General features: G+C 72.4%; 207 protein-coding genes, 1 tRNA gene, 1 pseudogene and 1 riboswitch (2 of these 210 only partly in view). Of the genes and pseudogenes, 81 read left to right on the top strand and 128 right to left on the bottom strand.

The window, feature by feature from the left end; translation table 11 throughout:
* The 3 genes in view from AB0927_RS05985 to AB0927_RS05975 are tightly spaced (at most 59 nt apart) and all read left to right on the top strand, a layout consistent with a single transcriptional unit that may run on beyond the window.
* Positions 1-244, top strand: the 3' portion of a protein-coding gene (locus AB0927_RS05985; RefSeq protein WP_366666312.1) for an ABC transporter ATP-binding protein. The gene continues 680 nt to the left of window position 1, outside the view; the window shows 244 of its 924 coding nt (coding positions 681-924); the start codon falls outside the window, past its left edge; it ends in the stop codon at positions 242-244.
* The gene (locus AB0927_RS05980) at positions 241-1,014 is read left to right on the top strand and encodes an ABC transporter permease (RefSeq protein WP_366666311.1); all 774 of its coding nucleotides are present in this window, start codon (positions 241-243) and stop codon (positions 1,012-1,014) included. Before AB0927_RS05985 ends, AB0927_RS05980 begins: the two co-directional genes overlap by 4 nt.
* Before the next feature lie 59 nt (positions 1,015-1,073).
* Positions 1,074-2,084 (top strand): COX15/CtaA family protein, encoded by a 1,011-nt coding sequence (locus tag AB0927_RS05975; protein ID WP_366666310.1) that lies wholly within the window; start codon positions 1,074-1,076, stop codon positions 2,082-2,084.
* Position 2,085: 1 nt separating this feature from the next.
* Here AB0927_RS05975 and AB0927_RS05970 read toward each other — a convergent pair whose 3' ends face one another.
* From AB0927_RS05970 to AB0927_RS05960, 3 genes are all read right to left on the bottom strand, one after another.
* Complete coding sequence (locus tag AB0927_RS05970; protein ID WP_366666309.1) at positions 2,086-2,829, bottom strand: nucleotidyltransferase domain-containing protein; 744 nt, start codon at positions 2,827-2,829, stop codon at positions 2,086-2,088.
* A 70-nt stretch (positions 2,830-2,899) separates the two neighbouring features.
* A complete protein-coding gene (locus tag AB0927_RS05965; RefSeq protein ID WP_366666308.1) occupies positions 2,900-3,220 on the bottom strand; it encodes a hypothetical protein in 321 nt (106 codons plus the stop codon).
* A gap of 91 nt (positions 3,221-3,311) precedes the next feature.
* On the bottom strand, positions 3,312-4,316 hold the full coding sequence (locus tag AB0927_RS05960; RefSeq protein WP_366666307.1) for a heme o synthase: 1,005 nt from the start codon (positions 4,314-4,316) through the stop codon (positions 3,312-3,314).
* A gap of 437 nt (positions 4,317-4,753) precedes the next feature.
* Between AB0927_RS05960 and tkt the strand changes: the two genes are divergently transcribed.
* The 5 genes from tkt to pgl are packed head-to-tail and all read left to right on the top strand — an operon-like array spanning position 4,754 to position 11,415.
* Entirely contained in the window at positions 4,754-6,841 is a 2,088-nt protein-coding gene (gene tkt / locus AB0927_RS05955) for a transketolase (protein WP_366666306.1), read from the top strand.
* 33 nt (positions 6,842-6,874) lie between these two features.
* Complete coding sequence (tal, locus tag AB0927_RS05950; protein WP_366666305.1) at positions 6,875-7,993, top strand: transaldolase; 1,119 nt, start codon at positions 6,875-6,877, stop codon at positions 7,991-7,993.
* Position 7,994: 1 nt separating this feature from the next.
* Positions 7,995-9,533: a glucose-6-phosphate dehydrogenase gene (gene zwf / locus AB0927_RS05945; protein WP_366666304.1), complete on the top strand. Its 1,539-nt coding sequence runs from the start codon at positions 7,995-7,997 to the stop codon at positions 9,531-9,533.
* Positions 9,530-10,636 (top strand): glucose-6-phosphate dehydrogenase assembly protein OpcA, encoded by a 1,107-nt coding sequence (gene opcA, locus AB0927_RS05940; protein WP_366666303.1) that lies wholly within the window; start codon positions 9,530-9,532, stop codon positions 10,634-10,636. The genes zwf and opcA overlap by 4 nt, the downstream gene beginning before the upstream one ends.
* On the top strand, positions 10,633-11,415 hold the full coding sequence (gene pgl / locus AB0927_RS05935; protein WP_366666302.1) for a 6-phosphogluconolactonase: 783 nt from the start codon (positions 10,633-10,635) through the stop codon (positions 11,413-11,415). The genes opcA and pgl overlap by 4 nt, the downstream gene beginning before the upstream one ends.
* A gap of 67 nt (positions 11,416-11,482) precedes the next feature.
* Here the strand turns inward: pgl and AB0927_RS05930 are convergent, their stop codons facing one another.
* The 12 genes from AB0927_RS05930 to uvrC form a co-directional block, all read right to left on the bottom strand.
* On the bottom strand, positions 11,483-12,262 hold the full coding sequence (locus AB0927_RS05930; RefSeq protein ID WP_366666301.1) for a hypothetical protein: 780 nt from the start codon (positions 12,260-12,262) through the stop codon (positions 11,483-11,485).
* A 97-nt stretch (positions 12,263-12,359) separates the two neighbouring features.
* Positions 12,360-14,012, bottom strand: a complete 1,653-nt coding sequence (gene pgi, locus AB0927_RS05925; RefSeq protein WP_366666300.1) for a glucose-6-phosphate isomerase — start codon at positions 14,010-14,012, stop codon at positions 12,360-12,362.
* Positions 14,013-14,064: 52 nt separating this feature from the next.
* Positions 14,065-15,333: an MFS transporter gene (locus AB0927_RS05920; protein WP_366666299.1), complete on the bottom strand. Its 1,269-nt coding sequence runs from the start codon at positions 15,331-15,333 to the stop codon at positions 14,065-14,067.
* Positions 15,334-15,537: 204 nt separating this feature from the next.
* A complete protein-coding gene (locus tag AB0927_RS05915; RefSeq protein WP_078947476.1) occupies positions 15,538-15,873 on the bottom strand; it encodes an RNA polymerase-binding protein RbpA in 336 nt (111 codons plus the stop codon).
* Between the two features lie 210 nt (positions 15,874-16,083).
* Complete coding sequence (gene secG, locus AB0927_RS05910) at positions 16,084-16,320, bottom strand: preprotein translocase subunit SecG (RefSeq protein ID WP_366666298.1); 237 nt, start codon at positions 16,318-16,320, stop codon at positions 16,084-16,086.
* Between the two features lie 119 nt (positions 16,321-16,439).
* Positions 16,440-17,216, bottom strand: coding sequence for a triose-phosphate isomerase (tpiA, locus tag AB0927_RS05905; protein WP_366666297.1), 777 nt, complete (start codon positions 17,214-17,216; stop codon positions 16,440-16,442).
* A 6-nt stretch (positions 17,217-17,222) separates the two neighbouring features.
* Positions 17,223-18,434 carry a phosphoglycerate kinase gene (locus AB0927_RS05900; protein ID WP_366666296.1) on the bottom strand — a complete coding sequence of 404 codons (1,212 nt, stop codon included), beginning with the start codon at positions 18,432-18,434 and terminating at the stop codon, positions 17,223-17,225.
* A gap of 145 nt (positions 18,435-18,579) precedes the next feature.
* Positions 18,580-19,587: a type I glyceraldehyde-3-phosphate dehydrogenase gene (gene gap / locus AB0927_RS05895; RefSeq protein ID WP_366666295.1), complete on the bottom strand. Its 1,008-nt coding sequence runs from the start codon at positions 19,585-19,587 to the stop codon at positions 18,580-18,582.
* A gap of 443 nt (positions 19,588-20,030) precedes the next feature.
* Positions 20,031-21,020, bottom strand: a complete 990-nt coding sequence (gene whiA, locus AB0927_RS05890; protein ID WP_351876810.1) for a DNA-binding protein WhiA — start codon at positions 21,018-21,020, stop codon at positions 20,031-20,033.
* Positions 21,011-22,102, bottom strand: a complete 1,092-nt coding sequence (gene yvcK / locus AB0927_RS05885) for a uridine diphosphate-N-acetylglucosamine-binding protein YvcK (protein WP_366666294.1) — start codon at positions 22,100-22,102, stop codon at positions 21,011-21,013. Before yvcK ends, whiA begins: the two co-directional genes overlap by 10 nt.
* Complete coding sequence (gene rapZ / locus AB0927_RS05880; RefSeq protein ID WP_366666293.1) at positions 22,099-23,142, bottom strand: RNase adapter RapZ; 1,044 nt, start codon at positions 23,140-23,142, stop codon at positions 22,099-22,101. The genes yvcK and rapZ overlap by 4 nt, the downstream gene beginning before the upstream one ends.
* Positions 23,139-25,388: an excinuclease ABC subunit UvrC gene (gene uvrC / locus AB0927_RS05875; RefSeq protein WP_366666292.1), complete on the bottom strand. Its 2,250-nt coding sequence runs from the start codon at positions 25,386-25,388 to the stop codon at positions 23,139-23,141. Before uvrC ends, rapZ begins: the two co-directional genes overlap by 4 nt.
* Positions 25,389-25,729: 341 nt before the next feature.
* Here uvrC and AB0927_RS05870 point away from each other — a divergent pair, with 341 nt between their 5' ends.
* Entirely contained in the window at positions 25,730-26,683 is a 954-nt protein-coding gene (locus tag AB0927_RS05870; protein WP_366666291.1) for a hypothetical protein, read from the top strand.
* Between the two features lie 64 nt (positions 26,684-26,747).
* On the opposite strand, the gene AB0927_RS05865 is transcribed toward AB0927_RS05870, so the two are convergent.
* Positions 26,748-27,170, bottom strand: coding sequence for a Rieske (2Fe-2S) protein (locus AB0927_RS05865; RefSeq protein ID WP_366666290.1), 423 nt, complete (start codon positions 27,168-27,170; stop codon positions 26,748-26,750).
* Positions 27,171-27,438: 268 nt separating this feature from the next.
* Between AB0927_RS05865 and AB0927_RS05860 the strand changes: the two genes are divergently transcribed.
* The gene (locus tag AB0927_RS05860; RefSeq protein ID WP_366666289.1) at positions 27,439-28,350 is read left to right on the top strand and encodes a carbohydrate kinase; all 912 of its coding nucleotides are present in this window, start codon (positions 27,439-27,441) and stop codon (positions 28,348-28,350) included.
* A gap of 117 nt (positions 28,351-28,467) precedes the next feature.
* Here AB0927_RS05860 and uvrA read toward each other — a convergent pair whose 3' ends face one another.
* Positions 28,468-31,503: an excinuclease ABC subunit UvrA gene (gene uvrA / locus AB0927_RS05855; protein ID WP_366666288.1), complete on the bottom strand. Its 3,036-nt coding sequence runs from the start codon at positions 31,501-31,503 to the stop codon at positions 28,468-28,470.
* A gap of 224 nt (positions 31,504-31,727) precedes the next feature.
* Between uvrA and AB0927_RS05850 the strand changes: the two genes are divergently transcribed.
* Both AB0927_RS05850 and AB0927_RS05845 read left to right on the top strand, forming a co-directional pair.
* Positions 31,728-32,414, top strand: a complete 687-nt coding sequence (locus AB0927_RS05850; protein WP_366666287.1) for a maleylpyruvate isomerase family mycothiol-dependent enzyme — start codon at positions 31,728-31,730, stop codon at positions 32,412-32,414.
* Between the two features lie 60 nt (positions 32,415-32,474).
* The gene (locus tag AB0927_RS05845) at positions 32,475-33,131 is read left to right on the top strand and encodes an MBL fold metallo-hydrolase (RefSeq protein WP_366666286.1); all 657 of its coding nucleotides are present in this window, start codon (positions 32,475-32,477) and stop codon (positions 33,129-33,131) included.
* 156 nt (positions 33,132-33,287) lie between these two features.
* On the opposite strand, the gene aroQ is transcribed toward AB0927_RS05845, so the two are convergent.
* Positions 33,288-33,761: a type II 3-dehydroquinate dehydratase gene (gene aroQ / locus AB0927_RS05840; RefSeq protein WP_366666285.1), complete on the bottom strand. Its 474-nt coding sequence runs from the start codon at positions 33,759-33,761 to the stop codon at positions 33,288-33,290.
* Between the two features lie 175 nt (positions 33,762-33,936).
* On the opposite strand from aroQ, the gene AB0927_RS05835 reads away from it, so the two are divergent.
* Complete coding sequence (locus AB0927_RS05835) at positions 33,937-35,253, top strand: MFS transporter (RefSeq protein WP_366666284.1); 1,317 nt, start codon at positions 33,937-33,939, stop codon at positions 35,251-35,253.
* Here AB0927_RS05835 and AB0927_RS05830 read toward each other — a convergent pair.
* The 6 genes from AB0927_RS05830 to AB0927_RS05805 form a co-directional block, all read right to left on the bottom strand.
* On the bottom strand, positions 35,243-36,343 hold the full coding sequence (locus AB0927_RS05830; RefSeq protein WP_366666283.1) for an ionic transporter y4hA: 1,101 nt from the start codon (positions 36,341-36,343) through the stop codon (positions 35,243-35,245). The genes AB0927_RS05835 and AB0927_RS05830 overlap by 11 nt on opposite strands.
* Positions 36,344-36,499: 156 nt before the next feature.
* Positions 36,500-37,495 carry a TerC family protein gene (locus tag AB0927_RS05825; protein WP_366666282.1) on the bottom strand — a complete coding sequence of 332 codons (996 nt, stop codon included), beginning with the start codon at positions 37,493-37,495 and terminating at the stop codon, positions 36,500-36,502.
* 236 nt (positions 37,496-37,731) lie between these two features.
* Entirely contained in the window at positions 37,732-39,609 is a 1,878-nt protein-coding gene (locus AB0927_RS05820) for a TerD family protein (protein WP_366666281.1), read from the bottom strand.
* 51 nt (positions 39,610-39,660) lie between these two features.
* On the bottom strand, positions 39,661-40,239 hold the full coding sequence (locus tag AB0927_RS05815; RefSeq protein WP_366666280.1) for a TerD family protein: 579 nt from the start codon (positions 40,237-40,239) through the stop codon (positions 39,661-39,663).
* Between the two features lie 155 nt (positions 40,240-40,394).
* Complete coding sequence (uvrB, locus tag AB0927_RS05810; protein WP_366666279.1) at positions 40,395-42,551, bottom strand: excinuclease ABC subunit UvrB; 2,157 nt, start codon at positions 42,549-42,551, stop codon at positions 40,395-40,397.
* A 40-nt stretch (positions 42,552-42,591) separates the two neighbouring features.
* The gene (locus AB0927_RS05805) at positions 42,592-43,473 is read right to left on the bottom strand and encodes an MHYT domain-containing protein (RefSeq protein WP_366666278.1); all 882 of its coding nucleotides are present in this window, start codon (positions 43,471-43,473) and stop codon (positions 42,592-42,594) included.
* A gap of 278 nt (positions 43,474-43,751) precedes the next feature.
* Here AB0927_RS05805 and AB0927_RS05800 point away from each other — a divergent pair, with 278 nt between their 5' ends.
* The 4 genes from AB0927_RS05800 (at position 43,752) to AB0927_RS05785 (ending at position 47,278) form a co-directional block, all read left to right on the top strand.
* Complete coding sequence (locus tag AB0927_RS05800; RefSeq protein ID WP_366666277.1) at positions 43,752-44,627, top strand: glycerophosphodiester phosphodiesterase family protein; 876 nt, start codon at positions 43,752-43,754, stop codon at positions 44,625-44,627.
* Between the two features lie 98 nt (positions 44,628-44,725).
* Entirely contained in the window at positions 44,726-45,280 is a 555-nt protein-coding gene (locus AB0927_RS05795) for a methylated-DNA--[protein]-cysteine S-methyltransferase (protein WP_366666276.1), read from the top strand.
* Positions 45,281-45,425: 145 nt separating this feature from the next.
* Positions 45,426-46,334 carry a pseudouridine-5'-phosphate glycosidase gene (locus AB0927_RS05790; protein WP_366666275.1) on the top strand — a complete coding sequence of 303 codons (909 nt, stop codon included), beginning with the start codon at positions 45,426-45,428 and terminating at the stop codon, positions 46,332-46,334.
* Positions 46,319-47,278: a PfkB family carbohydrate kinase gene (locus tag AB0927_RS05785; protein ID WP_366666274.1), complete on the top strand. Its 960-nt coding sequence runs from the start codon at positions 46,319-46,321 to the stop codon at positions 47,276-47,278. The genes AB0927_RS05790 and AB0927_RS05785 overlap by 16 nt, the downstream gene beginning before the upstream one ends.
* A 71-nt stretch (positions 47,279-47,349) precedes the next feature.
* Here the strand turns inward: AB0927_RS05785 and AB0927_RS05780 are convergent, their stop codons facing one another.
* Positions 47,350-48,144 (bottom strand): methyltransferase domain-containing protein, encoded by a 795-nt coding sequence (locus AB0927_RS05780; RefSeq protein WP_366666273.1) that lies wholly within the window; start codon positions 48,142-48,144, stop codon positions 47,350-47,352.
* Between the two features lie 202 nt (positions 48,145-48,346).
* Here AB0927_RS05780 and corA point away from each other — a divergent pair, with 202 nt between their 5' ends.
* A complete protein-coding gene (corA, locus tag AB0927_RS05775; RefSeq protein ID WP_366666272.1) occupies positions 48,347-49,474 on the top strand; it encodes a magnesium/cobalt transporter CorA in 1,128 nt (375 codons plus the stop codon).
* A gap of 77 nt (positions 49,475-49,551) precedes the next feature.
* Here corA and AB0927_RS05770 read toward each other — a convergent pair whose 3' ends face one another.
* Complete coding sequence (locus AB0927_RS05770) at positions 49,552-50,184, bottom strand: uridine kinase (protein WP_366666271.1); 633 nt, start codon at positions 50,182-50,184, stop codon at positions 49,552-49,554.
* Between the two features lie 267 nt (positions 50,185-50,451).
* Here AB0927_RS05770 and AB0927_RS05765 point away from each other — a divergent pair, with 267 nt between their 5' ends.
* Positions 50,452-51,147 (top strand): DUF2293 domain-containing protein, encoded by a 696-nt coding sequence (locus AB0927_RS05765; protein ID WP_366666270.1) that lies wholly within the window; start codon positions 50,452-50,454, stop codon positions 51,145-51,147.
* Positions 51,148-51,368: 221 nt separating this feature from the next.
* Entirely contained in the window at positions 51,369-52,856 is a 1,488-nt protein-coding gene (locus AB0927_RS05760) for a glutamate synthase subunit beta (protein ID WP_366666269.1), read from the top strand.
* Between the two features lie 40 nt (positions 52,857-52,896).
* Here the strand turns inward: AB0927_RS05760 and AB0927_RS05755 are convergent, their stop codons facing one another.
* The 3 genes from AB0927_RS05755 to AB0927_RS05745 form a co-directional block, all read right to left on the bottom strand.
* A complete protein-coding gene (locus tag AB0927_RS05755) occupies positions 52,897-53,706 on the bottom strand; it encodes an SAM-dependent methyltransferase (protein WP_366666268.1) in 810 nt (269 codons plus the stop codon).
* A gap of 89 nt (positions 53,707-53,795) precedes the next feature.
* Complete coding sequence (locus AB0927_RS05750) at positions 53,796-54,050, bottom strand: DUF397 domain-containing protein (RefSeq protein WP_366666267.1); 255 nt, start codon at positions 54,048-54,050, stop codon at positions 53,796-53,798.
* Positions 54,051-54,911, bottom strand: a complete 861-nt coding sequence (locus AB0927_RS05745) for a helix-turn-helix transcriptional regulator (protein WP_366666266.1) — start codon at positions 54,909-54,911, stop codon at positions 54,051-54,053.
* Positions 54,912-55,128: 217 nt separating this feature from the next.
* On the opposite strand from AB0927_RS05745, the pseudogene AB0927_RS05740 reads away from it, so the two are divergent.
* Positions 55,129-55,698 (top strand): annotated as a pseudogene (locus tag AB0927_RS05740) (ATP-binding protein); the annotation flags it as partial.
* A 389-nt stretch (positions 55,699-56,087) separates the two neighbouring features.
* The gene (locus AB0927_RS05735; RefSeq protein ID WP_366666360.1) at positions 56,088-56,486 is read left to right on the top strand and encodes a hypothetical protein; all 399 of its coding nucleotides are present in this window, start codon (positions 56,088-56,090) and stop codon (positions 56,484-56,486) included.
* Positions 56,487-56,521: 35 nt separating this feature from the next.
* Here the strand turns inward: AB0927_RS05735 and AB0927_RS05730 are convergent, their stop codons facing one another.
* Together AB0927_RS05730 and AB0927_RS05725 are read right to left on the bottom strand one after the other, a co-directional pair.
* Positions 56,522-57,166 (bottom strand): DUF899 domain-containing protein, encoded by a 645-nt coding sequence (locus AB0927_RS05730; protein ID WP_366666265.1) that lies wholly within the window; start codon positions 57,164-57,166, stop codon positions 56,522-56,524.
* A gap of 104 nt (positions 57,167-57,270) precedes the next feature.
* Complete coding sequence (locus AB0927_RS05725) at positions 57,271-58,098, bottom strand: nucleotidyltransferase domain-containing protein (protein ID WP_366666264.1); 828 nt, start codon at positions 58,096-58,098, stop codon at positions 57,271-57,273.
* Positions 58,099-58,239: 141 nt separating this feature from the next.
* Between AB0927_RS05725 and AB0927_RS05720 the strand changes: the two genes are divergently transcribed.
* Entirely contained in the window at positions 58,240-58,710 is a 471-nt protein-coding gene (locus tag AB0927_RS05720; RefSeq protein WP_366666263.1) for a RidA family protein, read from the top strand.
* A complete protein-coding gene (locus tag AB0927_RS05715) occupies positions 58,707-59,159 on the top strand; it encodes a GNAT family N-acetyltransferase (RefSeq protein ID WP_366666262.1) in 453 nt (150 codons plus the stop codon). The genes AB0927_RS05720 and AB0927_RS05715 overlap by 4 nt, the downstream gene beginning before the upstream one ends.
* 68 nt (positions 59,160-59,227) lie before the next feature.
* Here AB0927_RS05715 and AB0927_RS05710 read toward each other — a convergent pair whose 3' ends face one another.
* Positions 59,228-59,929 carry a uracil-DNA glycosylase gene (locus tag AB0927_RS05710; protein WP_366666261.1) on the bottom strand — a complete coding sequence of 234 codons (702 nt, stop codon included), beginning with the start codon at positions 59,927-59,929 and terminating at the stop codon, positions 59,228-59,230.
* A 142-nt stretch (positions 59,930-60,071) separates the two neighbouring features.
* On the opposite strand from AB0927_RS05710, the gene AB0927_RS05705 reads away from it, so the two are divergent.
* Complete coding sequence (locus tag AB0927_RS05705) at positions 60,072-60,656, top strand: RNA-binding S4 domain-containing protein (protein ID WP_366666260.1); 585 nt, start codon at positions 60,072-60,074, stop codon at positions 60,654-60,656.
* A gap of 59 nt (positions 60,657-60,715) precedes the next feature.
* Here AB0927_RS05705 and AB0927_RS05700 read toward each other — a convergent pair whose 3' ends face one another.
* The gene (locus tag AB0927_RS05700; protein WP_366666259.1) at positions 60,716-61,411 is read right to left on the bottom strand and encodes a class I SAM-dependent methyltransferase; all 696 of its coding nucleotides are present in this window, start codon (positions 61,409-61,411) and stop codon (positions 60,716-60,718) included.
* Positions 61,412-61,682: 271 nt separating this feature from the next.
* Between AB0927_RS05700 and AB0927_RS05695 the strand changes: the two genes are divergently transcribed.
* Positions 61,683-62,015 carry a DUF6343 family protein gene (locus AB0927_RS05695; protein ID WP_366666258.1) on the top strand — a complete coding sequence of 111 codons (333 nt, stop codon included), beginning with the start codon at positions 61,683-61,685 and terminating at the stop codon, positions 62,013-62,015.
* Between the two features lie 6 nt (positions 62,016-62,021).
* Here the strand turns inward: AB0927_RS05695 and AB0927_RS05690 are convergent, their stop codons facing one another.
* The 3 genes from AB0927_RS05690 to AB0927_RS05680 form a co-directional block, all read right to left on the bottom strand.
* Positions 62,022-62,402, bottom strand: a complete 381-nt coding sequence (locus tag AB0927_RS05690) for a tetratricopeptide repeat protein (protein WP_366666257.1) — start codon at positions 62,400-62,402, stop codon at positions 62,022-62,024.
* A 49-nt stretch (positions 62,403-62,451) separates the two neighbouring features.
* Positions 62,452-63,078: a dephospho-CoA kinase gene (gene coaE / locus AB0927_RS05685; protein ID WP_366666256.1), complete on the bottom strand. Its 627-nt coding sequence runs from the start codon at positions 63,076-63,078 to the stop codon at positions 62,452-62,454.
* Between the two features lie 78 nt (positions 63,079-63,156).
* Positions 63,157-64,095 carry a PAC2 family protein gene (locus AB0927_RS05680; RefSeq protein ID WP_366666255.1) on the bottom strand — a complete coding sequence of 313 codons (939 nt, stop codon included), beginning with the start codon at positions 64,093-64,095 and terminating at the stop codon, positions 63,157-63,159.
* Positions 64,096-64,292: 197 nt separating this feature from the next.
* Between AB0927_RS05680 and AB0927_RS05675 the strand changes: the two genes are divergently transcribed.
* On the top strand, positions 64,293-65,255 hold the full coding sequence (locus tag AB0927_RS05675) for a right-handed parallel beta-helix repeat-containing protein (protein ID WP_366666254.1): 963 nt from the start codon (positions 64,293-64,295) through the stop codon (positions 65,253-65,255).
* A gap of 122 nt (positions 65,256-65,377) precedes the next feature.
* On the opposite strand, the gene rpsA is transcribed toward AB0927_RS05675, so the two are convergent.
* The gene (rpsA, locus tag AB0927_RS05670) at positions 65,378-66,868 is read right to left on the bottom strand and encodes a 30S ribosomal protein S1 (RefSeq protein WP_366666253.1); all 1,491 of its coding nucleotides are present in this window, start codon (positions 66,866-66,868) and stop codon (positions 65,378-65,380) included.
* Between the two features lie 238 nt (positions 66,869-67,106).
* Here rpsA and AB0927_RS05665 point away from each other — a divergent pair, with 238 nt between their 5' ends.
* A complete protein-coding gene (locus AB0927_RS05665; RefSeq protein ID WP_366666252.1) occupies positions 67,107-68,078 on the top strand; it encodes a class I SAM-dependent methyltransferase in 972 nt (323 codons plus the stop codon).
* Between the two features lie 61 nt (positions 68,079-68,139).
* Entirely contained in the window at positions 68,140-70,647 is a 2,508-nt protein-coding gene (gene hrpB, locus AB0927_RS05660) for an ATP-dependent helicase HrpB (RefSeq protein ID WP_366666251.1), read from the top strand.
* 94 nt (positions 70,648-70,741) lie between these two features.
* Here hrpB and AB0927_RS05655 read toward each other — a convergent pair whose 3' ends face one another.
* The 3 genes from AB0927_RS05655 to polA form a co-directional block, all read right to left on the bottom strand.
* On the bottom strand, positions 70,742-72,505 hold the full coding sequence (locus tag AB0927_RS05655) for a lytic transglycosylase domain-containing protein (protein WP_366666250.1): 1,764 nt from the start codon (positions 72,503-72,505) through the stop codon (positions 70,742-70,744).
* Between the two features lie 312 nt (positions 72,506-72,817).
* Positions 72,818-73,222 (bottom strand): hypothetical protein, encoded by a 405-nt coding sequence (locus AB0927_RS05650; protein ID WP_366666249.1) that lies wholly within the window; start codon positions 73,220-73,222, stop codon positions 72,818-72,820.
* Between the two features lie 188 nt (positions 73,223-73,410).
* A complete protein-coding gene (polA, locus tag AB0927_RS05645) occupies positions 73,411-76,137 on the bottom strand; it encodes a DNA polymerase I (RefSeq protein WP_366666248.1) in 2,727 nt (908 codons plus the stop codon).
* Between the two features lie 815 nt (positions 76,138-76,952).
* Here polA and AB0927_RS05640 point away from each other — a divergent pair.
* The 7 genes from AB0927_RS05640 (at position 76,953) to AB0927_RS05610 (ending at position 86,122) form a co-directional block, all read left to right on the top strand.
* Positions 76,953-79,256: an FdhF/YdeP family oxidoreductase gene (locus tag AB0927_RS05640; protein WP_366666247.1), complete on the top strand. Its 2,304-nt coding sequence runs from the start codon at positions 76,953-76,955 to the stop codon at positions 79,254-79,256.
* A 46-nt stretch (positions 79,257-79,302) separates the two neighbouring features.
* Positions 79,303-79,791, top strand: a complete 489-nt coding sequence (locus AB0927_RS05635; protein WP_366666246.1) for a hotdog fold thioesterase — start codon at positions 79,303-79,305, stop codon at positions 79,789-79,791.
* A gap of 573 nt (positions 79,792-80,364) precedes the next feature.
* Positions 80,365-81,588 (top strand): branched-chain amino acid ABC transporter substrate-binding protein, encoded by a 1,224-nt coding sequence (locus AB0927_RS05630; RefSeq protein ID WP_366666245.1) that lies wholly within the window; start codon positions 80,365-80,367, stop codon positions 81,586-81,588.
* 108 nt (positions 81,589-81,696) lie between these two features.
* Positions 81,697-82,626, top strand: coding sequence for a branched-chain amino acid ABC transporter permease (locus AB0927_RS05625; protein WP_366666244.1), 930 nt, complete (start codon positions 81,697-81,699; stop codon positions 82,624-82,626).
* 5 nt (positions 82,627-82,631) lie between these two features.
* A complete protein-coding gene (locus tag AB0927_RS05620; protein ID WP_366666359.1) occupies positions 82,632-84,404 on the top strand; it encodes a branched-chain amino acid ABC transporter permease in 1,773 nt (590 codons plus the stop codon).
* A gap of 6 nt (positions 84,405-84,410) precedes the next feature.
* Positions 84,411-85,409 carry an ABC transporter ATP-binding protein gene (locus AB0927_RS05615; RefSeq protein WP_366666243.1) on the top strand — a complete coding sequence of 333 codons (999 nt, stop codon included), beginning with the start codon at positions 84,411-84,413 and terminating at the stop codon, positions 85,407-85,409.
* Positions 85,406-86,122 (top strand): ABC transporter ATP-binding protein, encoded by a 717-nt coding sequence (locus AB0927_RS05610; protein ID WP_366666242.1) that lies wholly within the window; start codon positions 85,406-85,408, stop codon positions 86,120-86,122. The genes AB0927_RS05615 and AB0927_RS05610 overlap by 4 nt, the downstream gene beginning before the upstream one ends.
* A gap of 70 nt (positions 86,123-86,192) precedes the next feature.
* On the opposite strand, the gene AB0927_RS05605 is transcribed toward AB0927_RS05610, so the two are convergent.
* Positions 86,193-86,849, bottom strand: coding sequence for a response regulator (locus AB0927_RS05605; protein WP_366666241.1), 657 nt, complete (start codon positions 86,847-86,849; stop codon positions 86,193-86,195).
* Positions 86,850-86,949: 100 nt separating this feature from the next.
* On the opposite strand from AB0927_RS05605, the gene AB0927_RS05600 reads away from it, so the two are divergent.
* Positions 86,950-87,024 (top strand) — tRNA-Leu (locus AB0927_RS05600).
* A 93-nt stretch (positions 87,025-87,117) separates the two neighbouring features.
* Here AB0927_RS05600 and pyk read toward each other — a convergent pair.
* The 3 genes from pyk to AB0927_RS05585 all read right to left on the bottom strand — a co-directional run bounded on the left by pyk (position 87,118) and on the right by AB0927_RS05585 (position 91,547).
* Entirely contained in the window at positions 87,118-88,557 is a 1,440-nt protein-coding gene (gene pyk, locus AB0927_RS05595) for a pyruvate kinase (RefSeq protein ID WP_366666240.1), read from the bottom strand.
* A 192-nt stretch (positions 88,558-88,749) separates the two neighbouring features.
* Entirely contained in the window at positions 88,750-90,192 is a 1,443-nt protein-coding gene (locus AB0927_RS05590) for a SidA/IucD/PvdA family monooxygenase (RefSeq protein WP_366666239.1), read from the bottom strand.
* Positions 90,189-91,547 carry an aminotransferase class V-fold PLP-dependent enzyme gene (locus tag AB0927_RS05585; RefSeq protein ID WP_366666238.1) on the bottom strand — a complete coding sequence of 453 codons (1,359 nt, stop codon included), beginning with the start codon at positions 91,545-91,547 and terminating at the stop codon, positions 90,189-90,191. Before AB0927_RS05585 ends, AB0927_RS05590 begins: the two co-directional genes overlap by 4 nt.
* A 145-nt stretch (positions 91,548-91,692) precedes the next feature.
* Here AB0927_RS05585 and AB0927_RS05580 point away from each other — a divergent pair, with 145 nt between their 5' ends.
* Positions 91,693-92,262, top strand: coding sequence for a GNAT family N-acetyltransferase (locus AB0927_RS05580; protein WP_366666237.1), 570 nt, complete (start codon positions 91,693-91,695; stop codon positions 92,260-92,262).
* Between the two features lie 4 nt (positions 92,263-92,266).
* Here the strand turns inward: AB0927_RS05580 and AB0927_RS05575 are convergent, their stop codons facing one another.
* The 3 genes from AB0927_RS05575 to AB0927_RS05565 all read right to left on the bottom strand — a co-directional run bounded on the left by AB0927_RS05575 (position 92,267) and on the right by AB0927_RS05565 (position 96,227).
* Positions 92,267-93,088, bottom strand: a complete 822-nt coding sequence (locus AB0927_RS05575; RefSeq protein WP_366666236.1) for an NAD(P)H-binding protein — start codon at positions 93,086-93,088, stop codon at positions 92,267-92,269.
* Between the two features lie 181 nt (positions 93,089-93,269).
* Positions 93,270-95,759, bottom strand: a complete 2,490-nt coding sequence (gene pepN / locus AB0927_RS05570; RefSeq protein WP_366666234.1) for an aminopeptidase N — start codon at positions 95,757-95,759, stop codon at positions 93,270-93,272.
* Positions 95,760-95,894: 135 nt separating this feature from the next.
* On the bottom strand, positions 95,895-96,227 hold the full coding sequence (locus tag AB0927_RS05565) for a chorismate mutase (RefSeq protein ID WP_366666233.1): 333 nt from the start codon (positions 96,225-96,227) through the stop codon (positions 95,895-95,897).
* Positions 96,228-96,366: 139 nt separating this feature from the next.
* Here AB0927_RS05565 and AB0927_RS05560 point away from each other — a divergent pair, with 139 nt between their 5' ends.
* Complete coding sequence (locus tag AB0927_RS05560) at positions 96,367-97,245, top strand: hypothetical protein (protein ID WP_366666232.1); 879 nt, start codon at positions 96,367-96,369, stop codon at positions 97,243-97,245.
* Positions 97,246-97,270: 25 nt separating this feature from the next.
* On the opposite strand, the gene AB0927_RS05555 is transcribed toward AB0927_RS05560, so the two are convergent.
* Entirely contained in the window at positions 97,271-97,996 is a 726-nt protein-coding gene (locus AB0927_RS05555; protein ID WP_366666231.1) for a VWA domain-containing protein, read from the bottom strand.
* A 168-nt stretch (positions 97,997-98,164) separates the two neighbouring features.
* On the opposite strand from AB0927_RS05555, the gene AB0927_RS05550 reads away from it, so the two are divergent.
* Positions 98,165-99,031 carry a rhomboid family intramembrane serine protease gene (locus tag AB0927_RS05550; RefSeq protein ID WP_366666230.1) on the top strand — a complete coding sequence of 289 codons (867 nt, stop codon included), beginning with the start codon at positions 98,165-98,167 and terminating at the stop codon, positions 99,029-99,031.
* Between the two features lie 131 nt (positions 99,032-99,162).
* On the opposite strand, the gene AB0927_RS05545 is transcribed toward AB0927_RS05550, so the two are convergent.
* The 3 genes from AB0927_RS05545 to AB0927_RS05535 form a co-directional block, all read right to left on the bottom strand.
* The gene (locus AB0927_RS05545; protein ID WP_366666229.1) at positions 99,163-100,626 is read right to left on the bottom strand and encodes a glutamate synthase subunit beta; all 1,464 of its coding nucleotides are present in this window, start codon (positions 100,624-100,626) and stop codon (positions 99,163-99,165) included.
* A complete protein-coding gene (gltB, locus tag AB0927_RS05540) occupies positions 100,619-105,130 on the bottom strand; it encodes a glutamate synthase large subunit (protein WP_366666358.1) in 4,512 nt (1,503 codons plus the stop codon). Before gltB ends, AB0927_RS05545 begins: the two co-directional genes overlap by 8 nt.
* Before the next feature lie 560 nt (positions 105,131-105,690).
* Entirely contained in the window at positions 105,691-106,422 is a 732-nt protein-coding gene (locus AB0927_RS05535; protein ID WP_366666228.1) for a VIT1/CCC1 transporter family protein, read from the bottom strand.
* 272 nt (positions 106,423-106,694) lie between these two features.
* On the opposite strand from AB0927_RS05535, the gene AB0927_RS05530 reads away from it, so the two are divergent.
* From AB0927_RS05530 to AB0927_RS05500, 7 genes are read left to right on the top strand one after another with little or no spacing between them, the layout of a single operon-like run.
* Positions 106,695-107,834 (top strand): ADP-ribosylglycohydrolase family protein, encoded by a 1,140-nt coding sequence (locus AB0927_RS05530; protein WP_366666227.1) that lies wholly within the window; start codon positions 106,695-106,697, stop codon positions 107,832-107,834.
* Positions 107,831-108,949 (top strand): ADP-ribosylglycohydrolase family protein, encoded by a 1,119-nt coding sequence (locus AB0927_RS05525; protein ID WP_366666226.1) that lies wholly within the window; start codon positions 107,831-107,833, stop codon positions 108,947-108,949. Before AB0927_RS05530 ends, AB0927_RS05525 begins: the two co-directional genes overlap by 4 nt.
* 7 nt (positions 108,950-108,956) lie before the next feature.
* The gene (locus AB0927_RS05520) at positions 108,957-110,135 is read left to right on the top strand and encodes an ADP-ribosylglycohydrolase family protein (RefSeq protein WP_366666225.1); all 1,179 of its coding nucleotides are present in this window, start codon (positions 108,957-108,959) and stop codon (positions 110,133-110,135) included.
* Entirely contained in the window at positions 110,123-111,484 is a 1,362-nt protein-coding gene (locus AB0927_RS05515) for an ADP-ribosylglycohydrolase family protein (RefSeq protein WP_366666224.1), read from the top strand. The genes AB0927_RS05520 and AB0927_RS05515 overlap by 13 nt, the downstream gene beginning before the upstream one ends.
* Positions 111,481-112,374: a ribokinase gene (gene rbsK / locus AB0927_RS05510; RefSeq protein WP_366666223.1), complete on the top strand. Its 894-nt coding sequence runs from the start codon at positions 111,481-111,483 to the stop codon at positions 112,372-112,374. The genes AB0927_RS05515 and rbsK overlap by 4 nt, the downstream gene beginning before the upstream one ends.
* The gene (locus AB0927_RS05505; protein ID WP_366666222.1) at positions 112,371-113,579 is read left to right on the top strand and encodes a CoA transferase; all 1,209 of its coding nucleotides are present in this window, start codon (positions 112,371-112,373) and stop codon (positions 113,577-113,579) included. Before rbsK ends, AB0927_RS05505 begins: the two co-directional genes overlap by 4 nt.
* Positions 113,576-114,382, top strand: coding sequence for a CoA ester lyase (locus tag AB0927_RS05500; RefSeq protein ID WP_366666220.1), 807 nt, complete (start codon positions 113,576-113,578; stop codon positions 114,380-114,382). The genes AB0927_RS05505 and AB0927_RS05500 overlap by 4 nt, the downstream gene beginning before the upstream one ends.
* 69 nt (positions 114,383-114,451) lie before the next feature.
* On the opposite strand, the gene lgt is transcribed toward AB0927_RS05500, so the two are convergent.
* The 9 genes from lgt to AB0927_RS05455 all read right to left on the bottom strand — a co-directional run bounded on the left by lgt (position 114,452) and on the right by AB0927_RS05455 (position 121,509).
* On the bottom strand, positions 114,452-115,432 hold the full coding sequence (gene lgt / locus AB0927_RS05495) for a prolipoprotein diacylglyceryl transferase (RefSeq protein ID WP_366666219.1): 981 nt from the start codon (positions 115,430-115,432) through the stop codon (positions 114,452-114,454).
* Positions 115,433-115,514: 82 nt separating this feature from the next.
* Positions 115,515-116,291: a thioredoxin domain-containing protein gene (locus AB0927_RS05490; RefSeq protein ID WP_366666218.1), complete on the bottom strand. Its 777-nt coding sequence runs from the start codon at positions 116,289-116,291 to the stop codon at positions 115,515-115,517.
* A 101-nt stretch (positions 116,292-116,392) separates the two neighbouring features.
* Positions 116,393-117,229 carry a tryptophan synthase subunit alpha gene (gene trpA, locus AB0927_RS05485; RefSeq protein ID WP_366666217.1) on the bottom strand — a complete coding sequence of 279 codons (837 nt, stop codon included), beginning with the start codon at positions 117,227-117,229 and terminating at the stop codon, positions 116,393-116,395.
* Positions 117,226-118,509 carry a tryptophan synthase subunit beta gene (gene trpB / locus AB0927_RS05480; protein ID WP_366666215.1) on the bottom strand — a complete coding sequence of 428 codons (1,284 nt, stop codon included), beginning with the start codon at positions 118,507-118,509 and terminating at the stop codon, positions 117,226-117,228. The genes trpA and trpB overlap by 4 nt, the downstream gene beginning before the upstream one ends.
* Before the next feature lie 76 nt (positions 118,510-118,585).
* Positions 118,586-118,783 carry a hypothetical protein gene (locus tag AB0927_RS05475; RefSeq protein ID WP_366666214.1) on the bottom strand — a complete coding sequence of 66 codons (198 nt, stop codon included), beginning with the start codon at positions 118,781-118,783 and terminating at the stop codon, positions 118,586-118,588.
* Positions 118,784-118,804: 21 nt separating this feature from the next.
* Positions 118,805-119,614, bottom strand: coding sequence for an indole-3-glycerol phosphate synthase TrpC (gene trpC / locus AB0927_RS05470; RefSeq protein ID WP_366666213.1), 810 nt, complete (start codon positions 119,612-119,614; stop codon positions 118,805-118,807).
* A gap of 135 nt (positions 119,615-119,749) precedes the next feature.
* Positions 119,750-120,304, bottom strand: a complete 555-nt coding sequence (locus AB0927_RS05465) for a DUF2752 domain-containing protein (RefSeq protein WP_366666212.1) — start codon at positions 120,302-120,304, stop codon at positions 119,750-119,752.
* 137 nt (positions 120,305-120,441) lie between these two features.
* Entirely contained in the window at positions 120,442-120,705 is a 264-nt protein-coding gene (locus AB0927_RS05460; protein WP_366666211.1) for an HGxxPAAW family protein, read from the bottom strand.
* Positions 120,706-120,873: 168 nt separating this feature from the next.
* Positions 120,874-121,509, bottom strand: coding sequence for a TIGR02234 family membrane protein (locus tag AB0927_RS05455; RefSeq protein WP_366666210.1), 636 nt, complete (start codon positions 121,507-121,509; stop codon positions 120,874-120,876).
* Positions 121,510-121,768: 259 nt separating this feature from the next.
* On the opposite strand from AB0927_RS05455, the gene AB0927_RS05450 reads away from it, so the two are divergent.
* Complete coding sequence (locus AB0927_RS05450; RefSeq protein ID WP_366666209.1) at positions 121,769-122,977, top strand: S53 family peptidase; 1,209 nt, start codon at positions 121,769-121,771, stop codon at positions 122,975-122,977.
* Between the two features lie 12 nt (positions 122,978-122,989).
* On the opposite strand, the gene AB0927_RS05445 is transcribed toward AB0927_RS05450, so the two are convergent.
* Together AB0927_RS05445 and hisI are read right to left on the bottom strand one after the other, a co-directional pair.
* On the bottom strand, positions 122,990-124,462 hold the full coding sequence (locus tag AB0927_RS05445; RefSeq protein WP_366666208.1) for an anthranilate synthase component I: 1,473 nt from the start codon (positions 124,460-124,462) through the stop codon (positions 122,990-122,992).
* Between the two features lie 11 nt (positions 124,463-124,473).
* On the bottom strand, positions 124,474-124,872 hold the full coding sequence (gene hisI, locus AB0927_RS05440; protein ID WP_366666207.1) for a phosphoribosyl-AMP cyclohydrolase: 399 nt from the start codon (positions 124,870-124,872) through the stop codon (positions 124,474-124,476).
* A gap of 82 nt (positions 124,873-124,954) precedes the next feature.
* Between hisI and AB0927_RS05435 the strand changes: the two genes are divergently transcribed.
* Together AB0927_RS05435 and AB0927_RS05430 are read left to right on the top strand one after the other, a co-directional pair.
* Entirely contained in the window at positions 124,955-125,590 is a 636-nt protein-coding gene (locus AB0927_RS05435) for a TIGR03085 family metal-binding protein (protein ID WP_366666206.1), read from the top strand.
* A gap of 16 nt (positions 125,591-125,606) precedes the next feature.
* Positions 125,607-126,005, top strand: a complete 399-nt coding sequence (locus tag AB0927_RS05430; RefSeq protein ID WP_366666205.1) for a VOC family protein — start codon at positions 125,607-125,609, stop codon at positions 126,003-126,005.
* 3 nt (positions 126,006-126,008) lie between these two features.
* Here the strand turns inward: AB0927_RS05430 and AB0927_RS05425 are convergent, their stop codons facing one another.
* The 10 genes from AB0927_RS05425 to hisD form a co-directional block, all read right to left on the bottom strand.
* Entirely contained in the window at positions 126,009-127,247 is a 1,239-nt protein-coding gene (locus AB0927_RS05425; RefSeq protein ID WP_366666204.1) for an MFS transporter, read from the bottom strand.
* 52 nt (positions 127,248-127,299) lie between these two features.
* Positions 127,300-127,890: a helix-turn-helix domain-containing protein gene (locus AB0927_RS05420; protein ID WP_366666203.1), complete on the bottom strand. Its 591-nt coding sequence runs from the start codon at positions 127,888-127,890 to the stop codon at positions 127,300-127,302.
* A gap of 118 nt (positions 127,891-128,008) precedes the next feature.
* The gene (hisF, locus tag AB0927_RS05415; protein ID WP_366666202.1) at positions 128,009-128,764 is read right to left on the bottom strand and encodes an imidazole glycerol phosphate synthase subunit HisF; all 756 of its coding nucleotides are present in this window, start codon (positions 128,762-128,764) and stop codon (positions 128,009-128,011) included.
* A gap of 6 nt (positions 128,765-128,770) precedes the next feature.
* Positions 128,771-129,166, bottom strand: a complete 396-nt coding sequence (locus tag AB0927_RS05410; RefSeq protein ID WP_366666201.1) for a RidA family protein — start codon at positions 129,164-129,166, stop codon at positions 128,771-128,773.
* A gap of 16 nt (positions 129,167-129,182) precedes the next feature.
* Positions 129,183-129,905 carry a bifunctional 1-(5-phosphoribosyl)-5-((5-phosphoribosylamino)methylideneamino)imidazole-4-carboxamide isomerase/phosphoribosylanthranilate isomerase PriA gene (gene priA, locus AB0927_RS05405; protein ID WP_366666200.1) on the bottom strand — a complete coding sequence of 241 codons (723 nt, stop codon included), beginning with the start codon at positions 129,903-129,905 and terminating at the stop codon, positions 129,183-129,185.
* 3 nt (positions 129,906-129,908) lie between these two features.
* A complete protein-coding gene (hisH, locus tag AB0927_RS05400; protein ID WP_366666199.1) occupies positions 129,909-130,559 on the bottom strand; it encodes an imidazole glycerol phosphate synthase subunit HisH in 651 nt (216 codons plus the stop codon).
* Positions 130,550-130,714 carry a hypothetical protein gene (locus tag AB0927_RS05395; RefSeq protein WP_366666198.1) on the bottom strand — a complete coding sequence of 55 codons (165 nt, stop codon included), beginning with the start codon at positions 130,712-130,714 and terminating at the stop codon, positions 130,550-130,552. The genes hisH and AB0927_RS05395 overlap by 10 nt, the downstream gene beginning before the upstream one ends.
* A 3-nt stretch (positions 130,715-130,717) precedes the next feature.
* Positions 130,718-131,311, bottom strand: a complete 594-nt coding sequence (gene hisB / locus AB0927_RS05390; RefSeq protein WP_366666197.1) for an imidazoleglycerol-phosphate dehydratase HisB — start codon at positions 131,309-131,311, stop codon at positions 130,718-130,720.
* Positions 131,308-132,420 (bottom strand): histidinol-phosphate transaminase, encoded by a 1,113-nt coding sequence (locus AB0927_RS05385; RefSeq protein ID WP_366666196.1) that lies wholly within the window; start codon positions 132,418-132,420, stop codon positions 131,308-131,310. Before AB0927_RS05385 ends, hisB begins: the two co-directional genes overlap by 4 nt.
* Positions 132,417-133,742, bottom strand: a complete 1,326-nt coding sequence (gene hisD / locus AB0927_RS05380) for a histidinol dehydrogenase (RefSeq protein WP_366666195.1) — start codon at positions 133,740-133,742, stop codon at positions 132,417-132,419. The genes AB0927_RS05385 and hisD overlap by 4 nt, the downstream gene beginning before the upstream one ends.
* Positions 133,743-133,958: 216 nt before the next feature.
* On the opposite strand from hisD, the gene AB0927_RS05375 reads away from it, so the two are divergent.
* From AB0927_RS05375 to ybaK, 4 genes are all read left to right on the top strand, one after another.
* Positions 133,959-135,536 carry an oxidoreductase gene (locus tag AB0927_RS05375; protein WP_366666194.1) on the top strand — a complete coding sequence of 526 codons (1,578 nt, stop codon included), beginning with the start codon at positions 133,959-133,961 and terminating at the stop codon, positions 135,534-135,536.
* Positions 135,537-135,702: 166 nt separating this feature from the next.
* A complete protein-coding gene (locus AB0927_RS05370) occupies positions 135,703-136,788 on the top strand; it encodes a hypothetical protein (RefSeq protein WP_366666193.1) in 1,086 nt (361 codons plus the stop codon).
* Between the two features lie 11 nt (positions 136,789-136,799).
* A complete protein-coding gene (locus tag AB0927_RS05365; protein WP_366666192.1) occupies positions 136,800-137,540 on the top strand; it encodes an LON peptidase substrate-binding domain-containing protein in 741 nt (246 codons plus the stop codon).
* A gap of 12 nt (positions 137,541-137,552) precedes the next feature.
* Positions 137,553-138,056: a Cys-tRNA(Pro) deacylase gene (ybaK, locus tag AB0927_RS05360; RefSeq protein WP_366666191.1), complete on the top strand. Its 504-nt coding sequence runs from the start codon at positions 137,553-137,555 to the stop codon at positions 138,054-138,056.
* A gap of 27 nt (positions 138,057-138,083) precedes the next feature.
* On the opposite strand, the gene AB0927_RS05355 is transcribed toward ybaK, so the two are convergent.
* The 4 genes from AB0927_RS05355 to AB0927_RS05340 form a co-directional block, all read right to left on the bottom strand.
* Positions 138,084-138,743, bottom strand: coding sequence for an AAA family ATPase (locus tag AB0927_RS05355; RefSeq protein WP_366666190.1), 660 nt, complete (start codon positions 138,741-138,743; stop codon positions 138,084-138,086).
* 34 nt (positions 138,744-138,777) lie between these two features.
* On the bottom strand, positions 138,778-139,599 hold the full coding sequence (locus tag AB0927_RS05350) for an ABC transporter permease (RefSeq protein WP_366666189.1): 822 nt from the start codon (positions 139,597-139,599) through the stop codon (positions 138,778-138,780).
* Positions 139,600-139,663: 64 nt separating this feature from the next.
* On the bottom strand, positions 139,664-140,677 hold the full coding sequence (locus AB0927_RS05345) for an ABC transporter ATP-binding protein (protein WP_366666188.1): 1,014 nt from the start codon (positions 140,675-140,677) through the stop codon (positions 139,664-139,666).
* An 85-nt stretch (positions 140,678-140,762) separates the two neighbouring features.
* Positions 140,763-141,983, bottom strand: a complete 1,221-nt coding sequence (locus AB0927_RS05340) for an NYN domain-containing protein (protein ID WP_366666187.1) — start codon at positions 141,981-141,983, stop codon at positions 140,763-140,765.
* A gap of 225 nt (positions 141,984-142,208) precedes the next feature.
* Here AB0927_RS05340 and AB0927_RS05335 point away from each other — a divergent pair, with 225 nt between their 5' ends.
* Complete coding sequence (locus AB0927_RS05335) at positions 142,209-142,391, top strand: hypothetical protein (RefSeq protein ID WP_366666186.1); 183 nt, start codon at positions 142,209-142,211, stop codon at positions 142,389-142,391.
* 79 nt (positions 142,392-142,470) lie between these two features.
* Here AB0927_RS05335 and dnaE read toward each other — a convergent pair whose 3' ends face one another.
* Positions 142,471-146,010, bottom strand: a complete 3,540-nt coding sequence (gene dnaE, locus AB0927_RS05330) for a DNA polymerase III subunit alpha (protein WP_366666185.1) — start codon at positions 146,008-146,010, stop codon at positions 142,471-142,473.
* Positions 146,011-146,233: 223 nt separating this feature from the next.
* Here dnaE and AB0927_RS05325 point away from each other — a divergent pair, with 223 nt between their 5' ends.
* The 4 genes from AB0927_RS05325 to AB0927_RS05310 all read left to right on the top strand — a co-directional run bounded on the left by AB0927_RS05325 (position 146,234) and on the right by AB0927_RS05310 (position 151,018).
* A complete protein-coding gene (locus AB0927_RS05325; protein ID WP_366666184.1) occupies positions 146,234-147,559 on the top strand; it encodes a DUF2252 domain-containing protein in 1,326 nt (441 codons plus the stop codon).
* Positions 147,560-147,648: 89 nt separating this feature from the next.
* On the top strand, positions 147,649-148,332 hold the full coding sequence (locus tag AB0927_RS05320) for a hypothetical protein (RefSeq protein WP_366666183.1): 684 nt from the start codon (positions 147,649-147,651) through the stop codon (positions 148,330-148,332).
* 76 nt (positions 148,333-148,408) lie between these two features.
* A complete protein-coding gene (locus AB0927_RS05315; protein WP_366666182.1) occupies positions 148,409-149,218 on the top strand; it encodes a thioredoxin domain-containing protein in 810 nt (269 codons plus the stop codon).
* A 129-nt stretch (positions 149,219-149,347) separates the two neighbouring features.
* Complete coding sequence (locus AB0927_RS05310) at positions 149,348-151,018, top strand: alkaline phosphatase D family protein (protein WP_366666181.1); 1,671 nt, start codon at positions 149,348-149,350, stop codon at positions 151,016-151,018.
* Positions 151,019-151,048: 30 nt separating this feature from the next.
* On the opposite strand, the gene AB0927_RS05305 is transcribed toward AB0927_RS05310, so the two are convergent.
* Positions 151,049-151,627: a dienelactone hydrolase family protein gene (locus AB0927_RS05305; protein WP_366666180.1), complete on the bottom strand. Its 579-nt coding sequence runs from the start codon at positions 151,625-151,627 to the stop codon at positions 151,049-151,051.
* A gap of 93 nt (positions 151,628-151,720) precedes the next feature.
* Here AB0927_RS05305 and AB0927_RS05300 point away from each other — a divergent pair, with 93 nt between their 5' ends.
* Positions 151,721-152,827, top strand: a complete 1,107-nt coding sequence (locus AB0927_RS05300) for a mechanosensitive ion channel domain-containing protein (protein WP_366666179.1) — start codon at positions 151,721-151,723, stop codon at positions 152,825-152,827.
* Between the two features lie 42 nt (positions 152,828-152,869).
* On the opposite strand, the gene AB0927_RS05295 is transcribed toward AB0927_RS05300, so the two are convergent.
* The 6 genes from AB0927_RS05295 to AB0927_RS05270 all read right to left on the bottom strand — a co-directional run bounded on the left by AB0927_RS05295 (position 152,870) and on the right by AB0927_RS05270 (position 158,649).
* Complete coding sequence (locus tag AB0927_RS05295; protein WP_366666178.1) at positions 152,870-153,610, bottom strand: SDR family oxidoreductase; 741 nt, start codon at positions 153,608-153,610, stop codon at positions 152,870-152,872.
* Positions 153,611-153,721: 111 nt separating this feature from the next.
* Positions 153,722-155,308 (bottom strand): Na+/H+ antiporter, encoded by a 1,587-nt coding sequence (locus AB0927_RS05290; RefSeq protein WP_366666177.1) that lies wholly within the window; start codon positions 155,306-155,308, stop codon positions 153,722-153,724.
* Positions 155,309-155,435: 127 nt separating this feature from the next.
* Entirely contained in the window at positions 155,436-155,903 is a 468-nt protein-coding gene (locus AB0927_RS05285) for a GNAT family N-acetyltransferase (RefSeq protein WP_366666176.1), read from the bottom strand.
* Positions 155,900-156,844 (bottom strand): RluA family pseudouridine synthase, encoded by a 945-nt coding sequence (locus AB0927_RS05280; protein WP_366666175.1) that lies wholly within the window; start codon positions 156,842-156,844, stop codon positions 155,900-155,902. Before AB0927_RS05280 ends, AB0927_RS05285 begins: the two co-directional genes overlap by 4 nt.
* 85 nt (positions 156,845-156,929) lie before the next feature.
* Positions 156,930-157,517, bottom strand: a complete 588-nt coding sequence (gene lspA / locus AB0927_RS05275; RefSeq protein ID WP_366666174.1) for a signal peptidase II — start codon at positions 157,515-157,517, stop codon at positions 156,930-156,932.
* A gap of 67 nt (positions 157,518-157,584) precedes the next feature.
* Positions 157,585-158,649 carry a TraR/DksA family transcriptional regulator gene (locus AB0927_RS05270; RefSeq protein WP_366666173.1) on the bottom strand — a complete coding sequence of 355 codons (1,065 nt, stop codon included), beginning with the start codon at positions 158,647-158,649 and terminating at the stop codon, positions 157,585-157,587.
* A gap of 593 nt (positions 158,650-159,242) precedes the next feature.
* Here AB0927_RS05270 and ileS point away from each other — a divergent pair.
* Positions 159,243-162,386 carry an isoleucine--tRNA ligase gene (gene ileS, locus AB0927_RS05265; RefSeq protein WP_366666172.1) on the top strand — a complete coding sequence of 1,048 codons (3,144 nt, stop codon included), beginning with the start codon at positions 159,243-159,245 and terminating at the stop codon, positions 162,384-162,386.
* Positions 162,387-162,541: 155 nt separating this feature from the next.
* Here the strand turns inward: ileS and AB0927_RS05260 are convergent, their stop codons facing one another.
* The 16 genes from AB0927_RS05260 to rsmH form a co-directional block, all read right to left on the bottom strand.
* Positions 162,542-163,708 carry a DivIVA domain-containing protein gene (locus AB0927_RS05260; protein WP_366666171.1) on the bottom strand — a complete coding sequence of 389 codons (1,167 nt, stop codon included), beginning with the start codon at positions 163,706-163,708 and terminating at the stop codon, positions 162,542-162,544.
* Between the two features lie 54 nt (positions 163,709-163,762).
* A complete protein-coding gene (locus AB0927_RS05255) occupies positions 163,763-164,053 on the bottom strand; it encodes a YggT family protein (RefSeq protein WP_285553895.1) in 291 nt (96 codons plus the stop codon).
* A gap of 59 nt (positions 164,054-164,112) precedes the next feature.
* Positions 164,113-164,754: a cell division protein SepF gene (gene sepF / locus AB0927_RS05250; RefSeq protein WP_037653104.1), complete on the bottom strand. Its 642-nt coding sequence runs from the start codon at positions 164,752-164,754 to the stop codon at positions 164,113-164,115.
* 127 nt (positions 164,755-164,881) lie between these two features.
* Complete coding sequence (locus AB0927_RS05245) at positions 164,882-165,601, bottom strand: YggS family pyridoxal phosphate-dependent enzyme (RefSeq protein WP_366666170.1); 720 nt, start codon at positions 165,599-165,601, stop codon at positions 164,882-164,884.
* Between the two features lie 6 nt (positions 165,602-165,607).
* Positions 165,608-166,336 (bottom strand): peptidoglycan editing factor PgeF, encoded by a 729-nt coding sequence (gene pgeF / locus AB0927_RS05240; RefSeq protein WP_366666169.1) that lies wholly within the window; start codon positions 166,334-166,336, stop codon positions 165,608-165,610.
* A complete protein-coding gene (gene ftsZ, locus AB0927_RS05235) occupies positions 166,333-167,541 on the bottom strand; it encodes a cell division protein FtsZ (RefSeq protein WP_366666168.1) in 1,209 nt (402 codons plus the stop codon). The genes pgeF and ftsZ overlap by 4 nt, the downstream gene beginning before the upstream one ends.
* A gap of 278 nt (positions 167,542-167,819) precedes the next feature.
* A complete protein-coding gene (locus AB0927_RS05230) occupies positions 167,820-168,614 on the bottom strand; it encodes an FtsQ-type POTRA domain-containing protein (RefSeq protein WP_366666167.1) in 795 nt (264 codons plus the stop codon).
* 26 nt (positions 168,615-168,640) lie between these two features.
* On the bottom strand, positions 168,641-169,729 hold the full coding sequence (murG, locus tag AB0927_RS05225; protein WP_366666166.1) for an undecaprenyldiphospho-muramoylpentapeptide beta-N-acetylglucosaminyltransferase: 1,089 nt from the start codon (positions 169,727-169,729) through the stop codon (positions 168,641-168,643).
* 6 nt (positions 169,730-169,735) lie between these two features.
* Entirely contained in the window at positions 169,736-171,097 is a 1,362-nt protein-coding gene (gene ftsW, locus AB0927_RS05220; protein ID WP_366666165.1) for a putative lipid II flippase FtsW, read from the bottom strand.
* A 68-nt stretch (positions 171,098-171,165) separates the two neighbouring features.
* The gene (gene murD, locus AB0927_RS05215; RefSeq protein WP_366666164.1) at positions 171,166-172,602 is read right to left on the bottom strand and encodes a UDP-N-acetylmuramoyl-L-alanine--D-glutamate ligase; all 1,437 of its coding nucleotides are present in this window, start codon (positions 172,600-172,602) and stop codon (positions 171,166-171,168) included.
* On the bottom strand, positions 172,584-173,657 hold the full coding sequence (gene mraY, locus AB0927_RS05210; protein WP_366666163.1) for a phospho-N-acetylmuramoyl-pentapeptide-transferase: 1,074 nt from the start codon (positions 173,655-173,657) through the stop codon (positions 172,584-172,586). The genes murD and mraY overlap by 19 nt, the downstream gene beginning before the upstream one ends.
* On the bottom strand, positions 173,654-175,060 hold the full coding sequence (gene murF / locus AB0927_RS05205) for a UDP-N-acetylmuramoyl-tripeptide--D-alanyl-D-alanine ligase (protein ID WP_366666162.1): 1,407 nt from the start codon (positions 175,058-175,060) through the stop codon (positions 173,654-173,656). Before murF ends, mraY begins: the two co-directional genes overlap by 4 nt.
* Before the next feature lie 4 nt (positions 175,061-175,064).
* Positions 175,065-176,585, bottom strand: a complete 1,521-nt coding sequence (locus AB0927_RS05200) for a UDP-N-acetylmuramoyl-L-alanyl-D-glutamate--2,6-diaminopimelate ligase (RefSeq protein ID WP_366666161.1) — start codon at positions 176,583-176,585, stop codon at positions 175,065-175,067.
* A 217-nt stretch (positions 176,586-176,802) separates the two neighbouring features.
* The gene (locus AB0927_RS05195; RefSeq protein ID WP_366666160.1) at positions 176,803-178,755 is read right to left on the bottom strand and encodes a penicillin-binding protein 2; all 1,953 of its coding nucleotides are present in this window, start codon (positions 178,753-178,755) and stop codon (positions 176,803-176,805) included.
* Positions 178,756-178,760: 5 nt separating this feature from the next.
* Positions 178,761-179,348, bottom strand: a complete 588-nt coding sequence (locus AB0927_RS05190) for a septum formation initiator family protein (protein ID WP_366666159.1) — start codon at positions 179,346-179,348, stop codon at positions 178,761-178,763.
* A 102-nt stretch (positions 179,349-179,450) separates the two neighbouring features.
* Positions 179,451-180,407: a 16S rRNA (cytosine(1402)-N(4))-methyltransferase RsmH gene (rsmH, locus tag AB0927_RS05185; RefSeq protein ID WP_366666158.1), complete on the bottom strand. Its 957-nt coding sequence runs from the start codon at positions 180,405-180,407 to the stop codon at positions 179,451-179,453.
* Positions 180,408-180,820: 413 nt separating this feature from the next.
* Between rsmH and AB0927_RS05180 the strand changes: the two genes are divergently transcribed.
* The 4 genes from AB0927_RS05180 to AB0927_RS05165 all read left to right on the top strand — a co-directional run bounded on the left by AB0927_RS05180 (position 180,821) and on the right by AB0927_RS05165 (position 186,388).
* Complete coding sequence (locus AB0927_RS05180; RefSeq protein WP_366666157.1) at positions 180,821-181,369, top strand: carbonic anhydrase; 549 nt, start codon at positions 180,821-180,823, stop codon at positions 181,367-181,369.
* 269 nt (positions 181,370-181,638) lie between these two features.
* On the top strand, positions 181,639-182,679 hold the full coding sequence (locus tag AB0927_RS05175) for a MoxR family ATPase (RefSeq protein WP_366666156.1): 1,041 nt from the start codon (positions 181,639-181,641) through the stop codon (positions 182,677-182,679).
* Positions 182,679-184,040, top strand: coding sequence for a DUF58 domain-containing protein (locus AB0927_RS05170; RefSeq protein ID WP_366666155.1), 1,362 nt, complete (start codon positions 182,679-182,681; stop codon positions 184,038-184,040). The genes AB0927_RS05175 and AB0927_RS05170 overlap by 1 nt, the downstream gene beginning before the upstream one ends.
* Positions 184,037-186,388, top strand: a complete 2,352-nt coding sequence (locus AB0927_RS05165) for a DUF3488 and transglutaminase-like domain-containing protein (RefSeq protein ID WP_366666154.1) — start codon at positions 184,037-184,039, stop codon at positions 186,386-186,388. The genes AB0927_RS05170 and AB0927_RS05165 overlap by 4 nt, the downstream gene beginning before the upstream one ends.
* Positions 186,389-186,507: 119 nt before the next feature.
* Here the strand turns inward: AB0927_RS05165 and AB0927_RS05160 are convergent, their stop codons facing one another.
* The 3 genes from AB0927_RS05160 to AB0927_RS05150 all read right to left on the bottom strand — a co-directional run bounded on the left by AB0927_RS05160 (position 186,508) and on the right by AB0927_RS05150 (position 188,723).
* Entirely contained in the window at positions 186,508-186,891 is a 384-nt protein-coding gene (locus tag AB0927_RS05160) for a DUF3040 domain-containing protein (protein WP_366666153.1), read from the bottom strand.
* 276 nt (positions 186,892-187,167) lie between these two features.
* Complete coding sequence (locus AB0927_RS05155; RefSeq protein ID WP_366666152.1) at positions 187,168-187,995, bottom strand: methyltransferase; 828 nt, start codon at positions 187,993-187,995, stop codon at positions 187,168-187,170.
* Between the two features lie 134 nt (positions 187,996-188,129).
* A complete protein-coding gene (locus AB0927_RS05150; protein WP_366666151.1) occupies positions 188,130-188,723 on the bottom strand; it encodes an SAV_6107 family HEPN domain-containing protein in 594 nt (197 codons plus the stop codon).
* A gap of 216 nt (positions 188,724-188,939) precedes the next feature.
* Between AB0927_RS05150 and AB0927_RS05145 the strand changes: the two genes are divergently transcribed.
* From AB0927_RS05145 to AB0927_RS05135, 3 genes are all read left to right on the top strand, one after another.
* Positions 188,940-189,569, top strand: coding sequence for a TetR/AcrR family transcriptional regulator (locus AB0927_RS05145; protein WP_366666150.1), 630 nt, complete (start codon positions 188,940-188,942; stop codon positions 189,567-189,569).
* 233 nt (positions 189,570-189,802) lie between these two features.
* Complete coding sequence (locus tag AB0927_RS05140; protein WP_366666149.1) at positions 189,803-190,405, top strand: DUF4126 domain-containing protein; 603 nt, start codon at positions 189,803-189,805, stop codon at positions 190,403-190,405.
* A 71-nt stretch (positions 190,406-190,476) separates the two neighbouring features.
* Positions 190,477-192,012, top strand: a complete 1,536-nt coding sequence (locus tag AB0927_RS05135) for an NAD(P)/FAD-dependent oxidoreductase (protein WP_366666147.1) — start codon at positions 190,477-190,479, stop codon at positions 192,010-192,012.
* A gap of 34 nt (positions 192,013-192,046) precedes the next feature.
* Here the strand turns inward: AB0927_RS05135 and AB0927_RS05130 are convergent, their stop codons facing one another.
* From AB0927_RS05130 to AB0927_RS05105, 6 genes are all read right to left on the bottom strand, one after another.
* Positions 192,047-192,946: a hypothetical protein gene (locus AB0927_RS05130; RefSeq protein WP_366666146.1), complete on the bottom strand. Its 900-nt coding sequence runs from the start codon at positions 192,944-192,946 to the stop codon at positions 192,047-192,049.
* Between the two features lie 56 nt (positions 192,947-193,002).
* Positions 193,003-193,926 carry a methylenetetrahydrofolate reductase [NAD(P)H] gene (metF, locus tag AB0927_RS05125; RefSeq protein WP_366666145.1) on the bottom strand — a complete coding sequence of 308 codons (924 nt, stop codon included), beginning with the start codon at positions 193,924-193,926 and terminating at the stop codon, positions 193,003-193,005.
* Positions 193,927-194,080: 154 nt separating this feature from the next.
* Positions 194,081-194,728 (bottom strand): thiamine phosphate synthase, encoded by a 648-nt coding sequence (gene thiE / locus AB0927_RS05120; RefSeq protein WP_366666144.1) that lies wholly within the window; start codon positions 194,726-194,728, stop codon positions 194,081-194,083.
* A 93-nt stretch (positions 194,729-194,821) separates the two neighbouring features.
* Positions 194,822-195,187: an Rv2175c family DNA-binding protein gene (locus tag AB0927_RS05115; RefSeq protein ID WP_366666143.1), complete on the bottom strand. Its 366-nt coding sequence runs from the start codon at positions 195,185-195,187 to the stop codon at positions 194,822-194,824.
* Positions 195,188-195,290: 103 nt separating this feature from the next.
* Positions 195,291-196,526, bottom strand: coding sequence for an FAD-dependent oxidoreductase (locus AB0927_RS05110; RefSeq protein ID WP_366666142.1), 1,236 nt, complete (start codon positions 196,524-196,526; stop codon positions 195,291-195,293).
* Positions 196,527-196,558: 32 nt separating this feature from the next.
* A complete protein-coding gene (locus AB0927_RS05105; protein WP_366666141.1) occupies positions 196,559-196,909 on the bottom strand; it encodes a hypothetical protein in 351 nt (116 codons plus the stop codon).
* Positions 196,910-196,962: 53 nt separating this feature from the next.
* Positions 196,963-197,074: riboswitch (TPP riboswitch) on the top strand.
* Between AB0927_RS05105 and thiO the strand changes: the two genes are divergently transcribed.
* From thiO to AB0927_RS05080, 5 genes are all read left to right on the top strand, one after another.
* Positions 197,072-198,283, top strand: a complete 1,212-nt coding sequence (thiO, locus tag AB0927_RS05100; RefSeq protein WP_366666140.1) for a glycine oxidase ThiO — start codon at positions 197,072-197,074, stop codon at positions 198,281-198,283. (Overlaps the previous riboswitch by 3 nt.)
* Positions 198,284-198,300: 17 nt before the next feature.
* Complete coding sequence (gene thiS / locus AB0927_RS05095; protein WP_366666357.1) at positions 198,301-198,501, top strand: sulfur carrier protein ThiS; 201 nt, start codon at positions 198,301-198,303, stop codon at positions 198,499-198,501.
* 3 nt (positions 198,502-198,504) lie between these two features.
* Positions 198,505-199,299, top strand: a complete 795-nt coding sequence (locus AB0927_RS05090; protein ID WP_366666139.1) for a thiazole synthase — start codon at positions 198,505-198,507, stop codon at positions 199,297-199,299.
* A 140-nt stretch (positions 199,300-199,439) separates the two neighbouring features.
* Positions 199,440-201,356, top strand: a complete 1,917-nt coding sequence (gene pknB / locus AB0927_RS05085) for a Stk1 family PASTA domain-containing Ser/Thr kinase (RefSeq protein WP_366666137.1) — start codon at positions 199,440-199,442, stop codon at positions 201,354-201,356.
* 124 nt (positions 201,357-201,480) lie between these two features.
* Entirely contained in the window at positions 201,481-202,359 is an 879-nt protein-coding gene (locus tag AB0927_RS05080; protein WP_366666136.1) for a deoxyribonuclease IV, read from the top strand.
* 75 nt (positions 202,360-202,434) lie between these two features.
* Here AB0927_RS05080 and AB0927_RS05075 read toward each other — a convergent pair whose 3' ends face one another.
* The gene (locus tag AB0927_RS05075; protein ID WP_366666135.1) at positions 202,435-203,067 is read right to left on the bottom strand and encodes a sulfite oxidase-like oxidoreductase; all 633 of its coding nucleotides are present in this window, start codon (positions 203,065-203,067) and stop codon (positions 202,435-202,437) included.
* 189 nt (positions 203,068-203,256) lie between these two features.
* Here AB0927_RS05075 and bfr point away from each other — a divergent pair, with 189 nt between their 5' ends.
* Positions 203,257-203,742, top strand: a complete 486-nt coding sequence (gene bfr, locus AB0927_RS05070) for a bacterioferritin (RefSeq protein WP_366666134.1) — start codon at positions 203,257-203,259, stop codon at positions 203,740-203,742.
* A gap of 27 nt (positions 203,743-203,769) precedes the next feature.
* On the opposite strand, the gene AB0927_RS05065 is transcribed toward bfr, so the two are convergent.
* The gene (locus AB0927_RS05065; protein WP_366666133.1) at positions 203,770-204,018 is read right to left on the bottom strand and encodes a (2Fe-2S)-binding protein; all 249 of its coding nucleotides are present in this window, start codon (positions 204,016-204,018) and stop codon (positions 203,770-203,772) included.
* A 170-nt stretch (positions 204,019-204,188) separates the two neighbouring features.
* Positions 204,189-205,541 (bottom strand): class II 3-deoxy-7-phosphoheptulonate synthase, encoded by a 1,353-nt coding sequence (locus AB0927_RS05060; RefSeq protein WP_366666132.1) that lies wholly within the window; start codon positions 205,539-205,541, stop codon positions 204,189-204,191.
* A gap of 101 nt (positions 205,542-205,642) precedes the next feature.
* On the opposite strand from AB0927_RS05060, the gene AB0927_RS05055 reads away from it, so the two are divergent.
* Positions 205,643-205,699: a trp operon leader peptide gene (locus tag AB0927_RS05055; protein ID WP_153816145.1), complete on the top strand. Its 57-nt coding sequence runs from the start codon at positions 205,643-205,645 to the stop codon at positions 205,697-205,699.
* Between the two features lie 98 nt (positions 205,700-205,797).
* Positions 205,798-207,705 carry an anthranilate synthase family protein gene (locus tag AB0927_RS05050; RefSeq protein WP_366666131.1) on the top strand — a complete coding sequence of 636 codons (1,908 nt, stop codon included), beginning with the start codon at positions 205,798-205,800 and terminating at the stop codon, positions 207,703-207,705.
* On the opposite strand, the gene AB0927_RS05045 is transcribed toward AB0927_RS05050, so the two are convergent.
* From AB0927_RS05045 to AB0927_RS05030, 4 genes are all read right to left on the bottom strand, one after another.
* Complete coding sequence (locus AB0927_RS05045) at positions 207,675-208,703, bottom strand: 6-phosphofructokinase (protein ID WP_366666130.1); 1,029 nt, start codon at positions 208,701-208,703, stop codon at positions 207,675-207,677. The genes AB0927_RS05050 and AB0927_RS05045 overlap by 31 nt on opposite strands.
* 134 nt (positions 208,704-208,837) lie before the next feature.
* Complete coding sequence (locus AB0927_RS05040; protein ID WP_366666129.1) at positions 208,838-209,515, bottom strand: response regulator transcription factor; 678 nt, start codon at positions 209,513-209,515, stop codon at positions 208,838-208,840.
* Positions 209,512-210,723, bottom strand: coding sequence for a DUF5931 domain-containing protein (locus tag AB0927_RS05035; protein WP_366666128.1), 1,212 nt, complete (start codon positions 210,721-210,723; stop codon positions 209,512-209,514). Before AB0927_RS05035 ends, AB0927_RS05040 begins: the two co-directional genes overlap by 4 nt.
* Before the next feature lie 42 nt (positions 210,724-210,765).
* On the bottom strand, positions 210,766-211,554 hold the full coding sequence (locus tag AB0927_RS05030) for a lysophospholipid acyltransferase family protein (RefSeq protein ID WP_366666356.1): 789 nt from the start codon (positions 211,552-211,554) through the stop codon (positions 210,766-210,768).
* 173 nt (positions 211,555-211,727) lie between these two features.
* On the opposite strand from AB0927_RS05030, the gene AB0927_RS05025 reads away from it, so the two are divergent.
* Together AB0927_RS05025 and AB0927_RS05020 are read left to right on the top strand one after the other, a co-directional pair.
* Complete coding sequence (locus AB0927_RS05025) at positions 211,728-212,507, top strand: alpha/beta fold hydrolase (protein WP_366666127.1); 780 nt, start codon at positions 211,728-211,730, stop codon at positions 212,505-212,507.
* Entirely contained in the window at positions 212,500-213,123 is a 624-nt protein-coding gene (locus AB0927_RS05020; protein WP_366666126.1) for a hypothetical protein, read from the top strand. Before AB0927_RS05025 ends, AB0927_RS05020 begins: the two co-directional genes overlap by 8 nt.
* Before the next feature lie 40 nt (positions 213,124-213,163).
* On the opposite strand, the gene AB0927_RS05015 is transcribed toward AB0927_RS05020, so the two are convergent.
* The 6 genes from AB0927_RS05015 to AB0927_RS04990 all read right to left on the bottom strand — a co-directional run bounded on the left by AB0927_RS05015 (position 213,164) and on the right by AB0927_RS04990 (position 218,278).
* Positions 213,164-213,931, bottom strand: a complete 768-nt coding sequence (locus tag AB0927_RS05015; protein ID WP_366666125.1) for an endonuclease/exonuclease/phosphatase family protein — start codon at positions 213,929-213,931, stop codon at positions 213,164-213,166.
* 156 nt (positions 213,932-214,087) lie between these two features.
* Positions 214,088-215,041, bottom strand: a complete 954-nt coding sequence (locus tag AB0927_RS05010; RefSeq protein ID WP_366666124.1) for an ROK family glucokinase — start codon at positions 215,039-215,041, stop codon at positions 214,088-214,090.
* A gap of 67 nt (positions 215,042-215,108) precedes the next feature.
* Entirely contained in the window at positions 215,109-215,609 is a 501-nt protein-coding gene (locus AB0927_RS05005; protein ID WP_366666123.1) for a DUF5304 domain-containing protein, read from the bottom strand.
* A gap of 57 nt (positions 215,610-215,666) precedes the next feature.
* Entirely contained in the window at positions 215,667-216,839 is a 1,173-nt protein-coding gene (locus AB0927_RS05000) for an ArsA-related P-loop ATPase (RefSeq protein WP_366666122.1), read from the bottom strand.
* 91 nt (positions 216,840-216,930) lie between these two features.
* Complete coding sequence (locus AB0927_RS04995) at positions 216,931-217,368, bottom strand: SRPBCC family protein (protein WP_366666121.1); 438 nt, start codon at positions 217,366-217,368, stop codon at positions 216,931-216,933.
* 112 nt (positions 217,369-217,480) lie between these two features.
* Complete coding sequence (locus AB0927_RS04990; protein WP_366666120.1) at positions 217,481-218,278, bottom strand: metallophosphoesterase; 798 nt, start codon at positions 218,276-218,278, stop codon at positions 217,481-217,483.
* 298 nt (positions 218,279-218,576) lie between these two features.
* On the opposite strand from AB0927_RS04990, the gene AB0927_RS04985 reads away from it, so the two are divergent.
* Complete coding sequence (locus tag AB0927_RS04985; protein WP_366666119.1) at positions 218,577-220,373, top strand: AMP-dependent synthetase/ligase; 1,797 nt, start codon at positions 218,577-218,579, stop codon at positions 220,371-220,373.
* A 116-nt stretch (positions 220,374-220,489) separates the two neighbouring features.
* On the opposite strand, the gene AB0927_RS04980 is transcribed toward AB0927_RS04985, so the two are convergent.
* Positions 220,490-221,632 (bottom strand): glycosyltransferase family 4 protein, encoded by a 1,143-nt coding sequence (locus AB0927_RS04980; protein ID WP_366666118.1) that lies wholly within the window; start codon positions 221,630-221,632, stop codon positions 220,490-220,492.
* 131 nt (positions 221,633-221,763) lie between these two features.
* Between AB0927_RS04980 and AB0927_RS04975 the strand changes: the two genes are divergently transcribed.
* Positions 221,764-222,993 (top strand): glycosyltransferase family 87 protein, encoded by a 1,230-nt coding sequence (locus AB0927_RS04975; RefSeq protein ID WP_366666117.1) that lies wholly within the window; start codon positions 221,764-221,766, stop codon positions 222,991-222,993.
* A 29-nt stretch (positions 222,994-223,022) separates the two neighbouring features.
* Here the strand turns inward: AB0927_RS04975 and AB0927_RS04970 are convergent, their stop codons facing one another.
* From AB0927_RS04970 to AB0927_RS04950, 5 genes are all read right to left on the bottom strand, one after another.
* The gene (locus AB0927_RS04970; RefSeq protein ID WP_366666116.1) at positions 223,023-224,210 is read right to left on the bottom strand and encodes a hypothetical protein; all 1,188 of its coding nucleotides are present in this window, start codon (positions 224,208-224,210) and stop codon (positions 223,023-223,025) included.
* A 30-nt stretch (positions 224,211-224,240) separates the two neighbouring features.
* Positions 224,241-225,275: a C40 family peptidase gene (locus AB0927_RS04965; RefSeq protein WP_366666115.1), complete on the bottom strand. Its 1,035-nt coding sequence runs from the start codon at positions 225,273-225,275 to the stop codon at positions 224,241-224,243.
* Between the two features lie 242 nt (positions 225,276-225,517).
* Positions 225,518-226,552 (bottom strand): NlpC/P60 family protein, encoded by a 1,035-nt coding sequence (locus tag AB0927_RS04960; RefSeq protein ID WP_366666114.1) that lies wholly within the window; start codon positions 226,550-226,552, stop codon positions 225,518-225,520.
* A 211-nt stretch (positions 226,553-226,763) separates the two neighbouring features.
* A complete protein-coding gene (locus AB0927_RS04955) occupies positions 226,764-228,107 on the bottom strand; it encodes an NYN domain-containing protein (protein WP_366666113.1) in 1,344 nt (447 codons plus the stop codon).
* A 50-nt stretch (positions 228,108-228,157) separates the two neighbouring features.
* Positions 228,158-228,397: a hypothetical protein gene (locus AB0927_RS04950; RefSeq protein ID WP_366666112.1), complete on the bottom strand. Its 240-nt coding sequence runs from the start codon at positions 228,395-228,397 to the stop codon at positions 228,158-228,160.
* Between the two features lie 148 nt (positions 228,398-228,545).
* Here AB0927_RS04950 and AB0927_RS04945 point away from each other — a divergent pair, with 148 nt between their 5' ends.
* Positions 228,546-228,620: the beginning of a rhomboid family intramembrane serine protease gene (locus AB0927_RS04945; RefSeq protein ID WP_366666111.1), read on the top strand. It continues 714 nt past the right edge of the window; the window shows 75 of its 789 coding nt (coding positions 1-75); it begins with the start codon at positions 228,546-228,548; its stop codon lies off the right edge, out of view.

The raw sequence follows: 228,620 nt of genomic DNA, 5'->3' as shown, positions 1-228,620 counted from the left end.
GCGCTTCACCGGCCGCCCCGGCCTCGACGTCGGCTCCCTGCTCAAGGCGCTCCCGGACGGCTGCACGGCCGCCGAGCTGACCCCGGGCTCCTACCGCGTCGCCGGCAAGGTCGACCCGCAGCTACTGGCCACCGTGACCTCCTGGTGCGCCCAGCACGGGGTGATGCCGGACCGCATCTCGGTCGAACGGCACACCCTGGAAGACGTCTTTCTGGAGCTGACCGGCAAGGAGCTGCGCTCATGACCACCGCGCCGGGTACCTACGCGCCCAAGCCGGGGGCCGCGCCCCTGCCCCGCATGATCGCGGCGCAGGCGGCCCTGGAGACGAAGATGCTGCTGCGCAACGGCGAGCAGCTGCTGCTGACGGTCGTCATCCCGACCCTGCTCCTGGTGCTCTTCAGCTCCGTGGACATCGTGGACACCGGCAAGGGCAAGGCCGTCGACTTCCTCGCGCCGGGCGTCCTCGCCCTCGCGGTGATGTCGACCGCGTTCACCGGGCAGGCCATCGCCACCGGCTTCGAGCGCCGCTACGGGGTGCTCAAGCGGCTCGCCGCCTCACCGCTGCCGCGCTGGGGCCTGATGACCGCGAAGACGGCGTCCGTGCTGGTCACCGAGGTGCTCCAGGTCATCCTGCTGACGGTGATCGCCCTCGCGCTCGGCTGGTCACCGCACGGCGGTCCGGCCGCCGTACTCCTCCTGCTGATCCTCGGCACCGCCGCCTTCTCCGGGCTCGGCCTGCTGATGGCCGGCACCCTGAAGGCGGAGGCGACGCTGGCCGCCGCCAACCTGGTGTTCCTGCTGCTGCTCGTCGGCGGCGGGGTGATCGTGCCGCTGGACAAGTTCGGCTCGGCCGGACAGCACGTCCTCGGCCTGCTGCCCATCTCCGCCCTCTCCGACGGCCTGCGCGACGTGCTCCAGCACGGCGCCGGGATGCCCTGGGGCGACCTGGGCATCCTCGCGGTGTGGGCGGTCGTGGGGCTCGCGGCGGCGGGGAAGTTCTTCCGCTGGGAGTGAGCGGGGACACGGCGCCGGGGCGGGACCCTCGTGAAAGCGTGCACAAGCGGCGGCCTACGATGGTGGGCGTGCCAAAGCTGAACCGCGCCGACACCGTAGCGGCCCTGCGTAATCCGCTCGCCTTCATCGCCGACCGCTGGACCCCGGAGCCCCGGACCGTGCAGCGGGCGGCCCTCATCGCGCTCGTGGTGTCGGTGGTCATCGTCGTCACCGGCGGTGCCGTCCGGCTGACCGGCTCGGGCCTCGGCTGCCCGACCTGGCCGGAGTGCACCGACGGCTCGCTGACGCCGACGCAGACGCTGAGCTATCACAGCGCCATCGAGTTCGGCAATCGCATGCTGACCTACGTGTTGTGCGCGGCCGTCGGCTGGGCGATCATCGCCGCCCGCTGCGAGAAGCCGTACCGGCGCGCGCTGACCCGGCTCGGCTGGGCACAGTTCTGGCTGGTCATGGGCAACGCGGTGCTCGGCGGCATCGTGGTGCTGGTCGGCCTCAACCCGTACACCGTCGCCGCGCACTTCCTGCTGGCAAGCGCGCTGACCGCGGTCGCCGTGGTGATGTGGCAGCGCACCCGCGAGGGCGACGCCGCGCCCCGGCCGCTGGTCGGCAAGGCCGTGGTGCAACTGGTGTGGTTCCTGGTGGTCGCGGCGGTGCTGCTCATCGCGGTGGGCACCGTGGTCACCGGCGCCGGCCCGCACGCGGGCGACTCCAGCGACGTGAAGCGGATCCCGATCGACTGGCAGGCCGTGGCCAAGCTGCACTCGGTGCTCGCGTGGATCGTGGTGACGCTGACCTTCGCCCTGTGGTTCATCCTCAAGGCCGTCGACGCCCCGCGCGGCCCGCTGGCCCGCACCCGGGAGCTGTTCCTGATCCTGCTGGGCCAGGGCGTCATCGGCTACGTCCAGTACTTCACGCACCTGCCCGAGCTGCTGGTCGGCCTCCACATGTTCGGCTCCTGCCTGGTGTGGGTCGGCGTCCTGCGGGTCCTGCTGTCGCTGCGCGAGCGCCCGGAGACGGAACCGGGCGTGTCCGCTCCCTTGGCCGAGGTCACGGTTCCCACGAACGCCTGACTCACCCGTACGTGGCGACCAGCGCGTCGATCGCCGGACCCAGGTAAGCGCGGGCGAGGCCGGCGCGCCGGGTGAGCCAGGTGCCGTCGTCCGCCGGGGCGGGGTCCGCGTAACGCCTTCGGGTGATGTCCTCGACGACCTCGGCGGGCGCGCCGAGCACCGGCAGCACGGCCAGGGCCTCCCGCTTGGAGATCAGCCGTCCCTCGCGCAGGGTCACGGTGGCCCGGGCGAAGGTCAGCAGCCCGAGGTCGACCCAGATGTCCCGCCGCCACAGGCGGGCCTTGTCCACGGCGGGGCGCCAGAAGTCCCGCTGGTCGCGTACGACGAACGCGCGCAGCTCCCGGTCCCGCACCGGTGGCAGAAGACGGGCCGGCGGCTCCCCGTGCAGCACCCGGCCGAAGGCATGCAGCTCACGCCGGGTGACGGGGGTGACCGGGCGGCGCAGCACCTGGCCGTGCGCCCAGGTGAGGTGCGAGCGGCCCGGATCGTCCAGGGTGGCCGGAGCGAGGTAGCCGCAGTGCAGCTTCGCGGCGAGAGGTGCGCGGCGCAGGCGCCGGTGCAGCGCCACGACCTGGCGTACGGCCGTGCGGTCAGGGGGCCCCGGCAGCACCGCGATCAGGTCCAGATCGCTGCGGCCCTCCCGGTAGTCGCCGCCGGCGAGCGAGCCGTGGGCCCAGACGGCGCGGGGGTGTAACGGCGCCAGCGCGTCCAGGAACCGTCCGAGCAGTTCTTCGGTGGTCTGCATCGGGCCAGTCTGGCGCCGCCATCGGGGCGCGGGAACCGCCTGCGCCCCAGCGCTTCCGCGGTCGGGCGCGTCAGCCCCCGAGCTGGATCCCGGCCATCCTCTTCCACTCGTACGGGCCGGTCGTCACCTTCGCCGCGAACTCCCCGTCGAACGTCTCGTGAACGGTGATTCCGGCCTTCGCCACCGCCTGCTCGGCGATCGCGTACGAGGGGGCCACCACATCGCCCCAGCCGCCGTCCTCGCCGACGAGCACGATCCGCGCCCCGCGCTGACCGATGTAGGCCACCTGCCCCTCCGCACCGCCGTGGGCCCTGGAGAAGGCGCTGATCCTCTGGGCGAGCCGGGCCACCGTGCGCTCGGCCTTCGCGTCAACCTTCTGCGTGTCTGCCATGCCAGGATGCTACCGACGAGTAGATCAAACGGCGACGGGAGGGGTGCGTGGCCTTGACCACGCGCCCCTCCCGCCGGGGGAAGCAGGTGCGTCAGCGCAGGAACGGATCCACCGCGACGGCGACGAAGAGGATCGACACGTAGGTGATCGACCAGTGGAACAGCCGCATCTCCTTGAGCTTCGCACCGGTGACCTCGGCCTTCGCCCGGTTCTGCAGCCCGTGCGCCTCCCACAGCCAGAAGCCTCCGGCGGCGAGGGCGACGACCGTGTAGAACCAGCCGGTGTAACCCAGAGGGGTGAGCAGCAGCGAGACGGCGACCATCACCCAGCTGTAGATGACGATCTGCCGGGCGACGACCTTGTTGGACGCGACCACCGGAAGCATCGGCACGCCGACGCGCGCGTAGTCGTCCTTGACCTTCATGGACAGCGGCCAGTAGTGCGGCGGCGTCCAGAAGAACATCACCAGGAAGAGGATGACCGGCGCCCAGGACATCGAGTTCGTGACCGAGGACCAGCCGATCAGCACCGGCAGACAGCCCGCGATGCCACCCCACACGATGTTCTGCGCGGTGCGGCGCTTGAGGATCATCGTGTAGACGACGACGTAGAAGAGCAGCGCGCCGAGCGACAGCCAGGCACTGAGCCAGTTGACGGTCAGCCCGAACAGCAGCGTGGAGACGACCCCGAGGGAGATGCCGAAGACCAGGCACTCACGCGGGCTGACCATGCCGGTCACCAGCGGCCGCTGCGAGGTGCGGTCCATCAGGGCGTCGATGTCGCGGTCGATGTACATGTTCAGCGCGTTCGCGCCGCCCGCGGAGAGATACCCGCCGAGGCAGGTCAGCACCACCAGTTTCAGGGAGGGCACGCCCTGCTGCGCCAGGAACATCACCGGCACGGTGGTGATGAGGAGCAGCTCGATGATCCGCGGCTTGGTCAGCGCCACGAACGCCTTGGCACGGGCCCCGAACGGCCGGCGGACCGGCCTCGGGCTCGTACCACCGAGCACACCCTCCCCCGGAGCCTTAAGGGCCTGGGAGGTGCCCCCAGGACGGGATTCGACGGCCGTCACGCACACCCCTGACAGAGACATTCCAGCGAGCCTTCCCCCGGATGAGATCTTCACGAGGGGCTCGCGCGTACCACGCCACTTTAGACGTTGCCCATACCCCGGCCTTCGCGGGGGTGGGGTCGTGTTGGCGTACGTACCGGCGGGCGCCGCGACGAGGCCCGGCGGAGCGCCCGGGAGACCTTCCGGAAGAGCCCTTGGTGAAGATCCCAAAAGAGGGCCCCCACCACTCTTATGAGCGGTCAGATGAGCGTCTCCTTATTCATGTGCCAAATAGCGTCTCGGCCAGTCGGGAGGCGGATCCCGTCGATGCCCGGCAGTCTGGAATCACCCGCGAAAACGCACGTCCTTACGAGGGTAGGCTCGACGACGGCCGGCGGGCAGAAGCACGCCGGCGGCCGGGTGGGCGCGTGCCCCGCAAGCCGGCCCGACCGACATGTGGAGAGGAGCCCTGACCCAGGGTGAGCACCAAGCCGACCACCACAGACCTTGAGTGGACCGACCTGGACCAGCGGGCCGTGGACACCGCCCGCGTCCTGGCCGCCGATGCCGTACAGAAGGTCGGCAACGGCCATCCCGGTACGGCGATGAGCCTGGCCCCCGCCGCCTACACCCTCTTCCAGAAGGTGATGCGGCACGACCCGGCCGACCCGGAGTGGGTGGGGCGCGACCGCTTCGTGCTGTCCGCCGGCCACTCCTCCCTGACCCTCTACACCCAGCTCTACCTGGCCGGCTTCGGCCTGGAGCTGGCGGACCTGGAGTCCTTCCGCACCTGGGGTTCGAAGACCCCGGGCCACCCGGAGTACGGGCACACCAAGGGCGTGGAGACCACGACCGGCCCGCTGGGCCAGGGTGTGGCCAACGCGGTGGGCATGGCGATGGCCGCCCGCTACGAGCGCGGTCTGTTCGACCCCGAGGCCCCGCAGGGCGAGTCGCCCTTCGACCACTTCATCTACTGCATCGCCGGTGACGGCTGCCTCCAGGAGGGCATCTCCGCCGAGGCGTCCTCGCTGGCCGGCCACCAGAAGCTCGGCAACCTGGTCCTGCTGTGGGACGACAACCACATCTCGATCGAGGGCGACACCGAGACGGCCGTCTCCGAGGACACCGTCAAGCGCTACGAGGCCTACGGCTGGCACGTGCAGCGCGTGGAGCCGAAGGCGGACGGCGACCTGGACCCGGTCGCGATCCACGCCGCGATCCAGGCGGCCAAGCAGGTCACCGACCGGCCCTCCTTCATCGCGATGCGCTCGATCATCGCCTGGCCGGCCCCGAACGCCCAGAACACCGAGGCCGCGCACGGCTCGGCGCTCGGCGCGGACGAGGTCGCGGCCACCAAGCGCGTCCTCGGCTTCGACCCGGAGCGGTCCTTCGCCGTCGAGGACGAGGTGATCTCGCACACCCGCAAGGCCCTGGAGCGCGGCGCCCACGCGAAGGCCGAGTGGGAGAAGTCGTTCCAGGTGTGGCGGGACGAGAACCCCGAGCGCGCCGCCGAGTTCGACCGCATCGCCAAGGGCGAGCTGCCCACCGGCTGGGAGGAGAAGATCCCGGTCTTCGAGCCCGGCAAGTCCGTCGCCACCCGCGCCGCCTCCGGCAAGGTGCTGCAGGCGCTCGGCCCGGTGATCCCCGAGCTGTGGGGCGGCTCCGCCGACCTCGCCGGTTCGAACAACACCACGATCGACAAGAGCAGCTCCTTCCTGCCCGAGGGCAACCCGCTGCCGGAGGCCGACCCGTACGGCCGTACGGTCCACTTCGGCATCCGCGAGCACTCCATGGGCGCGGAGCTGAACGGCATCACGCTGCACGGCAACACCCGCGCCTACGGCGGCACCTTCCTCGTCTTCTCCGACTACATGCGCAACGCGGTGCGCCTGTCGGCCCTGATGCACCTGCCGGTGACGTTCGTGTGGACGCACGACTCCATCGGCCTCGGCGAGGACGGCCCCACCCACCAGCCGGTCGAGCACCTCGCCTCGCTGCGCGCCATCCCGGGCCTGAACGTCGTGCGCCCGGCCGACGCCAACGAGACCGCGATCGCCTGGCGCGAGATCCTCAAGCGCTACACCAAGGAGTTCGGCAAGGGCCAGCCGCACGGCTTCGCGCTGACCCGCCAGGGCGTGCCGACGTACGAGCCCAACGAGGACGCCGCGAAGGGCGGGTACGTCCTGTTCGAGGCCGAAGGCGGCGAGCCGCAGGTGATCCTGATCGCCACCGGCTCCGAGGTGCACGTGGCCGTCGAGGCGCGTGAGCGGCTCCAGGCCGACGGCGTTCCGACGCGAGTCGTGTCCATGCTGTCGGTCGAGTGGTTCGAGCAGCAGGACCAGGGGTACCGGGACTCCGTGCTGCCGCCGTCCGTGAAGGCCCGCGTCGCCGTGGAGGCGGGCATCGGGCTGACCTGGCACAAGTACGTCGGGGACGCCGGCCGCATCGTCTCCCTGGAGCACTTCGGTGCCTCCGCCGACGGCAAGGTGCTCTTCCAGGAGTTCGGCTTCACCGCGGAGAACGTGGCTGCCAAGGCCCGGGAATCCATCGCCGCCGCCCAGCGCTGACGCTCATATACGACACGTAGGAGATGTAATTCCATGACAGACGCACTCAAGCGCCTCTCCGACGAAGGCGTCGCGATCTGGCTGGACGACCTGTCGCGCAAGCGGATCACCTCCGGCAACCTCGCCGAGCTGATCGACCAGCAGCACGTCGTGGGCGTCACCACCAACCCGACGATCTTCCAGAAGGCGATCTCGCAGGGCGACGGCTACGACCAGCAGATCTCGGACCTCGCCGCCCGCAAGGTCACGGTCGAAGAGGCCATCCGCATGATCACCACGGCGGACGTCCGCGACGCCGCCGACATCCTGCGCCCGGTCTTCGACGCCACGGAAGGCCAGGACGGCCGGGTCTCCATCGAGGTCGACCCCCGCCTCGCGCACAACACCAAGGCGACCGTCGCCGAGGCCAGGCAGCTGGCCTGGCTGGTGGACCGCCCCAACACCCTGATCAAGATCCCGGCCACCCAGGCGGGTCTGCCGGCGATCACCGAGGTCATCGGCCTGGGCATCAGCGTCAACGTCACGCTGATCTTCTCCCTGGAGCGCTACCGCGCGGTCATGGACGCCTACCTCTCCGGCCTGGAGAAGGCCAAGGAGCGCGGCCTGGACCTGTCGGAGATCCGCTCGGTGGCGTCCTTCTTCGTGTCCCGCGTGGACACCGAGATCGACCGCCGCATCGACGAGATGGGCACCGACGAGGCCAAGGCGCTGCGCGGCAAGGCCGGCGTGGCGAACGCGCGCCTCGCCTACCAGGCGTACGAGGAGGTCTTCTCCTCCGACCGCTGGAACGCGCTGGAGAACGCGGGCGCCCGCAGGCAGCGTCCGCTGTGGGCCTCCACCGGTGTGAAGGACCCGGCGTACAAGGACACCATGTACGTCGAGGAACTGGTCGCGCCGAACACGGTCAACACCATGCCGGAGGCCACCCTGGAGGCGTCCGACGACCACGGCGAGATCCGCGGCGACGCGGTCACCGGCACCTACGCCCAGGCCCGCGCCGACCTGGACGCGCTGGAGAAGATCGGCATCTCGTACGACGAGGTCGTGCAGGTGCTGGAGGACGAGGGCGTCGACAAGTTCGAGACGTCCTGGAACGACCTCCTGAAGTCCACCCAGGCGGAGCTCGAGCGCCTCGCCCCTTCGGAGGGCTGACTTGTCACCCGTTTCCGGTTCCGGAGCGAATCCGCTCCGTGACCCGGCCGACCGACGGCTCCCGCGCATCGCGGGGCCGTCGGGTCTGGTCATCTTCGGGGTCACGGGCGACCTGTCGCGCAAGAAGCTGATGCCCGCGGTCTACGACCTCGCCAACCGGGGTCTGCTGCCGCCGGGCTTCTCGCTGGTGGGCTTCGCCCGCCGCGAGTGGGCGAACGAGGACTTCGCGCAGGAGGTCCACGACGCCGTCAAGGCACACGCCCGTACGCCGTTCCGCGAGGAGGTCTGGCAGCAGCTCATCCAGGGGATGCGCTTCGTGCAGGGCACCTTCGACGACGACGAGGCGTTCGAGCGACTGCGCTCCACCATCGAGGAGCTGGACAAGGCACAGGGCACGGGCGGCAACTTCGCCTTCTACCTGTCGGTGCCGCCGCGGTCCTTCCCGGTGGTCATCCAGCAGCTGAAGAAGCACGGGCTGGCCGACCAGTCCGGCGGTTCCTGGCGGCGCGCGGTCATCGAGAAGCCGTTCGGGCACGATCTGAGGTCGGCCGAGGAACTGAACTCCATCGTGCACGAGGTGTTCGCCCCGGACCAGGTCTTCCGGATCGACCACTACCTCGGCAAGGAGACCGTCCAGAACATCCTGGCGCTGCGCTTCGCCAACCAGATGTTCGAGCCGATCTGGAACCGGTCCTTCGTGGACCATGTGCAGATCACCATGGCCGAGGACATCGGCATCGGCGGCCGGGCCGGCTACTACGACGGCATCGGCGCCGCCCGTGACGTCATCCAGAACCACCTGCTCCAGCTGCTCGCGCTGACCGCGATGGAGGAGCCCGCCTCCTTCGACGCGCAGGCGCTGGCCGCGGAGAAGACCAAGGTGCTCGGTGCCGTACGGCTGCCGAAGGACCTGGGCAAGGGCACCGTGCGCGGACAGTACGCGGCGGGCTGGCAGGGCGGCGAGAAGGTCATCGGCTACCTCGAAGAGGAGGGCATCGACCCGAAGTCGAAGACCGACACCTACGCCGCGATCAAGATCGGCATCGACAACCGCCGCTGGGCGGGGGTCCCCTTCTACCTGCGCACCGGCAAGCGGCTCGGCCGCCGCGTGACGGAGATCGCCGTCGTCTTCCAGCGGGCCCCGCACTCCCCCTTCGACCACACGGCGACGGAGGAGCTGGGCCAGAACGCGATCGTGATCCGCGTCCAGCCGGACGAGGGCATCACGGTCCGCTTCGGCTCCAAGGTGCCCGGCACCTCGATGGAGATCCGGGACGTGTCCATGGACTTCGCCTACGGCGAGTCGTTCACGGAGTCCAGCCCGGAGGCGTACGAGCGGCTCATCCTGGACGTGCTGCTGGGCGACGCCAACCTCTTCCCGCGCACGGAGGAGGTCGAGCTGTCCTGGAAGATCCTCGACCCGATCGAGCAGTACTGGGACAAGCACGGCAGGCCCGCGCAGTACCAGTCGGGCACCTGGGGCCCCGCCGAGGCGGACGAGATGCTCGCACGAGACGGACGGAGCTGGCGCAGGCCATGAAGATAGACCTGACCGACACCACCGCCGGCGAGATCAACAAGGCGCTCGTGCAGGGTCGTCGGGCCATCGGCACCCCCGCCGTCGGCATGGTCCTGACCCTCGTCATCGTCACCGACGAGGAGAACGCGTACGACGCCCTGAAGGCCGCCAACGACGCCTCGCGCGAGCACCCCTCGCGCACGCTGGTGGTCATCAAGCGGATCTCCCGCACCCCGCGCGACCGCACCTCCTCGCGCCTCGACGCCGAGGTACGGGTGGGCGCGGAAGCGGGCAGCACCGGCGAGACGGTCGTGCTGCGGCTGTACGGCGAGGTCGTCGGCCACGCCGACTCGGTCGTGCTGCCGCTGCTGCTGCCGGACGCCCCGGTCGTCGTGTGGTGGCCGGTGAACGCCCCGCTGGACCCGGCCAGGGACCCGCTGGGCGCGCTGGCCCAGCGCCGGGTCACCGACACCTACGCCGCCGAGGAGCCGGTGCGGGAACTCGCGGCCCGCGCCGAGGCCTACACGCCCGGCGACACCGATCTGTCCTGGACCCGGATCACGCCCTGGCGCTCGATGCTGGCGGCCGCCCTGGACCAGGTCACCTGCCGGGTGCAGGCGGTCGAGGTGGAGGGCGAGGAGTTCAACCCGAGCTGCGAGCTGCTGGCGATGTGGCTGGCGGACCGGCTGGACGTGCCCGTACGGCGCGCCCTGTCCGCGGGCCCCGGTCTGACCGGCGTCCGCATGGAGACCACCTGCGGCCCGATCACCCTGGACCGCGCGGACGGCTCGCTGGCCACCCTGTCCATCGAGGGCCAGCCGGCCCGCGCGGTGGCGCTCAAGCGGCGGGACACCGCCGAGCTGGTCGCGGAGGAGCTGCGCCGGCTGGACCCGGACGACACCTACGCGTCGGCGCTGCGTTACGGGGTGGACCGGCTGGGCACGGTTCCGGAGCAGGCGGCGGCCGAGGCCGCTGCCGATGGGACGGCGTCTCCCGAGGCCGGCTCCGGGACGGCGGCGGTCGCCGAGCCGGAGCCCGTCGAGGAGGCGGCCAAGGCGCCCGCGAAGAGGGCGGCGTCCAGGACCGCGAAGAAGGCACCTTCGAGGAAGGCGACGGCGAAGTGAGCACCCCTCAGCTGGTCGTCCATCGTGACAAGGAACTGATGGCGCAGGCCGCCGCGGCCCGCCTGATCACGAAGATCGTGGACGCGCAGGCCTCCCGGGGCACCGCGTCCGTGGTCCTCACGGGCGGCCGCAACGGCAACGGCCTGCTGGCCGCGCTGGCCACCGCGCCGGCCCGGGACGCCATCGACTGGACCCGCCTGGACCTGTGGTGGGGCGACGAGCGCTACCTCCCCGAGGGCGACCCGGAGCGCAACGTCACCCAGGCGCGCGCGGCCCTGCTGGACTCCGTCCCGCTGGACCCGGCGCGCGTGCACGCCATGCCCGCCTCCGACGGGCCCTGGGGTACGGACGTCGAGGCGGCGGCCGAGGCGTACGCGGCGGAGCTGGCGAAGGCGGCCGGGCCGGAGAACCACGGCTCGGTGCCCACCTTCGACGTGCTGATGCTGGGAGTGGGCCCGGACACCCATGTGGCCTCGCTCTTCCCGGAGCTGCCGGCCGTCCGGGAGACCGAGCGCACGGTGGTGGGTGTGCACGGCGCGCCCAAGCCGCCGCCGACCCGGATCACGCTCACCCTGCCCGCGATCCGCTCGGCCCGTGAGGTCTGGCTGCTCGCGGCGGGCGAGGACAAGGCGGAGGCGGCGGCCATCGCCCTGTCCGGCGCGGGCGAGATCCAGGCCCCGGCGGCGGGTGCCCAGGGCCGCAGCCGCACCCTGTGGCTGCTGGACGCGGCCGCGGCCTCCCAGCTGCCGCGCTCGCTGTATCCGCCGGCCTCCCCGTGAGGCCGGGCGGCCGGTAGTCCGTGGAGACGGCGGGGGCAGGCGCCCCCGCCGTCTCCCGTGTCCGGGCTCACCGGCCGTACGAGTACCGGGAGCCGTACGGCGTCCGGCCCGGGTGCGACGCCGGGTGGTCGGCCAGCCGTATGCCGAACCGCCGCTTCAGGACGGCCAGTTCGTACAGCGCGATGCCGGTGACCGTGACCGGGGCGCCGAGGATGAACACGATGCCGAGGGTGAGCCCGAGGCCGTGCAGATCGCCGGTGAACAGGTCGGGCAGGGCCATCAGCCAGGTGGTGACGATGGCGAGCAGGGGCGGCAGACCGCGGTGCACGGCGGCCGTGCCGAAGAAGTTCCCGGTGACGCGCAGCGCACCGGCGCCGACGAACCAGAGCAGCCACAGCGTCAGCAGGCCCACCGGGAGGATCAGCAGACCCGCGCCGAGCGCGCCGCTGTTCTGGAGCAGGAACAGGGTCACGGCGGCCGAGGCCACGAAGGTCAGCAGCAGCCCCAGGGCCCGCAGCAACGCCGGGCGCAGGGAGCGCAGGCTGCCGCCGCGCCGCCAGATCCACAGCATCACCCCGACCGTGAGCGGGGCGATCACCAGCAGGACCCCGCAGGCGACCAGCAGGTTCTCCAGCATCTCCGTGACGGCGAAACCGCCCTCCACGAAGGTGTAGACGCCGACGGCGGCGACCGTGCCCGCGACCACCCTGATCCGCTTGAGCCCTTCGACGGCCGGGTCGAGCGGTTCGGGTATCCAGGCGGGGTGGAACACCGCTTGGGCCGCGTGATGGGCTTTCAGATAATTGCGGTCGTGCTGGGCGCCCGGCGCCCCGTTCCCCCGTGCCACTGCGCACTCCCCCGAGTAGCGTCGTCCATGATCATCGGGAGTGTACGGGACACCGGGCGGCGGCTCCCGCCCGGTGCCTCACGCTCCCCGCCGCCGGTCAGCCGCGACCGCGCAACTCCCGGTACGTGGCGACCAGCGCCTTGGTCGAGGCGTCGAGGCCGGGTACCTCGGCGCCCTCGGTGAGGGCGGGCTCCACGCGCTTGGCGAGGACCTTGCCCAGCTCCACGCCCCACTGGTCGAAGGAGTCGATGTTCCAGACCGCGCCCTGCACGAACACCTTGTGCTCGTAGAGGGCGATGAGCTGGCCCAGGACGGACGGGGTGAGTTCCCTCGCCAGGACGGTGGTCGTGGGCCGGTTGCCCTGGAAGGTCTTGTGCGGCACCAGTTCCTCGGGCACGCCCTCCGCGCGGACCTCCTCGGCCGTCTTGCCGAAGGCGAGGGCCTGGGTCTGGGCGAAGAAGTTGGCCATCAACAGGTCGTGCTGCGCCTTCAGTTCACCGCTGAGCTCGGCGACCGGCTCGGCGAAGCCGATGAAGTCGGCCGGGATCAGCTTGGTGCCCTGGTGGATCAACTGGTAGTACGCGTGCTGCCCGTTGGTGCCCGGCGTGCCCCACACGACCGGCCCGGTCTGCCACTCGACCTGCTCGCCGTCCCGCGCCACGTACTTGCCGTTGGACTCCATGTCCAGCTGCTGGAGGTAGGCGGTGAACCTGGACAGGTAGTGGCTGTACGGCAGCACGGCGTGCGACTGGGCGTCATGGAAGTTGCCGTACCAGATGCCCAGCAGGCCGAGCAGCAGCGGGGCGTTGGCCTCGGCGGGCGCGGTGCGGAAGTGCTCGTCCATCAGCCGGAAGCCGTCCAGCATCTCCCGGAACCGGTCCGGGCCGATGGCGATCATCAGGGAGAGGCCGATCGCGGAGTCGTACGAGTACCGGCCGCCGACCCAGTCCCAGAACTCGAACATGTTGTCCGGGTCGATGCCGAACTCGGTCACCTTGCCGGCGTTGGTGGACAGCGCCACGAAGTGCTTGGCCACCGCCGAGGCGTCGCCGAGCGCGTTCAGCAGCCAGGTGCGCGCGGAGGTCGCGTTGGTGATCGTCTCGATGGTGGTGAAGGTCTTGGAGGCGATGATGAACAGCGTCTCCGCCGGGTCCAGGTCGCGGGTCGCCTCGTGCAGGTCTGCGCCGTCCACGTTGGACACGAAGCGGACGGTCAGCTCCCGGTCGGTGAAGCTGCGCAGCACGTCGTAGGCCATCGCGGGGCCGAGGTCCGAGCCGCCGATGCCGATGTTGACGACATTGCGGATGCGCTTGCCGGTGTGGCCGCTCCAGGCGCCGGAGCGGACCCGCTCGGCGAAGTCGCCCATCTTGTCGAGGACGGCGTGCACCTTGGGCACCACGTTCTCGCCGTCGACCTCGATCACCGCGTCCCGCGGGGCGCGCAGCGCGGTGTGCAGCACCGCCCGGTCCTCGGTGACGTTGATCTTCTCGCCGCGGAACATGGCGTCGCGCAGCCCGAACACGTCCGTCGCCGCGGCCAGCTCGCGCAGCAGCCGCAGCGTCTCGCCGGTGACCAGGTGCTTCGAATAGTCGATATGGAGATCGCCGGCCCGCAGCCTGTACCCGGCGCCGCGCTCGGGATCGGCGGCGAACAAGTCCCTCATATGGGTGTCGGCCAGCTCCTCCCGGTGCTTGACGAGAGCGGTCCATTCGGGCGTCTGGTTGAGCCTGGTACGGCCGTCTGCGTTCATTTCCGACTTCCGCCTTCTTTCGTGCCTGTCCCAGAGGTTCCAACCTAATTGATCACCGGGGGACGCGGGCTCCCGTGGCGCCGTCGTCCGGCGCGGCGGCGGGCAGGTCCGTCCGGCCGGCCGGTATCAGCGCGATGACGGCCAGGACGAAGAAGGCGGCGGCGAGCAGGGCCGGTGTGCCCCGGCCCCAGGCGGTGGCCACGGCGCCGCCGAGCAGGGCGCCCAGCGGGGCCCCGGCGACGCCCACGGTGCGGAAGGCGGAGCTGATCCGGCCGAGGGCGCCGGCGGGGCTGCGCTGCTGCATCAGGGTGGTGCTGTTGACGTTCCACAGCATTCCCATGAACCCGAAGGCGGCCATGGCAGCCACCAGGGCGGCCAGGCTCCGCACGGATCCCATGACGAGGAGCGCGGCGGTCTGCGCCGTACCGGCGAGCAGGACGGTGCGCACCGGGCCGAGCGCGGCCGTGAGCCGCCGGTTCACCGCGCCCCCGGCCAGACCGCCGACGGCGTACGCGGTGGTGGCCGCCGCATAGCCGGCGGTGCCCGCGTGCAGCCAGCCGGTCACGATCACGACCAGGGTGGCGATCAGGCCGCCCATGCCGATGTTGCACAGGGCCGTGGCGGCGCACAGGCCGCGCAGGGGCCGGTCCTGCCACAGGGTGCGCAGTCCGGCGGCGATCTCCCGGCGCAGGGTGTTGCCCGCCGGTCTCGGGGCCCGCTCGGGCGCGCCGGCGCGCAGGGAGGCGACCAGGGCGGCGGCGACCAGGAAGGTGGACGCGTCGGCCAGGAAGGGCGCCGCCACCCCCGCGGCGAGCAGCACCGGCACGACGGGCGCCCCGAACAGCCCGCCCGCTATCGTCTGACCGGTCATCAGCCGGGCGTTGGCGCTGCCGAGGGCCTCGGGGTCGACCAGGGCGGCCAGCAGGGCGGTGGAGGCGTTGTCGAAGAGGGTCGCCAGCGTGGTCAGGGTGAAGGCCAGCGTGATGAGCAGGGCGATCGACGTGTGCCCGAGGGCGACGGCCACCGCGAAGGAGGCGACCAGCACTCCTCGTACCGTGTCCACGGTCCACATGGCGCGCCGCTGGTCGACCCGGTCGGCGATCGCCCCGCCGCACAGCCCGAAGAGGATCCAGGGCAGATAACCGCAGGCGGTCACGGTGGCGATGAGCAGAGGCCGGCTGGTCAGCGAGGCGGCGAGCAGCGGCAGGGCGGCATTGCGCAGCGCGTCACCGAAGCGGGACAGCACGGCGGCGCTCCACAGCCGCCCGAAGCCCCCGCGCCATGCGGGCGCCCGCAGCTCCCCCGCCGCCACCGTCGTCACAACTCCCCCTCGCGGTCGTCGCCTTCACGAGAACCGTAGAGGGTGCCACTGACAATCGACCGGACGCGAGCGGCGGATACGGCTCCGGCCAGGCACCGAGGGTGCCCGGCCGGGACTCAATGTCCAGGGTCTTTCGTTTGGATCAGGCCGGATCAGGGAGCGGTGCCAGCCCCCACGAGCCCGGCCTGATCCAAACGGGAGGCCCTAGATCTCGCCGCGTAGTTTGGCGAGTGCCTCGGCGAGGATCGCCTCGCCGTCCGCGTCGCTGCGCCGCTCCCGCACATAGGCGAGGTGCGTCTTGTACGGCTCGGTGCGCGGTGGGTCCGGCGGGTTGTCCCGGTCCTGGCCGGCCGGAAAGCCGCAGCGCGGGCAGTCCCAGTTGTCGGGAACCTGTGCGTCGCTGGCGAAGCTCGGCTGCGTCTCGTGCCCGTTGGAGCACCAGAAGGAGATGCGCAGCCGCGGTGCGGACTCGCCGCGCTCGGCCTCGCCCATCGGCCCCGCCCCGACCCGGCTTCCTCGGATCGCGTTGCCACTTGCCACGGTCGTAACTCCCTGCGTGATGGTGCCGCGAAGCGAGTCGGCGTACCGCTTCGCTGCGAGCGCCTCAGTCTACGTAAGGCCCAACGCGCGTCCAGTGATGGGAGTTACCGCCCCCGCACCGAGACGCAAGCCCCATGATAGGCCGCGCTCGGGAGCGCGTACCGAACATGGGGCTCAACGTACGGAATGTGTGTGCCTGGACGGCCGGGATCAGCTGTTCGTCTTCATCAGGATGCCGAGGACCACGATGCACGCGAGCCACAGCACGCCGATCACGAGGGTGATCCGGTCGAGGTTGCGCTCGGCGACCGAGGAGCCGCCGACGGAGGACTGCATGCCGCCACCGAACATGTCGGAGAGGCCGCCGCCCTTTCCCTTGTGCATCAGCACCAGCAGCATCAGCAGCAGGCTGAAGATGATCAGGGCGATCGAGAACCCCAAAACCACGGCTGGACCAACTTCCTCGGATTCGGATGGACGACGGGGGCACAGCACCGGGGCCGTGCCCCCGCAAGAGTACGACGTATCGCGGCTACCGCCTACTCATGGGCGGGGTCGCCGCTCCGTCACTGATCGCGAAAGCGCACGATCTTGACGAACTCGTCGGTGTCCAGCGAAGCGCCGCCGACCAGGGCGCCGTCGATGTCGGCTTTGGCCATGATCTCGGCGACATTGCCCGACTTCACGGAGCCGCCGTACTGGATGCGGACCTTGTCGGCCACGTCCTGGGAGTACAGCTCGGCGATCTTGGCGCGGATGGCGGCGCAGACCTCCTGGGCGTCGTCGGCGCCGCAGACCTTGCCGGTGCCGATCGCCCACACGGGCTCGTAGGCGATCACGAGGGTCTCGGCCTGCTCGGCCGGAAGGTCCTTGAGGCCGCCCTCGACCTGGGTGAGGGTGTGGTCGACGTGGTTGCCCGCCTCGCGGACGTCCAGCTCCTCGCCGACGCACAGGATCGGGGTCAGGCCGTGCTTGTAGGCGGCCTTGACCTTGGCGTTGACGATCTCGTCGGTCTCGTCGTGGTACTGGCGGCGCTCGGAGTGGCCGATAACCACGTAGGCGCACTTCAGCTTGGCCAGCATCGGGCCGGAGATCTCGCCGGTGTAGGCGCCGGAGTCGTGCTGCGAGATGTCCTGGGCGCCGTACTTGATCTTGAGCTTGTCGCCGTCGACCAGGGTCTGTACGGAGCGCAGGTCGGTGAAGGGCGGCAGGACGGCGACCTCGACGGCCTCGTAGTCCTTGTCGGCCAGGGCGAAGGCGAGCTTCTGGACGTGCGCGATGGCCTCGAGGTGGTTGAGGTTCATCTTCCAGTTGCCCGCCATCAGCGGCGTGCGGGTGGTCATACGGGGTCAGTCCTCCAGTGCGGCGAGACCGGGAAGCGTCTTGCCCTCAAGGTATTCGAGGGAGGCGCCGCCGCCGGTCGAGATGTGGCCGAACGCGTTCTCGTCGAAGCCGAGCGTGCGCACGGCCGCGGCGGAGTCACCGCCGCCGACGACGGTGAAACCGTTCGAGTCTACGAGCGCCTGGGCGACCGCCCTGGTGCCCTCGGCGTAGTCGGGGTGCTCGAAGACGCCCATGGGACCGTTCCAGAAGACGGTCCTGGCGTCGGCGAGCTTCGAGGCGTACAGCGCCCGGGTCTTCGGGCCGATGTCCAGGCCCAGCCGGCCGGCGGGGATCTTGTCCGCGTCGACCGTCTCGTACTGGCTCGGCGCCTTGGTCTTCAGGTCCGGGAACTCCGCGGAGACCAGGACGTCGACGGGGAGCAGCAGTTCCACGCCCAGCTTCTCGGCGCGCTCCATGTACTCGGTGACGGCCGGGATCTGGTCCTCCTGGAGGAGGGAGCTGCCGACCTCGTAGCCCCGGGCCTTGAGGAAGGTGAAGAGCATCCCGCCGCCGATGAGCAGCCGGTCGGCCTTGCCGAGCAGCTGGTCGATGACGGCGAGCTTGTCGGAGACCTTGGAACCGCCGAGCGCCACGACGTAGGGGCGCTCGACCTCCTCGGTGAGCCTCTTCAGGACGCCGACCTCGGTGGCGATGAGGTGGCCGGCGTAGTGCGGCAGCCGGGCCGGGAGGTCGTAGACGGAGGCGTGCCCCCGGTGCACGGCTCCGAAGCCGTCGCCGACGTAGACATCGGCGAGGGCGACCAGCCGGTCGGCGAACTCGCCGCGCTCGGCGTCGTCCTTGGACGTCTCTCCGGGGTTGAAACGCAGGTTCTCGATGACGGCGACCTGGCCGGGCTGGAGGCCGTCGACGGCGTCGTGGGCCGCGGGGCCGACGGTGTCCTGGGCGAAGGCGACCGGGGCGCCGAGCAGTTCGCCGAGGCGCTCGGCGGCGGGCAGCAGCGAGAAGGCGGGGTCCGGGGCGCCCTTGGGGCGGCCCAGGTGCGAGGCGACGATCACCTTGGCGCCCGCCTCCGCGAGGGCCTTGACGGTGGGCAGCACGGCGCGGATGCGGCCGTCGTCGGTGATCGTCCCGTCGGCCAGCGGCACGTTGAGGTCGGCGCGGACGAAGACCCGCTTGCCGCTTACGCCGTCGGCGAGAAGTTCGTCGATCGTCTTCATGGGGTGGACTCCTGAGGAGGGCTCGTGGTGCACCTTGATCGTATGAGGACGTGGTCCGTGCGCGGGACAGGGCCCGGTCGGCGCTGCGGTGCGCCGGCCGAGCCCTGCTTTCGTGTCACGGTCGTACTGCTGTGGTCTTCGGCGATCAGAGCTGGTTGCCGACGAAGACCGTGAGGTCCACGAGGCGGTTGGAGTAGCCCCACTCGTTGTCGTACCAGCCGATGACCTTCACGTTCTTGCCCTCCTGGACCATGGTCAGGGAGGAGTCGAAGGTGCAGGACGCCGGGGCGTTGACGATGTCCGAGGAGACGATCGGGTCCTCGGTGTAGTCGAGGAGGCCCTTGAGCTCGCCCTCGGCGGCCTTCTGGAAGGCGGCGTTGACCTCTTCCTTGGTGACCTCGCGGCTGAGCTCGACCACGAGGTCGGTGACGGAGCCGGTCGGGACCGGGACGCGCATGGCGAGGCCGTCCAGCTTGCCCTTGAGCTGCGGCAGGACCAGGGCGGTGGCCTTGGCGGCACCGGTGGTGGTCGGGATGATGTTCTCGGCGGCGGCACGGGCGCGGCGCAGGTCCTTGTGCGGGAAGTCCAGGATGCGCTGGTCGTTCGTGTACGCGTGCACCGTGGTCATCAGACCCTTGACGATGCCGAAGTTCTCGTCCAGGACCTTCGCCATCGGGGCCACACAGTTGGTGGTGCAGGACGCGTTCGAGATGACGTGGTGGTTCGCCGACTCGTACTTGTCCTGGTTGACGCCCATCACGATGGTGATGTCCTCGTCCTTGGCCGGAGCCGAGATGAGGACCTTCTTGGCGCCGCCGGCCAGGTGCTTGGCGGCGTCCTCGCGCTTGGTGAAGATGCCGGTCGACTCGATGACGATGTCGACGCCCAGCTCGCCCCAGGGGATGTCGGCCGGGTTGCGCTCGGACAGCACCTTGATGGTGTGGCCGCCGACGGTGATCGTGTCGGCGGTGTGGGTGACCTCCTGCTTGAGGCGACCCAGGATCGTGTCGTACTTGAGCAGGTGGGCCGTGGTGGCCGTGTCACCCAGGTCGTTGACAGCCACAACCTCGATGTCCGCACCCTGCTCCAGCAGCGCGCGGAAGTAGTTACGGCCGATGCGGCCGAAGCCGTTGATGCCTACGCGGATCGTCACGAACCGATCTCCTCGTTGGTACGCCGACCACGCGAGCCGGCGAGCTCTGTTTGGGATGTCCCCGACCACCACCGACCCTACCTCCCTGAGGGCCCCTCGGTGACATTGAGATGGCGCATACATGGGCAGGCGTTTCGTACCTGGCAGTAGAGGTACGGACCGTCTCGGATCGGCAGTTGATTCACCCGTTTTTGCTATCGAATGTCGCCCCTTATTGACGCCGTTGTCACTCGTTCGTGAGCGGGTCGGCTCACCTGTTGAGTACCCCGATTCCGCACCGTTGATGAGGGCTCCGCTCACCTGTGGTATTGGAGCCGCGAACCGACGGCCTCGGGCGAGCCGGCCCGAAGGCGCGACGAGCCCGCCGGACGAGGGCATACGAATGCCGGTGCCGAGCCCCCCTCAGACGGGGGCCGGCACCGGCGTGTTGGCGGTGGGACCGGTCAGCCGACCAGGTTGTCCGCCAGTTCCTCCGTCAGATTGGCCTCCGTGCCCGGGATGCCCAGATCGGACGCGCGCTTGTCGGCCATGGCCAGCAGCCGGCGGATCCGGCCCGCGACCGCGTCCTTGGTCAGCGGCGGGTCGGCGAGCGCGCCCAGCTCCTCCAGCGAGGCCTGCTTGTGCTCCATGCGCAGCCGCCCGGCCGCCGCGAGGTGCTCGGGCACCTCCTCGCCGAGGATCTCCAGCGCGCGCTGCACCCGCGCCCCCGCGGCCACCGCCGCACGGGCCGAACGCCGCAGGTTCGCGTCGTCGAAGTTGGCGAGCCGGTTGGCCGTGGCCCGCACCTCGCGGCGCATCCGGCGCTCCTCCCAGGCCAGCACCGACTCGTGCGCGCCGAGCCGGGTCAGCAGCGCGCCGATCGCGTCACCGTCCCGGACGACCACGCGGTCCACCCCGCGCACCTCGCGGGCCTTGGCGGCGATCGACAGCCGGCGGGCGGCGCCGACGAGCGCCAGCGCGGCCTCCGGACCCGGGCAGGTCACCTCCAGGGAGGAGGAGCGGCCGGGCTCGGTCAGCGAGCCATGGGCGAGGAACGCCCCGCGCCACGCCGCCTCCGCGTCACAGGTGGCCCCGGAGACCACCTGCGGGGGCAGCCCCCGGATCGGCCGGCCCCGGCCGTCGACCAGGCCGGTCTGCCGGGCGAGCTGGTCCCCGCCCGCGACGACCCGGACGACATAGCGCGAGCCGCGGCGCAGTCCGCCGGGCGCCATCACGATCAGCTCCGAGCTGTGGCCGAAGATCTCCAGGATGTCCCGCTTGAGCCGGCGGGCCGCCATCGCGGTGTCCAGCTCCGCCTCGATCACGATGCGCCCGCTCACCAGATGCAGGCCGCCGGCGAACCGCAGAATGGCGGAGACCTCCGCCTTCCTGCAGCAGGTCCGGGTGACGGGGAGCCGGGAGATCTCGTCCTTCACCGCTGCCGTCATCGCCATGGGCCGATCCTTCCATGCATCCGAAAAATACGGTCGTACGCGGCGGCCAACAGCTCCGGGTCGTGCCGGGGCGTTCCGTCGGTCCGGGCCACCGGGGCCAGCTCGACCGCTGCTCCCAGCCGCTTGGCGGCCTCGGTGAGCAAGTCACGGTCGGGCACGGCGGCCTCGTCGGCCAGCACCACGTCCAGGGCGAGTTTAGGGGCGTGTCGCCCCAAAACCTCCAAATGACGCTGCGGGGAGAAGCCGTCGGTTTCCCCCGGCTGCGGGGCGAGGTTCAGCGACAGGACCTTGCGCGCCTTGGTCTCGGTCAGGGCGTCCAGCAACTCGGGGACCAGCAGGTGCGGGATCACCGAGGAGAACCAGGACCCGGGACCGAGCACCACCCAGTCCGCGTCCAGGACCGCGGCGAGGGCCTCCGGGACGGCCGGCGGGTCGTTCGGCACCAGATGCACGGACTGCACCTCGCCCGGCGTCAGCGCCACGGTGGCCTGCCCGCGCACGGTGTCCACGTCCTCCGGACGCTCCGGGTCATGCCCCTTCACCAGCGCCTGAAGCTCCAGTGGCACGGCGGACATGGGCAGCACCCGTCCGTGCGCGCCGAGCAGTTTGCCGACCAGGTCCAGGGCCTGCACATGGTCGCCGAGCTGCTCCCACAGGGCGACGATCAGCAGATTGCCCACCGCGTGGTCGTGCAGGTCGCCCTGGGACTGGAAGCGGTGCTGGATGACGCGGGACCAGGTCTGGCCCCAGTCGTCGTCCCCGCACAGCGCGGCCAGCGCCTTGCGCAGATCGCCGGGCGGCAGCACGCCCAGCTCGTCGCGCAGCCGTCCGCTGGAGCCGCCGTCGTCGGCCACGGTGACGACGGCGGTGAGATCGCCGGTGATCCGGCGCAGCGCGGCGAGCGAGGCGGACAGGCCCATGCCGCCGCCGAGCGCGACGACCTTGGGCTGCGCGCCCCGGCGGCGGGGCCGGGCCCCGCGGGCCTCGGCCGGGCGGCCGGCGCGGGCCTCGGCGGAGCGGCCGGAGCGCGCGTCCGGCACCATCCGGCGCAGCCGGCCCAGCCGCCGTGTACGTTCCGTCATTCCCGTCCCATGTCCCGGTGTACGACCACCGTCTCCACGCCCTCGGCCGCCAGGCGCGCGGCGAGCTTCTCCGACATCGCGACCGAGCGGTGCTTGCCCCCGGTACAGCCGATCGCGATGGTCACATAGCGCTTGCCCTCACGCCGGTAGCCGGCCGCGACGAGGCGCAGCAGCTCGGCGTAGCGGTCCAGGAACTCCTTGGCGCCGGGCTGGTTGAAGACGTAGGCGGCGACCTCCTCGTTGAGGCCCGTGAAGGGGCGCAGCTCCGGGACCCAGTGCGGGTTGGGCAGGAACCGCATGTCCGCGACGAGGTCGGCGTCGACGGGGAGGCCGTACTTGAAGCCGAAGGACATCACGGTGGCCCGCAGCTCGGGCTCCTCCTCGCCGGCGAACTGGGCGTCCATCTTGGCGCGCAGCTCGTGCACGTTGAGGCTGGAGGTGTCGATCACCAGGTCGGCGTCGCCGCGCAGTTCGCGCAGCAGTTCCCGCTCGGCGGCGATGCCGTCCACGATGCGGCCGTCGCCCTGCAGGGGGTGCGGGCGGCGCACCGACTCGAAGCGGCGCACCAGGGCCTCGTCGGAGGACTCCAGGAAGACGATCCGCCGGGTGACGTGTTTGGCCTCCAGGTCCGCCAGGGACTCGCGCAGGTTGTCGAAGAAGCGCCGGCCGCGGACGTCCACCACCACCGCGATCCGCGCCACGTTCCCCTGGGAGCGGGCGCCCAGTTCCACCATGGTGGGGATGAGCGCGGGCGGCAGGTTGTCCACGACGAACCAGCCGAGGTCCTCCAGGCACTTCGCGGCCGTCGAGCGGCCCGCTCCGGACATGCCGGAGATGATCACCAGCTCGGGGATCGCCGCTTCGGGGACCCCGGAGGTCTCGCTGCCCGTGCTCACCTGTGCTCCGTTGTCGTCGCCCGTGGCCTGGCCGGTCTCCTGGCTGGTTTCCTGGCCGGTGGGCTGCCGGGCGGCGGTGTCCTCGCCCGGGTCGCCGTGCGCCTGATCTCGGCGCTGTGTGGGCTCTGCCTCGTGCTCGGTCATGTCTCCTGCCCCCGTCGTTCGTCCGGGGGGCCCGCGGTCACGGGCTCCCCCGAGGAGCCCGCCGTCGTCTCGGGTTCCTCGTCTTCCATGATCTCTCCGGTCGCCGTGTTCACGGCGGGTGCGGCCGGGGCCGCCTGGGCGAGGGCCACGGCGATGGTCTCGGCCGTCTTCCGGCCTATCCCGGGCACTTCCTGGATCTGTTCGATTGTGGCGGACCGCAGCCGCTTCACCGAGCCGAAATGCTTGATGAGCGCCTGTTTCCTGGTCTCGCCGAGGCCGGGGACGTCGTCCAGGGGGCCGGCTCGGAAGCGCTTGGCGCGCTTGGTGCGCTGGTAGGTGATCGCGAACCGGTGCGCCTCGTCCCGGACGCGCTGGAGCAGATACAGGCCCTCGCTGGTGCGGGGCAGCACCACGGGGTCGTCCTCCCCTGGCAGCCAGACCTCTTCGAGCCGCTTGGCCAGGCCGCACACCGCGATGTCGTCGATGCCCAGCTCGTCCAGCGCCCGCCGGGCCGCCGCGACCTGCGGCTGACCGCCGTCGACCACGACCAGCTGGGGCGGGTAGGCGAACTTCCGGGGACGACCGTCGTCGTCCTTGAGGGAGCCGTTGACGGGGGCGGCGAGGGTGGTGCCGAGGGAGTCGGTTGCGGCGGCGGCCAGGAGCCCGGATTCCGGGCTGGTGGGGGAGCCGGGTTCCGTGACCGCGAGGGAGCCGGATTCCGGGTCGGCGGTGGCGCCGGATTCCGGGCCCGTGAGGGAGCCGCCGGATTCCGGGTCGGTGGTGGGCGGGGGCACGGCTCCGCCGTCGGTGCCCGGCTCCTCGCCGTCGGCCCACTCGCCGGTCCGCTCCTTCTCCGCGAGGTACCTCTTGAAGCGGCGGGTGATCACCTCGTGCATGGAGCGCACGTCGTCCTGGCCGGCGAAGCCCTTGATCTGGAAGCGGCGGTACTCGCTCTTGCGCTGCAGGCCGTCCTCGAAGACGACCATGGAGGCGACCACGTCGTCCCCCTGGAGGTGCGAGATGTCGTAGCACTCGATGCGCAGCGGGGCGCTGTCCAGGTCGAGGGCGTCGGCGATCTCCTCCAGAGCGCGCGAGCGGGTGGTGAGGTCGGAGGCGCGCTTTGTCTTGTGCAGGGCGAGCGCCTGCTGGGCGTTGCGCTGCACGGTCTCCATGAGCGCCTTCTTGTCGCCGCGCTGCGGGATGCGCAACGACACGTTCGACCGGCGGCGGCCGGTCAGCCATTCCTGGACCGGCTCCACGGGCTCGGGCAGCGCCGGGACCAGCACCTCCTTGGGTACGGCGTCCCCGGTCTCCTCGCCGTACAGCTGCTGCAGGGCGTGCTCGACCAGGGCGCCGGTGGTGATCTCCTCGACCTTGTCGGTCACCCAGCCGCGCTGGCCGCGCACCCGGCCGCCACGCACGTGGAAGATCTGCACGGCCGCCTCCAGCTCGTCCTCGGCGACGGCGATGAGGTCGGCGTCGGTCGCGTCGGCGAGCACGACCGCGCTCTTCTCCATGGCCTTCTTCAGGGCCCCTATGTCGTCGCGCAGCCGGGCGGCCCGCTCGTACTCCATCTCCTCGGCCGCCTCCATCATCTGCTTCTCCAGGCGGCGGAGGTAGGTGCCGGTGCGGCCGGCCATGAAGTCGCAGAACTCGTCGGCCAGGTCCCGGTGGTCCTCGGGGCTGATCCGGCCGACGCAGGGGGCGGAGCACTTGCCGATGTAGCCGAGCAGGCAGGGGCGGCCGGTGCGGGCGGCGTTCTTGAACACGCCCGCCGAGCAGGTGCGCACCGGGAAGACCCGCAGCAGCAGATCGACGGTGTCCCGGATGGCCCACGCGTGTCCGTACGGCCCGAAGTACCGCACGCCCTTCTTCTTGTGACCGCGCATCACCTGGACGCGCGGGAACTCCTCGTTCATGGTCACCGCGAGGTAGGGGTAGCTCTTGTCGTCGCGGTACTTGACGTTGAACCGGGGGTCGAACTCCTTGATCCAGGAGTACTCCAGCTGCAGCGCCTCGACCTCCGTGGACACCACGGTCCACTCCACAGACGCGGCGGTGGTCACCATCGTCCGGGTGCGCGGGTGCAGGTTCGCCAGGTCCTGGAAGTAGTTCGCCAGGCGCTGGCGCAGGCTTTTCGCCTTTCCGACGTAGATCACCCGGCGGTGCTCGTCACGGAATCTGTACACCCCGGGAGTGTCCGGGATCTCACCCGGCCTGGGGCGGTAGCTGGAGGGATCGGCCATGTCTCACACCCTACTGGCGAGCACCGACACCGCGTCGGGCCTGTAGATAACCCCGGCCACGCGGCTGATCGAACGGCGCCCGCCCGGACCGGTGGGGGTCCGGCCCGCCGGTACCGGCCGGTCGGCGAGGGGCGCGGTCCGGCCAGTCGTACGGGGCGGACGGCCTCAAGGTGTTGTCGGGTTCTGGTCAACACGCTTCAATGCGGGGGAACTCGGGGCCGGCACGCGCGGGAAAAGGGCGCGGCACGCGCCGCCACAGGCCTCCACGACGCCACGGGGCGGCCCACACCCGCGCAGACGGTCTGACCAGCCGTAATGAGACTTACAGAAAGGCCCTCGGCATGCGGCATGCCCTAGAGCACGCGGACCTCCCCACCGGGGAGGAACTGGACACGGCCCTGCGGGGCGGTCCCTTCCACGTGGCGCTGCGCGCCGCGATCGCCGCGCGCGGCCTGCCGCTCCAGCGCGTCCAGCACCATCTCTCGCGCCACGGGGTCAAAGTCGGTGTGACCAGCCTGAGTTACTGGCAGCAGGGCGCCCGCCGCCCCCAGCGCCCGGAGTCGCTGCGCGCCGTCCGCGCCCTGGAGGAGATCCTCCAGCTGCCGGACGAGTCCCTGATCCGGCTGCTCGCCGAGTCCGACCAGCGCGGGGAGGACGACTCCCCCGCGGGCCGCTCGTACCGCTCCCTGGTCGAGGCCTCGGCCGTGCTGGACCGGATCCGGGCCGAGCTGGGCGGTCCGGCCGACAGCGGTCTGCACACCCTGGGTCACCATGAGTGCGTCCGGATCGGTGCCCGGCGCGAGCTGGCGGTCCGCGAGGCCCATCACATCGTGCGCGCCCACCGCGACGGCGTCGACGGCTTCCTGGCCGTCCACCAGGGCGACCCCGGCTGCGCCCCGCACAAGATGAGGGTTCGGGCCCTGGAGAACTGCCGCACCGGCCGCGTCCGCCGGGACGAGGACACCGGGGTAGTGGTGGCCGAACTGCTCTTCGACACGCGGCTGCGCGCCGGCGACACCTTCCTCTTCCGGTACGCCGTCGAGGACGGCACGGCCCAGGCCGCCCACGAGTACCTGCACCACTTCGACGCGCCCGGCGGCCAGTACGCGCTCCAAGTGCGTTTCGACGCGACCGCACTGCCCGTGCGCTGCCGGCGCTTCACCCAGCACTCCCCGGCGGCCCCGCGCAGTGCCCGGCAGGAACTCTCCGTCACCGGCCCGCACCACTGCGCGCATGTCGTCGAGCCGCGTATCCGGCCGGGCGTCGTGGGGATCGCCTGGGACTGGCCCCAGTGAGCGACGCGGCACCCGCCCACCAGCCGGCCCGACCGGTGAAACCGGGCCGCGCGGGCCCCTTGGATCAGGCGGCCGGGCCCGCGACGATCCTGCCCTTCTCCGTCTTCACCGACAGCTCCGTCAGCGGCTCGGTGGCCGGTGCCTGGACGACCTTGCCGCTCACGGCGTCGAACTCGCTGCCGTGGCAGGGGCAGATCAGGGTCGTGCCCCGGAGCTTGTTGATGGCGCACCCGGCGTGCGTACAGACCGTGCTGTACGCCTTCAGCGTGCCGCTCTTGTCCCGGCTGACCACCACGTTGTGGTCCTTGTAGAGCTTGGCGCCGCCCTCTGCGACCTCGCTCTCGGCACCGAGGTCCACCGGCGCGGTCGGCTCGGCGGCGGCGCTGCCCCCCGGTGCCGAGCACGCGGCCAGGCCGAGCCCGGCGACCGGGACCACGGCGGCCCCTCGAAGGACGGTACGACGGCTCGCGGAAGGTCGCGCAGGCATCTCGAACTCCACTGGTCAAGGGGTGTACAGGGCGACGATACCGGGGCAGAAAGCCCGGTCCGGGGGCGGGGTGCGGTGCGCGCGACGGGGGGGGACGACAGGGTGCGGGAAAGGGCATCCGGTGCCGCGGGAACGAGCACGTAGGCGCTTGTGCGAGCGTTTACGCGAGGTCGGCCGATGGGGTACCTTCCCGGCCGGAAGACTCCCTTCCACCGGACGGGCGGAGAGGGGCCCCGCCCGAGCCCCTGTCCGAGAAGGGAACCGCCTCGTGATCGTCGTCGCCGGTGAGGCACTGATCGACCTGGTACCGCAGGGCCCCGGCGCCCTCGCGGCCCTGAAGCCGGCGCCCGGCGGCGGCCCGTACAACACCGCCCTGGCCCTCGGCCGGCTCGACTCCCCCACGGCCTTCTGCTCACGGACGTCCTACGACGCCTTCGGCGAGGCGCTGCTCGACGGGCTGCGGCGGGCCGGGGTCGAGGTGTCGGGCGTGCAGCGCGGGCCGGAGCCGACGACCCTCGCGGTGGCCACGATCGACGGCGGCGGCTCGGCCTCCTACTCCTTCCATGTCGAGGGCACCGCCGACCGTCTCTTCACCGCACCCGCCTCGCTCCCCGCGGGCACCCGCGCGGTGTCCTTCGGCACCCTTTCGCTCGTCCTGGAACCGGGGGCGAGCGCCTATGAGGAGCTGCTGCGCAGGGCGGCCGGGCAGGGGCTGTTCACCGCGCTCGACCCGAACATCCGGGCGGCGCTGATCCCGGACGCGGACGCCTACCGGGCGCGTTTCGCGAGCTGGCTGCCGTCGGTGACGCTGCTGAAGGTGTCCGCGGAGGACGCGGCGTGGCTGGGCGGGACGCCGCGCGAGTGGCTGGCCGAGGGGCCGTCGGCCGTGGTGGTGACCCGGGGCGGCGAGGGTCTGACCGTGTACACCCCAGGCGGCGGGGAGTACTCCGTGCCTGGTGAGAAGGTCGACGTCGTGGACACCATCGGCGCCGGTGACACGGTGAACGCGGCGCTGCTGCACGGACTGTCCGCCCTGGACGCGCTGTCGCCGGAGGGACTGGCCTCCCTTGGGACGAAGGGCTGGGAGCGGCTGCTGCGCTTCGCGGCGCGGGCGGCGGCGATCACCTGTTCACGGGCGGGGGCGGAGCCGCCGTACGCGGACGAGCTGGGTGACCTGTGAGCCGTCCGATTTCTCTCTGCTCTTGTCAAGGAGCGGCCGCCGATCCGTGCGGCTGATGGTGGAACGAGCGGCGCCCCGCGGGGAGTTCCCGCGGGGCGCCGCTTTTTTAACTCGATGTCAGGCTTTGCCGGACCGCGTCGTCTTCTTCGCGGGCGTCGCCTTCTTCGTGGCCGTCTTCTTCGTGGCCGCGGCGGCCTTCTTGGTCGCCGTGTCGTTGGCCTTGGCCGTCACTGTCTTCTTCGCCGTCGTCCGTGCCGCGGCCGTCTTCCTGGTGGCGCGGGGCGCCTTCACGGTCTCCGCGTCGCTGATGCGGTCGGCGCCGAGGATCTCGCGCAGGAACTTGCCGGTGTGGCTGGTCGAAACCCCGGCGACCTCCTCGGGCGTGCCCTCGGCGACCACCAGGCCACCGCCGGCGCCGCCCTCCGGGCCCATGTCCACGAGCCAGTCGGCGGTCTTGATCACGTCGAGGTTGTGCTCGATGACGATGACCGTGTTGCCCTTGTCGACCAGGCCGCCGAGCACCTTCAGGAGCTTGCTGATGTCCTCGAAGTGCAGACCGGTGGTCGGCTCGTCCAGGACGTAGACCGTGCGTCCGGTGGAGCGCTTCTGCAGTTCGCTGGCGAGCTTGACGCGCTGGGCCTCACCGCCGGAGAGGGTGGTGGCGGACTGGCCGAGGCGGACGTAGCCGAGGCCGACGTCGTGCAGCGTCTTCAGGTGGCGGGAGATCGCCGGCACCGCCTCGAAGAAGTGCATGGCCTCCTCGATCGGCATGTTCAGCACCTCGGCGATGGACTTGCCCTTGTAGTGGACCTCCAGGGTCTCCCGGTTGTACCGGGCGCCGTGGCAGACCTCGCACGGGACGTAGACGTCCGGGAGGAAGTTCATCTCGATCTTGATGGTGCCGTCGCCCGCGCAGTTCTCGCAGCGGCCGCCCTTGACGTTGAAGGAGAAGCGACCGGGCAGGTAGCCGCGGACCTTGGCCTCGGTGGTCTCGGCGAACAGGCGCCGGACGTGGTCGAAGACGCCGGTGTAGGTCGCCGGGTTGGACCGCGGGGTGCGGCCGATCGGCGACTGGTCGACGTGGACCACCTTGTCCACCTGGTCGTCGCCCGCCACGCGCGTGTGGCGGCCGGGGACGGTCCGCGCGCCGTTCAGCTCGCGTGCCAGGTGGGTGTAGAGGATGTCGTTGACCAGGGTGGACTTGCCGGATCCGGAGACGCCTGTGACGGCCGTGAACACGCCCAGCGGGAAGGACACGTCGATGTCCTGGAGGTTGTTCTCGCGGGCGCCGTGCACGGTGAGCTGGCGGGACGGGTCGCGGGGCCGCCGGATGTCCGGGACCGGGATGGCCTTACGCCCGGAGAGGTAGGCACCGGTCTGCGACTCGGCGTTGGCGAGCAGTTCCTTCAAGGAGCCGCTGTGCACCACCTTGCCGCCGTGCTCACCGGCGCCGGGGCCGATGTCCACCACCCAGTCGGCGACCTTGATGGTGTCCTCGTCGTGCTCCACGACGATGAGCGTGTTGCCCATGTCGCGCAGCCGGACCAGGGTCTCGATCAGCCGGTGGTTGTCGCGCTGGTGCAGGCCGATGGACGGCTCGTCCAGCACGTACAGAACGCCGACCAGGCCGGAGCCGATCTGGGTGGCCAGGCGGATGCGCTGGGCCTCGCCGCCGGAGAGGGTGCCGGCCGCGCGGTTGAGGGAGAGGTAGTCCAGGCCGACGTCGACCAGGAAGCGCAGTCGCTCGTTGACCTCCTTCAGGACGCGTTCGGCGATCTTCTTGTCGCGGGCGCTCAGCTTCAGCTCGCCCAGGAACTCCGCGCAGTCGCTGATGGACATCGCCGAGACCTCGGCGATCGACTTCTCCATGATGGTGACGGCGAGGACGATCGGCTTGAGGCGGGTGCCCTGACAGGACGGGCAGGGCACCTCGCGCATGTAGCCCTCGAAGCGCTCGCGGCTGGCGTCGCTCTCGGCCTCGCTGTGCCGCCGCTTGACGAAGGGCACCGCGCCCTCGAACGGCGTGGTGTAGACGCGCTCGCGGCCGTACCGGTTGCGGTAGCGCACCTCGATCTGGGTCTTGTGGCCGTGGAGCAGGGCCTTCTTGGCGCGCTGCGGCAGGCCCGCGAACGGGATGTCCGTGCGGAAGCCGAGGGCGTCCGCGAGGGCGCCGACCAGGCGGCCGAAGTAGTCCTTGGTGTGTCCGTGCGACCAGGGGTGGATGGCGCCCTCGTCCAGCGACTTGTCGGGGTCCGGGACGATCAGCTCGGGATCGACCTCCATGCGGGTGCCGATGCCGGTGCACTCGGGACACGCGCCGAAGGGCGAGTTGAAGGAGAAGGAGCGCGGCTCCAGCTCCTCGAAGGACAGGTCGTCGTACGGGCAGTACAGATGCTCCGAGTACATGCGCTCGCGCTCGGGGTCGTCCTCGGGGAGGTCCACGAAGTCGAGCACGACCATGCCGCCGGACAGGCCGAGGGCGGTCTCGACGGAGTCGGTGAGGCGGCGCTTGGCGGAGTCCTTCACCGTGAGGCGGTCCACGACCACCTCGATGGTGTGCTTCTCCTGCTTCTTCAGGGTCGGCGGCTCGGACAGCTGGACGGTCTTGCCGTCCACCCGCGCGCGGGAGTAGCCCTTGGTCTGCAGGTCGGAGAAGAGATCGACGAACTCGCCCTTGCGCTCGCGCACCAGCGGCGACAGCACCTGGAAGCGGCTGCCCTCCGGCAGCTCCAGCACCTTGTCCACGATGGCCTGCGGCGACTGGCGCGAGATCGGGCGGCCGCACTCGGGACAGTGCGGCTTGCCGATGCGCGCGAAGAGCAGGCGCAGGTAGTCGTAGACCTCGGTGATGGTGCCGACGGTCGAGCGGGGGTTGCGCGAGGTCGACTTCTGGTCGATGGAGACCGCCGGGGACAGTCCCTCGATGAAGTCGACGTCCGGCTTGTCCATCTGGCCGAGGAACTGCCGGGCGTACGAGGAGAGCGATTCCACGTAGCGCCGCTGGCCCTCGGCGAAGATCGTGTCGAAGGCCAGGGAGGACTTGCCCGACCCGGACAGGCCCGTGAAGACGATGAGCGAGTCACGAGGCAGGTCGAGCGAGACATTCTTCAGGTTGTGCTCGCGCGCGCCACGGACGATGAGACGGTCGGCCACGCCGGTCCGCACCTTTCTTGGGAGAAGTGACAGGGGCGGGGCCCCCGTCCTTCATCAGACTAGGGGGAGCCACTGACAACGCCGGTCGGATTGCCCGGTTGGATAACAATCCCCGGCCTTCCAGCATGCCCGACGCCGCCTTCGACCATATAGCACGTGCATTCGATTTACGGCCGAGCTTCACCAGCTTCACCCGAACGTGTGGCGCCGCTAGGGTCGGGCCCATGACTGATCACGCCCATGACCTGGCATGTGTACGTGACGCGACCGAAAAGCTGCTCAACGCGGTCGCACAACTGGACAACGCCTCACTCGCCGAGCCGTCACGGCTTCCCGGCTGGAGCCGCGGCCATGTCCTCGCCCACCTCGCCCGCAACGCGGACGCGCTCGTGAACGTCCTCGAGGGCCGTCCCATGTACGCGAGCGCCGAGGCGCGGGACGCCGACATCGAGGACGGCGCCGCGCGCCCCCTGGAGACCCAGCTCGCCGATCTGCGCGAGAGCACGGACCGGTTCCGGGCTGTGGGGGACGCGCCCGCGGACTGGACGCGCACGGTCGAGCTGCGCAACGGGGTCACCGACGATGCGGCCCAGGTGCCGTTCCGCCGGTGGGCCGAGGTGGAGCTGCACCATGTGGACCTCGGCACCGGGTACGACCTGGAGGACCTCCCGGCCGAGTTCCTGGAGCGGGAGACCGAATTCCTGACCCTGCGCTTCTCCGGGAACCCCGGCGTGCCCGCGACCCGCGTCACGGACGGCACGCACACGTGGAGCACGGGACGGTCCGCGGACGAGCCCGAGGTCACCGTCTCGGGCACCCCGGCGGACCTGCTGGGCTGGCTCGCCGGCCGCCGCGACGGCTCCGGCCTGACCACGGACGGCGGCGCGCTGCCGAAGCTTCCGCCGTTGTAGGGCATCACGCGGTACGCCAGGACAGCCCGCCGGGCCCCGCCCGGCGATAGGCTGATCACCATGACGTACACGGGCGAGGTCAAGGTCGGCGGGCCGGCGGATGTGCATGAGCTCAAGGACCTGATGATCACCAAGATCGCGGTCGGGCCGATGGACAACAACGCCTATCTGCTGCGCTGCCGGGCCACCGACGAGCAGCTCCTGATCGACGCCGCGAACGAACCGCGGACGCTCCTGGGAATGATCGGTGACGACGGCATCGCGTCCGTCGTCACCACCCACCAGCACGGCGACCACTGGCAGGCGCTCGCCGAGGTCGTGGCCGCGACGGGCGCGCGCACGCACGCCGGCCGCGAGGACGCGCCCGGTATCCCGGTGCCCACCGACGTGCTGGTGGACGACGGGGACGTCATCCGGGTGGGGCAGGTGGAACTCACCGCGCGCCATCTCGTCGGGCACACGCCGGGTTCCATCGCGCTGGTCTACGACGACCCGCACGGCCATCCGCACGTCTTCACCGGTGACTGCCTTTTCCCGGGCGGCGTCGGCAACACGCGCAAGGATCCCAAGGCGTTCGCCAGCCTGATCCACGACGTGGAGACGAAGATCTTCGACGTCCTGCCGGACGAGACCTGGGTCTATCCGGGGCACGGCGACGACACCACGCTCGGCGCGGAGCGGCCGCACCTGCCGGAGTGGCACGCACGCGGGTGGTGAACCCGGCCGCCTACAGGGGCATTCCGTGCGCCCGGCGTACGACCTTCGCCGCGCGCCTCCGGACGGAACGTGACGGTCGATGCCGGTGCTGTTCGGTGGTACAGCGCTGAGGCGAGCCGTCTGCGGGGCCGCCCGCAGGCCTGCCGCCCCGCGGGGCTACGCGTCGGCCCGCGCGGCGCCCAGCAGCGCCGCTACGCGCTCGACGCCGAACGCGTAGCCCTGCACCCCGCAGCCGGCGATCACGCCATCCGCGCGCAGGGAGACGTACGAGTGGTGCCGGAACGTCTCGCGCTGGTGGATGTTGGAGATGTGCACCTCCAGAACGGGCATGCCGTCGCAGGTGTTGAGCGCGTCCAGGATCGCCACCGAAGTGTGTGAGTAGGCACCGGGATTGATGACGATCCCGCAGTGGTTCAGCCGCGCCTCGTGGATCCAGTCGACCAGCGCGCCCTCGTGGTTGGACTGCCGGAAGTCGATCGCGCCACCGTGCGCGGCCGCCGTCTTCGCACACAACGCCTCGACGTCGGCGAGTGTCTCCGTGCCGTAGATCTCCGGCTGGCGCTGGCCCAGCAGGTTCAGGTTGGGCCCGTTGAGGATCATGATCGGGGCGTTGGCCAGGGTGCTGGGCACGGTTCCTCCGGTCGTTCAGGGCGGTGCGTCCGCGACCGCCGCTCGCCCCCGGTCTATCACGGCCCCGGCGTGCGCCCCGGCGCCGTGCCCCGCTCACCCCGGGCGCGCGCTCCGGTCACGTGGTCACCTCCGCACGCCCCCGTAACCCGTGATCACGGTGGGTAGTTGACGCACCATGCACGACGTACGCCCTGTCACCACCGTCTCCCTGCCTCGCCTCGCCGCCGCCTCCCTCGCCGGTACCGCGATCGAGTTCTACGACTTCTTCGCCTACGGGACCGCGGCGGCGCTGGTCCTGGGGCCGCTGTTCTTCCCTTCCTTCTCGCCGGTCGCGGGAACGCTGGCGGCGTTCGCGACGTTCGGCGTGGGTTTCGTGGCCAGACCGCTGGGCTCGGTGCTGTTCGGCCACCTCGGGGACCGGCGCGGGCGGCGGCCGGTGCTCGTCGCCTCGCTGCTGCTCACCGGCGCCTCGACGGTCGCGGTGGGCTGCGTGCCCTCGTACGCGTCGATCGGCGTGGCCGCGCCCGTGCTGCTCCTGATGCTGCGGTTTCTGCAGGGACTCGGAGTCGGCGGCGAGTGGGGCGGGGCCGTGCTGCTCACGGTCGAGCACGCGCCCGCCGGACGGCGCGCCCTGTGGTCGAGCTTTCCGCAGGTGGGGCCCGCGATCGGCTTCGTGCTCGCCAACGGGGTGATGCTGGCGCTGTCCGCCGGGCTGACCGACGAGCAGTTCGCGCAGTGGGGTTGGCGGGTGCCGTTCTGGGCATCCGCCGTGCCCGCGCTGGCGGGGCTGTGGCTGCGTTCGTCGCTCGCCGAGAGCCCCCGGTTCCTGGAGATCGACGACCACGCGCGCGTGCCCTTCATGGAGGTCGTACGGCATCACGGGCGGCTGGTGCTGCTCACGGCGGGCGCGCTGGCCGTCGGGTACGCGGTGTTCTACGCGGTGACGACCTGGTCGCTGTCGTATGCGACGGAACGGCTCGGGGTGAGCCGTACCGTCATGCTGACCTGCGTCATGGCCGCGGTGGGCGTGCAGGCCCCGCTCATCCCCGCGGCGGCGCTGCTCGGCGACCGCTACGGGCGCCGGCCGCTGTGCATGGCCGGATGCGCGGCCTGCGCGCTGTGGATGCTGCCCATGGTCTCGCTGCTGGCGACCGGCGAGCCGGTGCTGATTTTCCTCGGGATGCTGGGCGCGCTGCTCGCCTTCGTCACCATGTTCGCGGTGATCTCCGCGTATCTGCCGGAGCTGTTCGAGGCTCGGGTGCGCTGCACGGGCGCCGCGGTGGGCTACAACCTCGGCGGGGTGCTCGGCGGCGCGCTCACCCCGATCGTGGCCACGGCGCTCGCGCAGGGCGGCGGGCGCGTCCCGTGGGGCGTGGGCGGCTATCTGACCGGCATGGCGCTGCTCAGCCTGGGGTGTTTCGCGCTGCTGCCGGAGACACGCCCGGCGCCGGTGGTCGCGGTGGAGCCGGCCACCAGCGGAGTCAGGGGCTGATCGCCAGCTCCAGGTAGGCCGCGAACAGCACCAGGTGGACCCCGCCCTGCAAGGGGGTGGCCCGACCCGGCACCACGGTCAGGGAGGCGACCACCACCGTCAGCGCGAGCATCAGCATATGGACGGGGTCCAGACCGAGGACGAGCGGCCCCGGCAGCCAGAGGGAGGCGAGCGCCACGGCCGGGATGGTCAGTCCGATGCTGGCCATCGCCGAGCCGAGCGCGAGGTTGAGGCTGGTCTGCACACGGTCCCGGCGCGCGGCGCGCAACGCGGCGATGGTCTCGGGAAGCAGCACGAGCAGGGCGATGATCACACCGACGACGGCCTGGCGCAGGCCTGCCGCCGCCACGCCCGCCTCGATGGCGGGTGACACGCCCTTGGCCAGGCCGACCACGCCGATCAGCGCCAGACCGAGCATGCCGAGGCTGATCAGGGCGGTGCGCTTGGACGGGGGGCTGGCGTGCTCCTCCCTGGTGATGACCTCGCCCTGCCGGGTGATGGGCAGGAAGTAGTCCCGGTGCCGCACCGTCTGGGTGGTCACGAACAGGCCGTAGAGGATCAGCGAGGACAGCGCGGCGAACGTCAGCTGGAGTGTGGAGAACTGCGGCCCCGGCTTGGTGGTGGTGAAGGTCGGCAGCACCAGGCTCAGCGTGGCCAGGGTCGCCACCGTCGCGAGCGCCGCGCCGGAGCCCTCGGGGTTGAAGACCGCGGTGCCGTGGCGCAGTGAGGCGACGAGCAGGCAGATGCCGACGATGCCGTTGCAGGTGATCATCACGGCGGCGAAGACGGTGTCCCTGGCCAGGGTGGCGCTCTTGTCACCGCCGTCGGCCATCAGTGTGACGATCAGCGCCACCTCGATGACCGTGACGGCGATGGCCAGCACCAGGGAGCCGAAGGGTTCGCCGATGCGGTGGGCGACCACCTCGGCATGGTGCACCGCTGCGAGGACGGACCCGGCGAGCACCACGATCACCAGGGCGATGACCGCGCCGGGCATGTGCCGGTGCCAGGTGAGGACCAGCAGGACGACCGCGATCACCGGCACGGGGATCGTCCATCGCCGGGCGAGCGATCGCAGCCAAGTGATCATGCCGCGATCGTCGCAGAGAGCCACATGGTTCGCATTCTGTCCGTTCCGGATGCTTCCGTCCCCTCGGTCCCTCCGTTCGGTCCCTCCGTTCAGTTCCGCCGTTCGGTTCCTCCGGTCGTCCGCCGCGAGCAGTGCCCTTTCGCGAGGCCGTGGGGGTCAGGCGTCCGCGGATTCCCTCTCGGCGCCTTCCGCCTCGCTGTCGGCGACTGCTGTCACGGCCGCCTGCTTCCTGGTGGCCATGAGGCTGGTGAGCGTGGTGACGACCAGGACCGCGCAGATCACGCCGAGCGAGACGGGGATGCTGATCTCGGGCGCCGGGACGCCCGACTCGTGCAGCGCGTGCAGCACCAGCTTCACGCCGATGAAGCCGAGGATGACCGAGAGGCCGTACGAGAGGTGGACCAGCTTCTTCAGCAGGCCGCCGATGAGGAAGTACAGCTGGCGCAGGCCCATCAGCGCGAAGGCGTTGGCGGTGAAGACGATGTACGGGTCCTGGGTCAGGCCGAAGATCGCGGGGATCGAGTCCAGGGCGAACAGGATGTCCGTGGTGCCGATGGCGAGCATCACGACCAGCATCGGCGTCATGATCCGCTTGCCGTTCCGCCGGATCCACAGTTGGGTGCCGTGGTACCGGTCGGCCACGCCGAACCTGCGTTCCGCGGCCTTCAGCAGCCGGTTCTCCTCGAACTCCTCCTCGTCCTGGCTGTCGGCGCGGGCCTCCTGGATGAGCTTCCAGGCGGTCCATATCAGGAAGGCGCCGAAGAGGTAGAACACCCAGGCGAAGCTGGTGACGATCGCGGCTCCGGCGGCGATGAACACCGCTCGCAGCACCAGGGCTATGAGGACGCCGACGAGCAGAACGCGCCGTTGGTAAAGGGCGGGAACCGCGAACTTCGTCATGATCAGCACGAAGACGAAGAGGTTGTCGACGCTCAGCGACTTCTCGGTGATGTAGCCCGCGAAGAACTCACCGGCCGGCCGGCCACCGCCGAGGACGAGGAGGCCGACCCCGAAGAGGCCGGCCAGGACGATCCAGATGCCGGTCCAGACACCGGCTTCCTTGATCGACACCTCATGGGGCTTGCGCCCGATGAGGAAGTCGATCCCGATCAGGACGGCCAGACCCACGACGGTCAGGACCCACAGGGTCATGGTGACTTCCACGGCAACCTCCGGCATCAAGGAATGGCAAGCACATATGCGTTGTCACTGCCGGAGGTCTCTTCCACCCGCGCGGGGGCCGACGCCCCGGGACCGGAGCCGGTCCGTACTGACGGGTGCGCCGCAGTCAGGGAGTACTCCCCTCCGCACGGAAGACAGTACCCCAATCGCCAAGCATTGGTAAAGAGAAAAGCAAAGAAAGATTCAAAATAGCTGATCAGGGCACTTTACTTAAGCTTGGCACGGGCGGTGGTCACCTCGCCGAGCACCCGTTCCACGATCCCGCTGCCGACCGGCACCAGCCCCGGCTCGTATGTCCAGGCATGGCCCACCCAGGGGTCGGCGAAGTGCTCGTCGGGGACGGGGGTGAGTCTCATCAGCGAGCGCCACAGGGGGTCCAGCAGGGGGCCGTAGGCGGCGGCGTCCGCACGGTCCGCCACCAGCAGGAGATGAACGCCGACGGCGGGGCCCTCGTCCGCCAGGTAGCGCAGCCGCGTGATGGCCCGGTCGTCGAAGCCGTCGGGGAAGTCGTTGACGATCAGCAGTTGCTGTGCGGTGTCCACATCGTCCGGCAGCGCCCCGGCCGCGCCGCCTCGCACCGCCATCTGCACCAGATCGACCCGCCGGGTGAGCCCCTCCAGCACCTCCGTGACGCCCGTCGCCCCGGCGGCGGGCGGCGCCGCCAGCACTCCGGCGCCGATCAGCGGCCACAGCGCGCGGGCCCCCGCACCGGCCGGGTCGATGACCCGCACGGCGAACTCCCCCGCCGGGTGCACGGCGAGCAGCCGCGCCGCGAGCGTCACCGCCACCTCCGTGGCCCGCTGCCGTGGCGCGGCCGAGCCCATGAAGGAACCCTCGGGCGTGGACCTGGCACCGCTGTCGATCCACAGACCGCGTTCCAGCGGCAGTCTGACCAGCAGCGGGATGCGCAACGGCAGGCTCTCGGGCAGGTGCAGGTCGCCGAGCCGCAGCGCCATGGGCGGCTCGGCGGGCACCCGGTAGCCGTGCCAGACGGGGTTGTCCCAGTGGGCGTAGGCGGGCGGGAGCGCGGGCTCGACCACCTCGGACTCCGCGGTGAGCTGGGCCAGATCGCGGTCGAGGGCGGCGCGCGCCTGGTCGGCCAGCTGGTCCCGGCGGGCCCGAGCCGTCTCGCGCGCGGCCGCGCTCCCGCCGCCGAGCCGGGTCCGCGGGTCGGCGAGGGCCTGGTCGAGTTCCTTCTCCATGCGGGTGTCGGCGAAGTCCACGGCGCTGCGGTACGCGGCCGTGGTGCGCGCCAGGTCCTCGAACATGCCCCAGACCTGGTTGTACAGCCGCTCCTCCATCGACCAGCCCACGGCGTCGCCCGCGACCGGCGGGGCGGGCTGTGCGTCGGCGGCCTGAGAGGCCGCGGGCGCGAGCGGGGGCGGGGGCGGCGAGGTGCGCCGGCGGCGGGGATGGATGTAGTCGACCGGACCGCCGGGGGCGGGCGCGTCCCCGGCGGTCCGGTCGTCATCGGGGTTCCGGGCCGCGCCGTTCGCGCGGTGCGTGTCGTGGTCGTACGAGGCCGTGGGGCCGGGGCCGGGGGTCGTCGTTCCGTGGATGACCGCGGCGAGCGTGTCGGCCTCGGGCAGGCCGTGGTCGGCGAGGAGGGCAGGGAGACCGCCGGCGTACCCCTGGCCCGTCGCCCGTATCCTCCAGGTGCCCTGTCTGCGGTACAGCTCCAGGGCGACCACGGCTGCCTCGGTGTCCAGCCCCGTGACGGTGTAGCGGGCGACTTCGGTGCCGTCGGGCCCGTGCACCGCGGTGTGCGGGGCGGGGACGGCGCCGAAACGGAGCGGGCCGGTGGTTCCGGCGGGCAGGGCGAGGAAGATGTCGACGCGGTGGACGGCGTCGGGCACGGCGGCCAGGTCGACGGCCAGACGATGCTCAGCGGAGGCCCGCAGGGAGACCTCGACGCCGGGCAGCACGGGGGCTCCGGGGTGGGCGACCCACTGGGGGCCGTGCACCGTGCCGTTCTCGTCGCCGAGCGTGGCGCCGACCAGGACCGCGGCCCCGGAGGAGATCCGGATCTCCAGCCGGACCTGGGACAGCGGGTGGTTCTGCCCCCGCACCAGCTCGGCCGTCATCCTCGTCGCCCCCCGTGTCGTGTTGTCGTCCGCCCGGCCCGCCGGCGGGGTCTACAGGTGCGGCAGGATCGCCGGCATCAGGTCCTGGAAGGTGCGCCCGTTGGCGGAGGTGCCGAGGGCGGTCATGGTCCAGCCCGAGCCCACCCGGTGCACCTTGGCCATGATCTGGGCGGTGGCCTCGCCGCCGCCGGCCAGGGTGTAGCGGGCGAGTTCCTGGCCGTTGGTCTCGTCCACCAGGCGGCAGAACGCGTTCTCCACTTCCTGGAAGGTCTGGCCCGTGAAGGAGTTCACGGTGAAGACGATCTGGTCGATGTGGACCGGGACGCGCTGGAGGTCCACGAGGATCGCCTCGTCGTCGCCGCCCTGGCCGACGCCGCCCACCAGGTTGTCGCCGGTGTGGCGCACCGATCCGTCGTCGCTCACCAGGTGCCGGAAGAAGACGACGTCGACCGGCTGCTTCTCGGCGAAGAGCACGGCGGACGCGTCCAGGTCGATCTCCTTGGTGCGCGAGCCGAACAGACCGCGGCGCTTCGCCGCCTGCCAGCCCAGCCCCATGCGGACCGCGGTGAGGGTGCCCCCGTCGTTCTTCTCCAGGCTGATGGCCTGACCCTTGGTCAAGTTGACGGACACGCCGATTCCCCTCTCGATGGTCCCTTGTTGCCACAAACCGCGCGGCTGATCAGAACCCTACGCAGGGGCGCCGACGCCGCCGAACCCCGGCCCGCGCTTTGTGTCGGTGTTGCAACACTCGGCGCATACGCCGAGGTCCGGCGGCATGTGCGGCATCAGGAGAGGCCCGCCTCCCGCATCTGGCGCAGTTCCTTCTTCATCTCGGAGACCTCGTCGCGCAGCCGGGCGGCGATCTCGAACTGCAGCTCCGCTGCGGCGGCGCGCATGCGCTCGGTCATCTCCTCGATCTGCTCGGCGAGCTCGGCCGCCGGACGGTCCGTGGGCACCGTGGCCGCGGCCTTGCCCTTGGCGGACTTGGCCGCCTTGCCGGCCTTGGCGCCCTTGGCCGCCTTCTCGCCGAGCGCCGGCACCGGGGCCTTGGCGCCCTTGCCGTCCTTCGACTTGCGATAGCCGCTGCCGAGGAGCTGCTCGGTGTCGACCTCCTCGCGGGCGATCTGGGCGACGATGTCGTTGATCTTCTTGCGCAGCGGCTGCGGGTCGATGCCGTTGGCCTTGTTGTAGGCGACCTGCTTCTCCCGGCGGCGGTTGGTCTCCTCGATGGCCCGCTCCATCGCCGGGGTGATCTTGTCGGCGTACATGTGGACCTGGCCGGAGACATTGCGCGCCGCGCGGCCGATGGTCTGGATCAGCGAGGTGCCGGAGCGCAGGAAGCCCTCCTTGTCGGCGTCGAGGATCGCCACCAGGGAGACCTCGGGCAGGTCGAGGCCCTCACGCAGCAGGTTGATGCCGACCAGGACGTCGTATTCACCGGCGCGCAGTTCGCGCAGCAGCTCCACCCGGCGCAGGGTGTCGACGTCGCTGTGCAGATAACGCACCTGGATGCCCAGTTCCAGGAAGTAGTCGGTGAGGTCCTCGGCCATCTTCTTGGTGAGCGTGGTGACCAGGACGCGCTCGTCCTTGTCGGTGCGCTTGCGGATCTCGTGCACCAGGTCGTCGATCTGGCCCTCGGTGGGCTTGACCACGACCTCGGGGTCGACCAGGCCGGTCGGGCGGATGATCTGCTCGACTACGCCGTCGGACCGCGACAGCTCGTAGGCGCCGGGGGTGGCCGACAGGTAGACGGTCTGCCCGATGCGCTCCTGGAACTCCTCCCACTTCAGGGGCCGGTTGTCCAGGGCGGAGGGCAGGCGGAAGCCGTGCTCCACGAGGGTGCGCTTGCGGGATGCGTCGCCCTCGTACATCGCGCCGATCTGCGGGACGGTGACGTGGGACTCGTCGATGACGAGCAGGAAGTCGTCCGGGAAGTAGTCGAGCAGGGTGTTGGGCGGGGAGCCGGGCGAGCGGCCGTCGAAGTGCATCGAGTAGTTCTCCACGCCGGAGCAGGTGCCGATCTGGCGGAGCATCTCGATGTCGTAGGTGGTGCGCATCCGCAGCCGCTGGGCCTCCAGCAGCTTGCCCTGCTTCTCCAGCTCGGCCAGGCGCTCGACCAGTTCCTTCTCGATGTCGTTGACGGCCCGCTCCATGCGCTCGGGGCCGGCGACGTAGTGGGAGGCCGGGAAGACGTACAGCTGCTGGTCGTCGCTGATGATCTCGCCGGTGAGCGGGTGGAGTGTCGACAGCGCCTCGATCTCGTCACCGAACATCTCGATGCGGACGGCCAGCTCCTCGTAGACCGGGAAGATCTCGATGGTGTCGCCGCGGACACGGAAGGTGCCGCGCGTGAAGGCCATGTCGTTGCGCGTGTACTGGATGTCGACGAAGCGGCGCAGCAGGTCGTCCCGGTCGATCTCGTCGCCGACTCTGAGGGGGACCATGCGGTCCACGTACTCCTGCGGGGTGCCCAGGCCGTAGATGCAGGACACCGAGGCGACCACGACGACGTCACGGCGGGTGAGCAGCGAGTTGGTCGCCGAGTGGCGCAGGCGCTCGACCTCCTCGTTGATCGAGGAGTCCTTCTCGATGTAGGTGTCCGACTGGGGGACGTAGGCCTCGGGCTGGTAGTAGTCGTAGTACGAGACGAAGTATTCGACCGCGTTGTTCGGCAGGAGCTCGCGGAACTCGTTGGCCAGCTGGGCGGCCAGGGTCTTGTTCGGCGCCATCACGAGGGTGGGGCGCTGGAGCTTCTCGATCATCCACGCGGTGGTGGCCGACTTGCCGGTGCCGGTCGCGCCCAGCAGGACGACGTCCTTCTCCCCGGCCTTGATGCGCTTGGCCAGGTCGGCGATGGCCGTCGGCTGGTCGCCGCTGGGCTGGTAGGGGCTGACGACCTCGATGGGCGCCACCGTGCGTTCGATGTGGGAAACGGGCCGCATGCCATCCACCGTACGACCCCCCACTGACAACGGGTTCCGGTCAGCGGTTCTGCGGGGTGCGGGCGCCCTGCCGTACGGGCCTCCGGTTGGAGCGATGGTGCTGGTGGGGGGCGGCGGGCCGGTGGCCGGTGCGGGGGATGAGGGCGGCGGCCGGGACGCCCGGTGCGGGTAGGGCGGGCGCGCGGTCGGGGTGGCGCAGGACCAGCATCGGGTCGAGGATCACGACGACGCCCGCGAGGACCAGGAGGACGAGCGGGCCGAGCAGCATGGGGACGAGCGCGGACGCGTCCGGCGCGTCGGCGGTGGTCTCGGCGGCGCCGTCGAGGTGGACACTGAGGGCGGCCATGGCGGTGTAGTGCATGCCGCTGACGGCGACGCCCATCAGGAGACTCGCCCCCACGGTCGGGAGCAGGCCACGGGCGCGTCCGGCGGCCCACAGGGCGGCGGTCGCGGCGACGACCGCTATGGCGACGGAGACGACGACGGTGGGTGTGCTGTAGGCGAACCGTCCGTGGAACCGCATGCCGGCCATGCCGAGGTAGTGCATCGAGGCGACGCCCAGCCCGGTGATGGTGCCGCCGGTGAAGAGCGGCGCTCCGGTGGCGCCCCCGTAGCCGACGATGAAGACTCCTATGCCGACCATGACGACGGCGAGCCCGAGACTCGCGTAGGTGACCGGCTCGTCGTAGTGGACCGGTGTCCGCACGATGCTGAAGCCCATCATGGCGACGAAGTGCATCGTCCAGGTGCCGCAGCCGAGCGCGGCGGCGCCGAGGGCCAGCCAGGCCGGCCGCCGCGAGTGCGTGACCAGCAAGGAACGGGTGATGCAGCGCAGTCCGAGGGCGCCGCCGAAGCAGGCCATCAGATAGGCCACCAACGGGGTGACGGCCCCGTAGCCGAAACCGTCGACCATGCCCTGCATCCGCGGCTGCCCTTCGCCCTCGTATGTCCCGGAAACCCTGAAAATCCGCGCGGTACCAGGACCGCGCGGGCAGCCGGGGGTGTCGCTGAGAGTATGACTGCCACCGGAATGGTCGAACGACTTTCCGGCAAAGAAACACGCCCTTGCCGCAGTTGTGGTGCACCGGTGAGGACCCGGGTGCGTCTTCCCGGGATATGTGGCCTTCGTACGGCCGCGTACCGTTGCCGCTCTGCTGTCAGTCTGGTGCTGTCGGTTTCCGCTCGACGCGAGGAGTACGTATGCACGCGCGCCTGGTCGCCGCTCTGGCCGCCGTGGTCCTGGCGGTCTTGTCCGCGGTGGCCCTGGTGAGCCTCACCTCCGACGCCAAGGCGGGCGGCCAGGCGCCCCTGGTGATCGGCCACCGGGGCGCCCCCGCCTACGCCCCCGAGAACACGCTGCCCTCGATCGACAAGGCGGCGCGGGTGGGCACCACCTGGGTCGAGAACGACGTCCAGCGCACCAAGGACGGCGAACTGGTGGTCATCCACGACGACACCCTGAAGCGCACCACGAACGTCGAGAAGGTCTTCCCCGGCCGGGCTCCGTGGAAGGTGAAGGACTTCACCGCCGCCGAGATCGCCCGGCTGGACGCGGGCAGCTGGTTCTCCCCCGCCTTCGCGGGCACGCGCGTGCCGACGCTGGAGCAGTACATGCGCCGGGTCGAGCACAACCACGAGAACCTGCTCCTTGAGGTCAAGAACCCGGAGCTGTACCCGGGCATCGAACAGCAGACCCTGAAGGTCCTCGGCAACGAGGGCTGGCTGGACCGCGGGCATCTGAAGCGGCTCGTCGTGCAGAGCTTCAGCGCGGACAGCGTGCGGACCGTCCACGAGCTGAGGCCCGCCGTGACCACGGCCTACCTCGGCGCGCCCCCGGTCTCGCAGCTGGCGCGGTACGCGCGGTTCGCCGACCTGATCAACCCGTCGTACGGATCGCTCTCGAAGTCGTACGTGTCGGCGGTGCACAGCGTCCGCGGGCCGCACGACCGGCCGCTCGGGGTGTACGCCTGGACGGTGGACGACGCGGCCACCGCCCGCAAGGTCGCCGGGTACGGCGTCGACGGGATCATCAGCAGCAAGGCGGACGTGGTGCGGGCGGGGCTGGACGCGAAGTGAGCCAGGCCTCGGCCGAGGCGAGCGGGCGGGCGGGCGTGCCGGGGCCTGGCCGAGCCGGAGCGGCGGGCGCTGTCAGTGGTGGGTCGTACCGTGGGCGCATGGACAGCCATGGGCAGGACGAGCAGCGGGTGGTGTGGGCCGTCGTCGCGACCGACATCGGCCCGCTGATGCTGGCGGCGACCAGGAACGGGCTGGTCAACGTGGTCTTCCACGCCACCGACGCGGTGCGCGAGCGGACGCTGGAGCGGCTGGCGGCACGGTTCGGCGGCGCGCCCGTGGCGGATCCGCGGGCGCCGGTGCTGGCCGAGGCGATACGCCAGCTGCGGGCGTACTTCGCGGGCGAGCGGCAGGACTTCGAGCTGCCGCTGGACTGGTCGCTGATCTCCGGCTTCAACCGCCAGGTGCTGCGGGAGCTGGCATCCGGAGTGCCGTACGGCAGCGTGGTGGGGTACGGCGATCTCGCCGGCCGGGTGGGGCAGCCCGGCGGGGCGCAGGCGGTCGGGGCGGCGATGGGTGCCAATCCGCTGCCGGTGGTCGTGCCGTGCCACCGGGTGGTCGAGAGCGACGGTGGGCTCGGGGGTTTCGGGGGCGGGCTGGAGACCAAGCGGCGGCTGCTCGCCCTGGAAGGGGTGCTTCCCGAGCCGCTGTTCTGACGGCCGCCCGTCGTATCGGGCCAGGGCCGGGCGCCGTTCGCGCCAGTACGGGCGTTTCCCGCGCGGTGCCGGGCCGCTGGGCGTTTAGCCGTGGCCGGCGCCTGCCAGAGATACCGGCAGGGACCGGCGGACAGGAGGCGCGCACATGGTGCTGGTGGTGTCGGAAGAGGTCCGGGAGGCGATCGACGCGCGGCGGCCGGTGGTGGCCCTGGAGTCCACGATCATCGCCCATGGTCTGCCCCGCCCGCGCAATCTGCGGGTGGCCCTGGAGCTGGAGGACGCGGTACGCGGCGAGGGCGCGGTGCCGGCGACCGTCGCCGTGCTCGACGGGCGCCCGCTGATCGGCCTGGACAAGGCGCAGCTTGAGCGGGTCGCCAACGACGGCGGCATCCGCAAGCTCGGCCATCGCGACCTGCCGCTCGCCATGGCGGCGCGGGCGAGCGGGGCGACCACGGTGTCGGCGACCGCGCGGCTGGCCGCGCTGGCGGGCATACGGGTCTTCGCCACCGGCGGGCTGGGCGGAGTGCACCGGGAGTGGACGGTGACCCAGGACGAGTCGGCCGACCTGGGGCTGCTGGCGCGTACCGGGATCACGGTGGTGTGCGCGGGGGTGAAGTCGATCCTGGACGTGCCCGCGACCCTGCAGCGGCTGGAGACGCTGGGCGTGGCCGTCGCCGGGTACGGCACGGACCGCTTCCCCGGCTTCTATCTGTCCGACTCGGGGCATCCGGTCGACTGGACGCTGCGCACTCCCGAGGAGGTCGCGGAGGTGATGCGGGCCCAGGACGCGCTGGGCGCGGCGGAGTCGGCGCTGGTCGTCGCCAATCCGGTGCCGGAGGCGGAACAGCTAGACCCCGCGCTGCACGCGCGGGTGCTCCGCGAGGCGCTCGCCGCCTGCGCGGAGCGGGGCGTCACCGGTCAGGCGGTGACGCCGTTCCTGCTGGACTACCTCGTGCGGCACACCGACGGCGCGTCGCTGCGCGCCAACCTGGCGGCGGTGCGCGGCAACGTGCGGCTGGGGGCGCGGATCGCCACAGCGTGGGCGCGGGGGTGACCGGGGGCCGCGAAGGGGCGCTGCTGGTCGTCGGGGACGTGGTCACGGACGTGGTCGCCCGGCACCGGGGACCGCTCGCGGCCGGTACGGACACCGCCGCGGTGATCCGGACGCTGCCGGGCGGCGCGGGCGCCAACGTGGCCTGCTGGGCGGCCCACTCGGGCTGTGCGGACGTACGGCTGCTCGGCCGGGTGGGCGCGGAGTCGGCGGCGTGGCACGAGCGGGAGCTGGTCGCGGCCGGGGTGCGGCCGCTGCTGGTGGTCGATCCGCGGGCGGCGACCGGGACGGTGGTGTGCCTGGTCGACGCGGGCGCGGCGGCCGAGCGTACGTTCCTCACGGACAGCGGGGCGTCGTTGCGGCTGGAGCCCGCGGACTGGTCGGGCGGGTTGCTCGACGGGGTGGCCTGGCTGCATCTGTCGGGTTATCTGCTGTTCACGGAGTCGAGCCGGGCGCTCGCACGGGTCGCGCTCGCGGCCGCCCGCGCGCGGGGCGTGCCGGTCAGCATGGATCCGGCGTCGGCCGGGTTCCTGGTGGAACTGGGGGCCGACCGGTTCCTCGCCTTCGCCGAGGGGCTGGACGCGCTGCTGCCCAGCCGGGACGAGGCGTGTCTGCTGACGGGGCTGGCGGAACCGGTCGAGGCGGCCGCCGAGTTGAGTCGTGTCGTCCCGCTGGTGGTGGCCAAGGCGGGGGCGGACGGGGCGCTCGTGGCCCGTTTGGGGGGCACGCCGGTGCGGGTCCCGGCCGTACCGGCGACCGCGCGGGACACCACGGGCGCCGGTGACGCCTTCACCGGCGCCTTCCTCGCCGCCCTTCTCGTGGGCGCGGATCCGGAGGAGGCGGCGGCACGGGGATGCCGGGCGGGAGCGCGGGCGGTGGGCCGGGTCGGCGGCAGACCCCCGCACCGGGGCGGGGCGGCCCGGGAGGGGGCGGGCCGGGGCGGCTGAGGAGGGCGTCGCCCGGGGCGGGCGCGGGCAGCGACCGCACGCGAGCCCGGGACGCCGCGCGTGGCAGGGTGTTACGCCTTGCGACCCCACACCGAGATCATCGGTGCCGTGGTCAGGTCCATGTCGCCGGCCTCGACGTTGGCCAGGTGCTGGTCGATCTCCGCGTCGGTGGCCAGGCCCGCGTCGAGGAGCCGGCCGCGGATCTGGCGGACCGTCGCGGCCTCCAGGGCGGTGCAGGCGGGCGAGGTCATGGGGAAGAAGCCGTCGGCCTCGACGTCGTGCAGTCCGGCCTCCCTGAGCAGGCGCGGCAGTCGGCGGCCGTAGGAGAGGTCGGCGCCCCGTTCGGCGAGCAGGCTGCGGAAGCCCTGGCGGAGCCGGTTGGCGAGCCGCTGTTCGGGTCCGTGCTCGTCGGGGCAGGTCAGCGGCTGGAGGGCGGGGTCGGCGTCCTCGATGAGCAGTCGCCCGCCGGGCTTCAGCGCCTGAATCATGGACCTCAACGCCCGTTCACGGTCCGGGACATGGACGAGGACGAGCCGGGCGTGGACCAGGTCGAAGCCGTCCCCCGGCGGTTCCTGGGCGCCGACGTCGTGGGTGCGGATCTCCACCGGCGGGTGGTCCACGGGAGCCAGTCGAGAGGTGTCGATGTCGGTGGCGACGACCTTGCCGCCCGGCCCCACCTTCCGCGCGAGCCAGGACACCACGGAGGTGCCGCCGGCCCCGGCCTCCCAGCAGCGCCAGCCCGGCTTGATACCGAGGGCCTCGATGTGCCGGAAGGTCGTGGGGTCGAACAGTGTGGCGAAGGCGTCGAAGCGCTCGCCCGCCTCGCGCTGCTGGTTGTCCAGGAGATACCCGTCGGATGCCGTCATACCGCAATCATCCCAGTTGAACGGCGGGTCCGGCCGGTCGGCTCCTCGGGCGCGGGCAGGTGTGCGCGGAGGTTTTCCACAGGCGGCAACCAAGCGGAACGCCACTTTTCCACAGGCTTGCCCGCCTCTTGCCCAGGACTGGCAGACTTTCGGCCCAGGGCGCGAAAGCGTCGCACGAGGAGATCCACGCGAGGAGATCCAGATGTCCATGGCAGGGAACCTGCGGAAGGTCACGAAGCTGGGCGGGACCGGCGGCCTGCGCAAGGTCGCACAGCTGGCCCGACGGCGGCCGCGCGTGGACCTGAGCCATCCCGCCCGCTCGCCCCTGGGCTCCTCGGTGGTCAACTGTGTGACCTACCAGGACGGCATACGGGTACCGCAGTGCACCGACCTGCTGGAAGCCGTGCAGATGGTCCGCAAGACCGGCGAGGGCTTCGTCTGGCTGGGGTTGCACGAGCCGACGGACCGTGAGTTCGCGGGCGTCGCCGAGCTGTTCGACCTGCATCCCCTGGCGGTGGAGGACGCGGTCGAGGCCCATCAGCGGCCGAAGCTGGAGCACTACGGCAACACCCTGTTCGCCGTGTTCAAGACCGTCTGCTACGTCGAGCACGAACGGCTGACGGCGACCAGCGAGGTGGTGAACACCGGCGAGATCATGGCCTTCGTGGGCGAGGACTTCGTCATCACGGTGCGGCACGGCCGGCACGGATCGCTGGGGCCGCTGCGCGAGGAGCTGGAGGCACACCCGCACCAGCTCTCCAAAGGACCGGCAGCGGTGCTCCACGCTCTGGCGGACCATGTGGTCGACGGCTACCTCAGCGTGACGGACGCGGTGCAGGCCGACATCGACCAGGTGGAGACGGAGGTGTTCTCGGAAGCGGGCGCGCGGCTCGACCCTGGGCGCATCTACCAGATGAAGCGTGAACTGCTGGAGCTGAAGCGGGCGGTGGTGCCGCTGGCCCGCCCCCTGGAGGACCTGGCCACCCGGCCCCTCCGGGTCGTCGCCCCCGACATACAGGCGTACTTCCGGGATGTGCTCGACCATCTGATCCGGGCCAAGGAGCAGATAGCCGCCTTCGACGAACTCCTCAACTCCATTCTGCAGGCGCACCTCGCGCAGGTGACGGTCGCGCAGAACGAGGACATGCGGAAGATCACGGCGTGGGCGGCCGTGATCGCCGTACCGACCATGGTGTGCGGGGTGTACGGCATGAACTTCGACCACATGCCGGAGCTGCACTGGCGGTTCGGCTATCCGCTGGCCATGGGGGTGATGGCGGCGGCGTGCCTGGCGCTGTACCGGGGCTTCCGCCGTAACGGCTGGCTCTGACCGGCGGCCATGATGGCCGATGGTCGGGGCCCGGTGGTCCGGTGCGGGCGGTGCCGGTCCGGTGCGGCCGTCGGGGGTCAGCCGCGCCAGGCGGGGTGGCGTGGATCGTCGGCACGGACGAGGACGTCCGCCATGCCGGCCGGGTCGGTCTCCGCCTCGTAGCGCTCGAAGGCGGGGAGCGTCCAGTGGTCGGGCTCTGGAGTACGGCGGCGCAGGGCGGCCGCGGAGAGGAGGACGTGGACGGTCAGGTCGAACGGGAACCAGTGGCGGAGCAGAAGGGGGCCGTGGAGCAACAGGACGCCGCCGGGCGGGAGCTGGACATAGGGGCTGCGAGTGGCACGGTCCGTGGCCGGGTCCCACAGGTCGGGCAGGACGCGCCCGCTGCCGCCGGGGTCGAGCGGGCCGAACACCTCACGCCACAGGGCGCCGGTGTCGAGCCAGCCGCCGTAGTACGACTCCGCGTCGCGCCGACCGTGCTCCAGGCGCAGTGAGGCGGGACGCAGAAAGCCCTCGGCTCCGACCACCAGAGAGGGCCGGCCGCGCACCCGCAGCGCCTCCCCGACCCGCTCGGCCAGGTCCCCGGGACGGGCGGCCGGAGCCCCGTCGAAGCCGACGCGCAACCACGCACCGCCGTCGGCTGCCTCCAGGCCGGCCAGGCGGTCGGCGAGCAGTTCGGCGAGCCGTTCCCAGGTGATCGCTTCGAGTCGCACAGGGACATGATGCCGGGTGGGTTTGGGGCGTGCGGGGGCTGGGGGTGGAGGGCGAGGGAGGGGGCGCGGGGGTGGGGGCGGGGGGCGGGGCCCCCGAAGAGACGGCAGCGGGCCGGCGGCCCCCGCAAAGGTGGCAGCTGGGCCGCGGGGCCCCCGAAGAGATGGCAGCAGGCCGACAGGACCCCATAAAGGTGGCAGCGGTACCCCCGTAGAAACGGAAAGAAAGCCGGGCGGGGGGCAAAGGCCGAGACAGGGAAGGGAAAGGGTATGGAAATACCCTCAACCCCCCACCTCTCCAGCAGACTTGTCGTCATCCAGCCCCTCAGACACAAGCGCTGTTCCGCCTGTCGGCGTGGGCCGCTGTCGCTGTTGGTGCTGGAGGACGGTGTCCCCCGTTGTCTGGATTGCGCGGACCTCGGTCACCTGGTCTTTCTGCCGCGTGGTGACACGGCGCTGACCCGCAGGTCGCGGGAGGAGAGCGCGTTGTCGGCGGTGGTGGTGCGGTTCAACCGGCGGAAGGCCCGTTACGAGCGGCAGGGTGTGCTCGTGGAGGAGGCGGCGCTGGCCCGTGCCGAGGAGCGGTGCCTGGCGGACGCGGAGGCTCGGCGCCGACGGCGGGCGCGGGACGCGCGGCGCAGGGTGGCGGACGACGAACGGTTCGCGGCGGCGTTCGCGGCGGAGATCCTCCGGTTGTTCCCGGGGTGCCCGGTGGAGCGGGCGCGGGCGATCGCGGCGCATGCCTCCGTGCGGGGCAGCGGGCGGGTGGGGCGCAGTGCGGCGGGGCGGGCGTTGTCCGAGGGTGCGGTGGTCTCGGCGGTCGTGGCGGGCGTGCGGCATGTGGACACGTCGTACGACCGGCTGCTGATGAGCGGGGTGCCGCGGTATGAGGCCCGGCGCCGGATCGCCCCGGCCGTGGAGGGTGTGCTGCGGGCGTGGCAGGGGGCTGGGGAGGGCGTGGGCTGAGCGTAGGCGGACGCCCGGCCGGGGCTGCAGGGTGCGGGCGGCGCCCCCGGCTCCGTCCCGGCCGAGCCCGCCCCGCGCTCCTCGGATCCGACCCAGCCGCCCGCCCTGCGCCGCCCCCGTCACGGACGTATCGTGGCCGGAAGAGTGCCGATATGTGCCGCTTGGTGGCGTGTGGCCGTCGGGTGGCCGGTCCCCGGTGCCCGTAGGCGAGGAAGACGATCATGGCCGATCCCAAGGGGTTCATGACCACGCCGCGTCAGGAGTGGGCGAGGCGGCCCGTCGAGGAACGGGTGCGGGACTGGGACGAGGTGTATGCGCCGGGGGCGTTGCTGCCGATCATCAGCACGCAGGCGGACCGGTGCATGGACTGCGGGATCCCGTTCTGCCACGATGCCTGTCCGCTGGGCAATCTCATCCCCGAGTGGAACGACCTGGTGGCCCGGAAGGACTGGCGGGCGGCGAGCGACCGGTTGCACGCGACGAACAACTTTCCGGAGTTCACCGGGCGGTTGTGTCCGGCGCCCTGTGAGGCGGGGTGTGTGCTGGCGATCAACCAGCCGGCCGTCACCATCAAGAACGTCGAGTGTGCGATCGCCGACCGGGCCTGGGCGGAGGGTTTCGTGCCGGCGCGGCCGCCGGAGCGGCTGTCGGGGAGGACGGTCGCGGTGATCGGCTCGGGGCCGACGGGGCTCGCGGCGGCGCAGCAGCTGACGCGGGCCGGGCACACGGTGGCCGTGTACGAGAAGGACGACCGGCTCGGCGGGCTGATGCGGTACGGCATCCCCTCGTTCAAGATGGAGAAACGGCATCTGGAGCGGCGGCTGGGGCAGATGCGGGCGGAGGGGACGAGGTTCCGTACCTCGACGGCGGTCGGGCGGGATGTCGACGCGGCGGAGCTGCGGACGCGGTACGACGCCGTCGTGCTCGCCACGGGTGCCACGGTGTGGCGGGAACTTCAGGTGCCGGGCCGGGAGTTGGAGGGGATACACCAGGCGATGCGGTATCTGCCGCTGGCCAACCGGGTGGGCGAGGGGGATCTGGCGGTTTCGCCGTTGTCGGCGGCCGGGCGGCATGTGGTGATCGTGGGGGGCGGGGACACCGGGGCGGACTGTCTGGGCACGGCGGTGCGGGAGGGGGCCGCGTCCGTGACCCAGTTGGACATCTACGCGCAGCCGGGGTCGGAGCGCGACGAGTACGCGGAGCCGTGGCCGACGTATCCGAAGATCTACCGGTTGTCGCCCGCGCACGAGGAGGCGCGGGAGCTGCGGACGGCGCCGGCGGCGGATGCGGACGCGCGGTTGTTCGCGGCGTCGACGCTGCGGTTCGCCGGGGACGGCGGTGGGCATGTGCGGGCGCTGGAGCTGGTGGAGGTCGACGAGCTGCGGCGGCCGGTGCCGGGCACGGAGCGGACGATCCCGGCCGATCTGGTGCTGCTCGCGCTGGGGTTCTCCGGGCCGGACCGGGAGGACGGGCTGGTCGAGCAGTTGGGGCTGGCGCTCGACGCGCGCGGGACGATCGCGCGCGACGACGGGTTCGCGACCAATGTCCCCGGGGTGTTCGCCGCCGGGGACGCGGCGCGCGGGCAGTCGTTGATCGTCTGGGCGATCGCGGAGGGGCGGGCGGTGGCGGCGGCCGTCGACCGGTATCTGACGGGCAGCACGCAGTTGCCCGCGCCGGTCTCGCCCAGGGACAAGCCGATGCGGGTGTGACCGGGGGCGGCGGCAGCCGTGCGCGCCGCCCCCGGAGCGTCTAGAGCTTGCGCGCCACCGCGCCGTATCCGGGGATCACCCCGTCGTCCTGGCCGGGGACCGGTTCGCCCAGTTCGGGGTGCCACTTGTGGACGATCTCGACGCCGGGGTCGACCAGTTCGAGGCCGTCGAAGAAGCGGGTGAACTCCGCGCGGGAACGCAGGGCGATGGTGATGCCGGCGCCCTTGAGCTTCGCGGTGGCGGTGGTGGACTCCTCCGGGGTGAAGTCGGAGGTGGCGTGGGTCATCATCAGGTAGCTGCCGGAGGGCAGTTCGGAGAGCAGCCGGGTGACGAGTTCGTGGGCGCCGTCGGCGTCCGTGATGAAGTGCAGCAGGGCGATCATGGAGAGGGCGACCGGCTGCTTCAGGTCGAGGATCTCCCGGGCGCCGGCGATGATCGCGTCGGGGTCGCGCACGTCGGCCTGGAGGTACTCGGTGGCACCCTCGGGCGTGCTGCGCAGCAGGGCCGCCGCGTGGGCCAGCACGATGGGGTCGTTGTCGCAGTAGACGACGCGGGCGTCGGGCGCGATCTCCTGGGCGACCTGGTGCAGGTTGGGCTCGGTCGGTATGCCGGTGCCGATGTCCAGGAACTGCCGTACGCCCTGCTGGGCCAGCCACCTGGTGGCGCGGTGCATGAAGGCGCGGTTGACCCGGGCCATCACAGGCACCCGGGGTTCGAGCGCCAGCATCTGGCGGCCCATTTCCTCGTCGACGGGGTAATTGTCCTTGCCACCGAGGTACCAGTCGTACATCCGTGCGGGATGCGGCTTGCTGGTGTCGATCTCAACGGCCGTCGGGTCCTGCCCGCTCATGCGGCACTCCGTAAACGTCTGTGGTGATGGATTGTCAAGTCTGGTTTCAAGATGAGAAGTCGAGCAAGTAGCAACACAAGCGACACGTGTCAGGAAAGCAGGAAGTCGGCCTCCCCCGCCTTGGCGCCTTCTATGAAGGCGGTCATCTCGTCGGTGGTGTAGATCAGGGCCGGTCCGTCCGGGTCGGTGGACTGGCGTACGGCGATGCGGCCGTCGGCCAGTTTCATCGCCTCCAGGCAGTTGCCGCCGTTGCCGCCGCTCCAGGGCTTGTGCCAGCCCTCGCTGCCCAACTCCCGTGCGGGCATGCCGTTGTAGACGCGGGCACGCGGCTTCATGTGTTTCATTCACAGCTCCTTGCAAAGATCCCGGAGGATCTCTTTCGTGCGTTGTGCCGTGGCGGCCTGCGCCGCCATGCGGTCCATGACCTCAAGGTGGGTCGCCACCTCGGCGCGCGCGTCGAGGTAGACCGCGCCGGTCAGGTACTCGCTGTAGACCATGTCCGGCAGTTCTGACATGGCGAATCGGAACAGCACGAAGGGCCCGTACGTCCCGGGGTGCGGGCCGTTCTCGAACGGGGCGATCTGGAGCGTCACGTTCGGCAGGCTCGCGGCCTCGATGAGCCGGCCGAACTGGGCCCGCATCACCTCGGGGCCGCCGACCGGGCGGCGCAGGGCGGTCTCGTCCATCACGGCCCAGAAACGGGGCGCGTCGGGCCGGGTGAGCAGTTCCTGGCGCCGCATGCGCAGCGCGACGTGGCGCTCGATGTCGTCCGGGCTCGTCTCGCCGATCGCCCCGGACCTGAGCACTCCGCGCGCGTAGTCCTCGGTCTGGAGCAGTCCGGGGACGAAGTGCGGCTCGTAGGAGCGGATGAGGCTCGCGGCGCCCTCCAGGCTGACGTACATGGAGAACCAGCCCGGCAGGATGTCGTGGAAACGCTGCCACCAGCCGGGGCGGTTGGCCTCCTCGGCCAGTTGGACGAAGGCCTCCGCCTCCTCGTCGGGGACCCCGTAGGCCTTCAGCAGCAGCTGGAGGTACGGGATCTTGAAGGCGACCTCGGCCATCTCCATGCGGCGGACGGTCGCGGGGGCGACGCGCAGTATCCGGGCGGCGTCCTCACGCTTCAGTCCGGCGCGCTCCCGCAGGTCGAGCAGGCGCCGTCCGAGGACCACCTGACCCACCGTCGGCGCGGACCGCGGCTCGCTCACGCTCCCACCTCCACCGAAAGCCTTCGCTCATAGGGACCCTGACAGCCTTGCGGCGCCGTTCGAAGACTCACTCGAAGACCGGGTCGGACCTTCGATGGACCCAATTGGCGCCGCGCGACGTGCTGTTGCGAGCAGTGTGCCACGGCGCCTGACCGAGTCACAGCGCACTCTGCATTTTTCAGAGTGACTCTTGCCAAGTGTCCACGGCGGGGCGATAGTGGCAGGCGTGATTCCGTCCGCGCCCTTAGGAACAGACGCCGCCGCAGGCCCTCCCGGTCTCGCCGCCGCGATGGTGGCCCCGCAGGGGGGCACCGCCGTCGAGCGCCGGTTCCGCTTCGAGCTGGCCGCGCATCCGGGTTCCGTCGCCCGGGCACGGCGCCTGGCGCATGCCCGGCTGACCGGCTGGTCGGTGTGCGCGGACACCTGTGACAGTGCGGCTCTGGTCATATCGGAGCTGGTCACCAACGCGATCGTGCACACCGCGAGCACGCGGGTCGTGTGCGAGCTGCACGACCACGACGACCTGGTGCGCATCGCCGTACGCGACGAGGGGTGCGCCCCCGGCGAGCCCCATCCGTCCCCGCAGCGGCCCGACGAGGAGCACGGGAGGGGGTTGCTCCTCGTCGGGGCGCTGTGCCGGTCCTGGGGTGCGCAGGAGCACGGCTCCGGGCTGCTGGTCTGGGCGGAACTGGCCCACCAGGACGAGGCGGCACCGGGCGGTGCCGAGCCGCGCGACGACCTCGGCTGGGGCGCCGCCCGCCCCAAGCCGGACCGGCCGGACGGCTCGGGCGGCGACGAACCGGCCGAGGAGGTCGGCATGGGATACAGCAGGGACCACGCCTTGGACGGCATAGGCCGTGACATGGGCCGGGAAATGGGCCGGGACATGGCTGCCGACCGGGTCCCGGGCCCGCTCGAACAGCCCGCGCACCGGGTGCCGGGACAGCACCCCGGGTACGAGGCATCCGGCCGTCCCCCGCTCCGAACCCCGGATCACCGGTGGCACGGGGCCCAGGAGCGGTACGGCGTCCCGGACCGCCATGGGTTCCGGGCCCCCGGGCAGCACCTCGGCCGGGAGCTGCCGTGACCGGCGCGGTGGGCGGCGGGAGGCACGGCGCCCGGGGTGCCGGCAGGCGCCTGGACGTCCGCTCCGAGGCCGCCGGGTCCGAGCGGGCGATGGGGATGGACACCTTGGTGCGTCTGCAGCGCCTGCGTCCGGCCGCGGACCCGCTCCACCGGCTCCAGGTACCGGAGGGCATGACGGTGCCGCTCGGCTGTGACGCGGTGGGGGTGCCCGACCGGCTCGGGCCGCTCGTCGTGTCCCGGCTGCCGCGGCTGGGCTGCGTGTACGCCGACGACGCCCACTGGTGGTGGCTCGTCCCGTCGGACTCGGACTACGCCCTGCCGTGGCCGGAGCCCGCCCAGTACGCCCCGGGCGCCCTGGTCAGGGGCACCGCCCGGCTGATCCACCGCCCCGGGGGCACGGCCCCGTACACCCCGCCGATCCCCCTCTACCTGGCCCTGTGCCGGGCGACGGGCACGACGCCGGACTGGTCGCGCACCGTCACCATGTAGGTCCCGCGGGCGGGCACCGTGATGATTCGCCCGCTTCAGTAGTCGTACTCGTCGTGCAGGCGGAGCCCCTCGCTGCCGGCGGGGCGGCGGCCGAGGGCGGTCAGGTCGAGGAGGGCGGCGGTGGTCGCCAGTTCGTCCAGGTCCGCGTCGTAGACCGAGTAGGTGTGGAAGACCCGCTCGCCGTCGCGCAGGAAACAGCTCAGGCCCGGTCGCTCGACCGGTTCGCCGCCGTCCCGCACGGTCGCCTCGAAGTCGTCGTTGAAGTCGCCCGGCGACGCGGAGTACCAGGGCACCGCCCAGCCCATCCGCGCCTTGAACGGCAGGATGCGAGTGAACGGCGCCCGGGAGACGGCGGCGAACGAGGTGTCGCGGGCGCGCAGATGGGCGAGGTGGCCGACCTGGTCCAGGAAGGCGGCGCAGCACGGGCAGCCGGTCTCCCAGTCGGGGGCGAACATGAAGTGGTGGACGACGAGCTGGGAGCGCCCCTCGAAAAGGTCGAGGAGGGTGGCCTTGCCGTCGCCGCCCTCGAAGAGGTATCCGGGGTCGACCTCGACCATGGGCAGCCGCCGCCGCTCGGCGCCGAGGTCCTCGCGCGCCCGTCTGACCGCCTCCTCCCTGCGCCGCAACTCCTCGCGCGCGGCGCGCCATTGCTCGCGCGAGACGATCTCCGGTAGCGACATGGGTCCTCCTGTCCGACGGTCGGTCCGGGGTGGAGACCGGTGCGGGAGGCGGAACTCATCGCCGATGCGGGGACTTTCCACCGGACGGTTTGCGACGGCCTGCTTCACGAAGAGGGGGGCAGTGCCCGGGTGACGATCTCCTCGGCCCTCGTGACGGCCGCGACCAGGGCGTCGGGCGTGGCCCGCAGCCGGCCCGTCACCTCGTCGAACTCCCGCAGCCCGGCCCGCTCCAGCAGCCGCTTCTCGTTGGTGACCCATTCGCCGCGGGCCGCGAGCACCGCGTGGGCCGCCTGGGCCGCGGCGGTGGCGAGGGCCCCGGCGGTCTCGGTGAGGCGACCCTGGGGCACGTGGTTGGTCCGGGCGTAGCCGAGGGTGGCGCGGGCGCTGCCGCCCCAGCGTGCGGCGGCGGTACGGCGCAGCCGCTCGGGGTAGCCGGCGGGGCGGGGCGTTTCGCCGCGGAGCACCTGGTTGAGGGCGAGTTCGGCGACGATCAGGTAGGTGGGGATGCCGGCGAGATGGAACAGCAGCGGCTCCACCCTGAACCGTCCCTGTTCCGTCTCGGCCAGCTCGTGTTCCACGACGTCCAGATCGCGGTAGTGCACATCGACGCGGCGTCCGTCGATGGTCAGCCAGGCGCCGCCGTTGAAGACGCCGCCGCCCCAGCCGCCGACTTCGGAGACCTCGCCGGGCCAGCCGAGGGCGCGCAGGTCGGCCGGGTCGAAGGGGCCGCGGTAGTAGACGGCCAGGTCCCAGTCGCTGTCCGGGCGTTGGGTGCCCTGGGCCCGGGAGCCGCCGAGGGCCACCGCGCGGACGGTGGGGAGCGCGGCCAGCCGGTCGGCGGTGGCGGAGAGGAAGCCGAAGTCGGGGTCGGAGTCGGGGTCGGAGTCGGGGTCGGGGTCCGGGAGGAAGCCGGGGCCGGGGTGACGAGGCATGGGACCAGCCTGCGTCATGCCCGTCCGGTACGCTCCCGGATTTCCCCCATGCTCCTTGCCACGCCCGGAAATTGGGGTGCGTGGGCGGGCGGCGGGGCCGATGATCGGGAGGTTGTCCACTGACCGTCGAGGAGCAGTCCCGTGATCCAGCGTGTCACCGTTCCCACCCTCTTCCCGCCGCCCACCTACTCCCACGCCTCCGTCGTCCAGGCGGGCACCAAGCTCGCGTTCCTCGCCGGGGCCGTACCGCTCGACGAGCACGGTGAGATCGTCGGTCCGGGCGATCCGGTCCGCCAGGCCGAGCAGGTGATCGCCAATCTGCGGGAGCAGCTGCGTGCCGTGGGCTCCGACCTGGCGCATGTGCTCACCACGGAGGTGTACGTCGTGAGCGGCGAGCCCTCGGCGCTGTCCGCGGTGTGGGAGGTCGTGGAGGACTCGGGGCTGAGCCGGGGACCGCACTCCTCCACCCTGCTCGGGGTCGCCTGCCTCGGGTACACCGGGCAGCTGGTGGAGATCACGGCGACGGCGGTGGTGCCGGACGGCCCGGAGCGCGAAGGCGAGCGCGCAGGGGAGCACGAAGGGATCGGGGGAACCGAAGGGGTACGGCGGTGACCGGCGTCGTCCTCCGGCGGGCGCGGGCCGACGACGCGCGGGCCGCCGCCGATGTCTGGCTGCGCTCCTTCACCGCCGCGCTGCCCTCGGTCGTCCGCCCGCGCACCGACGACGAGGTCCGCGACTACTTCCGGGACGTCGTCGTGCCGTCGCGGGAGACCTGGGTGGCGGAGGCGGCCGGGGGGCGGATCGTCGGGGTGATGGTGCTCTCCGGGCCGCTGCTGTCCCAGCTTTATCTGGAGCCGCGGTGGCGGGGGCGGGGGCTCGGGGACCGGTTCGTCGCGCTGGCCAAGGAACGCAGTCCCGAGGGGCTGGCTCTGTGGACCTTCCAGGTCAACCGGCCCGCGCACCGCTTCTACGAACGCCATGGTTTCACCGTCGCCGAGTCCACGGACGGCAGTGGCAACGAGGAGCGGGAGCCGGATGTGCGGTACGTCTGGCGGCCGTGAGCCCCTCGCGCTTCGGCGCACCGGGGCGCCAGGGGCAAGGGGCGACGGGAGACGGGCGAGGCGGCGGGTCAGGGCACCGGTAGCCCGGCCGTTCGTGCCGCCGTGCTCAGTACCTCCCGCAGCATCTCCGGGGTGAGCCGGCCGGTGAAGGTGTTGCGCTGGCTGACGTGGAAGCAGCCGAAGAGGTCCAGGCCGTCGAGGGCGACGCGGGTGCCGTGCGCGAAGGCCGGACGGGGGCGGGGCACGGTCCAGCCGGCCTCGGTGAACGCGGGCAGTGCCGCCTGCCAGCCGAAGGCGCCGAGGATCACCACGGCGCGCAGCGTCGGGCGCAGCAGCCGCAGCTCCTGGACCAGCCAGGGGCGGCAGGTGTCGCGCTCGCCGGGGGTCGGCTTGTTGGCGGGCGGCGCGCAGTGCACGGGGGCGGTGACCCGGACCCCGTACAGCTCCAGGCCGTCGTCGATGCCGACCGAGGCGGGCCGGCTGGCGAGCCCGATGTCGTACAGCGCCTGGTACAGCACGTCGCCGGAGCGGTCGCCGGTGAACATGCGTCCGGTGCGGTTGCCGCCGTGCGCGGCCGGAGCCAGGCCGATGATCAGCAGCCGGGCGTCGGCGGGTCCGAAGCCGGGTACCGGACGGCCCCAGTACGTCCAGTCCGCGAACGCGGCCCGTTTGGCCCGCGCCACCTCCTCGCGCCACTCCACCAGCCGGGGGCAGGCCCGGCAGCCCGTGACCCGCCGGTCCAGCCGCGCAAGGGGGCTGCTCTCCTCCATAGGGCCACCGTATGCCCAGGGCGCCGCCGCCCATGCCCGTGACCGGCCTCTCCGTGATCCGTCCCGGGAGCGGCGCCCCCTTCCCCGTGGGCCCGCGGAAAACGTGTCCTGGTCGCCCGGCCCGGGGAGTTAGGGTCGGGACATGGCTTCCGAGGATGCGGACGAGAACGTGAACCGTGGCACCGGCGGGCCGGCCGGGACGGGTCCCGCCGAGGGCTCCGAGGGCGCCGGTTCCGCGGCCGGCGGGCCGGTGGATCCCGAGGTCGCCGCCGCGGTGGCCGCCGCCGCGGCCGCGGGGCCGGGCAGCGGTGAGACGGTCCGGATCGACAGCTGGATCTGGGCCGTACGGCTGATCAAGACGCGTTCCCAGGGTGCCGCCGCCTGCCGGGGTGGGCATGTGCATGTGAACGGTGAGCGGGTGAAGCCGGCGTACTCGGTGCGGGTGGGCGACGAGGTACGCCTGCGGAACGAGGGCCGGGAGCGGGTGGTGATCGTCAAGCGCCTCATCCGCAAGCGGGTCGGTGCGCCCGTGGCCGTGCAGTGCTACATCGACAACTCCCCGCCGCCCCCGCCCCGCGAGGCCATCGCCCCCGTCGGCCTCCGCGACCGGGGCACCGGCCGCCCCACCAAGCGCGACCGCCGGGAGCTGGAGCGGCTCCGCGGCGTCACGCCGCCGGGGTTCGGCGGCGGCCTGAGCGGGCCGGAGGGCCGGCCTCGGGGACGGTGACGGTAACGGTGACGGTGACGCGAGGCTGACCGGCCCCGTGCACGGCGTCCGCGTGACGCCTACCGCGTCCGCACGGCCCGTACCCACGTCTCGTCCGGGGTCAGGTACGCGTCCACCTCCAGTCCCGCCTCGGCCAGCGCCGATTCGAACTGTTCCTTCGTCAGGGGCCGGGCGAGGAAGGTCTGGGTCCAGGTGCCGTCCGGGAAGACGTACTCGACGTGGACGGAGTCCACTCCGTCTCCGACCGGGGTCACCGAGGCGATGCGGACGGTGAAGCCGGCCGGGTCGACCCGTTCTCTCGGCACACTGGTGTGGTAGTCCGCGCCCTCCCGCTGGATCAGCACACGGCCGCCCTCGGCCACATGGCGGGCGCAGGTGCGCAGCAGACCCCGGCGCACCTCCTCGTCGCCGGCGTGGACGAGGAACGAGGCGAGCAGCACCACGTCGAACTTCTCGTCGCCCAGGTCCAGTTCCTCGATCGGGGCGCATATGGTGCGGGCCCCGTGGATCCGGGCCAGCATGTCGGCGGACTCGTCCACCGCGGTGACCGTGAAGCCGCGCTCGAGCAGGGGGTGGGTCATCCGGCCCACGCCGCTGCCCAGTTCCAGGATGTGCGCCCCGGCCGGTACCGCCGCGGCGATGATGTCCGGCTCCGGCCCGGCCGGCAGGCGCGTGTAGACCTCCACCGCGCAGCCGTCCGGGGTGATCGCGCCGGTGCCCGTGCCCTCGTATCCCTCACGCATCTCGATCGTCATGCCCGGAGAACGGCTCGCCCTCGCCCTCCCGTTCCCGTTCGATCGCAGTTCACCCGTTCGAGCGATTCGCCGCCGGAGGGGAACCCAGCACGGCGCTCCCCCACCGGCCCACGCCCGGGCTCCCCCTCCGCCTCACGCCCGCCTCAGGCCCGCCTCAGGCCCGCCTCACGCCCGCCTCACGCCCGGCTGGCACCCGTCCTCACGCCCGGCGCTCGCCGTGGCTGCGCGTCGCCGTCCCGGAGAGTACGTTGCAGGAAGGAGTGGTGATCCGATGCGTACAGGCAGTGAACCGGCGACCGCGCGCAGTGCTCTGCGGGCGCGGTTGTGGTTGAGCGTGTGGGGGCTGGTCTGGACGGTTTTCGGCACGGCGGCGTTCGCGCTCGTCGGGCGCCCCGGCTGGGCGGCCGCCTGCGGGGTGCTGTTGCTGATCGTCACCGCCGACATGGCCGTGATCGTCCGGCACATCCGGCAGGGCCCGCACTACCAGCCGGGCCGCGACGTGCCGCCGTACCGGCCACCGGACGACGAGAGGCCCGGTGGTTACCCGCGGCTGCCGCGGCGCGGGCCCTCCTGGCCTCGGCCGCCACGCCACCGGCACCCCTGAGGGGCGTCAGCCGTCGAACCGCGCGGCCTTCAGGTACTCGGGGTTGGGATCCAGCGCCGCGGCCAGCCGGAAGTGCCGCTTGGCCTGGTCGGCGCGGCCCTGGCGTTCGTACGTGCGGGCCAGCGCGAAGTGCGCGAACGCGTTGTCCGGTTCCCGTTCCAGAACGATGGTGAACTCCAGCTCGGCGGGGCGCAGTTGCGCGGCGGCGAAGAAGGCACGCGCGCGCAGCAGCCGGGCCGCGGTGTTCTCGGGGTGCGCGGCGATGACTCCGTCGAGCAGCTTCACCGCGCCCCTGGGATCCCGCGCGTGGAGCAGCTGCTCGGCGGCGCGGAAGTCGATGACATGCGTCTCCGGACTGGGTCCGGGGGAACCGCTGGTCTCGGGCACGGCAGAGTCCTTCCCTCGTTCCCGGGATTCAACGCCCCGGCGCGGGCCGCTATTCCGCGGGCCGGTCCGCCGCGGAGGTGCCGTGGGTCCGGCGCACCAGAGCGTCCCAGACCTCGTCGACCCGCTTGCGCAGCGCGTCCAGGGGCACGTCGTTGTCGATCACGATGTCCGCGATCGCGTGCCGCTGCTCGCGGGTGGCCTGCGCGGCCATCCGGGCGCGGGCGTCCTCCTCGGTCATGCCGCGCAGCCGGGTCAGCCGGTCGAGCTGGGTCTCGGGGCTCGCGTCCACGACGATCACGAGGTCGTAGACCGGCGCCAGGCCGTTCTCGGTGAGCAGGGGCACGTCGTGGATCACCACGTCGTCGGGGGCCGCGGCCTCCTCCAGCTCGCGGGAGCGGGCGCCGACCAGGGGATGCACGATCGAGTTGAGGACCGCGAGCCTGTCCGGGTCGGCGAAGACGATCGAGCCGAGCCGGGGCCGGTCCAGGCTGCCGTCCTCGGTGAGGATGTCCGCGCCGAAGGCCTCGGCCACGGCGGCGAGGCCGGGCGTGCCGGGCGCGACGACCTCGCGCGCGATGCGGTCCGCGTCGATCAGCACGGCTCCATGCTCCACGAGCAGCCGCGACACCTCGCTCTTGCCGGCGCCGATCCCGCCGGTCAGGCCAACTTTCAGCATGAGCGGAAGCTTAGGCCCTGTCCCCGGCGACGGCAGGACCCGGGCCCTGGCTCTGGCTCTGGCTCTGGCTCTGGCCGGTCAGGCCTCTCCCTCGCGTTCCGCCAGGAACCGCTCGAACTCGCGCCCGATCTCGTCGGCGGACGGGATCTCGACCGGCTCGGCGAGCATGTTGCCCCGGGTCTCGGCGCCGGCCGCCGCGTCGTACTGGTGCTCAAGGCCCTGGACCAGGGAGGTCAGCTCCTCGTCGCCCTCCTGGACCTGCCGGTCGATCTCGGTCTGGGTGCGCCGCGCGTCCGTGCGCAGGGAGTGCGCGATGCCGGGCAGGACGAGGCCGGTGGCGGCGGTGATGGCCTCCAGGACGGTCAGGGCGGCGTCCGGGTAGGGGGAGCGGGCGATGTAGTGCGGGACGTGCGCGGCGACGCCCAGGACGTCGTGGCCCGCCTGCATGAGGCGGTACTCCACCAGTTGCTCCACGCTGCCGGGCACCTGGGCCTCCTCGAAGGGGCTGGTGCGGCCGGGGATCAGGTCGGTGCGGTTGCCGTGCGGGGTGAGGCCCACGGGGCGGGTGTGCGGGACGCCCATGGGCAGGCCGCTGAAGTTCACGGACAGGCGGACGCCGAGCCGGTCGGCGATCTGCCGTACGGCCGTCGAGAAGCGCTCCCACTCCACGTCCGGCTCGGGCCCCGACAGCAGCAGGAAGGGGGCGCCGGTGGTGTCCTGGACGAGGTGGACCTCGATGGCCGGGGTCTCGTAGTCGGTCCAGCGGTCGCGCTTGAAGGTGAGCAGAGGCCGGCGGGCCCGGTAGTCCACGAGCCGGTCGTGGTCGAACCGGGCGACGACCTGGTGGGGCAGTGAGTCGAGCAGCCGGTTGACGATGAGGTCACCGGTCTCGCCCGCGTCGATGTATCCGTCGAAGTGGTAGAGCATGACAAGGCCGGCCGATTCCTGGGCGAGTGCCATGTCGACCACGGCGAGGCCCTTCGGCTCCCATGCGTACAAACCCTGCGGATCAAGCACTGTGACCGCTCCTCCTCCTGTTCATCTCCACAACGCGCCCCGGAGCGGGGGAATTCCCGCGACACGCCGCTGATCAGCGATCTCGCGCAGGCCGTCTTGACGCTCCGTCACCTGGTTCATACCTTCACGGTGCGCTGTTCACCATGCCGGCCCCGATTCGTGTACCGGTTCGTCCCTGGGACAGGAAGGCATCCCCCGTGCGCATACCCATGCCGCTCACCTCCCTGCTCGTCGCGGCCGCCGCCACCGGTGGTCCGCTGCTCGCCGCCCCGGGCCCGGCCGTGGCCGCCTCGACCGTCGAGGTGACGACCGCGGCCCAGCTGAAGACCGCGCTGGCGAACGCGCAGCCCGGCGCCACCATCCATCTCGCGGACGGCACCTACCAGGGGAACTTCAACGCGACCACGCCGGCCACGGCGTCCGCCCGCATCACCCTCACCGGCTCCGCCCAGGCCGTCCTCAGCGCGAGCGGCGGCTACGGGCTCCATCTGAACGGCGCCTCCTACTGGACGGTCAGCGGGCTGACCGTGACCGGTGGCCAGAAGGGCATCATGATCGACGCGGCGCAGGGCGTGCTCGTGGACGGCGTCACGGTGCACGGTCTGGCCATGGAGGGCGTGCACTTCCGGAACTCCAGCGCGGACGGCGTGATCAGGAACTCGAGGATCTACGACACCGGGAGGGACGGCGACGGCATGGGCGAGGGCGTGTACGTCGGCACCGCGAACACCCTGTCCGACAACAGCGACCGCGTCCAGATCCTCGGCAACACCATCGGCCCGGCCGTGGGCGGCGAGAACGTCGACGTCAAGGAGGGCACGACCGGTACCCGGATCGTCGGCAACACCTTCGACGGCAGCGGGCTGACCGGCGCCAACTACGACGACTCCTGGGTCGACGTGAAGGGCAACGACGTCCTGGTCCAGGACAACACCGGCATCCACACCAGCAACGACGGCTACCAGACGCACACCCAGCAGCCCGGCTGGGGCTGCGGCACCGTCTTCAGGAACAACAGTTCGACGCTGACCGGTGCGACGGGCCCGACCCAGCTTGCCGTCGACGTCACCAACTACGGCACCGGCTGCGCGACGACGGTCTACGGCGACAACACGGTGACGGGTGGCAAGGGCCTGACCAACATCCAGGTGACCGACTAGGGACGACCCGGGACAGGCGCCGCGGGGCGGCACTCGCGCCACCCGGAGAAAACCCTGAGGGGCCGCACCTCGAAAGGTGCGGCCCCTCAGCAGCTAACTGCTAAGCCTCAGCAGCCTGCGGTTCAGCTCTGACCACCGGCGAGCTTCTCGCGCAGCGCGGCCAGCGCCTCGTCCGACGCCAGGGCGCCGGAGTTGTCCGCGCCCTCGGAGGAGTACGAACCGCCGGTCGCGACCGGAGCCGCGGCCTCGCCGCCCTCGGCCTCGGCAGCGGCGTCCGCCTCGCGGGACTTGATGACCTGCTGCTGGTGCTGCTCGAAGCGGGACTGCGCCTCGGCGTACTGGCGCTCCCACTCCTCGCGCTGCTTCTCGTAGCCCTCGAGCCAGTCGTTGGTCTCGGGGTCGAAGCCCTCGGGGTAGATGTAGTTGCCCTGGTCGTCGTAGGACGCGGCCATGCCGTACAGGGTCGGGTCGAACTCGACGGCCGACGGGTCGGCGCCGAAGGACTCGTTGGCCTGCTTCAGCGAGAGGCTGATGCGACGACGCTCCAGGTCGATGTCGATGACCTTGACGAAGATCTCGTCGTTGACCTGGACGACCTGCTCCGGGATCTCCACGTGGCGCTCGGCCAGCTCGGAGATGTGGACCAGACCCTCGATGCCCTCGTCCACGCGGACGAACGCACCGAACGGAACCAGCTTCGTGACCTTGCCGGGCACGACCTGGCCGATCTGGTGGGTGCGGGCGAACTGCTGCCACGGGTCTTCCTGGGTCGCCTTCAGCGACAGGGAGACGCGCTCGCGGTCCATGTCGACGTCGAGGACCTCGACGGTGACTTCCTGGCCGACCTCGACAACCTCGGACGGGTGGTCGATGTGCTTCCAGGACAGCTCGGAGACGTGGACCAGACCGTCGACGCCACCCAGGTCCACGAAGGCACCGAAGTTGACGATCGAGGAGACCACACCGGAGCGGACCTGACCCTTCTGGAGGGTCGTGAGGAACGTCTGGCGGACCTCGGACTGGGTCTGCTCCAGCCAGGCACGGCGGGACAGGACCACGTTGTTGCGGTTCTTGTCCAGCTCGATGATCTTGGCCTCGAGCTCCTTGCCGACGTACGGCTGGAGGTCGCGGACGCGGCGCATCTCGACCAGGGAGGCCGGCAGGAAGCCACGGAGGCCGATGTCGAGGATGAGACCACCCTTGACGACCTCGATGACGGTACCGGTGACGATGCCGTCCTCTTCCTTGATCTTCTCGATGGTGCCCCAGGCACGCTCGTACTGGGCGCGCTTCTTCGAGAGGATCAGGCGGCCTTCCTTGTCCTCCTTCTGGAGGACCAGGGCCTCGATCTCGTCGCCGACGGCCACGACCTCGTTCGGGTCGACGTCGTGCTTGATCGAGAGCTCGCGGCTCGGGATGACACCTTCGGTCTTGTAACCGATGTCGAGCAGGACCTCGTCCCGGTCGACCTTCACGATGACGCCGTCGACGATGTCGCCGTCGTTGAAGTACTTGATCGTCTCGTCGATCGCGGCGAGGAAGGCTTCCTCGTTACCGATGTCGTTGACCGCTACCTGCGGGGTGGTGGCGGTGGTCTCGGTGCTGCTCGTCATGTGGGAAAGGGCTCCGGTACGGACATTGAAGTCGTAGGCACTGCTTACGCCGGGAGCCCGTTTCGCTCTGCAGAAGCCGGACAGCCAAGGAAGCGCCACCTTTTCAGGACACCGGGTGCCCGGTGACGCCTCGACAACCGAGGGGACATACATACAGATGCGAGCGCAGCCTGCTACGTCTGAGGAGCGCAGGCCCGCAGCGCAACTTGTAGCATACGGGGGCAGCCGGAAAGGGTCAATGCGCGAAGGCGGACACCCGGGACGGAACGCCGCATACCCGGCAGAAAATGTCCCACAGGGCCGCACGGCAGGGCCGTGTGACCCCTTTGTCCGGCATACCGCCGTCCGGTGGGTCGGACGGCACATTACGACGAGGGAGCCGATCATCCAAGAGTCCGAACGGCCCGAGCCCGAGGGGTTCGAGCCCGAAGCCACCCGCCGTGACGCGGACGTCACGGAGAGCCGCCGGGCCAGCCGGGGCTGGTGGGACCGCAACGCGGACGAGTACCAGGTCGAGCACGGGACCTTCCTCGGCGACGACCGCTTCGTGTGGGGCCCGGAGGGGCTGGACGAGGTGGAGGCCGAGCTGCTCGGCCCGCCGGAGGAACTGAAGGGCAAGGAGGTCCTGGAGATCGGCGCGGGCGCCGCGCAGTGCGCGCGCTGGCTGGCCGCCCAGGGCGCCCACCCGGTGGCGCTGGACCTCTCGCACCGCCAGCTCCAGCACGCGCTGCGCATCGGAGGATCGTTTCCGCTGGTGTGCGCGGACGCGGGCGCGCTGCCGTTCGCGGACGGCTCCTTCGACCTGGCGTGCTCGGCGTACGGCGCGCTGCCGTTCGTCGCGGATCCGCGTCTGGTGCTGCGCGAGGTGCGGCGGGTGCTGCGTCCGGGCGGCCGGTTCGTCTTCTCGGTGACCCATCCGATCCGCTGGGCGTTCCCGGACGAGCCGGGTCCCGAGGGGTTGTCGGTGTCCTCCTCCTACTTCGACCGCACGCCCTACGTGGAGCAGGACGAGCGGGGCCGGGCCGTCTACGTGGAGCACCACAGGACGCTCGGCGACCGGGTCCGCGACATCGTGGCCGCCGGTTTCCGCCTGGTGGACCTGGTGGAGCCGGAGTGGCCGGCCTGGAACACCTCCGAGTGGGGCGGCTGGTCCCCGCTGCGGGGCGGCCTGATCCCGGGGACGGCCGTCTTCGTGTGCGAGCGGGACTGAAACCTCCCGGTCCAGGCCGGGGGCGCGGGGCCGGTGCGGCCGTCGTACGACACTTGAGGGCGTGATCCGTTACGACGCCCTGGACGCGCTGCCCGTACGCTCCGCCCTGTCCGCCCTGACCGACGCCCTCGCGGCCGACGGCACCGCCGTCCTGGTGGCCCCGCCGGGCACCGGCAAGACGACGCTGGTGCCGCTGGTGCTGGCGGGGCTGGTCGGGGACGGGACCGCCCGGCGGGTCGTGGTGGCCGAGCCGCGGCGGATCGCGGCACGCGCGGCGGCGCGGCGGATGGCGTGGCTGCTGGGTGAGCGGCCCGGCGAGAGCGTGGGCTTCACGGTGCGCGGCGAGCGGGCCGTGGGGCCGCGCACGCGGGTGGAGGTCGTGACCACGGGGGTGCTGCTGCAGCGGCTCCAGCGTGATCAGGAGCTGGCGGGGGTCGACGTCGTCGTGCTCGACGAGTGCCATGAGCGGCACCTGGACGCCGACACGGCGGCGGCCTTCCTGTGGGACGTGCGGCAGACGCTGCGCCCGGAGCTGCGGCTGGTGGCCGCGTCGGCGACCACGGACGCCGAGGGGTGGGCGCGGCTGCTGGGCGGGGCGCCGGTGGTCGAGGCGGCGGGGACCGCGCACCCCGTGGACGTGGTGTGGGCGCCGCCCGTGCGCCCGGTGCGGCTGCCGCACGGGATGCGGGTGGATCCCGCGCTGCTGGCGCATGTGGCGTCGGTGGTGCGGCGGGCGCTGGCCGAGCGGGACGGTGACGTGCTGTGTTTCCTGCCCGGGGTCGGCGAGATCGCGCGGGTGGCCGGGCTGCTGGGGGAGCTGGGCGGGGTCGATGTGCTCCAGGTGCACGGGCGGGCGCCGGCGGCCGTCCAGGACGCGGTGCTGGCGCCCGGGGAGCGGCGCCGGGTGGTGCTGGCGACGGCGGTCGCGGAATCCTCGCTGACGGTGCCCGGGGTGCGGGTGGTGGTGGACTCGGGGCTCGCCCGGGAGCCCCGGGTGGACCATGCGCGCGGGCTCAGCGGGCTGACGACGGTGCGGGCGTCGCGGGCGGCGGGGCGGCAGCGGGCGGGGCGGGCCGGGCGGGAGGCGCCGGGCGTGGTGTACCGGTGCTGGGCCGAGGCCGAGGACGGCCGGCTGCCGGCGTTTCCGGCGCCGGAGATCAAGGTGGCCGACCTGACGTCGTTCGCCCTCCAGGCCGCCTGCTGGGGCGATCCCGACGCCTCGGGTCTGGCGCTGCTGGATCCGCCGCCGGGCGGGGCGATGGCGGCGGCGCGCTCGGCGCTGGTGGCGGTGGGGGCGGTGGACGCCTCGGGGCAGGCGACGCGGCGCGGGGTCCGGCTCTCCCGTCTCGGGCTGCACCCGCGGCTGGGACGGGCGCTGCTCGACACGTCCGGGGCGGGGGCCGAGGTGGTCGCGCTGCTCTCGGAGGAGGTGCCGCGGGAGTACGGCGATGATCTCGCCGGCGCGTTGCGGCGGGCCCGGCGCGGGGGTGACGGGTACGCGGGGCGGTGGGCCAGGGAGGTGCGGCGGCTGCGAGGCCTCTCGGCGGAGTTCTCCCGCCCGTCCGCCGGGGGCGTCGCGGCGGAGGCGGAGGCCGGGGAGGAGTCGATCGCCGGGCTCGTCGCCGCGCTCGCGTTCCCGGAGCGGGTGGCCCGATGGGACGGGGGGTCGTATCTCATGGTGTCCGGGAGCCGGGTCGAGCTGGGCGAGGGGTCGGGGCTGCGGGGAGTGCCGTGGGTGGTGGTGGCGGTCGGTGGGGTGGCCGGCGCGGAGGGGCGGGGCCGGGTGCGGCTCGGGGCCGCCGTGCGGGAGGAGGTGGCCCGGGAGGCCGCCGGGGCGATGCTCGTCGAGGGGGACGAGGTGGGCTGGGCCGGCGGGGAGGTCGTGGCGCGGCGGGTCGAGCGGCTCGGGGCCGTCGAGCTGGCCGTGCGGCCGTTGCGGGACGCCGCGCCGGAGCTGGTGCGGGCGGCGCTGCTCGAAGGGCTGCGGCGGGAGGGGCCCGCGCTGCTCCGGTGGACGCCGGACGCGCAGGTGCTGCGGCAGCGGCTGGCGTTTCTGCGTGCCCGGCTCGGGGAGCCGTGGCCGGACGTGTCGGACGAGGCGCTGCACGCCCGCGCGGAGCGGTGGCTGGAGCCGGAGCTGAGCCGGGCCCGGCGGCGGGCCGACCTCGCGCGGATCGACGCGGGGCAGGCGCTGACGCGGCTGCTGCCGTGGGCGGGCGGGGAGGCCGTACGGCTGGACGAGCTGGCGCCCGAGCGGATCGCCGTGCCGAGCGGGTCCAGGATCCGGGTGGATTACCGGGATCCCGAGCGGCCGGTGCTCGCGGTCAAGCTCCAGGAGATGTTCGGGCTGCGGGAGACGCCGTCCGTGGCGGGCGTGCCCCTGCTCGTGCACCTGCTCTCCCCCGCCGGGCGGCCCGCCGCCGTCACGGCCGACCTGGCGTCGTTCTGGCGGGACGGCTACAAGGCCGTGCGGGCCGAGCTGCGTGGCCGTTATCCGAAGCACCCCTGGCCGGAGGATCCGGCGGCCGCCGAGCCGACCCGGCACACCAAGGCGCGGCTCGGGCGCTGACCGGCCGCGGTGCCGGCGGGGACGGGGGTGCGCCCACGAGCGACGGCGCCCTCCCCGCCGGAAGCGGGAAGGGCGCCGTGAAGGTTCCGTCGGGTCAGGAAGAGGCCGACGCGCTCGGGGACGGGGCGGGGCTCGCCGTGGCGGTGCCGTCGGCGGCCACGGTCAGCTGGACGGTGAGGGTGCCGCCGCCGGGGGTGGTGACACGCAGCAGGAACGTGCCGGTGGTGTCGTCGGCGTACAGCTTCGGCAGCGTCAACAGGCCCTTGCTGTCGGTCTTCAGACCGGTGAGGGTGCGTACGGGCTTGCCGTCCGCGTCCTCGAAGTAGGGGCCCTTGTCGTTCTCGGTGGCGTCGGTGGCGGATGTGACCAGGGTGGCGGTGGCCGCGACCTGGTCCGCGACGGCGCCCTTGTACGTCGCCTTGACCTGGACCTGGTCGGCGAACTCGCCGCCCGGGGCGCACGTCAGCGGGGTGTCGCCGTTGGTGGTGGCGGTCAGGGAGTCGGCGGTGCGCTCGGTGACGGTCGCCTGGTAGTCCACGCCCTTGACCGAGCGGCCCACGACGGTGGCCGTCACCGTGAAGTCGCCGGTCTTCTCGCCCGCCTGGAGCGCGGGGGCCTTCGCGACGCCCAGGGCGTCGGTGGTGACCGTGGCCACGTCCTCGCCGCCGGTGAAGGTGGCGTCGGTGTCGCCGGAGATGGTGAACCGGATCCTGACCTTGCCCACCGCCGCGCCCGCCTTGGTCTCGGCACGGGTGCCGACCGCCCCCGTGAAGGCGTGCCCGGCCATGGCGGTGAGCTTGGTCGTGCCCGCGGCCTCCAGGTGGTCCACCGTGTCGGTGGGGGTGGGCGGCGTGGTCGAAGGTCCGGGCGTGCCCGGCGGCTGCGAGGCGGGGCTGCCGCCGGCCTGGCTCCCGCCGGGGTTCGCGGGCGAGGTGCCCGCCTGGTCGCCCTGGTCCTTCGAACCCCCCGTGCCCTTGTGCGGGTTGGCGGGCGTGGTGGGGCTCGCGGGGGTCCCGCCGGGGGTGTCGTCGTCGCTGCGGTGGCCGGGGAGGCCGCCGCTGCCGTCGGGCACGGGGTAACTGCCCTTGCGGTAGTACTCCAGCCAGGACAGGACGGTGTTCAGGTAGTCCTGCGAATCGTTGTAGCCGAGGATCGCGGTGTGCAGGTCGGCCTCGCGCGACAGGTCCCGGTCGCCGCGGCACAGGTAGTGGCCGGCGGCGAGGGCGGCGTCGTAGATGTTGTTGGGGTCCTTGCGGCCGTCGCCGTTGCCGTCGCGGCCGGCCCACGCCCAGGTGGACGGGATGAACTGCATGGGCCCGACGGCCTGGTCGTAGCGGCTGTTGCCGTCGTACGCGCCGTGGTCGGTGTCCTGGATGAGCGCGAAGCCGTTGCCGTCGAGTTCGGGGCCGAGGATGCGGTGCAGTGTGGTGCCGTCGGCGCTGACCTGGCCGCCGCGGGCCTGGCCCGACTCCACCTTGCCGATGGCGGCGAGGAGTTGCCAGGGCAGGTTGCAGCCGGGCTTGGTGGCCCGCAGTTCCGCCTCGGCCTTCATGTACGCGTCGAGGACCGTGGCCGGTATGCCGGCCGCGGCGGCGCCCTGGGCGACGGGGGTGCCTGCGCCCGGCGAGGGGCTCGGGCTGGGGCTGTTGAGGGGCGGCAGGTCCGTGTAGTAGGGCGAGTTGCCCGTGGCGTCGCCGCCGTCCGGTACGGGGGCGGAGGCGCCGGCCGTCGTCTGTCTGCCGTGGTCCTCGCCGGTCGCTCCCGGTGCCTGGGACGCGGAGAGCGCCGCGACCGCTGCCGCGGCCACGGCGGTGGTCGCCGCCCCCTTGCGCAGCCGCCTGCCGAAATGCGCCGCCATAGAGTGAACCCCTCCCATGGACGTCGTGCGTCCGTTTCCGCCTGTGTGTGTCTCGCCCTGGTGTGACGAACGACCCGGTGTTCCGGTTGCCCTGTGCCGCCCTCTCACGTGTGCGCTGCGTTGTCCGGCCCGTGCGTCCGGCACGGCGCCGCAGGCGACCCTACGACAACTTGCTTTGAGGGGGCACCCGTTCGTGCCCGATTTTCACCGGTTGGCCACCAGTCGTTGGGGTGGCGCGCCCGACGATCCGCCAGGGCGGTGGCGGCGGCCCGCTCTTGAGTTGGGGAGGGGAGGCGGGCGGGCCCGCGGAAGTCAGCGGGCGGTGCTCGGTCCCGGGTCGCGGGGTCCGCGGCGGGCCGGGTGTTCGGTGGGGGAGGCGACGAAGACGGTGAGGGTGGGGCGGGGGCGGGATCTGGGGACCAGGGTGAGCGCGAGCGCGAGATAGCCGCGGGCCAGATCGGACCACTGGTGCCAGTCGGGGGCGCGGCCGGCCCGGACGGCGGTGCCGGTCAGGGCGGCGCGGTCGGTGAGCCGGCGGCGGAGGTTCCGGGCGGCCCTGCGGACTGTCGTGGCCGGATCGGCGGGGATGCGGGCGGTGCTTGCGTCGGCCGCGAGGGCCGGTACCGGCGAGGCGGGCAGTGCCTGCGCCGAGGCGGTGTCCGCCCAGACCCGGGTGACTGCCTCGGGCGTCCGGCGGTGAAGCATGCGTATACCCATGCCCGCAGTTTTGCGGCTGCGGGGGGCGGGGGGCGTTTTGGCGGGGGCCACGTGAGTGACGGTCCGGTGGGGGGTTGGGCCGTCTTTGTGGTGCGGGTGGGATTCGGGGGATTCCGGGTTGCGCCGGGCGGCAGGGGTGCCGTACTCCGTGGGGGCACGGCACCCCTGCCGCGCGGGCGCGTCGCGGGTCAGTGCGCCGCCGACTCCCAGTCGGGGCCCACGCCGACCGAGACGTCCAGGGGAGCCAGGAGGGTCACGGCGTGGGCCATCTCGTGGCGGACGAGTTCCTCGACGCGGGCGGCCTCCCCCGGAGCGATCTCCAGGACGATTTCGTCGTGGACCTGGAGCAGCATCCGCGACGAGAGGTCCGCCGCCCGCAGCGCGTCGTCCACCTTGAGCATGGCGATCTTGACGATGTCCGCGGCGGTGCCCTGGATGGGCGCGTTCAGGGCCATCCGCTCGGCGGCCTCGCGGCGCTGGCGGTTGTCGCTGTTGAGGTCGGGCAGATAGCGGCGGCGCCCGAAGAGGGTCGCCGTGTAGCCCGTGGCGCGGGCCTCGTCCACCGCGCGGCGCAGATAGTCGCGGACGCCGCCGAAGCGCTCGAAGTACGCGTCCATCAGGGCGCGGGCCTCCGCCGCCTCGATGTTCAGCTGCTGGGAGAGGCCGAAGGCGGACAGGCCGTAGGCCAGGCCGTACGACATCGCCTTGATCTTGCGGCGCATCTCCGCGTCGACCGCGGTGGGCGCGACGCCGAAGACCTGGGAGGCGGCCGTGGTGTGGAGGTCCTCGCCGGAGGTGAACGCCCTGATCAGGCCCTCGTCCTCGGAGAGGTGGGCCATCACGCGCAGCTCGATCTGGCTGTAGTCGGCGGTCATCAGGGACTCGAAGCCCTCGCCGACCACGAAGCCGCGGCGGATCGCCCGGCCCTCGTCGGTGCGGACCGGGATGTTCTGGAGGTTCGGGTCCGTGGAGGACAGCCGGCCGGTCGCGGCCACCGTCTGGTTGAAGGTGGTGTGGATACGGCCGTCTGCCGCGATGGTCTTGATCAGGCCCTCGACGGTGACGCGGAGCTTGGCCTGCTCGCGGTGGCGGAGCATGATCACCGGCAGCTCGTTGTCCGTCTGCGTGGCGAGCCAGGCCAGGGCGTCGGCGTCCGTGGTGTAGCCGGTCTTGGTCTTCTTGGTCCTGGGCAGGGCCAGCTCGCCGAAGAGGACCTCCTGGAGCTGCTTGGGCGAGCCCAGGTTGAACTCGTGGCCCGCGGCCGCGTGCGCCTCCTTCACGGCCTGCTGCACCGCCCCCGCGAACATCTGTTCCATCGCTTCGAGGTGTGCGCGGTCCGCCGCGATGCCGTGCCGCTCCATGCGGGCGAGCAGGGCGGAGGTGGGCAGCTCCATGTCGCGCAGCAGGTCGGCGGCGCCGACCTCCGCCAGGCGGCCTTCGAACGCCTCGCCGAGATCCAGGACGGCACGGGCCTGGATCATCAGGGCCTCGGCCTCGGCGGCCTCGTCGGTGCCGAAGGCGAGCTGGCCGTCGGCCGCGGCGGCGGGGGCCAGCTCGCGGTGCAGGTACTCCAGGGACAGCGCGTCCAGGTCGAAGGAGCGCCGGCCGGGCTTGACCAGGTAGGCGGCGAGCGCGGTGTCCATGCGCACGCCCTCGATGCGCCAGCCGTGCTCGGCGAAGACGCGCATGGCGCCCTTGGCGTTGTGGAACACCTTGGGGCGCCCGGCGTCCGCCAGCCAGGCCGCGAACGCGTTCTCGTCGGCTTCGTCCAGCTCGGCGGGGTCGAACCAGGCGGCCGCTCCCCCGGCCGCCGCCAGGGCGACCTCGGCGACCGAGCCGGTGCCCAGCGCCCAGGTGTCGACGGTGGCGACGCCCAGGGGCTGTGCGCCGTGGCCGGCGAGCCAGGGGGCCAGCTCGCCGGTGCGCAGGACGGTGCCGTCGATCTCGACGCCCTCGGCGGCGACCGGGGTGGTCTCGGCCTCCTCGGCGCCGGGGTCGACGGCGAAGAGGCGCTCGCGCAGGGAGGGGTTGCGGATCTCCAGGGTGTCCAGGATCACGGCGACGCCCTTGCGGTCGTACGGCGCGCGCTCCAGGTCGGTGACCGACTTCGGCAGCTCGACCTGGCGCTCCAGCTCGGTGAGGACGCGGTTGAGCTTGACCGACTCCAGGTGGTCGCGGAGGTTCTGGCCCGCCTTGCCCTTGACCTCCTCGACCCGCTCGACCAGCTCGGCGAAGGAGCCGAACTGGTTGATCCACTTCGCGGCGGTCTTCTCGCCGACGCCGGGGATGCCGGGGAGGTTGTCGGACGGGTCGCCGCGCAGGGCGGCGAAGTCGGGGTACTGGGCGGGCGTCAGGCCGTACTTCTCGAGAACCTTCTCCGGGGTGAACCGGGTCAGCTCCGAGACGCCCTTGGTCGGGTACAGCACGGTGGTGTGCTCGCTGACCAGCTGGAAGGAGTCGCGGTCGCCGGTGACGATCAGCACCTCGAAGCCCTCGGCCTCGGCCTGGGTGGCGAGGGTGGCGATGATGTCGTCGGCCTCGAAGCCCTCGACGGCGAAGCGCGGCGCGTGCATCGCGTCCAGGAGCTCGCCGATCAGCTCGACCTGGCCCTTGAACTCGTCGGGGCTCTTGGAGCGGTTCGCCTTGTACTCGGTGAACCGCTCGGAGCGCCAGGTCTTGCGGGAGACGTCGAAGGCCACGGCGAAGTGGGTGGGCGCCTCGTCACGCAGGGTGTTGGCCAGCATCGACGCGAAACCGTAGATCGCGTTCGTCGGCTGGCCCGTCGCGGTGGTGAAGTTCTCCGCGGGCAGCGCGAAGAACGCGCGGTAGGCCAGCGAGTGCCCGTCCATGAGCATCAGCCGGGGACGGGTACCGCCGGGTGTCTTGTCGGTCTTCTTCGATGCTGTCTCTGCCACGTCACCGATCCTGCCACGCCCCACCGACACTCCGGACCGCGCGCACCTGTGGCGGGCAGCCCGCGGAGCCGGCGGCGAAACCGGGAGACCGCCGACCGGGACGAGCGGGGCGAGCGGGGCGGGGCGGGCGGACCGGCGCGAACGGGGTGGGGCGAGCAGACCGGCACGAGCAGGGCGGCGCGAGCGGACCGGCGCGAACGGGGCGGGGTGGGCAGATCGGCGCGAGCGGACCGGCGCGAGCGGGGCGAGGCGAGCGGACCGGCACGAGCGGCACGAAGCGAACGAGCCAGCGCGAGCGGCGCGGGGCGAGCGGGGCGGGGCGAGGCGGACCGGCGTGAGCGGCGCGGGGCGAGGCGGACCGGCGTGAGCAGACCGGCGTGAGCAGACCGGGGCGAACGGACCGGCGCAAGCAGGCCAGGGCGAGCGGGGCGAGGCGAACGGACCAGGGCGAACGGCGCGGGGCGAACGGGCCGACGCGAGCGACGCGAAGCGAACGAGCCAGGGCGAGCGACGCGGGGCGAGCGGGCCGGCGCGAGTGGACCGGGGCGAGTGGACCGGGGCGAGTGGACCGGGGCGGACAGGCCGGCATGAGCGGCGCGAAGCGAACGAGCCAGGGCGAGCAGACCGGCACGAACGGGCCGACGCGAACGGCGCGAAGCGAACAGGCCGGAGGAGCGCAGACCAGCGCGAGCAGACCAGCGCGAGCGGGGCGGGGCGAGTGGGGCCCCGCCGGAGGCGGCGGCCTCCCCCGTCGTCAGTCCCCCGTGGGAGGATCGGCGCCGTACGAGGTGTGAGCAGTCGAAGGGGAGCGTGCGATGGCCACGAAGCCGCCCAAGGGTGATCCGGTGCAGGACGCGCCGCAGGTCGCGGAGCCGAAGCACGCGGCGGCGGGGCTGCCGGCCATCGGGCACACGCTGCGTATCGCCCAGCGGCAGATGGGCGTCAGGCGCACCGCCCTGACGCTGCTGCGGGTGAACCAGAAGGACGGTTTCGACTGCCCGGGCTGCGCCTGGCCGGAGCCGGACCACCGGCACACCGCGGAGTTCTGCGAGAACGGCGCGAAGGCGGTGGCCGAGGAGGCCACCCTGCGCCGGGTCACCCCGGAGTTCTTCGCCGCGCACCCCGTCGCCGACCTGGCGAACCGGAGCGGGTACTGGCTGGGCCAGCAGGGACGGCTCACCCATCCCATGTACCTCCCCGAAGGGGCGGCTCATTACGAGCCGGTCACCTGGGAGCGCGCCTTCGGCATCATCGCCGAGGAGATCGCCGCGCTCGCCTCCCCGGACGAGGCCGTCTTCTACACCTCGGGCCGTACCAGCAACGAGGCGGCGTTCCTGTACCAGCTCTTCGCGCGCGAGCTGGGCACGAACAACCTGCCGGACTGCTCGAACATGTGCCACGAGTCGTCGGGCTCGGCGCTCTCGGAGACCATCGGCATCGGCAAGGGCAGCGTCCTCCTGGAGGACCTGTACCAGGCCGATCTGATCATCGTGGCGGGCCAGAACCCGGGCACGAACCACCCCCGGATGCTCTCCGCGCTGGAGAAGGCCAAGGCGAACGGCGCGAAGGTGATCAGCGTCAACCCGCTGCCCGAGGCGGGCCTGGAGCGGTTCAAGAACCCGCAGACCCCGCAGGGCATGGTCAAGGGCGCCACGCTCACTGATCTGTTCCTCCAGATCCGCATCGGCGGCGACCAGGCGCTCTTCCGGCTCCTCAACAAGCTGATCCTGGAGGCGGACGGCGCGGTCGACGAGGAGTTCGTGCGCGAACACACGCATGGCTTCGAGGAGTTCGCCGAGGCCGCCCGGTCCGCCGACTGGGCGCGGACGCTGGCCGCGACCGGTCTGACCCGCGCGGAGATCGAGCGGGCGCTGGAGATGGTGCTCGCCTCCGAGCGGACCATCGTGTGCTGGGCCATGGGCCTGACCCAGCACAAGCACTCCGTGCCGACCATCCGCGAGGTCGTCAACTTCCTGTTGCTGCGCGGCAACATCGGCCGGCCGGGCGCGGGCGTGTGCCCGGTGCGCGGCCATTCGAACGTGCAGGGCGACCGCACCATGGGCATCTTCGAGCGGCCCGCCCCCGCCTTCCTGGACGCGCTGGAACGGGAGTTCGGGTTCGCGCCGCCCCGGGAACACGGCTTCGACGTCGTACGGGCGATCCGCGCGCTGCGCGACGGCGAGGCGAAGGTGTTCTTCGCCATGGGCGGCAACTTCGTCTCCGCGTCCCCGGACACCGAGGTGACCGAGGCGGCGATGCGGAAGGCGCGGCTGACGGTGCATGTGTCGACCAAGCTGAACCGCTCGCACACGGTCACCGGTGCGCGGGCGCTGATCCTGCCCACCCTGGGCCGCACCGAGCGCGACGAGCAGGCGAGCGGCGAGCAGTTCGTGACCGTCGAGGACTCCATGGGCATGGTGCACGCCTCGCGGGGCCGGCTGGCGCCCGCGAGCGCCCATCTGCTGTCCGAGCCGGCGATCGTGTGCCGGATGGCGCGCGCGGTGCTCGGTGACCGGAGCGTCGTGCCGTGGGAGGAGTTCGAGAAGGACTACGGGGCCGTCCGTGACCGTATCGCGCGGGTGATCCCCGGCTTCGGCGACTTCAACGCGCGGGTGGCCCGGCCCGGCGGGTTCGCGCTGCCGCACGCGCCGCGCGACGAGCGCCGCTTCCCGACCGCCACCGGCAAGGCGAACTTCACGGCGGCGCCGGTGGAGTACCCCGAACTGCCCGAGGGGCGGCTGTTGTTGCAGACGCTGCGCTCGCACGACCAGTACAACACCACGATCTACGGCCTGGACGACCGCTACCGGGGCATCACGGGCGGCCGCCGGGTGGTGCTGGTGAACCCGGGGGACGCGCACGCGCTCGGGTTCGCCGAGGGGACGTACGTGGACCTGGTGAGCGAGTGGCGGGACGGCGTGGAGCGGCGGGCGCCCGGTTTCCGGGTGGTGCTCTACCCGACGGCCCGGGGCTGCGCGGCGGCGTACTACCCGGAGACCAACGTGCTGGTCCCGCTGGACGCGACCGCCGACACCAGCAACACCCCGGCCAGCAAGTCGGTGATCGTACGCCTGGAGGAGCACGTGGAAGGCCGTCTGGAACAATCGGCGACCGACTGAGCGTTCGCTCAGCCTTAGACAGGTGTACGACGAACGGAGCCGGCCCATGGGCGAGCAGCAGCAGGTGAGATTCCCGCAGGAGGTCATCGAGGAGTACGCGGCACTCGGTGTGGACCTGCCCGCCCTGTTCTCGGCCGGTGACCTCGGCACGCGGATGGGCATACAAATCCTGGAGGCCTCGGCCGACAAGGTCGTCGGGACGATGCCGGTGGAGGGCAACACGCAGCCGTACGGCCTGCTGCACGGCGGGGCCTCCGCGGTGCTGGCGGAGACCCTGGGCTCGGTCGGCGCGATGCTGCACGGCGGCAGCACGAAGGTCGCGGTCGGCGTGGACCTCAACTGCACCCATCACCGCGGGGTCCGCTCGGGGTCGGTGACCGGGGTGGCCACGCCCGTGCACCGGGGCCGGTCGACGGCGACGTACGAGATCGTCATCAGCGACGAGCAGGACCGGCGGGTGTGCAGCGCCCGGCTGACCTGCATGCTCCGTGACCTCGGAACGCCGAACGGCGGGCAGGCGCCCGCCTCGGTCTGACGGAACTCCCGTCCAGGGCCCGGTCCGCTCCCAAAAGGGGCGGGACCGGGCCTTTTTGTCTCCGATGCGGAGTCAATCCCCGGCACGGGAAAGCGGAATTCCTCCGTCCGGGCCTTGACAGCTCGTGGACCAGGGCGAAGATATCGGCATCCGACCGCCCGAAATCGCTGTATACAGCACCTTTATTTTGTCGGCGTAACGCTGCGTAACACGGGCGCAATACGCAACCCTTGGCCGCCCTCCGGGGGTCCGGCCGCGGGCGATCTTCCCGGGCCGCTCCCGGGCCGTGGGGCCGTCCGGCCGCGACCTCGGCCCGACGGCCAACCGGAAGTGCGCATTCTCAAAATGTGGACCGCGAGGAAATTCCGCCAAAACGGCCGAGACCGGCCCCGCCGGAACTTTCCCGTCCACGCCGTCATAACAAGAAAGTCACAAGGACGTCTACGGCGCTGCAGGGCCTCGATAGCGGGCTTAGAGTCACGGCCAGTCACCGCTCCAACGGGAGTTCGGTACCAACGCGGCTCTACGCCGTCCCGTTCCAGGGACCGCTCATGCCTGCGGAAAGGATCGATTGTGCGACAGCGTTCTCTGGTGATTCTTACCTCCGTTCTGACGACCGGAGCTCTGACTCTCACCGCCTGCGGCTCCCGCAACAATGACAGCAAGGGCGGCGACAGCGGCAACATCACGGTCACCATCGGCGTGGACGCCCCGCTGACCGGCCAGAACTCCGCGACCGGCCTCGGCATCCAGTACGGCGCGCAGATAGCGGTCGACGACGCGAACAAGAACAAGACCGTGCCGGGTGTGACCTTCAAGGTCAAGGCCCTGGACGACAAGGCGATCCCGGCCACCGGCCAGCAGAACGCCACCCAGCTGGTCGCCGAGAAGGACGTCCTCGGTGTGGTCGGCCCCCTGAACTCCGGTGTGGCCACGCAGATGCAGCAGGTCCTCAACACCGCCAACATGGTGCAGATCTCGCCGTCGAACACCGCGCCGGAGCTGACCCAGGGCAAGGACTGGCAGACCAAGAAGGTCCGCCCGTTCAAGACCTACTTCCGCACCGCGACCACCGACGCCCTCCAGGGCGCGTTCGCCGCGGACTACGCCTACAACGGCCTGCACAAGAAGAAGGCGTTCGTCGTCGACGACAAGCAGACCTACGGCGCCGGCCTCAGCAAGATCTTCAAGGACCAGTTCGCCAAGCAGGGCGGCAAGGTCATCGGCACCGACCACGTCAGCGTCGGCGACCGCGACTTCTCCACCCTCGTCACCAAGATCAAGAACTCGGGCGCCGACATCCTGTACTACGGCGGCCAGTACGACGAGTCCCAGGTGCTGACCAAGCAGCTCAAGGACGCCGGCGCCAAGATCCCGCTGTTCGGCGGCGACGGCATGTTCACCCCGACCTACATCAAGACCGCCGGCAAGAACGCGGAGGGCGACCTCGCGACCTCCATCGGCGTCCCGGTCGACACCCTGCCCGCCGCCAAGGACTTCGTGGCCGCCTACAAGGCCAAGAAGTACCCCGGTGACTACGGCACCTACGGCTCCTACTCGTACGACGCCACCACCGCGATCATCAAGGCCGTCGGCCAGGTCATCAAGGACGGCAAGCTCCCGGACGACGCCCGCGCCCAGGTCGTCGACGCCGTGCAGCACAACTCCTTCGACGGCATCTCCGGCAAGATCTCGTTCGACGAGTTCGGCGACACCACGAACAAGCAGCTGACCGTCTACCAGGTCGAGAACGGCGCGTGGAAGTCCGTCAAGAGCGGCGTCGCCACTCCGAAGTAGCCCGCGGCTCCCACCGCGACTCCAGGGCCGCGCGGCACTGACCAACGTCAGCGCGCGGCCCGCCTTCTACCGCCCCCTTGACTCTCCCCACCACATGGAGGCCATGCGGTGAACACCCTGCCGCAGCAGCTGGCCAACGGGCTGTTCCTCGGCTCGATGTACGGCCTGATCGCCATCGGGTACACGATGGTGTACGGCATCGTCCAGCTCATCAACTTCGCTCACGGCGAGATCTTCATGACGGGAGGCTTCGGCGCCCTCACGGTGTACCTCGCCCTGCCGGACGGCATATCCATGTGGATAGCCCTGCCGGCGATGCTCGTCGGCGGCGCCCTGGTCGCCGTACTCATCGCCGTCGGCGCCGAACGCTTCGCCTACCGGCCGCTGCGCGGCGCGCCACGCCTGGCGCCGCTCATCACGGCCATCGGTCTCTCGCTCGCGCTCCAGCAGCTCGTCTTCAACCTGTACCCGAACGCCAAGACCTCCCGGGTCTTCCCGCAACTGCCCTTCGGGCCCTACCACCTCGGCTCGATCACCGTGCAGAGCGGCGACGTCTTCCTGATCATCGCCGCCCCGCTGTGCATGGCGATCCTCGCCTTCTTCGTGCGGCTCTCGCGCACCGGCCGTGCCATGCAGGCCACCGCGCAGGACCCGGACACCGCCCGGCTGATGGGCATCGACACCAACCGCATCATCGTGATCGCGTTCGCCATCGGCGGCCTGTTCGCGGCGGTCGCGGGCACGGCGTACGGCTTCAAGTACGGCAACGTCGAGTACACGATGGGCTTCCTGGCCGGCCTCAAGGCCTTCACCGCGGCCGTCCTCGGCGGCATCGGCAACATCTACGGCGCGATGCTCGGCGGTCTCGTCCTCGGCCTCGCCGAGGCCATGGCCACCGCCTACATCTCCAACGTGCCCGGCATGCACCAGCTCGGCGGCCAGGCATGGGCGCCGGTGTGGGCCTTCGTCCTCCTCATCCTCGTACTCCTCATCAGGCCACAGGGCCTGCTCGGCGAACGCGTCGCGGACAGGGCGTGAGCACCATGACCGACACCACCCCCCAGACCCCGGCAGCGCGCGGCCTCGTGCCGCTCCCGTCCGCCGTGGCCCGGCCGCTCATCGCCGTCGGCGCCGTCGGCACCATCGCCAGCGCCTTCATGAGCTGGACCTGGACGCCCGACTTCCCCGGCGACCTGACCGTCTACGGCTACCCGGCCGGACTCCAGATCCTGGCCCTGGTCGCCGGCGCGCTCACCCTGCTGTACGTGCTCGCCCTGTGGCGGGTGAAGGGCCTCGGCTGGCTGAACCCGTCGGGCGCCACGAGCCCGGTGCTGCTGACCAGCCTCTCGGCGTTCACCGTCTGCTGGTTCACCGGCATCGCCATCGCCGTCGACCTCGACGGTCTGGTCAACCTCGACCCGGGCGCGTACGTCGCGATGGTGGCCTCCGCGCTGCCCGTCATCGGCGCCCTCGCCCTGCCCCAGCCGGCCCCGGGCACCGGCCTCAAGGGCTACCTCACCAAGCCCGAACAGCCCCGCCCCGGCACCCTGTCGCCGCTCGCGGAGCGCCTCGTCGTCACCGTCGGCACCGCCCTCGGCCTGGTGGTCTTCACCTACGGCATCGGCATCAACGACGACGACAGCGAGACCTTCATCGGCTTCCTGCTGGTCTGCGTGTTCGCCGCCTGGGGCCTGGTGAACTCCGGTCTCCTCGACCGGTATTCGGCCATGTCCACCCGGCACAAGGGCTTCGCGGCCACCCTGGCCTTCGCCGCCGCCGTGATCTTCCCGTTCACCCAGAGCGAGGACCACAACGCCAACCTCGGCGTGAACATCCTCATCTTCGCCACCGTCGCCCTCGGCCTGAACATCGTCGTCGGCCTCACCGGTCTGCTCGACCTCGGCTACGTCGCCTTCCTCGGCGTCGGCGCCTACGCGGCCGCCCTGGTCTCCGGCTCCGAGTACTCGCCCATCCACGTCCAGTTCCCCTTCTGGGCCGCCGCCCTCACCGGCATGGCCGCCTCCCTGGTCTTCGGCGTCCTGATCGGCGCCCCGACCCTGCGGCTGCGCGGCGACTACCTGGCCATCGTCACGCTGGGCTTCGGAGAGATCTTCCGTATCGCCGTCAACAACCTGGACGGCGACTCCGGACCGAACGTCACCCGCGGCCCCAACGGCATCACCCAGATCCCCGACATCAACCTCTTCGGGTTCAACCTGGGCGAGGCCCACACCATCGGCTCGTTCACGCTCGGCCGATTCGCCAACTACCTGTTCCTGATGCTGATCGCGACCGCGATCGTCGTCGGGGTCTTCACCCGCGCCGCCGACTCCCGTATCGGCCGCTCCTGGATCGCCATCCGCGAGGACGAGACCGCCGCGACCGCCATGGGCATCAACGGCTTCCGGGCCAAGCTGATCGCCTTCGCGCTCGGCGCCTCCCTCGCGGGCCTGGCCGGCACCGTGATGGCGCACGTGAACTACAGCGTCAACCCGCAGCCGTACCAGTTCGCCGGCGCCGCCCCGCCCAACTCGGCCTTCCTGCTGGCCGCCGTCGTCCTCGGCGGCATGGGCACCGTCAGCGGCCCGCTGCTCGGCGCCAGCCTGCTGTACCTCATCCCGGAGAAGCTCCAGTTCATGCAGAACTACGAGCTGCTCGCCTTCGGTGTCGCGCTGATCCTGCTCATGCGCTTCAGGCCGGAGGGCATCATCGCCGACCGCCGCCGCAAGCTGGAGTTCCACGAGACCGGCCAGCTCGACGTACCGGCACAGACGACGCTGTCCGACGGCGTGGCCGTCACCAAGGCAGGGGCGTAAGGAACCATGACGACACCTGTACTCGAAGCCCGTGACGTCACCATGCGGTTCGGCGGCCTGACCGCCGTGAAATCCGTGGACTTCACGGTGAACAGCGGCGAGATCGTCGGCCTGATCGGGCCGAACGGCGCCGGCAAGACCACGTTCTTCAACTGCCTCACCGGCCTGTACGTCCCCACCGAGGGCACGGTCGCCTACGAGGGCAAGGTGCTGCCGCCCAAGCCGCACCTGGTGACGCAGGCGGGCATCGCCCGTACCTTCCAGAACATCCGGCTCTTCGCCAACATGACCGTTCTGGAGAACGTCCTCGTGGGCCGCCACACGCGGACCAAGGAGGGCCTGTGGTCGGCGCTGCTGCGCGGCCCCGGCTTCCGCAAGGCGGAACGCGACTCCGAGGAACGGGCCCTGGAACTCCTGGAGTTCGTGGGCCTCGCGGGCAAGCGCGAGCACCTGGCGCGGAACCTGCCCTACGGCGAGCAGCGCAAGCTGGAGATCGCCCGGGCGCTGGCCAGCGAGCCGGGGCTGCTGCTCCTGGACGAGCCGACGGCGGGCATGAACCCGCAGGAGACCCGGACCACCGAGGAACTGGTCTTCGCCATCCGGGACAAGGGCATCGCCGTCCTCGTCATCGAGCACGACATGCGGTTCATCTTCAACCTGTGCGACCGCGTCGCCGTGCTCGTCCAGGGCGAGAAGCTGGTCGAGGGCACCTCCGAGGTCGTCCAGGCCGACGAGCGGGTCATCGCCGCCTACCTGGGCGAGCCCTTCGAGGGCGAGCCGGGCGCGGCGGAGGCCGCGGAGGTCGAGGCGGCGGAAGCCGCGGCCGGGACGACCGAGCCCGAGACGGCGGACGCCGCACCGGCAGACGCCCGACCGGCGGAGGCCGAGACGGCGGACGCCGCACCGGCAGATGCCGCACCGACGGATGCCCGGCCGGCAGACGCCCAGCCGGCGGACGCCGAACCGGCGGACGCCGCCGAGCGCACAGAGGGAGAGGCCCAGTGACCGCACTGCTGGAGGTCGAGGACCTCAGGGTCGCCTACGGCAAGATCGAGGCCGTCAAGGGCATCTCGTTCAGCGTCGAGGCCGGCCAGGTCGTGACCCTCATCGGCACCAACGGCGCCGGCAAGACGACCACCCTGCGCACCCTGTCCGGGCTGCTCAAGCCGGTCGGCGGCAGGATCCTCTTCGACGGCAAGCCGCTCACCGGCGTTCCGGCGCACAAGATCGTCGCCCTGGGCCTCGCCCACTCCCCCGAGGGCCGGCACATCTTCCCGCGTCTGAGCATCGCGGAGAACCTCCAGCTCGGCGCCTTCCTGCGCAAGGACAAGGACGGCATCGAGAAGGACATCCAGCGCGCCTACGACCTCTTCCCGATCCTGGGCGAGCGGCGCAAGCAGGCCGCGGGCACCCTCTCGGGCGGCGAGCAGCAGATGCTGGCCATGGGCAGGGCGCTGATGTCCCGGCCCAAGCTGCTGATGCTGGACGAGCCGTCCATGGGTCTGTCGCCGATCATGATGCAGAAGATCCTGGCGACGATCGCCGAGCTGAAGTCCCAGGGCACCACCATCCTGCTGGTCGAGCAGAACGCCCAGGCGGCGCTCTCGCTCGCCGACCAGGGCCATGTGATGGAGGTCGGCTCGATCGTGCTGTCCGGCAGCGGGCAGGACCTGCTGCACGACGAGTCGGTCCGCAAGGCCTATCTCGGCGAGGACTGACCCCGCTCGTCACGACGATGCCCGCGCCCCCTTGCACAGGGGGCGCGGGCATCGTCGTACGCGGGGTGGGTCAGCCGTTCTTCGCGGCCTTCTTCTCCTCGTTGTCCGCGATCACGGCCTCGGCGACCTGCTGCATCGACATGCGGCGGTCCATGGAGGTCTTCTGGATCCAGCGGAAGGCGGCCGGCTCGCTGAGGCCGTACTCGGTCTGGAGGACGGACTTGGCGCGGTCGACCAGCTTGCGGGTCTCCAGGCGCTGGGTGAGGTCGGCGACCTCCTGTTCGAGCTGCTTCAGCTCGGTGAAGCGGGAGACGGCCATCTCGATCGCCGGCACCACGTCGCTCTTGCTGAACGGCTTGACCAGGTACGCCATCGCGCCGGCGTCGCGGGCGCGCTCCACCAGGTCGCGCTGGGAGAAGGCGGTGAGCATCAGGACCGGGGCGATGGACTCCTCGGCGATCTTCTCGGCCGCGGAGATGCCGTCCAGCTTGGGCATCTTCACGTCCAGGATGACCAGGTCCGGCCGGTGCTCGCGGGCCAGCTCGACCGCCTGCTCGCCGTCGCCGGCCTCACCGACGACGGTGTAGCCCTCCTCCTCCAGCATCTCCTTGAGGTCGAGCCGGATCAGGGCCTCGTCCTCGGCGATGACGACACGGGTCGTCAGCGGAGGCACGTGCGACTTGTCGTCGTCGGGCGCGTCTACGGGCTGGGGCGACTCGGCGGTCACGGGGGCTCCTCGTTCGGTGCAGGGGTACTGCTGACAAGAGCCTACCTAGCTACGGTATGGTGGACGCGCGGAGGGTCGGGGGAAACCTTTGATTCCGCGAGCCCCGGTAGCCCAATTGGCAGCAGGCAACGGATTCAAAACCCGTACAGTGTCGGTTCGAGTCCGACCCGGGGCACTTTTTCCTTGTTTTCCAAGGTCGCCGGTGTTCCGTGTTCGCCGGTAGGCGCGGGCCCCTTCGAGAAGGGGCCCTTTTTCGTGCTCCGGCGGCTCAGTCCTTCGGGCCGTCGTCCTCGCCGATGTGGTGGACGCGGACCATGTTGGTGGAGCCGGAGACCCCGGGCGGGGAGCCTGCCGTGATCACCACGATGTCGCCCTTCTCGCAGCGGCCGTAGCGCAGCAGCAGCTCGTCCACCTGGTCGACCATGGCGTCCGTGGAGTCGACGTGCGGGCCGAGGAAGGTCTCGGCGCCCCAGGTGAGGCTGAGCTGGGAGCGGGTGGCCGGCTCGGGGGTGAAGGCGAGCAGCGGGATCGGCGGGCGGTAGCGGGACAGCCGGCGGGCGGTGTCCCCGGACTGGGTGAAGGCCACGAGGAACCTGGCGCCGAGGAAGTCGCCCATCTCGGCGGCCGCGCGGGCGACCGCGCCGCCCTGGGTGCGCGGCTTGTTCCGCTCGGTCAGCGGCGGCAGTCCGGCGGCCAGCATGTCCTCCTCGGCCGCCGTGACGATCTTCGCCATGGTGCGCACGGTCTCCACCGGGTACTTGCCGACGCTGGTCTCGCCGGAGAGCATCACCGCGTCCGTGCCGTCGAGGACCGCGTTGGCCACGTCGGAGGCCTCGGCGCGGGTGGGCCGGGAGTTGTCGACCATGGAGTCGAGCATCTGGGTGGCGACGATGACCGGCTTGGCGTTGCGCCGGGCGAGCTTGATGGCGCGCTTCTGGACGATCGGCACCTGCTCCAGGGGCATCTCCACGCCGAGGTCGCCGCGCGCGACCATCAGCCCGTCGAAGGCGGCCACGATGTCGTCGAGGTTCGCGACCGCCTGCGGCTTCTCGATCTTGGCGATCACCGGGAGGCGGCGGCCCTCCTCGGCCATGATGCGGTGCGCCACCCGGGCGTCGTCGCCGCTGCGCACGAAGGAGAGGGCGATGATGTCGCACCCCGTGCGCAGCGCCCAGCGCAGGTCCTCCTCGTCCTTCTCGGACAGGGCGGGCACGGAGACGGCGACACCGGGCAGGTTGAGGCCCTTGTGGTCGGAGACCATGCCGCCCTCGACGACCCGGGTGCGCACCCGGGGGCCGTCGACGGCGGTGACCTCCAGGCAGACCCGGCCGTCGTCGACCAGGACGCGCTCGCCGGGGGCGACGTCCTCGGCGAGCCCCGCGTAGGTGGTGCCGCACCGGTGGCGGTCGCCCTCGACGCCGTCCTCGACGGTGATGGTGAAGTCGTCGCCGCGTTCGAGCAGTACCGGCCCTTCGCCGAAACGGCCGAGGCGGATCTTCGGACCTTGGAGGTCGGCGAGGATTCCGACGCTGCGGCCGGTTTCGTCGGCGGCCTTGCGCACGCGCTGGTAACGCTCCTCGTGTTCGGCTCGGGTGCCGTGGCTGAGGTTGAGACGGGCGACGTCCATTCCGGCCTCGACCAATGCCTTGATCTGGTCGTACGAGTCGGTGGCGGGCCCCAATGTGCAAACGATCTTTGCTCGGCGCATGGTGCGAGCCTAGGGCTTACCCGTCGGTAGAGATTCCGGGTCGCATGACCACCCAACAACCTTTACGTGAAGCCTTATTGACAAGTGTTGAATTGTGCGGATGCCCGCTCCTATGAGCGATATCCGGTGGCTCGAATCCGATGGCGTGAATGGCTCGCGCCTTTCTCGGGCCGCTCGCCTTTCTCCGGGCGCTCATCTCTCTTCGACGAGTGGGGTGAGCCGATGGCCGGGGTGCCGGGCCTGGGGGACGCCGGAACGCGGTTCGCGCAGGCCGAAGGTGGTGAAAGCGGTGCGGGCCGGGAGGGGGTACGGGTCCTTTCCGGTCAGCGAATTGAGAATGGTGGCGCCGCGCCAGGCGGCGAGGCCGAGGTCGGGGGCGCCGACGCCATGGGTGTGCAGCTCGGCGTTCTGGACGTAGACGGAGCCCTTGACCAGGGGGTCGAGGACCAGCCGGTAGTCCGCGTCGATGCGCGGGCGGCCGCCGGCGTCACGGCGCATATACGGATCGAGCCCGGCGAGCAGGCGGCCGAGGGGCCGCTGCTGGTAGCCGGTGGCGAGGACGACGGCGTCGGTGGTGAGCTGGGAGCGGCTGCTCTCCTCAAGGTGTTCCAGATGGAGTTCGATCTTGTTGTTGGCGATCCGGCCGGCGGTGCGCACCCGCACGCCCGGGGTGAGGACGGCGTCGGGCCAGCCCCCGTGCAGGGTGCGCCGGTACAGCTCGTCGTGGATGGCGGCGAGGGTGTCGGCGTCGACGGCCTTGTGGAGCTGCCACTGGGCGCCGACCAGCCGGTCGCGGACGGGTTCGGCGAGGGCGTGGAAGTAGCGCGTGTAGTCGGGGGTGAAGTGCTCCAGGCCGAGCTTGGAGTACTCCATCGGCGAGAACGCGGGGCTGCGGCCGATCCAGTGCAGCCGCTCCGCGCCGACCGGGCGGCGGCGCAGCAGGTCCAGGAAGATCTCGGCGCCGGACTGCCCGGAGCCCACGACGGTGATGTGCCCGGCGGCGAGGAGCGCCTCGCGGTGGTCGAGGTAGTCGGCGGCGTGCACGACGGGCAGGCCCTCGGCGTCGACCATGGGCCGCAGCGGGGCCGGCACATGCGGGACGGTACCGACGCCGAGGACCAGGTTGCGGGTGTAGACGCGGCCGAGGGCGTCGGTCTCCCCCTCGGCGTCGAGCTTGGTGAAGTCGACTTCGAACAGGCCGCGTTCGAGGCTCCAGCGGACGGCGTCGACCTGGCGGCCGAAGCACAGTCCGGGCAGGCTCCGGGCGACCCAGCGGCAGTAGGCGTCGTACTCGGCGCGCTCGATGTGGAAGCGCTCGGCGAAGTAGAAGGGGAACAGCCGTTCGCGGGTTCTGAGGTAGTTGAGGAAGCTCCAGGGGCTGGTGGGGTCGGCGAGGCTCACCAGGTCGGCGAGGAAGGGCACCTGGATGGTGGAGCCCTCGATGAGCAGGCCGGGGTGCCAGCTGAAGCCGGGCCGCTGTTCGTAGAAGACGGCGTCGAGTTCGGCCAGCGGGTGGGCGAGGGCGGCGAGGGAGAGGTTGCAGGGGCCGATGCCGATGCCGACCAGGTCGCGGGGGGCGCCGGACTCGCGGCGGCGCGGCAGGGGGGCCGGGTGGGGGGCCGGGTGGGGGGTCATCGTGGGGTGCTTCCTTCGACGAGTTTCAACAGGTGCGCCAGGTCGTCCGGCCGGGTGCGGGGGTTGAGGAGGGTGGCCTTGAGCCAGAGCCGGCCGTCGAGCCGGGCGCGGCCGAGGACGGCCCGGCCCTCGTGCAGCAGCTCCCGGCGGACGGCGGCCACGGTGGCGTCGGTGGCCTCGGCGGGGCGGAACAGGACCGTGCTGATGACGGGGGTGTCGTACAGCTCGAAGCCGGGGTGTGCCTGGATGAGCGCGGCGAACTCGCGGGCCTGGTCGCAGACGTGGTCGACCAGGGCGCCGAGGCCGCGGCGGCCGAGGGTCCGCAGGGTGACCGCGGTCTTGAGGATGTCGGGGCGGCGGGTGGTGCGCAGGGAGCGGCCGAGCAGGTCGGGGTGGCCGGCCTCGGTGTCGTCGTCGGCGTTCAGGTAGTCGGCGCGGTGATGGAGTACGGCGAGTTCGGCCGGGTCGGCGACGGCGAGCAGGCCGGCGGCGACCGGTTGCCAGCCGAGTTTGTGCAGGTCGAGGGTGACGGTGTGGGCGGCGTCCAGCCCGGCGAGGCGGGCGCGGTGCCGGTCGCTGAAGAGCAGCCCGCCCCCGTAGGCGGCGTCGATGTGCAGCCGGGCGCCGTGGGCCCGGCACAGCGCGGCGATCTCGGGCAGCGGGTCGATGAGTCCGGCGTCGGTGGTGCCGGCGGTGGCGGCGACCAGCAGGGGGCCGGGGAGCGCGGTGAGGGCGGCGTCGAGGGCGGCCGGGTCCAGGGTGCCGCCGGGGGCGGGGACGATCACCGGGTCGGGCAGCCCGAGCAGCCAGGCGGCGCGGGCCAGCGAGTGGTGGGCCGCGGCGCCGCAGACGAGCCGGACGCCGCCGGTGCCCGTCTCGCGGGCGAGCAGCAGCGCGAGTTGGTTGGACTCGGTGCCGCCGGTGGTGACCAGGGCGTCGGCCAGTCCGGCCGTCCGGGCGAGCGTCCGCGCGACGACGGCTTCCAGGGCGGTGGCGCCGGGGGCCTGGTCCCACGAGTCCAGGGAGGGATTGAGGGCGCTGACCGCGAGGTCGGCGGCGGTGGCCACGGCGAGGGGCGGGCAGTGCAGATGGCCCGCGCACAGCGGGTCGGCGGGGTCGGCGGCGCCCTCGGCGAGGAGCCGGACGAGAACGCGCAGGCCGTCCGGGTCGCCCTCGTCCGGCAGTACCTCCCCGAGGGTGTCGGCGACCCGCCGGGCGGTGGCCTCGGGTCCGCCGGCGGGCAGCGGGCCGCCACGCGCCTCACGGCCTTCCGCCAGCGCCTCCAGCACGGTGTCGAGGAGCGGGCGGAGGGCGTCGGGGCCGTGCGGGCCCGAGGCGAGGGGCTGAGGGGGCATGGCTGGCCTCCGCTCTCGGGGCTGCTCGGGAGCGCGCCGCGTGGGCTCCGGGTGGTGCGGGAAGAGGGGCGTGGGTCCCGCACGTCCAACGAGCGGAACCCGGCAGTGGGTACTGCCGTACGGGGAAAACTTGTTGGAGCGGGGCGTGTCCGTCGCTACCGTCGGCCGGATGGTGGACGCGTGGACGATCGAGGTGCCCGGCGAACGGGTGCTGGTGCGTGAGCTGGGCCCGGCGGACGAGGCGCCGCTGATCCGGCTGTTCGAGGAGTGCGAGGACTGGTTCCTGGCGGCCACGGGGCTGCCGCCGGCGCCGGGCGACGTGCAGAGCCTCTTCTACGCCCTGCCCGAGGGCGCGCACCCCGACGACAAGGTGCTGCTGGTGCTGGAGCGGGACGGGGTGGTCGCGGGCGTGGTGGACGCGGTGCGGGACCATCCGGAGCCGGGCGCGGTGGCCGTCGGCCTGTTCCTGCTGGCGCCCTGGGCGCGGGGGCGGGGCCTCGGCGGGGCGCTGGCCCGGTCGCTGCTGGCGCGGGCCGGGGACACGCCCCTGGTGACGGCGACGGTCCCGCCCGGCTGGCGGCCCGGTGAACGCTTCCTCGGGCGGCTCGGCTTCACCCTGGACCCGGAGCCCCGGCCGAGCGGCGCAAACCGCCGGGCGGGGCCTCGGGAGGGCGGCGTACGGCGGGCGGTGCTGCGGCCCGCCCCGGCCTCCTGACCGGCTACCCGAAGTCCCCCGCGTGATCCCGGGCCCACCGGGCGAAGGTGCGGGCCGGGCGGCCGGTGATCTCCTCGACCGTGCCGGTGATCTCCGGGGGCACGCCGACGGTGTCCTCGAAGGTCTTGAGCAGGCGTTCGAGCATCCGCGGGTCCAGGTACGGGAACAGCTCGGGGCCCGCCGTGCGGGGGTCGGCCTCCACGAAGGTCAGTTCCCGGCCGAGGGCGGCGCCGATCGCCGCGACCTGTTCGGCGTTGGTGGCCGCCTGCGGACCGGTGAGCCGGTGTACGGCGCCCCGGTGGCCGTCGTCCAGCAGCACGCGCTCGGCGACGGCGGCGATGTCGTCCTCGTGGATCGGCGCGGACACCGCGTCCGCGTAGACGCCCCAAACGGTGTTCCCGGCGCGGATCTGCGGCGCCCACCGAAGGGCGTTGGCGGCGAACGCGTTGGGGCGCAGGAACGTCCAGCCCAGGCCGCTGTCACGGATCAGCCGCTCGGCGGTGGCGTGCAGCACGTGGAGGGGGTGGGTCTCGTCGGCGCCCTCCTGCACAAGGCCGCTGGAGAGCAGGACGGCGTGCCGGACGCCGCCCGCGCGGGCCGCCGCCAGCAGGGGCGCGGTGACGGCCTGGGCGTAGAGGAAGACCGCGCTCGCCCCGTCGAACAGGGCGGTGGGGTCCTCCGGGCGAAGCCGCGCCACCTCGGCCCCGTCGGGCAGTGCGGCCCGTGCCGGGTCGCGGGTCAGGGCGCGTACCGGCCGGCCCGCGGCGAGGAGTCGGTCCACCAGGGCGCGGCCCACGTTGCCGGTCGCGCCGGTCACTGCGATCACGATGGTTGCCTCCCGGCTCGGCTGATCGTTTCTGTCGCCGAGCCTAGGGCCTCTCGTTTGGATCACGCCGGGCTCGCGGGCCTGATCCAAACGAAAGACCCCAGGAGGGTGACCGGGGCGCCGCATCGTCATGACGGACCAGCGGCACGGGAGAACCAGCGGCGCCCTGGGGTCGTCGGGCCTACTGTGCCTCTCCCCCGCGGGCCCGCAGCGCGCGGCGCAGGTCGTCCAGGCGGTCGGCCAGGGCGCGGCGCAGGGACGGGGTGAGGTCGTCGCGGTCCAGGCAGGCCTCGCCGAGGCTCAGGTGCCCGGCGTCGACGGCGTGGGCCGGGAAGCACCAGCGGCCGGCGGCGGCGGCGATGGCGGGGCCGCGGCGGGCGGCGAGGGGGACCGCGTCCGCGTAGAAACGCGGCACGTACTCCCGTACCAGGTCGGCCTGTTCGGGCTGCCAGAAGCCGTGGGCCGTGGCGGTGAAGAGGTAGTTGGACAGGTCGTCGCCGCTGAACATCGCCTCCCAGGCGGCGCGCTTGGCCTCCGGGTCGGGCAGGGCGGCGCGGCAGCGGGCCGCGCCCTCCTGGCCGGTGGCGCTGGGGTCGCGGGCCAGTTCGGCGGCGATGGCGGCCTCGTCGGTGGCGCCGAGCACGGCGAGCCGGGCGAGGATGCGCCAGCGCAGGTCGGGGTCGAGTTCGGGACCGCCGGGCACGGTGCCGTCGGCGAGCCAGGCGGCGATGGTGTCCGGGTGGGCGGCCACGTTGATCAGGTGGCGGACGGCGATCAGCCGCAGGCCGGGGTGGTCGCCGTCCTCGGTGCGGCGCAGCAGGTCGCGGCAGAGGGCGGTGAGGGTGGCGAGCGCGGCCGGGCGCTCCTCGGCCGGCAGGTACTGGTCGGCGATCTGGCCGGTGGCGAAGACGAGCACGCCCTGCACGATGGCGAGGTCGGTCTCCCGCGGCAGATGGTCGCGGGCGATCTCCAGGTAGGCGGCGGCCGGGAGTTCGCCGTCGCGCACCGCGTCCCGCAGGGAGTTCCACACGATCGCGCGGGTGAGCGGCTCGGGCAGCCCGGACAGGCCGCCGCGGACCGACTCGAAGGACTCGGCGTCGAAGCGGACCTTGGCGTAGGTGAGGTCGCCGTCGTTGAGCAGGAGCAGCGCGGGGCGCTTGCCGATGGGGCGCGGGGCCTCCTGCGGGACGTCGAGTTCGAGGCGCTCGCGCAGGACCAGCCGGCCCTCGTCGGCGACGTCGTGGTCGTACAGACCGGCGATGATGCGGTGCGGGCGGCTGCCCTTGTGGTCGACGGTCAGCGCGCAGGTGCCGTCGGCGGTCTCGACCACGGGCGTGAGGGTGTCGACGCCGGTGGTGCGCAGCCAGCTGTCGGCCCAGGCGCGCACGTCGCGTTCGGTGACGGAGGCGAGGGAGTCGAGGAAGTCGGCGAGGGTCGCGTTGCCGAACCGGTGCCGGGCGAAGTGGGTGTTGATGCCCGCGAGGAAGTCCTTCTCGCCCAGCCAGGCGGCCAGTTGGCGCAGCGCGGAGGCGCCCTTGGCGTACGAGATGCCGTCGAAGTTGAGCAGGGCGGAGGCCGCGTCGTCCACGCCCTCGGGGGCGACCGGGTGGGTGGTGGGGCGCTGGTCCGCCTCGTAGCCCCAGGCCTTGCGGGTGACACCGAACTCGGTCCAGGGGTCGGTGAAGCGGGTGGCCTCGGCGGTGGTCTGGTAGCCCATGTACTCGGCGAAGGACTCGTTCAGCCAGATGTCGTCCCACCACTTGAGGGTGACCAGGTCGCCGAACCACATGTGGGCCATCTCGTGCGAGATGACCATGGCGCGCAGCTGCCGCTCGGTGTCGGTGACGGCGGAGCGGTAGACGAACTCGTCGCGGAAGGTGACCAGGCCCGGGTTCTCCATGGCGCCCGCGTTGAACTCGGGCACGAACGCCTGGTCGTAGGAGTCGAAGGGGTACGGCTCCTCGAACTTCTCGTGGTAACGGTCGAAGCACGCGCGGGTGACCTCGAAGATCTCCTCGGTGTCGGCGTCGAGGTAGGGCGCGAGCGAGCGGCGGCAGTGGATGCCGAAGGGGAGCCCGCGGTGCTCGGTGCGCACCGAATGCCAGGGGCCGGCGGCGACGGCGACCAGGTAGGTGGAGATCGGCGGGGTGGGCGCGGCCCGCCAGACGCCGTCGGCGCCGCGCTCGGTGACGCCGTTGGCGAGCACGGTCCAGTTCTCGGGGGCCTTGACCGAGAGGTCGAAGACGGCCTTCAGGTCGGGCTGGTCGAAGGCGGGGAAGACGCGCTGGACGTCGTCCATGGCCATCTGCGTGTAGAGGTAGGTCTCGCCGTCGACCGGGTCGGTGAAGCGGTGCATGCCCTCGCCGGTGCGCGAGTAGTGCATGGCGGCGTCGACGCGCAGTTCGTGCTCGCCGGCGGTCAGGCCCTTCAGGGACAGCCGGTCCTCGTGCAGCGACTCCGGGTCCAGGGGCTGTCCGTCGAGTGTCACGGCGCGCAGCTCGGCGGGCTTCACCTCGACGAACGTGTCCCCGTCGGACCGCGTGGTGAACCGGATCACGGTACGGGCGTCGAAGGTCTCGTCCCCGGTGGTGAGGTCCAGTTCGACCGTGTAGCGGTGGACGTCGAGGAGCTGAGCTCGGAGCTGCGCTTCATCGCGCGTGAGTGCGGACATGCACGCCATGCTGCCTGATGGGACTGACAGCGCACAGAGGAGGGGCGTTACACGGTCATTATCCGGTCCGCCCCTTTGTTTCCCCTTGCTCGGAAATCGGTGTCCCGGCTCCGTGTTCCGAGCCGGGTTCCGGATTCAGTTGCCGTTGGTGTCCTCGGCGATGCGTTCGTGGTGTCTGATCACCTCGGCGATGATGAAGTTCAGGAATTTCTCGGCGAACGCCGGATCGAGCTTGGCGTTCTCGGCGAGCCGCCGCAGCCGCTCGATCTGGCGGGCCTCGCGGGCCGGGTCGGCGGGCGGCAACTGGTGCACCGCCTTGAGCCGGCCGACCTGCTGGGTGGCCTTGAAGCGTTCCGCGAGCATGTGGACGACGGCCGCGTCGATGTTGTCGATGCTGTCGCGCAGCCGCTCCAGTTCCTGGCGGACCGCGGGGTCCACGTCACCCGTGCCGGTGTTGCTGGTGGTCATGGGCGCCCACCCTATGTGGTCGGCGGGGCCGGCTCATGTGGTGTCCGAAGGGTGGATCGTCGGGGCGGCGGGGCGCCTACCCTGGAGGAGCGGTTGCGCGGGCTCAGCGGGGGATGTCGGGGGCTTTGGGGGTGCCGACGTGGCGAACGGCGGACCGGTGGAGCACGGGTTCCCGCATCTGGAGACGGTGCGGGCGGCGATCACCGCGCTGTACCGGCGGCTGTCGCCGGCCACCGTGGAGACGTTCTCGGCCAGCGTGTTCCCGGCCGACGTCGCCTTCTGCGACACCGACGACCTGCATCTGGGGGCGCAGCGGGTGGCCCGGGAGCTGGTGCGGCACTTCCGGTTGCCGGACGCGCGGCTGATCGTCGGCTTCCGGGAGATGACCCATGCCGCGAACATCGAACTGGCGGCGGGGCCCGAGTACTTCGTGGAGCTGAACGACCGCTTCCGCACCCACCGCGAGGACATCGGCGCGGCGCTCGCGCACGAGGTGGCGCACGTCTATCTGCACCGCCTGGACCTGGCCTTCCCCACGACGGCGGAGAACGAGATCCTCACGGACACGGTGACGACGTACCTGGGCGCGGGCTGGCTGCTGCTGGACGCGTACCGGGAGGACCGGGTCTCCTCGCAGAAGCTGGGCTATCTCACCCCGGAGGAGTTCGGGTACGTGCTGGCCAAGCGGTCCCTGCTCTTCCGGGAGGATCCCTCGGTCCGGTTCACCAGCCCCCAGGCCTACACCGCCTACGGCAAGGGCCTGGCCCGCGCCCGCCGCGACACCCAGCAGCCCCCGCTGACCGGCGCCGGCTGGGCGGGCCGCCACCGCTACGCCCACGACCGCCGCGCCGTGTCGGCTCCCCCGGGCACCCCCTACGCCTTCACCTCCGACCCCGCCGGCCGCCTGCACGTCACCTTCCCCTGCCCCACCTGCCACCAGCGGATCCGGGTCCCGGTGCGGGGCCGGGTGCGGGCCCGGTGCGGGCTGTGCGGGGCGGTGCTGGAGTGCGACACGTAGCCGTGCGGCGGACCGGGGGGCGTGGTCAGGAGGGGCGCACGATGCCCGCGGCGCGGGCGGCCGACAGCCAGGAGGGGAACTCGCCGACGAGACGGTCGTAGAGCTCGGTGTCGGGGACGCGGCGGGGGTCGTGGCCCGCGTGGAAGAAGCCTGCGTTGTCCACGATCCGTTTGCCGGGCACCGGGAGTTCGTCCAGTTTCCGCAGGAAGTCGAACTGCCTGCTGTCCGGGTCGCCGAAGCCGATGAACTGCCAGAACAGGGGGAGCTTGGCCGCCTTGCAGAGATAGCGTTCCGCGGCGAGCCTGTTGATCGGGCCGCCGTCGGTCTGGAAGACGACCAGGGCGGGGTCCGTGGCGCCGCTGTCCAGGTAGTGGTCGATGACGGCGTCCATCGCCAGGTGATAGCTGGTCTTGCCCATGTGGCCGAGCCCGGCGACGATCCGCTCGACGCTGCCCTCGTGAGCGTCGAGGGCGATGCCGGTGACGGCGTCGATGTCCGTGGAGAAGAACACCACCGGCACCCGGCCGTCGTCGTCCAGGTGCGCGGACAGGCCCAGCACCCGGTCGGCGAGCGCCTGGACGCTGCCGTCCTGGTAGTACGGCCGCATCGAGCCGGAGTAGTCGAGGACGAGGTAGACGGCGGCCCGTAGTCCGTCCAGGCCGTGTTTGCGCAGGCTGACCCCTGCCGAGCGGTAGGCGCCGACGAGCGCGGGCGCGGTCTCCTCCACCTTGCGCAGGCTGATCGCGGCCATGGCCCCCCTCCGGCTGTCCGAGGAGCCGAGCCTACGTGATCACGGGCACCGGGCGTCGCGCCTGTCGGACCTGTTCGCTATTTTGTTCGCTGCCGCCCCACCGGCTCGTTGCGCTTCCCCCCACCCCTTCCCCTTGCTCTCGTTCTTCCCTTTTTCGAGGAGCCGGCCGTGGCCGCCGAGTCCGTCGTGACCACCTGTTTCCGTCATCCGCGGGTGGAGTCGTATGTCCGCTGCACCCGCTGCGACCGCTTCATCTGCCCGTCCTGCATGCGGGAGGCCGCCGTCGGCCACCAGTGCGTGGAGTGCGTGAAGGAGGGCGCCCGCTCGGTCCGGCAGGCACGGACCGTGTTCGGCGGCCGGATCACCGCGGTGCCGCTGGCGACCTATGTGCTGGTCGGACTGAACGTGGTGGCCTATCTGGTGGAGCTGGCCCGGCCGTCGTTCGAGTACCGCTTCGCGATGCTCGGCACCACGGCCCCCGGCTACGTCCCCGAAGGGGTCGCGCACGGGGAGTGGTACCGGCTGCTGACCGGCGCGTTCCTCCATCTGACGCCCGGCGAGGGGACGTTCGGGATCACGCACATCCTGTTCAACATGGTGGCGCTGTGGAACATCGGCCGGGCCGTGGAGACCCGGTTGGGCCGTCTGCGCTACCTCGCGCTGTATCTGCTGTCGGCGCTCGGCGGTTCGGTGCTGGAGCTGCTGCTGGTCCCGGAGTCGTACACGGTCGGCGCCTCCGGCGCGATCTTCGGTCTGGGCGCCGCCTACTGGGTCATGGGCCGTCGCCTCGGCCAGGACATGCGCGAGATCAACCGGTACATGGCGGGACTGCTGCTGTGGCTGGTGATCTCCGCGGGGCTGACCTCCTGGCAGGGCCATCTCGGCGGTCTGCTCGCGGGCGCCGTGGTGACGCTGGCGTACGCCTACGCGCCCCGCGACGAGCGGCGCGCCCTGGTGCAGGCGGGGGTGTGCGTGGCCCTGCTCGCCCTGCTGGTCGCGCTCGCCTGGATGAAGGCGGTCTCGCTGACCGCCTGAGCCCGCGCGCGGGGACGCCGCGGGCGGCACGAAAGTCAACGGCGCCTGCCCGGTCGTCCGGTCGGGGACAGGTGGGCAGGCGCCATCGGGTGTTCCGCACGCCTTTGTGCGGGACGTCTCCTCGGGTGCCGTCAGACCGCGAGCGCGCGGTCCGTCGGGCGGATCGGGGCCGGCAGTTCGCTGGCCCCGGTCAGGTAGCGGTCGACGCCGCGGGCGGCCGAGCGGCCCTCCGCGATCGCCCAGACGATCAGGGACTGGCCGCGGCCGGCGTCACCGGCGACGAACACCCCCGGCACGTTGGTCTGGAAGTCGGCGTCCCGGGCGATGTTACCGCGCTCGTCCAGGTCCAGGCCGAACTGCTCCAGCAGGCCGTTCTCCCGGTCGGGGCCCGTGAAGCCCATCGCCAGGGTGACGAGCTGGGCCGGGATGCGGCGCTCGGTGCCCGGCTTCTGGGTCAGCTTGCCGTCCACGAACTCGACCTCGGCCAGGTGCAGCCACTGCACGTTGCCGTCCTCGTCGCCCTCGAAGTGGGTGGTGGAGGCGGAGTAGATCCGCTCGCCGCCCTCCTCGTGGGCCGAGGTGACCTTGTAGAGGATCGGGAAGGTCGGCCAGGGCTGGCCGGTCGGGTGCCGCTCCTCGTTCGGGCGGGGCATGATCTCAAGCTGGGTGACCGAGGCCGCGCCCTGCCGGTGGGCGGTGCCCACGCAGTCCGCGCCGGTGTCACCGCCGCCGATCACGACGACGTGCTTGCCCTCGGCCGTCACCGGCGCGGCCACGTAGTCGCCCTCCTGGACCTTGTTGGCCAGCGGCAGGTACTCCATCGCCTGGTAGACGCCCTTCAGCTCCCGGCCGGGGACGGGGAGGTCACGGGCGGTGGTGGAGCCGGCGGCGATCACGATCGCGTCGTAGCGCTTCTTCAGGTCGCGCGCGTTGATGTCGCGGCCGATCTCGACGCCGGTGCGGAAGCGGGTGCCCTCCGCGCGCATCTGCTCGATACGGCGGTTGATGTGCCGCTTCTCCATCTTGAACTCGGGGATGCCGTAGCGGAGGAGGCCTCCGATGCGGTCCGCGCGCTCGTAGACGGCAACCGTGTGGCCGGCGCGGGTCAGCTGCTGGGCGGCGGCGAGGCCGGCCGGGCCCGAGCCGATGACCGCGACCGTCTTGCCGGACAGGCGCTCGGGGATGCGCGGGGTGACGTACCCGCTGTCCCACGCCTTGTCGATGATGGAGACCTCGACGTTCTTGATGGTGACCGGCTGCTGGTTGATGCCGAGCACGCACGCCGACTCGCACGGCGCCGGGCACAGCCGCCCGGTGAACTCCGGGAAGTTGTTGGTGGCGTGCAGCCGCTCGTAGGCGGCGGCCCAGTCGTCGCGGTAGGCGTAGTCGTTCCACTCGGGGATCAGGTTCCCGAGCGGACAGCCGTTGTGACAGAACGGGATGCCGCAGTCCATGCACCGGCTGGCCTGCTTGCCGATGATCGGCAGCAGGGAGCCGGGGACGTAGACCTCGTTCCAGTCCTGCACGCGCTCACCGACGGGACGGGTCCTGGCGACCTCGCGGCCGTGGTTGAGGAAGCCCTTCGGATCAGCCATTGGTCGCCGCCTCCATCATCTTCTCGGTGATCTCGGTCTCGGAGAGACCGGCTCGCTCGGCGGCGTCCTTGGCGGCGAGCACTGCCTGGTACGTACTGGGGATGATCTTGCTGAACCGGGCCGCGGCCGCGTCCCAGTCGGCGAGCAGCTTCTCGGCGACGGTCGAGCCGGTCTCCTCGGCGTGCCGGCGCACCACGTCGTGCAGCCACACCTTGTCCGACTCGGACAGTTCCCGGACCGCGTCCGCGTTGCCCGCGTTGACGTTGTCGCGGTCGAGGTCGATGACGTAGGCGATGCCGCCGGACATGCCCGCCGCGAAGTTGCGGCCGGTCGGGCCGAGGACGACCGCGTGACCACCGGTCATGTACTCGCAGCCGTGGTCGCCCACGCCCTCGGAGACGACCAGCGCGCCGGAGTTGCGGACACAGAACCGCTCACCGGTACGGCCGCGCAGGAACAGCTCGCCGCCGGTGGCGCCGTAGCCGATGGTGTTGCCCGCGATGGTCGAGTACTCGGCGAGGTGGTCGGCGGCGCGGTCCGGGCGGACGATGACGCGGCCGCCCGAGAGGCCCTTGCCGACGTAGTCGTTGGCGTCGCCCTCCAGGCGCAGCGTGATGCCGCGCGGCAGGAAGGCGCCGAAGGACTGGCCCGCGGAGCCGGTGAAGGTGATGTCGATGGTGTCCTCGGGCAGGCCCGCGCCACCGAACTTCCTGGTCACCTCGTGGCCGAGCATGGTGCCGACCGTGCGGTTGATGTTGCGGATGGCGACCTGGGCGCGCACCGGCTGGGCCTCGGTCGCGTCGTTCGCGGCCAGGGCGTCGGCGGCGAGCTTGATCAGCTCGTTGTCCAGGGCCTTCTGCAGGCCGTGGTCCTGGGCGACCACCTGGTGGCGGACGGCGCCCTCGGGCAGGTCCGGCACGTGGAAGAGCGGCTCCAGGTTCAGGCCCTGTGCCTTCCAGTGGTCGACGGCGCGCCGCACGTCCAGCACCTCGGCGTGGCCGACGGCCTCCTCGATGGAGCGGAAGCCCAGCTCGGCGAGGAGCTCGCGGACCTCCTCGGCGATGAACCGGAAGAAGTTCACGATGTGCTCGGCCTTGCCGGCGAAGCGCTCGCGCAGCACCGGGTTCTGGGTGGCGATGCCGACCGGACAGGTGTCCAGGTGGCACACGCGCATCATGACGCAGCCGGAGACGACGAGCGGCGCGGTGGCGAAACCGAACTCCTCGGCGCCGAGCAGCGCGGCGATGACCACGTCACGGCCGGTCTTGAGCTGACCGTCGGTCTGGACCACGATCCGGTCGCGCAGGCCGTTGAGCAGCAGCGTCTGCTGGGTCTCGGCCAGGCCCAGCTCCCAGGGACCGCCCGCGTGCTTGAGGGAGGTCAGCGGGGAGGCGCCGGTGCCGCCGTCGTGACCGGAGATCAGCACGACGTCCGCGTGGGCCTTGGACACACCGGCCGCGACCGTGCCGACGCCGACCTCGGAGACCAGCTTGACGTGGACCCGCGCCCGGGGGTTGGCGTTCTTGAGGTCGTGGATCAGCTGGGCGAGGTCCTCGATGGAGTAGATGTCGTGGTGCGGGGGCGGGGAGATCAGGCCCACGCCCGGCGTCGAGTGCCGCGTCTTGGCGACCCACGGGTAGACCTTGTGGCCGGGGAGCTGGCCTCCCTCGCCGGGCTTGGCGCCCTGGGCCATCTTGATCTGGATGTCGTCCGCGTTGACCAGGTACTCCGAGGTGACGCCGAAGCGGCCGGAGGCGACCTGCTTGATCGCGCTGCGCCGCGCCGGGTCGTACAGGCGCTCCGGGTCCTCGCCGCCCTCACCGGTGTTGGACTTGCCGCCCAGCTGGTTCATGGCGATGGCGAGGGTCTCGTGCGCCTCCTTGGAGATGGAGCCGTACGACATCGCGCCGGTCGAGAACCGCTTGACGATCTCGCTGACCGGCTCGACCTCCTCGACCGGGATCGGCGCCCGGTCCGAGGTGAAGCCGAACAGGCCGCGCAGCGTCATCAGGCGCTCGGACTGCTCGTTGACGCGCGCGGTGTACTTCCTGAAGATGTCGAAGCTGCCGGTGCGCGTGGAGTGCTGGAGGCGGAAGACCGTCTCCGGGTCGAACAGGTGCGGCTCGCCCTCGCGGCGCCACTGGTACTCGCCGCCGATCTCCAGGGCGCGGTGCGCCGGGGCGATGCCGGAGACCGGGTAGGCCTTGGCGTGGCGGGCGGCGACCTCGCCGGCGATGACGTCGATGCCGACGCCGCCGATCTTGGTGGCGGTGCCGTTGAAGTACTTCTCCACGAACGCCTCGTCCAGGCCGACGGCCTCGAAGACCTGGGCGCCGCGGTAGGAGGCGACGGTGGAGATGCCCATCTTGGACATGACCTTCAGCACGCCCTTGCCGAGGGCGTAGATGAGGTTCTTGATGGCCTTCTCGGGCTCGATGCCGTCGATGAAGGTGCCCGCGCGCAGCAGGTCCTCCACCGACTCCATCGCCAGGTAGGGGTTGACGGCGGCGGCGCCGAAGCCGATCAGAAGGGCGGCGTGGTGGACCTCGCGGACGTCGCCGGCCTCGACCAGCAGGCCCACGTGGGTGCGCTGCTTGGTGCGGATGAGGTGGTGGTGGACGGCGGAGGTGAGCAGCAGCGAAGGGATCGGCGCGTGCTCGGCGTCGGAGTGCCGGTCGGACAGGACGATCAGGCGGGCGCCGTTCTCGATGGCCGCGTCGGCCTCGGCGCAGATCTCCTCGATGCGGGCGGCCAGCGCCTCGCCGCCGCCGCTCACCCGGTACAGACCGGAGAGGGTGGCGGCCTTGAAGCCGGGCATGTCGCCGTCGGCGTTGATGTGGATGAGCTTGGCCAGCTCGTCGTTGTCGATCACCGGGAACGGCAGCAGGACGGACCGGCAGGAGGCGGCGGTCGGCTCCAGGAGGTTGCCCTGGGGGCCGAGCGCGCTGCGCAGGGAGGTGACCAGCTCCTCGCGGATGGCGTCCAGCGGCGGGTTGGTGACCTGGGCGAACAGCTGGGTGAAGTAGTCGAAGAGCAGCCGGGGGCGCTCGGACAGGGCCGCGATCGGGGAGTCGGTGCCCATGGAGCCGATCGGCTCGGCGGCGGTGCGGGCCATCGGGGCGAGGAGGACGCGCAGCTCCTCCTCGGTGTAGCCGAAGGTCTGCTGGCGGCGGGTGACCGAGGCGTGGGTGTGCACGATGTGCTCGCGCTCGGGCAGGTCGCCCAGCTCGATCTCGCCGGCCTCCAGCCACTCGCCGTAGGGCTGCGCGCCGACGAGGGAGGCCTTGATCTCGTCGTCCTCGATGATGCGGTGCTCGGCGGTGTCCACGAGGAACATCCGGCCGGGCTGGAGGCGGCCCTTGCGCACGACCCGGGCGGGGTCGATGTCGAGGACGCCGACCTCGGAGCCGAGGACGACGAGGCCCTCGTCGGTGACCCAGTAGCGGCCGGGGCGCAGGCCGTTGCGGTCGAGCACGGCGCCGACCTGGGTGCCGTCGGTGAAGGTGACGCAGGCGGGGCCGTCCCAGGGCTCCATCATCGTGGCGTGGTAGCCGTAGAACGCGCGCCGGGCCGCGTCCATGGAGGCGTGGTTCTCCCATGCCTCCGGGATCATCATCAGCACGGAGTGCGGCAGCGAGCGGCCGCCGAGGTGCAGCAGCTCCAGGACCTCGTCGAAGGAGGCGGAGTCGGAGGCGCCGGGGGTGCAGACCGGGAAGATGCGGTCCAGCTTGTCGGCGGGGCCGAACAGGTCGGAGGCCAGCCGGGACTCGCGGGCGCGCATCCAGTTGCGGTTGCCCTGCACGGTGTTGATCTCACCGTTGTGGGCGATGAAGCGGTACGGGTGCGCGAGCGGCCACGACGGGAAGGTGTTCGTGGAGAACCGGGAGTGCACCAGCGCGATCGCGGAGGCGAAGCGGCGGTCGGAGAGGTCCGGGAAGAAGGGCTCGAGCTGGCCGGTGGTCAGCATGCCCTTGTAGACGATGGTGCGCGCGGACAGCGACGGGAAGTAGACGCCCGCCTCGCGCTCGGCGCGCTTGCGCAGCACGAACGCCTTGCGGTCGAGGACGATGCCCTCGCTCGCGCCGTCGGCGACGAAGACCTGCCGGAAGACCGGCATGGTGGCGCGGGCGGTGGCGCCGAGCAGCTCGGGGGCGACCGGCACCTCGCGCCAACCGAGGACGGTCAGGCCCTCCTCGGCGGCGATCGTCTCGATCTCCGAGACGGCGTCCTCGGTGCCGTCACCGGGCAGGAAGGCGATGCCGACGGCGTAGGAACCGGCGGCGGGCAGTTCGAATCCGGCCACCTCGCGGAAGAAGCCGTCGGGCACCTGCGACAGCAGGCCCGCGCCGTCACCCGAGTCGGGCTCGGAGCCGGTGGCGCCGCGGTGCTCCAGGTTGCGCAGCACGGTGAGGGCCTGATCGACCAGGGTGTGGGAGGCCTCGCCGGTGAGCGTGGCGACGAAACCGACACCACAGGCGTCGTGTTCGTTGCGGGGGTCGTACATACCCTGTGCAGCAGGGCGAGCATCCATGAACGACCAGTTCTGGCCGTTCTCGGAGTGCTGGGACGGCTGGCGCGGCGTACGCATCGGCTCTCCCGTCGTCGTCAGGTGGCATGTGGCAGGTGCCGAGGGACGACGTTGGCCCTCTGCGGAGATTGGCTAAATTTCGTGCAGGTTACATGATGGAGCGCTTCCCAGGAATCGGATACTCCGTTCCATCATGCGGACACCACAGGGTTTCGTGGCGGGGGTGCCGGGGCGCCGCGCGGGGCGGCGGGGGTGCCGCTCGGAGCGGCCGGTGCCGCACGGGACGGCGGCCGGAGTGCCGCGCGCGGCGGCCGGCCGCCGCGGTGGCGGCGAACGTGCGGGCGGACCACTGGGACACCGCCGGTCCGGTCGGTGTCCATCGGTCTCGGGAGCAGGAGGGAGCTTCGTCGGCCCACCCCGCGGGGTGCGGCAGGCGTCATTGCCCACAGCGCTTACGGCTCATGCCCCGTGGTCACGCATCCGAAACCAGCGGGTAACGGCTACTTATTCACCGTGTGGCATAAGTTCCCGTCGCGTCATCCTACGGCCGTTCCGAACAGGGCGCCCAGGGCGTAGGTCACACCGGCGGCCGCGCCGCCCAGCGCGAGCTGCCGCAGGCCGCTGAACCACCAGCTGCGCGCGGTCACCTTGGCCACGACGGCGCCGCAGCCGAAGAGCCCGATCAGGGCGAGCAGCAGGGCGGGCCACAGGACGGTCGCGCCGAGCAGGTACGGCAGGACCGGCAGCAGCGCGCCGAGGGCGAAGGCGCCGAAGGAGGAGACGGCCGCGACCAGCGGGGAGGGCAGGTCGCCGGGGTCGATGCCGAGTTCCTCGCGGGCGTGTATCTCCAGGGCCTGCTCGGGGTCCTTGGACAACTGCCGGGCGACCTCCCGGGCCAGTTCGGGGGCCACGCCGCGGGCGACGTAGAGTGCCGCGAGCTCGTCCTCCTCGTCCTGCGGGTGCCGGCGCAGCTCGCGGCGCTCGACGTCCAGCTCGGCCTGGACCATGTCGCGCTGGGAGGCGACGGAGGTGTACTCGCCGGCCGCCATGGAGAAGGCGCCGGCGGCGAGGCCCGCGAGTCCGGTGATGACGATGGTCTGGTGGCCGACGGAGCCGCCGGCCACACCGGTCATCAGGGCGAGGTTGGAGACCAGGCCGTCCATCGCGCCGAACACGGCGGGGCGCAGCCAGCCGCCGTTGACATCACGGTGCGTGTGGTTGTCGCGGTGCGCTTCGTGCAGCGTGGCCGCGGTCTCGATGAGGGCCATGGAATTCCCCGATTTAGCTTAGCCAAAGCTAACTTTGGACGAGTTCTACTTTTCGACACCAAGGAATCTACGTCGTCCAGGCCCCCGCCGCCAGCAAGGGAAGGCTCGGCTAACCTGCGGCTTCGCGGGTTTTGCGCTCATCCGCGTCACTTACCGCTCAGATTGCCGAGCGGGTGACAGGACCCCCTTCGAGGCACGGGTGGCGCCCTGCCGTGGGACACATCCGCAAAGGGTCCGCGGGCCCAGGTGGGACCCGCCGAAGGAGGCCGCCCATGGCATCGACCGCCTGTACTCCCCCGCTCCCGGCGTCCGAGGACCTCGCCGGGCCGCGCGCCCGGGCCCGGGGCGCGCTGCTCGGGCTGGCCGTCGGCGACGCGCTCGGCGCCCCCGCGGAGAACCTGCGGCCCTCCGAGATCCGGGCCCGCTGGGGCCGCGTCACCGGGTACGTCACGGACCGGCCGCAGGGCACGGACGACACCGAGTACGCGCTCTTCTCCGGTCTGCTGCTCGCCCGGCACGGCTCCGCGCTCACCCCGGCGCACGTGGAGGCGGCCTGGCACGAGTGGATCGCCGGCCGGGCCGAGGGCACGTTTCGCGGCGCGGGCTTCAGCGAACGCGGCACGCTGGAGAACCTGCGCCGGGGGCTGGCCGCGCCGATCTCCGCCCAGCACCGGCACGCCTGGAGCGACGGGCTCGCGATGCGCGCGGCCCCCTTCGGCGTCTTCGCGGCCGGACGCCCCGGCGAGGCCGCCCGCCTGGTCGCGATCGACGGCTGTGTCAGCCACGAGGGCGAGGGCATCTACGGCGGGCAGGCCGTCGCGGCGGGCGTGGCCGCGGCGATGACGGGCGCCCCGGTCCCCGTGGTGATCGCCGCCGCCCTCGCGGTGATCCCGGACGACTCCTGGACCGCGCGCTCCCTGCGCCGCGCGGTGGCCGTCGCCCACCGCGGCGAACGCGCGGTCCGCTCCGCCGTCGTCATCGGCGGCTACCCCTGGACCGACCTCGCCCCGGAGGCGGTCGCCCTGGCCTTCGGCGCCTACGCCACGGCCGACGGCGACTTCCGGGAGGCGGTCCTCACGGCCGTCAACATGGGGCGTGACGCGGACACGACGGCGGCGGTGGCGGGCGCCCTCTCCGGGGCGACGCAGGGTCTGGCGGCGATCCCGGCCGACTGGGCCGACGCGATCGGACCGGCGCGGGGCAGGTGCCTGCCGTCGATGGCCGGGCGGCATGTGCTGGAGGTGGCGGAGCTGCTGGTGCCGGGAGCCGCGCCGGTGACGGAGCCCGGACCGGCTCCGGCGGCGGTCCTCCGGCCGGCCGAGCTGCACCCGCCCCTCGTCCCCGCCCTCCAGCCGGCCGAGCCGCCCCCGCCGCGCCCCCTGGTCGGGGCGGACGGGGAGGGCCGGCCATGAGGGCGGGACGCGTCGAAGGGCTGCTGCTGGGCCTCGCCGCGGGAGACGCCGCGGGCTGGCCCGCCGCGCGGCACCGCGCCGCCCGCATGCCCGAGTGGACCCGCCGCCTCACCCGCGAACTGGACACCTTCGCGGAGCAGAACGCGACCACCACCCTCCCCGTGCCGATCGCGCTCAACCAGCCCCCCGGACCCCTGCGCCTCGGCCCCTCCGACGACGCCGAGTGGGCGGCCTTCGCCGCGGAGGCGGTGCTGCGGGCCGGCGCCGACGACGCCCTCGGCGACCTCAGCCGTGACCGCCGGATGCGCGCCGCCATCGACCTCACCTGGACCGCCGTCGCCTGCGAGGTCGCCGCCGCCGCGGACCGCGCCCCGGAGATCGAGTCCGCCGTACTGCCGCTGCGCGCCCGCATCTCGGTCCGGGCCGGCCTCGGCAACCTCGCCACCGGCCTGCGCCCGCCCGCCACCGGCCACGACAACCCGCACTACTTCGACGACGCGGCCTGCGTCCGCGCCTGCGCCCTCGCCGTGGCCCACCCCGGCGACCCCGAACGCGCCGCCGCCCTCGCCGAGTTCGACGCCCGCTACACCCAGGACGGCGACGGCGTGCACGGCGCGCGGGCCATGGCGGCGGCCGTGTCGCTCGCCCTCACCGGCGCGGACACCGGCGCCTGCGTCGCCGCCGCGCTCGCCGAGCTCCCGGCCGGCACCGAGATCGGCCGCAACGCCCGGCACGCGCTCGCCCTCGCCGCGGACGGCGCCTGTGCCTTCGCCCTCGTACCGCTCCTCGAACACCAGATCGTGGACCACGTCTACAGCTACGGCATCGCCGCCGCCGAGACCGTCCCCGTCGCCCTCGCGCTGGCCACCGCCACCGGCGGCCGCATCGCCGAGGCCGTACCCGCCGCCGCCTGTCTGTCCCGGGTCGCCGACTCCGCGCCCGCCCTCGCGGGCGCCCTCACCGGCGCGCTCGGCGGCGCCGCCGCGATCCCGGAGAGCTGGCGGGACGCCTGCCGCGTCCTGCCCGGTTGCGCCCTGCCCCGGCTGACCGGCACCGACCTGGTGGAACTCGCCGGACTCCTGGAAGCCGCGCAACCGGCCCACCCAGGAGGATGATTCGGGCATGACGCCCAAGCAACCCAAAGGCACCGGACAGCCCGATCTGGACGAACGGATCACCGGCGCCCTCGTCGGCGCCGCCGTCGGCGATGCCCTCGGCGGACCGGTCGAGGGGTACTCCCCCGACCAGATCACCGAGCGCCACGGCGGACGCGTGCACGGCGTCGTCGGCCCCTGGCACGGCGACGCCTGGCGCACCGCCCGCCCGCTGGCGCCGTATCACAAGGGCGACGGCCACGTCACCGACGACACCCTGATGACGCACGCGCTGGTCCGGGTCTACGACCGCGTACGCGACCACCTCGACGCCTACGCGCTCGCCGAGCACCTGGTGCCGGACCTGATGACCAACCCCCGGTGGATCCCCGAGCTGGAGCGGGAGGCGCTGCCGCTGCACCGGCTCTTCCTCGCCGAGAAGTGGCTCGTGGCCCGGCTCGCCTACGGCCACGCCGACCCCCGGGAGGCGGGCGTCGGCAACATCGTCAACTGCGGTGCGGCGATGTACATGGCCCCCGTCGGCCTGGTCAACGCGGCCGACCCGCGCGCCGCGTACGCCGAGGCGCTGGACGTCGCCGGTGCCCATCAGTCCTCGTACGGCCGGGAGGCGGCCGGGGTCTTCGCCGCGGCCGTCGCCGCCGCCACCGCGCCGGAGGCGACCCCGGACTCGGTGGTGACGGCCTGCCTGGCGCTGGCCAAGGACGGCACCCGGGAGGCGATCGAGAAGGTCTGCGAAGTGGCGTGCCGGCACGGTGACTTCGAGTCGGCGCTCGGGCCGCTGCGCGCGGCGGTCGCCCCCTACGACACGGTCGGCCCGGACTACCGCGCCCCCTCGCTCGCCGCCCGCCGCCCCTCGCGGCTGCACTCCGTCGAGGAACTCCCCATCGCCCTCGGCATGCTGGTGGTCGCCGGCGGCGACTACCGGCACGCGGTGCTCGGTTCGGTCAACTACGGGCGCGACTGCGACTCGATCGCCACCATGGCCGGCGCCCTCGCGGGCGCGCTCGGCTCGCCGGTGCCCGAGGAGTGGGCGAAGACGGTCGCGGAGGCGAGCCGGCTGGACCTGTGGCAGCCGGCCCGGACGCTTGCCCAGGTCACGCGCGAGATCTTCGGCCTCGACCGGGGCCGGCGCCGCGCCCACGAGAAGGCCCTCGCCGCCCTGGGAGGCGCGCCGTGCTCCGACTGACCTGGGTCCAGCCCGAGGACCTGCTCGGCCATGAGCTGCGCCAGGCCCGCCTCGACGGCCGTGAGCCGTCCCGGATCGAGGAGCGCTGGCGCGCGGCGGGCGGCCCGGACGCCCCGGACCGCGCGGGCGCCTCCCCGCACCGCGCCTCCCGCTACCTGCGGCTGCTGGCCGAGGACCTGTTGGACGAACTGGCCGATCTGCCCAGCGTGCTGGCCGACGACGAGCCGACCGAGCTGTCCGCGATCAGGGCCGCCTGCCCCGACTGGCCCGCCGCGCGGCCTTCCGCGACGCCGGGACCGCTCGCGTTCGAGGCGTCCTGGCTGGGCCGGGCCATCGGCTGCCTGCTGGGCAAGCCGGTCGAGAAGCTCCCCCTCGGCGCCGTCCGCGCCCTCGCCCGCGCGACCGGGAACTGGCCGCTCACCGGCTACTTCACCGCCCGGGGCGTCCCCGCCGAACTGCTCGCCGCGCACCCCTGGAACCGCCGCTCGGCCGCCACCTCGCTCGCCGAGAACATCGACGGCATGCCCCAGGACGACGACCTCGACTACCCGCTGCTCAACCTGCTGCTGCTCCAGCGGCACGGCAAGGGCTTCACCACCACCGACGTCGCCCGGCTGTGGCTCGACGAACTGCCGCCCGGCCGCACCTTCACCGCGGAGCGCCTCGCCTACCGCAACCTCCTCACCGGCGTGGAGCCCCCGCACACCGCCCGCTACCGCAACCCGTTCCGGGAGTGGATCGGCGCCCTGATCCGCGCCGACGTGCACGGCTGGACCAACCCGGGCGACCCGGCCGCCGCGGCCGAGCAGGCATACCGGGACGCGGTGCTGACCCACACGGCCAACGGCGTCTACGCGGCCATGTTCACCGCCGCCACCCTCGCCGCGGCCGCCACCGGCGACCAGGACGTGCACGCCTGCCTGCGCGCGGGCCGCTCGGTGGTCCCGCACCGCTCCCGGCTGGCCCGGGCCGTCGACCACGCCCTCCGGCTCGCCGCACGCCACGAGGACTTCGACGACGTCGTGGACCGGCTCCACGCCGTCTACGCCCCCACCCACCACTGGGTGCACGCCCTCCCCAACACCGCCCTGCTGGCCGCCGCCCTCGCCCACGCGGACGGCGACTTCACCGGCGCGGTCCGGCGGGCGGTGGCGGGCGGTCTGGACACCGACTCGGTCGGCGCGACCGCGGGCAGCGTCGCCGGGCTCCTCGCGGGCTCCCCCGCCGCGCTCCCCGAGCACTGGCGGGCCCCGCTGAAGAACCGGCTCGCCACCACCGTCGCCGACTTCGACGGCACCGGCTTCGACACCCTGGCCCACCTCACCCGCCTGGAGGCGAACCGCCCATGACCCACATCGCCGTCCTCGGCAGCACGAACATGGACATCGTCACCTTCGTCGCCAAGCCCCCGCAGCGCGGTGAGACCGTGACGGGCCGGGAGCTGCGCACGATCCCCGGCGGCAAGGGCGCCAACCAGGCCATCGCCGCCGCGCGGGCCGGTGCCACCGTCTCGATGATCGGCGCGGTGGGCAACGACGCGGCCGGGACCCGGCTGCGGGAGACCCTCGAACACTCCGGCGTGGACACCGACTTCCTGCGCACCGTCGAGGGCCGCTCCGGCACCGCGCACATCGTGGTGGACGACGAGGGCGGCAACTCCATCGTGGTCATCCCGGGCGCGAACGGCACCGTCGACCACCTCTCGCCCGGCGACGAGGGGCTGATCGCCTCCGCCGACACCCTGCTGCTCCAACTGGAGATCCCGCTGGCCGCGGTGGTCGCGGGCGCCGAGGCCGCCCGCCGGCACGGGGTCCGTACGGTCCTCACCCCGTCCCCGGTCCAGCCGCTGCCGCCCGAGCTCCTCGCCGCCACCGACCTGCTGGTGCCCAACCAGTACGAGGCGATCACCCTCACCGGCCGCGCCGACCCGCGCGAGGCCGCCACCGCGCTGCTGGAGCTGGTGCCGCGGGCGGTGGTCACCCTCGGCGCGACCGGCTGTCTGTACGTGGCCCGGGACGCCGAGCCGCTGGTGGTGCCCGCGCCCCGGGTCGAGGCGGTGGACTCCACGGGCGCGGGCGACACCTTCACCGGGGCGCTCGCGGTGGCCCTCGCCGAGGAGAAACCCGTACGGGAGGCCCTGTCCTGGGCCGCCGCCGCGGCGTCCCTGTCGGTGGAACGGGTCGGGGCGTCGGCGTCGATGCCGTACCGCCCGGAGATCGACGCCCGGTTCACCTCGTGAGCGCCGGTACGACGCCACGCGCGGCGGCGCTGGACGGGCTGCGGGTGCTGGACCTGGCGACGCTGTTCGCCGGCCCCCTGGCCGCGACGCTGCTCGGCGACTTCGGCGCCGAGGTGATCAAGGTCGAGCATCCGAGGCGCCCCGACCCGTCCCGGGGGCACGGCCCGGCGAAGGACGGGATCGGCCTGTGGTGGAAGGTGCTCGGCCGCAACAAGCGCACGATCACCCTGGACCTGTCCCGGCCGGGCGGCCGCGCGACGCTGCTGCGGCTGGCCGCCACCGCCGACGTCGTGGTCGAGAACTTCCGCCCCGGCACGCTGGAGAGGTGGGACCTGGGCTGGGCGGAGCTGGCCGCGGCCAACCCGCGGCTGGTGCTCGCCCGGGTCACCGCGTTCGGGCAGTTCGGACCGTACGCGCACCGGCCCGGCTTCGGCACCCTCGCGGAGGCGATGAGCGGTTTCGCGGCGCTCACCGGGGAGCCGGAGGCCCCGCCGGTCCTGCCGCCCTTCGGCCTCGCCGACTCGGTCGCGGGCCTCGCCACCGCCTACGCGGTGCTCACGGCGCTGGCCGCGCGGGAGCACACCGGCGCGGGCCAGGTCGTGGACATGGCGATCATCGAGCCCATCCTGTCGGTGCTCGGCCCGCACCCCACCTGGTACGACCAGCTCGGCTACGTCCAGGAACGCACCGGCAACCGGTCCGCGAACAACGCCCCGCGCAACACGTACCGCACCGCCGACGGCACCTGGGTCGCCGTGTCCACGTCCGCGCAGTCGGTGGCGGAGCGGGTGATGCGGCTGGTGGGGCGGCCGGAGCTGATCGAGGAGCCGTGGTTCGCCACGGGCGCCCGGCGGGCCGCGCACGCGGAGGTGCTGGACGAGGCGGTCGGCTCCTGGATCGCCGCCCGCACCCGTGCGGAGGTGCTGGCGGCCTTCGAGAAGGCGGAGGCGGCGGTGGCACCGGTGCAGGACGTGCGAGACGTGTTCGAGGACCCGCAGTACCAGGCGCTGGGCACGGTGACGACCGTGCCGGACCCCGAGCTGGGCCCGCTGCGCCTGCAGAACGTGCTGTTCCGGCTGTCCGCCACGCCCGGCGCGGTCCGCTGGGCCGGGCGGCCGCACGGCGCGGACACCGACGCCGTGCTCACCGAGCTGGGCCTCGCCCCGGCCGACATCGCCGCCCTGCGCGCGGAGGGCGCCCTGTGACCCCGCTGACCTGGCTGTACGTCCCCGGGGACCGGCCCCGCGTGGTCGCCAAGGCGCTGGTGGCGGGTGCGGACGTGGTGGTGATCGACCTGGAGGACGCGGTGGACCCGGGGCGCAAGGAGTACGCGCGCGCGGTCACCGCCGAGCTGCTCACGGAGCCGCAGCCGCTGCCGGTGCACGTACGGGTGAACGCGTTGGACACGCCGTGGGCGGCGGCCGACCTGGCGGCGCTGACGGGGCGGCGGGGGCTGTCGGGGCTGCGCCTGCCGAAGGTGACGGGCCCCGCGCAGGTGCGCCAGGTCGCGGCCGCCGTCCCCTTCCCGCTCTACGCGCTGCTGGAGTCGGCGCTGGCCGTCGAGCACGCGTACGCCATCGCCGCCGCGCATCCTTCGCTGCGCGGCATCTCCCTGGGGGAGGCGGATCTGCGGGCGGACCTGGGGGTGCGGGCCGACTCGGGGCTCGACTGGCCGCGCTCCCGGGTGATCGTCGCCGCGCGCGCGGCCGGTCTGCCGCCGCCCCCGCAGACGGTCCACCCCGACATCCGCGACCTCGACGGGCTGGCCGCCTCCTGCGCCCACGGCCGCGCCCTCGGCTTCCTCGGCCGCGCCGCGATCCACCCGCGCCAGCTCCCGGTGATCAGGCGTGCCTACCTGCCCACCGCGGCGGAACTGGACCACGCCGAGACCATCCTCAAGGCCGCCGCCACCGGCGCGGGCGCCCAGGCCCTGCCCGACGGCCGCTTCATTGATGCCGCGGTGGTGGCCATGGCCCGCCGGACGCTGTCCCTGGCCCCCAGGTCCTGACCGCGAGCACGGACGCGAAAGGGCGCCCGGAACGGATCCGGGCGCCCTGCGCGTCGTACGAGCGGATCGTCAGCTCTTCTTCGAGGCCGACCCGGTCTCCTCGGCGGCCGGCGTCGGCACGTCCGCCGAGACGTCCGCCGGGTCGTCCGCGGGCTCGTCCGCCTGCTCCGGGACGGACTTGTCGGGCTCGGCGTCCGTCGTCGCGCCCTCGGCGGAGGCCGCCGGGGCCGCGGCGGCGAGGGGCTCGACGATCTCCTCGCGGCCGGGGCGCAGGCGGGCCGAGACGATCATGTAGGTGACCGCCAGGAGGAAGACGATCAGCGCCGTCCAGTCGTTCAGCCGCAGGCCGAGGATGTGGTGGGCGTCGTCCACCCGCATGTACTCGATCCAGCCGCGGCCGACGCAGTACGCGGCGACGTAGAGGGCGAACGCACGTCCATGGCCCAGGGTGAAGCGGCGGTCGGCCCACATCACCAGCAGGGCGACGCCGATGCACCACAGGGACTCGTAGAGGAAGGTCGGGTGGTAGTAGCCCGGCACCCGGCCGCCCTCGGAGGAGGTGATGTGCAGCGCCCAGGGGAGGTGGGTCTCCCTGCCGTACAGCTCCTGGTTGAACCAGTTGCCCCAGCGCCCCATGGCCTGCGCGAGGACGATGCCGGGCGCGACCGCGTCGGCGTAGGCGGGCATCGGGACGCCCCGCCGCCGTGCCCCGATCCACGCGCCCAGCGCGCCCAGCGCGATCGCGCCCCAGATGCCGAGGCCGCCCTGCCACACCTTGAACGCGTCCACCCAGTCACGGCCGGGGCTGAAGTACAGCTCGTAGTCCGTGATCACGTGGTAGAGCCGGCCGCCGACCAGACCGAACGGCACGGCCCACACCGCGATGTCGGCGACGGTGCCGGCCTGCCCGCCACGGGCGATCCAGCGCCGGTTGCCGAGCCAGACGGCGATGAAGACGCCGATGATGATGCAGAAGGCGTAGCCGCGCAGCGGGATGGGGCCGAGGTACAGCACCCCGCGGGACGGGCTGGGAATGTAGGCAAGTTCCATGGCAGGTCCGACGCTACCGTGCCAGGCCCCGACGACACCAAGCGTGCTGGCTACGGGTCCATAACAGGGGCGTGAGATTCGCTTACCCGCGGTTGGCCGACTCCACCATCTGCCTCAGCTTGGCCGGGGACATCGTCTGGTCCTGGTAGATGTTCTTGCCGCCGAGCAGCACCGTGGGCGTGCCGGTGAAGCCGCCGCTGTGGAAGGCCTTGTGGGACCGGTCCACCCAGCCGTCGTGCGTCCCCCCGTTCACACACTTCCGGAAGGCCGGTGTGTCCAAACCGCCGACCTTGCCCGCCAGGGTGATCAGCTTGTCGTTGCTCGCGAAGGCGTCGTCGGTCTCCTTGGGCTGGTTCGCGTACAGCACGTCGTGGTAGTCGCGGAACTTCCCCGCGTCCTGGGCGCACGCCGCCGCGTTGGCCGCGCGCAGCGAGCCGGTACCGCCGAGATTGCCGTCGATCAGCCGGACCAGGTGGTAGTCGATCCGGAGCTTGCCCGCGTCGGTCAGTTCATGGAGCGTGGGCCGGTACGCCGCCTCGAAGGCCTGGCAGGCGGGGCAGCGGAAGTCCTCCCAGATCGTGAGCGTGGACTTCGCGCCGTCCTTGCCGACCGGGATCGCGAGGCCGTCCTTGCCCTGCGCGCCGGAGGGCGCCACGACCGGGCCCGCTTTGCTGCTCGTCTTGTTCTTGCCGGCCTTCGCGGCGATCACGCCGATCACCGCCGCCAGGGCCAGGACGCAGACGACGCTGGCGCCCACGATCAGCGTGCGCCGCCGCTTCTCCGCGGACTTCTGCTTCTCACGCTCGACCGCCAGTCGCTCCCGGGCGGTCCGCTTTCCGTCACGGTTCTTCTCGCTCACACCCCCAGAACGAACCGGGGAGGCGCAGCGCGCCTCCCCGGCCCGAGGTCCACCCGTTTGAGTGACCGGAATGACCCGGTACGGCCGATCCGTGGCCCAGGTCAGACCTGGCCGCGGACGCCCTTCGCCAGGTCCCCGGCCAGCTCGCGCACCGCCGCCATGCCGGAGGCGTGGTCCGGGGCGTCCAGCATCCGCTTGACGAAGGCCGAGCCCACGATCACGCCGTCGGCGAAGGAGGCGACCTCGGCGGCCTGGGCCGCGTTGGAGACGCCGAGGCCGACGCAGACGGGCAGCCCGGTGCCGGTGGCGCGGGTGCGCTCCACCAGGTCCTGGGCCTGCGTGCCGACGGACTCGCGGGTGCCGGTGACGCCCATGAGCGAGGCGGCGTAGACGAAGCCGCTGCCCGCCGCGGTGATCTCGGCGAGCCGCGCGTCCTTGCTGCTCGGCGCCACCACGAAGACCGTGGCGAGGCCGTGCTTTTCGGCGTGCTCCCGCCACAGCGCCGACTCCTGCACCGGCAGGTCGGGCAGGATGCAGCCCGCGCCGCCCGCCTCGGCCAGCTCGGCGGTGAAGCGCTCCACGCCGTAGCGGTCGATGGGGTTCCAGTACGTCATCACGAGCACGGGCTTGCCGGTGGCCGCGTGGGCCTCCCCGACCGTGCGCATCACGTCCGCGATCCTGACGCCGCCGCGCAGGGCGATGTCGTCGGCGGTCTGGATGACCGGGCCGTCCAGGACCGGGTCGCTGTGCGGCAGGCCCACCTCGACCACGTCGGCGCCGCCGTCGAACACGTTCTTGATCGCCTCGATGCCGCCGTCCACGGTGGGGAACCCGGCCGGGAGGTAGGCGATGAGCGCGGCCCGGCCCTCGGCCTTGGCGGCGGCGAGGGTGTCGGTCAACAGGTGGCGCTTCCCGCCGTTCAACGCAGCCCCGCTCACTTGGCGTCCCCCTCGATCTCGGCGGTGGCGGTGGCGTCCGCGGCCACCTCGGCGTCGGCGTCGTACAGCCCGAAGTAGCGGGCCGCGGTGTCCATGTCCTTGTCGCCACGGCCGGAGAGGTTGACGACGATCAGCCCGTCCGGGCCCAGCTCCCTGCCGACGTCCAGGGCGCCCGCGAGGGCGTGGGCGCTCTCGATGGCCGGGATGATGCCCTCGGTGCGCGACAACAGGCGCAGGGCCTGCATGGCGGCGTCGTCGGTGACCGCGCGGTACTCGCCGCGCCCGGAGTCCTTCAGGTAGGCGTGCTCGGGGCCGATGCCGGGGTAGTCCAGACCGGCGGAGATCGAGTACGGCTCGGTGATCTGGCCCTCCTCGTCCTGGAGGACGTAGGAGCGGGAACCGTGCAGGATGCCCGGCTCGCCCGCGGTCAGGGTCGCCGCGTGCTCGCCGGTGTCGAGGCCGTGGCCCGCCGGTTCGCAGCCGATGAGGCGGACGCCGGCGTCGGGGACGAAGGCGTGGAAGAGACCGATGGCGTTGGAGCCGCCGCCGACGCAGGCGATGGCCGCGTCGGGGAGGCGCCCCGCGCGCTCCAGGATCTGGCGGCGGGCCTCGACGCCGATGACCCGGTGGAAGTCGCGGACCATGGCCGGAAAGGGGTGCGGGCCGGCGACGGTGCCGAACAGGTAGTGGGTGCGGTCGACGTTGGCGACCCAGTCGCGGAACGCCTCGTTGATGGCGTCCTTGAGGGTACGGCTGCCGGACTTCACGGCGACCACCTCGGCGCCGAGCATGCGCATCCGGGCCACGTTCAGGGCCTGCCGCTCGGTGTCGATCTCGCCCATGTAGATGGTGCAGTCGAGGCCGAACAGCGCGCAGGCGGTGGCGGTGGCGACGCCGTGCTGGCCCGCGCCGGTCTCGGCGATGACCCGGGTCTTGCCCATGCGCTTGGTGAGCAGCGCCTGGCCGAGCACGTTGTTGATCTTGTGGGAACCGGTGTGGTTCAGGTCCTCGCGCTTGAGGAACACGCGCGCGCCACCGGCGTGCCCGGCGAACCGCGGCACCTCGGTGAGCGCCGACGGGCGGCCGGTGTAGTTGACCATCAGGTCGTCCAGTTCGCGGGCGAACTCGGGGTCCTGCTTGGCCTTGTCGTACTCGACGGCGACCTCGTCCACGGCGGCGACGAGGGCCTCCGGGATGAACTTGCCGCCGAACGCCCCGAAGTAGCCCTCGGAACTGGGGACCTGACCCTCCGGGTCGGGGAAGAAGTAGTTGCTGGGCATGCCAGAACCTCACGGTGAGTGTGGTGGAAGAACACTGAGCCGTGGGGGCGGGGAGCTGTCTGCCGGTCGCGGTCCGTCAGCGGTCGCTCGTGCGGTTCCCCGCGCCCCTGGAGGTCGGCTCGTGCCATCGCATGCCGTTCACCTGTCCCGGTTCGTCACCGATGACGTAGCGCACCCTGCGGCCGTGGACGCGCCGGGCGGGGGCGCGGCAGCCCCTCGGGCGGCAGCCGCGCGCCAGGCGGGCGTAGCGGTCCACGGTCGTCACGGTGATCATCGGGGTCAGCCTAGCGGGAGATCAGTCCCGGCCGTGCCGCAGTGCGGGGTGCTCCCCCGCGGCGACCAGGTCGGAGACGGCGGTCTTGGGGTCGCGGCCGGTGACCAGCGACTCGCCGACCAGCACGGCGTCGGCGCCGGCGTTGGCGTAGGCGATCAGGTCGTGCGGGCCGCGCACGCCGGACTCGGCGACCTTGACGATGCCCTCCGGGATCTCGGGGGCGATCCGCTCGAAGGTGCCGCGGTCGACCGCCAGGGTCTTGAGGTTGCGCGCGTTGACGCCGATGACCCGGGCGCCCGCGGCCACGGCGCGCTCGGCCTCGTCCTCGTCGTGCACCTCGACCAGCGGGGTGAGACCGATGGAGACGGCGCGCTCGATCAGGGACTCCAGGGCCGACTGCTCCAGGGCGGCCACGATCAGCAGGGCGAGGTCGGCGCCGTACGCGCGGGCCTCCCACAGCTGGTACGAGGTGACGATGAAGTCCTTGCGCAGCACCGGGATGTCCACGCGGGCGCGGACGGCCTCCAGGTCGGCGAGGGAGCCGCCGAAGCGGCGCTGTTCGGTGAGGACGGAGATGACGGACGCGCCGCCCGCCTCGTAGTCCGCGGCGAGCCCGGCCGGGTCGGCGATCGCGGCCAGCGCGCCCTTGGAGGGGCTGGAGCGCTTGACCTCGCAGATCACCTTGACGCCGTCGCCCTTGAGCGCGGCCACCCCGTCCTTGGCGGCGGGCGCCTTGGCCGCGCGCTCCTTGAGCTCGTCGAGGCTGACGCGTGCCTGCCGCTCCGCGAGGTCGGCACGGACTCCGTCGATGATCTCGTCGAGCACACTCACGCGAGCGGCCCCCTTTCACACGGTTGGTTCCTTCAGGTCGTGAAAACCCGTGGTCACTCGATGGTATCCGGAGCAGGGCCAAGGCCTCACATCCGGTGGACGCCGGTTCCACTCCGTGGACACCGGCGTCGCAGGTCAGGGGTGCAGCCAGCCGCCGAACGGCAGATTGCGGACCACGCTGAACACCAGCAGCAGCGCGCCGATGGCCCACATCTGCGCCGGGCCGAGGGCGAGCCGCGCGGGCCGGCCGCGCCAGGCCCGTACGGCCCAGACCACCCACAGCACGGCGAAGGCGAAGTAGGCCGCCACGGCCGGCGCGTTGTCGTGCAGCGCCGCCACCAGGTCCCCGTGCACGAACGCGTGCGCGCTGCGCAGCCCGCCGCAGCCGGGGCAGTACAGGCCGCTGATCCGGTAGAGGGGGCAGACGGGGTAGTGGCCGGGGTGGTTCGGGTCGACGGCCCCGACGTAGGCGAAGGCTCCGGCGACGGCCGCGAGCACCCCGGCGGGGGTGGCGAGGCGCTGCCACCGGGAGACGGGCGGGGCGGCGGGGGCACCCGGCCAGGGGTGCGCCGGGGCGCCGTGGGTGGCGGGCCGGGGCGCGGCCGGGGCGTCCGGCCACGGGGCGGTCCGGGCGGCGGGCGGTACGGCGAGGGGCGCGGCGGGCGGGGCCGGTCGGTCGGCGGCGGTCACGTCAGGCATTCTCGCCGACCCGGCGGCGGCGCGCACGGGAAACGAGCCGGGCCCGGAGCCCGTCGCACGCGAAGGGGCGGCCCGGTCCGTCATGGACGCGGGGCCGCCCCCCGGGAAGCGGTGCCGTGTCGGGCCGCTCAGCCCTCCACCGCGACCGACTCGCGCGCGCCGACGGGGGCGCCGCCGGTCACCGCGAGGGGCTTCGCGTTCTGGCCGAGGCCCATGGCCTTCATGATGCCGCCGACGACCGCGCCGCCCACGATGAGCACCATGCCGACCCAGAAGCCGATGACGCTGCCCATCACCATGAGGGCGCCCGCGACCAGGAAGCCGATGAAGGAAATGATGACGCCGGTCCAGGCGGCCGGGGTGTGACCGTGGCCGTGGCTGCTGCCCGCCATGTCTGTGCTCCTCGTTGCTGTGTACGTGTCCCAGAAGAGCGACGTACGTGTCGTACGGCTCCGAGCCCGCCCGTCACTGTCCGAGCCGGACGCTCGTCGTCCATTGTCCCGTACGCGCCCGCGCGCCGGACGCGGGGGTGGCGTCTGGTTCGCCACATCCGCGCGGGGTCAGGTGCCGGTCGGATCCTCGCCCCGGTCCAGGGCCTTCCAGATCTCCTCGGGCCGCTCCGGATCGGCCGGCCGCGCCTTGCGCGGGCGTTCGGTGCCGCGTTCGTAGCGCCCTGACATGGCGGGCCAGCCGCCGCCGAAGCGCAGGGCGAGCAGTCCGGCGAGCAGGATCAGCAGGCCGCCGGCGGCGGCCGCGTAGGGCCAGCCGGTGTGGCTCAGGGCCGCGACCGTGGCGGTGGTGTCGCCGCTGGCCTGTGCGGCCTTCTCGTCCAGCGCGGTGCTGTCGGAGGCGGAGACCAGGGCGGCGGCCATGATGCCCGCGCCGGACAGCGCGAGCAGCGCGGCGACGAGGAAGCGGCCGGCCCGGCGGACGGCGAAGACGGCGACGAGCGCGGCGAGGCCCACTATCGCGAGGGCCGCGGGCACGCCCGTGACGTCGCTGCCCTTCGCGGTGAGCGGGAACGCGCCGCCGGCCACCGACGCGGTGCCCTCCGCCCAGCGCTGGCGGCTGGCGAGCAGCGCCACGGCCGCGCCGAGCGCGCCGGACAGGAGGGCCACGGCGAGGCTCCGGCGGCCGGACCGGGCGGGCGCGGCGGCTTCGGAACGGGGGTGAGGAACAGCAGTCACGTACTCCACTATCGCCTGAACCGCCGTGGAACCGTCAGCCGGGTCCGTCAACCCATGATCGGGACGTCTTCCGGTCATGACTCATCCAGGAAATCGGCATGAACATTACAGGTGCGGCAAAGGAACACCCCGGCCCCCCTATCGGCCTTGTTGACGTGCCCCTGACATCCGTACGTTCTGCGCGACCCGGACGCACCCCGTGCGGACAGGCCGTATCGCGCACCCCCCACAGACCTTCCCGCCTCTTCCGTCTCGCGAAGGACGTACGTTGCGCAGAACCGTTTCCCTCACCACCGTGGCCACCCTCGCCACGGCCGCCCTCGCCCTGGCCGCCCCGGTCGGCCAGGCGGCCCAGGCCACCTCCCACGGCGTCACCGTCGCCCACGCCTGCGCCGCCCCGGCGAAGGGCCAGGTGGCGTGCAACGCCCTCCAGGTCACCGGGGGCACCCCGAAGTCGGCGCACGCCGAGAGCGACCTGACCGCGGCCGCCGCGCCGTCCGGCTACGGCCCCGCCTCGCTCCAGGCGGCCTACAACCTGCCGTCCGCGACGGGTGGTTCCGGCCAGACCGTGGCGATCGTCGACGCCTACGACGACCCGAACGCCGAGGCCGACCTCGCCGTCTACCGTGCCCAGTACGGCCTGTCCGCCTGCACCACGGCCAACGGCTGCTTCCAGAAGGTCGACCAGAGCGGCGGCACCAAGTACCCGCGGGGCGACGCCGGCTGGGCCGAGGAGATCTCCCTCGACCTCGACATGGTCAGCGCCGCCTGCCCCAACTGCAAGATCCTGCTGGTGGAGGCCAGTTCGGCCAGCATGACCAACCTCGGCACGGCCGTGAACACCGCGGTGAAGCTGGGCGCGAAGTTCGTCTCCAACAGCTACGGCGGCTCCGAGTCCTCCAGCGACTCGACGTACGACTCCGCGTACTTCAACCACCCGGGTGTCGCCATCACCGTCTCCTCCGGTGACAACGGCTACGGCACCGAGTACCCGGCGGCCTCCCCGTACGTGACCGCGGTGGGCGGCACGTCGCTCAGCTCGGCCTCCGACTCCCGCGGCTGGACCGACAGCGTGTGGAACGGCGCGGGCTCCGGCTGCTCCACGTACAGCGCCAAGCCGAGCTGGCAGAAGGACACCGGCTGCGCCAAGCGCACGGTCGCCGACGTCTCCGCGGTCGCCGACCCGAACACCGGTGTCGCGGTGTACGACAGCTACCGCTCGGCCACCGGCTGGATGGTCTTCGGCGGCACCAGCGCCTCCTCCCCGCTGATCGCGGCGACCTACGCGCTGGGCGGCGCCCCGTCCGCGGGTTCCACCCCGGCGTCCTTCCCGTACGCGCACACCTCGGCCCTGTACGACGTGACCAGCGGCTCCAACGGCAGCTGCAGCGGTTCGTACCTGTGCACCGGCACCGCCGGGTACGACGGCCCGACCGGGCTCGGCGTCCCGAACGGCACCGCCGCGTTCACCGGCTGAACACTCCGCTCGTCACAGCCGGTTGGCTGTGTGTACGGCGCGGAGGACCGCCGCCGCCTTGTTGCGGCACTCCTGGTCCTCCGCCACCGGGTCGGAGTCGGCGACGATGCCGGCTCCGGCCTGTACGTATGCCGTGCCGTCGCGCAGCAGGGCGGTGCGGATGGCGATCGCGGTGTCGGAGTCGCCGGCGAAGTCCAGATAGCCGACGCAGCCGCCGTACAGACCGCGCCGGGACGGCTCCAGTTCGTCGATGATCTGCATCGCGCGGGGCTTGGGGGCGCCGGAGAGGGTGCCCGCGGGGAAGCACGCGGTGAGCACGTCGAACGCGGTGCGGCCGCCCGCCACCCGGCCGGTGACGGTCGAGACGATGTGCATCACGTGCGAGTACCGCTCGACGGACATGAAGTCGACCACCTCGACCGAGCCGGGCTCGCAGACCCGCCCGAGGTCGTTGCGCCCGAGGTCGACCAGCATCAGGTGCTCGGCGCGCTCCTTGGGATCGGCGAGCAGTTCCTCGGCGAGCGCCTGGTCCTCCTGCGGGGTGGCGCCGCGGTGCCGGGTGCCGGCGATGGGGTGGACCATGGCCCGGCCGTCCTCGACCTTGACCAGGGCCTCGGGGGACGAGCCGACCACGTCGAAGCCGTCGAAGCGGAACAGGTACATGTACGGCGACGGGTTGGTGGCCCGCAGCACCCGGTAGACGTCCAGGGCGCTCGCCGTGCACGGCGTCTCGAAGCGCTGGGAGGGCACGACCTGGAAGGCCTCGCCCGCGCGGATGCGCTCCTTGACGTCCTCCACGGCACGCCGGAAGTCGGGGCCGCCCCACAGCGCGGTGTACTCGGGCAGCTCGGAGGGCGGCAGCACGGCGGGCGGCTGGGCCACCGCGCGGCTGAGGTCGGCCTCCATCGCGTCGAGACGGGCCACCGCGTCGTGGTACGCCTCGTCCACGCCGGTGTCCAGGTCGTTGTGGTTGATCGCGTTGGCGATCAGCAGGACCGAGCCCTCCCAGTGGTCCATCACGGCGAGATCGCTGGTCAGGAGCATGGTCAGCTCGGGCAGCCGCAGGTCGTCGCGCTCGCCGGGGCCGATCTTCTCCAGGCGGCGCACGATGTCGTAGCCGAGGTAGCCGACCATGCCGCCGGTGAAGGGCGGCAGACCGTCCGCACGCGGGGTGTGCAGGGTCTGGAGGGTGGCGCGCAGTGCCTTGAGGGGGTCGCCGTCGACGGGGACGCCGACCGGCGGGGTGCCGAGCCAGTGGGCCTCGCCGTCGCGGGCGGTGAGGGTGGCGGCGCTGCGCACGCCCACGAAGGAGTAGCGCGACCACGAGCGGCCGTTCTCCGCGGACTCCAGCAGGAAGGTCCCGGGGCGTTCGCCGGCCAGCTTGCGGTAGAGGGCCACGGGGGTGTCCCCGTCGGCGAGGAGCTTGCGGGTGACCGGGATGACACGCCGGTCGGCGGCGAGCTTGCGGAAGGTCTCCAGATCCATGGCGGCGGCCCTCACCGGTCCGCGCCGGACGCGGCGGGCGCGTCATCGAGGAGCACGTCCTCGTCGAAGCAGGTGCGCGCGCCGGTGTGGCAGGCGGCGCCCTCCTGGTCGACCCGGACCAGGAGGGTGTCGGCGTCGCAGTCCAGCGCGACCGACTTCACCCACTGGACGTGGCCGGAGGTGTCGCCCTTGACCCAGTACTCCTGGCGGCTGCGCGACCAGTAGGTGCAGCGGCCGGTGGTCAGGGTCCGGTGCAGTGCCTCGTCGTCCATCCAGCCGAGCATCAGCACCTCTCCGGTGTCGTACTGCTGGGCGATGGCGGGCAGGAGGCCGTCGGCGCCGCGCTTGAGGCGGGCGGCGATCTCCGGGTCGAGGCTGCTGGGCCGGGGGGTGCCGGGCGTACTGGTCATGGGTGCCATTGTGCCGCGCGTCACCGGTGGCACCGGGCGGGCGTCCACTGCGCGGACCGGTGGCTGGTCGTAGGCTGACCCCATGTCGACCTTCGCCAAGCGTGAACGGCTCCTGTTCGCCGACCTCTTGGAAACCGTGGGCCCGGACGCGCCGACCCTGTGCGAGGGCTGGCGGACCCGGGACCTGGCCGCGCACGTGATCGTGCGCGAGCGCCGCCCGGACGCGGCCGGGGGCGCGCTGATCAAGCAGCTCGCCTCGCGCCTGGAGAAGGTGATGGCGGAGTACACCGCGAAGCCGTACGAGGAGCTGATCCAGCTGATCCGCAACGGTCCGCCGCGGTTCTCGCCGTTCCAGGTCAAGCAGGTGGACGAGGCGGCGAACACGGTGGAGTTCTACGTCCACACCGAGGACGTGCGCCGGGCGCAGCCGGACTGGAGCCCGCGCGAGCTGGACCCGGTGTTCCAGGACACGCTGTGGTCGCGCCTGGAGCGCACGGCGCGGCTCCTGGGGCGCGGGGTGCCGACGGGGCTGGTGCTGCGCCGGCCCGACGGGCAGACCGTGGTGGCGCACAAGGGCGCCCCGGTGGTCACGGCGACCGGCGAGCCGTCGGAGCTGCTGCTGTTCGCGTTCGGCCGGGACCGGGCGGCGCGGGTGGGGCTGGAGGGCGACGCGGAGGCGGTCGAGAAGCTGCACTCCTCCAAGCAACTGGGGTTCTGACCAGGGAGGCCGGCCCGTGATCAAGGTCGCGATGACGGGGGTGTACGTGGACGACGTGGCGCAGGCGCACGCGTTCTACACGGGGATCCTCGGCTTCGAGACCCGCACCCACCTGGACCTCGGCGACGGGACGCTCTTCGTGACGGTCGGCGCGCCCGAGGGCGCCCAGCCGGACCTCCAGCTCCTGCTGGAACCGGGCCAGGGTCCCGTCGCCGAGTCCTACCGCCGGGCGCTGTACGAGGCGGGCATCCCCTGCATCGTCTTCTCCGTGGACGACCTCGCCGCCGAACACCGGCGGCTCAGCGGCCTGGGCATCCGTTTCTCCCACCGGCCCCGGCAGCAGGGGCCGGTGCTGGCCGCGGTGTTCGACGACACGTGCGGCAATCTGGTGCAGCTTGTTCAGTCGAAGGTGTGACGCTCAGCGCGGCAGTTCGGCGCGGCGCAGGGCCGGTACGGCGAGGGCGACGACTCCGCCGAGGGCGCAGACGGAGGCGCTGACCAGGTAGACCGGACCGAGCCCGAAGACGCCGATCGCGGCGGCGGCCAGCGGCATGCTCAGCGGGGTGAACCCGAGGCTGATCAGGCTGGAGACGGCGGTGACCCGGCCGAGGTAGGCGGGGCCGGCCTGGGTCTGGAGGAGCGCGCCGCACAGGGCGCCGCTGAGCCCGGTCAGCAGGCCGACGAGCAGGGCGGTGCCGACGGCCGCCCAGAGGGTGGGCGCGTAGGCGAGGGCGCCGATGGCCAGGGACCCGATGACGATGGTGACGCCGGCGACCAGTCCGGCGCGCGGCAGGCGCCCGCGGAGGGTGAGCACCAGCGAGGCGGCGCCGGCGCCCACGCCGAACCCGGCGAGCACCCAGCCCATGCCGGAGGCTCCCCAGCCGCGGTGGTCGGCGAGCAGGGTCAGGCCGACGTTCAGCGGGCCGACGAAGCCCAGGTCGCCGAGGGCGATGGCGAGCATCAGCGGGGCGAGGACGCGGTGCCGGCGGATGTGGCGCAGTCCGGCGGTGAGGTCGGCCCAGGCGGTGGCGCGGGGGCCCTCGGTCCGGTCGCCGGGCAGCTCGCGTATCCGTACGGACAGGAGCAGCGGCACGGACACGGCGATCAGCAGCCCGGCGAGGGCGAAGGCCGCCGAGGCGCCGCCGACGGCCACGCCGAGGCCGCCGAGCGGGGCGCCGACGACGCTCGCGAAGCGGATGGCCAGTCCGCGCATGCCCTGGACGCGGGCCAGTTGGTCCTTTCCGGTGACGCGGGCGGGGAGGGCGCCCACGGCCGGCACGAACACGGCGTCGACGGTGCCGAAGACCAGCGCCAGCAGGGCGAGCGGCCACAGTCCGGGGCTGGTGAGGCAGAGCAGGGCGGCCACCGCGAGGACGGCGGCGCACCGCAGGGCGTCGCTGCCGATCACGACCCGCCGGGGACCGAGCCGGTCGGCGACGACTCCCCCGCCGAGCATCAGCACGGCCCGGGGCAGCGCGCTCGCCGACATCACCAGGCCGGCCTGCGCCGCGGTCCCGGCCCGTACGGCCGCCCAGGACAGCGCCAGGTAGTACACGCTGTCGCCGAGCATGGAGCAGGTGTAGGCGGTCAGCCAGCGCCGCACATTGGGGTCCCGGTGGGCCTGGACGGCGGCCGGGGTGACGAGGGTCGAGCTCAAGGCGGGCTCCTTGTGAGGCCGGGGCGAAAGGGCCGGGTCGCGAAGGCGGTGCTCAGGCGCGGAAGGGGAACGCGTAGGTGTGCACCGCGACGTTCTCGCGGCCCTCGACGTCCCCGGCGGCCTCCGCGGCCCGGCCGCGTTCGTCGTAGCGCCGCACCAGGGCGAGCATCTCCCGTGTCAGTTCGGCGAGTTCGGCGGCGGTGAGCCGCAGCGCGGCCTCGGAGGACTCCGCGGCCGCGTTCCACTCCTCGCCCCAGTGGGCGCGCTCGTCCAGGTAGCGGCCGTACATGTCGGCCCGCTGGGTGTGGAAGAGCCGGCTCGCGGCGGTGTGCGCGGCGGCCTTCTCCGGGGCGTCGCGGAAGTCCTCGTCGCTGATGCGCACACCGTCGGAGGCCGGCCGCCACCAGCGTTCGCGGCCGTCCTCGCTCTGCGGCGCCGCCTCCTCGATCAGCCCGTGCTCGGCCAGCTTGCGCAGGTGGTAACTGGCCAGCGACACGGCCTCGTCGACCTGCTCGGCGAGCTGGGACGCGGTCGCCGTCCCGGCGAGGGTCAGGGCGCGGTAGAGCCGCATGCGGAGCGGGTGGGCAAGGGCCTTGAGGGTGCCCACGTCCGTGATCCGGCGGTCTCTCTCCTTCTTCGGCATGCCCCGAGCCTAGATACGAAAGAAACGTTGCGCAATATGTTTTGCGCAACTTTCCTTTTGTATCTGGCTGGAAAAAGGCCCCGGCGACATCGGTCGCCGGGGCCCGGGAACGCGTGCGTCAGCGGACGGGGTGCCCCGCCCCCCGCAGGGTCTCCTTCACCTCGCCGATCCGCAGGTCCCCGAAGTGGAAGACGGAGGCGGCCAGCACCGCGTCCGCGCCCGCGGCGACGGCCGGCGGGAAGTGGGACAGCGCGCCCGCGCCGCCGGAGGCGATCACCGGCACGGAGACGTGCTTGCGGACGGCGGCGATCATCTCCAGGTCGTAGCCGTCCTTGGTGCCGTCCGCGTCCATCGAGTTCAGCAGGATCTCGCCCGCGCCCAGCTCCGCGGCGCGGTGCGCCCACTCGACGGCGTCGATGCCGGTGCCCCGGCGGCCGCCGTGCGTGGTCACCTCGAAGGAGCCCGACTCGGTGCGCCGGGCGTCGACCGACAGGACCAGCACCTGGCGGCCGAAGCGCTCGGCGATCTCGCGGATCAGCTCGGGGCGGGCGATGGCCGCGGTGTTCACGCCCACCTTGTCGGCGCCCGCCCGCAGCAGCTTGTCCACGTCCTCGGCGGTGCGCACGCCGCCGCCGACGGTCAGCGGGATGAACACCTGCTCGGCGGTGCGGCGCACCACGTCGTACGTCGTCTCCCGGTTGCCCGAGGAGGCGGTGATGTCCAGGAACGTCAGCTCGTCGGCGCCCTCGGCGTCGTACACCTTGGCCATCTCGACGGGGTCGCCCGCGTCGCGCAGGTTCTGGAAGTTGACGCCCTTGACGACCCGGCCGTTGTCCACGTCCAGGCAGGGGATGACTCGGACCGCCAGGGTCATGACCGCTCAGGCTCCTCTGAATGCTTCAAGCTCTACTTCGACCAGGATGCGCGGGTCCACGAAGCCCTCGACGACCAGCAGGGTCGTCACCGGGCGCACGGAGTCGAACAGCTCCTTGTGGGCCCGGCCCGCCTCGTCGACGTCGCGCACATGGCTCAGGTACATACGGGTGCGGATCACGGACTCGACGCCGAGTCCGAACTCCTTCAGCGCTTCGAGGGCGTTGCCGAAGGCGACCTTGGTCTGCTCGTACGGATCGCCCTCGCCGTACAGGACCGTGCCCTTGAAGGACGTGGTGCCGCCCACCGACACCCGGTCCCCCGCCGCGACGGCGCGCGCGAAGCCGAAGTTCTCTTCCCAGGGACTTCCGCTCTGCACGCGCCGAACGCCTTCGGATGTCATGACACCGTGTCCGTTCTCACGACGTGGCCTCCAGGGCCTCTTCCAGGGTGAACGCCTTCGCGTACAGGGCCTTCCCGACGATGGAGCCCTCGACACCGAGGGGTACCAGTTCGGCGATGGCGCGCAGGTCGTCCAGGGACGACACGCCGCCGGAGGCCACGACCGGCCGGTCGGTGGCCGCGCACACGTTGCGCAGCAGCTCCAGGTTGGGGCCCTGGAGGGTGCCGTCCTTGGCGATGTCGGTGACGACGTAGCGGGCGCAGCCCTCCTTGTTCAGGCGGTCCAGCGTCTCGTAGAGGTCGCCGCCGTCGCGGGTCCAGCCGCGGCCGCGCAGGGTGGTGCCGCGCACGTCCAGGCCGACGGCGATCTTGTCGCCGTGCTCGGCGATCACCTTGGCGACCCACTCGGGGCTCTCCAGGGCGGCGGTGCCGAGGTTGACGCGGGTGCAGCCGGTGGCGAGGGCGGCGGCGAGGGTGTCGTCGTCGCGGATGCCGCCGGACAGCTCCACCTTGATGTCCATGGCCTGGGCGACCTCGGCGATCAGCGCCCGGTTGTCGCCGGTGCCGAAGGCCGCGTCCAGGTCGACCAGGTGCAGCCACTCGGCGCCGGACCGCTGCCAGGCGAGGGCGGCCTCCAGCGGGGAGCCGTAGGAGGTCTCGGTCCCGGACTCGCCGTGGACGAGGCGTACGGCCTGGCCGTCGCGGACGTCGACGGCGGGGAGGAGTTCGAGCTTGGCCATGGTCTACAGGGTTCCGATCCAGTTGGTGAGGAGCTGGGCGCCGGCGTCGCCGGACTTCTCGGGGTGGAACTGGGTGGCCCACAGGGCGCCGTTCTCCACCGCGGCGACGAAGGGCCTGCCGTGCGTGGCCCAGGTGACCTTGGGCGCGGCGATCACCGGGTTGTGGGTCTCCTGGGTCCAGTCGTGGACGGCGTAGGAGTGCACGAAGTAGTAGCGGGCGCCGGCGTCCAGGCCCGCGAACAGTTCGGAGTCGGCGGGGGCCTCGACGGTGTTCCAGCCCATGTGGGGCACCACGTCGGCCTCCAGGGGCCCGACGGTGCCGGGCCATTCCTCCAGGCCCTCGGCCTCCACGCCGTGCTCGATGCCGCGCGAGAACAGGATCTGCATGCCGACGCAGATGCCCATCACCGGGCGCCCGCCGGACAGCCGGCGGTCCACGATCCAGTCACCGCGGGCGGCGAGCAGGCCCCGCATGCAGGCGGCGAAGGCGCCGACGCCCGGCACCAGCAGCCCGTCGGCGTTCATCGCCGCCTCGAAGTCGCGCGTGATCTCCACGTCGGCGCCGACCCGCGCGAGGGCGCGCTCGGCCGAGCGGACGTTGCCGAAACCGTAGTCGAAGACGACGACCTTCTTCGGGGCCGCGCTCAATTCCACACCTCCAGCCGCATGACGCCCGCGACCAGGCACAGACCGGCCGCCAGGGAGAGCAGCACGATCAGGCTCGCGGGCATCTTCTGCTTGGCGAAGGAGATGATGCCGCCGACCAGGAAGAGGCCGACGACGATCAGGAGGGTCGACAGACCGGTCATGGGTTACAGCGCGCCCTTCGTCGACGGGAGGATGCCGGCCGCGCGCGGGTCGCGCTCGGAGGCGTAGCGCAGCGCCCTGGCCAGCGCCTTGAACTGGCACTCCACGATGTGGTGGGCGTTACGTCCGTACGGTACGTGAACGTGCAGCGCGACCTGCGCCTGGGCCACGAAGGACTCCAGGATGTGCCGGGTCATCGTGGTGTCGTACTCGCCGATCATCGGCGCCATGCGCTCGGGCTCGGTGTGCACGAGGTAGGGGCGGCCGGAGAGGTCGACGGTGACCTGGGCGAGGGACTCGTCCAGCGGGACCGTGCAGTTGCCGAAGCGGTAGATGCCCACCTTGTCGCCGAGGGCCTGCCGGAAGGCGGCGCCGAGCGCGAGAGCGGTGTCCTCGATGGTGTGGTGGGAGTCGATGTGCAGATCGCCGTCGGTCTTCACGGTCAGGTCGAACAGACCGTGCCGGCCGAGCTGGTCGAGCATGTGGTCGTAGAAGCCGACGCCGGTGGCGATGTCGGTCCGCCCGGTGCCGTCGAGGTCTATCTCGACCAGGACCGAGGTCTCCTTGGTGGTGCGCTCGACGCGCCCTACGCGGCTCATGCCTCAAGCTCCTTCTTCAGTTCACGTACCGCGTCGAGGAACGCGTCGTTCTCCTCGGGGGTGCCGGCCGAGACCCGCAGCCAGCCCGGCACGCCGTTGTCCCGGACCAGGACGCCCCGGTCGAGGATCTTCCGCCAGGCCTCGTGGGCGTCGGCGAACCGGCCGAACTGCACGAAGTTGGCGTCGGACTCGACGACGTCGTAGCCGATCGCGCGCAGCTCGGCGACCAGCCGGTCCCGCTCGGACTTCAGCTGCTCGACATAGCCGAGCAGGGTGTCGGTGTGCTCCAGGGCGGCCAGCGCGGTCGCCTGGGTGATGGCCGACAGGTGGTAGGGCAGCCGGACCAGTTGGACGGCGTCCACCACGGCCGGGTCGGCCGCGAGGTAGCCGAGGCGCAGGCCCGCCGCGCCGAACGCCTTGGACATGGTGCGCGAGATCACCAGGTGCGGGCGGCCTTCGAGCAGCGGCAGCAGCGAGGCGCCGTGGCTGAACTCGACGTACGCCTCGTCCACGACCACCATCGACGGCTTGGCCGCCTGCGCCGCCTCGTAGAGGGCGACGACCGTCTCGGGCGGTACCGCGTTGCCGGTGGGGTTGTTGGGGGTGGTGATGAAGACGACGTCCGGGCGGTGCTCGGCGATGGCCTTCTCGGCGGCGGCGAGGTCGATGCCGAAGTCCTCGGTGCGCGGCCCGGAGATCCAGCCGGTGCCGGTGCCGCGGGCGATGAGCGCGTGCATCGAGTACGACGGCTCGAAGCCGATCGCGCTGCGGCCCGGCCCGCCGAAGGTCTGCAGCAGCTGCTGGATGACCTCGTTGGAGCCGTTGGCCGCCCACACGTTCTCCGGGGCGAGCGGGAACCTGCCGGTCCTGCCGAGGTACTTGGCCAGCTCCGTGCGCAGTTGGACCGCGTCCCGGTCGGGGTAGCGGTTCAGGTCGCGGGCGGCCGCCCGGACCCGCTCGGCGATCCGCTCGACGAGCGGCTCGGGCAGCGGGTACGGGTTCTCGTTCGTGTTCAGCCGTACCGGGACGTCCAGCTGGGGCGCCCCGTAAGGGGACTTGCCGCGCAGCTCGTCCCGGATGGGAAGGTCGTCGATCCGCACGTCGTTCACTCGCTCTCCGGTACCTTCCAGCCGAACCTCGCCTTGATCGCCGCGCCGTGCGCCGGGAGGTCCTCCGCCTCCGCCAGCGTCACCACGTGGTGCGCGACCTCGGCCAGCGCGTCCCTGGTGTAGTCGACGATGTGGATGCCGCGCAGGAAGGACTGCACGGACAGGCCCGAGGAGTGGCAGGCGCAGCCGCCGGTGGGCAGGACGTGGTTGGACCCGGCCGCGTAGTCGCCGAGGGAGACGGGGGCCCAGGGGCCGACGAAGATCGCGCCCGCGTTGCGCACCCGGCCGGCCACGGCGGCGGCGTCGGCGGTCTGGATCTCCAGGTGCTCGGCGCCGTACGCGTCGACCACCTTCAGGCCCTCCTCGATGCCGTCCACCAGGACGATCGCGGACTGCCTGCCCGCGAGGGCCGGGCGGATCCGGTCGTCGACGTGCTTGGTGGCCGCGACCTGCGGCTCCAGCTCCTTGGCCACCGCGTCCGCGAGGTCCGGGGAGTCGGTGACGAGGACGGCGGCCGCGAGCGGGTCGTGCTCGGCCTGGCTGATCAGGTCGGCGGCCACGTGCACCGGGTCGGCGGTGTCGTCGGCGAGGACCGCGATCTCGGTGGGGCCGGCCTCGGCGTCGATGCCGATCCGGCCGGTGAAGTAGCGCTTGGCGGCGGCCACCCAGATGTTGCCGGGGCCGGTGACCATGGGGGCGGGCGGGCAGGACTCGGTGCCGTAGGCGAACATCGCGACGGCGGTGGCGCCGCCCGCCGCGTACACCTCGTCCACGCCGAGCAGCGCGCACGCGGCCAGGATCGTCGGGTGCGGCAGCCCGCCGAACTCGGCCTGCGCCGGGGAGGCGAGCGCGATGGACTCGACGCCGGCCTCCTGGGCCGGGACCACGTTCATGATCACGGAGGAGGGGTAGACGGAGCGGCCGCCCGGCGCGTACAGCCCGACGCGCTCGACCGGAACCCACTTCTCGGTCACCGAGCCGCCGGGGACGACCTGGGTGGTGTGGGTGGTGCGGCGCTGCTCGCGGTGGACGAGGCGGGCGCGCCGGATGGACTCCTCCAGGGCGGCGCGCACGGCCGGGTCGAGGCCGGCCAGCGCGTCGTCGAGCGCCTGGGCCGGGACACGGACGGATTCCAGCCGTACCCCGTCGAACTTCTCGGCGAAGTCGATCAGCGCCGCGTCGCCACGATGATGCACGTCCTCGCAGATCGGCCGCACCTTCTCCAGGGCGGTCTGAACGTCGAAGTCGGCTCGGGGCAGCAGGTCACGCAGGGCGGGGCCCTCGGGGAGGGCGTCGCCGCGCAGATCGATTCGGGAGATCACAGGCTCAATTCTCTCAGACCGCCGTCCGTAGTCGTCCGCACGTATCAGTGGCTGATACGGGTCGCGGACGGGGCCGCCCCCCACATGGAGCAATGCCTGGTACAGACGCTGGCCGGAACTCGGAAGATCCGCTTCACTCCGGGTGTTCCGGGCGTCACTCAGCGGGCATCAACGGCAGGACGAACCACCCGGACGGCGGAGAAAGAAGGAACTGCGGTGACCGAGGGGACCGGCTTCGACGCCGGGGACCTGCCGGACGACCTGACCGCGGCCGAGGCGGGCATGTGGCAGGCCTTCCGCAACGGCAGTGTGTACGACCTGAGCAGCGGTGACTCCGTGGTGGACGATCCGCATGGCGGCCATCCCTGGGGGCCCGAGCGGTCCGTGCGGGCGCGCGTCCTGTGCTGGCTGCTCCTGGACGGGCCGCCGGCGCTGGCCGGGCGGGTGGCCGCGCTGAAGCTCGCCGGGGTGCGGGTCACGGGCACCCTGGACCTGGCGGGCGGGAGCGTGCGGCCGTACGTGGAGCTGCGCGACTGCCGCTTCGACGACCAGGTGCTGGTGCCGGAGGCGCGGTTCAGCACGCTGCGCCTGGTGAACTGCTCGGTGCCGCGCCTGGAGGCGGCCCGGGTGCACACCGAGGGCGATCTGCACCTGCCGCGCTGCCGGTTCCGGAACGGGGTCCGGCTGACCGACGCGCACATCGGCACCGATCTGCTGCTCAACCAGGCGGTCGTGTACCGGGACCGCGGCGGGCGGTCGATCTCGGCGGACGGCCTGTCGGTCGGCCAGGACCTCCAGGCGGAGCTGCTGGAGTCGCACGGCGAGCTGCGGCTGCGCGGCGCCCAGGTCGGGGTCTCGCTGAGCCTGCGCGGCGCGCGGCTGTCCAACCCGTACGCCCGGCTGGCGCTGAACGCGCCCCAGCTCAGCGTGGAGCGCACCCTCTACCTGACCCCGGCCGGGGTGGGGAACCCGCTGCTCAGCGGGACCACGCCGGCCCGCGGGACCCGGATCCAGCGGTTCGAGTGCCAGGGCGGGCTGCGTCTGGACGACGGCCGGTTCGGGGACGCCGTGGACCTGGAGCGGGCCCGGTTCACCCTCACGGACGACCAGGAGCTGTCGCTGCGCCGGGTGCACGCGCCCGAGCTGCGCTTCCTCGGGGACGGTCCGCAGCGCGGCAAGGTGGTGCTGTCGGGGGCGCAGATCATGAACCTGGTGGACCGCGCGGGCGCCTGGCCTGGCGCCGGGCGGCTGCACATGGGCGGCTTCGCCTACGAGAACCTGGTGCCGCAGGGCCCCTTCCCGCTGACCCGGCGCCTGGACTGGATAGCCGCGGCCACCGCCGAGTACGCCCCGGAGCCGTACGAGCGGCTGGCCTCGGTGCTGCGGGAGGCCGGGGAGGACGAGGACGCGCGGGAGGTGCTGCTGGCCAAGCAGCGCAGGCGCCGCGAGACGCTGCCGCTGGCGGGCAAGCTCTGGGGCTACGTCCAGGACCTGACGGTCGCGTACGGCTACCGGCCCGGTCGTGCCGCGGTCTGGATGGCGGTGCTCTGGGCGGCCGGCACCCTGGCCTTCTCCCACGCCGCCCATCCGCCGATGAACCGCGACGACCATCCGTACTGGAGCCCGGCCCTGTTCACCCTGGACCTGCTGCTGCCGGTCATCGACCTCGGGCAGGTCGGCGAGTGGCGGCTGCGCGGCCCCTGGCAGTGGCTGACGGCCGCGATGATCCTGCTCGGCTGGGTCCTGGCGACGACGGTGGCGGCGGGGGCGACCCGGCTGCTGCGGCGCGGCTGAGGTGCGGGCCTGCCGGTAATGGCCGTATGTCGGTAAAGACCCTCCTTGACCCCTCCCGTCGTACAAAAGTCGAACAGTCGCCCTTTACTGGTCCTTGACCGTCGGCCGTACAACCTTCCACGACTTCCCCCGTCCCTCTGGCGCAGTCCCGACCTGCGGACTTTCAATGGTCCGCACCATGGTTCCGCTGCCCTCGTTCATCCGCCGCTCCTGGCTGCCCCGACGCTCCGCGCGCCCGGCCGGAGGGATCCCCTCCGCGGACGAGGCCGTGCTCGACGCGCCCGACGACCGGCTCTCCCCCGCGCTGGTCGCCGCCGGGCGGGGCGAGTACCGGGCCGCGGCCGAGCTGCTGGCCGGCACCCGGACCGCGGCCGAGTGGGAGAACCACGACCGGTACGCCCGGCGGCTGGCGGCGTTCGCCCGGCTGCGCACCGAGTGGTTCGAGGACTGGCGGGCGGCCGAGCCGGACGACCCCGGCGCCCTGCTGGTCGCGGCCCAGCTGGCGGTGGACCGGGTGTGGTCCTCACCGGCCCGCGCCGAACTGCTGCGCGAGGTCAGCCCGCTGATCACCGCCGCCGCGCGGGCCGACGACCGGGACCCGGTGCCCTGGCGGATCGCGCTGGACCACGCGCGCGGCTCGCGGGCCGGGCACCGGTACTTCGAGGAGCTGTGGGAGGCGGCGGTGCGCCGCGCCCCGCACCACTACGGCTGCCATGTGGCCGCCCTGCGCTATCTGGCCGCGTTCTGCTGCGTCCGCTGGGGGGACACCCCGCACGCGCCGGACACCGCCCACCGCGAGTGCTTCGACTTCGCCGAGCTGGCCGCGCAGGACGCCCCGGCGGACTCGCTGGTGCAGGTGCTGCCCGCACGGGCGGCCTTCGGCTATCTGACCGGGGGCGGCGGGCCGGGGGTGCCCCGGGCCCGCCTGGACTCGGCGGCCGACCGCGCCATCGCCCTGTCGGCGCGGTTCGCGGCGGGCGACCCGTGGCCGGCCGGGGTGCGCAACAAGCTGCTCTACGTGCTGCTGCGGCTGGACCGCCGGGAGGACGCCCGCGCCCAGCTGCGGCTGATCGGCCCGTGGGTGACCTCCTGCCCCTGGGACCGGCTCTCGGACGACCCGCTCGGCCACTTCCTGCGCCTGCGCGAGCATCTGCTGGCGGGGGGCGAGGCGCCCGTTCCGGCCGGGCTGCCGCCGGTGCCCGGAGACCTTCTCCCCGGGCACCGCGGTCACGGCCGCGCCGCCGACCATTAGGCTGGGGCGCCGTGACCACCGTCCGTCTGCCGCTCTTCCCGCTGAACACGGTCCTCTTCCCGGGACTCGTGCTGCCGCTGAACGTCTTCGAGGAGCGTTATCGCGCCATGATGCGCGAGCTGCTGAAGACCTCCGAGGAGGAGCCGCGGCGGTTCGCCGTCGTGGCCATCCGCGACGGGCACGAGGTGGCGCCGAGCGCCCCCGGCATGCCCGACCCCACGGCGCGGCCGGAGCGGGGCCCGGCCGCGGGCTTCGGTCCGGACCCGCTCGCCTCCTTCCACCAGATGGGCTGTATCGCGGACGCGGCGACCATCCGGGAGCGCACCGGCGGCACCTTCGAGGTGCTCGCGACCGGCACGACCCGGGTGCGGCTGCTGTCCGTGGACGCGTCGGGGCCCTTCCTGACGGCCGAGCTGGAGGAGCTGGCGGAGGAGCCGGGCGACGAGGCGGGAGCGCTCGCGGAGGGCGTGCTGCGGGCCTTCCGGCAGTACCAGAAGCGGCTGGCGGGGGCACGGGAGCGGTCGCTCGCGACGAGCGCGGAGCTGCCGGACGACCCGAGCGTGGTGTCGTACCTGGTGGCGGCCGCGATGGTGCACGACACGCCGACCAAGCAGCGGCTGCTCCAGGCGCCCGACACCGCGTCCCGGCTGCGGGACGAACTGAGACTCCTGCGCGGCGAGACCGCCATCATCCGTAACCTGCCGTCGCTGCCCGCGTTCGAGCTGACGCGGACGCCGACCAGTCTGAACTGAGTCCACGAGCCCATGGCGAAGAAGTCGAAGAAGCAGCAGCAGTCCGGGGGCACCCCGGCGACGGTCGCGCTGAGCGCGGCGGGCGTGGAGTTCACGGTCCACGCCTACGAGCACGACCCCTCCCACCCCTCGTACGGCGAGGAGGCCGCGGAGGCGATGGGCGTCTCCCCCGACCGCGTCTTCAAGACCCTGGTGGCCGACGTGGACGGCGCCCTCGTCGTCGGCGTCGTCCCGGTCGCGGGCACCCTCGACCTCAAGGCCCTGGCCGCGGCGGTGGGCGGCAAGCGCGCCGCCATGGCCGACCCGACCCTGGCCGAGCGCACCACCGGCTACGTCCGCGGCGGCATCTCCCCGCTCGGGCAGCGCAAGAAGCTCCCCACCGTCCTGGACGACTCGGCCCTGGGCCACGTGACGATCTGCGTGTCGGCGGGCCGCCGGGGCCTTGAGGTGGAGCTGGCACCCGAGGACCTGGCGAAGCTGACGGGCGCGGTCACGGCGCCCGTCGGCCGGGGCTGACGCGGGCGGCGAGGGCCGTGCCCGCGGCTACCGGGCGGGGTCGAGGGGCGTCTGGGTCGGGTACTGCGGCGGTTCCGGGTCGCGGGGGCCGAACAGTGCCGTCAGCCCGAGGTGCACCAGCACCGCGGCGAACGGCCAGGACAGCAGCGCGGCCTTCGCGTCGAGGCGCAGCGGGGCCGGGAAGGTGACCCCCTCGCCGACCGCCTTCGCGTGCGCGATCACGTCGTGCTCGGGGCCCAGCCGGACGCCGAGCCACCAGGCCAGCAGGGAGCCGAGCAGTCCGCCGAGCGCCAGGCCGACGACGAGCGGTACGCCGCCCCGCCTGCGCCACAGGAACACCGCGAGCCCGCTCACCGCGCCGAACGCGAGCCCCAGCAGGGTGAAGGTGCCCTGCACCCCGATCGCCTGCTCCCCCTCGGCGTCCTTGCGGTAGATCAACCAGCTGCCGTTCGACAGGTCGCCGACCAGCGGCACATGCGGCGTCAGTCGCCACCACAGCAGCCCGAGCAGCAGCCCGCACAGCGCCACCAGCACGGTGATCACGGCGCCCTCGCGCACTTCGGTCTTCATCCCGGGCCCGTCCTCCTCGTAGGCGCCCGTCCTCGGCGCCCCGGTGGGCGGCGACTGCCAGACCTGGTGCGCGGAGTGCTCGTGCGGGGGCGGGGGCGGATTCAGCGGTGCGGTCACCCTGCCATCGTGCCAGGTCGGCCTGTGCGCCGCGTCACCGGACGGCGGCCCTGCGGTAGGCCCACGCGGCCACGGCCAGCGAGACCACCCCGACCCCGGCGCACACCCCCAGGTCAGCGAGGACGACGGCCCAGTCCGGGTGGGCCCCGAACGTGCGGGCGTACGCCTCCACGCCGTAGGTGGAGGGCAGCAGGTCCCGCGCCAGCCGGACGATCTCCGGCATCCGGTCGGCCGGCAGCACCCCGAGCAGCAGCGCCGCCGACATGCCCAGCTGCCCGAGCAGCGTGGCCAGTTCCGGGCGGGGCGCCAGCAGCCCCAGCGCCGCGCCGAGCCCGGACAGCGCGGCCCCGGCGAGCGGGACGACGGCCAGCAGGACCCACAGGTTGGACAGCGGCAGCCCGAACAGCACACAGCCGAAGACGGCGGTCACCAGCGTGCCGGGCACGGTGAAGGAGGCGTACGCCGCCGCCGCGCCCAGCACCACCGCGGCCGGCGGCACCGGCAGCGTGGCGTAGTGGTCGAGCCCGCCGCCTGCCCGGAGCTGGCCGAAGTACTGGGCCAGCAGGTTGAGCGCGACGAAGGCGACGACCAGCACGGAGGAGCCGGCCACCACGGACCGCGCCTCGAAGCCGTTGTCGACGACACCGCGCATCATCACGGCGATGCCGATGGACTGGAAGGTCGCCACGAACAGCAGCGGGATCCGCGCCACCCGGGCCCGGGACAGCTGCGCCCGGTACACGGCCGCCAGCGACGGCCACAGCCGCGCCGCGGGGGCGAGCTCGGCCGCGGCCGGCCCCGCCCCCGGCGCGCTCCGGGCCCCGTCGGGCAGAACCTGCGCGGGTACGACACTCACGACGAGCTGCTCCTCTTCCCTGCGGCAGGCGTACCGACCCGGTCGTGTACGGCGGCCGACGCGCTCATGCCTTCACCAGCCCCTGCCGCGCGGCGCCGCCCAGCGCCAGGTAGACGTCCTCCAGGCTGGGCGTGGCGAGGGTGAAGTCGTCCAGGGCGGCGAAGGCGGCGCCGCCGGTCACCGTGGCGACGGCGGCGCGGGCCTCCTCGGGCGCCAGCCGCAGCGTCCAGCGCCGGCCGGACGCCACCGCCCGCTCGCGCAGCACGGCGACCTCGGGCACCTCCAGCGGCGCCCGCTCCCGCCACACCAGTTCCACCCGCACCTCGCCGGCGACCTGTTCCTTCAGCCCGGCGGGGGTGTCGCAGGCGATGACCCGGCCGCGGTCGAGCACGGCGACCCGGTCGAGGACGGTCTCGGCCTCGATGACGTTGTGGGTGACGAGGAGGACGGTGGTGCCGCGGTCGGCGCGCCGCCGGTCCACGGCCGCCCAGACCGCGCGCCGGGCCACCGGGTCCATGCCGGTGGTGGGCTCGTCCAGGACCAGCAGCGGGCGCTCGCCGACGAGGGCGGCGGCGAAGCAGGCGAGCCGCCGCTGGCCGCCGGACAGCTTCTTCAGCGGCCGCGCGGCGATCGGGGTGAGCCCCAGCTCCTCCAGCACGGCGTCCCGCTCGGCCCGGGCCCGCCGTACGTCCAGGCCGCGCAGGCGTGCGGTGGTCTCGGCGGCGAGGGAGACGGTCAGCTCGTCCAGGGCGGTGGACTCCTGACCGAGGTAGGCGAGCAGGCGGGCGGCCCGCTCGGGGTGGCGCACGATGTCGTGGCCGAGGATCTCGACGCTGCCCGCGTCGGGCCGCAGCAGCCCGGTGAGCTGGCGTACGAGGGTGGACTTGCCGGCGCCGTTGGGGCCGAGCAGCCCGAAGATCTCCCCGCGCCGCACCTCCAGCTCCACGGCGTCGGTGGCCCGTACCTCGGGTGTGCCGGGGGCGTCGCGGCGGCCCTTGACGGCCGGGTAGGTCTTGCCGAGCCCGCGTACGCGGACGACCTCGTCCTGCCGAAGTGCCTGCCCCACGCGCGTACTCACAAGGGGAGAGGGTACGGGGTCGGGGGTCCCTGCCCGTCCTCGGGGCCGCCCGAACCGGTGCCGGAGCCGGGCGGCACCCCCCGCCTCACTCCCCCGCGCCGGCGTGCTCCGCCGCGGCCGGGATGTCGAACTCCCGCCAGAAGCCTGCCCGGATGGCGTAACGGTCGTGTTCGTCGATCTGGTCGTCCTTGTGCGCGAGCAGGCCGAAGCGGGCGGCGTAGCGCAGCAGCTCCCCGTCGATGCGGTGCGGGATGCGCGGATACATCTGGGACAGCCGCTGGAGATGGCTCTGGTCGCCGAGCCGGGACATCCAGCGGCGGGCGAAGACCTGCCCCACCTCGTACGGGTCGCCGCCGACGGTGGTGATGTCCTCCTCGCGGTCGGCCCAGCGCTGCTCGGCCGTGGTGAGCTGGGCCAGGGTCGGCATGGCGGCGGCCTCGGCCGGCTCGGGCACCGCGCCGGGCCGGTCCACCCAGCCCTTGTCGGAGGACCAGCGCAGGGTCGCGGAGGCCGGCTGCTGGGCGGCCTGGACGGTGCCGGGGGCGCGCAGCGCGGCGAGGTCCTTGGGGGTGGGCACGCCCTTGGGCGCGGGCACCCGTTCCTGGCCGTTGTTGTCGCCGGCGGCGGCCGGCGGGCGCGTCTCCTGTCCGGCGGGGCGCTCGGCGGCCGCGGCGAGCGCGGACTCGGGCAGCGGGGCGGAGAGGATCGCGGCGATCTCGGGGCGGGGCACGGGCTGCGGGGCGCACACGCCGGTCAGTTCCTTGGCGCGGACGGCCTGGGTGATCCAGGCCCGGTCCAGGACGCGCCGCTCGTCGGCCTCGGCGACCAGGTCCTCGGACTGGTTGTAGTCGCCGTCGGCGGCCTGCACGGCCCACAGGTGTACGGCGACGCCGTGCTCCTTGGCCGCCATCATGCCGGGCAGCAGATCGCCGTCGCCGGTGACGAGGACGACGTCGGAGCAGGCCCGGTTGCGGGCCAGCTCGGTCAGCTCGGCGTGCATGGCGGCGTCCACGCCCTTCTGCGCCCAGCGCCCGTCGCTGCGGGTCAGGGCGCCGAGCCGGACGGTGACCCGGGGCATGACGCGCAGCCGGCGGTGCTCCGGCTGCGGGACCCGGTCGGGGGCGCCGTCGAACCAGTAGATGCGCAGCAGGGGCCGCTCGGTGTCGGACTCCGCGCGGTCGCGCAGCGCCTGGATCAGGGCGGCGTGGTCGACGGTGATCCGGGACCGCGAGGGCTCGCCCGCGAGGAGACTGGCGGCTGCGCCCAGCAGATACCCGGCGTCCACCAGGACGATGCAGCGGTCCACGCGACTCACCCTCTTCCCGGAAGGTATTGCTTCGGACTTCCTTCGAGTCTGCCCGACCGCGCGGAGGTTAACGGCCCGAACTCGATCTTCGGCGTGGCGTTTGCGGCTGTCCCTCGCCAACCTACCCTGTCACACAGGGTAATTGTCCGACATGCGCTTGATGTCAGCGTATGTGAATCTGAAGCCGGCCCTGGCCCCTAGATCCCCCACAGGAGGCAGATCACCATGGCCAAGAACAAGAACCGCAAGCAGGGTGGCTCGCAGAACCGCGCCGCGCAGCACTCCGGTCAGACCCATGAGCAGGCGCAGCACCCGGCGGAGTCCCACGAGTCTCCCGTGTCGCATATCCAGGGCAGTTCCGGGGATACCGGGCGCGGCAAGAAGCAGAAGAGCTTCGGCCACAACTAAGGGGCGGTTGACGCCCGTTGCGTGAAAAGAGGGGCGCACCCACCGCGGGTGCGCCCCTCTCACGCTGTCACGAGCCGGTTCAGCCCGCGAGGCAGGACGGGCCGAGCAGCACCTTCAGGTCGCCGAAGAGCGCCGGGTCGGGCTTGACCCGGTGCCGGTCCAGGCGCAGCACCGTGGTCTTGCGCGGCCCCTGGAGCTTGATCCGCACCTCGCTGTCGCCCTTGTGGTGGCCGAGGATCTCGCCGAGGCGGCTGACCATGGGCGGGGTGACCCGGGTGGCCGGGATGGTGAGGACCACCGGCGCGTTGGCGCCCGCGGTGGACAGGTCCGGGACCATCAGCTCCATGGCGACGAGCCGGGGCACGTCCTCGCGCTTGTCGAGGCGGCCCTTGACGAAGACCACGGCGTCCTCGACCAGTTGGGTGGAGACCAGCTGGTAGGTGGCCGGGAAGAACATGCACTCGATGGAGCCCGCGAGGTCCTCGACGGTGGCGATCGCCCAGGCGTTGCCCTGCTTGGTCATCTTGCGCTGGAGGCCCGAGATGATGCCGCCGATGGTGACCACCGCGCCGTCGGCGTGCTCGCCGCCGGTGAGCTGGGAGATGCCCGCGTCGGCCTTGTCGGACAGCACGTGTTCGAGGCCGAACAGCGGGTGGTCGGAGACGTACAGACCGAGCATCTCGCGCTCCTGGGCGAGCAGATAGGTCTTGTCCCACTCCTCGTCGGTGAACTGCACGTCGAGTCCGAAGCCGGGCTCGTCGGCGCTGTCGTCGCCCATGCCGCCGAAGAGGTCGAACTGGCCCTCGGCCTCCTTGCGCTTGACCGCGACCACGTTGTCGATCATCGGCTCGTACTGCGCCGTGAGGCCCTTGCGGGTGTGGCCCATGGTGTCGAAGGCGCCGGCCTTGATCAGCGATTCGGTGGTGCGCTTGTTGCAGACCACCGCCTCGACCTTGTCCAGGTAATCGGGGAAGGAGGAGTACTTCCCCTTGGACTTGCGGCACTTGATGATCGACTCGACCACGTTGGTGCCGACGTTGCGCACGGCGGAGAGGCCGAAGAGGATCACGTCGTCGCCCTGGGCGGCGAAGTTGGACTCCGACTCGTTGACGTTCGGCGGGAGCACCCGGATGCCCATGCGGCGGCACTCGTTGAGGTAGACCGCCGACTTGTCCTTGTCGTCCTTGACGGAGGTCAGCAGGCCGGCCATGTACTCGGCGGGGTGGTTGGCCTTGAGGTAGGCGGTCCAGTACGACACCAGGCCGTACGCGGCCGAGTGCGCCTTGTTGAACGCGTAGCCGGCGAACGGGACCAGCACGTCCCACAGCGCCTGGATGGCCTCGTCGCTGTAGCCGTTCCTGCGGGCGCCGGACTGGAAGATGGTGAAGTTCTTCGCCAGTTCCTCGGGCTTCTTCTTGCCCATCACGCGGCGCAGGATGTCGGCCTCGCCGAGCGAGTAGCCGGCGATGATCTGGGCGGCCTTCTGCACCTGCTCCTGGTAGACGATCAGGCCGTAGGTGACGTCCAGGACCTCCTTGAGCGGCGCCTCCAGCTCGGGGTGGATCGGCGTGATCTCCTGCTGCCCGTTCTTTCGCAGCGCGTAGTTCGTGTGCGAGTTCATGCCCATCGGGCCCGGCCGGTACAGGGCCGAGACGGCGGAGATGTCCTCGAAGTTGTCGGGCTTCATCAGCCGCAGCAGCGAGCGCATGGGACCGCCGTCGAACTGGAAGACGCCGAGGGTGTCGCCGCGCTGGAGCAGGTCGAAGGTCTTGGGGTCGTCCAGCGGCAGGGACAGCAGGTCGATGTCGAGGCCCTTGTTGGCCTTCACCATCTTGACCGCGTCGTCCATGATCGTGAGGTTGCGCAGGCCCAGGAAGTCCATCTTCAGCAGGCCGAGCGACTCACAGCTCGGGTAGTCCCACTGCGTGATGGTCACGCCGTCGCTGTGCCTGACCCAGACCGGGACGTGGTCGGTGATGGTCTCGCTGGACATGATCACGCCGGCCGCGTGCACACCCATCTGCCGGACCAGGCCCTCCACGCCGCGCGCGGTGTCGATGACCTTCTTCACGTCCGGCTCGTTCTCGTACATCGAGCGGACCTCGCCCGCCTCCGAGTAACGGGGGTGGTTGGGGTCGGTGATGCCGGACAGCGGGATGCCCTTGCCGAGGACGTCGGCGGGCATGGCCTTGGTGATGCGGTCGCCCATCGCGTACGGGTAGCCCAGCACGCGCGCCGAGTCCTTGATCGCGTTCTTGGCCTTGATGGTGCCGTAGGTGCCGATCTGGGCGACCTTGTCGGCGCCGTACTTCTCGGTGACGTACCGGATCACCTCGGCGCGCCGACGCTCGTCGAAGTCGATGTCGACGTCGGGCATCGAGATGCGCTCGGGGTTGAGGAACCGCTCGAAGATCAGGCCGTGCGGGATCGGGTCGAGGTCGGTGATGCCCATGGCGTAGGCCACGATCGAACCGGCCGCGGAGCCTCGGCCGGGACCCACCGCGATGCCGTTGTTCTTGGCCCACATGATGAAGTCGGCGACCACGAGGAAGTAGCCGGGGAAGCCCATCGAGATGATGACGTCCATCTCGTAGTCGGCCTGCTTCTGGCGGTCCTCGGGGATGCCGCCGGGGAAGCGGCGCTCCATGCCGCGGCGGACCTCCTCCTTGAACCAGGTGACCTCGGTGTAGCCCTCGGGGATGTCGAACTTCGGCATCAGGTCGCGCTTCTCGAACATGCCGGTGGTGTCCACCATCTCGGCCACGAGGAGCGTGTTGGCGCAGCCCTCCTGCCAGGCGTCCGAGGAGTCGATGGCGTACATCTCGTCCGTGGACTTCAGGTAGTAGCCGGTGCCGTCGAACTTGAAGCGGTCGGGGTCGGAGAGGTTCTTGCCGGTCTGGATGCACAGCAGCGCGTCGTGGGCGCCCGCCTCGTGGGCGTAGGTGTAGTGCGAGTCGTTGGTGACCAGCGGGGGGATGCCGAGCTTCCTGCCGATCTCCAGGAGGCCGTCGCGGACCCGGTGCTCGATGTCGATGCCGTGGTCCATCAGCTCCAGGAAGTACTTGTCCTTGCCGAAGATGTCCTGGTACTCGGAGGCGGCCTTGAGGGCCTCGTCGAACTGGCCGAGGCGCAGCCGGGTCTGCACCTCGCCGGAGGGGCAGCCGGTGGAGGCCACGATGCCCTCGGACCACTGGGCGATGGTCTCCTTGTCCATGCGCGGCCACTTCTGGAGCCAGCCCTCGGCGTACGCGTCGGAGGACAGCCGGAAGAGGTTGTGCAGACCGGTCCGGTTCACCGCCCACATCGTCTTGTGGGTGTAACCGCCGGAGCCGGAGACGTCGTCCCGCTTCTGGTGCGGCTGGCCCCACTGGATCTTGCGCTTGTTGCGCCGGGACTCCGGGGCGACATAGGCCTCGATCCCGATGATCGGGGTGATCCCCGCCTTCTGCGCGGAGTGGAAGAAATCGTACGCGCCGTGCAGGTTGCCGTGGTCGGACATGGCGATGTGCGTCATGCCCATCTCATTGCAGGCGTTGAACATGTCCTTCAGCCGCGCGGCACCGTCCAGCAGCGAGTACTGGGTGTGGACGTGCAGGTGCGTGAACGGCGGCTTCGACACGGTGCGGCCTCCAACGGAAACACTGGGCGACGGGTGGCGGACGGTCTGGGGGGACAGCGTCGAATCCTATGCCCTGCCACTGACAGCCGGGGCGGATCTCCGCGTACGGTCGGGCGGGAACCGGGCACTCCCGCGTGGCGTCGCCCGTTGGAGACGGCGAAAGCGCTGTCGTACCCATGAACGCACAGTGACGCACCACTCCCGCACCAGGAGGCATCCCCCGATGTCGGTCCCCAGGCTCAGCGACGAGCAGCGCGGCGAGGAGATCCTCGCCGTCTTCGACACCGCCTTCGGCAGGCTCCTGGCCGCCGACCCGGCCGCGTTCCGGGTGAAGTTCCGGAAGATGGCGGCCTCGGCCTTCGCCTTCTACCGGGGCACGGCGTGCCTCTTCTACCACGACCTCGACGCCGAGAAGCGGGGCGGCCCCTACCTGGACGACCGCACCTCGCGCGTGTGGATCCACGGCGACCTGCACGCGGAGAACTTCGGCACCTACATGGACTCGTACGGCCGCCTGGTGTTCAACGTCAACGACTTCGACGAGGCGTACGTCGGCCCCTTCACCTGGGACCTGAAGCGCTTCGCGGCCTCGATCGCGCTCCTCGGGTACGCCAAGGCGCTCAGTGACGAGCAGATCACCGAGCTGGTGGCGGTCTACGCGGCCGCCTACCGCGAGCGGATCCACGCCCTGGCCACCGGCGCCAAGCGCGACGAGGTGCCGCCGTTCACCCTGGACACCGCGGAGGGCCCGCTGCTCGGCGCGCTGCGCGCGGCCCGCTCGCTCACCCGGTTCGAGCTGCTGGAGTCGATGACGGAGATCCGCGACTTCGAACGCCGGTTCGCACCGGGCGGCGGCACCGTCGAGCTGGACGCGGCCGACCGCTACAAGATCCTCGCGGCCTTCGACGGCTACCTGGAGACGCTGCCGGACTCCTCCCTGGCCCGCCCGGACTCCTACCGGGTCAAGGACGTCGTGGGCCGCCGGGGCATCGGCATCGGCTCGGCGGGGCTGCCGTCGTACAACATCCTCCTGGAGGGCCACAGCGACGCCCTGGAGAACGACGTCGTGATCTACATCAAGCAGGCCCAGACGCCCGCCGTCTCCCGGCACATCACGGACCCGGCCATCGCCGGGTACTTCCAGCACGAGGGCCACCGCACGGTGATCTCCCAGCGCGCCCTCCAGGCGCACGCCGACCCGTGGCTGGGCTGGACCGAGCTGGACGGCGCGGGCCAGCTGGTCGCCGAGGTCTCGCCGTACGCGGTGGACCTGGACTGGGGCGACATCGACGACCCGGAGGAGATCGCGCTGGTCGTGGCCGACCTGGGCCGGGCCACGGCGGCGATGCACGCGGCGGCGGACGACACCTCCGGCGAGTCCCTGGTGCCCTTCTCCACCGAACGGGCCATCGACGCGGCGATCGCGGCCGACGAGGAGGGCTTCGCGCCCCTGCTGACGGACTTCGCGCACGCCTACGGGGCACGGGCGCGCGCGGACCACCACATCTTCGTGGACCTGTTCCGCAACGGCCGGATCCCGGGGCTGTAGGGCGCCGCGCCGAGGCGGTGGCGTGCCCGTACTCACAGGCCCCCTTTAGGGGTCCCTTACTCCGGTTCGTGACAGACTCTGCTATCGCTATGGACATATCCGGGACCCAGCTCAGAGCCGTACGCGCGGCGCTGTTCACGGCCTTCGTCGTGACACTCGGCACCGCGTCGCACGTCCTGCTGTCCCGGGCGCCGCTGCCGGCGGCGACCGTGGCCGCGGTCGCCGCCGGCGTCTTCGCCGGCGCGTACGCGCTGGCGGGGCGCGAGCGCGGCTTCGGCCGGATCGCCGCCCTGCTGATCCCGCTGGAGCTGGCCGCGGACACCGTGTTCACCACCGGCCAGCAGACCTGTTACGGCCGGGCGGGCGGCCCCGTCGCGGGCCCCCTGCACGCCTTCGGCTTCGACCTGCTGTGCCATGGCGGCGCCGTGGGCACCCCGCTGGCCCGGGTGAGCCGCGGCCAGGCGGCCGGGCTGCTGGCCAACGCCACCCCGGCCACCGCCTGGCTGCTGCTCGCCGCGCACGTCGGCGTGGGCCTGCTGGCCGCCGCCTGGCTGCGCCGGGGCGAGCGGGCCCTGGTGCGGCTGCTGCGCGCGGTGGCCACCGCCTCCTTCCGGCCGCTGCTCCTCGCCGTGGCCGCGGTCACCGTACGACTCCTGCCGGAGCGCGCGCCGGCCCGTCCGGCCCGGCGCCGGACCGCCGCCCGCGACCGGCTCCTCGCCCATTCCCTGGGACGGCGCGGACCGCCGTGCCCCGCCCCGCTCACCGCTTGGTGAACGGCGCCCGAGCACACCAGTCCCCCACCCCGATCCCGCGCACGGCAGGTGCGCGACCCCCAGGGAGAACCCCGAGATGAGCAAGCGGAACAGCAAGGCGGCGAAGACGGCGGCCCGGGAGCGGCTGCGCGAGGAGCGCGAGCGGCAGGCCAAGCGCGACAAGGCCAGGCGGCAGGCGTTCGTGGCCGGCGGCGTCGTGGTGGTCCTGGCCGCCGCGGGCGGCATCGGCTACGCCGTCGTCCAGGCCAACAAGCCCGGCTACTGGGAGCGGATGAAGACCGCGAGCGTCGTGGCGCCGGCCCACACCGAGGGCACCAAGGGCACCACGGTCGTCATCGGCAAGGCGAGCGCCAAGAAGACCCTCAAGATGTACGAGGACCCGCGCTGCCCGGTGTGCGCCCAGTTCGAGCAGACGGTCGGCTCGACGCTGCACAAGGACATCGACGACGGCAAGTACAAGTACCAGTACGTCGGCGCCACGTTCCTCGACGCCCACGACAACGGCGAGGGCTCCAAGAACGCGCTGAGCGCGCTCGGCGCCGCGCTGAACGTCAGCCCCGAGGCGTTCCTGGACTACAAGACCGCGCTGTACTCCACGAAGTGGCACCCGGACGAGAACGACGACAAGTTCAAGGACGACAGCTACCTCATCAAGGTCGCCGACACCGTCCCGGCGCTGAAGAACAACGCCACGTTCCAGAACGCGGTCAAGAAGGGCACCTACGACGCCTGGGCGATGGCCATGTCCAAGCAGTTCGACGACAACAAGGACGGCGTGACCGGCACTCCGGGCTTCGTCATGGACGGCAAGCAGCTCAACGGCGGCAACGTGATCCAGTCGGTGGCCGATTTCAACAAGATCATCGACGCGGCCCTCAAGGGCTGACGAACCCCCACGATCCGGCCGTCCCACGGGCGCTGACGGCCCTTCGGACACCGACGGACCGGTGAAGAGCGGGCGAACATTCCCTGTTCGCCCGCTCTTTCGTTCTACCGCTCGGTAACCTGATCGGCCGTGACGAGTCGAATCAGATCGCTGCCGGCCTCTCAGGGCCTCAACTCCCTTTCCCCGCGCCGCCGTACGGTCGTCAAGGCCGCGGCGGCGACCGCTGTGCTGGCCGGTCCGCTGGCCGCCGCGCTCCCGGCCCGCGCCTTGGACCAGGCCCCCGCCTTCCTGCACGGCGTGGCTTCCGGCGACCCGCTGCCCGACGGCATCCTGCTGTGGACCCGGGTCACCCCGAGCCCGGACGCCACGCCCGGCTCGGGCGTCGGCCCGGACACCGTGGTGAGCTGGGTCGTCGCCACCGACAAGGCGCTCACCCAGATCGTCAGCCAGGGCTCCACCACCGCCACGGCCGCCTCGGACCACACCGTGAAGGCAGACATCCGCGGCCTCCAGCCGGCCACCGACTACTGGTTCCGCTTCTCCTCCGGCGGCACCGACTCCCCGGTGGCGCACACCCGCACCGCCCCGGCCGCCACCGCGGACGTCTCCGGGCTCCGCTTCGGCGTGGTCACCTGCGCCAACTGGGAGGCCGGTTACTTCTCCGCCTACCGCCACCTCGCGGCGCGCGGCGACCTCGACGCCTGGCTGCACCTCGGCGACTACATCTACGAGTACCAGTCCGGCGAGTACGCGGCCCGCGGCGAGGTGGTGCGGCCGCACGCCCCCGCCAACGAGATCATCACGCTCGCCGACTACCGCACCCGGCACGGCAAGTACAAGACCGACCCCGACCTCCAGGCCCTGCACCTGAAGGCGCCGGTCATCGCGATCTGGGACGACCACGAGTTCGCCGACAACGCCTGGTCGGGCGGCGCGGTCGACCACACCGAGGGCGCCGAGGGCACCTGGACCGACCGCAAGGCGGCCGCCAAGCAGGCCTACTTCGAGTGGATGCCGGTCCGTCCGGCGATCGAGGGCACCACCTACCGGCGGCTGCGCTTCGGCAAGCTCGCCGACCTGTCCCTGCTCGACCTGCGCTCCTTCCGCTCCCAGCAGGTGTCCGGCACCAGCGGCTCGGTGGACGACGCCGACCGCACCATCACCGGCCGGGCCCAGCTCGACTGGCTGAAGGCGGGCCTGAAGGCGTCCGACACCAAGTGGCGTCTGGTCGGCAACTCGGTGATGATCGCGCCGTTCGTCATCGGCTCCCTCACCGCCGACCTGCTCAAGCCGCTGGCCCAGCTGCTCGACCTGCCGCAGAACGGCATAGGCGTCAACACCGACCAGTGGGACGGCTACACCCACGACCGCCGGGAACTGCTCGACCACCTGACGTCGAACAACATCGGCAACACCGTCTTCCTGACCGGTGACATCCACATGTCCTGGGCCAACGACGTGCCGGTGGACGCGGGCACCTACCCGCTGTCCCGGTCGGCCGCCACCGAGTTCGTCATCACCTCGGTGACCTCCGACAACCTCGACGACATCGTCAAGGTCCCCGAGGGCGTGGTCTCCGCGGTCGCCGCGCCGCTCATCGAGGCCGCCAACCGGCACGTCCACTGGGTGGACACCGACCGGCACGGCTTCGGCGTGCTCGACATCACCGCCGACCGCGCCCAGATGGACTACTACGTCCTGTCCGACCGCACCGACCGGAACGCCACCGCCACGTGGGAGCGCTCGTACCGCACCCGCACCGGCACGCAGAAGGTCGAGCGCACCTACGACCCGGTGTAGGCCCCTGCCCGCACGGGTGGAGCCGCGCCGCTACGCGGATGGCAGGCCGTCGAGGAAACCGAGCGCCACGCGCCAGGTCGCCTCGGCGGCCTCCGCGTCGTAGTCCGGCAGGGAGGGGTCGGTGTACAGGTGCCCGGCCCCGGCGTACCGGTAGACCTCCACGTCGGCGCCCGCACGGCCCATCTGGAGGTACCAGGCGCTGAGCCAGTCGTCCGTCTCGAACGGGTCCGGCTCGGCCACGTGCAGCTGCACCGGCAGCTCGTCCACGTACGCGTTCGGCGCGATGTCCGAGGTGCCGTGCAGGAGCAGCAGCCCGCGCGCCTTGCCGTCGCCGAGGGCGAGGGTCTGCGCCACGGAGGCCCCGAGCGAGAACCCGGCGTAGACCAGACCCCGCTCCGAGTACGGCGCGGCCGCCAGCACGGCCCGCTTCAGCAGCTCCTCCTTGCCGATCCCGTCGCCGAACTCCATGCCCTTCTCGACGGTCTCGAACGTCCGCCCCTCGAAGAGGTCCGGCGTCCACACCTCGTGGCCGGCCGTGCGCAGCCGGTCCGCGGCGTCGCGCACCGCGGGCCTGAGCCCGTAGGACGAGTGAAAGAGCATGATGTTCATGAGCCCATGGTGCCAGCCGCCTCCGCGCCGGCCCGCCCGGGAGCGGGACACATCACAGGTTCACGATCGGCATAGCCGGTTACGTTCCAAGGCATGGAGACCGTACTGCGCCCCGTGATCGTGGTCGGCACGTCCGTGTTCCTGACCGTCGTCATCGGCTGGGCCACGGACCTGCTGCTGCGCAAGGCGGACGAACACCATCCCGAGTCCCCCCTGTGGGACCGGCTGCGGCGGGCCCGCGTCCCCTACCAGCTCGTCCTCTGCGCCGCCCTGCTCAGAGGCGCCTACGACCAGGCGGCCCTGTTCGAGCGGCACCGGGTCGGCGTCGGACGGACCCTGACCCTGGTGCTGATCGGGGCGGCGGCCTGGCTGGTGATCCGGATCGCGGCGGCCGTGGTCGAGACGACGTACACCCGCTACGCGCGCGCCCACCACGATCCGGCGCGAGTGCGGCGCGTGCGCACCCAGGTCACGCTGATCATGCGCGTGGTCTCGGCGATCGTCGGCGTGGTCGCGGTGGCCGCGATGCTGCTGACCTTCCCGGCGATGCGCGCGGCGGGCGCCTCCCTGCTGGCCTCGGCCGGTGTCCTCGGCATCGTGGCCGGTGTCGCCGCGCAGTCGACGCTGTCGAACTTGTTCGCCGGGCTGCAGATCGCCTTCGGTGACATGGTCCGTCTCGGCGACACGGTGGTCGTGGACGGCGAGTGGGGCACGGTCGAGGAGATCACCCTGACCTTTCTGACGGTACGGACCTGGGACGAGCGCCGGATCACCATGCCGGTGTCGTACTTCACCTCCAACCCCTTCGAGAACTGGTCGCGGGGCACCCCGCAGATGACCGGGATCGTGTTCTGGCATCTCGACCACAGCGCGCCCCTGGAGGCGATGCGCGAGAAGCTGCGCGACATCCTGCGCGCGTGCCCGGCCTGGGACGGCCGCGCCTGCGGGCTGGTGGTCACCGACTCCACCCCGACCACCATGGAGGTGCGCGCGCTGGTGACCGCGAAGGACGCCGACGACATCTGGACGGTGCGGGTCACGGTCCGCGAGCAGATGCTCACCTGGCTGTCCGCGGAGCACCCCTACGCGCTGCCCCGGGTCAACACCTCGGACGCGGTGCTGCCGCCCTACCGCGTCCCCTCCCCGGACCGCGACTCCCTGCGCAGGGCCTACGACTTCCCGCGCACGGGGCGGGGCTGAGCGCGTCCCGGCTCGCGCCGGCTCGTGCCGGCCCGCGCCGGCTCAATGTCCGCGTTCGGCGCCTCCGTTGACCTGGATGATCTGGGAGGTGATGTGGCCGGCGGCGGGCGAGGCCAGCCAGTGCAGGGTCGACGCCACATCCCCCGGTTCACCGGCCCGGCCGGTGGAGGTCTCGGCCACGAGCTGCCGGCGCCGCTCCTCGGACATGGTGTCGCCGAAGAAGCCGGTGTCCTCCACGTAGCCGGGCGCGACCACGTTCACGGTGATGCCCCGGTGGCCCAGTCTGCGGGCCAGATCGTGGGCGTAGGGGTGCAGCGCGGCCTTGGACGCCGCGTAGGCGCCGCTGCCCGAGCCGCGGTAGGCGGCGATGGAGCCGAGGAAGAGCACCCGCCCGCCGGGCTCGGCGAGCCGCTCCTGGAGGGCCTCGGTGAGCAGGGCCGCGGTCAGGGTGTTGAGTCTGAAGGCGACGGTCCAGGCATGGGCCACCCGGTCGAGGGGGTCCTCGCCGCCGGCCGGTGGCTCCAGGCCGCCGGAGCCGCCCGCGCTGTGCACGAGCACGTCGACGGTGCCGAACTCGCGGGCGACGAGGCGGGCGACGCCCCGCACGTCCGCGGGCTCGGTGAGGTCGGCCGCGTGGGTGAGCGCCCCGGGCACCCCTGCCTTCTCCAGCACCTCCGCGCGCCGCCCGAGGAGCAGCACCCGGTCCCCGTCCGCGGCGAAGAGGCGCGCCGTCGCCAGCCCGATGCCCGTACCGCCACCACTGATCACGATGTTGCGAGTCATGATCCGAGAGTAGGAGCCGGGCGCGGCCGGCGCTTCCGGTTGTCCACAGCCGCCTTGTATTTGTATGACCGGATATGCACAGCCGGCGCGCGGACGGGGCGTGTACACGCCCTAACGCATGCTGCGCACGTCGAGGTGGCGCAGGATCCGGTCCACGGTCTCCGGGTCCATCCCCGGCTCGCTGCGCGCGGCCAGCACCTCGTGCCGGGCCGCGCTGAGCATCTCGCCCTGGATGCGCCGGATCCGTTTCAGCCGCTTGGCCCGCTGGTGCTGCGCCTCGCGGCGCTCCTCCTCGCCCATGTCGGGGCTGATCCGGATGCCGATGTCGAAGGCCTGCCGCAGCATCTGCTCGGACAGGTCCTCGGGCAGGTCCTCCACCTGCTCGATCTCCCGCAGCCGGCGCTTGGCCGCCTTCGCCGCGCGCACCGCCAGTTCCTTCTCGTGCTCCTTCTCCTGCTCGGAGTCGGCCTGCACGCGAAGCCGTTTGACGAGCCACGGCAGGGTCAGCCCCTGGAGCACCAGGGTGGCGACGATCACCCCGAAGGCGATGAAGACGATCTCGTCCCGGTCCGGGAAGGGCCTTCCGGCGTCGGTCTTCAGCGGGATGGCCAGCGCCAGCGCGACCGAGGCCACCCCGCGCATCCCGGACCACCACATCACCACCGTCTCCCGCCAGCTGGCCGGGATCTCCTCGTCCACATCGCGCCGGGCGTGCAGCCGTTTGGTCAGCCAGGTCGCCGGCAGCAGCCACAGCAGCCGTACCACGATCACCACACCGGCGACGGCGGCCGCCCAGCCGAGCAGTTCACCCCACCGTCCGCTGGCCGTGCGGATCGCGTTGTGCAGTTCCAGGCCGATCAGCCCGAAGGCGACGCCCGTGACGAGGGTGTCGATGATGTCCCAGAAGGTGTGCCCGGCCAGCCGGGTCATCACGTCGTCGGCGCCGGTGGCGTACTCGGAGAGGTAGAGGGCCGTGGTGAGCACGGCGAGCACCCCGGAGCCCTGGAGCTTCTCCGCGAGCACGTAGGAGGCGTACGGCACCAGCAGGGTCATGCCGATCTGGAGGGTCGGGTCGCCCAGCAGGTCCATCACCCGGTTCGCGCCCCAGCCGAGCAGCAGCCCCACGGCCACCGCGACCACGGCGGACAGCACCAGGGCCAGACCGGCCCGCCACGGTGAGAACAGGCCGCTCACCGCGGCGGCGATCGCCACGTGGTAGAGCACGATGGCGGTGACGTCGTTGAACAGCCCCTCGCCCTCCAGGATCGACACCAGGCGGCGCGGCAGCCCGAGCTGTCCGGCCACGCTGGTCGCGGCGACGGGGTCGGGCGGGGCGATCAGGGCGCCGAGCGCCACGGCGGCGGCGACCGACAGACCGGGCACGATCGCGTGCGAGACGAAGGCGACGCACACCATGGTCACGAACACCAGGGCGACGGCCAGCATCAGGATCGGGCGCCTGTTGGCCGCGAACTGCCGCCAGGAGGTGCGCCGTACGGCCGCGTACAGCAGTGGCGGCAGCAGTCCGGGCAGGATCAGCTCGGGTGGGATGTTCACGTTGGGGACGAACTGGGCGACCGCCAGGACCCCGCCGAACAGCGTCATCAGCACCGGGGCCGGCACCCCGAGCCGGTCGCCCACCGGGACGCTCACCAGGGCCCCGAGCAGCAGGGCGAACAACAGAGCCAACTGATCCACGGCCGCTCCGGGGTCGGAAGGACACGAGAGGCTTCAAGCCTGCCATGCCGTCCGTTCCCCGGCCGTTCCGGCGCCATCGCCCCGGGGGTGCCGCCGCGCCCTCGTTCAGCGGCTCTTCCGCCGCCTGCTACAGGGCGCGGCGCATCGCCCGGTGGGGCATGTCGGCGTCCAGGAACTCCGGTCCGTACGCCGCGTAGCCCAGCCGCTCGTAGAAGCCCAGCGCGTGGGTCTGCGCGTGCAGGTCCACCGCGGCCAGGCCCTGGGCGCGGGCCGCGTCCTCGATGGCCCGCACCAGGGCGGCGCCGATGCCGAGCCCGCGGGCCTCCCGGGAGACGGCGAGCCGCCCGAGCGAGCCGACGGACGGGTCCGCGCCGGTCTTGGCGACGGCCGCCTCGCCGGTCAGCAGCCGGCCGGTGCCCAGCGGGGCGCCGTCGGCGCGGACGGCCAGCACGTGCACGGCGACGGCGTCGTACGCGTCGTACTCGATCGTCTCGTCCACGCCCTGTTCGCCGACGAAGACCTCCTTGCGGACGGCGAAGCAGGCCTCTCGGTCGGCGGGGTCCTCGGCGGGACGGACGGTGTAGGCCTCGCTCATCCGTAGGTCTCCTCGCGGACCTGGTCGAGGGCCTGCTGGAGGTCCTCGGGGTAGTCGGACTCGAACTCCACCCAGCGACCGTCGCCCGGGTGTTCGAAGCCGAGGCGCACGGCGTGCAGCCACTGGCGGGTGATGCGCAGCCGCTTGGCGAGGGTGGGGTCGGCGCCGTAGGTGAGGTCGCCGACGCACGGGTGGCGGTGGGCGGCCATGTGGACGCGGATCTGGTGGGTGCGGCCGGTCTCCAGCTTCACGTCGAGCAGGGAGGCGGCGCGGAATGCCTCGATGAGGTCGTAATGCGTGACCGAGGGCTTGCCGTCGGCGGTGACCGCCCACTTGTAGTCGTGGTTCGGGTGGCGGCCGATCGGCGCGTCGATGGTGCCGCTCGTCGGGTCCGGGTGGCCCTGGACCAGGGTGTGGTAGCGCTTGTCGACCGTGCGCTCCTTGAACTGGCGCTTGAGCGAGGTGTACGCGTACTCCGACTTGGCGACCACCATCAGGCCGGAGGTGCCGACGTCCAGGCGGTGCACGATGCCCTGGCGCTCGGCGGCGCCGGAGGTGGAGATCCGGTAGCCGGCGGCGGCGAGACCGCCGATGACGGTCGGCCCGGTCCAGCCCGGGGAGGGGTGCGCGGCCACGCCGACGGGCTTGACGATCACGACCACGTCATCGTCGTCGTGCACGATCTCCATGCCCTCGACCGGCTCGGCGACCACCTGGACCGGCGCGGACGCCTGCGGCATCTCGACCTCCATCCAGGCGCCGCCGCGGACCCGCTCGGACTTGCCGACCACCGCCCCGTCGACCTGCACCTTGCCGGCCGCGGCCAGATCGGCCGCCTTCGTGCGGGAGAAGCCGAACATGCGGGAGATGGCGGCGTCGACGCGCTCGCCCTCCAGGCCGTCTGGCACGGGCAGGGTACGGATCTCGGGAATCGTGCTCACCCGTCGAGTATGCCGGACGGGCGGAACGGCCCCGAACGAGCCTGTGGAAAACCGGCGCCGGCCCCCGTCCCCGGGGACCGGTCCGTCAGTCCTTGTGGACCGTGCCGTCCGGGTCCAGGCCACGGAAGGACAGCAGCACGATCAGGATGCCGCCGCACACGATCGCCGAGTCGGCCAGGTTGAAGATCGCGAAGCCCTTGGGCGCGATGAAGTCCACGACCTGGCCCTCGAAGACCCCCGGCGCCCGGAAGATCCGGTCGGTGAGGTTGCCGAGCGCGCCGCCGAGCAGCAGGCCGAGCGCGACCGCCCAGGGGAAGCTGTAGAGCTTGCGGGCCAGGCGCATGATCACCACGATCACCGCGGCGGCGATCAGCGTGAAGATCACGGTGAAGGCCGCGCCGAAGCCGAAGGCCGCGCCCGGGTTGCGGATGGCGTGCAGCTCCAGCAGGTCCCCGACGAGCTTGATCGGCGCGCGGCCCTCCAGCTTGGCCACCACCAGCGTCTTGCTGATCAGGTCGAGCGCGTAGGCGAACGCGGCCACGGCGAACAGCACGGCGATCCGGCGACCCCGGCCGGTCCTCGGCTGCGCCTGGTCCCGCGCCTGCTCCGGGGCCTGATCCGCGCCGTCGTCCGGGGTGTCCGGCGTATTGATGATGCGCTCCGCCTCTGCCACGTGCGTCCCTCAACCTAGGTACCTGACTGGGGACGAGACTACGGCACGCTCCGACGGCGCCACACGCTCAGGAGCGGCGTTCCTGCTTCTGCTTGCACTCCACGCACAGGGTGGCCCGCGGGAAGGCCTGCATCCGGGCCTTGCCGATGGGGTTGCCGCAGTTCTCGCACAGGCCGTAGGTGCCCGCGTCCAGCCGTTCGATCGCGCGTTCGGTCTGGACGAGCATCTCGCGGGCGTTGGCGGCCAGCGCCAGCTCGTGCTCGCGCGTGATGTTCTTGGTTCCGGTGTCGGCCTGGTCGTCGCCCGCGCCGTCCCCGGAGTCGCGCATCAGGCCGACGAGGGACTCCTCGGACGAGCTGATCTCCCGCCGCAGCCGCTCCGTCTCGGACTGGAGCTCCGCGCGCGCCTCCGCGACCTCCTGGCCGGTCCAGGGGTCCTCGCCGGGGCGCACCGCCAGCTCACCGGGCGATGCCGCGGCGAGGCGTGCCTTGGGTACGGCGGTGTCCTCCGCCGTGGCCGTGCCAGGAGTCTTCTTCGCAACCACCCTCGTGGCTCCCGTCTGCTCCGCGGCCCGCGCCGCGCCCGCCTTCTTGGCCATGCTCTTCTCGTCCGGCTCCGCCGTGCGGGCCACGGCCTTCGCGGCCTTCCCGGCCTTCCCGGCGGTGGATCCCACTGCCGTGGCGTCCCTGGCCGTGTTGTCCCTGGCCGTGTTGTCCTTGGCCGCGCTGTCCGCGCTGTCCTTGGCCGCGGTCCGCCTGGCGGCCGTCTTCTTCGCCACCGCCTTTTTCGCCGCCGTCTTCCCGGCCGTCTTCTCGGCCGCCTTCCCAGCCGTCCTCTCGGCGGCTGCCGCCGTCTTCCCGGCCGCCGCCTTCCTCGCTGTCGTCTTCCCGGCGGCCGTCTTCTTCGCCACCGGGTGGGCGGCGGCCTCCTCGGCCGCGCCCGTCTGCTCCAGGACCGGCTTCACGGCGGCTCCTTTCCTGGCGGCCGCCTTCCCGGCCACCGCCTTCCTGTCCCCCTCCTCGGTCACGGCCTTCTCCGCCGCCGCCTTCCCGGCGGCGGCGTTCCCGGCAGCGGTCTTCCCGGCACCCGTCTTCCCGGCCACGGTCTGCTTCGCGGTCCTTTTCGCCACCATGGCCGCGGCCCCTTCACATACTGTGATCCTGCTCGCGCATCGTGCTGGGACGATAAATCGACTTACCTCCCGCAACAACGGGACAAACCGCCTTATTCGCTCGCACGCACCCCCACGCGACGGGCCTGCATCCGTTGTGCCCAGCTCCCCGCCGGGTAATCCGCCGCACCCGGCATCACCCCCGCACCCTCGCCATTCGGCGCATCCGGCCCCCGCGCTCGGCCGCGGCGCAGGACGCCGCCCGGAAAAGCGGTCGGCCGCTGTCCGCGCGGCGCCGTACACTGGGCGCAGCGAGAAGCGTGGATGGGGACGAGTAGCGGCGTACGCAGCCCAGAGCGACCCGGGGACGGTGGAAGCCCGGGGGCGAGCGCGACGTGAAGATCACCCCGGAGCCGCCGGAAGAAAGCCACAGCCGCATGGCTCGGGTCGGTAGAACCGGTTTCGCGAACCCAATGAGGGGGCTCACCGGCGCCTGAGGCGCGGCGGCGGGCCAAGGAGGGTGGTACCGCGGGAGCGCGCCGCACACGGCGTCGGGAATCGAAGCTCTCGTCCCTCCGACGGAAGGCAGCAAGTCCGTTGGAGGATGCTCGCAGATGACAGCGCCGACGTACCGCCAGGTGCCCGCACAGGTCGACCTGCCCGCGCTTGAGCACGCAGTGCTCGACTTCTGGCGCGAGCAGAAGATCTTCGCCAAGACCCTGGAGCAGTCCGAGGGCCGCCCCGAATGGGTGTTCTACGAGGGGCCGCCCACCGCCAACGGCATGCCCGGCGCCCACCACATCGAGGCGCGCGTCTTCAAGGACGTCTTCCCCCGCTTCCGCACCATGCGCGGCCACCACGTCGCCCGCAAGGCCGGCTGGGACTGCCACGGCCTGCCCGTGGAGCTGGCCGTGGAGAAGGAGCTTGGCTTCTCCGGCAAGCAGGACATCGAGGCGTACGGCATCTCCGAGTTCAACGCCAAGTGCCGCGAGTCCGTGACCCGGCACACCGACGCCTTCACCGAGCTGACGACCCGCATGGGCTACTGGGTCGACCTGGACGACGCCTACCGGACCATGGACCCGGAGTACGTGGAGTCGGTCTGGTGGTCGCTGAAGGAGATCTTCGGCAAGGGCCTGCTCGTCCAGGACCACCGCGTCGCCCCCTGGTGCCCGCGCTGCGGCACCGGCCTGTCCGACCACGAGCTGGCGCAGGGCTACGAGACGGTCGTGGACCCCTCGGTGTACGTCCGCTTCCCGCTCACCTCCGGCCCGCTCGCGGGCGAGGCCGCGCTCCTGGTGTGGACGACGACCCCCTGGACCCTGGTCTCCAACACGGCGGTCGCCGCCCACCCCGAGGTCACCTACGTCGTCGCCACGAACGGCGAGGAGAGGGTGGTCGTCGCCGAGCCGCTGCTCGCCAAGGCCCTCGGCGAGGGCTGGGAGCCCACCGGGCAGACCTTCACCGGCGCCGAGATGGAGCGCTGGACCTACCAGCGCCCCTTCGAGCTCGTGGAGTTCCCCGCGCCGGCCCACTACGTGGTGAACGCCGAGTACGTGACCACCGAGGACGGTACGGGTCTGGTCCACCAGTCCCCCGCCTTCGGTGAGGACGACCTCAAGGTCTGCCGCTCCTACGGCCTGCCCGTCGTCAACCCGGTGCGCCCCGACGGCACCTTCGAGGAGGACGTGCCGCTGGTCGGCGGTGTCTTCTTCAAGAAGGCCGACGAGAAGCTCACCGAGGACCTCAAGGAGCGCGGCCTCCTCTTCCGGCACCTGCCCTACGAGCACAGCTATCCGCACTGCTGGCGCTGCCACACCGCGCTGCTCTACTACGCGCAGCCCTCCTGGTACATCCGCACGACGGCCGTCAAGGACCGCCTCATCCAGGAGAACGAGAAGACCAACTGGTTCCCGGAGACGGTCAAGCACGGCCGGTTCGGCGACTGGCTGAACAACAACATCGACTGGGCGCTGTCCCGCAACCGCTACTGGGGCACCCCGCTGCCGATCTGGCGCTGCGAGGAGGACCACCTCACCTGCGTCGGCTCCCGCGCGGAATTGACCGAGCTGTCCGGCACCGACCAGTCCGAGCTCGACCCGCACCGCCCGTACATCGACGCCATCACCTTCGCCTGCCCGCACGAGGGCTGCGGCAGGACCGCCACGCGCGTGCCGGAGGTCATCGACGCCTGGTACGACTCGGGCTCGATGCCGTTCGCGCAGTGGGGCTACCCGTACAAGAACAAGGAGCTGTTCGAGAGCCGTTACCCGGCGCAGTTCATCTCCGAGGCGATCGACCAGACCCGCGGCTGGTTCTACACGCTGATGGCCATCGGCACCCTGGTGTTCGACCGGTCGTCGTACGAGAACGTCGTGTGCCTCGGCCACATCCTCGCCGAGGACGGCCGCAAGATGTCCAAGCACCTGGGCAACATCCTCCAGCCGATCCCGCTGATGGACCAGCACGGCGCGGACGCGGTGCGCTGGTTCATGGCGGCGGGCGGTTCCCCGTGGGCGGCCCGCCGGGTCGGCCACGGCACCATCCAGGAGGTCGTCCGCAAGACGCTGCTGACGTACTGGAACACGGTCGCCTTCCAGGCGCTGTACGCCCGCACGTCCGGCTGGGCGCCGAGCGCGGCCGACCCGGCCCCGGCCGAGCGCCCGCTGCTCGACCGCTGGCTGCTGTCCGAACTGCACGCGCTCACCGACCAGGTGACGCAGGCGCTGGAGGGCTACGACACCCAGCGCGCCGGCAAGCTGCTGTCCGCGTTCGTCGACGACCTGTCCAACTGGTACGTCCGCCGTTCGCGCCGCCGCTTCTGGCAGGGCGACAAGGCCGCGCTGCGCACGCTGCACGAGGTGCTGGAGACGGTGACCAGGCTGATGGCGCCGATCACGCCGTTCATCACCGAGCGGGTGTGGCAGGACCTGGTCGTACCGGTCACCCCGGGCGCGCCGGAGTCGGTGCACCTGGCGTCCTGGCCGGAGACCGACCTCGGCTCCATCGATCCGGAGCTGTCGCGGCAGATGGTGCTGGTGCGCCGGCTCGTGGAGCTGGGCCGTGCCACGCGTGCCGAGTCGGGCGTCAAGACGCGTCAGCCGCTGTCCCGCGCGCTGATCGCGGCGAGCGGCTTCGAGTCCCTGGACCGCGAGCTGCACGCGCAGATCACGGAGGAGCTGAACGTCTCCTCGCTGGCGTCCCTGTCCCAGGTCGGCGGCTCGCTGGTGGACACCACCGCCAAGGCCAACTTCCGTGCGCTCGGCAAGCGGTTCGGCAAGCGGGTGCAGGACGTGGCCAAGGCGATCGCCGCCACGGACGCCGCGGCGCTGTCGCTGGCGCTGCGGCAGGGGACGGCGTCGGTGGAGGTCGACGGTGAGACCGTCACCCTGGCGCCGGACGAGGTGATCATCACCGAGACGCCGCGCGAGGGTTGGTCGGTGGCGTCCGACTCCGGTGCGACGGTGGCGCTGGACCTGGAGATCACGGAGGAGCTGCGGCAGGCGGGGCTCGCCCGTGACGCGATCCGGCTCATCCAGGAGGCGCGCAAGAACAGCGGCCTGGACGTGGCGGACCGGATCGCGCTGCGGTGGACGTCCACGGACCCGGCGGTCATCGCGGCGCTCGCCGAGCACGCCGAGCTGATCGCGGAGGAGGTCCTGGCGACCGACTTCGCCCAGGGCGAGGCCGACGACAGCTACGGGGATGCCTTCACCGACGAGGGCCTGAGCCTGACGTTCCGGCTGCGCAAGGCGTAAGCGCCGGCAGTCGCCCGGCGAGGGCCTGGTCTCCGCTTCGGAGGCCAGGCCCTTGCCGCATCCGGAGAGAAAAGGACGCGGCCCCGGACCGAAGTCCGGGGCCGCGTCCTCAGCGCTGCCGACGCCTATGGCGTACTACTCACCGTTCCCGGTGCTCAGTTGTCGTCCTCGTCGATCAGGAAACCGCGCATCGGCGAGGGGGCCTGGCCCATCGGGGACGGGCCCTGCGGGCGGACCGGAGCCATCGGCTGGGTCATGGCCGGCGTCATCTGCTGCTGACCGCCGTAGGACGGACCGGACGTCGGGGCGGGGGAACCGCCCATCCCCTGGTTGCCGCCGTAGGACGGGGCGCTCGCGCCGGCCGGGGCCATGGAGGGCGCCGGGGACGGCGGCAGGGACGCGGTGGCCGGGGTACGCGGCGGGGCCAGCGAGTCGTCGGCCTGGGTCTCCAGCTGGCGCAGCTGCGACTCCAGGTACGACTTCAGGCGCGTGCGGTACTCGCGTTCGAAGCCGCGCAGGTCCTCGACCTTGCGCTCCAGCGTGGCGCGGGCGGACTCCAGGGAGCCCATCGCGACGCGGTGCTTCTCCTGCGCGTCCCGCTCCAGGGCGTCGGCCTTGGCACGGGCGTCACGCTCCAGACCCTCGGCGCGGCTGCGGGCCTCGCCGACGATCTTGTTGGCCTCGGAGCGGGCCTCGGCGATCGCCTGGTCGGCGGTCTGCTGGGCCAGCGAGAGGACACGGGCGGCGCTGTCGCCACCGGGGCCCTGACCGGGACCGCCCATGGGACCGCCCATCGGGCCACCCATCGGACCGCCCATGGGGCCACCCATCTGCTGCTGCATGGGCGGCTGACCACCCATCGGCCCCTGACCCATCGGACCCTGGCCCATCGGACCCTGGCCCATCGGACCTTGGCCCATCGGACCCTGGCCCATCGGACCGGGACCCTGCGGACCACCCTGCCCACTGGGACCGGCGGGCAGCTGCGGTGCACCGCTCGGCAGCTGGGGCGGACCACCCATGGGGCCACCCATCTGCTGCTGCGGCGGGCCCGATATCCCGGCGGGTACCGGAGCGCCGGGACCTCGCATGCCCTGCTGCTGCTCCTGCTCCGGAGGCTTTCGGGCGTTCTGCTGGTTCTGCGCCGCGGCCCGCGTGGCGGCCGCCAGCTTCGCCCGCAGGTCCTCGTTCTCCCGGAGCAGACGGGTCAGTTCGGCTTCGACCTCGTCGAGGAAGGCATCGACCTCGTCCTCGTCATAGCCTTCTCGGAGGCGGACGGTCGTGAACTGCTTGTTCCGCACGTCCTCGGGGGTCAACGGCATCTCTTCACCTCAACGTAGTCATCGGCAGTCGGCAAGACCGGGTCGTCCACACGCTCATCTCACGAAGTTCTGCACGATGGCGATAAGAATGTAAACGATGATCATCAGTACGAAGAAGGACAGGTCGAGCGCCACGCCCCCGAGACGCAGCGGCGGAATGAACCGCCGCAGAAGCTTCAGCGGTGGATCGGTGACAGTGTAGGTGGCCTCCAGTACGACCACCATCGCCTTGCCGGGTTGCCACGAGCGGGCGAACTGGAAGACGTAGTCCATGACCAGCCGGAAGATGAGCACGACGAGAAACACCATCAGCGCGATGTAGATCACCTGCGCGAACACGCTCATGGCCTGCGCTTCCCTCTCCCCTGTTCCGAGCTCTTGCGTACTGCGGTCCGGTCTGCGTCTCAGCTCTGGTTGAAGAACCCGCCCTCTGCGATGCGGGCCTTGTCCTCCGCCGTGACATCGACGTTAGCAGGAGACAACAGGAACACCTTCTGCGTCACCCGCTCGATACTGCCGTGAAGACCAAACACCAATCCGGCCGCAAAGTCGACAAGTCGCTTGGCGTCTGTGTCATCCATCTCAGTCAGATTCATGATCACCGGGGTGCCCTCACGGAAGTGTTCCCCGATGGTACGGGCCTCGTTGTAGGTCCGCGGGTGCAACGTGGTGATCCGGTAAGGCTCTCGTTCCGACACGACCTTGGGCATGATCACCGGCGCGTTCTTCTCCAGGGACTGACGTTCTTGTGTGATGGACGCCACGGGCGCGATCCGCGCCGGGCGCCCCGATTCCGCGGGTAGCGAAGCCGCCCGGGAGACCGGTTCACGGGGCGCCGGAGGCTGCACCACTCGCACCGATTCATCCCTTTGGGGCTGGTGTGCGTCATGAGGTTGATGCAACGGCTCATGACGCCGGTGGTCCCGCTCTGGCTCCGGGTCCAACTCGGGCTCGAAATCGTCATCGGGGTCGAATCCGCGGCCGTCGTACCCATCGTCCTCCACGAGGCCGAGGTAGACCGCCATCTTGCGCATCGCGCCGGCCATGCTCTGAGTCCTCCGCTCTGTGGTGGATCGGCTGACGACTGCCAAGTGCCCGCGATCCACGCGGCCGTTGTGTCCGTTTCGCGAACACTGACCATATTTTCTGCTGTGGTCCGACTTCCTGGCGACGTTACCCGAGCCGGGGACGGACACCGAGTACCGCAGTGCCGACGCGCACATGTGTCGCCCCGGCCGCCACGGCCTGCTCGAGGTCCGCACTCATCCCTGCCGACACCATGGTTGCAGCCGGATGGGCCCGGCGCAGGTGAGTCGACAAATCCATGAGGCGCTCGAACGCCGCCTGTTCGCGTCCCGCGTACTCCCCGGTGAGCGGAGCGACGGTCATCAGACCGTCGAGCCGCAGCCCCGGCGAGCCGGCGACGAGATCGGCCAACTCTTCGATTCCCCCGGGGGCCACACCCCCCCGTTCGCCCCGCCCGCTCGCGCCCGCGTCGAGCGCGACCTGAACGAGACACCCCACCTCGCGCCCGGCGCGCACCGCCTCCTTGGACAGCGCGGTGACGAGCCGGTCCCGGTCGATCGACTGCACGACATCGGCGTAACCGACCACGGAACGCACCTTGTTGGTCTGCAACTGACCGACAAAGTGCCATTCCAGGGGCAGATCCGCACAAGCCGCCGCCTTCGGCGCGGCGTCCTGGTCGCGGTTCTCGGCGACATGACGCACCCCGAGTTCCGACAGGATCCGCACGTCGCTCGCCGGGTAGGTCTTGGTGACCACGATCAGGGTCACCTCCTCCCGACCCCGCCCCGCGGCCGCACAGGCGCCGGCGATGCGTTCCTCCACGTTCGCCAGATTCGCGGCGAGTTCGGTCTTACGGTCCGTCATTCCCCATCAGTCCAGCCAGACATAGGACGCGAGCCGCCCGGTGGTGCGGTCGCGGCGGTATGAGAAGTGGTCGCCCGACTCCAGCGTGCACACCGGCGAGTGCGCCCGGTCGCACACCCCGAGCCGGTCGAGCTGCGCGTGCACTCCGGCGCTCACGTCGACCGCCGGCGTACCCCAGCTGGTTTCGGCGTGCGCCGCCGGCTCCACGGCCGCCACCTCGGTCCGCATCGCCTCCGGCACCTCGTAACACCGGCCGCAGACGGCCGGTCCGGTGCGGGCGACGATCCGCTCGGGGGCGGCGCCGAGTTCGACCATGGCCCGTACGGCGGCGGGGACGACCCCCTTGACCATGCCGGGCCGGCCCGCGTGGGCCGCGGCGGCGACGCCGGCGACGGGGTCGGCGAGGAGCACCGGCACACAGTCGGCGGTGAGCACGGCGAGGGCGAGTCCGCGGCGGGCGGTGACGAGGGCGTCGACCTCCGGCACCGGGTCCGTGCCCCAGGGCTCGTCCACCACGGCCACCTCGGCTCCGTGCACCTGGTTCATCCACACCACGCGGGCGGGGTCCAGGCCGAGCGTCTTGGCGGCCAGCTCCCGGTTGGCCCCTACGGCCCCGGGCGTGTCGCCGACCGCGCCGCCGAGGTTCAGCTCCTCATACGGAGCGGCGCTCACCCCGCCCCACCGGTCGGTGAAGGCGAAGTGCGCGCCGCTCACGCTCTCGCGCTGTCCTATCACTTCAGGAAGTCCGGGACGTCCAGTTCCTCGGCCGCGCTGTCCGAGTAGGCGGGCCGCGGCGCCGGGGGGACCGGCGGGGCGACCGGGATGTCGGCCACCGGCTCGGGGGCCGGCTCCGGCTCCTCCTTCGGCTTCACGCTGCCGAGCGAGCCGAAGGACGGGCGGCTCTCGGGCTGCCGTACCGGGGCGGGCTCCTCGCGGCGGGCGGGGGCCGAAGCGGAGGCCGAGCCCAGGGCGTTGTCCCGGCGGGCCGGCGGCTGGCCGCCGTCGAAGCCGGCCGCGATCACGGTGACGCGGACCTCGTCGCCGAGGGCGTCGTCGATGACCGCGCCGAAGATGATGTTGGCCTCGGGGTGGGCTGCCTCGCTGACCAGCTGGGCCGCCTCGTTGATCTCGAAGAGGCCGAGGTCGGAGCCGCCGGAGATGGAGAGCAGCACGCCCCGGGCGCCGTCGATGGACGCCTCCAGGAGCGGCGAGGAGATCGCCATCTCGGCCGCGGCCACCGCGCGGTCGTCGCCGCGGGCCGAGCCGATGCCCATGAGGGCCGAACCGGCCTCGGACATCACCGACTTGACGTCGGCGAAGTCCAGGTTGATCAGGCCCGGGGTGGTGATGAGATCGGTGATGCCCTGCACGCCGGAGAGCAGGACCTGGTCGGCGGACTTGAAGGCGTCCAGGACCGAGACCTGGCGGTCCGAGATGGACAGCAGCCGGTCGTTCGGGATGACGATGAGGGTGTCGACCTCCTCGCGCAGTTCGGCGATCCCGTCCTCGGCCTGGTTCGCGCGGCGCCGTCCCTCGAAGGTGAACGGGCGCGTGACCACGCCAATGGTGAGGGCGCCCAGGGAGCGCGCGATGTTGGCCACGACGGGCGCGCCGCCGGTGCCGGTGCCGCCGCCTTCGCCGGCCGTCACGAAGACCATGTCGGCCCCCTTGAGGACCTCCTCGATCTCCTCACGGTGGTCCTCGGCGGCCTTGCGGCCGACGGCCGGGTTGGCGCCGGCGCCGAGTCCGCGGGTGAGTTCCCGGCCGACGTCCAGCTTGACGTCGGCGTCGCTCATCAACAGCGCCTGCGCGTCGGTGTTGATGGCGATGAACTCGACACCCTTGAGACCGACCTCGATCATCCGGTTGATGGCATTGACACCACCGCCGCCGACACCGATGACCTTGATGACTGCGAGGTAGTTCTGCGGTGCTGCCACGTCGAAGGCCTCTCGCCTCGAATTACGTCGTCGCCACCGCGCGGTGCCCCGCGCCGGGCGACAGATGCCGAATGGGACGGTCCGTAGCGCCGACCCGAACCCTAAGCCTGAAGTTTAGGGTTACCAGTGTGTCTGTTTCCTGGAGTCTTCTGAACAGGACACTAAGTCGACAAGCGGCGCCCGTTCAACGAACACGCCGAACCTCCCGTTTTTCTTTTCACCCTATGTGATCAGCCGTAGCGGTGCCCAACCAGGGTGCTGGCCTGCGCTGATGCGCGTCAACTCGCCGATGACGCAGGGGCGGTGGGGACGCTGACGTCGAAGTGCCGTGCGCCGGAAGCTGCTTTCATGAGTGCCGTGAGGGCCCGCGCCTTGGCGCGGCCGTTCTCGCCGCTGCCCCAGGCGACGGTGCGGCCGTCGGCCAACTCCAGCCGGATGTCGTCGTAGGAGCGGACCTGGACGGTGCGGGTGAGGCGCCCTACGGGGCCCGGCAGTTCACCGGCGACCCGGACCGCCTCGCGCACCAGCCGGCCGGTGCCGAAGCGCCGCAGGCTCGCGGCGGCCGGACCCGACGCGGACACGGACATCCGCAGCAGCGGAACACCCTTGGGCGCCTCGGCGACCGTGGCGAAACGGACGCCCCGGCGGTCGACTTCGACGAAGTTCCCGCCCTTGCGGACCAGCAGCACCGGGGTCCGCTCGGTCACCTTCAGATCGATGCCGTGCGGCCAGGAACGGGACACGTCGACCGTGTCGATCCGGGGCAGCTTTCGGCGCAGCCGGGCCGCGATGACATCGGTGTCGACCGACACCATCGGCGCCCCCACCGGCACGCCGGCGGCGTCGCGCACCTCGGCGGGGGTCAGCATCCGGGTGCCCGACACCGGGACCCGCTCGACGCGCAGCCACGAGGAGCCGTACAACACCCATACGGAACCGGCTCCTACGAGCACGACGGCCACGGCGAGAATGACGATCCTACGAAGTTGTAGTCGTCTGATCCTTTGGACGAGCGGCGGGCCGGGCGACTCCTGCTGGCGTTCCCCGCGTTCGCGGGTCGTCGGTCCGGCCACGCTCACTGCCCTTTCGTCAGACGGTCCTAACGGCGCGAGGCGATGGCCTCGTACACCATGCCGACGAGCAGGTCGTCGGCGTCCCGGCGGCCGAACTCGCTCGCGGAGCGCGACATCTCGTAGAGCCGGTGCGGATCGGCGAGCACGGGCAGCACGTTCTGCTGTACCCACTCGGGCGTCAGTTCCGCGTCGTCCACGAGGAGTCCGCCGCCCGCCTTGACCACCGGCTGGGCGTTCAGCCGCTGTTCGCCGTTGCCGATGGGCAGCGGGACGTAGGCGGCCGGGAGCCCGACGGCGGAGAGTTCGGCGACGGTCATCGCGCCGGCGCGGCAGAGCATCATGTCGGCCGCGGCGTACGCGAGGTCCATCCGGTCCAGGTAACTTACCGGGATGTAGGGCGGCATCCCCGGCATCTGGTGCACCTGCGGCAGTTCGTTCTTCGGGCCGACCGCGTGCAGGATCTGGATGCCGGCCTGCTGGAGCCACGGAGCGACCTGCTGGACGACCTCGTTGAGCCGGCGCGCGCCCTGCGAGCCACCGGAGACCAGCAGCGTGGGCAGGTTGGGGTCGAGGCCGAAGCGGTGCCGGGCCTCGGGGCGGACGGCCGCGCGGTCCAGCGTGGCGATGGAGCGGCGCAGCGGGATGCCGATGTAGCGGGCGCCCCGCAGCTTGCTGTCCGGCGTGGAGACGGCGACCTGCGCCGCGTACCGGGAACCGATCTTGTTGGCCAGGCCCGGACGGGCGTTGGCCTCGTGGATCACGATGGGCACGCCGAGCCGCTTGGCGGCGAGATAGGCGGGCAGCGCGACATAACCGCCGAAGCCGGCCACGGCGTCCGCCTTGGTGCGTTCGAGGATCTGCTCGGCGGCCTTGATGGTGCCGCGCAGCCGGCCCGGAACGGTGATCAGCTCGGGGGTGGGCCGGCGCGGCAGCGGCACCGCCGGGATCAGCGCGAGCTCGTAGCCGCGCTCCGGGACGAGCCGGGTCTCCAGGCCGCGCTCCGTGCCCAGGGCCGTGATCCCCACGCTCGGGTCCTGCCTGCGCAGGGCGTCCGCGAGGGCGAGCGCGGGCTCGATGTGGCCGGCGGTCCCTCCACCGGCGAGTACGACATGCACCGAAATTCACCGCTCTCCGGACGAACGCGCCGCCGAGGCACGCCGTCGCATCGTGTTCCATCTCCGAGGCCCCCGCTCCGCACCGGAGCCTCCCGCCCGCTTTCTACCAAAGCGAGGCTGCCGCAGCGCAAGCGCCGTCCGCGCAGCGGGCTCGTCGCGCGCGAACGCGATCAGCAGCCCGATGGCGAACATGGTCGGCAGCAGGGCGGATCCTCCGTAGGAGAACAGCGGGAGCGGAACACCGGCGATCGGCAGCAGACCGAGCACCGCGCCGATGTTGATCACCGCCTGGACGACGATCCAGGTGGTCACGCCTCCCGCGGCATACCTCACGAAGGGGTCTTTCGTGCGTCCGGCCACGCGGATACCCGCATAGCCTAGAGCCGCGAACAGGGCGAGCACCGACAGTGTCCCCGCCAGGCCCAGTTCCTCACCGGTGACCGCGAAGATGAAGTCGGTGTGCGCTTCTGGTAGTTGGCCCCATTTTTCCACACTCGCGCCGAGGCCGGAGCCGAAGAGTCCGCCGGAGGCGAGCGCGTAGATGCCGTGCACGGCCTGCCAGCAGTCGGCGCCCTGGGCGCGCGGCTCGGTGGCGCCGATGCAGGCGAGGCGGGCCATCCGGTTGGGGCTGGTCTCGATCAGGGTCACCCCGATCACGGCCGCGACCGACAGCACGCCCGCGAACAGGCGGGTCGGGGCGCCCGCGAGCCACAGCAGTCCGAACAGGATCGCTGTGAGAATGATCGCGGTTCCCATGTCGCCGCCGAGCATGATCAGACCGAGCAGCAGGAAGGCGGCCGGCACCAGCGGCACCAGCATGTGCTTCCACTGGGCCAGCAGTTTCTTCTCCTGTTTGCGGGCCATCAGGTCGGCGCCCCACAGCACCAGGGCGAGCTTGCCGAACTCGCTGGGCTGGATCTGGAAGGAGCCGCCAAGCGCGATCCAGTTCTGGTTGCCGTTGACCGCCATCCCTATCCCGGGCACCTGCACCAGGGCCATCAGGAAGACGGCGCCGGCGAGGATCGGGTAGGCCAGCGCCCGGTGCAGCCGCACCGGCATCCGGGAGGCCGCGAACAGCAGTACGCCGCCGATCACGGCGGCCAGCAGCTGCTTGCGGAAGAAGTAGGAGCCCGGCAGCGACATCTGGAGCGCGGTGACCTGGGAGGCCGAGTAGACCATCACCAGGCCGAGCACCGTGATCAGCATGCTGCCGCCGACGATCAGGTAGTAGGCGGTCAGCGGGCGGTCCCAGGCGCGCCGGGCGCGCATGACGAGCCGCCGCAGGGGGTTCTCGCCCGCGGCGCCGGGGCCGGCGGGACGCCGGGACGCCCGCTGTACGGGGGGCTTTCCGGTACGGCTACTGGGCATCGGCGCCTCCACTGGACGTCGGCCGCCCCGCGCGTCCTTCCCAGGATCCGCCCGGCGGGCGGCCGGGGTCAGGCGCGGAGTTCGCGGACCGCCGTCGCGAACGCGTCACCGCGCTGGTTGTAGTTGGTGAACATGTCCATGGAGGCGCAGGCCGGAGCGAGGAGCACCGTGTCGCCGGCGACCGCGAGCCGCCTGGCCTCCGTCACCGCCTGGAGCATCGCCCCAGTGTCGGTCCGGTCGAGGTCGACCACGGGTACTTCCGGCGCGTGTCGTGCCAGGGCCTCGCGGATCAGGGCCCGGTCGGCGCCGATCAGGACGACGGCGCGCAGGTGCTTCGCCGAGGTGGCGACGAGTTCGTCGAAGGTCGCGCCCTTGGCGAGGCCGCCCGCGATCCACACGATCGACTCGTACGCCGCCAACGAGGCCTGCGCGGCATGGGTGTTGGTGGCCTTGGAGTCGTCCACGTAGGCCACGCCGTCGAGGTCGGCGACGTGCTCGATGCGGTGGGCGTCCGGCCGGAAGGCGCGCAGTCCGTCCCGTACGGCCTGGGCGGGCACCCCGAAGGCGCGCGCGAGGGCCGCCGCCGCGAGGGCGTTGGCGATGTTGTGCGGGACCGGCGGGTGGACGTCGGAGACCTCGGCCAGCTCCTGCGCGTTCTTCTGCCGGTTCTCGACGAAGGCACGGTCCACCAGGATGCCGTCCACGACGCCGAGTTGGGAGGGTCCGGGGGTGCCGAGGGTGAACCCGACGGCCCGGCAGCCCTCTTCGACGTCGGCCTCGCGCACCAGGTCCTCGGTGGCCTTGTCGGCCACGTTGTAGACGCAGGCGATCTGGTTGCCCTCGTAGATGCGGCCCTTGTCGGCGGCGTAGGCCTCCATGGAGCCGTGCCAGTCGAGGTGGTCGGGCGCGAGGTTGAGGACGGCGGCGGAGTGGGCGCGCAGCGAGGGCGCCCAGTGCAGCTGGTAGCTGGACAGCTCCACGGCGAGGACGTCGTACGTCTCCTCGCCGAGGACGGCGTCCAGCAGGGAGACGCCGATGTTGCCGACGGCCGCCGTGCGCAGGCCCGCCGCCTCCAGGATGGCGGCGAGCATCCGCACGGTGGTGGTCTTGCCGTTGGTGCCGGTGACGGCCAGCCAGGGGGCCGCGTCGGGCCCCCTGAGCCGCCAGGCCAGCTCCACGTCGCCCCAGACCGGCACGCCCGCCTCGGCGGCCGCCTGGAAGAGCGGCTTGCCGGGCTGCCAGCCGGGGGCGGTGACGATCAGCTCGGTGCCCTCCGGGAGGGTGGCCCCGTCACCCAGGCGCACGGTGATGCCGAGCGCCCGGAGGTCCGCGGCCTGCTCGCGGGCGCGGGCGTCGTCGCCGTCGTTGACGACCGTGACGATCGCGCCGCGCGCGTGCAGCACCTTGGCCGCCGGGACGCCGGAGACGCCGAGTCCCGCGACGGTGACGTGCTTGCCCTGGAAGTCGAAGGGCGCCGAGCCGGTGGTCACTTTTCCGCTGCCCATCCCGCGTAGAAGAGGCCCAGTCCGACGATCACACAGATGCCTTGGATGATCCAGAAGCGGACCACGACCAGGACCTCGGACCAGCCCTTGAGTTCGAAGTGGTGCTGGAGTGGTGCCATCCGGAAGACGCGCTTGCCGGTGAGCCGGAAGGAGCCGACCTGGATGACGACCGACATGGTGATGAGGACGAACAGGCCGCCCATGATGGCCACCAGCAGCTCCGTGCGGGAGAGGATGGCCAGGCCGGTGAGGACACCGCCGAGGGCGAGCGAGCCGGTGTCGCCCATGAAGATCTTCGCCGGCGAGGTGTTCCACCACAGGAAGCCCAGGCAGGCGCCCATCAGCGCGGAGGCGACCACGGCGAGGTCGAGCGGGTCGCGCACCTCGTAACAGGCGGCCGGGTTGGTCAGGGTCTGCGCGTTGGCGCAGGACTCCTGGTACTGCCAGACGCCGATGAAGGTGTAGGCGCCGAAGACGAGGACGGAGGCGCCGGTGGCGAGGCCGTCCAGACCGTCGGTCAGGTTCACGCCGTTCGACATCGCGAGGATCATGAACAGCGCCCAGATCACGAACAGCACCGGGCCGATCGACCAGCCGAAGTCCGTGATGAACGACAGCTTGGTGGAGGCCGGGCTGTTGCCGCGGGCGTCGGGGAACATCAGCGCCAGCACGGCGAAGGCGATGCCGACGATCAGCTGGCCGGCCATCTTCGCCTTGGCCCGCAGACCCAGCGACCGCCGCTTGACGATCTTGATGTAGTCGTCCAGGAAGCCGACCAGGCCCATGCCGACCATCAGGCCGAGCACCAGCAGACCGGAGAACGTCGGCGGCTTGCCGGTGATCACCTTGGACAGGAAGTACGCGGCGACCGTGGCGAAGATGAAGGCGATACCACCCATGGTCGGCGTACCGCGCTTGCTGAGGTGCTCGCGCGGGCCGTCGTCACGGATGAACTGGCCGTAGCCCTTGCGGGCCAGCAGCTTGATCAGCAGCGGGGTGCCCACCAGGGTGAGGAAGAGGCCGATGACACCCGAGAACAGGATCTGGTTCATCATCGGGCGGCAACCTCACCCTCGGCACCGCTCTCCAGCAGCGCCGCGGCGACACCTTCGAGCCCCACCGACCGGGACGCCTTCACGAGGACGACGTCCCCCGGGCGCAACTCGCTGCGCAACAGGTCGATCGCCGCCTGTGCGTCGGACACGTGCACCGACTCCTCACCCCACGAACCCTCGTTATATGCGCCCAGTTGCAGCCAGGAGGCCTCAATCCCCCCGACGGCGACGAGCTTGCTGACGTTGAGCCGGACGGCGAGCCGTCCGACGGCGTCGTGCTCGGCGAGCGCCTCGTCCCCCAGCTCGGCCATCTTGCCGAGCACGGCCCACGTGCGCCGCCCCTTGCCCATCGCCACGAGCGCCCGGAGGGCGGCCCGCATGGACTCGGGGTTGGCGTTGTAGGCGTCGTTGACGATGGTCACGCCGTCCGGGCGCTCGGTGACCTCCATGCGCCAGCGGGAGAGGGAGCCCGCCCCGGAGAGCGCGGTGGCGATCTCTTCCGCGGACATGCCCAGCTCATGGGCGACGGCGGCCGCGGCGAGCGCGTTCGACACGTGATGCTCACCGTACAGGCGCATGGTCACATCAGATGCACCGGAGGGTGTGTGAAGCCTGAAGGAAGGCTGTCCGGTGTCCGTGAGTCGCACGTTCTCGGCACGTACGTCCGCTTCGGCCGACTCTCCGAAAAGGACCACCTTCGCCTTGGTACGCGGTGCCATGGCGCGCACCAGCGGGTCGTCGGCGTTGAGGACGGCCGCGCCGTCCTCGGGCAGCCCCTCGATGATCTCGCCCTTGGCCTGGGCGATCTGCTCACGGCCGCCGAACTCGCCGATGTGGGCGGTGCCGACGTTGAGGACGACGCCGATCCGCGGCGGGGTGAGGCCGGTGAGGTAGCGGATGTGGCCGATGCCTCGGGCGCCCATCTCCAGGACCAGGAAACGGGTTTCCTCGGTCGCGGTCAGGGCGGTCAGCGGCAGCCCGATCTCGTTGTTGAACGAACCCGGCGTGTACACCGTCGGCGCCTTGCTGCTCAGCACCTGGGCGATGAGGTCCTTGGTGCTGGTCTTGCCCGCCGAGCCGGTCAGGGCGACGAGGGTCGCGCCGAGCCGGGCGACGACGTGCCGGGCGAGGGCGCCGAGGGCGCTCTGGACGTCCTCGACCACGATCGCGGGCACGCCGACCGGGCGCGACGCCAGTACGGCGACCGCGCCCGCCTCGACGACCTGCGGTGCGAAGTCGTGACCGTCCACGCGCTCGCCGACGAAGGCGGCGAACAGGCTGCCGGGCACCACCTCCCGGGAGTCCCGGACGACCGGTCCGGTGACCTGCGCGGACGGATCCGGTATGTCGTGCGTCTGCCCGCCGACGACAGCTGCGATCTCGGCGAGGGAGAGGGCGATCACAAGTTCATCCCTGGGTCTTCTGGATAGCTTCGCGAAGCACCTGGCGGTCGTCGAAGGGACGGACCACACCGGCGATGTCCTGGCCCTGCTCGTGGCCCTTGCCCGCGACCAGCACGGTGTCGCCGGCCTGGGCACGGCCCACGGCGGCGGCGATGGCGGCGGCCCGCTCCTCGAAGAGGAGTACGTCGCCGCGCTCGTGCGCGGGCACGGAGGCCGCGCCCTGGAGCATGGTCGCGAGGATCGCGAGCGGGTCCTCGGAGCGGGGGTTGTCCGATGTCAGTACGGCCGTGTCGGCGAGCCGGGCGGCGGCGGCGCCCATCGGGGCGCGCTTGGTCTGGTCGCGGTCGCCGCCGCAGCCCAGGACGATGTGCAGCCGGCCCTTGGTGACCTTGCGCAGCGCCTTGAGCACCGACTCGACCGCGTCGGTCTTGTGGGCGTAGTCCACGACCGCGAGGTAGGGCTGCCCGGCGTCGACGCGCTCCAGGCGGCCCGGCACGCCCGGCACGGCGGCGATGCCGTCGGCGGCGGCCTGGGGGTCGAGGCCGGCCACGGCGAGGGCGACGACGGCGGCGAGGGTGTTCGCCACGTTGAAGGGTCCGGCGAGCGGCGACCTGGCCTGCACCCGCTCGCCGCCCGGGCCGAGCACCGTGAACGTCGAGTCCAGCGGCCCGACCTGGACGTGCTCGGCGCGCCAGTCGGCGTCGGGGTGGCCCTCGGCGGAGAAGGTGACGACGGGCACGGTGGCCTCGGCGGCGAGCCGGCGGCCGTACTCGTCGTCCACGTTGACGACGCCGAGCCTGCTGCGTTTCGGCGTGAAGAGCTGTGCCTTGGCCCGGAAGTAGTCCTCCATGTCGGAGTGGAACTCCATGTGTTCCGGGCTGAGGTTGGTGAAGACAGCGATGTCGAAGACGCAGCCGTCGACCCGGCCGAGGACCAGGGCGTGGCTGGAGACCTCCATGGCGACCGCCTCGACGCCGCGTTCGCGCATGACGGCGAACAGGGCCTGGAGGTCGGTGGCTTCGGGGGTGGTGCGCTCGGACTTGATGCGCTCGTCGCCGATCCGCATCTCGACGGTGCCGATGAGACCGGTGGACTTCGCGGTCCTGAGGCCGCCCTCGACCAGGTAGGCCGTGGTGGTCTTGCCGGAGGTGCCGGTGATGCCGATCTGGAGCAGGCCGCGGCCCGGGTGGCCGTAGATGGTGGCCGCCAGTTCGCCCATCCGGGCCCGCGGGTCGGGCACCACCAGGACCGGCAGTCCGGTCGCGGCGGCGCGCTCGGCACCGGTCGGGTCGGTGAGCACGGCGGTCGCGCCGAGGCCGGCGGCCTGGGTGACGAAGTCGGCGCCGTGCAGGCGGGCGCCCGGCAGGGCGGCGTACAGGTCGCCGGGGCGGACGGCGCGCGAGTCGTGGGTGATCCCGGTGATCTCGGCGGTGGCGTCCGGGGCGGCGGCACCCAGCTGATCGGCCAGCTCCGCGAGGGGTGTGGCGGAGACGTGGACCGGTCGCGGCGGTCCCGGATATGTCACGGAAGCGCCCTTCTGGGTGGTTTGGGACTGATCAGCGTGTGGCACGGCGGTGAGCGTACCGGGCGCACCCGCTTCGGGGCTAAAAAGGGGCCCGTGCGCAGCGCCGTCCGGCGCGGGCGCCGACGCGAGACGGCCCGGCGAGGGCTCGGGGGCCGCGTGGTCCCCGGGTCCCGGGGTGATCGTTGTCACTGGCTGGATCCTGTGCTTTCGGTGCTGGTCAGGGCTTGTAGTCGACCGGCAGATCGGCGGGCGGCGCGCCGGTGGGCGGGACCTGGAGGGTCTTCAGGGCGAACTCCATGACCTTCTTGTAGATGGGCCCGCAGATCTGGCCGCCGAAGTAGCCGCCTGAGGTGGCGTTCTGGATGGCGCAGTAGACCGTGACGCGGGGCTTGTCCGCGGGAGCGAAACCGGCGAAGGACGAGGTGTAGCCGCGGTACCTCCCGGTGGCCGGATCCACTCGGTTGGCGGTGCCGGTCTTGCCGGCGACGTTGTAGCCGGGGATGCGCGCCGAGATGCCGGTGCCGTGTTCGTCGTCCACCACGGACTCCAGCATCTCGGCGACCGACTTGGCGGTCTTCGCGCTGACTACCCTCGTCTCCTCGGGCTTCTGCGCGGGGGTGAACCGTCCGTCGGGTCCCTTGGTGCCGCGGATCAGGGTCGGCTGGATCCGGACGCCGCCGTTGGCGATGGTCGAGTACACGGAGGCGGCCTGGACGGCGTTGAGGGAGAAACCCTGGCCGAAAGGGATCGTGTACTGCTGCGAGGTGGACCACTTCTGCGCAGGGGCGAGGATGCCGGGGGTCTCGCCGGGGAAGTGCAGCCCGGTGTAGCCGCCGATGCCGAACTTGCGCAGATAGGAGTAGAGGACCTTGTTGGCCTCCGGCTGCGTCTTGCCGAGCTGGCCGGTGGCGAGGATGGTGCCGATGTTGCTGGACCTGGCGAGCACGCCGTTGAGCGTGAGGTCCCAGGTCTTGTGGTCGACGTCGTCCTGGAAGAGCCGGTCCCCGCGGTGCAGCCGGTTGGGTACGACGACGTGGGTGAGCGGGGTCGCCGCGTTCTCCTGGAGGACGGCGGCCATGGACATCACCTTGGCGGTGGAGCCGGGTTCGTAGGCGTCCTGGAGGGCCGCGTTGCCCAGGGCGGCCGGGTCCGCCTTGGAGAGGTCGTTGGGATCGAACCCCGGCGCGTTGGCCATGGCCAGGATCTGGCCGGTGCGGGTGTCCTGGACGACGACGTAGCCGCGGTCGGCCTTGGACTTCTTCACCTGCTCGGTGATCGCGTTCTGGGCCGCCCACTGGATGTCGCGGTCGATGGTCAGCTCGACGTCCGAGCCGGGCACGGCGGGCGTCTCGGCGGAGCCCGCGGTGGGCACCTCGCGGCCGCCGGACTGGGCGTAGCGGATCTTGCCGTTCTTCCCGGCGAGCTGCTTCTCCAGCATCTGCTCGATGCCGCCGCCGCCCTGGCCGTCGGCGTTCACCCAGCCCAGTATCCCGGCGGCGAGGTCGCCGTTGGGGTACACGCGCTGGCTGCTGGGGTCGGCGAAGACCCCGGCGAGGACGTTGGCGGTGCCGGACTTCTGGGCGAGGGCCGACTTCAGGTCCTTGATCTGCTTCCAGACCTGGGGGGTCTGCCGGGTGGCGAGCCGGGCGTAGCGGGAGTTCTTGTCGGCGGGCCGCAGCTTCTTCGCCAGGGCGGCCTGGTCCTGGCCGAGGATGGGCGCGAGCAGCGCGGCGGCCCGCTCGGGACCGTCGGCGATCTTCAGCTCCTTGGGGGCGAACATCGTCGGGTCGGCCGTGATGTCGTAGGCGTCCTCGCTGACGGCGAGGGCCACTCCGTTGCGGTCGGTGATGCCGCCGCGTTCGGCGGCCAGCGTGTGGACGACGTACCGGTTGACCTCGGCCTTCGCGGCGTACGCACCGGCGTTCACGACCTGCACCTGGAGCAGCCGCACCACGAAGGTGAGCAGCACCAGGCCGAGGGCGAAGCCGACCAGGCGCAGCCGGGGCCGGGGGCTGCCGAGCCGGAGCGGGCGCTGGGCGGGCACCCGGCCCGCGCTCGGGCGCCGGACCGGGCGGGCGCCGGGGCCGGGCTGCCGGCGCGCGGCGCCCTGCGGCCGCGACGGTTTCGCGGGCCGGGGTACGCGGCGGCGCGGGGGTTCCCTGTCGGACACTTCCGTCACCTGCCGGGGGTCGGGGTGGGAGCGGACTGGGCGGTGGTGGGGCCGGGGACCGGCGGGGCGGTCGTGGCGGGGGCCGGGAGCGCGGGGGCGGTGCCGGGGGGCCCGGCCGGGGCGGGGTCCTGCGACCCGGGCGCCGTGGCGGAGTCGGCCGGGAGGCCGGGCGGCGGGGTGAGGGCCAGGGAGTCGGGGGCGGACGGCTCGTCCAGGGCGGCGGCCTCGGGGGTGGCGGCGCCGGGTACGCCCTTGACGGTGCCGTTCGGGTCGAGGAAGGCGGGGTCGCCGCCGGGGACCATGCCGAGTTCACGGGCCCGGCGCTGGAGGGCGTCGGGGGACGAGTAGGCGTCGATGTCCCGCTGGAGGGCCTGTTGTTCGTCGGTGAGGTTCTTGGTCTGCTTCTGCAGGTCGGCGAGTTTGAAGGAGCCCTCGCTCAGCGCGGAGTTCAGCACCAGGAGCCCGATGAGGCCGCCGCCCAGGAGCAGGACGACGAGGAGGACGAACGGGGTGCGGGCCGCCTTGGCCCGGCCGGCCGGGAAGAGCCGGGCGAGCCGGGCGGCCCTGCCCCTCAGCTCGGGTTTCCTAGGCACCGCTCCCCCCGTGGGGGCCGGAAACCGACGTTCCGGAAACCGACGCTCCAAGAACCGATGTCCCGGCAACCGATGTCCCGGAGACCAGCCCACCCGTCCGGCTCACTCGGCGTCCTCCCTGATGCGCTCGGCCCCCCGCAGCCTGGCGGGCGCGGCCCGGCGGTTCTCGGCCACCTCTTCCTCGGTGGGAAGTTCGGCACCGCGGGTGAGCAGCTTGAGTCGCGGCTGGTACTGCTCGGGCACCACCGGCAGTCCGGGCGGCGCGGTGTTCGCCGCGCCGGCCGCGAACACCTGTTTGACCAGCCGGTCCTCCAGCGAGTGGTACGACAGCACGGCGACCCGCCCGCCGACGGCGAGGGCCTTCACGGCGGCCGGGATCGCCCGCTCCAGGACCGACAGCTCTCCGTTGACCTCGATGCGCAGCGCCTGGAAGGTCCGCTTGGCCGGGTTGCCGCCGGTGCGCTTGGCGGCCTGCGGCAGGGAGTCGCGGATCAGCTCCACCAGGCGGGCGCTGTTGTCGAACGGCTCCTTCTCGCGCTCGCGCACGATCGCCGAGACGATCCGCTTGGCCTGCTTCTCCTCGCCGTACGCGCGCAGGATGCGCACCAGTTCGCCCGCCGGGTAGGTGTTGAGGACCTCGGCGGCGCTGATGCCGGTCGTCTGGTCCATGCGCATGTCGAGCGGCGCGTCCTGGGCGTAGGCGAAGCCGCGGTCGGCCTCGTCCAGTTGCATGGAGGAGACGCCGAGGTCGAACAGGACGCCCTGGACGCGCGGGACGCCCAGCCGCTCCAGGACGCCGGGCAGCTCGTCGTAGACGGCGTGCACCAGGGTGGCCCGCTCGCCGAAGGGTGCCAGCCGCTCCCCGGACAGGCGCAACGCCTCCTTGTCCCGGTCGAGGCCGATCAGGCGGGCCTCGGGGAACCGGGCCAGCAGCGCCTCGCTGTGACCGCCGAGGCCGAGGGTGCAGTCGACGACCACCGCTCCCGGGCGCTCCAGGGCGGGCGCCAGCAGGTCCAGGCACCGCTGGAGCATCACCGGGACGTGTCGACTCTGGCTCAAGGGGGCCTCTCATTCCGGCGAGGCGCCGTGCGCACCGCGGGCCCCCGCCAGCTCGTGAGCAGGGGGGCGGCCGGCGCCGGAAGCGTCAGCCGACCGGGAGCGGGAGGAGGCCGAGCCGTACGTACGCGCCGCGCACGCGGGGAGACGGTCCGGGCGGGTGCCGGGTCTCCGGGGTTTCAGCAGGGAGAGCCGCGCCTCCCGCTTCGCGTCACTTTAGTCCACGGTGTCTCGCCGTCAATCAACCGGCCTGCGCGTCGCGCACCGCCTCCCGGCGGGCGCCCTCTTTCGACGGGATTCACCCTTCCGGCCCACGTTTGCCCTCCGTATGGGGTAGCTCACAACAAGCCACGATGACGTTCTTTGTCCGCTCTCACAGCGGGCCCCGTCCGCGGGTGACCAGTAACGTCTTGAGTATGACGACTTCCGCAGCAGTTCCCACTGGATCCGAAGGCGCCATAAGCGGTCGCGGCGCTGTGACCGACCGCCTGGTGGAGGCCAACCAGCGGTACGCCGCCGAGTTCACCGATCCCGGCATGGACGCCCGCCCCGTCCTGAAGGTCGCCGTCGTGGCGTGCATGGACGCCCGTCTCGACCTGCACGCCGCCCTCGGTCTCGAACTCGGCGACTGTCACACCATCCGCAACGCCGGTGGCGTCGTCACCGACGACGTGATCCGCTCCCTGACCATCAGCCAGCGGGCGCTGGGCACGCGCAGCGTCGTGCTCATCCACCACACCGGCTGCGGCATGGAGACCATCACCGAGGAGTTCCGGCACGACCTGGAGATGGAGGTCGGCCAGCGCCCGGCGTGGGCGGTGGAGTCCTTCCGGGACGTCGACCAGGACGTACGGCAGTCGATGCAGCGGGTGCGCACCTCGCCGTTCCTGCTGAGCACCGACGACGTGCGCGGCTTCGTCTTCGACGTGCGCACCGGCGCGCTGCGCGAGGTCGACCCGGCCTGACCAGCGCCCCGGCCACCCCGGGCACATTCCGTTCCGACGTCCGCCCCGACGCAATCCGCACCGAAACATATCGAAAGCCTGGCCGAAAGGGCCGTACGACCGACATCGTGCGGGCAGTTGTCCACAGGCGGTGACACGAATCGGTAACGGCAGCAAGAATGCGGTGTGCGACATCACGCGGAACCATTTTCGCGTGGTGTCCGTGTTTCGGGGTGGGCCGGCCGCGATCAAGCGCGCCGGCCCTGGAAGAACGGGCCGAGGAGGGCCGGGTGACGACCTATGACGATCGAGGGAACCTCAGCGAGCTGAGCGCCACGGTGGAGCGGGTGCGCGGTTCGGTGGAGGGCGTGATCGAGGGCAAGCCCGAGATCGTACGGCTCGCGCTGACCGTGCTGCTCGCCGAGGGCCATCTGCTGATCGAGGACGTCCCGGGCGTGGGCAAGACGATGCTCGCCAAGGCGCTGGCGCGGTCCATCGACTGCTCGGTGCGGCGCATCCAGTTCACGCCCGACCTGCTGCCCTCGGACATCACCGGCGTCTCCATCTGGGACCAGCAGCGCCGGGACTTCGAGTTCAAGCCGGGCGCGGTCTTCGCGCAGATCGTGATCGGCGACGAGATCAACCGCGCCTCGCCCAAGACCCAGTCGGCGCTGCTGGAGTCCATGGAGGAGCGCCAGGTCACCATCGACGGGCAGACCTATGAACTGCCCAGCCCCTTCATGGTGGTGGCCACCCAGAACCCGGTCGAGATGGAGGGCACCTACCCGCTGCCCGAGGCCCAGCGCGACCGTTTCATGGCCCGCGTCTCCGTCGGCTACCCGAGCGTGGAGGCCGAGCTGCAGATGCTGGACGTGCACGGCGGGGCCAACCCGCTGGACGACCTCCAGCCGGTGGCGCACGCGGACGAGATCGTGAAGCTGATCGACGCGGTGCGCGGGGTGCACGTCGCCGAACCGGTGCGGCGCTACGCGGTGGAACTGGTCGCCGCCACCCGCGCCCATCCCGACCTCAGGCTCGGTGCCTCGCCGCGCGCCACCCTGCATCTGCTGCGCGCGGCCAAGGCGTCCGCGGCGCTGGCCGGCCGGGAGTACGCGCTGCCGGACGACGTCCAGGAACTCGCCGTGGCCGTTCTCGCGCACCGGCTGCTGCCCACCGCCCAGGCCCAACTGAACCGCCGCAGCGCGGAGCAGGTGGTGCAGGAGATCCTCCAGCGCACCCCGGTGCCCGCGGCTCCGGGCCCGCGCGGCGGGCTCGACGGCGTCGGCCGCGGCGTCCCGGCCTATCCCCAGCAGCCCCCGCGGGGTCTGTGATGAGCGCCGGGGGGTCGGAGCGGGCGGAGGCGGAGCAGGGGGAGGGCGGCGGGATCCGCACCGCGCTGGCCGGTCTGACCACCCGTGGCCGCTCCTTCCTGGCGGCCGGGATCGCCGCCGCGATCTGCGCCTACGTGCTGGGCCAGAGCGAACTGCTGCGGGTCGGCCTGCTGCTGGCCGCGCTGCCACTGGTCTGCGCGACCGTGCTCTACCGCACCCGCTACCGGGTGTCCGGCACCCGGGGGCTCTCCCCCGCGCGCGTTCCGGCCGGCGGCGAGGCGCGGGTCCGGCTGCGGATGGACAACGTCTCCCGGCTGCCCACCGGGCTGCTGATGCTCCAGGACCGGGTGCCCTACGTGCTCGGGCCCCGGCCCCGGTTCGTGCTGGACCGGGTGGAGCCGGGCGGCCACCGCGAGGTGTCCTACCGGGTCCGCTCGGACCTGCGCGGCCGCTATCCGCTCGGCCCGCTCCAGTTGCGGCTCACCGACCCCTTCGGGATGTGCGAACTGACCCGCTCCTTCGCGGCGTCCGACACCCTCACCGTCATCCCCCGGGTGACACCGCTCGCCCCGGCCCGGTTCACCGGCGAGGCCGGCGGCTACGGCGACGGACGCCGGCGCGCGCTGGCCCTGGCGGGCGAGGACGACGTGATCCCGCGCGGGTACCGGTACGGCGACGATCTGCGACGCGTGCACTGGCGGTCCACCGCGCGCTACGGCGAGCTGATGGTGCGCCGCGAGGAACAGCCCCGGCGCGCCCGCTGCACCGTGCTGCTGGACACCCGCGGCGGTGCCTACGAGGGCGCGGGTCCCGACTCGGCCTTCGAGTGGGCCGTCTCCGGCGCCGCCTCCGCGCTGGTGCACATGCTCGAACGCGGCTTCTCGGTACGGCTGCTGACGGACACCGGCAGCGCGGTGCCCGGCGAGAGCGCCGACGGCTTCGCGGGTGGCGGCCAGGAGGCGGCGGACGCGGCCGGGCTGATCCTGGACACGCTCGCGGTGATCGACCATTCGAGCGGCGAGGACCTCTCCCGGGCCTACGACGCGCTGCGCGGCGGCGGCGAGGGCCTGCTGATCGCCTTCCTCGGCGACCTGGACGAGGAACAGGCCACCACGGTCGCCGGGATGAGCCGGCGCAGCGGCGGCGCCCTCGCCTTCGTGCTGGACCCGGCCGCCTGGACCCGCGACCCGTCCGAGCCCCCGCGCTCCGACGATCCGCACACGGACCGGCTCCACATGCTGCGCGAGGCGGGCTGGACGGCGCTGAGCGTGCCGCGCGGTGCCGCCCTCGACGAACTGTGGCACCAGGCGGACCGGGAGCGGTCGGGCCTGGCGGCGGTGACGGGGGAGGCACGCGGATGAGCGGGCGGGCACGGCTGGCGTTGTGCGCGGCGGCGGCCACGTTGATGGCGTCGTGTGCGCTGCTGCCGCTGGTGAACGGGCCGTCCTGGCTGCTGGAGCTGCTGCCGCTGGTGGTCGTGCAGAGCGGTGTGGGCGCGGTGGCGCGGCGGGTGCCGCTCGCCCGGCCGCTGACCGTGGCCGCGCAGGCCGTGACCACGCTGCTGCTGCTCACCGTGGTCTTCGCCCGTGGGCACGCGATCGCCGGGCTGATCCCCGGCCCGGAGACCTTCCGGTACTTCGCCGAGCTGCTGCGGCAGGGTTCGCAGGACGTGAGCCAGTACGCGATACCGGCACCGCTCACCGACGGCATCCGGCTGATGCTGATCGGCGGCGCGCTGGTGATCGGGCTGCTGGTGGACACCCTCGCGGTGACCTTCCGCAGCGCCGCCCCGGCGGGACTGCCGCTGCTCGCGCTGTACTCGGTGGCCGCCGGGCTGTCCCAGGGCGGTCCTGACTGGCTGTGGTTCCTGGTGGCGGCGGGCGGCTATCTGATGCTGCTGCTCGCCGAGGGCCGGGACCGGCTCGCCCAGTGGGGCCGCGTCTTCGGTGCCGTGCCCCGCGCCCAGGGCGGCGGGGAGGGCGGCACCGTCACCCCGGTGCGCTCCGGGCGCCGGATCGGCGCGGTCGCCCTCGGGGTGGCCCTGCTGGTGCCGCTCGCGCTGCCCGCGATGCAGGACGGCCTGCTGGCCGAGGGCGGCACCGGGGCGGGCACGGGCTCCGGCCGCGGCGGCACCATCTCCGCGGTCAACCCGCTGGTCTCGCTGCGCGACAGCGTGAACACCACCGACGACCGCACGGTGCTGTCCGTGCGCACCAGCACCACCGACATCTCGGACCTGTACCTGCGCATCGTCTCCCTGGACGACTTCGACGGCACCACCTGGAAGCCGGCTCAGCGGCACGTCGTCGGCGTGCCGGACACCTTCCCGGCGCCGGCCGGGCTGCGCCCGGACGTCCGGCGCGACACCCTGCGGACCACCGTCAAGGCAGCCGACTGGTACGCCCAGGACTGGCTGCCGATGCCCTATCCGCCGAGCAAGGTGGAAATCGGCGGCAGCTGGCGGTACGAACCGGTCGGCATGACGCTGGTGGGCGACCACGGCCAGACCACCCGCGGCCGGACGTACCAGGTGTCCAGCCTCGACGTGCGGCCGACCGCGGAGCAGCTGGCGTCCGCGCCCGAGCCGCCGGACGAACTGCGGCGCGCGTACACCAAGGTGCCGGACCAGTTGCCCGACGTGGTGGCGCGGACCGCCCGGGAGGTCACGGCGGGCGCGAAGAACCACTACGAGGAGGCCGTCCGGCTCCAGGACTGGTTCTCCACCGACGGCGGCTTCGAGTACGACACGCAGGTGGCGGTGGGCAGCGGTCCCGACGCCATCGCGAACTTCCTGCGCAAGAAGCAGGGGTTCTGCGTCCACTTCTCCTTCGCGATGGCGGCGATGGCCCGCACCCTCGGCATCCCGGCCCGGGTCGCGGTGGGCTTCGCGCCCGGCACCCCGCAGCCGGACGGCTCGGTGGCGGTGAGCCTGAAGGACGCGCACGCCTGGCCGGAGCTGTACTTCCAGGGCGTGGGCTGGACGCGTTTCGAGCCGACGCCGACGCGGGGCGTGGTGCCGTCGTACACCCAGTCGGTCACGCCGGGCACCTCGCAGCCGGACCAGTCGCTGCCGTCCCGGCACGGCTCCGCGAACCCGTCGGCCGCCCCTTCGGCGGGTGACCACTGCAAGCCGGAGGTGTGCGACACCCCGTCGGCGGCGGCGGTTCCGGCCGGGGGCGGCGGCCGGGGCCCGTGGTGGTTCGCGCTGATCGCTCTGGCCGCGCTGGTGGTGCTGGCCGTTCCGCTCTCGCCGCTGCTGTGGCGGGCCCGGATGCGGTCGGTACGGCTCGGCGGGCACGCCCGCACCGACGCGGGGGCGGCGGCGCAGGCGCTGGCCGCGTGGCAGGAGCTGACCGACAGCGCGTGGGACCTGGGGATTCCGCCGGACGAGTCGCTGACCCCGCGGGGCGCGGCCGACCGGATCATCCGCCTGGGCCGCCTCGACCGGCCGGCCGGCGCCGCGGTCCACCGCGTCGCCGACGCCCTGGAGCAGGTCCTGTACGCGCCGCACCCCCGCCCTGCCCCGGGAGTGGCCGACGACGTCCGCCGGGCCACGGGCGCGCTGCACGGCACGGCCTCCCGCGCGTCTCGCCTGCGGGCCCGCTTCCTGCCGCGCTCGGCGGTACAGGTCCTGTGGACGGCCTCGGCCCGCTGGTCGGCGCTGCGCGCCCGGGCGACGGCACCACGGCCCCGCCCCTCGGCCCGCTGACCGGGGCGGGCCGCCGGTGGGCGGCCGGCCGGGCACAGGGCCGGACCCGGGACATGGCTGAGGGGTGACCACCGGTACTGGTGGTCACCCCTCAGGAAAGTCCGGCCGAACCCGCGGGGCTACCGGCCCTGTTCGTCCCGGCGTCTTTGCCACCGGTCCTCGATCCGGTCCATCATGGACCGCTTGGCCCGCGGCGGGCGCCGCACGGCGCCCGCGGGTCGTTCCCCCGGCTTGGGCGCCTTGCGCCAGCCGGTGACAGCGAGAACCGCGCACCCGAGCATGACGAGAAAACCGACGACGCTGACCCAGATCAGCTGGGCGACCATTCCGGCCATGAGGAGCGCGATACCCACGAGGAAGCCCGCGACCGCCTGGTAGACCCGCCGCCGGGTGTACGTACGCAGCCCGCTTCCCTCAAGCGCTGACGCGAACTTGGGATCTTCGGCGTACAGCGCTCGCTCCATCTGCTCGAGCATGCGCTGCTCGTGCTCCGAGAGCGGCACGGAGTCCTCCTCATTGTGCGGTCGCCGGGGCGACCTGGGGGGTCCCTTCAGGATAGGCAGGGAATCGCCCCCGTGAAACCCGCCCCTCTACGCCAATTGACCAACCGGGGTCCCGTCATGGCCGTCCCGACCCGCCGATGCTTCCCTTCCCCGGCGGCCGACCCGTCATGCCGGGTGGTGTACCTCGATCATACGGCGCAAACCCCACGATCGGGGGTCTTGTGCTGTACTCCATTCGCCGCCGATGCCCTGATCAGCGCCGGTCGGCCCCGTAACTCAGACCTCGGCGGCGCCCCGCGTCTCGCCGAGCACGTGCAGCTGGGTGGCCACGGAGTGGAACGCGGGCAGCTCGGCCGCGGCCGCCTCCAGCCGCAGCAACGCGTCCAGCGCGGCGGGCTCGGTGTCCACCAGGACGCCGGGCACGAGATCGGCGAAGACCCGCACGCCGTGCACCGCGCCGACCCTGAGGCCCGCGCCCTCGACGAGCGCGGTCAGCTGGTCGGCGGTGAAGCGGCGCGGCATCGGGTCGCCGCTGCCCCAGCGGCCGTCGGGGTCCTGGAGGGCCTGCCGGGCCTCGGTGAAGTGACCGGCGAGAGCGCGGGCGAACACGGCGCCGCCGAGTCCCGCGGCCAGCAGGCTGAGGACGCCTTCGGGGCGCAGGGCCGCGACCGCGTTGCGCAGGCCCTCGGCCGGGTCGTCCACGTACTCCAGGACGCCGTGGCACAGCACCGCGTCGTAGCCGCCGCGCTCGACCACGTCGAACAGGCCGTGGGCGTCGCCCTGGACGCCCTTGACCCGGTCGGCGACGCCTGCCTCGGCGGCCCGGCGCTCCAGCGCGAACAGCGCGTTCGGGCTGGGGTCGACCACGGTGACCCGGTGGCCGAGGCGGGCCAGGGGCACGGCGAAGTTGCCGCTGCCGCCCCCGGTGTCGAGGACGTCCAGCGCGTCCCGGCCCGCCGCCTTGACCCGTCGGTCCAGGGCGTCCTGGAGTACCTCCGAGACGACGGCGGTGCGCAGCGAGGCGCGGGTGCCGGAGCGGTCGGAGCGCAGCGACGCCGTGTGCGGGTGGTGAGGGGAGAGGGGCGGGCGCATCGGGTCCGGCACGGCAGTTGGCTCCTCGGCAGGGCTGGAGTCTTTCAGGCGTCTCCACCCTATTGCCTTCGGTGCTCTGCCTGGTCATCGTGGTGGCCGCGGCCGTGTCCGTCTCGCTCGGCGGACGCCGGGCGCACCAGGCGTGGTCAGCCCGCATCCGGTAGGTCACGGCGGGCTCCCTGGCCGTCGGCGGCGCCGGGGCCTCCGGGGTCCTGGCGCAGCCGGGGCAGGACCGGCTGGAGGACGAGCATCCGCTCCACGAGGCGCAGGAACATCGCCACGTCCCGTATGAGGTCGTCGGCGTCCCGTCGGCTCGCCGCGTCCCGGATGCCGGCCTCGGCGCGGGCCCGGCGGGCGGCGCCGGAGGCGAAGAGCGCGCTCCACTCGGTCAGCTCGGGGGCGATCTCGGGCAGTACCTCCCAGGCGCTGCGGATGCGGGCTCGGCGGCGCGGGGAGGTCTCGGGGCGGCCGCGGGCGGCGAGCACGGCGGCGGCGGTGCGCAGGGCGGCGAGGTGGGCCGTCGCATAGCGCTCGTTCGGCGTTTCCAGGGTGGTGGCCTCCGCCAGTCCGGCGCGGGCCTGGGCGAGCAGGTCGAGGGCGGCGGGCGGGGCCGTGGCCTGCCGGAGCACGGGGTGCACATCGCTCGCGGCGCCGGCCGGGGCGGGGGTGGTGCCGGTCAGTGAGGGGGCAGGGCCGAGGGCGCGGCGCGGGTGTGCGGCGGCCGCGGAGGAGTGGGCCATGACGAACCTCCTGTCGTCTGGTGACGGCACGGGTGCCGAATGTGCCCATCGTGCGGTATGCCACTGACAATCCGTTCCGGCCTGGGCTTTCGCCCCCGCCGCTCAACCGGCCCGCCCCGGCGGCGGGTTCGTCCGGGTGCCGGACCGGCCGTGCCCGGAGCCAGCCGTGAGCCCCGCGGGGACGGGCGGGCGCGCGTACCTGTGAGAATCGGTGCCATGGAAAGCAGCAGCGCCAGGTCCGGCGGCACTCCGCGCCGGGAGGCCACCCGGCAGAAGCTCTACGAGGCGGCCGTCACGCTCATCGCCGAACAGGGCTTCTCCGCGACCACCGTGGACGAGATCGCCGAGCGGGCCGGAGTGGCCAAGGGCACCGTCTACTACAACTTCGCGAGCAAGTCGGTCCTCTTCGAGGAGCTGCTGCGGCACGGCGTCAGCCTGCTCACCGCCTCCCTGAAGGAGGCCGCGGAGCAGACCGCGCGCGAGGGCGGCAGCCGGGTGGCCGCGCTGGACGCGATGATCCGCGCGGGCCTGGTCTTCATCGACCGCTATCCGGCCTTCACCCAGCTCTACGTGGCCGAGCTGTGGCGCACCAACCGGTCCTGGCAGTCCACGCTGACGGTGGTGCGCCAGGAGGCGGTCGCGGTGGTCGAGGGCGTGCTGCGCGAGGGCGTGGCGGCGGCCGAGTTCCACGAGGAGATCGACGTCCAGCTCACCGCGGCCGCCCTGGTCGGCATGGTGCTGGTGGCCGCGCTGGACTGGAAGTCCTTCCAGCCGCAGCGCTCCCTGGACGACGTGCACGCGGCCCTGTCCCGGCTGCTCCAGGGCCGGGTCAGCGGCAGGGTCTGAGCAGCCGGGGCACACGAAAGCCGCCGGGCGGCACACGGAAGGCGGCGGGCGCCGTTCCGCCGCCCCGTGCCGGCGGTGCCGGGCCACGCCCCCTTGCCGTGCCTCCACTCTCCCGTCCCGGCCCCGCCCCGCTCATCCGTGCGCCTACTCATCCGGTGACCTAGGTACGGATACTCAGGCCTACGTGTACATGCTCAGGACGGGCGCCCCCGGGCCTCGCTACGATCGCCTGCGTGTCCGTACTCCCCCTCGTCTTCACCAGTGGCTGGGCCAGCGGCGTCAACGCCTACGCGGTGGTGCTCCTGCTCGGCCTGTTCGGCGTGACCGGGGTGAGCGACGGCGTCCCCGAGGCCCTCCAGCGGCCCGAGGTGCTGGTCGTCGCGGGCGTGCTGTTCCTGTGCGAGGCGGCCGCCGACAAGGTGCCCTACGTCGACTCCGTATGGGACTCCGTGCACACCGTGATCCGGCCCGCCGCGGGCGCCTGGGTGGGCGCGCTGCTCGCCGGGCACAGCGGCTCCTACTCGGAGGTGGCGGCCGCGGTGATCGGCGGTGCGACGGCGCTGGCCAGTCACTCGGTCAAGGCCGGGACGCGGATGGCGGTCAACGCCTCGCCGGAGCCGTTCAGCAACATCGCGCTGAGCATCGGCGAGGACCTGGGCGTCGGCGCGGTGGTCTCCTTCGCCGTCTTCCATCCGGAGGCGGCGGCGGTCGTCGTCGCGGTGCTGCTGGCCACGGGGCTGGCCGCGCTGTTCTTCCTGATCTCCCGCATCCGCCGCTTCCGGCGCCGCCGCGCCCAGCGCAAGCAGGAGCGCCGGCTGGCCGTGCGGGGGTTCTGAGGCGAGGGTTCTGAGCTGCCCGGACCCGCCCGGCGGCCGGATGGCCGGCGGTGGTCGCTAGAGTCGCGGACATGGCACGGATCGCGGTGATGGGCGCCGGAATGGGCGCGATGGCGGCCGCCGCCCGGCTGGCCGTCGCGGGCCACCGGGTGGTGGTGTACGAGCGCACGGACACGTACGGCGGCGGCGTGCGCCGCTTCGAGCGGGACGGGTTCGGCTTCGACACCGGCCCGGGGCTGCTGACGCTGCCCGCCGTCTACCGCGACCTGTTCGTCAAGACCGGCAAGGAGCCGCTGGAGGACCGCGTCGAGCTGGTGCAGGTCGACCCGTCCTCGCGGCACCTCTTCGCGGACGGCACCGAGGTGGCCCTGCCGAACGCCTCGCGCGCCGGGGTCGTCGCGGCTCTGGACGAGGCGCTGGGCGGCGGCGCGGGCGCGCGCTGGGGCGACTTCCTGGTGCGCTCCCGCGAGGCCTGGGACCGCACCCGCCGGCCGCTGCTGGAGGAGCCGCTGTGGTCCGACTGGCGGGTGCTGACGGAGAAGGAGCCGTACCCGGCGGTCCCGCACAAGCGGCTGCTGCGCACCCGGCGGGCGGCCACCCTGGCCGAGATCGGCGCCTGGGAACTGCGCGACCCCCGGCTGGCCGCGCTGCTCGCCGGACATGCGCTGGCCTACGGCGTCGACCCGGCCACCGCCCCGGCGAGCGCGGCCGTGCTGCCGTACATGGAGCACGCCTTCGGCACCTGGTATGTGCGCGGCGGGATACGGGAGTTGGCGCGCGCGGTGTACGAGCGGTGCCTTGCCCGGCGGGTCGAGTTCGTCTTCGGCGCCGAGGTCACCCGGGTCCTGTACGAGGACGGCCGGGCGGCGGGGGTCGAGCTGGGCGGGGGCGCCTCCCCGGCCGCCGGCTCCGGGACGGGGAGCGTGGTCGAGGCGGACTTCGTGGTCGGGGCGCGGCCCTGGCGGCTGGCCGGCCTGACCGAGGAGGCGCCGTACGGGCCGGGGGCGGTCGCTCCGGAGCCCGAGGACCGGTTCCCGGGGCGGATGGTGGTCTGCCTGGCCCTGCGCGGCGCCCGCGAGCCCGGCGCCGCGCACCGCACGGTGGTGCACTCGGCCGACGCCGAGGGCGAGTTGGAGCTGTTCCGGCACGGCAGCCCGCCGGGGCTGCCGACGGTCCGGGTCGACCGGCCCGACGATCCGGCGCTGCGCCCCGACGACGCGCACGAGTCGATGGTCCTGACGGCGACGGTCCCGGCGGCGACGCGGTACGACTGGGGCGCGCCGGGGGTCGCCGACGCGTTCGCCGAGCGCATGGTCACCGCCGCCGAGCGCGCGGTGCCCGGACTGCGGGAGCGGATCCTGTGGCGCGAGGTGCGCACCCCCTTGGACACCGCGCGGGAGACCGGTGCCACGGGGGGCGCGGTCCCGCCGCCCGCGCTGGCCGCCCCGCAAGGCGCGCTGCACCCGGGCAACGCCACGGAGGTACCGGGCCTGTTCGCCGTCGGCGGCTGGGCCCACCCGGGCGGCGGGCTGCCGCACGCGGGCATGTCGGGCGCGCTGGTGTCGGGGCTGATCGTGGAAGGTCCGGGCTTCCGGGGCTCGCAGTGACCCCGGGGGCCTGAGCCGGGCGGGTGCCCGGATCTCAGTAGCGGTACTGCTCGTCGTACCCGGTGCCCGGCTGCTGCTGGCCGTGGCCCTGGTAGGGATACGGCTGCTCCTGCGGGAGTTCGCCGCCGTGGTCCTCGACGGTGCGCTGCTGCGGCACCCACACCCCGCCGGCCGGGGTCTCGCCGTAGCCGCCGGTGGCGTACGGGTCCTGGGGGTAGGGCTGCTGGCCGTACTGCTGGCCGTAGCCGGGGTCGTAGCCGGTGCCGGGGTAGGGCTGGCTGCCGATGTAGGGGTCGGAGTAGTTGGCGTAGCCCTGCTGGGGGGCGGCGTCGTAGCCGTAGCCCTGCTGCTGTCCGTAGCCGGAGTAGTCGTAGGACTGGCCCGGCTGGGGGGCGGCGTGGGCGGCGGTGTCGCCGTAGACGCCGTAGTTGCCGGTGTCGTCGGGCAGGGGCTGCGGCTCGTAGACGGCATCGGCGGCCTGCTGGCGCGCGGGCGAGAAGACGTCGTCGCGGTCGTACTCGTCGTAGGCGTCCGCGGCCGGGAAGGCGCCGCCCTGGCCGTACGCGTCCTGGCCGGGGGCCGGGTCGTCGGCGGTGGGGGCGGGGGCGTCCGCCGGGGCGGGGTGGTCGGAGCGGCCGCGACGGCGCTTGCTGCCGCCGGACTCGACGGCCTCGGCGTCGGGGCGGCGGACCGCCCAGCCGGCCGCGAAGCCGCGGCGGAAGGACAGGGTGACGAGGGTCTGGCCGATCGCGAAGGCGATCGCGCCCGCCCCGATCACGAGGACGGACGGCATCATGACGCCGAGCACCACGCCGAGGAAGCCGGCGAAGGCGAGCAGCCGCCAGCGCAGCCGCGCCTTGTACTGGAGCAGCACCTCGCCGAGCAACCACAGCGCGACGCCGCCGAATGCGATGTAGAGGACCGTCCAGCCCATGTACGCCCCTCTCCCAGTGGCCGTTACGCAGTGTGTCGCAACACGGTGCGGCAGGTCTAGGCCTGCGGGGGGTGGTGCAGGCCCAGGTTCTCGTAGATCTCCAGGGTCGCCGTGGAACTGTTGAGCGTGATGAAGTGCAGTCCGGGCACGCCTTCGGACAGCAGTCGCGCACAGAACTCCGTGGCGAAGTCGATACCGATGGAGCGTACCGCCGCCGGATCGTCCTTCGCTGCGAGGATCCGCTCTTTGAGGACGTCCGGGAACTGTGCGTTGCTGAGCTTGGGCAGCCGTTCCAGCATCCGCACGCTCGTGACCGGCAGGATCTCCGGGATGACCGGGGTGTCACAGCCCGCGTCCACCACCCGGTCGCGCAGCCGCAGATAGGAATCCGGCTGGAAGAACATCTGGGTGATGGCGTAGTCGGCGCCCGCGCGGCACTTGTCCACGAAGTGGGCGACGTCGGTGTCCCAGTCCGAGGAGCGGGGGTGCATCTCCGGGAAGGCGGCGACGCCCACGCAGAAGTCGCCCGACTCCTTGATGAGGCGCACCAGGTCGGCCGCGTAGGTCAGGCCCCGGGGGTGCGGCACCCAGTCGCCCATGGGGTCGCCGGGCGGGTCGCCGCGCACGGCGAGCATGTTGCGGATCCCGGCGTCCGCGTACTGGCCGATGATGTTGCGCAGTTCGGCGACGGAGTGGTCGACCGCGGTGAGGTGGGCGACCGGGGTGAGCGTGGTGTCGGCGACGATCTGCTGGGTCTCCTTGACGGTGCCCGCGCGGGTCGAACCGCCGGCGCCGTAGGTGACGGAGACGAAGTCGGGGGCGACCGCCTCGACCCTGCGCAGCGCGCTCCACAGGTTCCGCTCGCCCTTGGGGGTCTTCGGTGCCGAGAACTCGAAGGAGTACGTGGTCTTGCCGCCGGCGAGCATGTCGCGCACGGTGCGTGCGCGATCAGTCCTGGTGGATGCGGTTCCGAGGGCCATACGGGCAGGTTAGCCAGGGGACGGCGGTCCCCCAACCGAACCCCGGAAATTTGCCCGAATTGTCGACTTACCGTCCACCCCTTGGGACGGACTCCCGAGACGGGCCCCCTGACGGGTCCCCCGACAGGTCCCTGAGGGGTCCCCCGACAGGCCCTCAGGACCGCCGCAGCCGCTCGGCGAACTCCGCCGCGGCGGCGCCCGGGTCGTCGGCCTCGGTGAGCGCGCGGACCACGACCACCCGGCGGGCCCCGGCCTCCAGCACCTCGTCGAGGTTGCCGAGGTCGATGCCGCCGATGGCGAACCAGGGGCGCTCGGTGCCGAGCGCGGCCGTGTACCGGACCAGGCCGAGGCCCGGCGCGGGACGGCCGGGCTTGGTGGGGGTGGGCCAGCAGGGCCCGGTGCAGAAGTAGTCCACGCCCTCCTGGACGGCGGCCGCGGCGGCCTCGTCCTCGGTGTGGGTGGAACGGCCGATCAGCACGTCGTCGCCGAGGATCGCGCGGGCCGCGGGGACCGGCAGGTCGCCCTGGCCGAGGTGGAGCACGTCGGCGCCGGCGGCGTGGGCGACGTCGGCCCGGTCGTTGACCGCGAGGAGTCTGCCGTGGCGGGCGCATGCCTCGGCGAAGACCTCCAGGGCCGCCAGCTCCTCGGCGGCCTCCATGCCCTTGTCACGCAGCTGCACGATGTCGACGCCGCCGGCCAGCACCGCGTCCAGGAACTCGGCGAGGTCGCCCTGGCGCCTGCGCGCGTCCGTGCACAGGTACAGACGGGCGTCGGCGAGTTCGGCGCGGGCGGTGTCGGACATGCGTGGGTCCCCCCGGGGTCGGTGTGTCTGCTGGGTCGGCGGGTGGCGTACGGCGCGCGGGGCGCCGTACGCCGGTTCCTCGGGCGGGCGGGCTCAGACGGCGAGCGCCTGGGCGCGGCGCTTCACCTCCGTGCCGCGATTCTCGCTGAGGGCCTGCGCGGGGGTGCCGGGCAGGGTCGGGTCGGGGGTGAAGAGCCACTCGATCATCTCTTCGTCCGTGAAGCCGTCGTCCCGCAGGAGCGTCAGGGTGCCGGACAGGCCCTTGACGACCTTGTCCCCGTCGATGAAGGCGGCGGGGACGTGCAGCGCGCGGTTCTCACCTCGGCGTACGGCGATGAGCTGGCCGTCCTTGACCAGCTGCCGCACCCGCGTCACCTCGACGCCGAACTGTTCGGCGATGTCGGGGAGGGTGAGCCAGGCGGGGACGAGAGCGTCGGTCTTCGTGTCAATCTCGGTCACGGGTACTAGCGTAGGCGTTCGGCCGGGGGTGGTGCCCTGTGCCACGGTCCGGCCGCGGCCCTTCGGGGCGCCGGTCACGCGATTCCCCGCGCCCCGGCGGCCCTCACCGGCCGGCCGTGGCGTCCTTCAGCGGCCTCGCCGGGTCCGCCAGCGCCTCCGCGTCCATCGCGCGGCCCGCCTCGATCAGCTTCCGGCCCTGGGCCAGGTCGCGCGGCCGGCCCACGGCCAGCAGGGCGACCAGCCGGTCCTCGCGCAGCCAGCACACCGTCCAGGCCGGGCCCGCGGGGTCGCCGCGCCAGACCAGGCGGTCGGCGGCGGCGTGGTGCCCGGCGTACTGGACGAAGCGGCCGAACTGCTCGGACCAGAAGTACGGCACCGGGTCGTAGTCGGCGGCGGCCTCGCCGAGGATGTCGGCGGCGACGGTGCGCGGGCCCTGGAGGGCGTTGTCCCAGTGGTGGACGAGCAGCCGTTCGCCGTAGCGGGCCGAGGGGAAGGAGGCGCAGTCGCCGACGGCGTACACATCGGGCGCGGAGGCGCGCAGCCGGGCGTCGGTGACGACCTCGCCGGACGAGCCCAGTTCGATGCCGGAGCCGGCCAGCCAGCCGGTGGCGGGGCGGGCGCCGATGCCGACCACGACCGCGCCCGCGGGCAGCCGCGTGCCATCGGCGAGCACCACCGCGCCGGGCTCGACGCGCTCCACCCGCGCGCCGGTGCGCAGTTCGGCGCCGCTGTCGGCGTACCAGCCGGCCATGGGCGCGGCGACCTCGGCGGGCAGCACCCCGGCGAGCGGCCGGTCGGCGGCCTCGACGACGGTCACCGCGCAGCCCGCCTCCCGGGCGGCCGTGGCGAACTCGGCGCCGATCCAGCCCGCGCCGACGACCACGATGTCGTGCTGCATGGCGAGCACGGGCCGCAGCCGTTCGGCGTCGTCCAGGGTGCGCAGCAGATGCACCCCGGGGACGCCCTCGGTGCCGGGCAGGGTGACCGGTTCGGCGCCGGTGGCCAGCACCAGGACGTCGTAGGGCACCGGGCCCGTCCCGGTGTCCAGTTCGTGGTCGGCGGGGCGGGCGCCGACGACCTCGCAGCCGAGCCGCAGTTCGACGCCGAGCGCCTCGAAGTCGAGGTCGAAGGCGGACCCCTCGGCCTTGCCGAGCAGGACCGCCTTGGACAGCGGCGGCCGGTCGTACGGCTGGTGCGGTTCGGCGCCGATGACGGTCACCTGGCCCGCGAAGCCCGCTTCCCGCAGGGCGACCGCGGTCTGCACCCCGGCCATGCCCGCGCCGACGACGACCACGCGTCGCGTCCCTGCCGTGCCCTCCCGGGCTGTCTGCTCGCTCACCCGGTCACCATAGACAGACGGCGATCAGTCGGTCATCGGGTGGGCGCGGTGACCTGTTCCACGACGCTCGTGCCGGAGCCGGGGCCGGACTCCCATTCCCAGCTTTCCTCCAGGCGCGCCCGGCCGTCGGGCAGCTCCACGACCGTGGACACGCAGTGGCCCGAGGCCGTGGTGCCGTCCGTGCGCAGCTGCACGTACCGGAAGTCCAGGCGGTCCCCCGCGCGGGTGCCGACCAGATGGCCGCGGACGATGTCGCCGCCCTGGTAGTCGGCCCAGACCGCGCCGTCCTTCTCGTGGTAGGCGAAGCGGGTCCGGGTTCCCACCTGGCCCGCCGACTGGTCGGCGACGGGGGCGAGGACGAGTCCGTCCAGCGACAGGGGCATGACCGAGGGCTCCCTTACGGGTGATGAGGGCGGCGGGCTAGGGTGGCCACCGTACAAGCACTCGCGGGAGCCCGGACGCACCGGGCTGAGAGGGAGGCTGGCGGCCTCCGACCGTACGAACCTGATCCGGGTCATGCCGGCGAAGGGAGGGGCTGGACGCCCATGCCGTCACGTACGTCCGATACGTCACCCAAGGGCCCGCCGAACGCGTCCCGCACATCCGACGTCCTCGTCATCGGGGGCGGGATCATCGGCCTGGTCACGGCCTGGCGCGCGGCGTGCCGCGGGCTCGCCACGGCGGTGGTGGACCCCGCGCCGGGCGGCGGGGCCGCGCAGGTCGCGGCGGGGATGCTGGCCGCGGTCACCGAACTGCACTACGGCGAGGAGACTCTGCTCGCCCTCAACCTGGAGTCGGCGCGCCGCTACCCCGGCTTCGTGGCCGAGCTGACCGAGGCGAGCGGCCGGGACCTCGGCTACCGGCGCTGCGGCACGCTCGCGGTCGCGCTGGACGCCGACGACCGCGCCCACCTGCGCGAACTGCACGCCCTCCAGCGGCGCTGCGGCCTGGACGCGGAGTGGCTGACGGGGCGGGAGTGCCGCCGGCTCGAACCGATGCTGGCGCCCGGCGTGCGCGGGGGGCTGCGGGTCGACGGCGACCACCAGATCGATCCGCGCCGGCTGGCCGCGGCGCTGGTGACCGCGTGCGAGCGGGCCGGAGTGGTGTTCCACCGGGTGTGGGCCGAGCGGCTGGACACCGTGGGGGACCGGGCCACCGGGGTCACCACCGCGGACGGTACGGCGCTGGCCGCCGGGCAGGTGGTGCTCGCGGGCGGCAGTCTCAGCGGGCGGCTCGCGGGGGTGCCCGAGGCGGTGCTGCCGCCGGTGCGGCCGGTGAAGGGGCAGGTGCTGCGGCTGACGGTGCCCGAGCGGTACGCGCCGTTCCTCAGCCGTACCGTGCGCGCCGTGGTCCGGGGCGGGCAGGTGTACCTCGTCCCCCGGGAGAACGGCGAGCTGGTCGTCGGCGCCACCACCGAGGAGACGGGCTGGGACACCACGGTCACCGCGGGCGGGGTGTACGAGCTGCTGCGCGACGCGCACGAGCTGGTGCCGGGCATCACCGAGCTGCCGCTCACCGAGACGCGGGCCGGGCTGCGGCCCGGGTCCCCCGACAACGCGCCGCTGCTCGGGCCGTCCGGGATCGAGGGGCTGCTGCTGGCGACCGGGCACCACCGCAACGGGGTGCTGCTCACGCCGGTCACCGGGGATGTGATGGGGCAGTTGCTGGCCGGTGGCCCGCTGCCCGAGGAAGCCCGTCCGTTCACACCGGAGCGCTTCGGCGCGCTCCGCACGCAGCGAGTGGAGCAGCCCGTATGAGCGCCGTGTCGTCCGCCATCACCATCTCCGTCAACGGGCAGCGCCGCGAGGTCGCGCCGGGGACCGTGCTCGACGCCGTCGTACGGTCCCTCGTGCGGGCACCTTCCGGGGTGGCGGCCGCCGTCAACGAGACGGTCGTGCCGCGGTCGCTGTGGACGGGGACGGCGCTCGCCGAGGGCGACCGCGTCGAGGTGCTCACCGCGGTGCAGGGGGGCTGACCGATGAGCGACGATCGCCTTGTCATCGGGGGTACGGCCTTCGGGTCGCGGTTGATCATGGGGACGGGCGGCGCGCCCAGCCTGGAGACGCTGGAGCGGGCGCTGGTCGCGTCCGGGACGGAGCTGACCACGGTCGCGATGCGGCGGGTGGATCCGTCCGTGCACGGCTCGGTGCTGTCCGTGCTGACGAAGCTCGGCATCCGGGTGCTGCCCAACACGGCGGGGTGTTTCACCGCCGGGGAGGCCGTGCTCACGGCGCGGCTCGCCCGGGAGGCGCTGGGCACCTCGCTGGTGAAGCTGGAGGTCATCGCCGACGAGCGGACGCTGCTGCCGGATCCGGTGGAGCTGCTGGAGGCGGCGGAGACGCTGGTGGACGACGGGTTCACGGTGCTGCCGTACACCAACGACGATCCCGTGCTCGCGCGGAAGCTGGAGGACGTGGGGTGCGCGGCGGTGATGCCGCTGGGGTCGCCGATCGGGTCGGGGCTCGGCATCCGCAACCCGCACAACTTCCAGCTCATCGTGGAGCGGGCGGGGGTGCCGGTGATCCTGGACGCGGGAGCGGGGACGGCGTCGGACGTGGCGCTGGCGATGGAGCTGGGGTGCGCCGGGGTGATGCTGGCGTCGGCGGTGACGCGGGCGCAGGAGCCGGAGGTGATGGCGGCGGCGATGCGGCACGCGGTTCAGGCGGGGCGGCTGGCCCGGGTGGCGGGGCGGATCCCCCGCCGGTACTGGGCGCAGGCGTCGTCTCCCGCGGAGGGGCTGGCCGCGCTCGACCCCGAGCGTCCCGCGTTCTGAGCCGATACCGGTTCCCCGGCCTGCTCTCGGCCGCGGAATTATCCCGTCCCCGCGTGGGAAGCGTCACAGGTCCGCTCCAGTGGGCCGGTGGGGGCTCCCGGCGGGGCCGGGACGCCGGTGCGGGCTCGTAGACTCGGCGTGTGGACATGACCCTTCAGGACGCCCTCGTCGGGCACGTGCTCGACGGCCGGTACCGCGTGGACGCGCGGATCGCGGCCGGTGGGATGGCGACGGTGTACCGGGCACTGGACACGCGTCTGGACCGGGTGCTGGCGCTGAAGGTGATGCACCCGGCGCTGGCGGCCGACGGGGCGTTCGTGGAGCGGTTCATCCGGGAGGCGAAGTCCGCCGCGCGGCTCGACCACCCCAACGTGGTGCAGGTCTTCGACCAGGGCACCGACGCGTCGTATGTGTACATGGCGATGGAGTACGTCGCCGGGTGCACCCTGCGGGACGTGCTGCGCGAGCGCGGGGCGCTGCGGCCGCGCGCCGCGCTGGACATCCTGGAGCCGGTGCTCGCCGCGCTCGGCGCCGCGCACCGGGCCGGTTTCGTGCACCGGGACATGAAGCCCGAGAACGTGCTGATAGGCGACGACGGCCGGGTCAAGGTCGCCGACTTCGGCCTGGTCCGCTCGGTGGACACGGTGACCAGTACGACCGGTGCCGTGCTCGGCACCGTCGCCTACCTCGCCCCGGAGCAGCTCGACCAGGGCACCACCGACCCGCGCGTCGACGTGTACGCCTGCGGGGTCGTCCTCTACGAGATGCTGACCGGCGCGAAGCCGCACTCCGGGGACTCCCCCGCCCAGGTGCTCTACCGGCACATAAACGAGGACGTGCCGCCGCCCTCGGCCCTGGTGCCGGGGCTGGCGCCCCCGCTGGACGAGCTGGTCGCGGCGGCCACCGCCCGCACCCCCGAGGTGCGCCCGTACGACGCGGTCGCGCTGCTCGCCCTGGCCCGCGAGGCCCACGCGGCGCTGACCGCGGAGCAGCTCGACGCCGTACCGCCCCAGGCGCGGACGGTGGAGCACGAGAACGCGGAGAACCGCACGAGCGTGATCCCCCGCGCGCTGACGGTGCCCAGGCCGCTTCCCGTGAACGAGGACGGCGCCGGCGACGGCGACAGCCCCACCGCCCGGTTCCGGACCGCGCCCGTGCCGCCCCCGCGCCGGTCCCGGCGGCTCATGCTCACCCTCGCCATCGCCGTGCTCCTGGTGCTCGGCGCCGGCACCGGGGTCTGGTACATCAACTCGGGACAGTTCACCAAGGTCCCCCCGCTGCTGACGAAGACCGAGGCGCAGGCGAGGGACCGGCTGAAGTCGGCCGGGCTCGACGTCGGCACGGTCAGGCGGACCTACGACGACACCGTCGAGCGCGGCAGCGTGATCAGCACCGACCCGGCGCCCGGGGCCCGGATCCGGGACCACGACGCGGTGACGCTGACCGTCTCGCTCGGCCCGGAGACGGTCAAGGTGCCGGACCTCGTCAACCTGCCGCTCGCGAAGGCCCGGCAGAAGCTCAGGGCGGCCGGGCTGGAGCCGGGCATGGTCACCCGGCGCTTCAGCGACGCCGTCGACCAGGGCGCCGTGGTCTCCACGGTCCCGGTGCCGGGCACCGAGCGGCACGCGGGCTCGGCGATCGCGCTGATCGTCAGCAAGGGCAGCCCCGTCGACGTGCCGGACGTCACCGGCGAGGACCCGGCCGACGCGCGGCAGGAGCTGACGGGCGCCGGGCTCAAGGTGGAGATCGCGAGCGGGCAGGTCAACTCCGAGTACGACAAGGGCAAGGTGGCCCGGCAGAGCCCCGGCGAGGGCGGACAGGCCGCCGTGGGCGACACGGTGACGCTCACCCTGTCCAAGGGCCCGCAGATGATCGAGGTCCCGGACGTGACGGGCGACAGCGTCGACGAGGCCCACCAGGCGCTGGAGGACGCGGGGTTCAAGGTCCAGGAGGACCGCGGGATCCTCGGGCTGTTCGGCGACACCGTGAAGAAGCAGTCCGTCGAGGGCGGCGGGACCGCGCCCAAGGGGTCCACGATCACGATCACCATCCGGTGAGTCCGCCTGAGTCCGGGAGTCCGTGAGTACGGGAGTCCGTGAGTACGGGAGCCCGGGAGTCCGGTGACGGGGTTCACGCCGGGCCCCGGTCCGGGCGCCCCGGCGGACATGACACCCTGAACGGGTGAGTCCCGAACCCTCCTCCCCCCTGCGCAATCCCGTCGGCGGCCATGTCCCGGTGGCCGGCGGCCTGCACTCCGTGGGGCTGTCGTACGCCCGTGCGCTGAAGGCGGAGACCGTGCAGGTCTTCGTGGCCAACCCGCGCGGCTGGGCCACCCCCGCCGGGAACCCGAAGCAGGACGAGGCCTTTCGCGCGGCCTGCGCCGAGGAGTCGGTCCCGGCGTACGTCCACGCCCCCTACCTGATCAACTTCGGCTCGCACACCGAGGCGACCGTGGAGAAGTCGGTGGAATCGCTGCGGCACTCGCTGCGGCGGGGGCGGGAGATCGGCGCGCTCGGTGTGGTGGTGCACACCGGCAGCGCGACCGGCGGGCGGGCCCGGGAGGTGGCGCTGAAGCAGGTGCGGGAGCACATGCTGCCGCTGCTGGACGAGCTGACCCATGACGACGACCCGTTCCTGCTGCTGGAGTCCACCGCGGGGCAGGGCGCCTCGCTGTGCTCGCGGACCTGGGACTTCGGGCCGTACTTCGAGGCACTGGACGCCCATCCGAAGCTGGGCGTGTGCCTGGACACCTGCCACATCTTCGCCGCCGGGCACGACCTGACCGGCCCGGCCGGCATGCGCCAGACCCTCGACCTGCTGGTGGAGACCGTCGGCGAGGGCCGGCTGAAGCTGATCCACGCCAACGACTCCAAGGACGTGGTCGGCGCGCACAAGGACCGGCACGAGAACATCGGCTCCGGCCACATCGGCGAGGAGCCCTTCCGCGCCCTGATGCGCCATCCGGCGACCGCGGGCGTCCCGCTGGTCATCGAGACGCCGGGCGGCCAGGAGGGCCACGCCGCGGACGTGGCCCGGCTCAAGCGCCTCAGGGACGGCTGACCGGGCCTCGGCGACGATCGGCGCGGCCTCGGAGACGGCCGGCCGGAGCCGTCGGGGCGGCGGACCGGCCCGTCGTCACAGCTCCGGCCCCTCCCCCGGCTCCTCCTGGTACGAGTAGCGCTGTTCCTTCCACGGGTCACCCACGTTGTGGTACCCCCGCTCCTCCCAGAACCCGCGCCGGTCGGCCGTCATGTACTCGACCCCCCGCACCCACTTGGGCCCCTTCCAGGCGTACAGATGGGGCACGATCAGGCGGACCGGGAAGCCGTGCTCGGCGGTGAGGAGTTCGCCGTCCTTGTGGGTGGCGAAGAGGGCGCGGTCGGAGAGGAAGTCCGTGAGGCGGAGGTTGGAGCTGAAGCCGTACTCCGCCCAGACCATCACATGGGTGACGTCAGGGGCCGGCGGGGCCAGCTCCACGATCGTGGCCGCCGGGACCCCGCCCCACTCCGCGCCCAGCATGCTGAACTTGGTCACGCAGTGCAGGTCGGCCACCACGGTGGCGTACGGCAGGGCCGTGAACTCCTCGTGGTTCCAGCAGTGCTTCTCGCCGTCGGCGGTGGCGCCGAACACCCGGAAGTCCCAGCGCTCGGGCCGGAACTTGGGGACGGGTCCGTAGTGCGTGACCGGCCAGCCGCGCTGGAGTCGCTGCCCCGGCGGAAGCCCGGACCCTGCCGCTGCTCCAGACTCTCGCTCCACCGGATGACCCATGTCTCCATCCTGACAGACCTCGGGCGGTGCCCCCGACCGCCCCCCGGCAAAACGGGCAGACATCATCAGACATCAACACATTTACTAAGTCCGCACTTACTGGACGATCTTCTCCTCCGATGCAATCATGCGGCCCTCACCTCCCCCGACAGCCGTGTGGGAGACGTCCGCGTGGAAGGAGCCGCCGCGATGGAGGGCGACCCGGAGATCATCGAACTGCTCAACGAACAGCTGACCGCCGAGCTGACGGCGATCAACCAGTACTTCCTGCACGCCAAGCTCCAGGACCACAAGGGCTGGTCCAAGCTCGCCCGGTACACCCGCGCCGAGTCCTTCGACGAGATGCGGCACGCGGAACTCCTGACCGACCGCATCCTGCTGCTCGACGGGCTGCCGAACTACCAGCGGCTCTTCCATGTCCGGGTGGGGCAGACCGTCAGGGAGATGTTCGAGGCGGACCGGCAGGTCGAGGTCGAGGCGATCGACCGGCTGCGCCGGGGCGTGCGGATCATGCGCGAGAAGGACGACATCACGTCCGCGAACGTCTTCGAGACCATCCTCGCCGACGAGGAGCTGCACATCGACTACCTGGACACCCAGCTCGAACTGGTGGACAAGCTGGGCGAGGCGCTCTACATCTCGACGGTGATCGAGCAGACCCAGCCGGACGCGTAGGGGCCGGGCGCCGGGGGCCGGGGGCCGCTAGGCGGCGTCGTCCAGCCGGTCGGCCGTCTCGCCCAGCCGCTCCAGCGGCGCGGGCGCGCGTCGGTCGATCAGCTCGCGGCGGGGGCAGGCGCCCCGGCCGAGCAGGGCCTGGATGCGGCGCACGCAGCCGCCGCAGTCCGTGCCCGCCTTGCACGCCGAGGCGATCTGGCGCGGGGTGCAGGCGCCGTCCTCCGCATGCTGCTTGACCTGGGCCTCGGTGATGCCGAAGCAACTGCACACGTACACGCGGACTCACCTCCCGACGGGATCGCCGTGACTCTGCCATCCCGTTCCCGGTGAGGCAAACCTAACCTTACCCGTCGCTTCGCGGCCGCAAAAGGGCGAGGGCGCGGATCCCATGTGATCCGCGCCCCAGACGCGCGCTCCGGAACGCCCTTCGTCGAAGGGCGCGGTGCTCACTGGTCCCGGTACATCTCCGCGACCAGGAACGCCAGGTCCAGGGACTGGCTGCGGTTGAGCCGGGGGTCGCAAGCCGTCTCGTAGCGCTGGTGCAGGTCGTCGACGAAGATCTCGTCGCCGCCGCCCACGCACTCCGTGACGTCGTCGCCGGTCAGCTCCACGTGGATGCCGCCCGGGTGGGTGCCGAGGCCCTTGTGCACCTCGAAGAAGCCCTTGACCTCGTCGAGCACGTCGTCGAAGCGGCGGGTCTTGTGCCCGGAGGCCGCCTCGAAGGTGTTGCCGTGCATCGGGTCGGTCACCCAGGCCACCGTCGCGCCGGACGCCGTGACCTTCTCGACCAGCTCGGGCAGCCGGTCGCGGATCTTGTCGGCGCCCATGCGGACGATGAAGGTCAGCCGGCCCGGCTCCCGCTCGGGGTCGAGGCGGTCGATGTAGCGCAGCGCCTCCTCGGCCGTGGTGGTGGGGCCGAGCTTGATGCCGATCGGGTTGCGGATCTTCGAGGCGAACTCGATGTGCGCGTGGTCGAGCTGGCGGGTGCGCTCACCGATCCACACCATGTGCGCGGAGACGTCGTACAGCCTGCCGGTGCGGGAGTCGACCCGGGTCAGGGCGGACTCGTAGTCCAGCAGCAGCGCCTCGTGCGAGGAGAAGAACTCGACGGTCTTGAACTCCTCCGGGTCGGTGCCGCAGGCCCGCATGAAGTTCAGCGCGCTGTCGATCTCCCGGGCCAGCTGCTCGTAGCGCTGGCCGGAGGGGGAGGTCTTCACGAAGTCCTGGTTCCAGGCGTGCACCTGGCGCAGGTCGGCGTACCCGCCGGTGGTGAAGGCGCGGACCAGGTTCAGCGTGGACGCCGAGGCGTGGTACATCCGCTTCAGCCGCTCCGGGTCCGGGACGCGGCTGGCCTCGGTGAAGTCGAAGCCGTTGACCGAGTCGCCCCGGTAGGTCGGCAGCGTCACGCCGTCGCGGGTCTCGGTGGGCTTGGAGCGCGGCTTGGAGTACTGCCCGGCGATCCGGCCGACCTTCACGACGGGCACGGAGGCCGCGTAGGTGAGGACGGCGCCCATCTGGAGCAGCGTCTTGAGCTTCTGCCGGATCTGGTCGGCGGACACCGCGTCGAACGCCTCGGCGCAGTCGCCGCCCTGGAGGAGGAACGCCTCTCCCTTGGCGACGGCCGCCATCCGGGCGCGCAGCTGGTCGCACTCGCCCGCGAAGACGAGCGGCGGATACGACTCGAGGTCCGCGATCACTGCGCGCAGAGCCTCGGGGTCGGGGTACTCGGGCTGCTGCGCCGCGGGCAGGTCTCGCCAGGTGTTGCCAGCGCTCGCGCTGGTCTTAGCGTTCACGGTCACCTCGTACACATTACGGGGTCGTGTCCCCTGTTCCACGAGTCGCCCGAAAAGTGAGACGCGGCGACTGCCTCGTGGACAGGGTGTGCGGTAGGGTCTTCGGCATGTTCGCGCTTTCCGACCAGAACTGGTGGTGGACCGCTTCTCCGGCGGCCCACTGATCGCGCGCACCCAGACTTCGCGAAGGCCGCCCGAGGGGCGGCCTTCGGTGTTTCCGGGGCCGTTCCTCTCCCTCACCCGATCGAGTAGGAGCCCGCCCGTGGACCTCATGGACCTGCTGTCCGACCCCCGCCCCTTCGCCCTGCTGCGCCGCCGCGTGCCCGGCCGCGCCGAGCACCCGGTGGAGGTGCTGATCGGCCCGGTCGAGCGCCGGGAGCGGCTCGCCGAGCTGCCGGAGACGGGCCTCGCCCTGGTGCCGTTCCGGCAGATCCGCGAGCGCGGCTTCGACGTCCGCGACGACGGCACCCCGCTCCTGGTGCTGACGCCCGAGGAGTCGTACGAGCTCCCGGTGGCCGAGGCGCTGTCGCGGCTGCCCGGACACGACGTGCGGGTCGAGGACGGCGGCTTCGACGTGGACGACGAGGAGTACGCCGGGATCGTCGGGCGGGTCCTGGAGCAGGAGATCGGCCGGGGCGAGGGCGCGAACTTCGTGATCCGGCGGACGTACCGGGGCACGGTGCCGGGGTTCGGGCGCGCGGACGCCCTGGCGCTGTTCCGGCGGCTGCTGGAGGGCGAGCGCGGGGCGTACTGGACGTTCGTGGTGCACACCGGGACCCGCACGCTGGTCGGCGCGAGCCCGGAGGCGCATGTGCGGATGACCGGCGGCACGGTCGTCATGAACCCGATCAGCGGGACCTACCGCTACCCCGCCGGGGGCCCGACGCCGGAGCACCTCCTCGGCTTCCTCGCCGACCGCAAGGAGATCGAGGAGCTGTCGATGGTCGTCGACGAGGAGCTGAAGATGATGTGCACCGTCGGCGACATGGGCGGGGTCGTCGTCGGGCCGCGTCTGAAGGAGATGGCCCACCTGGCGCACACCGAGTACGAGCTGCGCGGCAGATCCTCCCTGGACGTCCGGGAGGTGCTGCGGGAGACCATGTTCGCGGCGACGGTCACCGGGTCGCCGGTGCAGAACGCGTGCCGGGTGATCGAGCGGCACGAGGTCGGGGGGCGGGGGTACTACGCCGGTGCGCTGGCCCTTCTCGGCAAGGACGCGGGCGGCGCGGCGACCCTCGACTCCCCCATCCTGATCCGCACCGCCGACATCGACGCGGACGGGCGGCTGCGGGTGCCCGTCGGGGCCACGCTGGTGCGCGGCTCGGACCCGGCGGGCGAGGTCGCCGAGACGCACGCGAAGGCGGCCGGCGTGCTCGCGGCGCTCGGGGTGCGGCCGGGGCGGCCGCGCGCGGAGCGGGAGCTGCCCCGGCTGGCCGACGACCCCCGGGTGCGGGCCGCGCTGGACGGACGGCGGGCCGCGCTCGCCCCGTTCTGGCTGCGGATGCGGCAGCCGGCCGCGGCGGTGACCGGTCACGCCCTGGTGGTCGACGGCGAGGACACCTTCACCGCGATGCTGGCCCACCTGCTGCGCTCGACGGGCCTGGAGGTGACGGTACGGCGGTACGACGCGCCGGGGCTGCGGGCCGCGGTGCTCGCGCACGAGGGCCCGGTGGTGCTGGGCCCCGGCCCCGGCGACCCCCGCGACCTGGCCGATCCGAAGATGCGGTTCCTGCGGGCGCTCACCGCCGACGTGCTCCGGGAGCACCGGCACGGGGTGCTGGGCGTCTGCCTCGGCCATGAGCTGATCGCGGCGGAGCTGGGGCTGGACATCGTCCGCAAGCAGGTGCCGTACCAGGGGGCGCAGACGGAGATCGAGCTGTTCGGACGCCCCGAGACGGTCGGCTTCTACAACAGCTTCACCGCCCGCTGCGACGAGGAGGCGGAGCGGGAGCTGGCGGCGCACGGCGTCGAGGTGAGCCGGGCGGCGAACGGCGAGCTGCACGCCGTACGGGGCCCCGGTTTCGCGGGCGTGCAGTTCCACCCGGAGTCGGTGCTGACGATCAACGGGTCGGCGATCGTAGGGGAGTTGACGGAGCGGCTGCGGGCCGGCGGTGCGGCCCACAGCCCGGCTACGGCGTCTCAGCCGAAGAACACCCCGACCTCCTCGTAGAGCTTCGGGTCGACCGTCTTCAGCTTGGCGGTCGCCTCGGTGAGGGGCACACGCACGACGTCGGTGCCGCGCAGGGCGACCATCTTGCCGAAGTCGCCGTCGCGGACGCAGTCCACGGCGTGCAGCCCGAAGCGGGTGGCGAGCCAGCGGTCGAAGGCGCTGGGGGTGCCGCCGCGCTGGATGTGCCCGAGGACGGTGGTGCGGGCCTCCTTGCCGGTGCGCTTCTCGATCTCCTTGGCCAGCCACTCGCCGACCCCGGACAGCCGCACATGCCCGAAGGAGTCCAGCGACTGGTCCTTGAGCACCATGTCGCCGTCCTTGGGCATGGCGCCCTCGGCGACCACCACGATCGGGGCGTACGACGCCTTGAAGCGGGAGGTGATCCAGGCGCACACCTGGTCGAGGTCGAAGCGCTGCTCGGGGATGAGGATGACGTTGGCACCGCCGGCGAGGCCCGAGTGCAGGGCGATCCAGCCGGCGTGCCGGCCCATCACCTCGCAGACCAGGACCCGCATGTGGGACTCGGCGGTGGTGTGCAGCCGGTCGATGGCCTCGGTGGCGATGTTGACGGCGGTGTCGAAGCCGAAGGTGTAGTCGGTGGCGGACAGGTCGTTGTCGATGGTCTTGGGCACGCCGACGCACGGCACGCCGTACTCGTCGGACAGCCGCGCGGCCACCCCGAGGGTGTCCTCGCCGCCGATCGCGATCAGGGCCTCGACCTCCTGCTTGGCGAGGTTGTCCTTGATCCGGCGGATGCCGCCCTCGATCTTGAGGGGGTTGGTCCTGGAGGAGCCGAGGATGGTGCCGCCGCGGGGCAGGATGCCGCGCACGGCGGGGATGTCGAGGCGGACGGCGCGGCCTTCGAGGGGGCCCCGCCAGCCGTCCCGGAAGCCGACGAACTCGTAGTCGTACTCCTGTGCGCCCTTGCGCACGATGCCCCGGATGACGGCGTTGAGCCCGGGGCAGTCGCCGCCTCCGGTCAGTACTCCGACCCGCATGGAAATGTCCCTTCACCCGCAGTGCCTGACGCTTCGTCACGCTAATGGTGATGCGTGTCACATCGGGAGAGGCGGTACGGGTGAATCAGGTGGATTCACACCGGAGTCGGGGGCGCGGTCGCGGGAGCGGCGGGCTACTCCTCGTCGAGACCGCGCTCGATCGCGTACCTCACCAGCTCGACGCGGTTGTGGAGTTGGAGCTTGCCGAGGGTGTTCTGGACGTGGTTCTGCACGGTGCGGTGGGAGATGACGAGGCGTTCGGCGATCTGCTTGTAGCTCAGGCCCTTGGCGACCAGCCTGAGCACCTCCGTCTCCCGCTCGGTCAGCCGGGGCGCGCCCGGCTCGTCGGCGCCGGGGGCGGGCGCCGGTTCGGCGGCCAGGCGGCGGTACTCGCCGAGGACCAGTCCGGCGAGGCCCGGTGTGAACACCGGGTCGCCGGCGGCCGTACGGCGCACCGCGTCCAGCAGTTCCGCGGTGGACGCGGACTTCAGCAGGTAGCCGGTCGCGCCGGACTTCACCGCCTCCAGGACATCGGCGTGCTCACCGCTCGCGGACAGCACCAGGACGCGCAACGCCGGGTTGTGCGCGACCAGTTCGCCGCACACCTGGACGCCGGGCCTGGCGGGCAGGTTGAGGTCCAGGACCAGCACGTCGGGGGCGGCGGCCTTGGCCCGGCGCACGGCCTGGTCGCCGTCGCCGGCGGTGGCGACCACCTCGAACCCGGCCTCGGCCAGGTCCCGGGCGACCGCGTCGCGCCACATGGGGTGGTCGTCCACCACCATGACCCTGATCGGTTCCTGCCGCTGTGTCATCGCCGCTCCGTCTTCTTCCCCCGCGCCGCCACGGCGCCCTTCGGTACCTTCAGTTCGACCTCCGTGCCCTGGCCGGGCACCGAGACCAGCTCGGCGCTGCCGCCGAGGTCGCGCAGCCTGCCCCGGATGGACTGGGCGACGCCGAGCCGGCCCTCGCCCTCGGCCTCGGCGAGCCGTCCCTCGGGGATGCCGGGGCCGTCGTCCCGGACGGTGACGAGGACGTCCGCCGGTTCGTCCTCCACCAGGATCCAGGCCCGCGCCCCCTCGCCGGCGTGCCTGCGCACATTGTCCAGGGCGGCCCCGACGGCCGCTGCCAGCTCCCGGGCGGCGGCCGGCGGCAGCGGCACCGGGGCGCCGGGCTCGGCCAGGCTCACCCGGTCGCGGGCGTACGGGGCGAGGAGGGTGCGCAGATCGACCGGGCCCTGCTCCTCCGGCTCCCCGGTCACGCGTACGGCGGTGTCCCCGGCGCCGCGGGGCACCGGCGGCAGGCCGCGGGAGACCAGGGTGCGCAGGGCCACCTCCTGTTCCCCGGCCAGCCTGCCCAGCTCGGCCGCCTCGCCGCCGAGGGCGGTGCCGCGCCGCTTCACCATCGCCAGGACCTGGAGCACGCTGTCGTGGATGTCCCTCGCCAGCCGCTCCCGCTCCCGGGTCGCGGCCTCGATCTCCAGGGCGCGGGCGAGGGTGCGCTCGGAGGCGCGGGCCACCTCCACCACGTAGCCGATGCCGATGGAGGCCACCCAGACGAGGATCAGGCTGTGCACGGTGTCCCGGGCGGGCTGGCCGCGCTCGACGAGGTTGGCGGCGGCCACCGCCGTGGAGGCGACGGCGGCCCAGCGCCAGCCACCCTTGACCGCGAAGGCGAGGACCGCGCCGCCGGTCCATATCGTCGGCAGGGTGGGGCCGCCCGCGATCCGCTGGTGGCTGTCGGCGAACCCGGTGAGCAGGACGCCCGCGAGGGCGATGGCCAGATCGGTGGCGAGGAACCACCGGGTGCAGCTCGCCGCGCCCCGCACCCGCGGCAGGGTGGCGAGGGTCCACACGGCGAGGACGGCGTCGTAGCCGACCGCGATCCACGGACGGGTGAAGTTCTCGTACGAGGTGACGCACAGGCCGACCGCGTACAGCATGGTCAGCACGCGGTACCCCGCGAGCGCCCGCCACAGCGGCAGCTCCACCGACATCCTCAGCACGCGCTCGCGCCCGGCCATCTCCCCCGTGTCCCCCGTCCCCCCGCAGGCCCCCGGTGGCGCCTACTCGCTCCCGGCGTCCCTGCTCTTCTCGGCCTTCTCGGCCTTCTCGGCCTTCTCGGCTTCCCTGGCGCTCTTCTCGGCCTCCTTGGCCGCCTTGGCCGCCTTCGCCTCCTCCGCCATCTGCCGTTTGGCGGCGGTCGCGTAGACGTCGACGTACTCCTGGCCGGACAGCTTCATGATCTCGTACATGACCTCGTCGGTCAGCGCGCGCAGCACGAAGCGGTCCTGCTCCATGCCCTGGTAGCGGCTGAAGTCGAGGGGCTTGCCGATGCGGATGCCGGGCCGCATCAGCTTCGGCATCACCTTGCCGGGCGGCTGGATCTTCTCGGTGTCGATCATCGCCACCGGGATCACCGGCGCGCCGGTCGCGAGCGCCACGCGCGCGAGGCCCCCGGGCTTGCCCCGGTAGAGCCGGCCGTCGGGCGAGCGGGTGCCCTCCGGATAGATGCCGAAGAGTTCGCCGCGCTCCAGCACCTCGATGCCGCTCTTGATGGCCGCCTCGCCCGCGCCGCGCGCTCCGGAGCGGTCCACCGGGAGCTGGCCGACGCCCTTGAAGAAGGCGGCGGTGAGCCGGCCCTTCACTCCGGGCGTGGTGAAGTACTCGGCCTTCGCGATGAAGGTGACCTTGCGGTCCAGCATCGTGGGCAGGAAGAACGAGTCGGAGAAGGAGAGGTGGTTGCTGGCCAGGATGGCCGGTCCCGTGGCCGGAATGTTCTCCAGCCCCTCCACCCACGGCCGGAAGGCGAGCTTCAGCGGCCCTCCGATGGCGAGCTTCATCGTGCCGTACAACACCCCTGTGCCTCCCGTTTCCGTCGCACAGACCTTAACCCCCTGGACCGCCAAAGCACCCGACGGCCCTGGTCGGTGTCCGTGCGGTCGCGTACGGTGAAGCACATCCGCGCGTTCTCAACGCCCCGGCCGGACGGCGGCGGGGCCCTTCCCCAGGAACAGGAGCGTCGAAGGTGCCGGTTCTCCCCGGAGCCGAGCCGTACCGCCACTCCGGCGGCGAGGTGGGCGTCCTCTTCTGCCACGGCTTCACCGGCTCGCCCCAGTCACTGCGCCCCTGGGCGGAGCACCACGCGGCGCACGGCCTGACCGTGTCGCTGCCCCTGCTGCCCGGCCACGGCACGCGCTGGGAGGACATGCAGCTCACGGGCTGGCAGGACTGGTACGCGGAGGTGGACCGCGAGCTGCGGCTGCTGTCCGACCGCTGCTCCCAGGTGTTCGTCGCGGGCCTGTCGATGGGCGGCGCCCTCGCGCTGCGGCTGGCCGCCCTGCACGGCGAGCGGATCAGCGGCGTGGTCGTCGTCAACCCGGCGAACAGGATCCACGGCCTGTCGGCGTACGCCCTTCCCGTGGCCCGGCACCTGGTGCGCAGCACCAAGGGCATCGCCAGCGACATCGCCAAGGGCGGCTCGGCCGAGACGGGTTACGACCGGGTGCCGCTGCACGCGGCGCACTCGCTGCGCCGGTTCCTGCGCCGGCTGGACGGCGAGCTGCCCCGGGTCGCCCAGCCGTTGCTGCTGCTGCGCAGCGTCCAGGACCATGTCGTACCGGCGGTCGACTCCGCCAGGGTGCTCGACCGGATCTCGTCCGTGGACGTCCGGGAGATCGTGCTGGAACACAGCTACCACGTCGCGACGTTGGACGTGGACGCGGACCGGATCTTCGAGGAGAGCCTCGGATTCATCGGCCGGCTCGCACCGATTCCGGGCAAGGAAGGGACGGCCGCAGTTGGCTGAGCACGACCCGGGTCCCGAGGGCCGCGAGGACCGGGAGGACCGGCAGGACCGGGAGCCGGAGGAGAACGGGCTGCGTTTCGACGAGGACGCCGCCTGGCGGGCCATCGTGGCCGGGTACGGCGAGGAGCCGCCGGACCCGCCGGGCAGCAGGCCCTTCAAGCCGGTGGAGGACCTCGCGCTGCTGGAGAAGGACGCGCCCCCGGAGAAGGACACCCCGCCAAAGGACGAGGGCGGCGAGGGCGGCGAGGGTTCCGGGGAGCGGCGGCCCGCCCGGCCGCTGGGCAGCTCCGTCTCCTTCGCGCCCGGCGTCGGCCCCCGCGACTACCGTGCGCCGGAACCGTCCGAGGACGACTTCGACGAGGACGACGAGGGCCACTTCGTCCCGCCCGAGCCGCCACCGCTGGAGACCGGCGACACCACGTCGAAGTTCGCGTGGCTGGGCGTGGTCGGCGGGCCGATCCTGCTGCTGGTGGCGGTGCTGCTCGGCTGGGACATGACCTGGTGGCTGACGACCCTCGGCATCGGCGGCTTCCTCGGCGGCTTCGCCACGCTGGTGGCGCGGATGCGGACGGACGAGGACGACGACGACGATCCGGGGCGGGGGGCCGTGGTCTGACCGCGACGGCCCCCTTATGGCCTAACGGCCGGCTTATGGCCTAACGCGCGGGATTCTCCCGCTCGGTGGCCGGGACGCGCAGGGCGGCCAGGACCGGGAGGTGGTCGGTGGCGGCGGCCAGGTCGGCGCGGGTGACGCCCGGCTGGTCGACCGGCACCCCGCAGCCGAGGACCTCGATCCCCTTGGTGGCGAACACCGCGTCGATACGACGCCCCGGCGTGCCGCGCGTCCAGGTCTCCTCGCCACCCCACGGGGCCACGTCCCGGCCGTCCTGAAGGGCACCGGCGAGCAGGTGGAAGGTGCGGCCGGCGGGGCCCTCGTTCAGATCGCCGCCCACGAGGGCGTGCTCCACGCCCAGCCCGTCGAGCCGGTCGAGGAGCAGGCCGCCCTGGGCGTAGCGCTCCTGGTCGTCGAGGCTGAGGTGGCAGCTGATCACCCCGAGCCGGGCGCCGCCGAAGCGAACCACCGCGGTGGCCAGGCCGCGCCGGTGCAGGCCGGGAGTGAGGGGGAGCAGGACGTCCTCGGTGCGCTCCACGGTGGCCCGCAGCGAGCACAGGATCGCGGGGCCGGCCGCGGTGGCGCCGCCGGTGAGGACGACGAGACCGGACGCCCTGGCGAGCCGCGCGAGCTTCTTGCGCCAGCGGAAGAAGCGGGGGGCCTCCTGGAGGAGGACCAGGTCGGGGGCACAGGCCGTGATCACCCGGGCGAGGGCGTCGGTGTCGTCGCGCATCGAGCGGATGTTGTAGCTCAGCACGCGGAGTACGGCTGAACCATCGGGCTCTGTGTGGGAGTTGGGGAGCGGCGCCATGTGGATCAATGTACGCCGCACCTTCGCGGGCGGGCGACCGCGCCCGCCCGAGGGGCGCGGGGGTGCGTCGATGCGCGGCTGCCCCGCGTGGCACGACACGCCACGACGGACCGGCAGCCGCGCCCGAAACCCCGCGCCCCGGGCTGTTCCGCGCCCTTACATGATCGGGTCGGGCTCGCGGGCCAGGTCGGCCGCGCCCACCATGCCGGCCTTGTTGCCGAGCTGGGCCGCGATCACGTCGGCCACCGGCCGCCAGTTGCCCCCGACCAGCCACCGCTTGTACGACTTGCGGATCGGGTCGAGGACCAGCTCGCCCTCGTCGGAGAGACCGCCGCCGACGATGAAGGCGGAGGGGTCGAAGAGGGAGGCGAGGTCGGCGAGACCCGCGCCGGCCCAGCGGGCCAGCTCGCGGTAGGAGTCGACGGCGACCGGGTCGCCCTGCCGGGCGGCCATGGAGATGTGCTTGCCCTCGATGCCGTCCGGAGTGCCGTCGCCGAGCGCGAGCAGCAGCTCCGCGTTCTCGGGGGTGGCGTTGGCGCGCTGCTTGGCGTACCGGACCAGGGCGCGCCCGGAGGCGTACTGCTCCCAGCAGCCCTGCGAACCGCAGCCGCACAGCAGGCCGTCCGGCACCATCCGGATGTGACCGAACTCGGCGGCCACGCCGAAGTGGCCGCGGCGCAGCTTGTTGCCGATGATGATGCCGCCGCCGAGGCCGGTGCCGAGCGTGATGCAGATGACGTTGCGATGGCCCTTGCCCGCGCCGAACTTGTACTCGCCCCAGGCTGCGGCGTTGGCGTCGTTCTCGACCACGACCGGGAGACCGGTGCGGGCCTCGACCTCTTCCTTGAGCGGCTCGTTGCGCCAGTCGATGTTGGGGGCGAAGTAGACGGTGGAGCGCTGCCGGTTGACGTAACCGGCCGCACCGATGCCCACGCCGACGATCTCGTGTCCGGCACGCGCGCCCTCCACCGCGGAGGCGATGGCGTCCACGATGGCCTCGGGCGTGGTGGGGGTCGGCACCTTGAAGGTCGAGAGGATGTTGCCTTCCTCGTCGACCACGCCGGCCGCGATCTTTGTGCCGCCGATGTCGACGCCGATGGTGAGTCCCATGAATCCCTCAGTTTCGGTCGAGCCCCGCTACGGCCAACCGTACCCGAGGCCCTTGCCGGTGAGGGCTTCAGTCCAGGTCGATGCGCTCTCCGGAGCCGGTCCCCTCGCCGCGGTCGTCGCCGCCCTTGCCCTCGCCGGGCCGCTTCCCGCGCCACTCGTCCGCCACGTCGGCCGGGCCGGAGGTCCAGCGCTGTTCCTGGGACTGGACGGCGGAGCGGTAGGCGGCGAGCAGCTCGTTGCCCGCGGCGGCGAGGTGGTCGAAGACGCCGGGGTTGCGCTCCATGACGGGCTCCACGGCGGCCTTCGCCTGCTCGACGACCTGCTTGACCATCTGCTGGGCGGCGGGTCCGGCGAGGGCGCCGAGGGGTGACTGGAGGCCGGACAGCTTCTCGGCCACCGTGTCCACGAGTTTCCTCAGTTCCTCCGCGGCCGAGCCGGGGGGCGGGCCGTAGGTGGTGCGACGGCGGGCCTTCTCGGCCTCCAGGTCCTCGGCGCAGGCCGTGGCCCAGGCGTCGGCGTCGCTCACCCGCGGCTCCTCGTGCGGTTCGGCGGGGCGCTCTTCGCTCATGGCGGACTCCTGACTGCGGTACGCCCTTACGACGTTACCCGAACGGGAGCCACCGGTTCACCGGGCCGCGGCGGGCCACAGGCCGGGATCCGGGGCGAAGCGCACGCGCAGCTCGCCCTCGCGCAGGCCGGCGCCGGAGACGGTGCAGCGGCGCAGCGCGGAGGGCAGGGAGACGATCCGCCGGAAGGGGCCCGCGGCGATCACGAGTTCGTCGCCGCGCCGGATCAGGTCGAGTTCCTCCCGTATGGCGCCGGGCAGCGGGATGTGCCAGACCAGCACCCCGTCCTCGGCGATCCGGTCGGCGACGGCCCACTCGACGGGGCGGTCCGGCCCGGTGACGGCGGGTACCGCGAGGGCGGCGAGATCGTCCGGGCCGTGCGGGTCGCGGCCGAGGTGCGCCACGGGGTGCACGTCGTACTCCCCCTCCCACTCCGTGATCGCCTCGCGCTGCTGCGCGGCCAGGCCGGCGAGCCAGGCGTCCGGGGCGGTGCCGGGCAGGACGCGGTTGGCGACGAGGGCCTCGGTGCGCAGGCCGCGCAGGGCGAGGCCGAGGCCGGCGGTGCGCAGGGCGCGGGCGGCGGCGGGGCCGGGTTCGGCGACGAGGCGTACGGCGGTGTCGGGGTCGGTGAGGACGGCCTCCACGGCGGCCAGCTCCAGGTCCCAGCGGCCGGCCGTCTCGTACAGCCAGTCGGCGGGCATGGGGACACCGGCCAGCCGGCCCAGCACGGGGCGCAGCGCGCGGGCCGCCTGGCGCTCGGGGGGCAGGAGGCGGCGCAGGTAACGGCGCAGTTCCTCGGGGAGGGCGAGCAGGGCCAGCGCCTGCGGGAGCGGCGGCAGGTCCACGACGAGCAGGTCGTACTTCTCGCAGAGCGCGGCGTCCCGCAGCGCGCGCAGGAACGTCAGCTCCTCGGCGCCGGGCAGCGGGGTGACCTCCTCCGCGTCGAGGCGGGCGGCACCGAGCAGGTCGAGTACGCCGGCGGCACGGCGCTGGAAGTCGGCGAGGTCCTGGCGGAAGCCTTCGGCGGCGTCGGGCCGCCAGACGGTCAGCAGCGGCGCGGCCTCCACGGGCCGCGGTCCCGTCGCCGTGCCCAGCAGCGTCCCCGGGGTGTCCGCCCGCTCGGCGCTCAGCAGCAAGGTCCGACAGCCCCCACGGGCGGCACGCAGCGCGGTGGCGGCGGCGACGGTCGTACGCCCGCTGCCGCCCGGGCCCGTGATCAAAATGGTCCGCATGGGTCGAACGGTAACGGAAGGCGGGACGGCGGTGCCGTGGCCCGGAGCGGACCGGGCGCCGGGTGCGCGGCCGGCCGGACGGGGGGGCGGACTACGCGGATTCGACGCGCTTCTTCAGGCCCGCCAGCGCGCGGTCGATGATGACCTTCTCCGCCTTGCGCTTGATCATGCCCAGCATGGGGATCTTGACGTCGACGGTGAGCTGGTAGGTGACCTCGGTGCCGCCCGTGCCGGTCGGCTTCAGGAGGTAGGAGCCGTCGAGGGAGCGCAGCATCTGGGACTTGACCAGCGTCCAGGAGACCTCGTCCTCGCCGGCCCAGGTGTACGCCAGCGTCTGGTCGTCCTTGATCGCGCCGGCGTCCATGACGAGCCGTACCTGCTCGGCACGCCCCCGCTCGTCGGTCCTGAGGACCTCCGCCTCCTTCACCTCACCGGTCCAGTCCGGGTAGCGCGCGAAGTCGGCGATCACCGCCATGACGTCGGCCGGAGCCGCCTCGATCGTGATGCTCGAACTGGTGTGTTCCGCCATCGTCGTGGCTCCTCCAGATGCGGACCGAAGAGACTGCTGCCGTGCGCGGCCTGCGCACGTGTGTGCAGCGTGAAGGCTACCGTGCGCCCGTCCCGCCCCCGCCTTCGGCCCGTCACCACTCCAGGGCCCACGGCCTCCCGGTTCCCGCGAAGTGCCCCACGTTCACGCACTCCGTCGCCCCGATCCGCATCCTGCGCGCCAGCGGCTGGTGGACGTGGCCGAAGAGCGAGTAGCGCGGGCGGGTGCGCCGGATGGCGTCCAGCAGGGCCCGGCTCCCCCGCTCGAAGCGGCGCGCGACGGTGTCGTAGACCAGCTCCGGCACCTCCGGCGGGATGTGCGTGCACAGCACGTCGACCTCGCCCACCGCCTCGATCTTCGCGGCGTACTCCTCGTCGGAGACCTCGTACGGCGTCCGCATGGGCGTGCGCAGGCCCCCGCCGACGAAGCCGAAGGTCCAGCCGCCGATCTCCACCCGCCGGCCGTCGAGGACGGTGGTGCCGGGGCGGGCGTACTCCGGCCACAGCTGCGGCATGTCGACGTTGCCGTAGGTGGCGTACGTCGGGGTGGGGAAGGCGGCGAAGAGTTCGGCGTACTGCTTGCGCACCGCTTTCTCGATGGCCGTGAAGCGGTCGCCGTCGATCCCGCTCCACAGCCGGGCGCCGAAGGCGCGGGCCTCCTCGAAGCGCCGGGCGGTGCGCAGTTCCACGATGCGGTCGGCGTTCTCCTTGCCGAACAGGTCGGGGAAGATGCCGCGCGCGTGGTCGGCGTAGTCGAGGAAGAGCACGAGGTCGCCCAGGCAGATCAGGGCATCGGCACCCTCGCCGGCCCGCGCCAGGTCCCGGGCGTTGCCGTGCACGTCGCTGACCACATGGACGCGGTGACGGCTGCTTCGAGGGGGTGTGGATGCCATGGCGATCAAGCGTAGGCGTGTGCGCGGCAGGTGAACAGTCCCGGTCGTGGCCTGCGGTTACTCGCCGGTCGGAGCGGCCGTGGACTACTGTGCGCGAAGGAACGCCAACGTGTGTGACGCAGCGAACATCTGGCCGGAACCCCCTGTCGGGAACCACATACCGACGGGTAACGTCCGGGCAGTCCAGTCGTGCTCTGGGTTTCGACCACCGGTAGGCCCGAGCACCAGCCCGAGCCTTGGACCGGACCGTCGCATCACACAACGTCGTGGCGCCGGCGCCCTATGAGGAGCAGCAGTCTTGCGCGAGTTCAGCCTTCCGGCTTTGTACGAGGTCCCTGCCGACGGCAACCTGACCGACATCGTCCGCAGAAACGCCGCGCAGCACCCCGACGTAGCCGTCATCGCCCGCAAGTCGGGCGGTGCCTGGCAGGACGTGACGGCCCGGAAGTTCCTCGCCGAGGTGCACGCCGCCGCCAAGGGACTCATCGCCGCCGGGGTGCAGCCGGGCGACCGCGTGGCCCTGATGTCCCGGACGCGCTACGAGTGGACGCTCCTCGACTTCGCCATCTGGAGCGCGGGCGCGGTGACCGTGCCGGTGTACGAGACCAGCTCGCCGGAGCAGGTGCAGTGGATCCTCTCCGACTCGGGCGCGACGGCCTGCATCGTGGAGCTGGACGCCCACGCGGCCGCCGTGGACGCCGTGCGCGACTCGCTGCCCGCGCTGAAGAGCGTCTGGCAGATCGAGGCCGGCGCGGTGGAGGAGCTGGAACGGCTCGGCCAGGACGTCTCGGAGGCGACGGTGGACGAGCGCTCCTCGCTCGCCCGCGCCGACGACCCGGCCACCATCGTCTACACCAGCGGCACCACCGGGCGCCCCAAGGGCTGTGTCCTCACCCACCGCAGCTTCTTCGCGGAGTGCGGCAACGCCGTGGAGCGGCTGCGTCCGCTGTTCCGCACCGGCGAGTGCTCGGTGCTGCTCTTCCTCCCGCTCGCGCACGTCTTCGGACGGCTGGTGCAGATCGCGCCGATGATGGCGCCCATCAGGCTGGGCTGCGTCCCGGACATCAAGAACCTCACCGACGAACTCGCCTCGTTCCGGCCGACGTTGATCCTCGGTGTGCCGCGCGTCTTCGAGAAGGTCTACAACTCCGCGCGGGCCAAGGCCCAGGCGGACGGCAAGGGCGCCATCTTCGACAAGGCGTCCGACACCGCGATCGCCTACAGCAGGGCCCAGGACACCCCGGCCGGGCCGTCGTTGGGGCTGAAGCTCAAGCACAAGGTCTTCGACAAGCTGGTCTACGGCAAGCTGCGCGCGGTCCTCGGCGGCCGGGGCGAGTACGCCATCTCCGGCGGCGCCCCGCTGGGCGAGCGGCTCGGCCACTTCTTCCGGGGCATCGGCTTCACGGTGCTGGAGGGCTACGGCCTGACGGAGTCCTGCGCGGCCACCGCGTTCAACCCGTGGGACCGGCAGAAGATCGGCACGGTGGGACAGCCGCTGCCGGGCTCGGTGGTGCGGATAGCGGACGACGGCGAGGTGCTGCTGCACGGCGAGCACCTGTTCAAGGAGTACTGGAACAACCCGGGCGCGACGGCGGAGGCGCTGGCCGACGGGTGGTTCCACACCGGCGACATCGGCACCCTGGACGAGGACGGGTACCTGCGGATCACCGGCCGCAAGAAGGAGATCATCGTCACGGCCGGCGGCAAGAACGTGGCCCCCGCGGTGATCGAGGACCGGATCCGCGCGCACGCGCTGGTCGCGGAGTGCATGGTGGTCGGCGACGGGCGGCCGTTCGTCGGCGCGCTCATCACGCTGGACGAGGAGTTCCTGGCGCGCTGGGCCACGGAGCACGGCAAGCCGGCGGGTTCCACCGCGGCGTCCCTGCGCGACGACCCGGAGCTGAACGCCGTGATCCAGGAGGCCGTGGACGACGGCAACGCGGCGGTGTCCAAGGCCGAGTCGGTGCGCAAGTTCCGCATCCTCTCGTCCCAGTTCACGGAGGACTCCGGCCACCTCACCCCGTCGCTGAAGCTCAAGCGGAACGTGGTGGCGAAGGACTACGCGGACGACATCGAGGCGATCTACGCCAAGTAGGCCGTCGCATCGAACGGCCGCCCCGGCGTGGACGGTTGACGGTCCGTCAGGAGTTGACTCATCGACGGACCGTCAGGAGTCGGGTCGTCGACGGACCGCCAGGAACTGACGACTCGTCAGAGCAGGTCCCTCAACCGCTCCGCCAGCAGGTCCCAGCGCCACTTCTCCTCCACCCACTGGCGGCCCCGCTCCCCCATCCGGCGGCGCAGCGCGGGGTCGCCGAGCAGCGTGACGACGCGGTCGGCGACGTCGCGGGGTTCGCCGCCGCGGACCACCCAGCCCGTCTCTCCGTCGAGGACGGCGTCCGGTGCGCCGCCGGAGTCGCCCGCGATGACCGGCAGGCCGGTCGCGGAGGCCTCCAGGTAGACGATGCCGAGGCCCTCGACGTCGAGGCCGCCGCGGCGGGTGCGGCAGGGCATGGCGAAGACGTCGCCCGCGCCGTAGTGGGCGGGCAGCTCCGACCAGGGGACGGCGCCGGTGAAGCGGACCGAGGCGTCCACGCCGGTGTCCCGGGCGAGGCGGCGCAGGTCCTGCTCGTAGGGGCCGCCGCCGACGATCAGCAGGACGGCGTCCGGCTCGGCGGCGAGGATCCGGGGCATGGCCTGGATCAGCGTGTCCTGGCCCTTGCGCGGCACCAGCCGGGAGACGCAGACGACGACCGGGCGGTCGGTGAGGCCGAGCCGGGCGCGCACCTCGTCGCCGCCGGAGGCCGGGTGGAAGGTCTTCTCGTCGACGCCGGGCGGCAGCTGCACCATGCGCCCGGCCGCCTCGGGGGTGAGCGCGCCGGCGATCCGCGAGCGGGTGTACTCGCCCAGGTAGGTGAGCGTGTCCGTGGACTCGCCGATCCGGCGCAGCAGCTGCCGGGCCGCGGGGAGCTGGGCCCAGCCGGCCTCGTGCCCGTGGGTGGTGGCCACCAGGCGCTCGGCCCCGGCCCGGCGCAGCGCGGGCGCCATCAGCCCGAGCGGGGCCGCGGCCCCGAACCACACCGAGGTGCAGCCGTGCTCGCGCAGCAGCCCGGCCGCGCGCCGGGTCGCCCCGGGGGTCGGCAGCAGCATGGTCGTACGGTCGCGTACGACGGTGAAGGGCTGCTCGGCGTCGAAGGCGGCCGTCGCCTCGACGCCCTCCCGGCTCCGCTTCCAGGTGGAGGCGTAGACGACCAGCCGGCTGGGGTCCAGGCGGAGGGCCATGTTGTGCAGGAAGGCCTGGATGCCGCCCGGCCGGGGCGGGAAGTCGTTGGTCACGATCAGGGTCTTGTGCATCGCCGCCGACCCTACCGAATCGGCTCGCCGGGACCGGGCGGGGCCGGGTGCGCTGGCACGGTCCCCGGCGCACGGGACATCATGGTCGCGCGGCGCGGGACGCGAAGCGGAGTCGAACGGCAGGGGAACACGTGGAGACCAAGGACGCCCGGCGATCGCCGGCGTACCTGCTCGCGATCTGGTGCGGCACCCGGGTGGTGCTGCTGCTCTTCGTCCTCGGGGTGTACGTCTTCCCGGGCCCGGACGTCACCACGGACGTCTCGGTGATCTACCACAACTGGTACGAGGTGCTGCGCCACGGCACGTTCCCGCGGGACGACGTCACCTGGCAGTACCCGCCGGCCGCCGCGCTGGCGATCCTCTCCCCCGCCCTGCTGCCCTTCCTGTCGTACGCGCACGCCTTCTTCGCCCTGGCGTTCCTCGCCGACCTGACGGTCCTGGTCCTGCTGCTGTGGCAGGCCCGGCGGCCCGGCCGGTCGCGGCGCGGGGCCTGGGTGTGGGTGGCGGGCGTGCCGCTGCTCGGGCCGACGGTGTACGCGCGCTACGACGTGATGGTGACCGCGGTCGCGGTCGCGGCGCTGCTGGCCGGGGCACGGCACCCCCGGGTGATGGGCGCGCTGGCCGCCTTCGGGGCGCTGCTGAAGGTGTGGCCGGCGCTGCTGCTGGCCGGTGCGGTGCGGCGCCGGGCCTGGGTGTCGGCGGTGGTGACCGGGGCCGTGCTCGCGGCGGCGTTCGCGGTGTCGATGCCGGGCGCGTTCGCCTTCCTGACCTTCCAGCGGGAGCGCGGCACCGAGGTGGAGTCGCTGGGCGCCCTGGTCTTCCATGTGGCCCGGCACTTCGGCTGGCGCGGGCAGGTGCTGCTGAACTACGGGTCGCTGGAGTTCCTGGGCCCGTACGTGCCCGAGGTGAGCGCGGCGGCGCTGGCGCTGACGGCGGGCGCGTTCGGCTGGCTGCTGCTGTGGCGGCTGCGGGCCCGGCGCTTCGCCCCGCACACCCTGGCGGACGCGGCGCTGACGGCCGTCCTGCTCTTCACGCTGACCAGCCGGGTGCTCAGCCCCCAGTACCTGGTGTGGCTGATCGGCCTGGCCGCCGTCTGCCTCACCCACCGCGCCTCCCGGATGACCGCGCCCGCGCTCCTCGTCCTGGCGGCGTCCTTCCTGACGGTCCTGGAGTTCCCCGTGGGCTTCGTCCACGTGGTGTCGAGCGACTGGTACGGCGTCACGCTCATGCTGCTCCGCAACGGCCTGCTGGCCACCGCGACCCTGCTGGCGGCCCACCGCCTGTGGCAGACGACCACCTCCCACCCCCCGGCCACCCCCACCCCACCGACCCCGGCCCGGGAGACCTCGGTCTCGCCCTGAAGGCCATGGTGGCCAGGTACGGCACCTGCTCAGCGCAGTTCGGTCGTGAGGTACTTGCGCCAGCGGGCCGTGAAGGTGTCCGGGCTGACGCCGAGGATCTGGCGCAGGGCGGCCTCGACGGCGCCGGGGCGCTGGGTGTGGGTGCCGACGGCGCGGTAGAAGGCGGCGAGCCGGGCCGGGCCCCACTGGGCGGCGATCATGCGGCAGGCCAGCCAGCCGCTCTCGTAGGCCCGGGCCAGCTCGGTCGGGTCGCTGGTGAAGCCGAAGTCCTTGTCGGCGGGCAGCGCGGCGGGCACGTGGCCGTCGCCGACGGCGCGGGCCAGTTCCGGGGCGGCCTCCGTCGGGGTGCGGTCGGTGCCCAGGTAGCCGATCCAGTCCGCGTAGCCCTCGGACAGCCACAGCGGGGTGGCCGCCGTGGTGTGGGCGCGGGTGGCCACGTGGGTGGTCTCGTGGGTGAGGACGACCTGCTTGCCCATCGTGCCCAGGGCGGCGTACGCCTCCGGGTTGATCACCACCCGGTCGGCCGGCGTCTGTCCCGCGCCGCCCGCCTCCCCGGTCGTCACGGCGGCGATCCCCCGGTAGTCGGCGGCGGGCGAGCCGAGCAGGCCCGCCATGCCCTGGAGGGACTTCGGGACCAGGACCACCACCCGGCGCGTCCAGTCCGTGCCCCACGCCCCGGACACCGCAGGGACCGCCCGGTCGGCCATCCGGGCGTACGCGCGCAGGTCGGCCGGTGCCTGCCCGGTGCCGAGCACGAGGCTGTGGGCGCCGGGTACGGCGGTCACGGTGCCCTGGTCCCACAGCTGCTGCCCGGACTTCCCGGCGGGCCGGTCGGCGGTGACGTACCAGGTGCCGGAGGCGGTGCGGGCCAGGGTGAGGGTGCGCCGGGTGTCGACGGGGGCCCGGTCGTACCCGGCGACCCGGTAGGTCAGGTCGGCGTCGGCGGTGGCCCCCGCGGCGGTGCGGCGCAGGCCGGTGATCCGGTAGGCCCAGGAGGCCAGCGGCAGGGCGCGCAGCCTGGTGTACTCGGTGCGCGCGCCCGTCGCGCCGTACGCCCCCGCGTCGTGCCGCAGCAGTGCCGCCGAGCGCAGGTCCAGCAGGTGCTGCACCTCGCCCTTCGCGGAGTCGGCCGCCGTCGGCCCGCCGCACGCGGTCAGGGGTAGCAGCAGGCACAGGGCCATCGCCCCGACGCTCCTCACCCGCCTGCCACCGGCCATCACCCGATCGTACGGCGCGCCGCTCGGGCGTCAGGGCCGGGTCACCGAGGAGACCGGCATCATCCCCACGGGGTCGTAGCGCACCGCCGCCCCGGGATAGGGCGCGTGGATGACCTGGCCGTGGCCGACGTACATCGCCACATGGCTGGCGTCGGAGCGGTAGACCACCAGGTCACCGGGGCGGGCCTCGGAGAGCGGGACCTGCCGTCCGGCGAACCGCTGCTCCTGGGAGGTGCGCGGCAACTGGATGCCGGCGTGCGCGTACGCCCACTGCATCAGGCCCGAACAGTCGAAACCGGTCGGCCCGTTGGCGCCCCACACATAGGGGCGGCCGAGCGCGGAGCGGACGGCGGCCAGGGCCATGGCGGCGCGCACGCCGGGGGCGCCGGTCAGGGCGGGCAGGTCGAGACGGCCGGGGCCGGCCGAGCGGGAGGACCGCCCGTAGGCGACGCGGTCGGCCGCGGGCAGCGAGTTCAGCAGCTGCCGGGCCCGCGCGAGCTTGCCCTCCACCGTCCGCTTGTGCGCGGCGACCGCCCGGCGGCCGCGCTCCAGCGCGGCGAGCTTCGTGGCCGCCTCCGCCCGCTCCTGGTCCAGCTCGCGCAGCGCGGAGCGCAACCGCCGCAGCCGCCCCGCCTCCTGGGCGTCGATGCGGTCGAGGGTGGAGGCCCGGTCGAGGTACTCGTCGGGGTCGTCGGAGAAGAGCAGCTCGACGGCCGGGTCGACGCCGCCCGAGCGGTACTGCGCCCCGGCGAGCGAACCCAGCTCCTCGCGCAGCGCGTTGACGTCCTGCTGGCGGCGGGCGACGCGGTCCTGGGCGTAGCGGACCTCGCGGCGCAGCGCGTCGGTGCGCTCCTCGGCCCTGTCGTAGGCCTGGGTCGCCCGCTCGGCCTCCGTGTAGAGCCGGTCCACCTCGGCGCGGGCGTCGGTGCGCGGCGCGGCGTGCGCCGGAGCGCCGCCGAGGGCCGCGGCGGCGGCCGACAGTGCGCACAGGGCGGCCGCGCCCCGGTCGAATCCGGCCGGTGCGCGGCGCCGACCGGACGGTGCAAGGCTGCGATGGGACCCCACGGGTTGCCGAACCCCTTCCACTGGCTGACACGGACGACGTTCCCCGGCGCCTGGGGACGGGGAGGCCCCGGCGCCGGGGAAACGCGGCAGACAGTAGCCGTGCGGAAGGGCCGCGACCAAAGGCCGCGACGGCGACGAAGAGTGACGCCCCGCCGCTGACGCAGGTCACCGGCGGGGCGTGGAGTCAGTTTCCGTCCCGCGGATTCGCCCGATCGGGCGTCCTCCGCGGGGAGCGGCGGGGTTTAGACCCGGACGCCGAACTGGAAGGGCATGTCGGCCATGGCCTCGTAGCGCACGGACGCGCCGGTGTGCGGGGCGTGCAGCACCTGGCCGTTGCCCGCGTACAGGCCGACGTGGTGGATGTCGCTGTAGAAGAACACCAGGTCGCCGACCTTGAGCTGGCTCTGGCTGTAGATCCGGGTGCCTATGTTGGCCTGCTCCTGGGAGGTGCGCGGGATGGAGACGCCGGCCTGCGCGTAGGCGTAGGAGGTCAGACCCGAGCAGTCGAAGGAGGAGGGGCCGGTGGCGCCGTAGACGTACGGCTTGCCTATCTGGGCCTGCGCGGCGGCGAAGGCCGACGCGGCGCGGCCGGAACCGGCCGGGACGTTGCCGAGGTTCACGCGCTCGCTGGAGGAGCGGTCGGCACGCTGCTGCTGGGCGGCGAGGTCGGCCTTCTCCTTGGCGGTGAGGCTGTTGAGGATCTTCTGGGCCGCGGCGAGCTTGGCCTGGACTTCCTTCTTCTTGTTGCCCAGTTCGGTGCGGGTGTCCGCGAGGTCCTTGAGCTTCTCGGTGGCCTCGGAGCGCTCCTGGGCGAGTTCGCGCTGCTTGCCCTGGATCTTGCGCAGCGCGTCGACCTGCTGGCCGCTCAGCTGGTCGAGGGTGGACGCCTTGTCGAGGAAGGTGTCCGGGTCCGAGGAGAGGAAGAGCTGGACCGAGGGGTCGATACCGCCGGAGCGGTACTGGGCCGTGGCCAGCGAACCCAGGCCGTCGCGCAGCTTGTTGAGGTCTTCCTGACCCCGCGCGACGTTGTCCTGGATGGTGGAGATCTCCTTCTGGAGCTTCTGCTGCTTCTCCTTGGCGCCGTTGTACTTCTCGGTGGCCTGCTCGGCCTGCTCGTACAGCTTGTCGACCTTGGACTTGACCTGGTCCTTGCTGAGCTTCTCGCTCGGCGCGGCATTCGCGGCGTTCGCGCTGAGCACGACGGCTGCGGCGGCTGCGGTGGTCAGCACGGTCACGCGTGCACGGCTCTGCTGCTTGGGTCGACGGTGGGACGCCACGGAGGACGAACTCCTTCTTGTGAGTGTTCACCCGTTCGGAGGTTCGAGCCCCGACCCTAGTGACCATGTTGTGATCATTCAAATCCCCACGGCAAAAAATCTCGTCACGCAATGCATTTTTTGCGCACAATCCACGAGCAGTGATGGGCGATTGACCCTACGTTGCGTAACGGGGCGCCCAATTCGGGCATTAACGCTGCCCGTTGGACCTTCAGGACAGTCGCTTCAGAAGCACCGCAGAGGCCACGGGACGGGCACCGGCCCGCGCGACGCCGTCGGCCACCTCGCGGTCGGTGGAGGCGACGATGACCGGACGGCCCGGCGGCTCCGCGCGCACCAGCTGCCGGATCAGCTCGTCGGCCGTGACGCCTGGCTTGGAGAACAGCACCCGCACCCCGCGCGGCGGCGCGAGCAGCACCGGCGCGGCCAGTTCGGCGCCGTCGAAGACGCAGGTCACCTCGGCGCCGGTCTGCGCGGCGAGCGCGGAGAGCTGGCCCAGCAGACGCAGCCGCTGCTTCTCCAGCGGCATCTGCGGATAGCCGGTCTTGGTCACGTTGTAGCCGTCGACGACCAGATGCGCCTGCGGCAGCGCGAGCAACTGGTCCAGGATCGCCGGGTCGTGCTCGGACAGGGCGCGCGCCGCGATGTCCTTCGGCGTCATCCGGCCCGGCTCGACCGCGTCGACGGTCTCGGCCGGGCGCACGGACACCGGCGGCAGCGCCAGCTCGCGCCGCAGACCCTGGGTGGCGTCCAGGAGGGTGTCCAGGAGCAGCCGTACCCGCATGTCCTCCACGCTGCGGCCCTCGCGGGCGGCCTTGCGGGTGGCCTCCAGGGCCGCCTCCGCCTCGCCGAGCCGCGCCTTGAGCCGCCGCGACTCGCTCTCCGCGGCCGACACCCGGGTGTGCGCCTCGGCGCGTACGGCGTCCATCTCGCCCTGCGCCTTGCGCAGCGCGGCCTCGCCCCGGCGCACGTCGCTCTGCGCGGAGCGCAGCTTGCGGTGCAGCGACTCCACGTCCCGCCGCGCCGACTCCAGCTCCATGCGCAGCCGTTCGGTCTCGGACCTGGTGTGCTCGCGGGCGCGGTCCAAGTCGGCGCGCAGCCGCTCCAGTTCGGCGCGGCTCTCCTCGTCGGCCCGCTCGGCGTCGGCGCGCTGGGCCTCCTCGCCGGCCGCGGTGACCAGCTTCACCCAGCCCGCCGGGCGCAGCACATAGGCCGCCGCCGCCACGTCGAGCGGGTCGACGGCCGCGGGCGCCGAGCCGGAGTCGAGGGCGCCGGCCAGCTCCGGCTGCCCGGCCCGGAACTTCTCCCCGATCCGCTGCCGGAAGAGCGTGTCGGTCTCCAGCGCCGCGGCCATCGCGTTCCCCGCGAACTTCGCGCGACGATTCGGGGCGAACCGGGCGTACTGCCGCAACTGCGCGGGCAGTTCGGCCACGGTCAGCCTGCCGAAGCAGTCCGAGACGATCCCCACGACCCTGCGGCGCACCCCCTCGGGCAGCGGACGGTCAAGCACCTCAGCGGTGCCGTCGCCCGGCCCCCCGCCCGCGCTCTCCACCATCCGTCACACCCCACTACCTTGCCGAAGAAATGCCGTGCGGGCCCGCCCCGTCAGGAGTCGGCACCCGGCCTGTCCACCAGTTCCACCTGGTCCACCGCGTTGCACCAGCGGCAGCGCACCGATTCGATCGTCTCACTGACCACTTTGCGCTCCTCCACCGTCGGCTCCCCCGCGAGGTCGAGGTGGACATACTCCACGACCTTCGAGGAACGTGTGACGTCGAAGCGGGTGAGGTTGCCGCACAGGGTGCAGCGCCATCGCGTCGTGGCAGTCGGCTGGGGAACCGTCATCGTGCCCTTCCCAGGTCGGTCGGTCCGCGCCGGCGGGCCGACGCGTGTGGCTCGTAACCCTACGGCCTGGCGGCCGTTCGCCGCCCGCCCGTCCACGGCGGCGAGGCGGTCTGTCAGCTTGCGTCCGGTTACGTCATGCTCTGTGTTCATGATCAGCGAGTGGAGCGCGGCGGCCGGCAGGACCTTCAGGACCCTCAGGGACGCGCCGATGACGTACGGCCTC

Origin of the sequence: Streptomyces sp. NPDC048106 (assembly GCF_040706415.1) — a bacterium.
Lineage (GTDB): Bacteria > Actinomycetota > Actinomycetes > Streptomycetales > Streptomycetaceae > Streptomyces.
This window is presented reverse-complemented; position numbering and strand designations above follow the sequence as displayed.

Bases quoted from the DNA above. Each gene is read 5' to 3' on its own strand.
- AB0927_RS04995 (WP_366666121.1), bottom strand. From the start codon at position 217,368: ATGGCGGAACACACCAGTTCGAGCATCACGATCGAGGCGGCTCCGGCC.
- AB0927_RS05700 (WP_366666259.1), bottom strand. From the start codon at position 61,411: ATGACGATCGAGATGCGTGAGGGATACGAGGGCACGGGCACCGGCGCG.
- AB0927_RS05545 (WP_366666229.1), bottom strand. From the start codon at position 100,626: ATGGCTGATCCGAAGGGCTTCCTCAACCACGGCCGCGAGGTCGCCAGG.
- tpiA (WP_366666297.1), bottom strand. From the start codon at position 17,216: ATGACCACCCGCACGCCGCTGATGGCGGGCAACTGGAAGATGAACCTC.
- AB0927_RS05640 (WP_366666247.1), top strand. From the start codon at position 76,953: ATGGCCACGAAGCCGCCCAAGGGTGATCCGGTGCAGGACGCGCCGCAG.
- AB0927_RS05760 (WP_366666269.1), top strand. From the start codon at position 51,369: ATGGCCGATCCCAAGGGGTTCATGACCACGCCGCGTCAGGAGTGGGCG.
- ybaK (WP_366666191.1), top strand. From the start codon at position 137,553: ATGGCGAAGAAGTCGAAGAAGCAGCAGCAGTCCGGGGGCACCCCGGCG.
- AB0927_RS05260 (WP_366666171.1), bottom strand. From the start codon at position 163,708: ATGCCGTTGACCCCCGAGGACGTGCGGAACAAGCAGTTCACGACCGTC.
- uvrB (WP_366666279.1), bottom strand. From the start codon at position 42,551: ATGCGGCCCGTTTCCCACATCGAACGCACGGTGGCGCCCATCGAGGTC.
- AB0927_RS05135 (WP_366666147.1), top strand. From the start codon at position 190,477: ATGGCACGGATCGCGGTGATGGGCGCCGGAATGGGCGCGATGGCGGCC.
- AB0927_RS05170 (WP_366666155.1), top strand. From the start codon at position 182,679: ATGAGCGCCGGGGGGTCGGAGCGGGCGGAGGCGGAGCAGGGGGAGGGC.
- AB0927_RS05475 (WP_366666214.1), bottom strand. From the start codon at position 118,783: ATGATCACCGTGACGACCGTGGACCGCTACGCCCGCCTGGCGCGCGGC.
- coaE (WP_366666256.1), bottom strand. From the start codon at position 63,078: ATGCTGAAAGTTGGCCTGACCGGCGGGATCGGCGCCGGCAAGAGCGAG.
- rapZ (WP_366666293.1), bottom strand. From the start codon at position 23,142: ATGACCGAGCACGAGGCAGAGCCCACACAGCGCCGAGATCAGGCGCAC.
- metF (WP_366666145.1), bottom strand. From the start codon at position 193,926: ATGGCCCTCGGAACCGCATCCACCAGGACTGATCGCGCACGCACCGTG.
- AB0927_RS05725 (WP_366666264.1), bottom strand. From the start codon at position 58,098: ATGCCTCGTCACCCCGGCCCCGGCTTCCTCCCGGACCCCGACCCCGAC.
- thiE (WP_366666144.1), bottom strand. From the start codon at position 194,728: ATGTCCGACACCGCCCGCGCCGAACTCGCCGACGCCCGTCTGTACCTG.
- AB0927_RS05285 (WP_366666176.1), bottom strand. From the start codon at position 155,903: ATGAGCGAGGCCTACACCGTCCGTCCCGCCGAGGACCCCGCCGACCGA.
- AB0927_RS05305 (WP_366666180.1), bottom strand. From the start codon at position 151,627: ATGAACATCATGCTCTTTCACTCGTCCTACGGGCTCAGGCCCGCGGTG.
- trpB (WP_366666215.1), bottom strand. From the start codon at position 118,509: ATGCCCAGCAACTACTTCTTCCCCGACCCGGAGGGTCAGGTCCCCAGT.
- whiA (WP_351876810.1), bottom strand. From the start codon at position 21,020: ATGGCGATGACGGCAGCGGTGAAGGACGAGATCTCCCGGCTCCCCGTC.
- hisI (WP_366666207.1), bottom strand. From the start codon at position 124,872: ATGACCAGTACGCCCGGCACCCCCCGGCCCAGCAGCCTCGACCCGGAG.
- pyk (WP_366666240.1), bottom strand. From the start codon at position 88,557: ATGCGCCGAGCAAAGATCGTTTGCACATTGGGGCCCGCCACCGACTCG.
- gltB (WP_366666358.1), bottom strand. From the start codon at position 105,130: ATGTACGACCCCCGCAACGAACACGACGCCTGTGGTGTCGGTTTCGTC.
- AB0927_RS04990 (WP_366666120.1), bottom strand. From the start codon at position 218,278: ATGGCATCCACACCCCCTCGAAGCAGCCGTCACCGCGTCCATGTGGTC.
- hisB (WP_366666197.1), bottom strand. From the start codon at position 131,311: ATGAGCCGCGTAGGGCGCGTCGAGCGCACCACCAAGGAGACCTCGGTC.
- AB0927_RS05530 (WP_366666227.1), top strand. From the start codon at position 106,695: ATGGCATCGACCGCCTGTACTCCCCCGCTCCCGGCGTCCGAGGACCTC.
- AB0927_RS05245 (WP_366666170.1), bottom strand. From the start codon at position 165,601: ATGACGGACCGTAAGACCGAACTCGCCGCGAATCTGGCGAACGTGGAG.
- AB0927_RS05040 (WP_366666129.1), bottom strand. From the start codon at position 209,515: ATGACACAGCGGCAGGAACCGATCAGGGTCATGGTGGTGGACGACCAC.
- AB0927_RS05000 (WP_366666122.1), bottom strand. From the start codon at position 216,839: ATGCGGACCATTTTGATCACGGGCCCGGGCGGCAGCGGGCGTACGACC.
- AB0927_RS05015 (WP_366666125.1), bottom strand. From the start codon at position 213,931: ATGGCGCCGCTCCCCAACTCCCACACAGAGCCCGATGGTTCAGCCGTA.
- mraY (WP_366666163.1), bottom strand. From the start codon at position 173,657: ATGATGAACCAGATCCTGTTCTCGGGTGTCATCGGCCTCTTCCTCACC.
- AB0927_RS05805 (WP_366666278.1), bottom strand. From the start codon at position 43,473: ATGCAGGGCATGGTCGACGGTTTCGGCTACGGGGCCGTCACCCCGTTG.
- AB0927_RS05780 (WP_366666273.1), bottom strand. From the start codon at position 48,144: ATGACGGCATCCGACGGGTATCTCCTGGACAACCAGCAGCGCGAGGCG.
- AB0927_RS05150 (WP_366666151.1), bottom strand. From the start codon at position 188,723: ATGGCCCACTCCTCCGCGGCCGCCGCACACCCGCGCCGCGCCCTCGGC.
- tal (WP_366666305.1), top strand. From the start codon at position 6,875: ATGACAGACGCACTCAAGCGCCTCTCCGACGAAGGCGTCGCGATCTGG.
- AB0927_RS05520 (WP_366666225.1), top strand. From the start codon at position 108,957: ATGACGCCCAAGCAACCCAAAGGCACCGGACAGCCCGATCTGGACGAA.
- AB0927_RS05830 (WP_366666283.1), bottom strand. From the start codon at position 36,343: ATGATCACTTGGCTGCGATCGCTCGCCCGGCGATGGACGATCCCCGTG.
- AB0927_RS05370 (WP_366666193.1), top strand. From the start codon at position 135,703: ATGGTCCGCACCATGGTTCCGCTGCCCTCGTTCATCCGCCGCTCCTGG.
- AB0927_RS05795 (WP_366666276.1), top strand. From the start codon at position 44,726: ATGGACAGCCATGGGCAGGACGAGCAGCGGGTGGTGTGGGCCGTCGTC.
- AB0927_RS05665 (WP_366666252.1), top strand. From the start codon at position 67,107: ATGCGCGAAGGCGGACACCCGGGACGGAACGCCGCATACCCGGCAGAA.
- AB0927_RS05960 (WP_366666307.1), bottom strand. From the start codon at position 4,316: ATGTCTCTGTCAGGGGTGTGCGTGACGGCCGTCGAATCCCGTCCTGGG.
- AB0927_RS05650 (WP_366666249.1), bottom strand. From the start codon at position 73,222: ATGGGTATACGCATGCTTCACCGCCGGACGCCCGAGGCAGTCACCCGG.
- AB0927_RS05865 (WP_366666290.1), bottom strand. From the start codon at position 27,170: ATGCCTGCGCGACCTTCCGCGAGCCGTCGTACCGTCCTTCGAGGGGCC.
- AB0927_RS05525 (WP_366666226.1), top strand. From the start codon at position 107,831: ATGAGGGCGGGACGCGTCGAAGGGCTGCTGCTGGGCCTCGCCGCGGGA.
- AB0927_RS05460 (WP_366666211.1), bottom strand. From the start codon at position 120,705: ATGGCGGGCAGCAGCCACGGCCACGGTCACACCCCGGCCGCCTGGACC.
- AB0927_RS05620 (WP_366666359.1), top strand. From the start codon at position 82,632: ATGACCGACACCACCCCCCAGACCCCGGCAGCGCGCGGCCTCGTGCCG.
- AB0927_RS05735 (WP_366666360.1), top strand. From the start codon at position 56,088: ATGGGGATGGACACCTTGGTGCGTCTGCAGCGCCTGCGTCCGGCCGCG.
- AB0927_RS05090 (WP_366666139.1), top strand. From the start codon at position 198,505: ATGAGCGACGATCGCCTTGTCATCGGGGGTACGGCCTTCGGGTCGCGG.
- AB0927_RS05755 (WP_366666268.1), bottom strand. From the start codon at position 53,706: ATGAGCGGGCAGGACCCGACGGCCGTTGAGATCGACACCAGCAAGCCG.
- hisF (WP_366666202.1), bottom strand. From the start codon at position 128,764: ATGACCCTGGCGGTCCGAGTCATCCCCTGCCTGGACGTGGACAACGGC.
- AB0927_RS05420 (WP_366666203.1), bottom strand. From the start codon at position 127,890: ATGCCGAAGAAGGAGAGAGACCGCCGGATCACGGACGTGGGCACCCTC.
- AB0927_RS05130 (WP_366666146.1), bottom strand. From the start codon at position 192,946: ATGGGCTGGACGGTCCTCTACATCGCATTCGGCGGCGTCGCGCTGTGG.
- AB0927_RS05320 (WP_366666183.1), top strand. From the start codon at position 147,649: ATGGACATATCCGGGACCCAGCTCAGAGCCGTACGCGCGGCGCTGTTC.
- pgi (WP_366666300.1), bottom strand. From the start codon at position 14,012: ATGAACGCAGACGGCCGTACCAGGCTCAACCAGACGCCCGAATGGACC.
- lgt (WP_366666219.1), bottom strand. From the start codon at position 115,432: ATGGAACTTGCCTACATTCCCAGCCCGTCCCGCGGGGTGCTGTACCTC.
- murD (WP_366666164.1), bottom strand. From the start codon at position 172,602: ATGGGCAGCGGAAAAGTGACCACCGGCTCGGCGCCCTTCGACTTCCAG.
- AB0927_RS05535 (WP_366666228.1), bottom strand. From the start codon at position 106,422: ATGGCCCTCATCGAGACCGCGGCCACGCTGCACGAAGCGCACCGCGAC.
- AB0927_RS05035 (WP_366666128.1), bottom strand. From the start codon at position 210,723: ATGGCCGGGCGCGAGCGCGTGCTGAGGATGTCGGTGGAGCTGCCGCTG.
- AB0927_RS05765 (WP_366666270.1), top strand. From the start codon at position 50,452: ATGGAAATACCCTCAACCCCCCACCTCTCCAGCAGACTTGTCGTCATC.
- AB0927_RS05845 (WP_366666286.1), top strand. From the start codon at position 32,475: ATGACGTACACGGGCGAGGTCAAGGTCGGCGGGCCGGCGGATGTGCAT.
- sepF (WP_037653104.1), bottom strand. From the start codon at position 164,754: ATGGCCGGCGCGATGCGCAAGATGGCGGTCTACCTCGGCCTCGTGGAG.
- AB0927_RS05900 (WP_366666296.1), bottom strand. From the start codon at position 18,434: ATGAAGACGATCGACGAACTTCTCGCCGACGGCGTAAGCGGCAAGCGG.
- AB0927_RS05835 (WP_366666284.1), top strand. From the start codon at position 33,937: ATGCACGACGTACGCCCTGTCACCACCGTCTCCCTGCCTCGCCTCGCC.
- yvcK (WP_366666294.1), bottom strand. From the start codon at position 22,102: ATGACGGAACGTACACGGCGGCTGGGCCGGCTGCGCCGGATGGTGCCG.
- AB0927_RS05180 (WP_366666157.1), top strand. From the start codon at position 180,821: ATGACGACTTCCGCAGCAGTTCCCACTGGATCCGAAGGCGCCATAAGC.
- corA (WP_366666272.1), top strand. From the start codon at position 48,347: ATGTCCATGGCAGGGAACCTGCGGAAGGTCACGAAGCTGGGCGGGACC.
- AB0927_RS05750 (WP_366666267.1), bottom strand. From the start codon at position 54,050: ATGAAACACATGAAGCCGCGTGCCCGCGTCTACAACGGCATGCCCGCA.
- AB0927_RS05315 (WP_366666182.1), top strand. From the start codon at position 148,409: ATGAGCAAGCGGAACAGCAAGGCGGCGAAGACGGCGGCCCGGGAGCGG.
- AB0927_RS05825 (WP_366666282.1), bottom strand. From the start codon at position 37,495: ATGACCCTGTGGGTCCTGACCGTCGTGGGTCTGGCCGTCCTGATCGGG.
- AB0927_RS05655 (WP_366666250.1), bottom strand. From the start codon at position 72,505: ATGGCGGCGCATTTCGGCAGGCGGCTGCGCAAGGGGGCGGCGACCACC.
- AB0927_RS05295 (WP_366666178.1), bottom strand. From the start codon at position 153,610: ATGACTCGCAACATCGTGATCAGTGGTGGCGGTACGGGCATCGGGCTG.
- AB0927_RS05850 (WP_366666287.1), top strand. From the start codon at position 31,728: ATGACTGATCACGCCCATGACCTGGCATGTGTACGTGACGCGACCGAA.
- AB0927_RS05395 (WP_366666198.1), bottom strand. From the start codon at position 130,714: ATGACCGGTCTGTCGACCCTCCTGATCGTCGTCGGCCTCTTCCTGGTC.
- AB0927_RS05965 (WP_366666308.1), bottom strand. From the start codon at position 3,220: ATGGCAGACACGCAGAAGGTTGACGCGAAGGCCGAGCGCACGGTGGCC.
- AB0927_RS05585 (WP_366666238.1), bottom strand. From the start codon at position 91,547: ATGCCCCCTCAGCCCCTCGCCTCGGGCCCGCACGGCCCCGACGCCCTC.
- AB0927_RS05695 (WP_366666258.1), top strand. From the start codon at position 61,683: ATGCGTACAGGCAGTGAACCGGCGACCGCGCGCAGTGCTCTGCGGGCG.
- AB0927_RS05705 (WP_366666260.1), top strand. From the start codon at position 60,072: ATGGCTTCCGAGGATGCGGACGAGAACGTGAACCGTGGCACCGGCGGG.
- AB0927_RS04980 (WP_366666118.1), bottom strand. From the start codon at position 221,632: ATGCACAAGACCCTGATCGTGACCAACGACTTCCCGCCCCGGCCGGGC.
- AB0927_RS05270 (WP_366666173.1), bottom strand. From the start codon at position 158,649: ATGGTGGCGAAAAGGACCGCGAAGCAGACCGTGGCCGGGAAGACGGGT.
- thiO (WP_366666140.1), top strand. From the start codon at position 197,072: ATGCCGTCACGTACGTCCGATACGTCACCCAAGGGCCCGCCGAACGCG.
- AB0927_RS05255 (WP_285553895.1), bottom strand. From the start codon at position 164,053: ATGAGCGTGTTCGCGCAGGTGATCTACATCGCGCTGATGGTGTTTCTC.
- AB0927_RS04955 (WP_366666113.1), bottom strand. From the start codon at position 228,107: ATGGTGGAGAGCGCGGGCGGGGGGCCGGGCGACGGCACCGCTGAGGTG.
- AB0927_RS05010 (WP_366666124.1), bottom strand. From the start codon at position 215,041: ATGGGACTCACCATCGGCGTCGACATCGGCGGCACAAAGATCGCGGCC.
- ileS (WP_366666172.1), top strand. From the start codon at position 159,243: ATGACAGCGCCGACGTACCGCCAGGTGCCCGCACAGGTCGACCTGCCC.
- AB0927_RS05435 (WP_366666206.1), top strand. From the start codon at position 124,955: ATGTCGACCTTCGCCAAGCGTGAACGGCTCCTGTTCGCCGACCTCTTG.
- AB0927_RS05105 (WP_366666141.1), bottom strand. From the start codon at position 196,909: ATGCCCCTGTCGCTGGACGGACTCGTCCTCGCCCCCGTCGCCGACCAG.
- AB0927_RS05075 (WP_366666135.1), bottom strand. From the start codon at position 203,067: ATGGGTCATCCGGTGGAGCGAGAGTCTGGAGCAGCGGCAGGGTCCGGG.
- AB0927_RS05145 (WP_366666150.1), top strand. From the start codon at position 188,940: ATGGAAAGCAGCAGCGCCAGGTCCGGCGGCACTCCGCGCCGGGAGGCC.
- bfr (WP_366666134.1), top strand. From the start codon at position 203,257: ATGGAGGGCGACCCGGAGATCATCGAACTGCTCAACGAACAGCTGACC.
- AB0927_RS05820 (WP_366666281.1), bottom strand. From the start codon at position 39,609: ATGACGGCCGAGCTGGTGCGGGGGCAGAACCACCCGCTGTCCCAGGTC.
- AB0927_RS05410 (WP_366666201.1), bottom strand. From the start codon at position 129,166: ATGACATCCGAAGGCGTTCGGCGCGTGCAGAGCGGAAGTCCCTGGGAA.
- pepN (WP_366666234.1), bottom strand. From the start codon at position 95,759: ATGTCCGCACTCACGCGCGATGAAGCGCAGCTCCGAGCTCAGCTCCTC.
- AB0927_RS05710 (WP_366666261.1), bottom strand. From the start codon at position 59,929: ATGGAGGAGAGCAGCCCCCTTGCGCGGCTGGACCGGCGGGTCACGGGC.
- AB0927_RS05335 (WP_366666186.1), top strand. From the start codon at position 142,209: ATGGCCAAGAACAAGAACCGCAAGCAGGGTGGCTCGCAGAACCGCGCC.
- AB0927_RS05005 (WP_366666123.1), bottom strand. From the start codon at position 215,609: ATGAGCGAAGAGCGCCCCGCCGAACCGCACGAGGAGCCGCGGGTGAGC.
- AB0927_RS05565 (WP_366666233.1), bottom strand. From the start codon at position 96,227: ATGACCACCAGCAACACCGGCACGGGTGACGTGGACCCCGCGGTCCGC.
- AB0927_RS04970 (WP_366666116.1), bottom strand. From the start codon at position 224,210: ATGGCCGGTGGCAGGCGGGTGAGGAGCGTCGGGGCGATGGCCCTGTGC.
- uvrC (WP_366666292.1), bottom strand. From the start codon at position 25,388: ATGGCCGATCCCTCCAGCTACCGCCCCAGGCCGGGTGAGATCCCGGAC.
- AB0927_RS05970 (WP_366666309.1), bottom strand. From the start codon at position 2,829: ATGCAGACCACCGAAGAACTGCTCGGACGGTTCCTGGACGCGCTGGCG.
- AB0927_RS05800 (WP_366666277.1), top strand. From the start codon at position 43,752: ATGCACGCGCGCCTGGTCGCCGCTCTGGCCGCCGTGGTCCTGGCGGTC.
- priA (WP_366666200.1), bottom strand. From the start codon at position 129,905: ATGGCCAAGCTCGAACTCCTCCCCGCCGTCGACGTCCGCGACGGCCAG.
- AB0927_RS05445 (WP_366666208.1), bottom strand. From the start codon at position 124,462: ATGGATCTGGAGACCTTCCGCAAGCTCGCCGCCGACCGGCGTGTCATC.
- AB0927_RS05615 (WP_366666243.1), top strand. From the start codon at position 84,411: ATGACGACACCTGTACTCGAAGCCCGTGACGTCACCATGCGGTTCGGC.
- AB0927_RS05590 (WP_366666239.1), bottom strand. From the start codon at position 90,192: ATGACCCCCCACCCGGCCCCCCACCCGGCCCCCCTGCCGCGCCGCCGC.
- rbsK (WP_366666223.1), top strand. From the start codon at position 111,481: ATGACCCACATCGCCGTCCTCGGCAGCACGAACATGGACATCGTCACC.
- AB0927_RS05325 (WP_366666184.1), top strand. From the start codon at position 146,234: ATGTCGGTCCCCAGGCTCAGCGACGAGCAGCGCGGCGAGGAGATCCTC.
- AB0927_RS05300 (WP_366666179.1), top strand. From the start codon at position 151,721: ATGGAGACCGTACTGCGCCCCGTGATCGTGGTCGGCACGTCCGTGTTC.
- AB0927_RS04950 (WP_366666112.1), bottom strand. From the start codon at position 228,397: ATGACGGTTCCCCAGCCGACTGCCACGACGCGATGGCGCTGCACCCTG.
- AB0927_RS05870 (WP_366666291.1), top strand. From the start codon at position 25,730: ATGCGGCATGCCCTAGAGCACGCGGACCTCCCCACCGGGGAGGAACTG.
- rpsA (WP_366666253.1), bottom strand. From the start codon at position 66,868: ATGACGAGCAGCACCGAGACCACCGCCACCACCCCGCAGGTAGCGGTC.
- AB0927_RS05165 (WP_366666154.1), top strand. From the start codon at position 184,037: ATGAGCGGGCGGGCACGGCTGGCGTTGTGCGCGGCGGCGGCCACGTTG.
- opcA (WP_366666303.1), top strand. From the start codon at position 9,530: ATGAAGATAGACCTGACCGACACCACCGCCGGCGAGATCAACAAGGCG.
- AB0927_RS05635 (WP_366666246.1), top strand. From the start codon at position 79,303: ATGGGCGAGCAGCAGCAGGTGAGATTCCCGCAGGAGGTCATCGAGGAG.
- AB0927_RS05980 (WP_366666311.1), top strand. From the start codon at position 241: ATGACCACCGCGCCGGGTACCTACGCGCCCAAGCCGGGGGCCGCGCCC.
- AB0927_RS05045 (WP_366666130.1), bottom strand. From the start codon at position 208,703: ATGCGGGTCGGAGTACTGACCGGAGGCGGCGACTGCCCCGGGCTCAAC.
- AB0927_RS05975 (WP_366666310.1), top strand. From the start codon at position 1,074: ATGGTGGGCGTGCCAAAGCTGAACCGCGCCGACACCGTAGCGGCCCTG.
- ftsW (WP_366666165.1), bottom strand. From the start codon at position 171,097: ATGCCCAGTAGCCGTACCGGAAAGCCCCCCGTACAGCGGGCGTCCCGG.
- AB0927_RS05790 (WP_366666275.1), top strand. From the start codon at position 45,426: ATGGTGCTGGTGGTGTCGGAAGAGGTCCGGGAGGCGATCGACGCGCGG.
- AB0927_RS05555 (WP_366666231.1), bottom strand. From the start codon at position 97,996: ATGGCCGCGATCAGCCTGCGCAAGGTGGAGGAGACCGCGCCCGCGCTC.
- AB0927_RS05730 (WP_366666265.1), bottom strand. From the start codon at position 57,166: ATGTCGCTACCGGAGATCGTCTCGCGCGAGCAATGGCGCGCCGCGCGC.